Annotated in this window: 163 protein-coding genes, 3 tRNA genes and 2 riboswitches (1 of these 168 running past the window's edge); of the genes, 107 read left to right on the top strand and 59 right to left on the bottom strand. The window is 61.0% G+C overall.

The window, feature by feature from the left end:
• The 5 genes from B9Y51_RS04355 to B9Y51_RS04330 form a co-directional block, all read right to left on the bottom strand.
• Positions 1-434, bottom strand: a 434-nt coding sequence (locus B9Y51_RS04355) for a hypothetical protein (RefSeq protein WP_085528886.1), incomplete at its 3' end; no start/stop codon positions are given.
• 53 nt (positions 435-487) lie between these two features.
• A complete protein-coding gene (locus B9Y51_RS04350; RefSeq protein ID WP_085528885.1) occupies positions 488-805 on the bottom strand; it encodes a hypothetical protein in 318 nt (105 codons plus the stop codon).
• A 939-nt stretch (positions 806-1,744) separates the two neighbouring features.
• Positions 1,745-2,326 (bottom strand): recombinase family protein, encoded by a 582-nt coding sequence (locus B9Y51_RS04340; RefSeq protein WP_085528883.1) that lies wholly within the window; start codon positions 2,324-2,326, stop codon positions 1,745-1,747.
• Positions 2,323-3,075 carry a hypothetical protein gene (locus B9Y51_RS04335; protein ID WP_158088249.1) on the bottom strand — a complete coding sequence of 251 codons (753 nt, stop codon included), beginning with the start codon at positions 3,073-3,075 and terminating at the stop codon, positions 2,323-2,325. The genes B9Y51_RS04340 and B9Y51_RS04335 overlap by 4 nt, the downstream gene beginning before the upstream one ends.
• 172 nt (positions 3,076-3,247) lie before the next feature.
• Positions 3,248-3,853 (bottom strand): NAD(P)-dependent oxidoreductase, encoded by a 606-nt coding sequence (locus B9Y51_RS04330; protein WP_048683496.1) that lies wholly within the window; start codon positions 3,851-3,853, stop codon positions 3,248-3,250.
• A 105-nt stretch (positions 3,854-3,958) separates the two neighbouring features.
• Between B9Y51_RS04330 and B9Y51_RS04325 the strand changes: the two genes are divergently transcribed.
• Positions 3,959-4,339, top strand: coding sequence for a winged helix-turn-helix transcriptional regulator (locus B9Y51_RS04325; RefSeq protein WP_048683495.1), 381 nt, complete (start codon positions 3,959-3,961; stop codon positions 4,337-4,339).
• A 282-nt stretch (positions 4,340-4,621) separates the two neighbouring features.
• On the opposite strand, the gene B9Y51_RS04320 is transcribed toward B9Y51_RS04325, so the two are convergent.
• Positions 4,622-4,957: a GNAT family N-acetyltransferase gene (locus B9Y51_RS04320; protein WP_245826044.1), complete on the bottom strand. Its 336-nt coding sequence runs from the start codon at positions 4,955-4,957 to the stop codon at positions 4,622-4,624.
• A 160-nt stretch (positions 4,958-5,117) separates the two neighbouring features.
• On the opposite strand from B9Y51_RS04320, the gene cmtR reads away from it, so the two are divergent.
• Both cmtR and B9Y51_RS04310 read left to right on the top strand, forming a co-directional pair.
• Positions 5,118-5,477 (top strand): Cd(II)/Pb(II)-sensing metalloregulatory transcriptional regulator CmtR, encoded by a 360-nt coding sequence (cmtR, locus tag B9Y51_RS04315; protein WP_064847475.1) that lies wholly within the window; start codon positions 5,118-5,120, stop codon positions 5,475-5,477.
• Positions 5,474-6,073, top strand: coding sequence for a cadmium resistance transporter (locus B9Y51_RS04310; RefSeq protein WP_048683490.1), 600 nt, complete (start codon positions 5,474-5,476; stop codon positions 6,071-6,073). Before cmtR ends, B9Y51_RS04310 begins: the two co-directional genes overlap by 4 nt.
• 289 nt (positions 6,074-6,362) lie before the next feature.
• On the opposite strand, the gene B9Y51_RS04305 is transcribed toward B9Y51_RS04310, so the two are convergent.
• A complete protein-coding gene (locus B9Y51_RS04305; protein WP_085528928.1) occupies positions 6,363-6,929 on the bottom strand; it encodes a recombinase family protein in 567 nt (188 codons plus the stop codon).
• A 448-nt stretch (positions 6,930-7,377) separates the two neighbouring features.
• Here B9Y51_RS04305 and B9Y51_RS04300 point away from each other — a divergent pair, with 448 nt between their 5' ends.
• Positions 7,378-8,568 (top strand): alcohol dehydrogenase catalytic domain-containing protein, encoded by a 1,191-nt coding sequence (locus B9Y51_RS04300; protein WP_085528881.1) that lies wholly within the window; start codon positions 7,378-7,380, stop codon positions 8,566-8,568.
• Positions 8,569-8,767: 199 nt separating this feature from the next.
• Here B9Y51_RS04300 and B9Y51_RS04295 read toward each other — a convergent pair whose 3' ends face one another.
• Both B9Y51_RS04295 and B9Y51_RS04290 read right to left on the bottom strand, forming a co-directional pair.
• A complete protein-coding gene (locus B9Y51_RS04295) occupies positions 8,768-9,334 on the bottom strand; it encodes a recombinase family protein (RefSeq protein ID WP_085528880.1) in 567 nt (188 codons plus the stop codon).
• A 364-nt stretch (positions 9,335-9,698) separates the two neighbouring features.
• Entirely contained in the window at positions 9,699-9,995 is a 297-nt protein-coding gene (locus B9Y51_RS04290) for a hypothetical protein (protein WP_048683480.1), read from the bottom strand.
• A gap of 83 nt (positions 9,996-10,078) precedes the next feature.
• On the opposite strand from B9Y51_RS04290, the gene B9Y51_RS04285 reads away from it, so the two are divergent.
• From B9Y51_RS04285 to B9Y51_RS04250, 10 genes are all read left to right on the top strand, one after another.
• The gene (locus tag B9Y51_RS04285; RefSeq protein ID WP_082156903.1) at positions 10,079-10,741 is read left to right on the top strand and encodes a recombinase family protein; all 663 of its coding nucleotides are present in this window, start codon (positions 10,079-10,081) and stop codon (positions 10,739-10,741) included.
• Complete coding sequence (locus B9Y51_RS11225) at positions 10,738-10,902, top strand: hypothetical protein (protein WP_173834728.1); 165 nt, start codon at positions 10,738-10,740, stop codon at positions 10,900-10,902. The genes B9Y51_RS04285 and B9Y51_RS11225 overlap by 4 nt, the downstream gene beginning before the upstream one ends.
• Before the next feature lie 48 nt (positions 10,903-10,950).
• Positions 10,951-11,109 (top strand): daptide-type RiPP, encoded by a 159-nt coding sequence (locus B9Y51_RS11220; protein WP_165000960.1) that lies wholly within the window; start codon positions 10,951-10,953, stop codon positions 11,107-11,109.
• A 75-nt stretch (positions 11,110-11,184) separates the two neighbouring features.
• Positions 11,185-12,753 (top strand): zinc metalloprotease, encoded by a 1,569-nt coding sequence (locus tag B9Y51_RS04280; protein ID WP_048683477.1) that lies wholly within the window; start codon positions 11,185-11,187, stop codon positions 12,751-12,753.
• A gap of 9 nt (positions 12,754-12,762) precedes the next feature.
• Entirely contained in the window at positions 12,763-13,728 is a 966-nt protein-coding gene (locus B9Y51_RS04275; RefSeq protein ID WP_048683476.1) for a glycosyltransferase family 2 protein, read from the top strand.
• Positions 13,729-13,799: 71 nt separating this feature from the next.
• On the top strand, positions 13,800-13,982 hold the full coding sequence (locus B9Y51_RS04270) for a hypothetical protein (protein WP_048683473.1): 183 nt from the start codon (positions 13,800-13,802) through the stop codon (positions 13,980-13,982).
• Positions 13,983-14,350: 368 nt separating this feature from the next.
• Entirely contained in the window at positions 14,351-15,088 is a 738-nt protein-coding gene (locus tag B9Y51_RS04265; RefSeq protein ID WP_048683471.1) for a hypothetical protein, read from the top strand.
• Positions 15,089-15,133: 45 nt separating this feature from the next.
• Positions 15,134-15,892: a class I SAM-dependent methyltransferase gene (locus B9Y51_RS04260; RefSeq protein ID WP_048683468.1), complete on the top strand. Its 759-nt coding sequence runs from the start codon at positions 15,134-15,136 to the stop codon at positions 15,890-15,892.
• The gene (locus B9Y51_RS04255) at positions 15,893-17,128 is read left to right on the top strand and encodes an aminotransferase class III-fold pyridoxal phosphate-dependent enzyme (protein WP_048683465.1); all 1,236 of its coding nucleotides are present in this window, start codon (positions 15,893-15,895) and stop codon (positions 17,126-17,128) included.
• Positions 17,125-18,249: a dehydroquinate synthase/iron-containing alcohol dehydrogenase family protein gene (locus tag B9Y51_RS04250; protein ID WP_048683462.1), complete on the top strand. Its 1,125-nt coding sequence runs from the start codon at positions 17,125-17,127 to the stop codon at positions 18,247-18,249. The genes B9Y51_RS04255 and B9Y51_RS04250 overlap by 4 nt, the downstream gene beginning before the upstream one ends.
• Before the next feature lie 1,551 nt (positions 18,250-19,800).
• Here the strand turns inward: B9Y51_RS04250 and B9Y51_RS04245 are convergent.
• From B9Y51_RS04245 to B9Y51_RS04215, 6 genes are all read right to left on the bottom strand, one after another.
• Positions 19,801-20,067 (bottom strand): hypothetical protein, encoded by a 267-nt coding sequence (locus tag B9Y51_RS04245; RefSeq protein ID WP_143467987.1) that lies wholly within the window; start codon positions 20,065-20,067, stop codon positions 19,801-19,803.
• A 13-nt stretch (positions 20,068-20,080) separates the two neighbouring features.
• On the bottom strand, positions 20,081-20,473 hold the full coding sequence (locus B9Y51_RS04240) for a single-stranded DNA-binding protein (RefSeq protein WP_048683458.1): 393 nt from the start codon (positions 20,471-20,473) through the stop codon (positions 20,081-20,083).
• Between the two features lie 57 nt (positions 20,474-20,530).
• Positions 20,531-20,767 (bottom strand): hypothetical protein, encoded by a 237-nt coding sequence (locus B9Y51_RS04235; RefSeq protein WP_048683454.1) that lies wholly within the window; start codon positions 20,765-20,767, stop codon positions 20,531-20,533.
• Positions 20,764-21,357 carry a ParA family protein gene (locus tag B9Y51_RS04230; protein ID WP_048683451.1) on the bottom strand — a complete coding sequence of 198 codons (594 nt, stop codon included), beginning with the start codon at positions 21,355-21,357 and terminating at the stop codon, positions 20,764-20,766. Before B9Y51_RS04230 ends, B9Y51_RS04235 begins: the two co-directional genes overlap by 4 nt.
• A 116-nt stretch (positions 21,358-21,473) precedes the next feature.
• Positions 21,474-22,664 carry a hypothetical protein gene (locus B9Y51_RS04225; protein ID WP_143467986.1) on the bottom strand — a complete coding sequence of 397 codons (1,191 nt, stop codon included), beginning with the start codon at positions 22,662-22,664 and terminating at the stop codon, positions 21,474-21,476.
• A 1,093-nt stretch (positions 22,665-23,757) separates the two neighbouring features.
• A complete protein-coding gene (locus B9Y51_RS04215; protein WP_143467985.1) occupies positions 23,758-24,549 on the bottom strand; it encodes a hypothetical protein in 792 nt (263 codons plus the stop codon).
• Between the two features lie 534 nt (positions 24,550-25,083).
• Between B9Y51_RS04215 and B9Y51_RS04210 the strand changes: the two genes are divergently transcribed.
• From B9Y51_RS04210 to B9Y51_RS04200, 3 genes are all read left to right on the top strand, one after another.
• The gene (locus B9Y51_RS04210; protein WP_085528876.1) at positions 25,084-25,470 is read left to right on the top strand and encodes an RNA polymerase sigma factor; all 387 of its coding nucleotides are present in this window, start codon (positions 25,084-25,086) and stop codon (positions 25,468-25,470) included.
• An 8-nt stretch (positions 25,471-25,478) separates the two neighbouring features.
• Positions 25,479-25,952, top strand: coding sequence for a hypothetical protein (locus B9Y51_RS04205; protein ID WP_085528875.1), 474 nt, complete (start codon positions 25,479-25,481; stop codon positions 25,950-25,952).
• A 72-nt stretch (positions 25,953-26,024) separates the two neighbouring features.
• Positions 26,025-26,705, top strand: a complete 681-nt coding sequence (locus tag B9Y51_RS04200) for a hypothetical protein (RefSeq protein WP_085528874.1) — start codon at positions 26,025-26,027, stop codon at positions 26,703-26,705.
• A gap of 36 nt (positions 26,706-26,741) precedes the next feature.
• On the opposite strand, the gene B9Y51_RS04195 is transcribed toward B9Y51_RS04200, so the two are convergent.
• Entirely contained in the window at positions 26,742-27,518 is a 777-nt protein-coding gene (locus B9Y51_RS04195; RefSeq protein ID WP_085528873.1) for a PfkB family carbohydrate kinase, read from the bottom strand.
• A complete protein-coding gene (locus B9Y51_RS04190) occupies positions 27,512-29,521 on the bottom strand; it encodes a M13 family metallopeptidase (protein ID WP_085528872.1) in 2,010 nt (669 codons plus the stop codon). Before B9Y51_RS04190 ends, B9Y51_RS04195 begins: the two co-directional genes overlap by 7 nt.
• 166 nt (positions 29,522-29,687) lie before the next feature.
• Between B9Y51_RS04190 and B9Y51_RS04185 the strand changes: the two genes are divergently transcribed.
• The 7 genes from B9Y51_RS04185 (at position 29,688) to B9Y51_RS04155 (ending at position 34,900) form a co-directional block, all read left to right on the top strand.
• Entirely contained in the window at positions 29,688-31,091 is a 1,404-nt protein-coding gene (locus B9Y51_RS04185; RefSeq protein WP_048682083.1) for an FAD-dependent oxidoreductase, read from the top strand.
• Positions 31,092-31,238: 147 nt separating this feature from the next.
• Positions 31,239-32,264 carry a universal stress protein gene (locus tag B9Y51_RS04180; RefSeq protein WP_053090007.1) on the top strand — a complete coding sequence of 342 codons (1,026 nt, stop codon included), beginning with the start codon at positions 31,239-31,241 and terminating at the stop codon, positions 32,262-32,264.
• Between the two features lie 157 nt (positions 32,265-32,421).
• Positions 32,422-32,494, top strand: a tRNA-Glu gene (locus B9Y51_RS04175).
• A gap of 69 nt (positions 32,495-32,563) precedes the next feature.
• Positions 32,564-32,637, top strand: a tRNA-Asp gene (locus B9Y51_RS04170).
• A 72-nt stretch (positions 32,638-32,709) separates the two neighbouring features.
• Positions 32,710-32,782 (top strand) — tRNA-Phe (locus B9Y51_RS04165).
• 227 nt (positions 32,783-33,009) lie between these two features.
• Complete coding sequence (locus B9Y51_RS04160) at positions 33,010-34,347, top strand: MFS transporter (RefSeq protein WP_085528871.1); 1,338 nt, start codon at positions 33,010-33,012, stop codon at positions 34,345-34,347.
• A 40-nt stretch (positions 34,348-34,387) separates the two neighbouring features.
• On the top strand, positions 34,388-34,900 hold the full coding sequence (locus tag B9Y51_RS04155) for a GNAT family N-acetyltransferase (RefSeq protein WP_085528870.1): 513 nt from the start codon (positions 34,388-34,390) through the stop codon (positions 34,898-34,900).
• A 109-nt stretch (positions 34,901-35,009) separates the two neighbouring features.
• On the opposite strand, the gene B9Y51_RS04150 is transcribed toward B9Y51_RS04155, so the two are convergent.
• The 3 genes from B9Y51_RS04150 to B9Y51_RS04140 form a co-directional block, all read right to left on the bottom strand.
• Complete coding sequence (locus B9Y51_RS04150; RefSeq protein ID WP_085528869.1) at positions 35,010-36,026, bottom strand: LCP family protein; 1,017 nt, start codon at positions 36,024-36,026, stop codon at positions 35,010-35,012.
• A gap of 139 nt (positions 36,027-36,165) precedes the next feature.
• Entirely contained in the window at positions 36,166-36,972 is an 807-nt protein-coding gene (locus B9Y51_RS04145) for an exodeoxyribonuclease III (protein WP_048682072.1), read from the bottom strand.
• A gap of 227 nt (positions 36,973-37,199) precedes the next feature.
• Positions 37,200-37,739: a hypothetical protein gene (locus B9Y51_RS04140; RefSeq protein WP_143467984.1), complete on the bottom strand. Its 540-nt coding sequence runs from the start codon at positions 37,737-37,739 to the stop codon at positions 37,200-37,202.
• 275 nt (positions 37,740-38,014) lie between these two features.
• Here B9Y51_RS04140 and B9Y51_RS04135 point away from each other — a divergent pair, with 275 nt between their 5' ends.
• From B9Y51_RS04135 to B9Y51_RS04115, 5 genes are all read left to right on the top strand, one after another.
• Positions 38,015-38,947: an SDR family oxidoreductase gene (locus B9Y51_RS04135; protein ID WP_085528867.1), complete on the top strand. Its 933-nt coding sequence runs from the start codon at positions 38,015-38,017 to the stop codon at positions 38,945-38,947.
• A gap of 118 nt (positions 38,948-39,065) precedes the next feature.
• A complete protein-coding gene (locus B9Y51_RS04130; protein ID WP_048682063.1) occupies positions 39,066-40,577 on the top strand; it encodes a CoA-acylating methylmalonate-semialdehyde dehydrogenase in 1,512 nt (503 codons plus the stop codon).
• 44 nt (positions 40,578-40,621) lie between these two features.
• Positions 40,622-41,716, top strand: a complete 1,095-nt coding sequence (locus B9Y51_RS04125) for an enoyl-CoA hydratase/isomerase family protein (protein ID WP_085528866.1) — start codon at positions 40,622-40,624, stop codon at positions 41,714-41,716.
• Positions 41,713-42,612, top strand: a complete 900-nt coding sequence (gene mmsB / locus B9Y51_RS04120; RefSeq protein WP_143467983.1) for a 3-hydroxyisobutyrate dehydrogenase — start codon at positions 41,713-41,715, stop codon at positions 42,610-42,612. Before B9Y51_RS04125 ends, mmsB begins: the two co-directional genes overlap by 4 nt.
• On the top strand, positions 42,609-43,397 hold the full coding sequence (locus tag B9Y51_RS04115) for an enoyl-CoA hydratase (RefSeq protein WP_048682054.1): 789 nt from the start codon (positions 42,609-42,611) through the stop codon (positions 43,395-43,397). Before mmsB ends, B9Y51_RS04115 begins: the two co-directional genes overlap by 4 nt.
• A 67-nt stretch (positions 43,398-43,464) precedes the next feature.
• Here B9Y51_RS04115 and B9Y51_RS04110 read toward each other — a convergent pair whose 3' ends face one another.
• The 10 genes from B9Y51_RS04110 to nadE all read right to left on the bottom strand — a co-directional run bounded on the left by B9Y51_RS04110 (position 43,465) and on the right by nadE (position 53,445).
• Complete coding sequence (locus B9Y51_RS04110; protein WP_085528864.1) at positions 43,465-44,499, bottom strand: Gfo/Idh/MocA family protein; 1,035 nt, start codon at positions 44,497-44,499, stop codon at positions 43,465-43,467.
• 87 nt (positions 44,500-44,586) lie between these two features.
• A complete protein-coding gene (locus B9Y51_RS04105; RefSeq protein WP_085528863.1) occupies positions 44,587-46,056 on the bottom strand; it encodes a PepSY-associated TM helix domain-containing protein in 1,470 nt (489 codons plus the stop codon).
• A gap of 89 nt (positions 46,057-46,145) precedes the next feature.
• On the bottom strand, positions 46,146-46,835 hold the full coding sequence (locus tag B9Y51_RS04100) for a hypothetical protein (protein ID WP_143467982.1): 690 nt from the start codon (positions 46,833-46,835) through the stop codon (positions 46,146-46,148).
• Between the two features lie 34 nt (positions 46,836-46,869).
• Positions 46,870-48,645 carry an AMP-binding protein gene (locus tag B9Y51_RS04095; protein ID WP_085528861.1) on the bottom strand — a complete coding sequence of 592 codons (1,776 nt, stop codon included), beginning with the start codon at positions 48,643-48,645 and terminating at the stop codon, positions 46,870-46,872.
• A 100-nt stretch (positions 48,646-48,745) separates the two neighbouring features.
• On the bottom strand, positions 48,746-49,912 hold the full coding sequence (locus tag B9Y51_RS04090) for an MFS transporter (RefSeq protein WP_085528860.1): 1,167 nt from the start codon (positions 49,910-49,912) through the stop codon (positions 48,746-48,748).
• Entirely contained in the window at positions 49,909-50,253 is a 345-nt protein-coding gene (locus tag B9Y51_RS04085; RefSeq protein ID WP_085528859.1) for an ArsR/SmtB family transcription factor, read from the bottom strand. Before B9Y51_RS04085 ends, B9Y51_RS04090 begins: the two co-directional genes overlap by 4 nt.
• 397 nt (positions 50,254-50,650) lie before the next feature.
• The gene (locus tag B9Y51_RS04080; RefSeq protein WP_085528858.1) at positions 50,651-50,842 is read right to left on the bottom strand and encodes a hypothetical protein; all 192 of its coding nucleotides are present in this window, start codon (positions 50,840-50,842) and stop codon (positions 50,651-50,653) included.
• A gap of 1,149 nt (positions 50,843-51,991) precedes the next feature.
• Complete coding sequence (locus B9Y51_RS04070) at positions 51,992-52,252, bottom strand: Txe/YoeB family addiction module toxin (RefSeq protein WP_082156823.1); 261 nt, start codon at positions 52,250-52,252, stop codon at positions 51,992-51,994.
• On the bottom strand, positions 52,249-52,500 hold the full coding sequence (locus tag B9Y51_RS04065; protein WP_085528856.1) for a type II toxin-antitoxin system Phd/YefM family antitoxin: 252 nt from the start codon (positions 52,498-52,500) through the stop codon (positions 52,249-52,251). Before B9Y51_RS04065 ends, B9Y51_RS04070 begins: the two co-directional genes overlap by 4 nt.
• 114 nt (positions 52,501-52,614) lie before the next feature.
• A complete protein-coding gene (gene nadE / locus B9Y51_RS04060; protein ID WP_085528855.1) occupies positions 52,615-53,445 on the bottom strand; it encodes an ammonia-dependent NAD(+) synthetase in 831 nt (276 codons plus the stop codon).
• 152 nt (positions 53,446-53,597) lie between these two features.
• Here nadE and B9Y51_RS04055 point away from each other — a divergent pair, with 152 nt between their 5' ends.
• From B9Y51_RS04055 to B9Y51_RS04040, 4 genes are all read left to right on the top strand, one after another.
• Positions 53,598-54,800, top strand: coding sequence for an acyl-CoA dehydrogenase family protein (locus tag B9Y51_RS04055; RefSeq protein ID WP_085528854.1), 1,203 nt, complete (start codon positions 53,598-53,600; stop codon positions 54,798-54,800).
• 183 nt (positions 54,801-54,983) lie between these two features.
• Complete coding sequence (locus tag B9Y51_RS04050; protein ID WP_085528853.1) at positions 54,984-55,748, top strand: SDR family NAD(P)-dependent oxidoreductase; 765 nt, start codon at positions 54,984-54,986, stop codon at positions 55,746-55,748.
• 49 nt (positions 55,749-55,797) lie between these two features.
• On the top strand, positions 55,798-56,952 hold the full coding sequence (locus B9Y51_RS04045; protein WP_085528852.1) for an acetyl-CoA C-acetyltransferase: 1,155 nt from the start codon (positions 55,798-55,800) through the stop codon (positions 56,950-56,952).
• A 256-nt stretch (positions 56,953-57,208) separates the two neighbouring features.
• Positions 57,209-58,408 (top strand): acyl-CoA dehydrogenase family protein, encoded by a 1,200-nt coding sequence (locus tag B9Y51_RS04040; RefSeq protein ID WP_245826042.1) that lies wholly within the window; start codon positions 57,209-57,211, stop codon positions 58,406-58,408.
• Positions 58,409-58,459: 51 nt separating this feature from the next.
• Here B9Y51_RS04040 and B9Y51_RS04035 read toward each other — a convergent pair whose 3' ends face one another.
• A complete protein-coding gene (locus B9Y51_RS04035; RefSeq protein WP_085528851.1) occupies positions 58,460-60,019 on the bottom strand; it encodes an FMN-binding glutamate synthase family protein in 1,560 nt (519 codons plus the stop codon).
• A gap of 82 nt (positions 60,020-60,101) precedes the next feature.
• Here B9Y51_RS04035 and B9Y51_RS11060 point away from each other — a divergent pair, with 82 nt between their 5' ends.
• The 14 genes from B9Y51_RS11060 (at position 60,102) to purU (ending at position 75,009) form a co-directional block, all read left to right on the top strand.
• Positions 60,102-61,604 carry an anthranilate synthase component I family protein gene (locus B9Y51_RS11060; protein ID WP_158088248.1) on the top strand — a complete coding sequence of 501 codons (1,503 nt, stop codon included), beginning with the start codon at positions 60,102-60,104 and terminating at the stop codon, positions 61,602-61,604.
• Between the two features lie 180 nt (positions 61,605-61,784).
• Positions 61,785-62,234 carry a DUF2871 domain-containing protein gene (locus B9Y51_RS04020; protein WP_085528849.1) on the top strand — a complete coding sequence of 150 codons (450 nt, stop codon included), beginning with the start codon at positions 61,785-61,787 and terminating at the stop codon, positions 62,232-62,234.
• Complete coding sequence (locus B9Y51_RS04015; RefSeq protein WP_085528848.1) at positions 62,231-63,898, top strand: MFS transporter; 1,668 nt, start codon at positions 62,231-62,233, stop codon at positions 63,896-63,898. The genes B9Y51_RS04020 and B9Y51_RS04015 overlap by 4 nt, the downstream gene beginning before the upstream one ends.
• 16 nt (positions 63,899-63,914) lie before the next feature.
• Positions 63,915-64,499 (top strand): orotate phosphoribosyltransferase, encoded by a 585-nt coding sequence (pyrE, locus tag B9Y51_RS04010; RefSeq protein WP_048682007.1) that lies wholly within the window; start codon positions 63,915-63,917, stop codon positions 64,497-64,499.
• A gap of 101 nt (positions 64,500-64,600) precedes the next feature.
• Complete coding sequence (locus B9Y51_RS04005) at positions 64,601-65,209, top strand: TrmH family RNA methyltransferase (RefSeq protein ID WP_245826063.1); 609 nt, start codon at positions 64,601-64,603, stop codon at positions 65,207-65,209.
• A 199-nt stretch (positions 65,210-65,408) separates the two neighbouring features.
• A complete protein-coding gene (gene fbaA / locus B9Y51_RS04000) occupies positions 65,409-66,434 on the top strand; it encodes a class II fructose-bisphosphate aldolase (RefSeq protein ID WP_048682001.1) in 1,026 nt (341 codons plus the stop codon).
• Between the two features lie 176 nt (positions 66,435-66,610).
• Positions 66,611-67,030 carry a DUF3151 domain-containing protein gene (locus B9Y51_RS03995; protein WP_085528846.1) on the top strand — a complete coding sequence of 140 codons (420 nt, stop codon included), beginning with the start codon at positions 66,611-66,613 and terminating at the stop codon, positions 67,028-67,030.
• 115 nt (positions 67,031-67,145) lie between these two features.
• The gene (ald, locus tag B9Y51_RS03990) at positions 67,146-68,237 is read left to right on the top strand and encodes an alanine dehydrogenase (protein WP_048681995.1); all 1,092 of its coding nucleotides are present in this window, start codon (positions 67,146-67,148) and stop codon (positions 68,235-68,237) included.
• A 55-nt stretch (positions 68,238-68,292) separates the two neighbouring features.
• Entirely contained in the window at positions 68,293-69,417 is a 1,125-nt protein-coding gene (locus B9Y51_RS03985) for a polysaccharide pyruvyl transferase family protein (RefSeq protein WP_085528845.1), read from the top strand.
• Between the two features lie 147 nt (positions 69,418-69,564).
• A complete protein-coding gene (locus tag B9Y51_RS11410) occupies positions 69,565-70,263 on the top strand; it encodes a DUF4870 domain-containing protein (protein WP_143467980.1) in 699 nt (232 codons plus the stop codon).
• A gap of 187 nt (positions 70,264-70,450) precedes the next feature.
• The gene (locus B9Y51_RS03975; RefSeq protein WP_048681986.1) at positions 70,451-71,737 is read left to right on the top strand and encodes an adenylosuccinate synthase; all 1,287 of its coding nucleotides are present in this window, start codon (positions 70,451-70,453) and stop codon (positions 71,735-71,737) included.
• A gap of 56 nt (positions 71,738-71,793) precedes the next feature.
• Positions 71,794-72,762 (top strand): magnesium/cobalt transporter CorA, encoded by a 969-nt coding sequence (gene corA, locus B9Y51_RS03970; protein WP_065424309.1) that lies wholly within the window; start codon positions 71,794-71,796, stop codon positions 72,760-72,762.
• Between the two features lie 75 nt (positions 72,763-72,837).
• Positions 72,838-74,025 (top strand): acetyl-CoA C-acetyltransferase, encoded by a 1,188-nt coding sequence (locus B9Y51_RS03965; protein WP_048681980.1) that lies wholly within the window; start codon positions 72,838-72,840, stop codon positions 74,023-74,025.
• A gap of 111 nt (positions 74,026-74,136) precedes the next feature.
• Positions 74,137-75,009: a formyltetrahydrofolate deformylase gene (gene purU, locus B9Y51_RS03960; protein ID WP_085528844.1), complete on the top strand. Its 873-nt coding sequence runs from the start codon at positions 74,137-74,139 to the stop codon at positions 75,007-75,009.
• A gap of 22 nt (positions 75,010-75,031) precedes the next feature.
• Here the strand turns inward: purU and B9Y51_RS03955 are convergent, their stop codons facing one another.
• The 3 genes from B9Y51_RS03955 to B9Y51_RS03945 all read right to left on the bottom strand — a co-directional run bounded on the left by B9Y51_RS03955 (position 75,032) and on the right by B9Y51_RS03945 (position 78,975).
• Positions 75,032-77,107, bottom strand: a complete 2,076-nt coding sequence (locus B9Y51_RS03955) for a PTS sugar transporter subunit IIABC (RefSeq protein WP_085528843.1) — start codon at positions 77,105-77,107, stop codon at positions 75,032-75,034.
• Positions 77,108-77,226: 119 nt separating this feature from the next.
• Entirely contained in the window at positions 77,227-77,739 is a 513-nt protein-coding gene (locus B9Y51_RS03950; RefSeq protein WP_085528842.1) for a PTS sugar transporter subunit IIA, read from the bottom strand.
• A 42-nt stretch (positions 77,740-77,781) separates the two neighbouring features.
• Positions 77,782-78,975 (bottom strand): cobalamin-independent methionine synthase II family protein, encoded by a 1,194-nt coding sequence (locus B9Y51_RS03945; protein WP_085528841.1) that lies wholly within the window; start codon positions 78,973-78,975, stop codon positions 77,782-77,784.
• Positions 78,976-78,979: 4 nt separating this feature from the next.
• Positions 78,980-79,074: riboswitch (SAM riboswitch) on the bottom strand.
• Between the two features lie 306 nt (positions 79,075-79,380).
• Between B9Y51_RS03945 and B9Y51_RS03940 the strand changes: the two genes are divergently transcribed.
• The 4 genes from B9Y51_RS03940 (at position 79,381) to B9Y51_RS03925 (ending at position 86,535) form a co-directional block, all read left to right on the top strand.
• Entirely contained in the window at positions 79,381-80,949 is a 1,569-nt protein-coding gene (locus B9Y51_RS03940) for an amino acid permease (protein WP_085528840.1), read from the top strand.
• Positions 80,950-81,113: 164 nt separating this feature from the next.
• The gene (ilvD, locus tag B9Y51_RS03935) at positions 81,114-82,955 is read left to right on the top strand and encodes a dihydroxy-acid dehydratase (RefSeq protein WP_085528839.1); all 1,842 of its coding nucleotides are present in this window, start codon (positions 81,114-81,116) and stop codon (positions 82,953-82,955) included.
• Between the two features lie 185 nt (positions 82,956-83,140).
• Entirely contained in the window at positions 83,141-84,715 is a 1,575-nt protein-coding gene (locus B9Y51_RS03930) for an amino acid permease (RefSeq protein WP_085528926.1), read from the top strand.
• A gap of 275 nt (positions 84,716-84,990) precedes the next feature.
• Positions 84,991-86,535, top strand: a complete 1,545-nt coding sequence (locus B9Y51_RS03925; RefSeq protein WP_085528838.1) for an amino acid permease — start codon at positions 84,991-84,993, stop codon at positions 86,533-86,535.
• A gap of 45 nt (positions 86,536-86,580) precedes the next feature.
• Here B9Y51_RS03925 and B9Y51_RS03920 read toward each other — a convergent pair whose 3' ends face one another.
• Positions 86,581-87,012 (bottom strand): Lrp/AsnC family transcriptional regulator, encoded by a 432-nt coding sequence (locus B9Y51_RS03920; RefSeq protein ID WP_085528837.1) that lies wholly within the window; start codon positions 87,010-87,012, stop codon positions 86,581-86,583.
• 157 nt (positions 87,013-87,169) lie between these two features.
• Between B9Y51_RS03920 and B9Y51_RS03915 the strand changes: the two genes are divergently transcribed.
• From B9Y51_RS03915 to B9Y51_RS03890, 6 genes are all read left to right on the top strand, one after another.
• The gene (locus B9Y51_RS03915) at positions 87,170-88,198 is read left to right on the top strand and encodes an ornithine cyclodeaminase (RefSeq protein ID WP_048681955.1); all 1,029 of its coding nucleotides are present in this window, start codon (positions 87,170-87,172) and stop codon (positions 88,196-88,198) included.
• A 145-nt stretch (positions 88,199-88,343) separates the two neighbouring features.
• Positions 88,344-89,864 (top strand): amino acid permease, encoded by a 1,521-nt coding sequence (locus B9Y51_RS03910; protein ID WP_085528836.1) that lies wholly within the window; start codon positions 88,344-88,346, stop codon positions 89,862-89,864.
• A gap of 114 nt (positions 89,865-89,978) precedes the next feature.
• Positions 89,979-90,662 carry a GNAT family N-acetyltransferase gene (locus B9Y51_RS03905; RefSeq protein ID WP_143467979.1) on the top strand — a complete coding sequence of 228 codons (684 nt, stop codon included), beginning with the start codon at positions 89,979-89,981 and terminating at the stop codon, positions 90,660-90,662.
• A 265-nt stretch (positions 90,663-90,927) separates the two neighbouring features.
• A complete protein-coding gene (locus B9Y51_RS03900) occupies positions 90,928-91,956 on the top strand; it encodes a CAP domain-containing protein (RefSeq protein WP_085528834.1) in 1,029 nt (342 codons plus the stop codon).
• 28 nt (positions 91,957-91,984) lie between these two features.
• Positions 91,985-93,184 carry an MFS transporter gene (locus B9Y51_RS03895; RefSeq protein ID WP_085528833.1) on the top strand — a complete coding sequence of 400 codons (1,200 nt, stop codon included), beginning with the start codon at positions 91,985-91,987 and terminating at the stop codon, positions 93,182-93,184.
• An 84-nt stretch (positions 93,185-93,268) separates the two neighbouring features.
• Positions 93,269-93,964 (top strand): DUF8175 domain-containg protein, encoded by a 696-nt coding sequence (locus tag B9Y51_RS03890; protein ID WP_158088247.1) that lies wholly within the window; start codon positions 93,269-93,271, stop codon positions 93,962-93,964.
• A 99-nt stretch (positions 93,965-94,063) separates the two neighbouring features.
• Here the strand turns inward: B9Y51_RS03890 and B9Y51_RS03885 are convergent, their stop codons facing one another.
• Positions 94,064-94,579 (bottom strand): CoA-binding protein, encoded by a 516-nt coding sequence (locus B9Y51_RS03885; protein ID WP_085528831.1) that lies wholly within the window; start codon positions 94,577-94,579, stop codon positions 94,064-94,066.
• Entirely contained in the window at positions 94,576-95,916 is a 1,341-nt protein-coding gene (locus B9Y51_RS03880; protein ID WP_048681942.1) for an O-acetylhomoserine aminocarboxypropyltransferase/cysteine synthase family protein, read from the bottom strand. The genes B9Y51_RS03885 and B9Y51_RS03880 overlap by 4 nt, the downstream gene beginning before the upstream one ends.
• 284 nt (positions 95,917-96,200) lie before the next feature.
• Here B9Y51_RS03880 and B9Y51_RS03875 point away from each other — a divergent pair, with 284 nt between their 5' ends.
• From B9Y51_RS03875 to B9Y51_RS03860, 4 genes are all read left to right on the top strand, one after another.
• Positions 96,201-96,842, top strand: coding sequence for an ABC transporter permease (locus B9Y51_RS03875; protein ID WP_048681938.1), 642 nt, complete (start codon positions 96,201-96,203; stop codon positions 96,840-96,842).
• Positions 96,843-96,957: 115 nt separating this feature from the next.
• Positions 96,958-98,202, top strand: a complete 1,245-nt coding sequence (locus B9Y51_RS03870) for an ABC transporter ATP-binding protein (RefSeq protein ID WP_245826062.1) — start codon at positions 96,958-96,960, stop codon at positions 98,200-98,202.
• The gene (locus B9Y51_RS03865) at positions 98,199-98,960 is read left to right on the top strand and encodes an ABC transporter permease (protein ID WP_048681936.1); all 762 of its coding nucleotides are present in this window, start codon (positions 98,199-98,201) and stop codon (positions 98,958-98,960) included. Before B9Y51_RS03870 ends, B9Y51_RS03865 begins: the two co-directional genes overlap by 4 nt.
• 2 nt (positions 98,961-98,962) lie before the next feature.
• Positions 98,963-99,949 (top strand): glycine betaine ABC transporter substrate-binding protein, encoded by a 987-nt coding sequence (locus tag B9Y51_RS03860; protein ID WP_245826041.1) that lies wholly within the window; start codon positions 98,963-98,965, stop codon positions 99,947-99,949.
• An 88-nt stretch (positions 99,950-100,037) separates the two neighbouring features.
• On the opposite strand, the gene B9Y51_RS11050 is transcribed toward B9Y51_RS03860, so the two are convergent.
• The 4 genes from B9Y51_RS11050 to B9Y51_RS03840 all read right to left on the bottom strand — a co-directional run bounded on the left by B9Y51_RS11050 (position 100,038) and on the right by B9Y51_RS03840 (position 102,652).
• Complete coding sequence (locus B9Y51_RS11050; protein ID WP_126855722.1) at positions 100,038-100,220, bottom strand: hypothetical protein; 183 nt, start codon at positions 100,218-100,220, stop codon at positions 100,038-100,040.
• Positions 100,221-100,229: 9 nt separating this feature from the next.
• On the bottom strand, positions 100,230-100,757 hold the full coding sequence (locus tag B9Y51_RS03855; RefSeq protein ID WP_085528830.1) for a hypothetical protein: 528 nt from the start codon (positions 100,755-100,757) through the stop codon (positions 100,230-100,232).
• A gap of 519 nt (positions 100,758-101,276) precedes the next feature.
• The gene (locus tag B9Y51_RS03845; RefSeq protein ID WP_085528828.1) at positions 101,277-101,861 is read right to left on the bottom strand and encodes a hypothetical protein; all 585 of its coding nucleotides are present in this window, start codon (positions 101,859-101,861) and stop codon (positions 101,277-101,279) included.
• A 65-nt stretch (positions 101,862-101,926) separates the two neighbouring features.
• Positions 101,927-102,652: a FadR/GntR family transcriptional regulator gene (locus B9Y51_RS03840; protein ID WP_245826040.1), complete on the bottom strand. Its 726-nt coding sequence runs from the start codon at positions 102,650-102,652 to the stop codon at positions 101,927-101,929.
• Positions 102,653-102,819: 167 nt separating this feature from the next.
• Here B9Y51_RS03840 and B9Y51_RS03835 point away from each other — a divergent pair, with 167 nt between their 5' ends.
• The 7 genes from B9Y51_RS03835 (at position 102,820) to B9Y51_RS03805 (ending at position 111,020) form a co-directional block, all read left to right on the top strand.
• The gene (locus tag B9Y51_RS03835) at positions 102,820-104,421 is read left to right on the top strand and encodes an ABC transporter substrate-binding protein (protein ID WP_218189197.1); all 1,602 of its coding nucleotides are present in this window, start codon (positions 102,820-102,822) and stop codon (positions 104,419-104,421) included.
• 41 nt (positions 104,422-104,462) lie between these two features.
• On the top strand, positions 104,463-105,416 hold the full coding sequence (locus B9Y51_RS03830; protein ID WP_126855723.1) for an ABC transporter permease: 954 nt from the start codon (positions 104,463-104,465) through the stop codon (positions 105,414-105,416).
• A 2-nt stretch (positions 105,417-105,418) separates the two neighbouring features.
• A complete protein-coding gene (locus tag B9Y51_RS03825; protein WP_085528827.1) occupies positions 105,419-107,479 on the top strand; it encodes a dipeptide/oligopeptide/nickel ABC transporter permease/ATP-binding protein in 2,061 nt (686 codons plus the stop codon).
• Entirely contained in the window at positions 107,476-108,291 is an 816-nt protein-coding gene (locus B9Y51_RS03820) for an ATP-binding cassette domain-containing protein (protein WP_085528826.1), read from the top strand. The genes B9Y51_RS03825 and B9Y51_RS03820 overlap by 4 nt, the downstream gene beginning before the upstream one ends.
• 84 nt (positions 108,292-108,375) lie before the next feature.
• The gene (locus B9Y51_RS03815) at positions 108,376-109,302 is read left to right on the top strand and encodes a dihydrodipicolinate synthase family protein (RefSeq protein ID WP_085528825.1); all 927 of its coding nucleotides are present in this window, start codon (positions 108,376-108,378) and stop codon (positions 109,300-109,302) included.
• Positions 109,299-110,288 carry an ROK family protein gene (locus B9Y51_RS03810; protein WP_085528824.1) on the top strand — a complete coding sequence of 330 codons (990 nt, stop codon included), beginning with the start codon at positions 109,299-109,301 and terminating at the stop codon, positions 110,286-110,288. The genes B9Y51_RS03815 and B9Y51_RS03810 overlap by 4 nt, the downstream gene beginning before the upstream one ends.
• A gap of 48 nt (positions 110,289-110,336) precedes the next feature.
• Positions 110,337-111,020: an N-acetylmannosamine-6-phosphate 2-epimerase gene (locus tag B9Y51_RS03805; protein WP_085528921.1), complete on the top strand. Its 684-nt coding sequence runs from the start codon at positions 110,337-110,339 to the stop codon at positions 111,018-111,020.
• 78 nt (positions 111,021-111,098) lie between these two features.
• Here the strand turns inward: B9Y51_RS03805 and nagB are convergent, their stop codons facing one another.
• Positions 111,099-111,878 carry a glucosamine-6-phosphate deaminase gene (nagB, locus tag B9Y51_RS03800; RefSeq protein ID WP_085528823.1) on the bottom strand — a complete coding sequence of 260 codons (780 nt, stop codon included), beginning with the start codon at positions 111,876-111,878 and terminating at the stop codon, positions 111,099-111,101.
• 103 nt (positions 111,879-111,981) lie between these two features.
• On the opposite strand from nagB, the gene B9Y51_RS11045 reads away from it, so the two are divergent.
• Positions 111,982-112,725 carry a GntR family transcriptional regulator gene (locus tag B9Y51_RS11045; protein ID WP_158088246.1) on the top strand — a complete coding sequence of 248 codons (744 nt, stop codon included), beginning with the start codon at positions 111,982-111,984 and terminating at the stop codon, positions 112,723-112,725.
• Positions 112,722-113,942: an N-acetylglucosamine-6-phosphate deacetylase gene (locus B9Y51_RS03785; RefSeq protein WP_085528821.1), complete on the top strand. Its 1,221-nt coding sequence runs from the start codon at positions 112,722-112,724 to the stop codon at positions 113,940-113,942. Before B9Y51_RS11045 ends, B9Y51_RS03785 begins: the two co-directional genes overlap by 4 nt.
• Here the strand turns inward: B9Y51_RS03785 and B9Y51_RS03780 are convergent.
• From B9Y51_RS03780 to B9Y51_RS03765, 4 genes are all read right to left on the bottom strand, one after another.
• Positions 113,905-114,591 carry a hypothetical protein gene (locus tag B9Y51_RS03780; protein ID WP_048681914.1) on the bottom strand — a complete coding sequence of 229 codons (687 nt, stop codon included), beginning with the start codon at positions 114,589-114,591 and terminating at the stop codon, positions 113,905-113,907. The genes B9Y51_RS03785 and B9Y51_RS03780 overlap by 38 nt on opposite strands.
• Before the next feature lie 40 nt (positions 114,592-114,631).
• Complete coding sequence (locus B9Y51_RS03775) at positions 114,632-118,408, bottom strand: TM0106 family RecB-like putative nuclease (RefSeq protein WP_085528819.1); 3,777 nt, start codon at positions 118,406-118,408, stop codon at positions 114,632-114,634.
• A gap of 71 nt (positions 118,409-118,479) precedes the next feature.
• Positions 118,480-119,226: a GntR family transcriptional regulator gene (locus B9Y51_RS03770; protein ID WP_048681911.1), complete on the bottom strand. Its 747-nt coding sequence runs from the start codon at positions 119,224-119,226 to the stop codon at positions 118,480-118,482.
• Positions 119,227-119,239: 13 nt separating this feature from the next.
• On the bottom strand, positions 119,240-119,470 hold the full coding sequence (locus tag B9Y51_RS03765) for a PTS sugar transporter subunit IIB (RefSeq protein ID WP_048681908.1): 231 nt from the start codon (positions 119,468-119,470) through the stop codon (positions 119,240-119,242).
• A 145-nt stretch (positions 119,471-119,615) separates the two neighbouring features.
• Here B9Y51_RS03765 and B9Y51_RS03760 point away from each other — a divergent pair, with 145 nt between their 5' ends.
• Both B9Y51_RS03760 and B9Y51_RS03755 read left to right on the top strand, forming a co-directional pair.
• On the top strand, positions 119,616-120,941 hold the full coding sequence (locus tag B9Y51_RS03760) for a PTS transporter subunit EIIC (protein WP_085528818.1): 1,326 nt from the start codon (positions 119,616-119,618) through the stop codon (positions 120,939-120,941).
• 45 nt (positions 120,942-120,986) lie between these two features.
• Positions 120,987-121,565 (top strand): TetR/AcrR family transcriptional regulator, encoded by a 579-nt coding sequence (locus B9Y51_RS03755; RefSeq protein WP_085528817.1) that lies wholly within the window; start codon positions 120,987-120,989, stop codon positions 121,563-121,565.
• Here the strand turns inward: B9Y51_RS03755 and nrdF are convergent.
• Both nrdF and nrdI read right to left on the bottom strand, forming a co-directional pair.
• Positions 121,562-122,587, bottom strand: coding sequence for a class 1b ribonucleoside-diphosphate reductase subunit beta (gene nrdF / locus B9Y51_RS03750; RefSeq protein ID WP_085528816.1), 1,026 nt, complete (start codon positions 122,585-122,587; stop codon positions 121,562-121,564). The two genes, B9Y51_RS03755 and nrdF, sit on opposite strands and share 4 nt — an antisense overlap.
• A 49-nt stretch (positions 122,588-122,636) precedes the next feature.
• Positions 122,637-123,035 carry a class Ib ribonucleoside-diphosphate reductase assembly flavoprotein NrdI gene (gene nrdI, locus B9Y51_RS03745; RefSeq protein WP_245826061.1) on the bottom strand — a complete coding sequence of 133 codons (399 nt, stop codon included), beginning with the start codon at positions 123,033-123,035 and terminating at the stop codon, positions 122,637-122,639.
• A 231-nt stretch (positions 123,036-123,266) separates the two neighbouring features.
• On the opposite strand from nrdI, the gene B9Y51_RS03740 reads away from it, so the two are divergent.
• From B9Y51_RS03740 to B9Y51_RS03720, 5 genes are all read left to right on the top strand, one after another.
• Positions 123,267-124,196 carry a MurR/RpiR family transcriptional regulator gene (locus B9Y51_RS03740; RefSeq protein WP_048681900.1) on the top strand — a complete coding sequence of 310 codons (930 nt, stop codon included), beginning with the start codon at positions 123,267-123,269 and terminating at the stop codon, positions 124,194-124,196.
• Positions 124,193-125,083, top strand: a complete 891-nt coding sequence (murQ, locus tag B9Y51_RS03735) for an N-acetylmuramic acid 6-phosphate etherase (protein ID WP_085528814.1) — start codon at positions 124,193-124,195, stop codon at positions 125,081-125,083. Before B9Y51_RS03740 ends, murQ begins: the two co-directional genes overlap by 4 nt.
• 37 nt (positions 125,084-125,120) lie before the next feature.
• Entirely contained in the window at positions 125,121-126,623 is a 1,503-nt protein-coding gene (locus B9Y51_RS03730) for a PTS transporter subunit EIIC (protein WP_085528813.1), read from the top strand.
• Positions 126,624-126,639: 16 nt separating this feature from the next.
• Positions 126,640-128,118, top strand: a complete 1,479-nt coding sequence (locus B9Y51_RS03725) for an amidohydrolase (RefSeq protein ID WP_085528812.1) — start codon at positions 126,640-126,642, stop codon at positions 128,116-128,118.
• A 279-nt stretch (positions 128,119-128,397) separates the two neighbouring features.
• The gene (locus B9Y51_RS03720; RefSeq protein ID WP_085528811.1) at positions 128,398-129,309 is read left to right on the top strand and encodes a GIY-YIG nuclease family protein; all 912 of its coding nucleotides are present in this window, start codon (positions 128,398-128,400) and stop codon (positions 129,307-129,309) included.
• Between the two features lie 115 nt (positions 129,310-129,424).
• Here B9Y51_RS03720 and B9Y51_RS03715 read toward each other — a convergent pair whose 3' ends face one another.
• Positions 129,425-130,081: a flavin reductase family protein gene (locus B9Y51_RS03715; protein WP_085528810.1), complete on the bottom strand. Its 657-nt coding sequence runs from the start codon at positions 130,079-130,081 to the stop codon at positions 129,425-129,427.
• On the bottom strand, positions 130,078-131,514 hold the full coding sequence (locus B9Y51_RS03710) for a purine-cytosine permease family protein (protein WP_085528809.1): 1,437 nt from the start codon (positions 131,512-131,514) through the stop codon (positions 130,078-130,080). Before B9Y51_RS03710 ends, B9Y51_RS03715 begins: the two co-directional genes overlap by 4 nt.
• Positions 131,515-131,657: 143 nt before the next feature.
• Between B9Y51_RS03710 and B9Y51_RS03705 the strand changes: the two genes are divergently transcribed.
• The 3 genes from B9Y51_RS03705 (at position 131,658) to B9Y51_RS03695 (ending at position 134,178) form a co-directional block, all read left to right on the top strand.
• On the top strand, positions 131,658-132,314 hold the full coding sequence (locus tag B9Y51_RS03705; protein ID WP_048681870.1) for a GntR family transcriptional regulator: 657 nt from the start codon (positions 131,658-131,660) through the stop codon (positions 132,312-132,314).
• 38 nt (positions 132,315-132,352) lie between these two features.
• On the top strand, positions 132,353-132,886 hold the full coding sequence (locus tag B9Y51_RS03700; RefSeq protein WP_085528808.1) for an O-acetyl-ADP-ribose deacetylase: 534 nt from the start codon (positions 132,353-132,355) through the stop codon (positions 132,884-132,886).
• A 62-nt stretch (positions 132,887-132,948) separates the two neighbouring features.
• A complete protein-coding gene (locus tag B9Y51_RS03695; protein WP_085528807.1) occupies positions 132,949-134,178 on the top strand; it encodes an amidohydrolase in 1,230 nt (409 codons plus the stop codon).
• A 72-nt stretch (positions 134,179-134,250) separates the two neighbouring features.
• Here the strand turns inward: B9Y51_RS03695 and ppa are convergent, their stop codons facing one another.
• Positions 134,251-134,727 (bottom strand): inorganic diphosphatase, encoded by a 477-nt coding sequence (ppa, locus tag B9Y51_RS03690; protein ID WP_048681862.1) that lies wholly within the window; start codon positions 134,725-134,727, stop codon positions 134,251-134,253.
• Between the two features lie 202 nt (positions 134,728-134,929).
• Here ppa and dacB point away from each other — a divergent pair, with 202 nt between their 5' ends.
• The gene (gene dacB / locus B9Y51_RS03685; protein ID WP_085528806.1) at positions 134,930-136,375 is read left to right on the top strand and encodes a D-alanyl-D-alanine carboxypeptidase/D-alanyl-D-alanine endopeptidase; all 1,446 of its coding nucleotides are present in this window, start codon (positions 134,930-134,932) and stop codon (positions 136,373-136,375) included.
• Between the two features lie 41 nt (positions 136,376-136,416).
• Here the strand turns inward: dacB and B9Y51_RS03680 are convergent, their stop codons facing one another.
• The gene (locus tag B9Y51_RS03680; RefSeq protein WP_143467977.1) at positions 136,417-137,535 is read right to left on the bottom strand and encodes a M66 family metalloprotease; all 1,119 of its coding nucleotides are present in this window, start codon (positions 137,533-137,535) and stop codon (positions 136,417-136,419) included.
• 185 nt (positions 137,536-137,720) lie between these two features.
• Between B9Y51_RS03680 and B9Y51_RS03675 the strand changes: the two genes are divergently transcribed.
• The 19 genes from B9Y51_RS03675 (at position 137,721) to B9Y51_RS03585 (ending at position 157,237) form a co-directional block, all read left to right on the top strand.
• Positions 137,721-138,623, top strand: coding sequence for a hypothetical protein (locus B9Y51_RS03675; RefSeq protein ID WP_085528804.1), 903 nt, complete (start codon positions 137,721-137,723; stop codon positions 138,621-138,623).
• A 74-nt stretch (positions 138,624-138,697) separates the two neighbouring features.
• Positions 138,698-139,933, top strand: coding sequence for a zinc-dependent metalloprotease (locus tag B9Y51_RS03670; protein ID WP_085528803.1), 1,236 nt, complete (start codon positions 138,698-138,700; stop codon positions 139,931-139,933).
• The gene (gene tilS / locus B9Y51_RS03665; protein WP_085528802.1) at positions 139,933-141,102 is read left to right on the top strand and encodes a tRNA lysidine(34) synthetase TilS; all 1,170 of its coding nucleotides are present in this window, start codon (positions 139,933-139,935) and stop codon (positions 141,100-141,102) included. Before B9Y51_RS03670 ends, tilS begins: the two co-directional genes overlap by 1 nt.
• 136 nt (positions 141,103-141,238) lie before the next feature.
• Positions 141,239-141,790, top strand: coding sequence for a hypoxanthine phosphoribosyltransferase (gene hpt, locus B9Y51_RS03660; protein WP_048681850.1), 552 nt, complete (start codon positions 141,239-141,241; stop codon positions 141,788-141,790).
• Positions 141,791-141,927: 137 nt separating this feature from the next.
• Complete coding sequence (gene ftsH, locus B9Y51_RS03655; protein ID WP_193389227.1) at positions 141,928-144,102, top strand: ATP-dependent zinc metalloprotease FtsH; 2,175 nt, start codon at positions 141,928-141,930, stop codon at positions 144,100-144,102.
• Positions 144,103-144,104: 2 nt separating this feature from the next.
• Positions 144,105-144,674 carry a GTP cyclohydrolase I FolE gene (gene folE / locus B9Y51_RS03650; RefSeq protein ID WP_245826038.1) on the top strand — a complete coding sequence of 190 codons (570 nt, stop codon included), beginning with the start codon at positions 144,105-144,107 and terminating at the stop codon, positions 144,672-144,674.
• The gene (gene folP / locus B9Y51_RS03645; protein ID WP_342742322.1) at positions 144,671-145,636 is read left to right on the top strand and encodes a dihydropteroate synthase; all 966 of its coding nucleotides are present in this window, start codon (positions 144,671-144,673) and stop codon (positions 145,634-145,636) included. The genes folE and folP overlap by 4 nt, the downstream gene beginning before the upstream one ends.
• 64 nt (positions 145,637-145,700) lie before the next feature.
• Positions 145,701-146,117 (top strand): dihydroneopterin aldolase, encoded by a 417-nt coding sequence (gene folB / locus B9Y51_RS03640; RefSeq protein ID WP_048681841.1) that lies wholly within the window; start codon positions 145,701-145,703, stop codon positions 146,115-146,117.
• Positions 146,114-146,626, top strand: a complete 513-nt coding sequence (gene folK, locus B9Y51_RS03635) for a 2-amino-4-hydroxy-6-hydroxymethyldihydropteridine diphosphokinase (protein ID WP_048681838.1) — start codon at positions 146,114-146,116, stop codon at positions 146,624-146,626. The genes folB and folK overlap by 4 nt, the downstream gene beginning before the upstream one ends.
• Positions 146,623-147,150, top strand: coding sequence for a DUF3180 domain-containing protein (locus B9Y51_RS03630; protein ID WP_048681837.1), 528 nt, complete (start codon positions 146,623-146,625; stop codon positions 147,148-147,150). Before folK ends, B9Y51_RS03630 begins: the two co-directional genes overlap by 4 nt.
• The gene (locus tag B9Y51_RS03625) at positions 147,128-147,724 is read left to right on the top strand and encodes a PH domain-containing protein (protein ID WP_085528800.1); all 597 of its coding nucleotides are present in this window, start codon (positions 147,128-147,130) and stop codon (positions 147,722-147,724) included. Before B9Y51_RS03630 ends, B9Y51_RS03625 begins: the two co-directional genes overlap by 23 nt.
• Complete coding sequence (locus tag B9Y51_RS03620) at positions 147,724-149,322, top strand: PH domain-containing protein (protein ID WP_085528799.1); 1,599 nt, start codon at positions 147,724-147,726, stop codon at positions 149,320-149,322. The genes B9Y51_RS03625 and B9Y51_RS03620 overlap by 1 nt, the downstream gene beginning before the upstream one ends.
• A complete protein-coding gene (locus B9Y51_RS03615; protein ID WP_085528798.1) occupies positions 149,315-150,298 on the top strand; it encodes a Rossmann-like and DUF2520 domain-containing protein in 984 nt (327 codons plus the stop codon). The genes B9Y51_RS03620 and B9Y51_RS03615 overlap by 8 nt, the downstream gene beginning before the upstream one ends.
• 116 nt (positions 150,299-150,414) lie before the next feature.
• Positions 150,415-151,371, top strand: coding sequence for a pantoate--beta-alanine ligase (panC, locus tag B9Y51_RS03610; RefSeq protein WP_053089998.1), 957 nt, complete (start codon positions 150,415-150,417; stop codon positions 151,369-151,371).
• 122 nt (positions 151,372-151,493) lie between these two features.
• On the top strand, positions 151,494-152,942 hold the full coding sequence (gene lysS / locus B9Y51_RS03605) for a lysine--tRNA ligase (protein WP_085528918.1): 1,449 nt from the start codon (positions 151,494-151,496) through the stop codon (positions 152,940-152,942).
• 60 nt (positions 152,943-153,002) lie between these two features.
• Positions 153,003-153,197 carry a hypothetical protein gene (locus B9Y51_RS03600; protein ID WP_238651096.1) on the top strand — a complete coding sequence of 65 codons (195 nt, stop codon included), beginning with the start codon at positions 153,003-153,005 and terminating at the stop codon, positions 153,195-153,197.
• Between the two features lie 210 nt (positions 153,198-153,407).
• The gene (locus B9Y51_RS03595) at positions 153,408-153,752 is read left to right on the top strand and encodes a histone-like nucleoid-structuring protein Lsr2 (RefSeq protein WP_048681824.1); all 345 of its coding nucleotides are present in this window, start codon (positions 153,408-153,410) and stop codon (positions 153,750-153,752) included.
• A 198-nt stretch (positions 153,753-153,950) separates the two neighbouring features.
• A complete protein-coding gene (locus B9Y51_RS03590) occupies positions 153,951-156,563 on the top strand; it encodes an ATP-dependent Clp protease ATP-binding subunit (protein WP_085528797.1) in 2,613 nt (870 codons plus the stop codon).
• A gap of 146 nt (positions 156,564-156,709) precedes the next feature.
• Positions 156,710-157,237 carry an amino-acid N-acetyltransferase gene (locus B9Y51_RS03585; RefSeq protein WP_048681818.1) on the top strand — a complete coding sequence of 176 codons (528 nt, stop codon included), beginning with the start codon at positions 156,710-156,712 and terminating at the stop codon, positions 157,235-157,237.
• Positions 157,238-157,252: 15 nt separating this feature from the next.
• On the opposite strand, the gene B9Y51_RS03580 is transcribed toward B9Y51_RS03585, so the two are convergent.
• Entirely contained in the window at positions 157,253-158,260 is a 1,008-nt protein-coding gene (locus B9Y51_RS03580) for an HhH-GPD family protein (protein WP_085528796.1), read from the bottom strand.
• A 67-nt stretch (positions 158,261-158,327) separates the two neighbouring features.
• Here B9Y51_RS03580 and B9Y51_RS03575 point away from each other — a divergent pair, with 67 nt between their 5' ends.
• A complete protein-coding gene (locus B9Y51_RS03575; protein ID WP_143467976.1) occupies positions 158,328-159,146 on the top strand; it encodes a hypothetical protein in 819 nt (272 codons plus the stop codon).
• Between the two features lie 124 nt (positions 159,147-159,270).
• On the opposite strand, the gene disA is transcribed toward B9Y51_RS03575, so the two are convergent.
• The 3 genes from disA to B9Y51_RS03560 are packed head-to-tail and all read right to left on the bottom strand — an operon-like array spanning position 159,271 to position 163,036.
• A complete protein-coding gene (disA, locus tag B9Y51_RS03570) occupies positions 159,271-160,341 on the bottom strand; it encodes a DNA integrity scanning diadenylate cyclase DisA (protein WP_048681808.1) in 1,071 nt (356 codons plus the stop codon).
• Between the two features lie 43 nt (positions 160,342-160,384).
• A complete protein-coding gene (gene radA / locus B9Y51_RS03565; protein WP_085528793.1) occupies positions 160,385-161,800 on the bottom strand; it encodes a DNA repair protein RadA in 1,416 nt (471 codons plus the stop codon).
• A 30-nt stretch (positions 161,801-161,830) separates the two neighbouring features.
• Positions 161,831-163,036 carry an FUSC family protein gene (locus B9Y51_RS03560; RefSeq protein ID WP_085528917.1) on the bottom strand — a complete coding sequence of 402 codons (1,206 nt, stop codon included), beginning with the start codon at positions 163,034-163,036 and terminating at the stop codon, positions 161,831-161,833.
• Between the two features lie 242 nt (positions 163,037-163,278).
• Between B9Y51_RS03560 and pstS the strand changes: the two genes are divergently transcribed.
• From pstS to pstB, 4 genes are all read left to right on the top strand, one after another.
• Positions 163,279-164,382: a phosphate ABC transporter substrate-binding protein PstS gene (gene pstS / locus B9Y51_RS03555; RefSeq protein WP_085528792.1), complete on the top strand. Its 1,104-nt coding sequence runs from the start codon at positions 163,279-163,281 to the stop codon at positions 164,380-164,382.
• Positions 164,383-164,494: 112 nt separating this feature from the next.
• A complete protein-coding gene (gene pstC / locus B9Y51_RS03550) occupies positions 164,495-165,517 on the top strand; it encodes a phosphate ABC transporter permease subunit PstC (protein WP_082156814.1) in 1,023 nt (340 codons plus the stop codon).
• Positions 165,514-166,626 carry a phosphate ABC transporter permease PstA gene (gene pstA / locus B9Y51_RS03545; protein WP_085528791.1) on the top strand — a complete coding sequence of 371 codons (1,113 nt, stop codon included), beginning with the start codon at positions 165,514-165,516 and terminating at the stop codon, positions 166,624-166,626. Before pstC ends, pstA begins: the two co-directional genes overlap by 4 nt.
• A gap of 28 nt (positions 166,627-166,654) precedes the next feature.
• Positions 166,655-167,434: a phosphate ABC transporter ATP-binding protein PstB gene (pstB, locus tag B9Y51_RS03540; RefSeq protein ID WP_048681794.1), complete on the top strand. Its 780-nt coding sequence runs from the start codon at positions 166,655-166,657 to the stop codon at positions 167,432-167,434.
• A gap of 132 nt (positions 167,435-167,566) precedes the next feature.
• Here the strand turns inward: pstB and B9Y51_RS03535 are convergent, their stop codons facing one another.
• The 3 genes from B9Y51_RS03535 to B9Y51_RS03525 form a co-directional block, all read right to left on the bottom strand.
• On the bottom strand, positions 167,567-168,577 hold the full coding sequence (locus B9Y51_RS03535) for an inorganic phosphate transporter (RefSeq protein WP_085528790.1): 1,011 nt from the start codon (positions 168,575-168,577) through the stop codon (positions 167,567-167,569).
• Position 168,578: 1 nt separating this feature from the next.
• Positions 168,579-169,196, bottom strand: coding sequence for a DUF47 domain-containing protein (locus tag B9Y51_RS03530; RefSeq protein WP_048681791.1), 618 nt, complete (start codon positions 169,194-169,196; stop codon positions 168,579-168,581).
• Between the two features lie 387 nt (positions 169,197-169,583).
• Complete coding sequence (locus tag B9Y51_RS03525; RefSeq protein WP_085528789.1) at positions 169,584-170,165, bottom strand: hypothetical protein; 582 nt, start codon at positions 170,163-170,165, stop codon at positions 169,584-169,586.
• A 157-nt stretch (positions 170,166-170,322) separates the two neighbouring features.
• Between B9Y51_RS03525 and B9Y51_RS03520 the strand changes: the two genes are divergently transcribed.
• Both B9Y51_RS03520 and metE read left to right on the top strand, forming a co-directional pair.
• Positions 170,323-170,991, top strand: a complete 669-nt coding sequence (locus B9Y51_RS03520; protein ID WP_085528788.1) for a DsbA family protein — start codon at positions 170,323-170,325, stop codon at positions 170,989-170,991.
• Positions 170,992-171,164: 173 nt separating this feature from the next.
• Positions 171,165-171,279, top strand: a riboswitch (SAM riboswitch).
• Positions 171,280-171,386: 107 nt separating this feature from the next.
• Positions 171,387-171,651 carry the 5' end (the start) of a 5-methyltetrahydropteroyltriglutamate--homocysteine S-methyltransferase gene (metE, locus tag B9Y51_RS03515; protein WP_158088245.1) on the top strand. 3,083 nt of this gene lie beyond the right edge of the window, so 265 of the gene's 3,348 nt are visible here — the first part of the coding sequence; the start codon lies at positions 171,387-171,389; the stop codon falls past the right edge of the window.

Below are 171,651 nucleotides of genomic sequence, written 5' to 3'. Positions count from 1 at the left end.
GCCTCCCGGTCATAGCCCTTATCCCGGATCACATCCCGCAACGCCCGGGACCGGCGGCCCCGCTCGGCAGGCGACTGGTGGCGGAAGAACGCCGCAGCAAACTGGAGATTGTGCCGGCCCCGGTCGGCCCGATCCATCATGTTCGACTCCCGCGTACCGAGATAAACATGAGAGACCCCGTCGAGTTCGACCCGGACACAGATCGGGTTATCACAGACATGGCAGGCCTGAAGGTCGGCGATAGTATCCAGGCCACCATGAACCAACCCCAGCGCGTAACGGTGAGCACGAATCATCTTCTGCCGACCAACCGTAGGTGCGGTCCAGAACCGGCCATAACCATCATCACCAATCGCGCCAGTCCATACCCAACAATCAGCAGGGTCCGGGCCCTTGACGACTTTGGACCAAAAGCGTTCCTGCTCATCGCTCATACTTCGACTCTAGCGGCACCCATGAGGGCATCCCTGGTAGAAACTCGCTATGGTCAGTGCGGGGCGATCGTATTGTATCCATTGGCTTCGAGTAGACCTTCCACGGTCCCGGCCATTGGTCGGGAAACTGCCACACTGGCCGGGTCACCGCTCTGCAACCCCAGGATGAGCTGACCGGCCGCGAACTCACTCAGGGTGTCGACCCGGTCCAGCTTCCCGGCCCCGACAGCCAGGCAATAGAGGCTGAACACTTTTTCGGGCAGGTGCCTGGCGAGTCGGCCGATGATCCGGTGTTGCAGATCAGTGATCGTAAACCGAGTCTCATCCAGCCCGTCGCGGTTCTCGGGCAACTGGTACGTAGCCAGGGGCATCGACTCTCCAGATCCAAGCGGTCCTGTGGGTATTAGGGGCGATTCTTGTAGACAGTGGGGACTCTGCTTGTGCCTGCGTACCAGTCCCCAACCACGGGGTCTATTGCCCGCAGAAGGCGGGCGGCCGATTTATGGTAGCTCATCACATCGGTATCGATTAACGGTTCCAGGTGTGCAACTCTGTTGCGGAGCAGATGCAACCTGGACGCCCATTGATGGATAACGAGTGGGTCTGGTTGGTGAGGGAAAGCGTCTTTGAGGGCGTGTTTCCACAGGCCCCGTTGGGCCCCTGGACCGAAGCCATCAACGCTGTTGTCCTTCTTTCGCGGGAGAAGGTGAATCCAGGTCCCAAAGGTCATGTGTGCAACGACGTCATCATGATTGGGAGCATGTCTTGCTCTAGGGTGTGTGCAATCGCGGGCATCTGCATCCTTCTGAGCCCGATCCCGAGCGGAAGTGTAGGTCCACTTGCGGGGGTTCTCCACGGGACGGAGGAGCTGGAGAAGTGGTGGTGCTGGATTTTCAACCCAATTGGGCCCGTATGTTTGTCCGGTTGAACGCGACCGTGTGGGGTTCCATGCCTGGAGCTGGCGATCAATGGTGTTACGCAGTGCAACCTCTACAACGCCCAGGGATTCATGCAGAGCCCCCGTCATCTCAATGTTCCACCGGTAGAGCCTCATCCCCGCCGCCGTCGATCCAGCGGCAGCCAAATATGGTTCAAATCTGGCCGCAGGCAGTCGGCTGGCAATAACAGTTGCCGCCGAAGGTTGTTGTATGGAGGGCATAGGACTAGACTACTTAACAGAAGCGAGGGCAGGACTCCTCGCATAAATATAGGGCCAACCCCCATCACCTCAGTGATGGGGGCGCTTTGCTTAATGCCCTCTCGAACTCATCCTGTGCGCGAGAGGAAAACCCGCCCGGCCAAGGCAACGACTAAAGTCGACCATCGCCCCCTGCGGCCTGTTCTTGCTGCACGGCCCGCTGCACTGTCCACCGGGAGACACCGTGCAGCTTGCCTGCCTCAGCCATGGACATTCCGGAGTTCACCGCAGCAATGACCGCCGCTTTTCTCTGCCCGGTCAGTTTCGGTTTCGGCCCTGGCACTCTGCCCTGCTTGCGGGCATGCTCGATACCCTCGCGGGTCCGCTCGATCATTTGCTCCCGCTCCATCTGTGCCAGAGCCAGGTTCACGTGCACGACGAATTTGCCCATCGCTGTGCCGGTATCCAGGCCGACGTCCTGGGCCTGGACGCGGATACCGCGTGCGTCGAGGTCCATCAGTGTTTTCAGGGCATCGAGCATGGAGCGGCCGAGTCGGTCGATGCGGGTCACCAGGAGAATGTCACCCTCGCGCAGATAGTCGATGGCCGCCGCCAACCCTGGCCGGTCGGACTTCACACCGCTGGCGGTGTCTTCGAAGACTCGCTGGCACCCGTCGGCCTGTAGGGTCTCGCGCTGGGTGGTCAGGGATTCCTGCTGGATCTTCGTTGAGACACGTGCATAGCCGATTTTCATTTCACGTCTCGTGTGGTGTCGTCGGAACCTTTCTTATGTGAAGTCCACCAACTGGAGGCCGTGTTTGTGCCAACACCCCCGGATACGCCCTCAATCAGATGCAGGAGACCATGGATGCCCTCAAGGGATATGTCACCATCCGGAATACTCTGGTTTGCCGTGGATGCCAGCGTTCCGATGATGATTGCCGTGAGGAACACGAAGACTCTGCGTCCTTGCTCTGACTGATGGGTGCGGTTGACGCCGTCGCCGTCCACATCGGCCACAGAGTCAGGATTGTAGTCCGCTTCCAGATCATGGAGTACATGGTTAGGTATTACTCCAGTTGAGACAAGATGGTCAGCTTGCACCAGAAGTGGCTTTAGCTCGACCACAGAGAAGCCGTAGTTGGGAAACAGTGATCTCAGCACATCCGCATAAATCTCGCTGGCTCGACCTAAAGACGCCTGATCGGAAGTTTGGAAGTACCCGTTCCATGCATGTGAGAACGGCCCAATACTTTGCATCACCTCGTTCGCTATCGCCTCCTGCTGAGGAAGGACAACTCTGGGCATCTTCACCGTTGCACCAACTTGTGGTGTCAGTTGGTCCAGGATCGGCTGTGACATCTTCCGAGTGAGCTCTTTGACCCACGGGATCTCATAGTAAGCCTGGTTAAACAGTGACTTGAAGGAGGCGGGAGCCGGGAAGTCCACCCCTGTTAGTGCTGGAGATAAGTTCAAAGTCGGTCGATGCTGCCTGTTGGTCACCTTTCCCCCTTACTTCGGCGTGAAAATCCGATTAACCTTCACTCACCCAACGACTTCTCTGCGCCTGATTTGCGTTGGGACGCTCGCAACCGAGGCTTCTAGTGCAGAATCGGTGGATCCTGCACCCCCTGAGAGCCCTCACGGGATCTCGTCGGTAAGACCTCTGGTCGCGTTAGTTCGCCACAGTGAAGCGCATCCCCTGGTGAGACTGGGACTCGGCTTCGTCGATGAGCGCGACCGCGAAGTCCTCGGCGGAAACCGAATCACCCGCGGGCCGGTCCAATTCGGTCTTGTAGGTGCCGGTTCGGTCCCCGGGCGCGATCATCGGCGCTGGAGCCAACATTGTCCAGTCCACATCGTGCGAGGACATGTAATCCTTGTAGACCTCAGCAAACGCATCCGCCTCCGTCTTGAACTGCTCAGGGAACCCCTCCGTGTCCTTGAGCATGGTGTTCTCCTCGGCGTAGAGAGCCCCGGCTCCGCCGACCACCAGGAACTTGCCCTCCGGCTGCGCAGCCACGAGGTCCCGATGGTTCCTGATGTCCTCGGCGTAATCGCCGGTACGGCCGCTGACCGTGGTGATGACGGTGTAGTCGTGCCCGGAAATGACCTCGGCGACCGAGGCGGTGTCCGCGAGGTCCAGAGCATGGGCCGACTCGGCGCCCTCGACCTCCTTGCCGCTGCGTGAATAGGCGTCCACGGTGTGTTCCCGACGTACGGCTTCAGCTACTGTGCGGCTTCCGACCATGCCTGTGGCACCGATGACTGCGATCTTCATGAATTCTTCCTTTACTGGGAGGCGCACCGGCTGTGCTTGCCGGTTGTTTACTCAGAGGATATCTTTTGGATACTGAGTACCTCAAGGAAACTAAAGAAGGAAATTGTGGCTGGGAATTCTACGTCCCCGAATCAGGCATTCGACATCATGGATCCGCACTGTCCTTCACGGACGGTCCTCCGTCACGTCACCGACCGCTGGACGCCGCTGATCGTCACCAGCTTGGAGGCAGGGCCGATGCGCTTCAGCCAATTGCGAGACAACATCGGAGGAGTGACTCCCAAAGTGCTGACGCAGACCCTTCGATCGATGGAGCGGGACGGGCTCATGACACGCCGTACGAGCGGGACCGTGCCACCACGGGTCGACTACGAGCTGACCGAGCTCGGGAAAAGTCTGGCGGGTCCCATTGATGCCTTGCGCCGTTGGGCAGAGGGCAGCGCGGAGGAGATTATCCGATCCCGGGAGGACTACGACGAGTCCTAGGAAACATGAGGAAGCGCCCCCCCCCGATAGCTGAAAGCAATCGGCTTCAGGGTCTTTGTGTTGGTTCAGGCTGACAACCGATACGCCCATATGCTTACTAACAATTGAGCTTTGACTCCACGGAGGTTCGCATCCCGTGGGCAAAGCCGTCCGCCGAGCACTCGTGCTGATTGCTCCGGTCACGAATTCCGTGAGTAGCAGCAAATTTCCGGCGGACGATGGCGCCTTCGGTCCATCCTGCACCAGGACCTGGTGCAGGACCAAGAACCCGTTAGAAGCGGGCTAGATTCCGAAGGGCTGAGCATAGTGCACCGTGCCGTCCGGCGGGACTCGGCCAGGATCTAGTGACAGCACCATCAAAGCCCCTTCAGGTACTTCGATACTGAGCCTGATGCCATAGACCGAGGCCGATTCGAACCCGAACCGTGGATAATAATCAGGGTGGCCCAGGACAACAACGGTATCCTCCCCTTGGGCCCGAGCAGCTTCCAAGGCACCACGAATCACGGCCGTTCCGGCGCCGGATCGTTGATATTCCGGCACGACGGCACAGGGCGCCAGACATAATGCGGGTTCCTGGCCTATATGGCAACGCGTGAGCAAGGCATACCCAATCACCACCCCCTCGGTGGTGGTCGAGACGACTTAGCGAGACACTTCCGGGTGCCCATTCACGCAGGGAATGAACCTGAGGCCAACCGCGCGCTGAATGTCTAATCAACCCTATAGCTTTACGAGGCGACACTGTAAGTTCAGCTCATACTGTATAGTTCAGTGAATGCTGACTATTGTTTCTCGTGTTGACGTGATGAACCGGTTGGGCCGGGCGATGGCCGACCCCACCCGGTCGCGGATCCTGATGACCTTGCTGGAACGGCCGGCCTACCCGGCCGAACTGGCGCGGGACTTGGGGTTGACCCGGTCGAACGTGTCGAACCACCTGGCGTGCTTGCGGGACTGCGGGATCGCGGTCGCCGTGGCCGAGGGCCGCCAGACCCGGTACGAGATCGCCGATGCACACCTGGCGCGGGCGCTGACTGCTCTGGTCGAGGTCACCCTCGCGGTGGATGAGAGTGCCCCGTGCCTGGACCCGGCCTGCTCCGTGCCCGGCTGCTGCGAGAAGGGGGTGGGCGCGTGATCCTGTCCTCAACCCTCCAGGCGATCGGTCTGTTCCTGGTTACCAACATCGACGACATCATCGTGCTATCCCTGTTCTTCGGCCGTGGTGCGGGCCAGCGTGGGACCACCGTCCGAATCCTGGTCGGCCAGTACCTCGGCTTCGCCGGCATCCTGGGTGCGGCAGTGCTCGTGTCCTTAGGCGCGGGCGCGTTCTTGCCCCCGGGGGTCATCCCCTACTTCGGGCTCATCCCGCTGGGCCTGGGAGTGTGGGCGGCCTGGCAGGGGTGGCGCAGAGGCGAAGACGATGATGACGACGCCAAGATCGAGGGCAAGAATGTCGCCGTCTGGACCGTGGCCGGGGTGACCTTCGCCAACGGCGGGGACAACATCGGCGTCTACGCCCCGGCCTTCCTCAGCGTCGGCCCGGGGGCTGTGGCTGCCTACTGCATCGTGTTCCTGGCCCTGGTCGCGGTGCTGGTGGGCCTGGCCAAGTTCGTCGCCACCCGCCGACCGATCGCCGAGGTCCTGGAGCGCTGGGAACACATCCTGTTCCCCATCGTGCTGATCGGCCTGGGTTTCTTCATCCTGATCAGCGGCGGGGCCTTCGGTTTCTAATCACGCTTCCTGATCGGCAGCCTCCACCACAAAGAGATCTCCGGCCATTGTCGATGCCGACGTCCTGGCGATCGTTGCTGGCCCCAGCTTGCGGACAGTGTCGTTCCTGGATGGACGGCCCTTGCCGCCACGTATCTCAGCAAGAATGCCGCCACATACCTGCAACAGTCACACCTGAGTGAGTCGCTCTAGCTCTTTACAGCAGTGGCTCATATGGTCGATCCTGCACGATTCACTCCTGCAGCATGACCCCATCCAGAGGCCCGGTCAGTCATCTCACGATAAGCTCTCAACTACGATCGGGATCTTGTTCGAGGTGGCGATAGATCGTCGGCCGAGAAACCCCGAAAGTCTCAGCGATCTGTTGAACCGTGTACTTGCCCTCGTCGTACATGGCACGAGCCTGCTTCACCTTGGTCGGGGTCATTTTGAACTTCGGCCCACCCTTCCGGCCCCTGGCTCGAGCAGCAGCCAACCCATCACGAGTTCGTTCAACAATCAGATCATGCTCGAACTCGGCAATCGCAGCCAGCATATGAAAGAACAACCGACCACCAGCCGTGGTGGTATCGATCCCCTGGGACAGGGCAACCAACCCAACACCTTGATCCTGCAACCGGTCGGCCACTTGTTTGAGGTTGCCCACCGAACGACCCAACCGATCCAGCTTGGTGACCACCAAAGTGTCACCCTCCCGCAAGTACTCCAACGCCCTGTCCAGAGCAGGCCGTTTCGCCAGAGTGCCCGAGGCATGATCAACGAAAAGCTTCTGGCACCCGGCCGCGTTCAGGGCATCTGTTTGCCCCTCCGGATTCTGGTCTCGAGTCGAGACCCTCGCGTAACCAATCATCACCATGCCCACAATGTACCGTAAACGTGGCTGATGATACATAGATTGCGGACACGGTTTGCGATACATAATCCGCCTCGTCGGCGCGTTGCGTCTTGGGATGTCTTATAAACGGTCGATCATGCACGGTTCGCGCCTGTCGCATAACCCCGTTCCACAGGCCCAGTCCGCCATCTCACGATTGACCAACGTGTCCGGTCAGTACAACTAGAAGGTTCCCCAGTCATTGATGATGTGGACGAGCCGCTCAATATCAGGGGTCTACTTTGCACAGCGTAGGTTTGCACTGGATCCCTTTGCTTGGATTTTTGCGCTCTCACTAGTTCTTTTCCTACAAAGGAGCAGTAGTCGGGGGGTGGCGCGCTGTGGCCACCTGGTATCGTCACACGTATTCCCATCAGTGCATGGGTTCCCTATGCCGCTTCGGCAAGAAGCGGCCGAAGGAGTGAAGGATATGTCAGGCAACCGTTCCGTCGTATTCCGTGGTACCGAGAACATGCAGGTCGAGGACCTGGACTTCCCCAAGCTGGAGATGCCCAACGGCAAGAAGGCACCTCACGGCGTCGTCCTGAAGATCGTCGCCTCCAACATCTGCGGCAGCGACCTGCACATCTACCGCGGTTCCTTCCCCGTGCCTGACGGCATGGTATTGGGTCACGAGATGACCGGCGAAGTCGTGGAGCTGGGCTCTGACGTCGAGTTCCTCAAGGAGGGCGACCTCGTCTCCGTGCCCTTCAACGTGGCGTGTGGTCGGTGCCGCAACTGTCGCAACGGCCGTACCGAGGTCTGCCAGACCTGCAACCCTGACGTGAATTGCGCTGCCTACGGCTTTAATCTGGGTGACTGGGACGGTGGCCAGGCCGAGTATCTTTTCGTTCCCTACGCAGACTTCCAGCTTCTGAAGTTCCCCGACCGTGACCAGGCCATGGAGAAGATCCGCGATCTGACCCTGCTCTCGGACATCCTGCCCACTGCTTTCCATGGCCTTATGGAAGCCGGCGCCAAGCCCGGTTCCACTGTGTACCTTGCCGGAGCCGGCCCCGTGGGCCGATGCGGTGCTGCTGCCGCTCGCCTCTTGGGCGCCTCCTGCATCATCGTCGGGGACTACGACAAGGACCGCCTGGACCTAGTCAAGCGCAACGGCTGCGAAACCATCGACCTCAACGAGGACGTTCCCCTGCAGGACCAGATCGAGAAGATCCTCGGGGAACCGATGGTCGACTGCGCCGTGGACTACGTGGGAACCGAAGCACACGGCATCGGCAAGGAGGCCAGCAACCAGGACCCGGCCCATGCCATCAACCAGGTCATCGACGCTACCCGCGCAGGCGGGGCAACGGGGGTCGTTGGTGTCTACGGGCCGGACCCGCTGGCCGATTCCGAGGCAGAGCGCAAAGGCGTCTACCCCATCGACTTCGGCAACGCCTGGATCAAGTCCCCTAAGATCACTGCTGGCCAGGCACCGATCATGCACTACAACTACAACCTGATGCAGGCCATCCTCTGGGACCGCATGCCCTACCTCTCGGACATGCTCAACACCAAGGTCATCAGCCTGGACGAGGTCCCGCAGGCTTACGCGGACTTCAACCAGGGCTCCGCGGAGAAGTACATCATCGATCCGCACGGCATGATCAAGGCCTGATCTGCCTCATATATCATGAGTGGGCCCAGGTGCAGGGCATAGTTGCCCCCACGCACTAAATGCGGCGGCGCGCCTCCGAGGAATCCTCGGGGCGCGCCGCCGTCGTACCCAAAAATTTTTAGCCAGACGGATCGGGGCGAAAAGCCTCGGTGGTCAAACCTGCACCGACCGCGACGTGCGACTAAGAGATAATGGTCGATTACACCCCGGCGCGTTTGATCGCCCGATAGACCGTGGATCGGGCAACCCCGAACAGCTCAGCGATCTCCGCAGTCGTGTGCTCCCCTCCCCGGTACAACGAGACCAGATGTTTCTCCTGCGAGACCGACAGCTTCGGCTTCTTCCCCCGCAACCTCCCCTTGGCCTTGGCCACCGCCATGCCTTCACGGGTGCGCATCCGGATCAAGTCCGCCTCAAACTCGGCAACCATGCCCAACACGTTGAACAGCAGCCGGCCGATCGGGTCCTCCGGGTCATAGACACTGCCCCCGATATTCAGAGTCACACCCTTGGCTGTGAGCTCCGCGGCAAGGTCTCGGGCGTCGGGCAAGGACCGAGCCAGCCTGTCCAGTTTCGTCACGACGAGGGTGTCTCCCGCCCGTACAGCTGCCATGGCCTCCCTGAGACCGGGGCGGGAGCGATCGGTTCCGGTCAGGCCGTGATCGACGTAGATGTAAGCCTCCTCCACACCGAGGCGCTTGAGGCCGTCTTTTTGGGCGGTGAGGTCTTGTTCGGTGGTCGAGACACGGGCGTAACCGATCAGCATGCCCCCAACTGTACCGTTTACCCCACCCTGACCGGACTTTTATGCGGGCGGGGCTTCTGGGAATCGGTGGCCCGCGGAAACTAGCGGTCACCCACCCAGGACAGGTGGGCCGCTAGAGTGTCCCGGTGAGGGACCCCGCAAAGGGCACCTGTAGAGCTACATTAGCCAGACTCGTTCGACCCTGGGCTCCGCCAGGTTGCAACCAACAAAACGGCCCTCCAAGCTCCTGTGTTGACTCAGGAGCTACCAGCTCTTATTGCCAATAGCTGCATAGTCGCTCATCTTGGATCCCCGCTGATACGGAGATTCAAACAAGTCGATGCTATCCAGCAATACCTTGGATCCTGAGCCGTGCCATGTGGTGCTATTCAGCATAGGGAACGTCGTTACCGTATCTTTCCTCCAGGGAGGTCAAGAGATAACGGCGAACGATATCTTGCTCGCGACAGTTTTCTTGCCTAGCAGCGTATTCCAGAAGTTCTTTGATTGATTTGTTGCCCACGATATTGAGGACGCTGTAACAACGGTCGCTTTTGAATCGCCCCTCGAGCCGTTCAGCGGCTTCGAAGGACATGGACTGGCCTTTCCAGTGCGGCCCACTCTGAACACTCCCCAGGCATGCTTCGAGTTTCTGTTTCTGGGTGTGATCTTTCATGGCCATATCTATTTCTCCTGTTCGTTATTGGTGGTCAGATAAGAGAAGGCTTCATCGGTTAGGGGCTGCCAAACGATGCCGTTATTGACATGTTGATTGGTTACGCGCGTGTCTCGACCACCGAACAAGACCTCACTGCTCAAAAAGATGGCTTGGCACGCTTTGGCGTCGCCGAGGCAGACATCTACGTTGATCACGGTCTCACCGGTACCAATAGGTCACGGCCGGGGCTGCGGGAAGCAATGGCGGCCGTCCGCGCTGGTGACACCTTGGTGGTGACCAAACTGGACCGACTGGCGAGGTCGTTGCCTGACGCTCGTGATCTCGCGGCCGAGCTGACCGGTAAGGGTGTGACCTTGAATATCGGCGGCAGCGTCTACGATCCTGAGGACCCCATCGGCAGGTTGCTGTTCAACGTGCTCGGCATGGTTGCCGAGTTCGAGGCCGATTTGATTCGTATGCGCACCCGTGAAGGTATGGCCGTCGCTAAGGCCAAAGGCAGGTTGCGAGGCAAGAAACCGAAGCTCTCGGTATCGCAGGAGAAACACCTGGTTTCGTTGTATCGGGGTGGGGAACATACGACGTCTGAGATTGCTGAGCTGTTCGGGGTGGCTCGACCCACAGGCCACAAGGCATTTCAAAGGACAGGCGCTCGATTCCCCAGTTTACAGGCAGGGTTAATCATCGACATTCCTCTGACGGTTCAGTACGATGCTAATCGTGTCAACTTGTTGTGGAGGGAGGGGAAATGACAGTTCAAATCGAAAACCAGAATATCGGTCTTGACCTTGGTATTGATAGTTTGGAGAGCCTCGAGGCTCCTGGATTCTGGAGCACAGCGGCAGGCGTCGGAGCTGGAACGGTGGTCGGCGGCGCCATTGTGTACGGTGGAGGCGCGCTTGCGCTTACCTAGCCGATCCTACGCCAGCAATTAGTTGAAATTCGGAGGGAGGTGACGCAAATGGCCACTGCAATGCCAGCAAATGAACTCATGCTCGACATTGATGACCTCGAATCTTTGGAGGCTCCCACTTTCTGGGATGGTTTCAAAGTGGGTGCCGGTATTGGCACTGCTGCAGGGGCGGCATATGTGGGCGCGGCTGCGGCTATCGCAACCTAAATGTCCGACCAAAGTACTATGCCAACCGGGCGTGAGGGTCACACCTCACGCCCGGCTCATAAGGAGCCCCACACTGTGACTTCCAGATATCGAGTCAACGGTGACTTGCATAAGGCCGAAAGTGCTGATGGTCAGCCAGCATATTGGGTCCTCGTGTCCGAGTCAGGGAAAATCCAGAGACTTGGGTACGACATCGGATACCTCATGCAACACCTGACGGCTAGTTCTGAGGATTTCCCCCTCGATGCGAGATGGGATGAAGTCACCGTTCAAACATCCACCGAAAGGCTGGCAAGGCTCGGCCTGATCGTCCCAGCTTCACAAACGGCACCCAGTGATCACCCCGGTCGGGTGCGCCGCCTTCCTGGTTTCCGAATTCAGCTTCGTGTAATACTCAATGCCCATCGTCTGGTTGGCCCCCTCGCAGTTAAGTTGCGTCGATTTCCAGGTCATTTCTACTTCGCTTGCGCCTTGTTTCTAGTGGTCGCTGGTGTGCTCACGCAGTTCTTCGTAGCACGCAGAACAATTGACTTCATTACCCACCAGACCGGTCCATGGCAGGTTATCGGCATTCTCATCAGCCTTCTTGCCATCAACGTTCTCCACGAATGTGGGCACGCACTCACGCTGGCATGGCAAGGAGGGAAGCCCAAATCCATGGGCTTCCTTCTGATCTACCTGATGCCTGCCTTCTATTGCGACGTATCCGCAGCCTGGGCTCTTCCAAGCCGCAGATCACGCGTGTGGGTTGCCGCCGCCGGTCCAATCACACAGGCCTCCCTCGCCGGAATCTTTAGTGTGCTGGGCGCTGCGTTGAACGCACGCTGTGGCGCTGTTCTCTCCACCATTGGCATCGCCGCTTTTTTCCAGGCAATAGTCAATTGCTACCCCTTCCTAAAGTTCGATGGATATGTTGCCATCATCTCTGGTTTGGACCTTCCTCATCTTCACCAGCGATCCATAGTTGCGTTTTCATCAACTTTGGGAACGGTACTATTCGGAGCTCGAGGGAAGACAACATCGCACCAGCCCCGACTGGTTATGTTCGGCGCCGGTTGCATAATTTCCGTCTTTGCGGCTCTCACTTTCGCTGTACTGTACATCTCTTCCCTTTTCGCCTCGTTGCCCTTCGTGCAGGGCTTGATCCTTTTGATGTATATCTTCTGGCTCCTATCTGTGATTGTTGGGTGGGTCGGACGCGAGCTCAAAGCGTCCCAGCGGCGCGGTGCGGTCTTGGGCCGACGGCTTGCCGGCCTGGCAGTTGTCGTGGCCGGAATATGCGCAATGGCCTGGATTCCGACACCTCAGCGTGACGTAGCGATATGGTGGTCCGAGGGCGGCACCGTCCATCTCAGTGGGAGCGCCATCGGGGAGCCTCCCGTGGTAGCCGACCGCACCTACCGCTTACGAAGCAATGGATTGTTACCAAAACACTGTGCAACCATCCAGGGGTCCTTCGAGAAATCGGGCCAGGTCGACTTCACGTCCGTATTTGTTGTTTCCCTCCCGGTCCAGACCCCCGGGTATGTCACTGAGACGCCCACCTCACCTACGGCCCTGAGCGGTTGCACCGGTGGTACTGCCACCACTCTGAAAGGAAACACGCCGTTGTGGGCCCACGTCGCGAATTACTTCAGTAGGTAGGTGGAAGCCATGTTCACTCCCGATGTTGTGGTTGTCATCCCGACCTACCGGCGAGGTAGCGCCCTAGAGAAAACACTCACATCCGTGGCTACCCAATCATATGAGCGCTTCACGGCAAAGGTTGTCAGCGATGGGCCCCCAGACGAGGCGTTCCGAGTCATCGCCGCGAACATGGCAGACGACAATCGCTTCGAATTTATCGTTGCTCCGAGAACGGGCACCGCGGGTCTTACACGGCAATATGGGATCGATCGCAGCGACGCGCCCTTGATTGCATTTCTCGATCACGACGACACCTTCCATGAAGACTGGCTGGCAAACGGGTTGGAGAGGCTCAAGAAAACAAGCTGTTCGTGGGTGGTTGCCAGTGCGGTGTACGAACGGCAACAAATTGTGGAGCCGCCAGGTATTCCCCTTCACCAGATCACCTGGTCACCCGCGTTACAAACCCTCAATCCTCTTTTTGAACCTAGCCGAGTGATTCTCACTCGCCACGCCGCAAACATTACTGGGCCATGGAGCAACAAGCCGTGGGGTTTAGAAGACTGGGACTACTGGTGGAGAATGGCGCATCAAGGATTCGTTCCGGAATTTCTCAGCGCACCACCGAATACGTTGACTCTCCACGACGATCAGCGCAGGCATTGCGTCGTTCCCCGATACTTCGCACCCGTACTTCGCGGAATAGACAAGAAACATCTCCAAGAAATCCAAGAAAAATATAGTGATCCTTCTGAGTGGAAGGCTGTGAAGAAAATCTTCTACCAGCACATGGCAGTCATGATGGACTACCCGTCCGCTCAAAAATTATCGGATATGGATCCTATGCAATTGCCCCAGCCGGTCATGTCGAGAGACCACACCGGCTGGTTTCTCGGTCTACCGGTGCCTGTGCTCTCGAAGCGTCACGCACACGAAATTTCCATGGTCCTACAAACTGGTTGTGGTATGGCCGAACTCCTTGAGCCAAGGTAACTGTTGAGGCCGACTAGGCGACCCGATAGGCTTTGTCCGAGACAAAACCAATAATATTTACGGAGGACTGCATGAAGTTCACTCAGAACACGGGAGCAATCAGTGCGGTATTCATCGCTATGGCTTTCATTGCCGCGATTATCATAGTTTTTTCGGCCTCAACTGAGGCCGTGGTGGCCCCGCTCATTGCACTTGCCGTGGTGGTCGTGGTCGGTCTAGGAGTAGTCTGGTACCTGGCTCACCACCCCTCTTGATTTGAGGATACTTACGCCTGACTCATATGGGACATTGTTAGGAGGCCACATCGCGAGGCCATCAGTCCTAGACAAATTGTTCGAACATGGTGTCAAGGCCAACCGGGGACGTCGCTAAAACCTTAAGGCGTGCTTTGAAGACAGGCTGGTTGTGTCAAGATGACGAATCTCCATAACACTGCAAGTGCAGCACCCCCTATCTCATGAAGTCCGAGGACTACGCAAAGCCCAACGAGATGGCTGGCTGACGTATGCAAATCCTTCAGTAATAGGCCTGAGTACGGGGCGCTTCTAAGAGTCTCATTCACTTACTAGATCCTCGGAAGCATGACAGAATTCGTATACTAATTGTTATTTCTTAAGGAACCATGAATATCGACCAATATATCCTCGAATTCTTCAAGGGTGTGGACCTGTTAGGCGGTTCAAGCGGTAAAGTTTCAGTTGATTTTCGCGATATGGACCCCCATATCACTCTGATATCCCCCGATGGCGAGACTAAAGTATTCCCGCTCGAAGCCGAAGATGGGCTGGAGGTCGCGGCCGAAGTCGCGATCGGTGGGGAATTGTTGGTGCAACTTGAGAACTACTCAGGAGCTGAATTCATCCCGATCGTAGGTCCCACCATTTTGCGCGTCCTTGATGAGGATGACGTTGCAGAGTTTTTGGAAGACTTGCACAAATTCAAGGAATCGGGGGAGATGCCGGAACTTCTGGCAAACCCTCTTGTCCAAATCGCCGACCAGTGCGGTCTAGGAAGAGGTGACTGCGGTGGGATTAGACTCCGGGAAATCACCACCGAAGACGGCATGCGGCGCACGACATCAGTTGGGCCTCCGTTTGATGAAAAAAAAGGGTGCACATGGAATTGCTCCCCAGATCAGGAAATGATCCACGATTTGATCAACGCGGGCGCTGCTCGGTTCCTCGAAATCGTTGACGTTCGTCGCGCCCTCGGCGCTCAAACCCGAAACGATATAGAGTTGAAGGCCGTCGCTGGTGACTATCTCAACGGTTCGGAGGGATCCATCATTCCTTTTCTGGTTGATGGAAAAACCGTATTTGTGAACCCTCAGACAGGTAAGGTGTCTCGTGAAGACTCATGATGTCTCGGAAAGCTCTGATGCGCCCGCGATACTCAGGAGAGCACAGTGATCACTGACTTCTTGCGTGACCGTGGTTTCAAACTCGACGAAATGTACGGGCCCATGGGTGCGGCCATTTACTCCGCTATGACTCGGGATGATCACGCTGAACCTTCCGCGATCCTGAAGATGTTGGGAAGAAACCACAAAATCCTCGAGCTGGCATCTGGGGACGGCCGGGTGACTCTTCCCCTCCTTGCGCGAGGTCACCGAGTAACGGCGCTCGACAACTCTGCAGAAATGCTCCGTCTTCTTACCAAGAAAGTGTCTGGCAAAGACAGGATGGCCGCGAGACTGACAGTCCAAAAGGCAGACATTCTTCGCGATCCCATTCCGGGAGATAGTTTTGACGCAACGCTCATAGCGGCATCGACCATCACTCTCTTCTCTTGTGAACAGCGGATCAACCTCATGCGGCGAATGCGAGAGGTAACCGCAGTGGGCGGAAAGGTCATAGTCACGCAATTCAGCCCCATGGGCGAGGGGCGCTACGATTCCCTGGTCCTATTACCCGAGATCGATACGGTCGCTTCGTTCAGCGTTGAGGCCGATCCAGACCAATGTATGCGGGATATTGTCATTATCCCTCACACTTTTAGGGGTGAGGCCGTATCAAAAGTGGCACTCACCCACTCTGTGGCCGTACTGACGCCGGATGAGGCAATCGAGGAAATGCGGAAGGCAGGGTTCACCGACATTCATCGTCATCCCGTGGCAGATTCCGGGCCCTTCGGGCATACCACCATCATGGAAGGAAAAGTCTAAATGACGTGCCAAGCCAATCCCTCGTGGCCAGGGCTCACCTCATACGGCGACATCATAGATGATTCTAAAGTTGCGGTTCGTGCACACGGAAATCGGATTACATTCGCCGATGGTAAGGAAAGAATCTGCGCTACCAGTGGTCTGTGGAACGTAAACTTCGGATACTCTCGTGAGGATTATACTCATGCGTTAGCGGAGGCGTCGGGGCAGCTTTCGTTCTACCCTTGTTTTCGTTACTCGTCGGAATTCGCTGAGAACGCGTCGGCCGCCCTACTCCGAATGCTCGGAACGGCGTGGAAGCGAGTGGTGTGGACGACAGGCGGTTCCTCGAGTGTGGAAGCTGCCATCAAAATTGCTCGCGTCTACTCTCTGCTGAAGGAAGATCCGGCACGTCGAAAAATTGCCTCGGTGGGGAACGCATTTCATGGTATTTCCATTGGCACAATGTCTGTCACGGATGAAGACATCGACAAGCGATTCTACGGAGTTTCGCTGTCCGACCATCTCAGAGTTAACCTTGACGATCCGGACCTTCTGAATCAATTGGAACGCCAGATCTCCAGGATCGCGGCCGTGCTAGTGGAGCCCGTCACAGGAACTGGAACCGTGCCCCTCTCATCGACTGCCTTGGATAATCTGAGACAGCTTCAGAAAATGGGCGTCCTCCTTATCGCTGATGAAGTCGCCACGGGCTTCGGTAGGGTATCGAGCGTGCTGGCATCCGACGATTGGGAGTTTCGCCCTGATATCCTTGCGGTATCGAAGGCGTTGACCAACGGGGCTGTTCCCGGTGGTGCCGTGGTTCTGGGAGAAGCTGTGAACGCTTGCTACTCCGCTCATCCGAAGGTCGGTATTTGGCACGCGGAAACCGGTGCTGGGCATCCGCTCGTTGGGGCGGCTGTCGCAGTGACAGCATCTATTTTTGCCGATACCTACGAGCTCAAGGAACACGAGAACGTCAGGCGCGAGACCACAGCGTTGAGCCGGTCAGTTGTGGAAGACGTCCCTGGTTTGGAAAGTGTTGGCTTGGGGGCTTTCCAAACGATCCAATATTCACTCGATTCAAACAAATCCATTAATGTTGCCAGGTTAGTGGATGAAATCAGGCAGAACGGGGTTGTCGTTCATCCTTCAACCCGGGGTGTGCAAATCGTTCCGCCCCTGATTTCGCCAGTCGAAGACCTCGAAAGAATTTTTGAGGTCGTTCTGTCAGCGATGACGATGAATCAGACGTGAAAGGCCGCGAACGGGGCGTCATGCTGGCGGATGCCCACCTGCTCGACACAAATCCCCATGCTCAGGCAATCGCCGAAAGGTATCCGGAGGTTCGGCTCATCGGTCCGGAGAGCGATTTGGGTGAAACGATCCATGCATTGCGAGGAGACGTCCTACAGGGAACCCTTCCAATCTCAGCTATGGGTGGTGGGGTCGTGATGGACCACGCCAAGTTGGCGTGCGCTGTGCTGAACGGCAATATTTCGATTCGTGCGCTTAATTCCTCGGCGCGTTCGCCCCTCTTGTTTGCGAAAGCCGCGAATGAGAGGATGCGGGCACGAGTGTGTTTGCTTCCGAGCACGATTGGTACCGGTTCTCACGCCAGCACAGTCGCTATTCATCGATCTAACTCTGGACGCAAGAAGTTGATCATCGGTGATTCCCTCAAAGCCTCAACGTACGAAACTGTCCCTGAGCTTTTCCGTAGCCTGCCATTGCGGATACTTTCGGACGGAATTCGGGAGATCTTTTACAGGCTTGTCGGGCCACTCACTATGGAGAGGACCGAACTGACGCCGTTGGAGTCGCTGGTTCTTCAAAAAGTTATTGCCGTTGCCCTAGGAGAAGATCCACGGAATGACTTGTCGTCGTGGCTTGAGCTCTCTGGCAAACTGCACCACCGCGATAATCGGTCTGTCACTGGATCCTTTGGTCACCGCATTTGGTATCTGGCTCACGAGTTGTCCGCTACGACGAACACCACAAAAATGCAAGCTACGGATTATCTCGTCCCACGTCTCTGGGCGCGACCCAACAGCGAAAGCAACCGTTTTATCGTCCCCGACGCCCTGGACAACCTGAACTGGCGTATCCGTCATGCTCAAAAAAACTTAGCAACTGGCAGCAACAGGATCGATGTCTCCGGAAACCCTCTTCTGGCTATTGCTTCATGCCTCGGATTAGGCTCGTCGGGATGGCACCCTTCAAAAACTGATCTTCGTCAAGCCTGTGATTTGTGCAGGAAGCGTTGGGGAAGCCTGGTTGCCCCGGGTGAGGAATGGTCCACCGAACAACTGGTGGATATTCTCGTATCGCAGGGTCAGTTATGGAACATTCCAAAGAGTGCGACCTGTCGCAGATGACGATATAGCAGTTACCCCATCCTGCGGGTATCCAGCACAAACGATTATGGCCTTTTCGGCGAAACCGTTGACTTTTACGATAACTTCAGCATAATCCATCAAATACAATATCGTGGCCTCATGCGCCTAAAACATAGGAGTCTTCGTATCCACAGTCTGACACTTCGCCTCTTGATTTCCCCTTTAGAAACACACCGTTAAGTCGCCAATTCCGACATATTGGTTGTTCGCGCCGTTGGTAAGTGTCGCAGCAGCGCCAGTGTTGCTATATGTCAGGCTGAAGCTGTTCGAGGTAGGGCTAATTGTGACGGTCAGGTAGGAGCCACTGTTAATAGACGGAGTGTCTTTGCCCGTCATTGATATAGCGGTAGAAGACACGGTAGCGTATTGACCGCGAGTGTACCCGGTGAATGCCGATGACACCCACGATCCTCCGCTAAGAGTGAATGTGTCTGAGTAATAGTTCGGATTCCGTGACCCTGTCACAACACTAGTGACATCGTAGATATTAAACATCACCGATTTTGGGACAGCTGGCTGACCAGACCCATCAGCGAAAGTGAAAGAAATTGTTTGAGATGCTGCCATCCTGTTAGCGGTTCGCTGGTTCAGTGTCAACACGGAGCTAGTGTTAGTCACCGTGTATCCGTTGCCTTGCGTTCCGCCACCAGTGGTTCCCCATCCTTTTTGCGACCCCGCTGCGGCCGTCACAAAGTCCGAGTTGACTCCCTCATACAAGGCGCCCTGTCCCGCTGTCCGCGATTGCACCACAGTCACTTTAGCGGTATTCGTCCCCCCCGACTGTGGGGTCATATTCCCTGAGAGAGTGCTTCCGGAGCCCGATGTATTGGTCCATAGGAGTGTGTAACAGCCTGCAGACAAGGCGTAGGTAGGAACTTCTGTACTGGCCACAATGACAGGAACAGACCATGCACTCCCTTTCACTAGAGAACGCCGACTGAGACGATGTTGATGCATAGGCTCGCTTTCAGTATTCATGAGCAACCGCTAACGCGTCACTTGTTGATTTCTTCCTCCCTGTGGGCAGGGAGGATTCCTACACGGCCTGCACATGTGTGCGGTTCCCCGTTCGGTGGGTTCCTGTTTCCCCGGGTCAGCGACGGCAAGCCGTCGTCTTAGATACCCTCCACAGGCGTTTAGGGTCTCCGCAAACCCTGCGGCGACCGTGATGTTCACAGCAGCATTGCAGAGATAGCATACCTCTCACTTACAGAAAGTGACTACCAATTGGGTCCCTGGGACTGTGGGCGTTGCAGTCGATGTTCCGAGTCACGCCTGGATCTGCCCCCCCCTGTTCCTCGCGTGGGGTGTGAGTCTGGCTGCTGGGTTGCGGGAGGCCCAGTGAAGTTCTCACGATGTTCCGTAACGGTCGATCCTGCACCACTCCCCGACCTAACGGACACTCCGTTGCACGAAGGCCGGATTTCCGCGGGTCGTCTATCGCCGTGTTCCGTGCATAATTCGGTGCACAGTTCACATGTGCAATTTTACGGTCGGTTAGCGAATCGTGCTACACCTGCGCTGTGAAAGTTAGTGGGCGCTGCCTACACTCACAACGAAACTGGCAACGATTGCTGCGACGAAGAAGACGATCAGAAACCAGGCATAGGCGTAGCCCAGAGCATTTCGATTACGACGACCGGGGACGATGAAAAACAGGATGCCCAACCAGGGAGCGAGAACTTGGGCGAAGCGATGCAGCCATCGTGCCGGTGTGGTGACCAGTCGCCACACAGAGAATGGCCGTTTCGTCCGGATTCGTTGGTAGTGGCCTGGGAATAGTTGCTGATTGGTCATCACCAGTCACCGTCTACCCTTGATCGTCCCGCTCGATGGTGACATTCCGGAATCGCGGGGAAGCTCCGATTTCCCGAACACGCAGCTCATTCCATCGGTTCGTCTCGCCGTCGCGATCTTTGGTCTGGGTCACCAGGTCACCCACGACGATCACATGATCACCCCGCCGGAAGGTTTGCGACATCCGCTCTAGGTAGGCGTTGGCATCATCGCCGCCGCGGGAGTTGAGCCAGCATGGCATGAAGGTAGTCTCCCCATCGACGTAGTCGCGTTCTGCCTTGCTGTAATAGCGAGGGGTGGATGCGACTGTGAATCGCAGGACGGCCTCTCCCCCGCCGGGTCGGTAGCGTAGTTCGGGGTCTTTGGTGAGGTTTCCGGTGATTGTCAGCGGGATTTCGTTACTCATTGGGACTCCTCGAAAGATGTACCCACATTTGTGGGTGCCACATATGTGGGTAAGTGGTTATGTGTCTAGGTCATGAATGAAGTCGATAATTAGTTTGCGGACGGTGGTGTCTCGTTCGGTTGCGATGCGTTTGATTTTCTTCTTGGCCGACTCGGGGACGTCTACGGATAGGCGTCGTTGAGTCTCCCCCTCGGTCCGGTTTGGGAATGCCGCCCCCATACCCACATGTGTGGGTTCGTGGGTTTGTTGTTGCGTGGGTTTTCTGCGTGTCATGGACCCTCGTTTTTCTGTCATGACATCTCCTTGATGCGTTCGATGAGCTCTGTTGCGACTTCTTCATATCCAGCGAGGTCGCTCGGGTAGCCGTTCCCGCTGCCCTTGATGGATTCCTTATGTTTGATGGGGGTCTGGAAGTACGCAGCTCCGTCTTGGTCTATCGCCTCGATTGTTTGTCGGTGCGTGATCGTGCGGGGGTCGGTCTGTGTCATCAACAGGATCGCGGGCTGGTCTTCCGGGAGGGCGTCGAGTGTTGACCATGTCCTCGCCATATCCACGCTGCTGGATTTGGTTGGAATGATGACGACGTCAGCGCGCTCGATGGTTTTATCCATGACGCGAGGGTTACCTGGCCCGGTGTCGATGATCAGATAGCTTGCCTCGCTGTCCTTCTTGGAAAGCTGTGGCTCGTTGACTGCCGTCACTGGGAATGGCAGGGGGTAGCCAGCGGCGGCCGTGGCATCCGCCCACTCGGTTGCTGAGCCTTGCGGGTCAGCATCCCAGATTTCAACGGTGCCGCGATCTTTGAGTGCTAGCCCTAGATATATGGCGGTCGTGGTTTTTCCGACTCCGCCCTTCGATTGGACGATTCCTATCGTGGTGCTCATGTGGACAACATTACCACATACCCACATTTGCGGGTACCCTCTAATGTGGGTATGTGGGAAACCACGAAACCGGTTTTGTGGGGGTGTGGGTATGAGTGTTTGTGGTAATCATGCCATCAGGCATTTTCAAAGAGTTCTGGGTGTTGCCGTTTCGCGGCTGCTTCACTGCCAAGTCGGGAAATCAACAATTGCTTGCGTACGGCGCGGCGTCCGGGGGAGTCCGGCGCGGCAGCCTGGACACGTTGTTCTTGGCGGCGTCGTGCTTCGGCGCGACGTTGGGCCGCTAGTTGGTCGCGTTCGGCTTGGAGTCGTTGGCTTCGGGAGCGGATGGGTTCACCGTCGTGTAGCCATGCTGTGAGTCGGTGTCGTAGCCAGGTTTCGGCGCGGATGAATCCTGATTCGGTGTACCAGTGGCGTTGTCCGGTGGGGGAGTAGTCCAGTGCGTGAACGATGTCCCCTACGTTCCATCCGGCCAGGATGAAGTCTCGAATCTCGGCCGCGACAGCAGCAGTGGATGCGTCACGAGCACGCAAAACGTGCATTTGGACGTTCAAACTCAATTCCCAGATCACTTGCCTTTGGGCACTTCGCCGCCCCAGCCTGGTTTCAGGCTTTATCGTTGCATGAAGTGACCATGAAGAGTCTGGTCGCTGGGCTACAAGGTGAGTAAAGGCGGCGCGCGTAGCGCGCTGCCAGGAAGTAATTCTGGCCGCGTAGCGGCTCGATCTGGGGGAACTTTCGCGCGTGCGCGCGCGTAGGTGTTCTTTTAACCCTCCTATGGGGTCCGGGGTCTCAATTTCATCAACAGGCACAGATGGGGGCTGTTCCTGTGTTTGTTGCAGGGGTGTGATCAGGGCGTAGATGGGTGCTTCGTTTTTGGTGCGTCCGGTGGATTTGGGGGTGTGCTGAGCTGAGCGGCCGCGGGCGACAGTGACGAGGAGTCCGGCGGTGTGGAGTTCGGCGTAGAGGCGTGCGACGGTGGCGCGGCTGATGTTCAGGGCAACACCGGTGGCGGTCCAACTAGTCCAGAGCGTGCGGGTACGTGCGTCGTCGACGGTGGCTAGGTAGTCGATGAATCGACGTCGTAGGGTGTGGGCGTCGTTGCGGCGGTTTTGGTGTTCGAGCCAGGTGATGGCGTGGCGTCGCCAGTCGATGACGTTGCGTCGTGGCCGGTAGCCTTCGGGGACGGCCCCCATGAGTACCCAGGGCTTGCGTTCGTGCTCGACCCGGACCCTGCGGGTTTGGGAGGGAAGCAAATCACGCGGTGGGGTGGTTGCCTTGGTGGGGGAGAGTGCTATCCTAGACACCAAGAACACCTCTTTGGGTTCTTGGTTGTGATTGTTGTGAAGCGGTCATGGTCTTGAACTTTCGGTGTTGGCCGAATCCCGATCAGTTTGCCGACCGTGCGGGATTCAGAGACTTTGGGTGGCTCCCCTTCGGGGGAGCCACTTCTCTTTTAAGTTTTTGTTTTCTGTGACGGTTCTACTGGTAGCTCATGACCAGGCACGCCGGTGTCACGAGCGATGAGAGCCGCCAGGTACGCGGATTTCGTAACGCCCAGACTAGCTGCCTTCTCTTTTGCAGCTTGCTGAAGCTCGGGGTGCATCAGGAGGTTAAACCCCTTGAACTCCCCGGGCTTCTGTCGTGTTAGCGGCTTACTCATGTCGTTAACATATCTAAGTTGTGCAACAACTTCTAGTAGGTGGCAACTGTGTCGTGCCAATCTACAGTTGTACAGTTGAGACTCTGCCGAATTCAGCGGGCCTGTCGGCCCAACAACGATCCGTTGGGATGAGATCACTGTGAGCATTTCCGTCAGTGTGTCCACCTCCACGGGTTGATTGCACTACAACAGCCGACCAGCCCTTCACTTGTCTTCAGGAACCTGTCGCCGTTCTTACGATTGCCCACCGTGTCCAACCCAATACACCTCGGGAAGAACCTCAGCCAGTGGACTACGGGGAACATGCGGATTGATGCGCGACTTTCCGAGGTTCCAAAATTTCCAGTGAAGAAAAGGACTGGGTACTGCCGAGTAGATCCCCCGTGGGGACGAAGGTTCGCTTCCGGTCCGGCCTCCAGGGGCTCTTTGATCTACATTTGGCCGCCCGTGGTTACTTCGTTTAATGGGGATACTTTGACGGCCCTTCCCTACGGATGCTGACGGCTTCTCCTCCTAAAATCGAAGCCTGTGTGGCCGTGGCCTGTGGCATCTGTACTGAGTTCCTTCGAGACATCGCGTACATCGGAACCAGCCATCCCATGACACGATGCTGATGATCTGCGCCTGCACGTGTATCGATATTCCACAGTAGGCGGTGCTTGCTCATTCCAGCCTGGCCTATGTTGGTCTATGAGGAGTACTTCTACCCCTGCGAGTTCCGGATCTGTTGGGTGAGCTTACTGTCGGTAAAAGCTAGCCCCGGGGCCGGTTTTGGTCGGCTTGGTGGTGGCGACTCGTTGCTCGAGGATCTCGTTGAGCCGGCGGGTCTTCTGTAGCTCCTCCTGCTGCTGTTCAACTTTCTCTTTCAGCTCATTCCCGTACTTCTGCCACACCTGATAAGCATGATCTGCAGCTTCCCCTTTCACGCGAGCCTGTTCATAAGTTGCCTCCAGGCGATCTGCTTTCCGTCGCACTTCATCCAGACGGCGGTCGGCTTCTCGATGCTTAGCCTCGATCCGCTCCTGCTCCCGATCCTTCCGATACCGCGCGAACTGTTTCTCAGATTCTTCCTGTTGAATAAGCCGGGCTCGGTGCGCTTGCACAGCAGCTACCAGCTCTTCGACTGTGCCCGTTTCTGTCGCTGCGGTGGCCCAGTCACCGGGAGCGAGCCCCGTTGAATTCTCTGGGAGATCAGAATGAACTGTCAGTCCTGACTGGGCTCTATAGAGGCGAATGATCACCTCTCCGAGCCTGGAAGCAAGCATTTTCTGAGTCGAGACCGGGACATTGCGATGGCCGAGAAACGCACGCAAATCCTCGAGAACCTCGCTGAGAAAAACAGGATCGTCTCGAAGTAATGCAGACAGTTCCGGACGGGTCGGTTTCTTATAAACGGTGCGGGTACGCAGCACTGTTTTGGTCACGGGTTTCGGTGCCGGCTCACGGATGATGCGGATGGGTTCACCGCGTAGTTGTGCTACCTGACGGATCTGATGAGCCTTCTTTCGACAAGCGCTCGAACAATACACAGCCGGGCGTCCTGGACCATTTTTCGCAGGGACTCCCTGGCCACATTCAGGACAAGTGCGGGTGGTTGTCATGCCCCCAATAATATCGTCAGGACGAAAATACTTATTACGAATGATTCATTAGTCTCACCCTGGGTCACTGAGTGCAAGAGGTGTGACGACAATCCGGAGGAAAAACCGACCGAGGAACGAGGGAGAGTTTGGATGAACTGTTGGGGTCCGGGCAGTTCTATGCTGGCCGCGATTTTGCACAAGAGGCCACGATTGTGGGCAGGTGCCGTGCACATGGTCGGAGGAGCTTGCGGGGGAGAGCTTGTGTGCGGGAACTGTCCAGCATTCGTGAGCTGTGCACATGAGATCAGCCTGCTCGACTGAGGGACGAAGAAGAATCTGGCAGGCTGATCTCATGTGCACAGCGTGCCGACTGTGTAAAATCGAAACCACCCCGCCGGGGCATGATGAAACCTTTTGCAGCCGTACCCCGGCGGGTCCTTGTTTTTCAGTGGTGAGCGCTAGGGATGTGGGAGGTTCCACATGGCTGGGACGAAACGGAAGTCAGCGACGAAGACAGCTGCACGCGAACGAGCCAAAGCCGCCGCGGAAGCCTCCATCAAGAAGGAACGACGGCTACTGGATAAGGCCGAAGCGTTCTTCTTGGAGACCTTCGACTTTGAGAAGAAACGCCAGGCCCTTAAGGACAAGATCGACAGGCTCCAGGGTGAGCTCGCTTCTCTGGATCCGGTCACCGCACGCGCAGGTCAACTTGTGCTGTCCATGAAAGACGAAGGCCTGACGAACAAAGAAATTGGTGAACGTCTCCAGCTCTCGTCCCAGGAGGTACGCTCGTTCCTTCTGGCCGGAGAACACGAAGCTGATTCTTCGGCCACAGATACTGCTGTCAGTGATGAGCAGACAGCTTAGAAGCGCCGATGTCTGACCCTATAGTTGCCGCGGCCATTGCCGGTATTGCAGCTGTCATCGTTCGCCTGTTCGACCTCGTCCCATATATAGGGAAGAAGCAACGTTTGTTGGCTGATCAACTCGACTTGCTGGAGCGTATTGAGGCCACTGATCACCTCGACCTTGATACCTCTGAGGCTCGAGAACGTATCCAACAGGACTTAGATAAGTTCGGGTCCCGCGGTCAGTTCCGGACCGCGAACGACTGGTTGAATATGGCTGCCCTGATGTTTGTGCTTACCGCTACCTTCGGCATGATGGCTTTGACGCTGTCGGGCGACCTCGGGCTACAGGAGGTGAAGAAGTTCCTCATTACCCTGCTGGCCAGTTTCTCCCTGCTATCTCTCGTGGCTGCATTATTAGGCGTAGCGGTGTCCGTAGGCATGTGGGTTACGCAAGTGGTGAGGACATCGCTCAAACAGGGGCGAAAGTTCTTGAACTAGGTAATGCTGCAGGCTCCTCTTGAACCTGCCAGTTGGCCGCATTGTGGCCGTCCTGAACGAAGGAAGCTAAACGTGGCATCGACCGGCAAAAAACCTCCCGCAGCGCAAAACGCTGCTCTACACTTCATGGATCTGTCCCACGAGTATCTACTTCTCGTTCCAAAACCTGCCAAGAACCTGAGAGCACCCGCTTTTGGACCTGACAGCAGCCGTCTCGAGCGCGTATCGATCCGTCAGATCGCCTTCGCTGTGTCCATGCAACGCAAGTTTGTTCACTGCTCCGAGGGCGCGTATATTCCGCAGACACTCGAGGCGGTTCTTAATGATCTGGGTTCGTCTCTTCCGGAGGACCATCGATGCCGGCTGAGGGACTTAAGGGACCGCATCAAGCCCTTGTTTGATTACATCGCTAGGGACCATGCGGACGACGGGTACAACCACGAGGACATGGAATACTCATCTGGTCTGAGTTTCGAAGAACAGCGTGGTTCCATGCGTAATGCCAACGTTCTCTATCGGAAGTTTTTCTACGGGCGTCTTATCCACGGCGACTACTCGAAATGGATCCGACGAGAGCTTTGGTGGCCCGCCTACTTAGAAATCTCACGCGGGATCAGCAAAGTCGAAACTCTCATCATTGAGACTCGTCACCTCCTAGGCACCTTCATGGAGGAAGGACTACTCCCGGTCTCTGAGTACATCGGTGACGTCGATCGCGACACACAGCTGCCTGAAGGCGGGCTTGCTCCTTAGTTGCCCATCCTTGAACGCAAGACAGAGACTGCCCGTTTAGAAGAGAGTGCCTTGACCTCGAGCCAGTCCTAACATCATCGCTTTGATCGCCTCCCGGTCATAGCCCTTATCCCGGATCACATCCCGCAACGCCCGGGACCGGCGGCCCCGCTCGGCAGGCGACTGGTGGCGGAAGAACGCCGCAGCAAACTGGAGATTGTGCCGGCCCCGGTCGGGAAGAGAATGCCGCCGGATCACTGCCTGCGCTTCGGACTCGTTCACCACGAGAACGTCCGTCGAGGAGAGGCACTCCGAGGAAACGTCGGCCGCCGGCGCCAAGTTGAGGATGAACCGTGCGGACGTTTCGGAAACGGTGCGCGCCAGTTGCTCGAGGGTTTCCACGGGAATTTCGCCTTGCGCGACCACCACACGGGATCCGCCGAAGCCCTCCGAACCCGCGCTGCGCACGAGTTCCGGGGAAACGCTCCGATTGGCGGCGGGCACGATTGCGATGGTGTTCTCCCCGTGAGCATCCACGGTGATGTGGGCGGTCCCCGAATCTCCGGGAACTGTGCTCATGGCATCCGTTGCGACGCCGTAGGCCCGCAGCTCCTCGAGAAGGCGGTGGCCGGCGTCGTCGTCCCCCACACAACCGAGGAAGGCGGTGGGAGTTCCGGTCAATGCCGACGCGACCGCCTGATTGGCGCCCTTCCCGCCGAGCCCGTACGTCACGGACTCACCGACCAGGGTCTCGCCGGGGGCGGGGAAGCGGTCCACCGTGACGGTCACATCGCGGCTCACGGAACCGACCACGAAGACTTGGGGCTTTACCAAATCCGCACCCGTTCCTCAGGGGCAAGCCACATGTCGTCGCCAGGCTGCACGCCGAAGGCTTCGTGGTATTCGTCCACGTTGCGCACCGTCCCGTTACAGCGGAACTCCGAGGGGGAATGCGGGTCGATCGAGAGCAACATCTTTGCGGTCTGCGTCCGGGCCTTCGAGCGCCAAATCTGCGCGTAGGCCAGGATCAACCGCTGGATCGCGCTGACACCGTCGACCTTGGGCGCGTCCTCCAGGCTCGTTCCGGCCTTGTCCAAGGCCTTGCGGTACGCCTTGATCGCGATGGTCAATCCGCCCAAATCGCCGATATTTTCGCCCAAGGTCAGTTCGCCGTTGACGCGGTCCTCGGCCGGGTCGAGGCCCTCCGGGGTGTACTCGGAATACTGGCTGACCAGGGAGGACGTGCGCTTCTCGAACTCGCGGAGATCGGCTTCGGTCCACCAGTCGTTGAGGTTGCCGTCGCCGTCGTATTTGGCGCCCTGATCGTCGAATCCGTGGCCGATCTCGTGCCCGATCACCGAGCCAATGCCACCGTAATTTGCGGCGTCCTCAGCCTCCATGGAGAAGAACGGGGGCTGGAGGATCGCGGCAGGGAAAACGATCTCGTTCATCACCGGGTTGAAATATGCGTTCACGGTCTGCGGGGTCATGTGCCACTCGTGGACGTTGATCGGCTGGCCGAGCTTGCCGAGTTCGTAGTCGTGTTCAAAACGGTTGCCCGCCTTGACGTTCTCGACCACGTTCTCGCCGATGATGAGCGACGAGTAGTCGCGCCACTCGTCGGGATACCCGATCTTGGGCGTGAACTTGCCGAGTTTTTCCAGGGCGCGCTCGCGAGTCTCGGGGGTCATCCACTCCAGCGAAGAGATCGATTCCCGGTAGGCCTCGATGAGGTTCCCCACGAGCTCCTGCATACGAGCCTTGTGTTCCGGCGGGAAGTGGCGCGCCACGTACTCCTTGCCGACTTCCTCGCCCAGCAGCGATTCCACGAGCCCGACGCCGCGCTTCCAGCGGTCCCGCATTTCCTCGGTGCCCATGAGCCGCTTGGAGTAAAACTCAAAGTTTTCCCGCACGGCCGCCGAGTGCAAGAATGCGGCGCGTGAATGGACGATGTGCCAGGCCAGCCACAGGACCCACCGTTCCATCGGCTCGGAGGCCCACATTTCAGCAAATCCGCGAAGATATGAAGGCTGGGCGACGACGACGCGCTCGAACGCCTCCCGAGTACCACCCAACGCTTCGATCCACCGCTCCCACGGGAACCCGGGGAAATCCGTGCTCAGGGTGTCGGGGGAGTACGGGTTGTAGGTCTTATGGGCGTCGCGGCAGGCGACTTTGTCCCAGTGGTGTTCGGCCAGCCGGGTCTCGAGGTCGAAGATCGTTTGCGCTGCGTCTTCCGGGCTGGTCCCGAAGCGTTCGGCGACGCCAGTGATGTTGAGCATCGAGGCGATGTGCTCTCGGTAGGCTTCGCGAATTTCGGCGTACTTTTCCTCGCGGTAGTACTCTTCGTCGGGCAGCCCCAGGCCGGACTGGGCGAGATAAGGAACGTACTGCGTTGCCTTCTTCGCGTCATTATTGACGTACACGCCCACGGGGCTCCCGACGCCGCTCGCGTCGAGCGCCGCCATGACGATCACCAGACCGTCTTTGTCCTGGGCCGTCTGCAATAGCTCAAGGTCCGGGTCCAAGGGGCGGTTGCCGGCTTTTTCGATGGCCTCTTCGTCCATGAAGGAGTTGTAGAGGGCGCCCACCTTGGATTCGGGGTCTGCCTCGCCGGCGGCTGTGATGATGTCACGGATTTGTTCTTCCGAACGATCGCGCAGGGCGTAGAACGCGCCGTCGATTCCCCGGTCGGAGGGGATGTCGTGCTGAGCGATCCAGGCGCCGTTGGCGTATCGGTACAGGTCTGCCTTGGGATCCACGGTGGTGTCCATGCCCGCAGTGTCCAGGCCGCGTTCCGCCGGAGCGGTGTGCTGATCAGAAGCGTTCGAAGTCATGTGCCCCAGCCTACCGATCCCTACATGACGCCGACTGAAGAATTACTAAGGTCACCCTGACCCCGAAGGGCTCAGCTCGATAGACTGGTGGACATTGCCATAGTGCTTACCCCTCCGGAAGAGGGCCGGGAACGAAGCCCGGAATCCGTGACGAAAGGACCCCGCCGTGACTCAAGCCCCCGAACGTCCGTTGCGCGTTGCCGTGATTGGATCGGGCCCCGCAGGCGTGTACGCCTCGGATCTGCTCTCCAAGTCCGACGCCGTCGCAGAGGGAAACCTCGAGGTCAGCATCGATATTTTCGACCGCTACCCCGCGCCGTTCGGTCTGATTCGGTACGGCGTGGCGCCCGACCACCCGCGCATCAAGGGCATCATCACCTCGTTGCACAAGATCATGGAGAACCCGGCCATTCGCTTCTTCGGCAACGTCGAATACGGCACGGACATCACTCTGGCCGAGCTCCGGGAGCATTATGACGCCGTCATCTTTGCGACCGGTGCTTACTACGATGCCTCCCTGCACATTCCCGGCGTCGAGCTAGAGGGCTCCTACGGCGCTGCGGACTTTGTGGCGTGGTACGACGGTCATCCGGACGTGTCCCGCGAGTGGCCGCTCGAGGCCCGCGAGATCGCCGTGCTGGGTAACGGCAACGTGGCCCTCGACGTCGCGCGCGTACTGTCCAAGCACGCCGACGACCTCCTCGTGACCGAGATTCCGGAGAATGTGTACGAGGGTTTCAAGAAGTCGCCCGTGACCGACGTCCACATTTTTGGTCGACGCGGCCCAGCGCAGATGAAGTTCACCCCTCTGGAGTTGCGTGAACTCGCGAAGTCCCGCGACGTCGACATCGTCCTGTATGACGAAGACTTCGAATTCGACGAGGCCTCCCGTGCGGCGGTCGAATCGAATAACCAGATCAAGGCCATGGTGAAAACCTTGGACAAATGGCGCGAGGAGCAGCGAGAGAATCCGGGTACGGCCTCGCGGCGTCTGCACCTCCACTTCTTGCAGTCTCCGGCGGAGATCGTGGGGGATGAGAACGGTAAAGTTCGTGCGATTCGCATGGAACGCAACGAGCTCGACGGCGCCGGCGGCATCCGCCCCACCGGGGAAACCCTCGAATACGAGGTTCAGGCCGTGTACCGGGCGATCGGCTACTTCGGTTCCGAGTTGCCGGAGGTTGGCTACGACAAGCTGCGCGGCGTCATCCCCAACGCGGAGGGCCGTGTGCTGGACGAGACCGAGAAGGCCATTCCTGGTCTCTACGCAACCGGCTGGATCAAGCGCGGTCCCGTCGGCCTGATCGGCTCCACGAAGTCCGACGCCCTGGAAACGATCACTCACCTCATCGAGGATCACGAATTTACGGCGAGCGAGGCCGAGCCGGAGAGCGTGCCGGAATTCCTTGAAGGCAAAGGCATCGAGTTCACCACGTGGGAAGGCTGGCACGCCCTGGATGAGCACGAGCGTTCGTTGGGTGCCGCAGCTACCGACGCCGCCGGTCAGCCGCGTAAGCGCGTCAAGGTGGTTCCGCGTGAGGACATGGTGAAGATTTCCCGCCAAAAGTAACCGTGCGCGCCCTCGTATCGATGGAATGACCGCCCCTCGGCACTCGCTGAGGGGCGGTCATTCATATCTGAATTCTTTGCTTTTGACCCCTCCACAACGTGATTTGCGTCCTAGAATAGGAAGAGGAACTACCCAAGGAGGGGCGCCATGTCAGAGACCAAAGGCTTCAATCCCGAAACAACTTTTGGTGCACGAGCACTTGCGGAAAGCGCTGAATCATCGAATCTGAGTGAAATCCACGGCGAGATCATCGTGGGGATCGACGGTTCTGATCAGAGCTATGGTGCCCTGACGTGGGCGGTCTCTGAGGCTAAACGACGCAAGGTCCCCGTCCGCTTGGTCACCGCGTACTCGCTTCCCGTTTTTACCGGCACGGGTTTCGACGCCGGATATTCGATGGTTGACGACAAAGCTCTGGAAGACGGCGTCCGCCAGATCCTCGACGAGGGCTATCGTCGCGTCGAAAATGAAGGCGTGGAATTGCGCGCGACCGTAGAAACCGGCGATGCGTCAGGAATCTTGATCGAACTATCCAAGCGCGCCGAGCTCATTGTGGTGGGGTCGCGGTCGGCCCGTGGATTCCTGGGGCGGCTTCTGGGGACCGTTTCGACGGCCCTCCCGGCGAAGTCCCGGTGCCCCGTCGTCGTCGTCCCCCTGAACTGGGCCAAGCGCCACGCGGAGGACGCCACGATCCTCACGCCATCGCACGGCGTGGCTGTTGGTTCCGATGGTTCGGACCAGGCCCGCATCGCTATCCTCAAGGCCGCCGAACAGGCCGAGCTCATGGGTGTTAACCTCACTCTGGTCAATGCATTGGCTCCGTTTACGGGGGCCGTGAACTGGGTTCCGGCGGCCGTGGACTTCGAGGCGATGTACCGCGAAGTCGAGCAATTGCAGGAGTCGGCCAAGAAATGGGTGAAGGGCTACTACCCGGATCTTGAGGTGACGGCGGAACTTGTCGACGGATCGCCGGTGAAGGTCTTGATCGACGCCGGCGAGGAAGCTGACATGATCGTCGTCGGCACCCGTGGTCGTGGCGGGCTGACCGGCATGATCCTGGGCTCCACCTCGCAGGGTGTGCTGCACGCGGCGGATAATCCGGTGATGATTGTTCCGGATCTCGACGACGACCGTATCGAGACTGCCCCCGAAGCGGGCGTGGTCTGGGGCTAGAGGCCCACGTGATCCCCCGGGGTGCCGTGCATCTCGGGGGTTCCGCTCGCTGTTTTGTGATTCGCGACGCTTTCGGCGGATTCGATTTGTACTTTCACGCTGGAGGCGATTATGCTTATGGAGGTCCAAGCGAGGAAAGCTTCCCGAGCTGGCCTAAGCCCCCATCGTCTAGCGGCCTAGGACACCGCCCTTTCACGGCGGCGGCACGGGTTCGAATCCCGTTGGGGGTACTGCAACTCTTCGGATTTGCTCACCACATGTGGTTCCAATAAGATTGATTCTCGTTGGAAAAACACCAAGGCCCTGTAGCGCAGTTGGTTAGCGCGCCGCCCTGTCACGGCGGAGGTCGCGGGTTCAAGTCCCGTCAGGGTCGCTTAGGCGGCGTATTTCTTCTGAAGAAATTCAGGTGAAGACGCCGTCGTGGCATATCTGAGAAGAAATGCCTGGCTCTGTAGCTCAGTTGGTAGAGCGTACGACTGAAAATCGTAAGGTCACCGGATCGACGCCGGTCGGAGCCACTGAAAACCGCCCCGTAGGCTTCTATGCGGGGCGGTTTTCTTTTTAACCGGTGTGGGGTCTGGACTTTCTCGATCAGGGCAGCCGGCCCTGCAATTTCCGCCGCCGACAACATTTCACGGGCTCGAAACCTTGAAGTAGATTCACGCACGACATTCGGCCCCCGGCAGAGACCTACCATCGTCGGGACAGGTGCTCACCAAAATGCCCGCCGGAACAGGGGATACCCATGAATTTAGACCATTACGACAGCTCTCGAACGCGGAAATTTCAGCGAAAAGTGACGTTGCTTTCGGCCGGTGGGGTCTTTTTGGATGGCTTTGATTTGACCATCATTGCCGTCGCTATGCCGATGATCGCGGGCGAATGGGGCTTGGGTGCGGCGGAAAAATCGATTTTGACCAGTAGCGCCATTATTGGCTCATTCATTGGTGCGGTATCGCTGGGAAACCTCACGGACCGGTTTGGCCGCAAGGCGATGTACATCATCGATCTTTTGGCATTCGTCCTCTTTGCCGTCCTGACGGCTTTTGCGCCAGACCTCTGGTGGCTGGTGATTTTCCGGTTCCTTTTGGGTATCGGTATCGGAGCTGACTACCCGATTTCTGCGACCCTTGTTTCGGAATTCGCGTCCAAGAAGGGCCGCGGCAGGCTGTCGACGTCGTTGGGTGCGATGTGGTTTGCCGGGGCCGTTGTGGCCTATCTTGTGGGACTGCTGACTCTGCCCCTGGGCGACTTTGCCTGGAGGGCAATGCTCTTGGTGGGCGCCATCTTCGCCCTGATAGTTTTTGCCTTCCGCGTCACGCTTCCCGAGTCGCCTCGGTGGTTGGTGGCCCACGGCCGTCACCAAGAAGCTCGCGACGTCGTCGAGAAAATTACGGGGGTGCGTCCAAGCCGGGATGAGGTCCAGGCCGAAGCTGCTGAACCCGCCCAAGCTCCTGCTCAGGCGGCACGCCTCGTGAGCCTCTTCAAAGGCCGCCAGAGAAATCGAACGCTCTTCGTGTGCGGGTTCTGGTTTTGCTACGCCACGGCCTACTACGGAATTTCGATGTACACCCCAACGATTCTTGCGCCCTTTACCCAAGGGAATCACGTCGCCGTCATCGTGGGATCCGGCATCGTGGCGGTTTTGGGCCTTGTCGGCTCGGTCATCGGAATGAACCTGGTGGATTCGTGGGGGAGGCGCCCGCTCATCATCACCTCCTTTGCCGGGCTGACAGCCTCCCTCGCAGTGTTGGCGATGACGGTCAACCCTCACCTGATCTTCTTGATTGTCCTGTTCAGCATCGCGGTTCTCTTCTCCAATTCTGGCGGCGGCATTCTGAACTTCGTGTACCCGACGGAGCTCTTCCCGACCGAGTTGCGGGCCACGGGGTCCGGACTAGCGACGTCGGTGAGCCGCATTGGCTCGATCTTGGGTGTCATTGCGTTCCCGAATATGGTCGCGGCGTGGGGAAACAACGTGGCCTTGTGGGTCTTTGCCGCCGTGGGCCTCACGGGACTGTTGATTTGTGTTTTCATGGCACCCGAAACGAAGAACCGTAGCTTGGAAGAGATCAACGCATAACGAAGCCGTGAGCCGTCGGGAAATCGGTAGTCTGTGACCCATGGATGGTGTTGTAACAGGGGAGATCCGTCCCGAAACTCCGGCTGATGTTCCTGCAATCGGCCGAGTTCTTGAGGCGACCTTTGAAACCTCTGAAGAGGCCGAGCTGGTTGAGGCGTTGCGACGGGATCCAGCGTGGATCAAAGGGCTATCTTTCGTTGCGACCGATTCCGATGGATCGGTGATCGGGTATGCCTTGCTGACCCGCTGTCATGTGGGTGAACAACCCGCATTATGTTTGGCGCCGTGCGCCGTCTTGCCGGAATATCAGCGGTCCGGTGTTGGAACGGCCGTGATCGGAGCCGCGCTGGAAAGTGCTCGACAACAGGGTGAGGGCACGGTCGTCGTCTTGGGCCACCAAGGCTATTACCCGCGGTTCGGGTTCGTCCCGGCGTCGGACTACGGCATTGACCTGAGCATCGATGTCCCCGACGGGGCCTTGATGGTGCTTTCGCTTGATGGCGGCCAGGTACCGAGTGGACGGGTGCGTTATGCGGAGCCCTTCGGGATCTAGGTCTCCGACTCTCGGTGTAGAACGACGACGCCGTTCGATCCTTCTCGCGAGGTAACGACAAAACACCAGGTGTGAGGTGAGTATGTTCCTCACGCCCGGTGATGAGCCGTCAATCGTGCTGGAAGGATTTGAGGAAGGCCTCGCCGTCGTTGGAGAGCTGTACCCGGTTGGGGTCGAGCGGGTACGGCTCCACGGGCAATTGCCTGAATTCCATGCGGTCGAGGCCGGCCTGCGAGAAAGATTTGAGCACTGCGGCGAGTTCTTTCTGATCTTTGAGTCCGCTGTCCACGGTGATGGAAGAGGACGCCTTGTTCATAAGGTCGAACATCTTCGTGGGATTGCTCAGGACGTTGTCCTTTTTGACTTTGTCCAGGATGGCGGCCATCACCTGCTGCTGGTGTTTGATCCTGGCGAGGTCGCTGCCGTCGCCGATGGCGTGGCGGGTGCGGGCCATGGCCAAAGCGTCTTTACCGTGTAGGGTCTGGCATCCGGCGGGTAGGTTCAGGTTGGCGTCTGGATCATGAAGGGCCTCCGGGAGGCACATGGTGATCCCGTCGAGAGCATCAACGACCGACATGAAGCCCCCGAAGCTGACGTCTACGGAGTGGTCGAGTGGAATGCCCGTGAGATCCGTGACCGCTGAGACGAGCTGTGAATCCCCTTCATCGAGAAATGAATTGATCTGGACCGGCTGTTGGGGATCGGACGCATATTCTTTGGAATTCTTGGGCGGCTTCACCATGGTGTCGCGGGGGATTTGGATGCCGGTGGCCTGGGTGTGGGCGGAATTGAGGTGAAGGATCATGAGCGAATCGCTGCGGCGCCCTTCGGCTTCTCCGGCGTTGATTGATCCGTCTCGCCCGTCAGAGCCAATCACCAAGATATTGAGCGGCCCGTCGTGGTTGGAATTCGACGCGAGCCCGCTGACTTCGGTGGTGTGCAGATTGTTCGCCAAGTGATTCGTGGCAATGAATCCAAGAGTTGCCGCTACAGCGACGGCGCATAGCGTGGCACCTGCCGCAATGCGCGGACCTTTCCGTTTGTACCAGGGGCGTTTGGGCTGGCTGGTTGCCATCTGAGCCTCGGTGTGAGGACCGAGCTGATGATTCCGTCGCGTGTACGTCATGGGTTCCTAGGGGGTGTGAGGAAACGGTGGGGCATCCCTCCTGGGATGTAGAAGTACATCAATTTTGAGATATTTTTTTGTGAAAAACCCGGGGGCGGCCTGAAATTCGCCCCCGAGTCACCCCGTCCACGACGACGGCCTACTTAATCTCGACCACCACAGGCAGATGGTCCGAGGCACCCTTGCCCTTGCGTTCTTCGCGATCGTATTCGGCACCGGTCACCCGTTCGGCCAGTGCCGGCGAGTACAGCTGGAAGTCGATCCGCATCCCCTCGTTTTTGGGGAAGCGCAGGGAGGTGTAATCCCAGTAGGTGTAGTCCTTCTCGCCCTGCGTATAGGGGCGGGCGACGTCGGTCAGGTTGGCGTCCTCCAGGAACGAGTAGAACGCGGCGCGTTCCGGTTCCGTCACGTGCGTCATGTTGTTCTTGCGGAAAAAGTCGATGTCCCAGACGTCGTCGTCTTGAGGTGCAACATTCCAGTCGCCCACGAGGGCCAGCTGCACTTGAGGGTCCTCCGCCAGCCACTTTTGCGTGTCTTCCCGGAGCACCTTGAGCCATTCAAGCTTGTACGCCATATGGGGGTCATCGATCCCGCGACCATTAGGGATGTACAGGCTCCACACCCGGACGCCGTCGCAGGTTGCCGCGATGGCGCGAGCCTCCTGGATCTCTTCCTTGCCGGGTTTCCCGAAAACCGGCTGGCCCGGGAACGTGCGTTCGACGTCGTCGAGGCCCACTCGGGACGCGATGGCGACGCCGTTCCACTGGTTTAGCCCGAAATGCGCGACGTCATAACCGAGTCGTTCAAACATGGCGAAGGGGAAGTTCTCGTCCTTGGCTTTAGTCTCCTGGATGGCCAGCACATCGATGTTCGAACGGTCCAGCCAAGCCTCCACTCGGTCTGCTCGCGCGCGGATCGAGTTCACATTCCAGGTGGCAATTCTCATCGGTGGGTGCTTCCTTTGTGCTTGAGGGGTTTCGAGGTGAAAACGGCGTCTCCCTCATCCTGAGCGAGAAGACCCTCAGTCTCAAGAATTGAGTCTCTCGAAGGTGGTTCACCGTGTCACTCGCTCGCGAAAAACCACCCTCGGGTGTAGGTCACAATCCCGTCACATTCGGCACTCGGGGGCGCTTCTTACTGGCGAGTAAATTAGTTCCGCACCAAGATCTCGGTTCACCTCGTCCAGTCGTCTGAGTCCAAGGGAACGCGCGAAGGGCTGACAATCATCCCGCGTGAGATCGCCGTGACCGTTACCCGGGGCCTCGCGTGGGAAGCGGCCTTACCCTGGGGGAATCCGACGAATAATCGGGGTTTGATTTCTGTGGAGGTGAGCTCCGGGAGGTAAAAGCCCTTGGGGAATTCCCATGTGATGAGAGTTCCTTGAGTGGCGAACGAACGGGTCACCGAGGTGCCTATCGAGTTATAAAGAGCCAATTCCGGGCCATCGTTTGAGGTCGAACTCATTCCTGTGGCGGTCATCGAAATCGTGACGGCGGATTGCAATCGGCCCGGGCCGCTGGTGTCGGGGGCTACGCCAAATTTCAGGCTTATCCCCTGCGAGTGTGTGGCGGTGCAGTCATTGGCGCCAAAGAGAATGCCAAAGAAGTTCGGCGAAGCTGCAATTTCGGGCACATTTCTTGTTGCGACGATCACGGGATTGGACCAGGCAGATTGCGCCGCGGATGGTGGGCGACTATTCCATGAAGTGCTCATCATTCCTTCTGTGGCACGAGCCGATAGCAATTCATCTCTCCGACACCCGGCAATGGTGTCCAAGAGATGCCGCAGTGGACTGTACAGAATGGGATCACCAAGAACACCTGATACTCGTGAGTAACTTTTTGAGTTCTGAACGACCTCGCGGCGCAAGTGAACCTTTGGTCCATTGGTTGGGTTGCACGCCCGTCGGCGACTAACGTGATGGGGGACACGCTGACGTCGTCGGGTGGGATGCCCGTGGCCAGCACGAGACTTCACGGAGGAATCACATGACTGACCAGCCCGGACCACAGCAGCCTGTACCTCCGGCGTCGCCATTTCGCGAGGATGTCCTCACGGGCCAGAACATCCTGGTGACAGGTGGTGGGAGTGGGCTCGGCCGAGGTGTGGCCCGGCACTTCGTTCAGCATGGCGCCACTGTGCATATCTGGGGACGGCGAGAAAGCGTTCTCCAGGAAGCGGCCGATGAACTCAACGGCGAGTCTGGGGCAGGTTCCGCGCACTACCAATCCGTAGACGTCCGCGACGCAGAGGCCGTCGACGCGGCGGTGGGGCAAATCTGGGAGCAGCACGGCCCTTTGACCGCGGCTATGAACAACGCCGCCGGAAACTTTATTGCCCAAACCAAAGATCTCAGCCCGCGTGGGTTCCAGGCCATCACGGACACCGTGATGAAGGGGTCATATAACGTGACCCACGCCGTCGGGCACCGGTGGATCGAGCAGGGGCTGCCCGGCAACATCCTCTCGACGCTGGTCAGCTGGGTTTATACCGGCTCGGCCTTTGTGGTTCCCTCCGCCATGGCCAAATCGGCCGTCCATGCCATGACCATGTCCCTCGCCGTGGAGTGGGCCAAGTATGGAATTCGCCTCAACGCCATCGCGCCTGGCCCTATCCCCACGGAATTCACCTCCGTGGTGCTGGGTTCGAATCGAGGTGGCCAGGGGGCCATGACCGATATCGACGCTGTGCCTGCCCGACGCGCTGGAACCGTCGAAGAAATGGGGAACTTGGCGACCTTCCTGATCTCTGGTGGGTGCGACTACATTACGGGGCAAACCATCACCATGGACGGCGGCCAAATGCTCGCAGGGCCATCGACCTTTTCCGCGCTCGCGGACCTCGACGACGCCGACTGGGCCGAAATTGCGGCGAAGGGTAAGCAGGCCGCTGCGGAGTCGAAAAAGAACCGTACGGCCTAGTCGGACTCGTGTGAAGGCTAGGTGTCGCGCGCACCTGGCATTGTCCCAGCAGGGTCGATAACCTGTGATCCGAGACACAGTTTTGGAGTTTCGGAATCTCAGAGAGGAGAACCGGCGCATGTCGAGCGAACAGGTCATGGAGCTGAAGCACTTCATCGGAGGGCAGGAGGTCGCGGGTCGATCGGGTCGCTTTGCCGATGTGTACGACCCGAGCACGGGTCAGGTTCAGGCGACGGTTCCGTTGGCCTCACGGGACGAGGTTGACGAGGTGGTCCGCAACGCTCGGGAAGCCCAAGTAGCCTGGGGCGCCACGAACGCGCAAAAGCGAGCCAGAGTTCTCGGCCGTTTCGTGAACCTGGCCAACGAGCACGCCGACGAGATCGCCGAGGCACTCTCGCGCGAACACGGGAAAACGGTTCCGGATTCTCACGGTGACCTTCAGCGTGGATTGGACGTCGTCGAATTCGCGATGGGTGCCCCACACCTACTCAAAGGGGAATTTAGCGACTCTGTGGGCACGGGAATCGACGTCTATTCGATGCGGCAACCGCTCGGTGTCGTCGCCGGGATCACCCCATTCAACTTTCCCGCGATGATCCCGCTGTGGAAGGCCGGACCGGCCATCGCGGCGGGAAACGCCTTTGTGCTGAAACCGTCCGAGCGCGATCCTTCCGTGCCGCTGATCCTCGCTCGCCTCTGGAAGGAAGCGGGCCTGCCTGACGGCATCTTCAACGTCGTCAACGGCGACAAAGAAGCGGTGGACGCATTGATCGACCACGAGGATATTCGCGCCGTGGCTTTTGTGGGCTCCACCCCCATCGCGCAGAGCATTTATGAGCACGCGGCAAGCCGAGGCAAGCGTGCCCAGTGCTTCGGCGGCGCGAAGAACCACATGATCGTGATGCCCGACGCCGACCTCGATCAGGCTGCCGATGCTCTGATCGGCGCGGCCTATGGCTCCGCCGGAGAGCGTTGCATGGCCATTTCCGTGGCCGTTCCCGTGGGTGAAGAGACGGCGGACGCCTTGGTGGCCAAGGTGAAGGAGAAGGCCGAAAACCTCACCTTTGGTCCGTCCTTGGACGAATCGTCGGATTATGGCCCGCTCGTTTCCTCGGCCGCCAAGGAGCGTGTGGAAAGCATGATCGGCCGCGGTGTCGAGGAAGGTGCCGAGCTGGTGCTGGACGGTCGCGGTGCGTCGGTGGCCGGGCACGAGGAGGGCTTCTTTGTGGGCCCGACTCTCTTCGACCGCGTCACCCCCGACATGAACGTGTACCGCGAGGAAATCTTCGGACCTGTGCTGACCGTATTGCGCGCTGCGGATTTCGACGAAGCCTTGGAGCTGCCAACCCAACACGAATTCGGCAACGGCGTCTCGATCTTCACCCGTGACGGTGACACGGCGCGTGAATTCGCCCGCCGCGTGGAGGTTGGCATGGTGGGCGTCAACGTGCCGATCCCCGTGCCCATCGCCTATTACACCTTCGGCGGTTGGAAGGCCTCCGGATTCGGGGACCTCAACCAGCACGGCCCGGACGCCTTCCGCTTCTACACCAAAACCAAGACGGTGACCCAACGGTGGCCATCCGGCATCAAGGAAGGAGCGAGCTTCGTCATGCCCACCGGCAACTGACGACGCCGCCCACCGGCCACACCGAACCAGCAGGAGGACGATCGATGACAGAACAGCAGGACGCACCCGTACTCACCACCATCCGGGGCCACCTCGGACTCATCACACTGAACCGCCCGCGCGCGGTCAACGCGTTGAACGTGGAAATGATTGGGCTCGTCAACCAGGCCCTCGACGAGTTCGAGGAGGACGCCAACGTCAAAGTCGTGGCGATCGTCGGCTCGGGGGAACGCGGGCTGTGTGCCGGGGGCGACGTCGTGGCCCTGTATAAGGCCGCATCCAGCGATGATCCCGGTCAGGGCATCGATTTCTTCCGCCAGGAATACGCCTTCGACTACCGCATTTCGCGATACCCCAAACCGTTTGTCGCGATCATGAATGGGCTGGTCTTGGGCGGCGGCGTCGGGCTTTCGGTTCCGGGGTCACACCGCGTGGCCACGGATTCGACACGCACCGGGATGCCCGAAACTGGCATCGGCTTTTCCCCGGACGTGGGAGGCCTCAACTATCTTTCCCACGCACCCGGGCAATCGGGTAAGCACCTGGCGCTGACCGGGCTCCACATCGACGGTGCCGACGCCATCCACGCGGGCTTGGCCGACTACTACGTCGAGGACGCCCAAGTCGAGGAAGTGCTGACGCGGCTCGAAGACACCGAGAATCCCGGAACCGTGGCGACCGTTCTTCAAGAGGTCGAGGCCGAGCTTCCCGAGTCGACGTTGGCGGCCGCGGCGTCGTGGATAGATGAGGATTACGCCCCGGAAACCGTGGAGGAGATTCTCGCCAACGTGACGGCCAGGGTCGAAAAGGATCCGGATAACGAGCTCGCGGCCTCGGCGCTCGCCGCACTGCGACGCAACAGCCCCACCGGCATGAAGACGGCGTTGGAAGGCCTGACCCGAGCCTCAAACCAGAGCCTTGCCGAGACCTTGACCCAAGACTTCCGCACCAGCGGAAACGCGCTCTTTGCCCACGACATGGCCGAGGGCATTCGCGCGCAGGTGATCGACAAAGATCGCAACCCACAATGGCAACCGCAAACCCTCGAGGATGTGGATCGAGAGACCGTGCTGGGATTCTTCGAGCCGGTACCGAATCACGAGGACCTGCGATTGTCGGACGAAGGAGCAACGTCATGAACATCGCATTCCTGGGCCTCGGAAATATGGGCGGTCCCATGGCCCGCAACCTCAAGGACGCCGGGCACGACGTCGTCGCCTTCGACCTCATGGAGGCCGCGCGAGAGAACGCCGCCGCCGAGGGCGTGACCATCGCGGCCAGCGGTGCGGACGCCGTCAAAGATGCCGAGGTCGTCATCACGATGTTCCCGGCGGGCAAGCACGTTTTGGCGGCCTACCGTGGAACCGAGGGCGAACCGGGGCTGCTGGCCGTTGCTCGCCCGAACACGCTATTTATCGACAGTTCGACCATCAGCGTGGATGAGGCGGTCGAAGCCGCAGAACTCGTCCACGAGGCCGGCCATCGAGCGGTCGACGCGCCGGTCTCCGGAGGAACCGCAGGAGCCCAAGCCGGCACTTTGACGTTTATGGTCGGTGGACCGAAGGCGCACGTCGACGCCGCCCACGAGCTCTTCGACGTCATGGGGAAGAAGATCGTCCACTGCGGTGAGAACGGCGCAGGCCAGGCCGCTAAATGCTGTAACAACATGTTGCTGGCGATCACGACCATCGGCGCGAGTGAAGCCTTCACGTTGGGATCCAAACTGGGCCTAACCGATCAGGCACTCTTCGATGTCATGTCCACCTCTGCCGCTCAATGTTGGTCCGTGACGACCAACTGCCCTGTTCCGGGCCCGGTGCCCACCAGCCCTGCCAGTAACGATTACCAGCCCGGCTTCGCGGCGGCCCTCATGGCCAAGGACTTGGGCCTCGCCTTCGCGGCCCTGGAATCCACCGGCACTCGAGCGACCTTCGGCCGGGCGGCGCACCAGGCTTACACGGAATTCACCGAGGCCGGCAACGGGCACCTCGACTTTTCCGCGATCATCCAGACCATCAGAGAGGACGCATCATGAGCGAAACCACCGCAGATTCCCCGATCATCACGGAAAAAACCGAGGACGGCGTCGGGCTGATTCGGCTGAACCGCCCGAAAGCACTCAACGCGTTGAACTACGAAACCATGGTCGCCGTGGTTGAGGCCGCGGAAGGTTGGGAGCGAGACGAATCCGTGTCCGCGATCGTGCTGACCGGCTCGGAGAAAGCGTTTGCCGCCGGTGCGGACATCAAGGAGATGGCGTCGAAGAGCTTCACCGAGATGTACGCGAGCGATTGGTTCGCCCACTGGCAGCGCCTCACCCAGGTTCGTTTGCCGATCATTGCCGCCGTCAACGGCTACGCCTTGGGTGGCGGATGCGAGTTGGCGATGATGTGCGACATTCTCGTGGCCGGTGAGGGCGCAACTTTCGGGCAGCCGGAGATCAACCTGGGTGTTCTTCCGGGTATGGGTGGTTCCCAGCGACTCACGCGCGCCATTGGTAAGGCCAAGGCGATGGACATGATCCTGACCGCCCGGAATATGGGGGCCGAGGAGGCCGAACGCGCAGGATTGGTGTCCCGGGTGGTACCCGACGCCGAGGTGCTGGACACCGCACGGGACATCGCCGCGAGCATCGCGCAGAAGTCTCGACCGGCCGCGATGATGGCCAAGGAGGCAGTGGCCGCGGCGTTCGAAACCCCGCTGGCTCAAGGCCTCGCCTTTGAGCGTCGCGTCTTCCACTCACTTTTTGCGACCCATGACCAGGCCGAAGGCATGGCCGCGTTCTCGGAGCGGCGCTCGCCCAACTTCGAGAATCGCTGAATCTTAACCGACGACGCCGCCGTCCTCGCTCTGTGAGGGCGGCGGCGTCGTGATGCACGAGGGGTCGCTAGGCGTGGTCGTGCCCCGGGTAGGTGACCTCGATCTGCCGTCGGACCTCGTCCAGGAATTCCATTTGCGCGATGGTGTCTTCCCACGGCATGACCGGGGACTCCAGTAGCCCCTCCTGGATACATCGGGTGGCTTCACGCATCTCATAGGAGTATCCGCGACCGATCAGCGGCCACGACTCGTCCCGAGAATGCCCCTGAGCGTCGGTCACGGTGAAAGATTCCGCCTGATGCATGGGCGCAGGGATCGAGATGAATCCCTCGTGCCCCGAAATCACTGCCTCCCGCGGTCCTTGCGACACCAAGGACATCGTCATCTGTGCCGCGGCCTTCTCGCAGGTCACGGTCACCTGCGTGAGGGCATCCACGGTACCGCGTTTAATGGTTTGGGCGACGACGCCGGTGGGCCGCCCCAAGGCGAGCCAGGGCCAGTGCAACACGTAGCAGCCCATGTCGAGCGTGGCCCCGCCGCCGGCATCCTCCCGCCACAGTCGGTGGGTCTTGTCCGCCGGTCCACGGAACCCGAGGTCGGCCTGGACCCAGCGTGGGGTCCCGATTTCGCCGGATTCGATCAGCTCCGCTACCCGAGCGCGGAGGGGATGGAAGCGGGTCCACAGGCCTTCCATCACGAAGAGATTCTTTTGTCCGGCCAGGTCGAGGACCTCGCGAGCCTCCTCGGCGGTGATGGTGAAGGCCTTCTCACACACAATGTGTTTGCCGGCCTCCAGCGCTTGAAGCATGTTCTCGTAATGCTGTCCGTGAGGGGTCGCGATGTAGAGGACCTCGACGTCGGGATCCGCGAGGATCCGCTCATAGCCGGTGCGTTCGTCGTCGTCACCATAGGCTTTGGCTACACCGAAATCCTGGGCGAATTCCTCCGCCGAATCCTGGTTTCGGGACGAAACCGCTACCAGACGGGCGTCTTCGAGGGCGGCGATGTCCGGCGTGACCTTGCGGGCAATCGCACCCGTCGAGACGATGCCCCATCCCAGGGTTCGACCGGTCGCTGTCAGGGGGTTTTGTGTCTCCGTCATGCATCCATACTAGGCAGGCTCCCATACGGGGGCGGGCCCGCCGGGGCCGATCGGGATGATCCCTCATCGGCCCCGGTGGTTACGCGGCTAGCGTCGGATCCGGGCCACGACGGCGTCTACCACCACAAACAGCGCCAACGGCAAACCGAAGAGGGGCAGGAACACACCAACGGCGACGGCGGGAACACCCACGGCCGGCCAGGCCCACCACGGTGCACGCCGCAGGCCAGGGCGCGGCGCCTTCATGTTCGTGAGCCTTGGGCGGCGCTTCACCCACATCCAGTACCCCGTCACGACGCTCGCGGCGATGCCCAGCGCGATCAGGAACAGCAGGATCTGATTCGCCAATCCCAGCCAGAGTCCCATGTGGATATCGACACCCCATCGAGCCAGTTTGGCGGGCAGGGAATAGTCCTTCGAGAAGGAGACATGATCCACCTGCTCGTAGGTCACGGGGTCGACCGTTACCGAGTCCACCTCGGTGGGGAAATGCCGGTTGATCTCGTTAACCGTCCACGCTTGATCCATCGATGCCGCTGGGGTGATGTCGAGCTGCTTCGAATCGATGCCGTACCGATGTGCGGCCCTCAGGATCGCGTCGTATCCGGAATCCAAGGGCATGGGCATCGCGTCCGCGCCGGACGACGGTGTGGAGGATCCATGGCCCGCGTGGCCCGCGTGCTCGTCGGCCTGCGCGGCCTGGCCGGTCAACGACGTCGTGGGTTTGGGCGAGCTCCAGTTGAGGGCGGCCCTCAGATTGGTGACGTTCTCGCCCGCGTAGGTGGACCAGGTGATGCCGGTCGCCGAAAGGAACACCATCGCGACGAGCAAACCGAGGCCCAACGTCGAGTGCCAACCTAGAATTCGCGGCCGCCCGCGCGCGCCCTTAGTGGGCAGTGCCGCCTCCCGGAGCGCGCGCCGTCGACTACGGCCCGCTTTAATCTTGGAGGTCAGCTGGGGAACCCACAGGATGAGGCCGCCGAGTGCAATGACCCACATCCACGACGCCGCGAATTCGGCGTAAATCCTGCCGGGTTCACCGAGGTGGAGGTCCCGGTGTAAGTGATCGATCCACGTGCGGAGCGGCAGCGCTCCGGAGGACCCGTACGTGATGAGATCTCCGCGAATCTCGCCGTTCGCCGGGCTGACGAATACGGTCCGACGGTCGGATTCGGAGGATCCTGGCGGCGGCGCGAACATGACGCGGGTCGAGTCACCCGCTTCGGCGGCAGGCCGGACGCCGGTGGGCTGGGCTTCAGCCGCGCTGCCGTTCTCGCGGTGCACGTGATCGATGGCCCGCCGGACTTGGTCGTCGAGGCTCAAGGTCTGGACGTCGGAGCCGGCGGTGAGCTCGTGCGAATACACGATCTTTTCGAGCTGAGGTGCGGCCGCGTAGAGGGCCCCGGTCAAAGCGGCGACCAGGATGAACGGGCCGACGATGAGTCCGGCGTAGAAGTGCAGGCGCAAAATCATGGCCCGAAACCATCCGGCACGACGTGGGGTGCGATTTTGTGGTGAGGCGCCCCGGGAAGGGCGCGGGGGAGCGGTAATGGTCATTTTTCCTCACGGTGATGAGGCGCCGCACGAGGTATCCGTGGGCGCGGTGATGCGGCGGGCCGCTGAACGCGCGGTCCGGCCAGGGGTGGTCAGGGGGTCGTGAGGAAAAGAGGCGGTCCCCTGACGGGAATGATGGTGTGAAACCGCTTTTTCAGCGGCGGGGCGAAAGCCGTGGTGACACCCAGAGGGGCACGAAGGCGGGGGATCAGCAGGTGACGAGTCAGCCTCGCGATCCACGGCACGATGAGGGTCGCGAGGATCCAGATCGTCGCATCGACCGCGCCGAGGAAAGCGGCCGCAATGATGGTCCCGAGAACGTGTGCCACAAACATCGGGAGGGAACCGTGATCCATCGCGATGCCGCTGGTCTCCATCGAATGATGCGCCATCATCTCGGCGTGATCCATGCCGGCCGCACCGCTCATGCGGGCGTGAGCCTCACCTGATGCGGCGGCGCTCGCGCCCACGGGACTGCCCGCAAGAATTCCAGCCTGCCCCGAGCTCGGGATCATGAGGAGCCAGTGCACCGCAACCTGCCCCAGGGCGAGCAACGGAAGGCAAGCCAGAGTATTCAACCGAAAACGGGTCAGGGCGAAAACGCCGCTGATGAGTGGAAGGCTCAACCCCACGGCCAAGCCTGAAACAGCCAGCTGACCACCGCCCAGAACGTGCGCAAAACACCCCAACCAGGCCGTCACCGAGACCAGTAAAAGGGTGCGCGCCAACCGCCAACCGGTGGACCCTGCGGTCACCGTGGGGTTGTTTACTGGCGCGTTCACTAGGTCAGTTTATGTGAATCGCGGGGCGCGGAGGCTATGAACTCTTGAGCCCAGGGAAGTCTGCTTCCGAGAACTCGTGGCCGTAACCCTCCGACGTCGTCCGCTCTTCCCGGAACGTCTCGGTCCTTTCGCCGTCCTCACCGTGCATCTGCCTCTCATGCGCTCGCAGTTCGACACGGCGAATTTTCCCGGACACCGTCTTGGGGAGGTCAAAGAATTCCAGACGCCGGATGCGGGCATAGGGGGCTAAGTTGGCGCGACAGTGGGCCAGGATGGATTCCGCGAGTTCCGCCGTGGGTTCGTGACCGGAATTCAGTGCGACGAAGGCTTTCGGCACCGCCAAGCGAAGCGGGTCCGGGGAGGGAACCACGGCGGCCTCGGCCACCGCAGGATGCTCGATGACCACGGATTCCAGTTCAAAGGGCGAGAGCTTGTAGTCGCTGGCCTTAAAGACGTCGTCCGCCCGGCCCACGTAGGTGAAGTTTCCGTTGGCGTCCCGGCTCATGATGTCGCCGGTGTGGTACACGCCGTTGCGGAAAACCTCGTCGTTCTTGGCGGGGTCCGCTTTGTATCCGGTCATGAGGCCGACCGGGCGGGGTTCCGTCACGATGCACACCTCACCTTCGCCTTCGTCCGGAACCACATCGTCCGTCACCGGGTCCACGAGGACGATGTCGAAGCCGGGCAGCGGGCGGCCAACGGTTCCCACCACAAGTTCCTGCCCAGGCGTATTGGCGATCTGCACCGAGGTTTCCGTCTGACCGAAGCCATCGCGAATATCGAGACCCCAAGCTTCCCGTACGCGGTTGATGACCTTCGGGTTGAGGGGCTCGCCGGCGGCGACAACTTTTCGTGGCGGATTCTTGAGTGTGGTGAGGTCCGCCTGGATGAACATGCGCCACACGGTAGGCGGCGCGCAGAAGCTCGTGATGCCCTCGGCGTCCATGGTGCGCATGAGCGCCGCGGCGTCGAACCTCGAATAGTTGTAAATGAAGACGGTCGATTCCGCGATCCACGGCGTGAAGATGTTGGACCACGCGTGTTTGGCCCAGCCGGGGGAGGCGACGTTGAGGTGTACGTCCCCGGGTTCCAAGCCGATCCAGTACATCGTGGAGAGGTGGCCCACGGGATAGGAGACGTGCGTGTGCTCCACGAGTTTGGCCCGCGACGTCGTTCCCGAGGTGAAATACAGCAAGAGGGTGCTGTCTGCGGGGGTCGGGGCTTCGGGGGCGAATTCCCTAGGTGCGGCGGTGCTTTCGGAATACGCAACGTGGGTGCGTCCGGGAACGGCGTCTTGGGTGAAGCCGCCGGTTTCGACGACGGAGAATTCTCCCGGTACCTCCGCGAATTTCGCGACGTTGCCAGAATTTGTCACCACCCAGGAGACCGACCCGCGGGCCACGCGCTCTTCGAGGTCTTTGGGTCCGAGCATCGTGGTGGTCGGCAGGAGGACGGCGCCCATTTTGATGCCGGCCAGCATGCTTTCCCAGAGCTCCACCTGGTTGTCGAGCATGAGGATCATGTGGTCGCCGCGGCGCACGCCTATCTCGGTGAGCCACCGAGCGACCTGGCTGGAGCGTTCCGACAATTCACGGTAGGTCAACCGTTGAGAAGAGCCGTCCTGCTCCACGATCACGAGGGCGTTTTGGTCCGCCCGTTCGGGGGTGGCGGCGACGGCGTCGAACCAGTCCAGCGCAAAGTTGAAGTTCTCGAAGCGTGGCCATTCGAAGGACGTCCGCGCGGCGGCGTAATCTTCCCGGAGTTCGACGAGGCGGTCTCTGGCCTGACGGAGTTGCTCGGTGACGGTCACGGTGTCTCCTCCTCACACGCTGTGACTCACTATTATTGTGAGCCACCTCACTCATGAGAGCGTATCCCAGGGGTAAGGGCGAACGGAAGTTTTACCGTGGTCACGAGCCCATGCGGGTGTCATGTGGGGCGCCACCGCTCATGCGGAGACGGATGAGCTGAAGGGTGAGTGCCACCAAGGCCGTGGCTCCCGCGCAGAGGGCGAGGGCAGAGCCGCCGAGTCCCATGCCGATGAGTGCCGCGCCCAGGGCCGAGCCGATCGCGGCACCGAGGTAATTGGCTGAGGCGTTGGCGGCGACTGCGGTGGCGCCGTCGTCAGGATTGGCGGATATGAGGGTGTGCTGTTGAGGTGCCAAGGAAGACCAGCCCATGGCACCCCAGGCAAAGAGTCCCACGGCGAGCAGTGGCAGGGGTGAGCCCAACGCCACGGCCCCGAAGGCGAGAGCAAGGATGCTGAGGATTATGGCCGAGAGCTTGAGAGGGCTTCGCGCGGCGTCGACCACCCGGCCGATTGTCAGAGCTCCGATGGCTCCGCCCAGACCCCAAATCCAGATGGCTAGGGTGTGATGCTCCGCCAGGGCCGTCCCGGAGAGGGCATGTGTGATGTATGTGTAGAGTCCCAGCGCGGCGATCCCCGTGGTCAGGGTGACCAGGGTGGTGACGAGGTTGCGCGGGTGAGTCAGAGTGCGGAGGCGTTCCCGGGCCGTTGAGGCGGGCACGTTAGGGATCCCGGAATTTCCTCGAAGGGCGACGCCGACCAACGCCACCACACCCAGCACCGCGATGAGCCCTATGCTCAGCCGCCACCCGGCGACGTCGGCGACCATCAAACCCAGTGGGACGCCGAAGACCGTGCCCAAGGCTAGTCCCGCCAAAACCAGGGAAAGTGCCTGACCGCGACGTTCCGGGCCCACCAGGGATGCGGCAACGGCGGAGGACAGCGGGGAGTAAATACCTGCGGCGGCGCCCGCGACCAAGCGAGTGACGATGAATATTGCGGGACCGGGAGCCACCATGGTTCCCAGATTGGCCAGGGTGAAAACGCCTAAGGCTAGGGCCAGGCTGCGTCGGGATCTGCGACCTGCGAGCCCCGCCAGTAGCGGGCCGACGACGGCGTAGGCACCCGTGAATGCGGTGACCCCTAGCCCGAGGAAAGCTTCGGAGGTGCCCAGGTCGCGCGACATTGCGGGGAGTAATCCGGCGACGACGTAGGCATCCAGCCCCAAGCCGACGCTCCCGAGAATGAACGGCCAGAGTCGAAGGATCATGAGTCTTCCGACGGGGTAGCGGGGGAAGCGTCTCGAATGGCTTGTTCGACAAGCGTCGGCAATAGTCCGGGGAAGCGTGCGTCGAGGTCGCGGGTGCGGAGGGAAATGAGGCACATGCGTCCCTCGCCGCGTGTCCACGTCACGCCCGATTCGCGGAGAATGCGGGTGTGATAGGTCAGCGTCGAGCGTGGAAGGTCGTCGGCGAGCGTGATGCTGTCGTGCTCCTGGCCGTCGGAGAGTCGACGCAGCATTTCCAGGCGGATGGGGTCGCTCAGGGCTGCCAGGACTTTGGGGAGGGAGATGTTCTGCGTGCTGGGATGCTCGTAGCTTCGGGGGGTCATGAGTCTCCAGATGGGTGTTCGTGCAACTTTATTTGCACGATACACGTGCAAGAAATCTTGCACAATCCCTCCGGAACGACCCGTTGCCGCCTAGTTTGGGTGCGGCCCATTGGGGTCGGGGTGCTGGTGCGCAGGGCCAAGGGGTGGCCTTCTCGTGGCCTTGATCTTTCCAAGCCGAGGCAAACTGTCCCCCGAATTATTCCTTCTCATGTCGTACTGCCTCGCGAGGCAGCTAATGCAATTTGGGCAGTGATATACCCGTTCATTCCAGGGAGGTCCGGTCCTCGCCAGCAAAACCGCTTCGACCACCCGATTGGATTCTGGCCCAATGATGGGGATATCCACCGTGGCAGGCCTTCTAAAGGTGTAAATTCCCTCTGGGCGCAAGGTCTGTGTATTACTGATCCGGGCTGGGAGGGTTCTTCGAGAAATAGGTGGCCTTCCACCAAAACCAACCGGTCGCGATGGCTAGGACGACGAAAACAACGAACATCAACGGTTGGTGCGTCGTAAATGCCAGAACAACACTCAATAGGGCGACTATCAAACATGCGACGGCCTTAATGACCTCGATGGTGGTTCGGTTCATCCTGTCCCCCTGTAAACATGGGAAAGTTAGTGTTCAGGAAAAATATACCATGTGAGTAAAGAGATTGCAGGTGGTGTTTTGCGTAACTTTAATACAAAATGTAAAGTTAAAGTTCAGTAAATTTAGTTAGAACACCAATACATTCGTTTCAATGCGACTCGATGACCTTTCTATCATTGTTGATGCCCTTGAGGTGGCATCCATGCGGCTGAAACTGGCGTACAACGGGAGCTTGTGAAGGTTTGTCGTCATTACCTCCGCCTGTGGCGTTGCGCCTCCGTGCATCTTCGGACCCAGTCGATCTGCCTGAAGGGGGGCTCTGAATCGCTGAAGGAATGTTTGTGGTGAACCCGTGTGTTCGTTATCGGGTGGGTTCTATTGAGTGGAGCTCTGGCCTCCCCAAACTCGATCTGCTGTTTGATGAGTTGAATCGATACTGTAGTGCCCTATTTTGAACGAAACCGTGATTGCCAGCAGGTTGAATGTAGAACAAGAATAACGGAGTTATTATATTGCCGAAATCAATAAAGACCTTTTTAGGTCTTACTTATGCAATTATCGGGCTTTCTGTTCTCGCATTGCTGTTGTCGTGGATTTTCTTTCAGTCATACAGTGAGTTTTATATTAAAACACATGGAAGTTCTTTCGATAGTCTTCCGAGTCAACAGTTCAAAGTGAATACTGTAGTATTTATTCTTGTGATTCGAAGTGCATTTTCGCTGGGGTGGATTAGCTCATTAATCTATATGAGAAGGCTTGTTAGGGCTCGCAATCGGCATCTTCTGGTGATCATATCGGTGTATGCGGTCATTAGTTTTGTAGGGTACGGAATACTAGTGTTTCAGAATGCGATGTTGTGGCAGACGGTCATCCGTGGGGCGCAAGCCCTGGCTGGTGCTGGGTTACTGGTCTTAGTGCTGTCGCAGAGGGCTAGACGATCTATCAAAAAGTACGTGGACGACCCAGACTAGTATCTCTCCGTCGATTGATGAGGTCAGGTGGAGTCTGGCTGCTGGTGGTAGGCATTGGAAGGGTCATGCTGCTGGAAAATTTTGAGCACTAGCCATCGAGAATCGTGATCGGCCATGGAGTTCGGTGCCCTGGAGGTTCGGCAACATGTTGGCGCTTAGGGCTGACGGTTGTGTGGCGTCAGTCTTCATAGTGATAGCGGCATGACGCTATTCGTATTTCATCGGCAAGTACTTTGTAAACGAGCCTGTGTTCATTGGTAATGCGTCGAGACCAATATCCATGGAATCCATGCCTGAGAGGTTCTGGCTTCCCGATACCCTCGTTGCCGTTGCGCTGGATATCTTTCAGGAGACTGTTAATCCTCCGAAGAACTTTCCGGACTTGGGCCTGCCACCAGAGATCATCATCCCAAGCCGAGTCGTCCCATGTGAGTTTCACTCGATGAGACCCTGTTCGGTTCCTCCGCCATTTTCGAGCCTGTCGATCGAGGCTAGGAGTCGCCGGGCATTGGCCGGACTTCTGAGGAGATAGGCGGTTTCTTTGAGGGATTCGTAGTCCTTGAGCGAAACCATGACCACGGGCTCATGGCCGGATCGGGTGATGACGATTTCTTCGCGGTCGTTGGCTACCGCATCCAATGTCTGGGCGTACTTTGCCCGGGACTCCGAGAATGACATGGTTTTCATGACGCCCTCCTTTGCGTACGGAAAATTGTTCGTTCACGCGAGAGGGGCGAAAGGTGCATCCTTCGGTTTCGAAAGTTTTCTGCGGGGAGTTAACTGACCGCCGGCGGATCCCTCCTAGTCTTGGCCGTCCCACCAGCGGTCGAGGAGGGTGACCGGCGTCGTGCGCTTGTGGCGTGTGATGAGGAAGCGGCGTTCGATGGCTTCGGCCTGCTCGTCTTCGACATCCCGCCCTTCCAGGTAGTCATCGATGACGTCGTAGCTGAGGCCCAACTCGTCCTCGTCGAGGCGGCCCGGTGTGGCGTCGAGGAGGTCCGCCGTCGGGGCTTTCGACCAGACGCGTTCGTCTGCTCCGAGATGGCGCGCGATTTGACGAATCTGGCGTTTGTTGAGGCCGAAGAGCGGCAAAAGGTCTGCACCGCCGTCGCCAAATTTCGTGAAGAAGCCCGTGGTGGATTCCGCCGCGTGATCCGTGCCGACGACGAGTAGGCCCTTGTCTCCGGCTAGGGCATATTGCGCGACCATGCGAATGCGGGCCTTCACGTTGCCTTTGGAGAAGTCGGAAATGTCGACTCCGGTGGTCTGGCGGTATTCGTTTTCGACGCCGGTGGTGGCGGGCTCGACGTCGAAACTCCAGCTGGTTTTGGGGCGGATGAATCGCAAGGCGGCCTGGGCATCGTCTTCGTCTGCCTGAACGCGGTAAGGGAGGCGAACGGCCACGAAATCCGCGTCGGTCCCTCGGTTCGAGAGTTCCTCCACAGCCAATTGGCACAGCCGCCCGGCGAGAGTCGAGTCGACGCCGCCGCTAATACCAAGCACGAAGCCCTTGGTGCCGGTGGATTCGAGGTAATCACACAGGAAATCGACGCGCCGCTTCACCTCCTCGGCGGGGTCAATCTGGGGCTTCACGCCCATTTCTTGAATGATCTGTGCCTGGAGTGTCCGCATGGCTCCATGATAGGTGCCGCGTGTTACCGAAAGATTGCGTGGATACTCGGCACCCTCGAGACATCGAGGCTCAGGTTCGGTAGCATCCCGACTATATGTGACTCAGGACACAAAATGTCCTGAATTGCGGATTCCCACAAGGAAGGGTCGTCATGTCTCAGATTCTCGGAGCTCCGTCCACAGGGCTTATCCCCCTCATTCCCTATCCGGATGGTGACCTTCTCGAGGTACGGAACCTCCTCAATGACGAGGAGCGCGAAAGTTACGAGCGGGTTCGTGAATACCTTCAGGACGTCGTGCGGCCGGCCAGCGTCGACTATTGGAACGAAGAGGAGTTCGCCTTCGATCTCCTTCCGGGCCTCGCGAAAGTCGGCCTGGGGGAGATTGAGCTCTCGGATACCTCGTGGCTGTACCGGGGACTGGTGTACGCAGAGGCAGCGCGAGCCGACGTGTCCCTTTCTGCTTTGGTGGGCATACATAATGAGTTGATTCTGGGAATGATCCAGCAACTCGGATCGGAAGAGCAGCGGTCCACGTGGCTGCCACGGTTGCGTACATTCGAGGCCATTGGCGCCTTCGCCCTCACCGAGCCGGACCACGGGTCCGATATCGCCGGTGGTCTGGAAACCACCGCGACCCGCGACGGCGACGAGTGGATTATCAACGGCTCGAAGCGCTGGATTGGTGCCGGAACTATTGCCGATTTCGCTCTCGTGTGGGCTAGAGATACCGAGGATCTTCAGGTGAAGGCTTTCCTGGTGGAAACGGATCGTCCCGGATATCGAGCGTCGAAGATTCGCAACAAGATGGGTCTGCGCATCATGCAGAACGCAGATATCGAATTAGACGACGTTCGGATCCCCGCCGAAAATCATCTCCCTGGGGCCGTGGACTTCTCGAGTGCCAACGAAATGCTTCGCAACTCTCGGGTGTGGGTGGGTTGGCAGGCCTATGGGCTACAGATGGCGGCTTTTGACGTCGCCCGAGAATACGCCGTGAATCGCACTCAATTCGGTCGGCCTATCGCCAAATTCCAATTGATGCAGCAAGCCTTGGCGGAGATTGCGGGGAATGCGCACGCAAACCTTGGTCTGATGATCCAGGTGGCTCGCTCTCAGGAAGAGGGAACGCTGGATATGATGCGCGCCGCGATGGGTAAGTCCATCGGGACGCGGTTGGCTCGTGAATCGGCTGCGAAGGTGCGAGCCATGTTGGGCGGAAATGGCATCACGAGTGATCATGAGGCCTCCAAAATCTTCTGCGACGCCGAAATTTTGTACACCTATGAGGGCACGTACGAGATCAACTCGCTGATTGTGGGGCGGGCGGTCACGGGAATCTCTGCATTCGTGTAATTCCACAAAGTGGGCCAGTCTGCAGGACGTTTTCTGGGTGCCCAGTAAGACGGCGTTGGCTTCCGCGGAGTGGTCACCTGTGCGGAAGAGATGGGACTGGGTGTGATCCACGTTACGATGAATGGAGATCGTCACCTGCGCGAATTGTCGACGTCGACGGTCGCGTGTCAATGAAGGAGAACCATGGAACTTCACGGAATATCAGCCATTGTGACCGGGGGCGCCTCTGGCCTAGGCCGTGCGACGGCCCTGCGCCTGGTTGAACAAGGTGCCCACGTCTACGTATTCGACCTCCAGCGTGCCATCGACGACGCCGCAGCGCAGGAGGGGATCACCTACCTCCCCGTGGACGTCACCGACCCAGAATCCGTTAAAGCCGGAGTCGATCAAGCTGTCAACGGTGGAACCGGCCCGCTGCGCGTCGCGATCAACTGCGCCGGTATTGGCACTCCCGGGAGAATTCTCGGCAAGGGTGGGGTCCACGACTTCGCCAAATACACCGCAGTGATCACCGTCAACCTCATTGGCACATTCCAGGTCTTGGCTCTTGCCGCCGAGGCCATCGCCGCAACTGAGCCGGTGGATGAGGATGGCCAGCGCGGCGTCATCATCAATACTGCTTCCGTGGCTGCGTTCGAGGGGCAGGTTGGTCAGGCGGCGTACGCGAGTTCGAAGGGAGGCGTCGTCGGGCTGACGCTTCCGGCTGCCCGTGACCTTGCGAGCCATGGGATTCGCGTCAACACCATCGCGCCCGGAATTGTCGATACGCCCATGATGGCCGGTATCGACCCCGAATTCCGCACGACTCTGGAACAATCCGTTCCTTTCCCGCACCGTTTGGCCACGCCCGATGAATACGCCGAGTTGGCCCTGGACATCATTCGCCACGACTACCTCAACGGCCAGGTCACCCGCATGGATGGCGCGATCCGCATGTCACCGCGCTAAGTTCACCACGCACCGCTCGCCCAGAGGCGAGCCTATTTCAGGAGGAACCATGTCCGAGGCGTACATCGTCGAAGCGCTTCGCACCCCGGTCGGTCGCCGTCAAGGTGGTCTTTCTGGGGTCCATCCCGTGGACCTTGCCGCGGTGCCCATCGGTGCCGCGCTGAACAGGCTCGGGATCGAGTCCGAGGAATACGACGAGATCATTCTTGGATGCATCGACCAAGTTGGACCGCAAGCCTTCGACATCGCCCGCACGGCATGGCTCGCCGCCGGAGGCTCCGAGGCGGTCCCGGGAACGACCATCGACCGGCAGTGCGGTTCGGGCCAGCAGGCGATTCATTATGCGGCCCAAGCGGTGATGTCGGGAACCAGCGATGTGGTGATGGCCGGCGGCGTGCAATCCATGAGCTCGATTCCCCTCGGCTGGGCCAACACGGCCACTCAAGAGCTCGGTTTTCCTCATCCGTTCGCTGGGGCGCGCGCGTGGGAACAGCGATACGGGAGGCAGGAGATCTCGCAGTTCCGCGGCGTCGAGCTCATGGCCGAACGCTGGGGCATCACCCGGAACGACGCCGAAGCCTTCGCCCTCGAATCCCATCGTCGCGCACGTGCGGCCCAGGAAGCCGGCGATTTTGATGACGAGATCGTCCCTGTGGGCGATGTTTCTCGCGACGAAGGCCCCCGTGAACCGAATCGCCGCAAGATGGCGGAACTCGAGCCGATCCGTCCGGGTGGGGTGCACACCGCGGCATCGGCATCACAGATATCCGACGGCGCCGCCGTGCTGGTCCTAGCCTCGGAGCGCGCCGTCGACAAGTACAGCCTGACGCCCCGTGCCCGAATCCATCATCTGTCCGCCCGCGGAGACGACCCCGTCCAGATGCTCACCGCTCCCATCCGGGCGACGCGACGCGCCCTAGAGAAAACTGGGATGTCCCTCGACGATATGGATGCCGTCGAAATCAACGAAGCCTTCGCTGGGGTGGTTCTCGCGTGGGAACGTGAGCTGAAACCGGATATGGCGACGGTGAATCGTCGGGGTGGTGCCATCGCACTGGGTCACCCCATCGGCGCCACCGGCGCACGACTCATGACCACCCTGCTCCATACCTTGGAGCAAACTGACGGACGTTTTGGCCTGCAAACCATGTGTGAGGGTGGAGGTCAGGCCAATGTGACCATCCTCGAGAGACTAGACGCCTGATGCCGAACACTCTGAAGCGCCTCAGTCTGACCCCCGGCGTTCGGGCGGAGCGGGAAGAGGCGTTGGGCGTCGGCTGAGCGTGGCCAGGAGCGAATGGGCTGGTCACGCCGGGTATTTTTGTCCCATACCGAGGGTATCGGGCATTAGACTGTGATTCGGATTACCATCCTGGGCGATGCCGCGTGGCCTGCCCAGGATCTGCGGCCCTTGAGCCGTGGGAAACCAACGTCACGTGCACCAACTCAAAGGAGAGACCGTGAGCCCCGTGAACCCCGAGCCCTCGTACGACCTCACCGACCCCGTCGACGCCGACTACCTCGGTGTGTTCGCAGACCTCAGCGATGAGGATCGCGAAGCCTGGAACCAGTCCCGCCAGTACGGTCGCGAGATTCTTCCGCTCATCAACGGCTATTGGGATCGTTCGGAGTACCCGCTGGACCTGGTCCGTCGGATCGGAGAACTCGACCTCATGACGGACGGCCTGGACATTCCCGGGCACTGGAAACTCTCGGCACTCGGCGCAGGGTTGGTGACCATGGAATTGTCCCGATGGGACGGGTCCATGGCCACCGCCGTCGCCGTCCAGGGCGGGCTCGCGCTGCGTTCGATCGCCCTGTTCGGCTCGGACGAGCAAAAATCCAAGTACGAGGGCCCTCTCGCCGACGCCAGCCTTCTCGGCTCCTTCGCCCTGACCGAACCCACGCATGGTTCCGATTCGGTGTCCCTGGAAACCCGCGCCGTCAAGAGCGGGTCGGAATACATCCTGACGGGCGAAAAGAAGTGGATTGGCAACGGCGCATCCGGTGGCATCACCGTCGTCTGGGCACGGGACGAAGAAAACAACGTCCGCGGATTCATCGTGGATCAAGATTCGGCCGGATACGATGCCGAGATCATCGAGGGCAAAGGCACCTTGCGCGCAATCCACCAGGCACGCATCAGCCTGAACGACGTCCGCGTGCCCGAGGCGAACCTGCTGCCGGGCGCAAAAACGTTCAAGGACGTCTCCCAGGTCTTGGTGCAGACGCGGGTCGGCGTGGCGTGGTCTGCCTTGGGCCACGCCGTCGCCGGTTACGAAGCGGCGTTGGAGTACAGCAAACAGCGCATCCAATTCGGCAAGCCCCTCGCCAAATTCCAGATGGTGCAGGAGCGGCTCGTCCGGATGCTCTCCGAGATCACTGATATGCAGCTCATGTGCGTGCGCATCGCCGAACTTCAGGAAGCGGGCAAGCTCCGCGATCAGCAAGCAAGCCTGTTCAAGGTGCACAACACGACGAAGGCGCGGGAGGTGCTCTCGACCGCTCGGGACCTCCTGGGCGGCAATGGCGTGCTTCTCGAGAACCACGTGATCCGGCACATGTTCGACATCGAGGGCGTGCACACCTACGAGGGCACCGAGAATATTCAGCGGCTCATCGTGGGACGGGACATCACGGGGCAGTCCGCTTTCGCCTAATTGATGCGGATGGACGCGGGCGGGGATCCTCGGCCGCGTCCTCGTGAGCGGTCAACCCACGCGCGTGTGCTGGTGCTTGCTGACCATGAAGGTTTCCGGGTCGGCGCGGTTCCACGGCTCCATCCAGTCCTCGGAGGCGGTGCCGTCCAAGAGGGAATTCGTGGTCAACCAGGTGTACATCTTCCGGTATGACGCCGAACTCGTGGAGTCGATCCGGTGCATCACGTGTTCCGGACCCAGGTCCTTGAACGATTGCAGGCCCATCGAGGCGAGAATTCTCATGGCCGAATTCATGGTGCCCACGTGGAAGTTCTTGACGCGCTCGCCTTTATTCTCGACGTCGATCCCGCGAGCGAGTCGCGGATTCTGTGTGGCCACACCCGAGGGGCAAGAATTCGTATTGCATTTCTGGGCCTGAATGCATCCCGTGGCCATCATCATGCCGCGCGCACTGTTGGTGAAGTCGGCTCCCAAGGCCATGCGACGCACGATGTCTGCGCCGCCCACCACCTTGCCCGCAACGCCCACGGCCACACGATCCCGCAATCCGACCCCCATCAGGGCGTTATGGACCGTGATCAGGCCTTCCGTGAGGGGCATCCCGACGGCGTCCTCAAACTCGACCGGCGCGGCACCGGTCCCGCCCTCTGAGCCGTCTACGGTGATCCAGTCCGGCGTGATGCCGGTTTCGAGCATCGCCTTGCACAGGGCCAGAACCTCGATGCGGGAACCGACGCAAAATTTGATGCCGACCGGTTTGCCCTGGGCCGCCTTGCGCACGCGGGCGATGAATTCCACGAGCTCGCGCGGCGTCGAGAATTCGGGATGAGCCGCGGGGCTGACGCAGGTTTCTCCCTCCGGCACCCCGCGAGCCTCGGCAATCTCCGGGGTGACCTTCTCTCCGGGGAGCACTCCGCCGAGGCCCGGCTTAGCGCCCTGGCTGAGCTTGATGAGGATGGCTTTGATTTCAGGCTTTGCGGCCTTCTCGGCAAAGACCTCGTCGTTGAAGCGGCCTTCTTTGGTGCGGCAGCCGAAATATCCGGAGCCAAATTCCCAGACGACGTCCGCACCATATTTCAAGTGGTACTTGGTCAGTCCGCCTTCGCCGGTTTCCTGCGAAAACCCGCCCATCGCGGCGCCTTTATTCATGGCCATCACGGCATTGGCCGAAAGAGCCCCGAAGCTCATCGAGGAAATGTTGAACAGGGAAATCTCGTACGGCTGAGTGCAATCCGGCCCGCCCAAACGTTGCCGCGGGGCTTCCGCGAGCGGTTCCACGGGAGCCATGGTGTGCAGCAAGAAGTCGTGGCCAGGGCGGAGGACCTTGCGCTCGGTGCCGAAGGCTTGCTCCCCTCCGAGGCCCTTGGCCCGTTCGTAGATCATCGTGCGAGTATCTCGGTCGAAGGGACGGCCGTCGTAGTTGTTTTCGATGAAGTACTGCTGGATTTCCGGACGGATGAATTCCATGAGGTACCGGGCGTGGCCCAACACCGGGAAATTGCGCAGAATCGTGTGCTTCTTTTGAAGGATGTCGTGAGTCGCGACCCCGAGCAGTCCGGCTGCCCCTGAAATGCCGAGTGATGCGGCGATCCGTTTGGCTGACCGAGACATATTCAACTCCTTGCAGGCGATCCACGAATGGGGCCGAGGTTGGTCCAAACGCCGAGGGCAACGGCGTGGAAAAATATCATCCATGCACGAGCACGGTCTTCCTCATGGTAGCCCTGTGGGGGAAGGTTTCCTCCGAGTCACTAGGGTTAATTCACCACATTTTGTGGACGACGCCGGGGCGGCATTGGCGTATCTGGTTCGTGAGACGGAGCGTGCGGAGCACGTCAGGTGCCGTTATGCGATGTGGCTGGATTCCGCCTCTGCCGGGATCGCCGGTGGGGCACCGTCACGGTGGAGCGTTTTTGGGTTGCCCACCGAGGTGCTTCGCTACGACGACGCGGGGCGGCGCACGCCTCGGGTCGAAGTTCTCGGCATGGACGGTTCGCACCGTGAAACGTACACCGGGACGATTCTCGACGTGCTTGACCGGCGTCTGGCTGCACCGGACCAATCACCCCGCCTGAAATCCTCGGAATCTTTCCCGGAGGAGGTGCGCGACGTCGTCGGCGCCTGGTTTGGTTATCTGGGATACGAAGTCGCGGAAGACCTCGAAGGCGCCGCCCCCTACACCGCGGACACCCCGGACGCCGTGTGGATGCGTTCGGAACGCTTGGTCATGGTGGACCACCACTCGGGTCAATCGTGGGTTGTGGGGGACTGCGACTGGATAGATCGGGTGCATCGGGCCGCCGAAGTCTGGGAACCACCGGCCGACGTCGCGATCCCCAAGTTGCCTCTGCCGGACCGTGGAAACTATCTCCGAGCGGTCGAGGAATCGCTCGAGGAGATACGCCAGGGAAATTCCTACGAGGTGTGCCTGACCGCGGAATCTCGGGGAATTATCGACATGCCGTGGGGCTTTCCCGAAGTTCTTGGTGTTTACCGGGGCCAACGCCGCGGCAACCCGGCACCTCACGCGGCCTTTCTATGGTGTGACGACGTCGCGATCCTTTCATCGAGCCCGGAGCGGTTCCTCTCCGTGAACGACCAGGGGTGGTGTGAAGCGAAGCCTATTAAGGGGACGGTGCGGCGGTGCCCGGACCCCGCGGAGGACGCGCGGGCGGCAGAATGGCTGGCGCACGACCCCAAGTCTCGCGCCGAAAACCTCATGATTGTGGACCTCATGCGCAACGATTTCTCGATGGTCTGCGATCCCGCGTCAGTTCACGTACCGGTCCTCATGGGCATTGAAAGCTATTCGACGGTGCACCAGCTCGTTTCCACGGTTCGCGGGCGTCTGGCCGAGGGCCGAACCGTGATCGACATGCTCCGGGCCGCGTTTCCCGGGGGATCCATGACGGGGGCTCCCAAGCCACGAACCCTCGAGATTATTCAGCGGCTTGAGAGACGAGCGCGTGGAGTCTATTCGGGGGCCTTGGGGGTTCTGGGGCGGCGTCGTTCCGATGTGTCGATAGTGATTCGCACCGCCGTGTTGACGCCGGGCGCCGACGGGAAATCTACCGAAATCAGCGTGAGTGCAGGCGGCGCAGTGGTGGCCGATTCCGACCCAGCGGCCGAGTACGAGGAAATGTTGACCAAATTGGAAGCGCCCCTCCGGAGAATTGCCCAGCTCGAGCGCGGTTGAGCTGTCGCCTCGGGGTCTTCTGGCCGCGTGGTCTCTCACCGACATCAACCAAAAGGTTGATCACAATTCAACCGTTCCTGCCATGACGCGCGCGCGAGGATTTGGTGAAATTGAAACAACTTAGGTCACAGAACGATGTTTTGTGGCAGCTATTCACCAATTCACGTTCGAAGGTGCATCATGAAAAAGCTCGTCAACGCCGCATTTATCTACATGGTGGTGGGAGTCCTCTCCGGACTTTTCTACCGAGAATTCACGAAGGCCAATGACTTCCCGGAGGGTGGATTCACCCAGCTGAGTGTCGTACATACGCACCTCCTCACGCTCGGATTCATCGTGCTCCTCGTGGTGCTGGCATTGGAAAAGGTCTTCGGGATCTCTCGTAGCCCCAAGCTGTTCTCTTGGTTCTTCTGGTTGTATAACGCGGGCGTCGTCGTCACCTCCGGGACCATGGTGTGGCACGGAATGCTCACGGTCCTGGGTGAAGAGTCCAATGCGATGATCGCGGGTATTGCTGGGATCGGTCACATGCTGATTACCGCCGGAATGATCGTCCTGTTCATCGCCCTGCGTCGGGCCGTGGTTCGCGACCAGCACGATTCCGTGAAGGGTGTGGAGGCTTCAGCATGACCTCGGTTGCGGCTTCATCGTCCGCGAGCGGCACCACGCCTCGGCCGTCCACCAAGGATTGGGTTGCCCTAGCCGTTCTCGCGATCGGTTTGGGCGTGATCGTCCTGGACGGCACGATCGTCGGGGTGGCCTTGCCCGCGATCATTGCCGACGTGAACCTGGACCTCACGGACGCGCAATGGGTCAACAGCCTCTACGCTGTCCTCCTTGCGGGCTTGTTGTTGTCAACCGGCAAGCTCGCGGACCGTTGGGGCCGCAAACTGATGTTTATTCTGGGGCTCCTGATCTTCATCGGCGGCAGCCTGTTCGCGGCCTTGGCCGGTTCTGCTGGCCCGCTGATCGGCGCTCGCGCAGTTCAGGCGGTGGGGGCGGCGTTCATCATGCCATCCACCCTTTCCACCGTGAACGCCGTGTTTCGCGGCCCTTATCGCGCACCTGCCTTCGGCGTGTGGGGCGCGGTCATGTCCGGTGCTGCAGCGATTGGCCCGCTCGCCGGCGGTGCATTGACGCAGTGGGCTTCGTGGCATTGGATCTTTTTGATCAATATTCCGTTGGGCCTTCTCATCATCATTGCTGCGGTGGTGACCGTTCCGAATACTCGGAGCACGGAACATCGCAAGGGAGCCGACGTCGACGGCGCCTTGCTCAGCGCCATCGGGTTTGGGGCGTTGGTCTTCTCGGTCATTGAAGGCCCGAACCTGGGGTGGTGGACTCCGTCCGAGGATTTCTCCATTTATGGTGCGGTTTGGCCCAAGACGGCGGCGATCTCGGTTGTCCCCGTGGCATTGTTCATCGGCATTGCCGCGATCATCCTGTTCGCACTGTGGGAACGGCATCGCGAAAAGGTCCAGCGCTCCGCCTTGCTCAACCTCGACCTCTTTACGTTTTCGACGTTCTCCTGGGGCAATCTCACGGCCGCGATGGTCGCTGTGGGCGAATTCGCGATCATCTTTGTGCTCCCGCTGTACCTCACCAACGCCCTGGGGTTGAACCTCATGGGGGCGGGGCTGATCCTTGCCGCTATGGCGCTTGGAGCGTTTTTCTCGGGTGCCTCGGCACGCCACCTGGCGGCACGGTTCGGTGCGGAAGGCACCGTGTTGATCGGGCTCGGATTGGAGGTCGTCGGAACGGTCGTTCTTGCCTTCCTGGTCGGCCCCTCGACGCCGGGTTGGCTGGTCGCGATTCCGTTGGTGGTTTACGGCCTCGGCCTCGGCCTGGCTTCGGCACAGCTGACCGGCACCGTGTTGCGAGACATTCCCGTCGACGTATCGGGTCAGGCCTCGGCCACGCAATCCACGGTGCGGCAAATCGGGTCCGCTCTCGGAACGGCCTTCGCTGGAGCGGCGCTTTCGGTATCTCTGAGCCTTACGTTGCCGTCGTCGTTGAACGGGACAGGCCTGAGTCAGGGGCAATCGGATCAGCTTGCGGAAGCCACGCGTCAGTCGGCTGGAGGGCTTATCCCGCAGCTTCGCGACCAGGCTGCTTCCGGGAGCGTGGGCGCGAATTCCGCGTCGGTGGTCGATGCGCTGAGCTCCGGATTCGCGGACGCGACCCGGTGGGCGCTTCTGGTGGCCGTGGTCTTCCTCGTCCTCGGGTTCGTGGGGTCGCTGCAATTGCGGCGCGCCTCGGCTCGGTCGAAGAGCAAAAGCCAGGAGACGGCATGACCCGTAGAATGGCCGCATGACTTCCGAACTGACCACCACATTGCCCATCGAGGCCGCCCGCGACAGGCTCCGCGAACTCATCATCGACCTTGCCGTTGTGCGTGGGAAGGTCACTCTCGCCTCCGGGCTCGAGGCGGATTACTACGTCGATCTGCGCCGCGTGACTCTTCACCATGAGGCGTCGCGGCTCGTCGGGCAGGTCATGCTGGATCTTCTGGACCGTAACAACATCGTTTTCGACGCCGCCGGTGGCCTCACGATGGGTGCCGATCCCGTCGGTCACGCGATCATGCGCAGCGCGGGTGACGTCAACCGTGCCGTGGACACGTTCGTGGTGCGCAAAGCGCAGAAATCCTACGGAATGGGGCGCCAGGTCGAGGGGCCCGACGTGACAGGGCGCGACGTCGTGGTGCTTGAAGACACTTCCACCACGGGTGGGTCTGCCCTGACGGCCGTCGAGGCATTGCGAGCCGCCGGCGCCAACGTGGTGGCCGTGGCCATCATTGTGGACCGAGCCACCGGCGCGAAGGAGCGCATCGAGGAGACGGCGGGAGTGCCCTGCCTCTACGCCTTCTCGAAGTCGGAACTCGGCCTGGACTAGCGGTGGAATCAGGGCAGGAAAACGCCGCCGATCCCACCGAGGTCAACGGTCGTGCGGAAGAGGTCCCGACGCCGGCCAGCGACGGCCCCGCGGCCGAACACGTGATCGGCGTCGGTCCGTGGGAAGGTCCGTGGCCAGACGGCGACCACTGGGACCCTGAGCTGTTGCGCGAGGGCGATCGGCGCAATGTGACCGATGAATACCGCTATTGGTCGATGGACGCCATCATCGCCGACCTCGACACCAAACGGCACGGCTTTCACGTGGCCATCGAAAATTGGCAACACGATTTGAATATCGGCTCGGTGGTTCGAACGGCTAACGCATTTTTGGCCCGTGAAGTGCACATTATTGGGCGCAAGCGATGGAATCGACGCGGGGCCATGGTCACGGACCGTTATCAGCACGTGAGGCACCACACGACGGTGGAGTCGTTCATTGAGTGGGCTCGCGAGCAAGGGTTGGTGGTGATCGGCATCGATAATTTCCCCGATTCTCGGCAACTCGAAACCTATGATCTGCCCGAAAATTGCATCCTGGTTTTCGGGCAAGAAGGCCCGGGAATTAGCGAGGACATGAAGAACGCCGCGCGGGACACCCTCTCGATTCAACAATTCGGTTCCACGCGGTCGATCAACGCATCGGCCGCCGCTGCGGTCGCTATGCACGCCTGGATTCGCCGGCACGTTTTCCACCAGCAGGCCGGTTAGGGAGCTTTTCTGCGGTGAGGCGGCACCACGTCCGGTCACGAACCCTTGCTCGGCGCGCGGCCGCGTAAATTGCCCGGTCGGTGGGGGATACGCCTTGTTAGACTGAAACTAGGTTTGCGGAGGCCCTGGACGCCAGGTACTCCGGTATCCACGGGTCGTGACAATCATCGGCTCGCCCTTCTGTCATAAAGGAGTCAGTATGCCCATCGCAACACCGGACGCATATGCAGAAATGCTCGACAAGGCGAAGACTAAAGGCTTCGCCTACCCGGCGATCAACGTGACCTCCTCTCAGACGCTCAACGCGGCGATCCGCGGTTTTGCCGAGGCAGGGTCCGACGGAATTATTCAGGTGTCGACGGGTGGCGCTGCTTACTGGTCCGGCTCCAGCAAGAAGGACATGGTTGTCGGATCGTTGGCGTTTGCCGCTTTCGCCCGTGAGGTTGCCAAGCAGTACGACGTCAACATCGCTCTGCATACCGACCACTGCCCCAAGGACAAGCTGGACGGCTTCGTCCTGCCGCTCCTCAAGGAATCCGAAGACGCCGTGGCTCGCGGCGAGGACCCCATCTTCAACTCCCACATGTGGGACGGTTCCGCGATCGAGCTCGAGGAAAACCTCCGCATCGGCGCGGACCTGATTGAGCGTACCGGCAAGGCCCACATCGTTCTGGAGGTCGAGATCGGTGCCGTGGGTGGTGAGGAAGACGGCGTAGTCGGCGAAATCAACGACACCCTCTACACGACCACCGAAGACGCGCTCAAGACCATCGAAGCCCTTGGTGAGAACGGTGAGAAGGGGCGCTACATCACCGCGTTGACCTTCGGTAACGTCCACGGCGTGTACAAGCCGGGTAACGTCAAGCTCCGCCCGGAGCTGTTGGATCAGATCCAGCGTGAGGTGGGCGAGAAGCTGGGCAAGGAACGCCCCTTCGATCTCGTCTTCCACGGCGGTTCCGGTTCGTCCGCTCAGGAAATCAAGGACGCGGTGTCCTTCGGTGTCATCAAGATGAACGTGGACACCGACACCCAGTACGCCTTCACCCGCCCAGTAGCCGGCCATATGCTCGGCAACTACGAGGGCGTTTTGAAGATCGACGGCGAGGTCGGCAACAAGAAGCTCTACGACCCCCGGACCTGGGGCGCCAAGGCCGAAGACGGTATGGCCGCTCGCGTCGTTCAGGCGTGCGAGAACCTCGGATCCGCGGGTACCGCGATCAAGTAGTCACACGAGGGCGATCGACCTCATTCACGGCGCGGGTGCATCCACAGGTGCACCCGCGCCTTCGTATTTCTCCGGGATATACACATGCGGTGGGCGGAGGGCCGGTGGCCTCGGTTCTTCGCCGACGCCGCGGGTAGGCTGGAGGCAGTCACCATCACCGATGAAAGGAGCCCAATATGAGCCTGGCAGGGAAGAACTTGTTGGACGGACCGGAACCCACGTATCTGGATGAGGAGCCGGAACTGAAGGCTCGTATTGAGGCGGGGGACGAAGGCGAAGACCTCGCCCGGGCCTTCCCCAAGTCATCGTTGGCTTGGTCCATTCTGGCCGAAGACGCGCTGAACTCGGGATACACCATCGAAGGCTATGCCTATGCCCGCGTGGGTTATCACCGCGGCCTGGATTCCCTCCGTGGTCACGGATGGAAGGGCCACGGACCCATTCCGTTCTCCCACGAGCCGAACCGCGGATTCCTCAAATCGCTCTACCTGCTCGGGCGCGCGGCGTCGGCTATTGGCGAGCAGGATGAGGCTGAACGCATCTCGACCTTCCTCAACGATTCGGATCCCGAGGCGGCGGCTCACTTCTCCGCGTAGTTTTCCCCCCACAACTCGGGGACGTCGGGTGTCCCTTTCGCCCATTATCGGGATAATTGGCTGTGGCCTCCCACAGCGTTGTGGGTCGGTTTTTCACTGAAAGGAACAGCGAAACATGCGTATTGGTGTGCCCACTGAGATCAAACCGGAGGAACGCCGCGTCGGGATGACCCCCGATGGCGTTCACGCCGCGGTTGAGGCCGGTCACGAGGTCTTCGTGCAATCCGGCGCGGGGGATGGCTCGGGCTTTAGCGATGCAGAATACGTCGAAGCCGGCGCCCAGATGGTGACTCAGGGCGAGGCCTGGTCTCGTGCGGAGCTTTTGGTCAAGGTCAAGGAACCCATCGAATCGGAGTACACCTTTTTACGTGAGGATTTGACGCTCTTCACGTACCTCCACTTGGCTGCGGACCGCGCGTTGACGGAAGCACTGCTGAAGGCCAAGACCACGGCCATTGCCTACGAGACCGTCCGCGATGGGCGATTCTTGCCGCTTTTGGCTCCGATGTCCGAGATCGCCGGTCGTCTGGCTGCACAAGCGGCGGCGCAGTTCACTCTTCATACGCAGGGCGGCCCGGGCATCCTCTTGGGTGGCGCCCCCGGTGTGGCACCCGCTCGTGTGCTCGTTTTGGGCGGCGGCGTGGTGGGTACGCAGGCCGCGTTGCTCGCCGTCGGGCTTCGGGCCGAAGTCACCATCCTGGACGCTTACCTTCCCCGAGTCCGCGAACTCACCGACTACTTCGGCAATTCCGCGCGGGTGCTGGCCAGCAACCCCCGCAACGTGGAACGGGAACTTGCGACGGCCGACGTCGTCATCGGATCGGTCTTGATCCCCGGGGCGGCGGCACCCAAGCTGGTGCGCCGCGAACACCTCTCGTTGCTCAAGCCCGATTCCTTGCTGATAGACGTCGCGATTGACCAGGGCGGATGCTTCGAAACATCGCATGCGACCACGTACGACGATCCGATTTTCGAGGTCGACGGGATTCGTCACTACTGCGTTGCCAACATGCCCGGAGCCGTGCCGCGTACCGCCACCGCCTCCCTAACCAACGCCACCTTGCCCTACGTCTTGCAACTGGCGCAGGGTGTGGACGCTGCCTTGGAATCCTCCGAGCCGTTGAAGAAGGGACTCAACACCGACGCCGGCCAGATCACGGTCCCCGGGGTCGCGCAAGCATTCTCGGATCTTCCGGCCCGTGTCTGACGTGGGAATACGCTAAAAACTCGTATTTGCTGTCAATTTGCAATAATCTCAGGCCATGATCGAGCAAGCCCACAACCAGCAGCCTCGCGGCGGCGCGAATGACGGAGCGATCTACCTCGTCTCCACGGCAGGAATCCCCAATTTTGGCGATGAACTCATAGCCCACCGGTGGGTTTCCTACCTTGCGAGAGTCGCGCCGCACCGCGAGGTGTGGCTGGATGTTCGTGAACCGGGGACGGTTTCGTCCCTGTTGAAGGGCATTCACCCGAACCTTCACGTGACGAATACCGCGATCCGTGCGGTGCATTCGTCCCTGCATGAGTCGGACCGAAGCGTGACCGATCTGGTGCAGAATCTGGGGTCGCCTCGTTTCGATGTGGGGTTGCTCGAGATGCGAGAAGCCTCGACGCTTCACCTGCTCGGGGGCGGGTTCGTCAACGCGATGTGGCACGAAAACGCCATGATTGTGGAAGCGATGCGGGCGGCGGCTGAGGTCTCGGGGGCTCGGCTCTTCGCCACCGGGCAAGGGATCATGCCACCTGGCCCCGAAACTTTCCAAGGATTCGATCACGTCAGCGTCCGTGATCGGCCGAGCGCGGATCACCTAGGCCGTGAACTCGGGTACGACGACGCCTTCTTGGTTCCCGAAACCCCCGCTGTTCCGGACGAGCCTCGCGCAACGGAAGCCATGGTGTGCCTTCAGGGGGACCTGTTGAATCCCGGTGACCTGGATCGGTTCGTGGAATTCACGACCGCTCAATTGCGCGCCTGGGACATTCCGCCGGAACGCGTGACCTACGTCGAAGCACTACCGGGGGAGGACTATCCCGGCCACGTCAAGCTTCGGGATTCATTCGGTGAACACCGCTTTGTTCCATTTAGCGCGATGTGGCGGGACGGCATCGAATGGGGCCCACACCAGGTGTGGATCACGACCCGTTTCCACCATCACCTCGTAGCGTCACTGCACGGTGCCCGCGGGATTGCCCTACCCGGTAAGGCCGGTTACTACGACATCAAACACAGCTCCCTGGCCGCCTTGGGCACCGGATGGCTTGTCAGCGCCGGAGACCCCAGCGATGTTCGGCCCTTGGATGCGCTGGGTGTGCCCCACGGATTGGAGAAACCCGTCGAGGCCAAAAACGCGGAAGCCGACGCCCTCTATCGGGACTATATGTAGCTGCGTCGCGGCGGACTCTGAGAGCGGACGAGGGCGTGAGGGCAGTCATTCGGTGTGTGACCCACCCAGCGGTTACGTCGTACCCTTGAGGTAACCCCTTGTGAGGGAGAAGTTTTCGGAACCATCTCACGCGAAACGGAGCGTCTCTTGACGAATCAGCCCCCTCAGAATCCGTCACCCAACCCCGAAGAGGGTTCCGGATCCGGCTACCGGCCCGAGTCGAAACAGAGCTCGGACTCGGCCTACGGACAGCAGCCGCATCAGGGGCCCGGCCCGAACCACGGTCCTGGCCCCACTCACGGTCCCGGTCCTTCGCACGGTCCTGGCCCGCAGCAGGGCCCTGGCCCGTCCTATGGCCCAGGTCCTTCGCACGGCCCTGGCGCGCAACAAGGCCCTGGTGGCCCCTCCTACGGACCAGGCCCGGCTGGCCCCGGCCCCTCATACGGCCCCGGATCTTTCGATGCTTACGGCAACCCCATTCCATCGGATGCCCGTACCTTGGCACTGTTCTCGCACCTTTCCACGGTGCTAGCCATGGTGATCTCTCTGGGGTCCTTGAGCTTCTTGGGCCCGCTGATCTTCTGGCTGATCTACAAGGACAAGCCGGGGTACCAATTTGTGCGAACGAGCTCGGCTGAGGCGTTCAACTTCAACGCCATCATCTGGATCGTGAATATTGCCGGAATTGTCATAACCGCGGTGACTTTCGGCTTGGGCGCGATCATTGCGGTTCCCGTAATGATCGTGGTGAGTATCATCGCCCTCGTTTGCCACATCGTGGGCGCGGTCAAAGCCAACCGTGGCGAGATCTATCGGTATCCCATGAAAATTTCCATCCTGAGCTAATCGGTAGGGTCCGCGTCGTGAACTCGCGGCGCGGGCCCCTGCGCAGGTCAGACCCCATCGCCAGGGACGTGCTCAGGGCCAGCGCTAGCGGGTATCCTGGTTGCTGGCCCACAGAGATGAGTCTCGACGCGCCACCCTCCGCCGTGAAACCCGGCGGAAACCTGTCTACAGGAGTGGAAGTTTCCAGATGCCCGCAATCGTAATCGTTGGCGCCCAGTGGGGCGACGAAGGCAAAGGCAAAGCCACCGACCTCCTCGGCGGTCGCGTCGACTACGTCGTCAAACCGAACGGTGGCAACAACGCTGGTCACACCGTGGTGGTGGGCGGCGAAAAATTTGAGCTCAAACTCCTTCCCGCAGGCATTTTGAGCCCCAATGCGACACCGATTATCGGCAATGGCGTCGTCGTCAATCCTGAGGCCTTGTTCGAAGAAATCGACGGGCTCGAGGCTCGCGGAGCAGATACCTCCAAACTGCGAATTTCCGCGAATGCGCACTTGGTCGCGCCCTTCCACCAGACCATGGATAAGGTCACGGAACGTTTCCTCGGGAAGCGGGCCATTGGCACCACTGGTCGTGGCATCGGCCCGGCCTACATGGACAAGATCGGCCGCCTCGGAATTCGTGTGCAGGACATCATGGACGAATCCATCCTGCGTCAAAAAGTCGAGGGCTCCCTCCGCCAGAAGAACGAACTGCTGGTCAAGGTCTACAACCGCCACCACGTCGAGGTTGAGGAGATCGTCGAGTACTTCATGTCCTTCGCTGAGCGCCTCAAGCCGATGATCGTCGACTCGACGCTGGTGCTGAATAAGGCCCTCGACCGCGGCGATAACATCCTGTTGGAAGGCGGTCAGGCAACCTTCCTCGACGTCGACCACGGCACCTATCCGTTTGTGACGTCGTCCAACCCCACGGCCGGCGGTGCCTCCGTGGGTTCGGGCATCGGCCCCACGCGCATTTCTCGCGTCGTGGGTATTCAGAAGGCCTACACCACCCGTGTGGGCGCAGGCCCCTTCCCCACCGAACTCTTCGACGAATGGGGCGAGTTCCTGCAGCGCACCGGCGGCGAATTCGGCGTCAATACCGGCCGTCCGCGCCGTTGCGGTTGGTACGACGCCGTCCTCGCGCGCCAAGCCGTCCGTATCAACGGCTTTACCGACCTCTTCCTGACCAAGATGGACGTCTTGACCGGCATCGAGAAGATCCCGGTGTGCGTGGCCTACGACGTCGACGGCGTGCGCCACGACGAAATCCCGATGACCCAAACCGATTTCCATCACGCGAAGCCCATCTACGAATACTTCGACGGGTGGACCGAGGATATTTCCCAGGCGACATCGTTGGAAGACCTCCCGGAGAACGCGCGCCTCTACGTGGAAAAGCTGGAGGAGCTCTCGGGATGCCGCATTTCCGCGGTCGGTGTGGGGCCAGGGCGCGAGAACACGATTGTGGTGCGGGACCTCATCTCCTAGTCAGCGGCGCAATGTACCGTTCGGTACCTCTATAGTTGGTCCTCATGGCCTATGTGATGAGTACCTTGATCGACTCCGACGATCACGTGACGACGCACGAGTCTGCGGAAGACGCGATCTCGGCACTGCACCAGAACCCAGGCGCCTCCGTGTGCCTGGTTCTGGAAGGGGCGACCGAGGAGGAACTGACGCACCTTGGTGAGGCCTTCAGCCTGCACCCTCTCGCGCTGGAGGATGCCTCCCACGGACACCAACGCCCCAAACTGGAACGCTACGGTGATGCCCTATTCCTCGCCGTGCACCCGATCGCTTACACAGACCAGACGGAAAAGCTCACGATCGACGAAGTGCACGCGTTCATTGGGCCAAACTACTTTGTGGTGACTCTGGCTCAGGGCGGTCCTTCCGAAACCATCGTTCGCCAGATGCAGCGTGCCTTCCGGCGCCCTCACCTGGACCCGCATAATCCCCAAACGTTGCTGTATTTCCTGCTCGACGTCGTCGTGGACGGATACGAACCCATCCTCATGGACTTGGAAGAGGACCTCGACGGGATCGAACAAGACCTCTTCGCCGGCGGAAACACCTCCCAACGGATCTACGAACTGTTCAATGAGGTCGTGAAATTCCAGAGGGCGACCCGGCCGCTGAGCTACATGCTCGACCTCCTGATGCGGGGCGCCGAGAAGTACGAAACTCCGCAGCAACTTCACCCTCACTTCCGTGACGTTCGAGACCACGTGCTGCGTGCGCTCGAACACTTGGATAGCCTGCGTTCGGCCCTGCAGAACGCCCTGACCGTCGATTCCACGCTCGTGGGTCAACGGCAGAATGACGCGATGAAAAAGCTCTCCAGCTGGGCCGCGATACTCGTGGTCCCCACCATCATCGCTGGAATCTACGGCATGAACTTTGAGAACATGCCGGAGCTGCAGTGGCCCCTGGGATATCCCTTTGCCCTGGGACTCATGGTGGGCATCGAGGTCGTCCTGTACATCATCTTCAAAAAGAAGAACTGGATGTGAAGGAAGCCGATACCAGCGGTATCGGCTCGAGTACGATAAGGGCGTGACCTGTCGGCCCCAGTGAAGGAGCAAGTCGTGAGCCAGCTTAAGGACGTCGTCATTGTGGGTGGTGCCCGTACCCCGCAAGGAAAGATCATGGGTCAGCTCGCGAGCCTCAGCGCGGTGGACCTTGGCGCTCATGCCATCGGGGCCGCTTTGGAACGCGCGGGAGTCGGTGCCGAGCACGTGGACCAGGTGTATATGGGGCACGTGATTCAGGCCGGGTGCGGGCAGAATCCGGCCAAGCAATCCGCCATGGCCGCGGGCATTTCCCGCGATGTTCCCGCGATGAGCCTCAACAAGGTCTGCCTTTCGGGGCTAGCCGCCGTGACCGAGGCCGCCCGGCTGATTCGGCTCGGAGAGGCCGAGGTGGTGGTGGCCGGTGGCCAGGAATCGATGTCGAGCGCTCCCCACGTGGCTCCTGGGGTTCGCAGCGGCAAAACCTACGGTGACCTGCGCTTGGTCGACGCCGTCGCCCGCGATGGCCTGACGGATGCCCAGGATGGTCGCGCGATGGGTGAGATGACCGAAGAGGATAACCATGCGCGCGGAATCGGTCGCGCGGAGCAGGACGAGATCGCGGCGGCCTCGCATCAACGCGCTGGTGACGCCGCGCGTCAGGGCATCTTTGCCGACGAGATTGCGCCCGTTTCTATTCCACAGCGCAAGGGCGAGCCGGTTGTTGTCTCGGAAGACCAAGGGGTGCGCCCGGACTCGACCGCCGAGGTTCTGGGCCGTTTGCGTCCGGCCTTCGCTCAAGATGGCACCATCACCGCAGGAAATTCTTCGCCTCTTTCCGACGGCGCCGCCGCCCTGGTGCTGACCTCCAAGGAATACGCCGATGCACACGGCCTGACCGTGTGGGCCGAGGTGGGATCTGCGGGTCAAACCGCCGGACCCGACGCCGCCCTGCATTCTCAGCCCTCCCAGGCCACCCAATCCGCACTCGACAAGGCCGGATGGTCGGCGGAGGAGCTCGACTTCTGGGAGATCAATGAAGCCTTCGCGGCGGTATCCTTGCAGTCGGGTCGAGACCTGGACGTTGACCAGGACAAGATCAACATTCACGGCGGCGCCATTGCGCTGGGCCACCCCATCGGGGCTTCCGGCGCGAGGTTGGCCCTTCACGCCGCCCTGGAACTCCATCGGCGTGGCGCAGGCAAAGCCGCCGTCTCGCTGTGCGGCGGGGGAGGACAGGGCGAAGCCCTCCTGCTCTTCCGCTGAAGCCCGAAGCCCCGCCGCTCAGGACGTCGTCCTGCGGCGGGCACACCCGACGACGCCTCACCACGTTCCCTCGTCACATCCGCGGGGAGCGTGCCCGACTATGGAGACATCATGACTCGACGCATCGAGCACCTGAAGGACCAAGCCTGCCTGATGGTGAAAGGACCAGATCGCCCAGGCATTGTGGCCGCCGTCGGATCCGCGATCGCACGCAACGGTGGCAATATTCTCCAGAGCGACCAGTTCACCAGCATCGACGCTGAACCTGTGTTCTACCAGCGGACCGTGTTCCACAGGGAGAACCTCACCGAATCTCTGGCCGACATCGAAGAAGACCTCGCGGAACAGCTGGCCCACGTTGGACTCGAATGGCGCCTCATCGATCGTTCCAAGCCCAAGCGCATGGTCGTGCTCGCTCCGAAGTCCGATCATTGCCTATTGGATCTCCTGTGGCGCCAGCAGCGCGGCGAATTGCCCGTCGAGATCCCCATGGTGATTTCCAACCACCCCGACCTCCGCGAAGAAGTCGAATACTTTGGTATCGACTTCCACCACGTCCCGTCCATGGGCGCGGACAAATCAGAGGCCGAGGCCCAGATTCTGGAGCTCATCTCAGGGCGTGCCGACTTCGTGGTGCTGGCGCGCTACATGCAGATTCTGTCCGAAGAGTTCTTGGGCGCCGTCGGGGTCCCGATTATCAACATTCACCATTCCTTCCTGCCCGCCTTCATCGGCGCAGGCCCGTACCGGATGGCGTGGGAACGCGGCGTCAAGCTGATCGGGGCCACGGCTCACTACGTCACCCCGGAGCTCGACGCCGGCCCCATCATCGAGCAAGACGTCACCCGAGTGGATCACACGTTTTCCCCGGCAGACCTCCAAAAGCGTGGGGCATACGTCGAGCGCGAGACGCTATCCCGGGCCGTGCAGGCGCATGCCGAGGACCGCGTGTTCTGGCACGGGAATCACGCGATCGTCTTCTGATCCTTTCGCGATCCTTTCGTGCCTAGACGCCCGCGGGATCGCGGCGGCCGAGGCGCACCTTCTTGACCTCGCGTCCTTTCTCAACGTCGGTGTCGCGGAACCCGAAGAACCAGGTCAACGTGAAGGACAAGACCAGCGCCACGGCCGAGGATAGGAGATAGCCCCAGAAGCTCGAGTCCAAGCCAGCGGGATTCACGAAGGACGTGAAACCGATCAGCGACCCTGTGAAGCCCCACATGTTGACGTGGAACAGGCCCGTCAACAGGCCGCCGACGGCCGAAGCGCACGAAGCCATGATGAACACCCGGCCGTACTTGAGGTTTACGCCGTACATCGCCGGCTCGGTGATCCCGCAGAACGCCGAAATTGCGGCCGGTCCGGAGAGTTGCTTGATCTTCTGGATCTTCGAGCGGAAAAAGACCGCGGCCACCGCACCACCCTGCGCAACCATCGTCACGGAAATCAGCGCATTGAGCTGAGAGTGTCCGCTCGTGGAAATATCCTGCGCGACCAGAGGGATGACGGCCCAGTGCAGGCCGAAAATGACCAGGCACTGATAGAGACCACCGATGATGAGCCCCGAAATTGCGGGGGAGAGATCGTAGAGGAACTGGATTCCTTGGGCGATGCCCGAGGACACCAGCGTGACGATGGGCCCCAACACGAGGATGATCGCCAGCGACACCACGACGACCTCGACCAACGGCACCAGGATCATCCGCAAGGTCACGGGGATGACCTTCTTGAGCCAAGGCTCCACCACGGACGCCAACCAGGCAGCCACAATGATCGGGAAGATCGTCGAGGAGTAGTCGGCCATGTGATACGGAAGACCGAAAAATTCCCCATTGAGGGACATGCCCGCAATGGATCCACGGCCCTCGCCCTGGGACATCTCTATCAGGCTTGGGTACGTGAGGACGCCGCCGATGATCGCGACGATGATGGGGTCCGAACCCAGCCGCCGGGCCGCCGTGTATCCCACAAAGATCGGCAGGAAGAAGAAGACGGCTCCGGACATCGCGTCGATCAGCGCGTAGGTCTGTGAATTCTCCGTGGTGACGCCGAAGGTCAGGAGCAGCGACAGGATGCCCTTGAGAATTCCTGCGGCCGCGAGCAATCCGATGATCGGAATCATCGATCCCGTGATGACTCCGATGAGCGAGCTGAACCCGTGTTTGACCCAGCCCCAAGCGGTATCGGGGCGTTCCGCGGCGGATTCTTCGGCCGAGGCGTCTTCGGCGGTCGCGGCATCGCCCAACTGGTTCTCGATGGCGGCGTACACGTCCTCCACGGCAGGCCCGATGACCACCTGATATTGACCGGCACCCTTGGCGACGTCGATGACGCCGTCCAGGTTGGCCACGGTTGCGTCGTCGGCCTTCTGGTCATCTCGAAGGTAGAAACGCACGCGGGTGATGCAGTGGGTGACGCTTCGGATATTGTCCTCGCCGCCCACGTGATGAATGATGTCCCACGCCAAGGCGTCATAGCCGGTGAGTCCCTCGGGGCGAGTCTCCGACGGGTTGTCTGGTGGGGTCGCGGTGCCCTCGGCGCTTCCGGTAGCGCTCGCCGCCGTGGCGCCGGAAGTACTACCGGATTTCTCGGCCGGTTGCGCGACCTTGGCGGTGGCCGCGGCAATGGGTTGACCGGCTTCTGCCTCGCCGCAATCCACGGTCCAGTGGCCGAGTCTCTTGGCGGAGTTGGTGATCACCAGGATTACCGTGGGGTCCTTCCCCGCTTCGCGGATTGCGGGGACATCCACAGTGCCGAGTGCCTGGCCCGCCGCCACCTCGTCGCCTTTGGCGACTCGCAGGTCAAAGGGTTCCCCGTGAAGTTCCACGGTGTCGATGCCGAGGTGGATCAAGAATTCCAGGCCGGACGACGTCTTGAGGCCGAGCGCGTGGCCCGACGACGCAACCATCGTGACGGTACCGCCGACCGGCGCCACGATCTCTGAGCCTTGAGGCTCGCTGATGCCAAGGCCTTCACCCACCATTTTCCCTGAGAATACGGGGTCGGGGACGGCGGTGATATCGATGACTTCGCCGGAGATCGGGGCGAGAATCTCGACGGGTTCCTCTGGGAGTTCGCTCATGGTTCTGGCTCCTCATTGAGTCGTACCCCACGCCGATGTGGCGTGGGGTACACACAAGAGTAGCTTTTCGCACCTGACGTGGGCACTCACGGGGTGCGTGGCGGCGATCCCCTTTTCGGCTAGTCCTTAACGGTCGCCGACGCGGCAACCGCGCCCGCAGAGATCTCGCCGCCCTGTACGTTCAGTGAGCTCAGCCGATCCGCGGAGTTGGTGATGACGACGATCGCCGTCGTGTCCTTGCCTGCGTCCTCGATGGCCTTGAGGTCCATGGTGCCCACGGATTGCCCGGCCTCTACACGATCGCCCTTGACGATCTCGATGTTGAAGGGCTCGCCTCGCAGTTCCACGGTGTCGATGCCCAGGTGCAACAGCACCTCTAGGCCGTCCTCGGTTTTGATGCCGAGGGCGTGCTTGCTGCTCGTTGCCACGGTCACCGTGCCGCTGACGGGAGCGACGATGTCTCCGTTCGTCGGATTCTGGACCCCGAATCCTTCGCCCATCATCTTTTGCGCGAAAACGGGATCTGCGACGTGCTCAATCCTGATGACTTCGCCGGACACCGGGCTGAGGATCTCGCTCGGATGGCCCACCTCGGCGGAACCGTCGGTGAAGTGAGAGGAAACGGTGTTCATGTCGTTTATCCTTTGTGAGGCAACACAATGTCGCGTCCCACTCTAGAACAGACGATCGCTCGCGATGCGGGCACCCTCCACGAGCGAACGGATCTTGGCCTCCGCGATATCCGGGTGAAGCCGTCCGCCCAAACCGCAGTCGGTACCCGCGACGACGTTCTCCCGCCCCACCACGGAAGCGAACTGCTCGATGCGCTGAGCAACGAGTTCGGGGTGCTCGACCACATTGGTCGAATGGGACACGACTCCGGGCACAATGATCTTTCCCTCGGGGAGGGCGACGTCTTCCCACGCCTTCCACTCGTGAGCGTGGCGGACGTTGGCGGCTTCGAAGACGTAAGCCCCGGCATTAATGGTGAAGAGCGACTCGATGAGATGTTTGATCTCGATGTCGGTGCTGTGGGGACCGTGCCAGGATCCCCAACACAGGTGAAAGCGCACCTGATCTTCGGGTATGCCGCGCAGGGCATGGTTTGCGGCCTCGATTGCGAGGCGATTGAACGAGAGATACTCGTCGATGCTCGGCTCGGGGACCAGCTGATCCCACGCCTCGGCGATCGACGGGTCGTCCAGCTGAAGAATGAAACCGGCGTCGGTGATGGCCTTATATTCCTCGTGAAGCACATCGGCCCAGGCATAGATGAACTCTTCGTCCGTCGCGTAGTACCGATTGCCGATGCGGGAGGCTGATCCGGGGGAGAGGGACGCCACGAAGGCCTCCGACGCGCCGTTCTGATCGACGGCGGATTTCAGATTCGCGATGTCGGTCTCTACGGCGTCCCGGCCTTCGTAGGTCAGCGGTCCGGTCGCGATCGGAAATTCACCGTCTGGGTCGTTGCCGAGGTCGATGGAACGATAGAAGTCCGCAAATCGGTTCCAGTCTCGACGCACGGCGAAACTGTTGTACCGGCCGTTGCCCGGCTCGCTGAGGATCTCCCGGAACGAGGCGCCGTCGACGGTCTCAAGGCCCCCGGTTCGGGCGAAGGAGTAGTGCCACCAGGCGCCGTAGTCGATGTCGTCGACCATCGCGTGACCGTATTCGCCGTCGTTGACGGTGTCGATGCCCCACTCGACCTGACGGGCCACGATGTCATCCACCGAGGCGGACAAGGTGCGACGAAATTCTTCGTCGGTGATCTTGCCGTCGCGACGTCGGGCATTGGCTTGGATCAGCTCGTCGGTGCGGGGCAGGGACCCGACGTGGGTCGTCCGGATGCGATCGGTGCTCCTCAACATGATTCCTCCATCGATCCTGGCGTGAGCACCGCTCCCATGGAAAGGGTCCGGTTGCTGCGACGTCGTAGAGCCAGGTCTCTCGGCCGCTCGGGATGGTGATGTACCCAATTCACCTTTCCCGGCGTTGACTAGGGAATCCAATCGAGGGCGCTGAAATCACGCCTGTGACACGCTGTTGCGCCACTGTTTCGTGTTACCGATTTGTGACGAATGGGGTTATGGTGTCGATTACACACCAGGATCATGTGGGTCACGGGGAATCGCTCTGTGCTCAATCTGAGGACTGGGGAACCACGCCCCAAACAGGGGAAACTACATCGCCGTCGCGCGCATCTACCGATGCCCACCGTCTCGCACGGGTATCGGGCGGAAACGTGCGATGACTCGTCTCTTAAAAGGGAATTTATGTCTGATAAGACTCAACAACAGGTGAGCAAGGACCCGGAGGAATCCGCATTCGAACAAGAGCAGGCGGGCTTCCATCAAAGTCTCGGGCCTCGTCAGCTCCAAATGATTGCCATCGGCGGTGCTATCGGTACGGGCCTGTTCTTGGGCGCCGGTGGCCGTCTCGCGAGTGCCGGCCCCTCGCTGTTTCTGGACTACGCCCTCTGCGGCATCATCGCGTACCTGATTCTTCGAGCTCTGGGTGAGCTCGTCGTGCATCGCCCCTCCTCGGGCTCTTTCGTCTCCTACACCCGAGAGTTCTACGGCGAGAAGGCGGCCTACGTCTCCGGGTGGATGTACTGGCTTAACTGGGCCACGACCGCGATCGTGGACTCCACCGCGATCGCGATCTACGTGCACTGGTTCGGTCAATACAGCGCCTTCATTGACGCGATTCCGCAGTGGCTGATCGCCCTCCTGGTGATCGTGATTGTGGTTCTCATGAACTTGATTTCGGTCAAGGTCTTTGGCGAGATGGAATTCTGGTTCGCGTTGATCAAGGTCGTCGCGCTGGTGACCTTCCTGGTCCTGGCCATCTTCTTCGTGATCTTCGGGACGCCCACCGGTTCGCCTCGTGGCCTGGGTCTGATCACCGATAACGGCGGCCTCTTCCCGAACGGCATCATGCCGGCACTGGTCATCATGCAGGGTGTCGTGTTTGCGTACGCTTCCATCGAGCTGGTGGGTACGACGTCGGGCGAAACCAAGAACGCGGAAAAGGTGATCCCCAAGGCGATCAACACCGTGATCCTGCGTATCGCGGTCTTCTACGTGGGCGCGATCTTCCTGCTCTGCCTTTTGCTTCCGTACACGGCCTTCAGCGCGGATGAGTCGCCGTTCGTGACGTTCTTCTCCTCGATCAACGTCAGCGCCGCTGGCCCGATCATGGAACTCGTCGTCATCACTGCGGCCCTCTCCTCGCTCAACGCGGGTCTATATTCCACGGGACGCATTCTTCACTCGATGTCGATGGCGGGTTCCGCGCCGAAGTTCGCACAGCACCTCACCAAGTCCGGCGTTCCCTACGGCGGCATTCTGCTGACCGCGGGTGTCGCGCTGTTGGGCGTGGTGTTGAACTACTTCGTCCCGGACGAGGCCTTTGAAATCGTGCTGAATATTGCCTCGCTCGGCATCATCGCCGGTTGGGCCGCGATCACGTTGGCGCACATGAAGTTCGTGCAGCTGGCCAAACAGGGCAAGTACAAGCGGCCCGAGTATCGGGCGCCCTGGGCACCGTTCACCAACTGGATTACGTTGGTGTTCCTCGTTGGTGTGGTCGTGCTGATCGGCTTCGACTATCCGGTGGGTACCTACACCTTGGCTTCGATGATCATCATCATCCCGGCCTTGATCATTGGGTGGTTTGTGGTGCGCACCCGCGTGCGCGAACTGGCCGCTGAGCGTGAAGGATTCACGGGCATGTACCCGATTGTCGCGGACCGCCCCGCAGCTCACCGCGACAACCGTCATCACACGGGTCGTGGCAGCACCACCATCATTCACGAGGAGGACGACCCCAAGGATCACTGATCCCGACGTCACCTCGTGGTTACGGTCCCGTCCCTGAAGTATCAGGGGCGGGGCCGTCGTCGTTGTGCTCGCGTTTCATCATGCAAGAAACCCCGGACTGTTCATGGGCGTGAGACATCGCGGGAGTACCCTGGGACGAAGCAAAACACCTTGGAGGAGTACACATGCCCGATCTGCGATCCAGGACTTCGACGCACGGACGCAACATGGCAGGCGCCCGCGCTCTGTGGCGCGCCACCGGTATGAAGAAGGAAGATTTCGGGAAGCCGATTGTGGCGATCGCGAACTCTTTCACGCAGTTTGTGCCGGGCCACGTTCACCTCAAGAACATGGGCTCGCTCGTGGCCAGCGCGATCGAAGAGGCGGGCGGCGTCGCCAAGGAGTTTAATACCATCGCGGTGGACGACGGCATCGCCATGGGGCACGACGGCATGCTCTACTCCCTGCCTTCCCGCGACATCATCGCCGACTCCGTGGAATACATGGTTCAGGCGCACCGGGCCGACGCACTGGTGTGCATCTCCAACTGCGACAAGATCACCCCCGGAATGCTCATGGCCGCGATGCGCTTGAACATTCCGGTGGTCTTCGTCTCCGGCGGCCCGATGGAATCCGGAAACGCCGTGGAGGGGGTCATCGAGCACCGCATCGACCTGGTGGACGCGATGTCCTACGCGGTCGATGAATCCGTGACCGACGAGCAGCTCGGACTGATCGAGGAAAACGCCTGCCCGACCTGTGGCTCGTGCTCGGGCATGTTCACGGCGAACTCGATGAACTGCCTCACCGAGGCCCTGGGGCTTTCGTTACCCGGTAACGGCACGACCCTCGCGACACAGGTCGCCCGCCGCGAGCTCTTCCTCAAGGCGGGCCGCACCGTCGTCGAGATCGCCAAGAAGTACTACGAAGACGACGACGATTCCGTTCTCCCCCGGAATATCGCGACCAAGAACGCCTTCACCAATGCGATGGCGCTGGATATCGCGATGGGTGGTTCGACGAATACGGTTCTGCACATCCTCGCCGCCGCGCAAGAGGCCGAGGTGGACTTCAACCTCAAGGACATCGACGAGCTCTCCCGGCGCGTGCCGTGCCTGGCCAAGGTGGCACCCAACTCCACGCAGTTCCACATCGAACACGTCCACAAGGCCGGCGGTATCCCCGCGATCCTGGGTGAGTTGGACCGAGCCGGCCTGTTCCTACATGACGGAGTCCGCACGGTGCACGCGGAGTCGGTCGACGCCTGGCTCAACGAATGGGACATCCGCCGTGATACCGCTTCCGAGCGCGCGCGGGAGCTTTTCCTTGCCGCCCCTGGTGGAGTGCGGACGACGCAGGCATTTTCCACGGCCAATAAGTTTGAAGAACACGATACGGACCCGGAATTTGGCTGCATCCACTCGGTGGAGCATGCCTACACCAAGGACGGCGGCCTCGCGATCCTGTTTGGCAATATCGCCGAAGACGGCGCGGTGATCAAGACCGCCGGTATCGACGAGAGCCTGTTCCACTTCCGTGGCAAGGCCTTTGTGGTCGAGTCGCAGGACGAGGCCGTGTTCGAGATCCTGTCCAAGCACGTCGAGCCAGGGGACATCGTCGTGATCCGTTACGAAGGCCCCAAGGGCGGCCCGGGCATGCAGGAGATGCTGTACCCCACCTCGTACCTCAAGGGCTTGGGGCTCGGGAAGGAATGCGCGCTCATTACGGATGGACGCTTTTCCGGCGGTACCTCGGGAATCTCGATCGGCCACATCTCGCCAGAGGCTGCGGCCGGCGGCGCCGTGGGGTTGATCGAGCACGGAGACGAAATCGAGATCGACGTCGCCAACCGACTCCTCCAGGTTCATGTGTCGGATGAGGAACTGGCCCGACGGCGTGAGGCCCGTGGGCCGCTTCCCTGGAAGCCGTCGAAGCCGAGGGAGCGTCAGGTCTCCAAGGCCTTGCGCGCGTATGCCTCGATGGTCACGAGTGCGGACAAAGGTGCCGTGAGGATCGTTCCGGAGTAAGCTCTCCGGAGCAGACCGAGAGGTCGGCACCCCTAGGCTTGAGATTCAAGTTGTCCACGAGGAAGTTTCCTCGTGGACAACTTGTGTTGTGGCACTGGTTACACTCGGCGTGAAATTTGACTATGCTGGCGCACAACATTCACGAGCCGACAGGGGTTCGTGCTCTGAATAATTGCGAGGTATCCATGTCTTCACGCGGCTCATCCACCTCGGCCAAAGATCGATCGGCCGAGGGAGCGCAGAAGCAGTTCGAGGCTGAACAAGAAGGCTTCAAGAAAGGGCTCACCCCCCGCCAGCTCCAGATGATCGCGATCGGCGGCTCGATCGGAACCGGTCTCTTCTTGGGGACGGGAGGGCGCTTACAAAGTGCCGGTCCCACGCTGTTCATCCTGTACGCCGTCGCCGGTTTCTTTGGGTACCTCATCTTGCGCCAGCTCGGTGAGCTCGTGGTGCACCGGCCGTCCTCAGGGTCTTTTGTGTCCTATTGCCGTGAGTTCTACGGCGAAAAATCCGCGTACTTTGTGGGCTGGATGTATTGGTTGAGCTGGGCGACCACAACGGTGGTCGACGCGACCGCCATGGCGATCTACATCAAGTGGTTTGGGCACTACATTCCGTTCCTGGGGGAGATTCCCCAGTGGGTTCTCGCCTTCGTGGTGATCCTGATCGTGACCGTCACGAACCTCATTTCGGTCAAGGTCTTCGGGGAGATGGAATTCTGGTTCGCGGTCATTAAGGTCGCGGCACTGGTGATCTTTATGATCGTCGGCATTTTCTTCGTGATCTTCGGTTCACCCTCCGGAGCGTCTACGGGTTTCCACCTGATCTCCGAGAGCGGCGGGATGTTGCCCAATGGGTTGTTGCCGGCGCTGGTGGTTTCGCAGGGCGTCGTCTTTGCGTATTCGGGCATTGAGTTGGTGGGTACGGCCTCGGGCGAAACCCAAGAGCCCGGTCGAGTGATTCCGCGAGCCATCAACTCGGTGATCGCGCGCATCGCCGTGTTCTATGTGGGTTCCGTTCTCCTGCTCTGCCTCCTCCTTCCGTACACTCAGTACAGCGACAACGAATCTCCGTTCGTCACGTTCTTCTCCTCGATTGGCGTGGATGCGGCCGGACCGATCATGCAGCTGGTCGTCATTACCGCGGCGCTCTCGTCCTTGAATGCCGGTCTGTACTCGACCGGTCGCATTGTTCACTCGATGGCGATGGCCGGATCTGCGCCGAAATTCGCTCAGAAGTTGACCAAAGCGGGCGTTCCCTTCGCGGGCATCCTCCTGACAACGGGTGTTGGCGTCCTCGGTGTCATCCTGAACTATTTGGTTCCGGAGGCGGCCTTCGAGATCGTGCTCAACCTCTCCGCGGTCGGGATCATCGTGGGTTGGGCAGCCATTACTCTGCCTCACCAGAAATTCGTGGCTCTCGCGAAGAAGGGGCTGTATCAGAGGCCAAAGTATCGCGCACCCTTCGCGCCGTTTACCAACTGGCTCACCATGCTGTTTTTGATAGCGGTGATGGTGTTGATCGCCTTCGACTTCCCCGTCGGTACGTATACCTTGGCGTCGATGGTCGCGATCATTCCGCTGATGATCATCGGGTGGTTTATGGTGCGTCGTCGCGTGATGGAGGTCGCCGCCCAGCGTGAGGGCTACACCGGCGCCTTCCCGGTCGTGGCCCAATGGCCGACCACGAGCGAACATGACGGCAAGGATCACCATCGTGGCTCGACCACGACGATTCACACGGAGGACGAGAAAGACTAATTTCGTCCCTTCACCAAAAGGCTCCCCGCCCTAGTGGGGAGCCTTTTGTGTTCCCGGGGTCAGATTGCCGCGGTATCGATCTTTGAGAAGGTGGCTTTCATGGGCCAAATTGCCGGGTACACTTTTCCTGACATCCCGATTCGGTGAAGTGGGTCACAGCGTTGTGACGTGCTGACGAGTCGGGATTCGCAATGATCTTGAGCGACCGCGGCAAAGGAGCCTGTCGAGTTCGACGGCGTCTTTCCCGGGGCTCCCCAACCCAACAAAGGGCTTGCATGTCATCAAAATCGACGATCCAAGAAACTCCTGAGTCTGCCTCAGGTAATACCAAGGAATTCCTGGCCGCAGAGGATCAAGGTCTCCACAAGGGCCTCGGTGCCCGCCAGCTCCAAATGATCGCCATTGGCGGTGCCATCGGAACGGGCCTGTTCCTGGGCGCGGGTGGTCGTCTGCAAAGTGCCGGGCCGTCCCTGTTCATCATTTACGGCATTTGTGGATTCTTCGGGTACCTCATCCTCCGGTCCCTCGGCGAACTGGTGTGTCACCGTCCGTCGTCGGGATCCTTCGTGTCCTATACCCGCGAATTCTATGGCGAGAAGGCCGCATACGTTTCTGGCTGGCTGTACTGGCTGAACTGGGCCATGACGGCCATTGCCGACGCCACGGCCATCGCGATTTACGTCAAGTGGTTCGGCCACTACAGCGATTTCGTCGCGTCGATTCCGCAGTGGGTTTCCGCGCTGGCGGTGATCGCGATTGTCGTCGCCACCAACCTCATTTCGGTCAAGGTCTTTGGCGAGATGGAATTCTGGTTTTCGCTGATCAAGGTTGCTGCCTTGGTGATCTTCCTGGTGGTCGGCATCATCTTCGTGATCTTCGGGTCCCCGAACGGCAGCCCCACGGGATTCCAGCTGATTACGGACCATGGTGGGCTTTTCCCCGCGGGTGGCTTGGCGGCGCTCGTCGTCGTTCAAGGTGTGGTTTTTGCGTACGCCGGTATCGAGCTCGTGGGCACCACGTCCGGTGAGACTCGAAATGCCGAGAAAGTGATCCCGAAGGCCATCAATACCGTGATTCTGCGCATTGCGGTGTTCTATGTGGGTTCCGTCCTGTTGCTGTGCATGCTCTTGCCGTACACGCAATACAGTGAGGACGAATCTCCCTTCGTCACCTTCTTCGCATCCATCGGAGTGGACGCCGCCGGCCCGATCATGCAGCTCGTGGTGATTACGGCCGCGCTGTCGTCGTTGAATGCCGGCCTGTACTCCACCGGACGCATCATGCACTCGATGTCAATGGCGGGCTCTGCCCCGAAATTTGCCTCGAAGCTCAATAAATCCGGCGTGCCCTTTGGTGGAATCCTGCTGACGGCGGCCGTGGCCCTGCTCGGCGTAGTCCTGAACTACCTGGTTCCGGAGGCGGCTTTTGAGATCGTGCTGAATATTTCCGCGGTCGGCACCATGGCCTCTTGGGCGGCCATCACGATGTCTCACCAGAAGTTTGTGAAGCTCTCCAAGCTCGGTCACTACGTCCGGCCGAAGTATCGTGCACCTTTCGCGCCGTTCACCAACTGGCTCACCGTCGGTTTTCTTGTGGCCGTCATGGTGCTCATCGCGCTGGATTATCCCGTGGGGACGTACACCCTGGGGGCCATGCTGATTATCATCCCGTTGCTCGTGATCGGCTGGTTCGTCGTGCGTGGTCGGGTCATGCAGATCGCGGCCGAACGTGAGGGAATCACGGGCATTTATCCCGTGCTCGCCGTGCGGCCGTCGGTGGAGGTTCAGCACATGAACCAGGACCATCGCGAAGGGCGGTAAGTAGCGGCCGACGCCGTCCGGGCTGTACCGGGCGGCGTCGGCACCTTAGCGCACCACCGAACTGAGAAGCAGGCTCGTTTCACTATTGACGACGCCGTCGATCCCGCGGATGCGCTTGAGCACGGCGTCGAAGTCCTGCAAATCCACGCAGGTGAGTTCGGCGACCAAGTCCCATCCGCCGTTGGTGGTGTGGAGTGCGAGAATCTCGGGAAGGCCGCGCAATTCGTGAATCACGTGGTCGGTGGTTCGGCCCTCAACCTCGATGAGAGAGATGGCCCGGACCTGTGCAACATCGGCATAGTCGCGCACCCGGACGCTAAATCCCACGATGATCCCCCGAGCGGTGAGGGAATCCATGCGTTTAGTCACGGTGGTTCGCGAGACGCCCAGTTCTTGGGCCAGGGCGGCGACGGGAGTTCGACCGTCCTTGCGGAGGGCGGCGATGAGGCGTCGATCGAGATCGGTGAGGCGTTCCATGAACAGAATGCTAAACGAAAGCTCTCAATCTGCACATTGTGCCGTCAGATTGACGGCACAATGCCAATTTTGGACCTAATGTGAAATCTATACACTCACCTTTGGGAGAGTCTGGCCAGCCACAGGTTGGCCCTGAACAGTCGAAGGAAGGACTTCAATGACGCAGTTCGTCGATGTCAAGAACATGGCACGCTGGATCCAGCGTGATGGCGTGGAAAAGATCATCGGAAACATGATCGGTTACCTGGAGCGGGACTTCTCCCGCTGGGAAAAATTCGACAAGACGCCTCGCATCGCCAGCCATACCCCGTTTGGCGTGATCGAGCTGATGCCGACGTCGGACGGTGAGCTGTACTCCTTCAAGTACGTCAATGGCCATCCCTCGAATCCGGCCCGCGGTTTCCAGACGGTCACGGCCTTCGGCGTTCTCGCCGACGTCGACAATGGTTACCCCACGTTCGTCGCCGAGATGACCCTCTTGACGGCCCTCCGGACGGCTGCGACCTCCGCGATGTTCGCCCGCAAGTTGGCCCGCCCCGATTCGCGGAAGATGGCCCTGATCGGTGCCGGTTCCCAGTCCGAGTTCCAGTCCCTCGGTTTCCGAGCCGCCTTCGGCATCGAGGATTTGTCCGTGTACGACATCGATCCGAAGGCTGTGGAGAAGCTCAAGCGCAATCTGGAGCCGCTCGGGTTCCGGATCACCGCGGCCGAGTCCGTGGCGGAGGCCGTGCAGGACGCCGACATCATCACCACCTGCACCGCCGATAAGGCTCAGAACACCATTTTGGCCAATGAGAACGTCAAGCCCGGCGTGCACCTCAATGCCGTCGGTGGTGACTGCCCGGGGAAGACCGAACTTGAAGGCGAGATCCTCAACCGCGGCAAGGTGTTCGTGGAATTCACCCCGCAGACTCGCGTCGAGGGTGAAATCCAGCAGATGGATCCCGACTTCCCGGTCACCGAGTTCTGGCAGGTGCTTAACGGCCAGGCCGAAGGACGCACCTCGCCGGAGGAGATCACGATCTTCGACTCGGTCGGTTTCGCGATCAATGACTTCTCCGCATTGCGTTGCGCGAGCGACGCGACCGCGGATTCGGATCTCCAGGATTACATCGATCTGGTGGCCGATCCGGAGGACCCGAAGGATCTGTTCTCCCTGGTCAATTCCATGAAGCCTGTCGGTTAATCGGAGCCTTTAGCTCGATTAAGGGGCCGTGGTGCACTGTGGCGTGCACCACGGCCCCTCTTTTGTGGGTAACATGATCGACACATCGAGCCGATATCGTTCGGAATTACTCGCACATGCTTACTTAGCACAAAGGTATTTACCTATGACATCTAAAGCATCACAGTCCGAGGTTTCCCCTCGGGACAGTGCCACAGAGAACTCTTTTAACGACGAACAGGCCGGGTTCCACAAGGGATTGGGGCCCCGCCAGCTACAGATGATCGCCATCGGCGGCGCGATCGGTACAGGCCTCTTCCTGGGTGCGGGCGGCCGCCTGCACAGCGCCGGCCCGTCGCTCTTCCTGGTCTACGCGGTGTGTGGCCTGATGGGCTACTTGATCCTCCGCTGCCTCGGCGAGCTCGTGGTGCACCGGCCGTCGTCGGGCTCTTTCGTCTCGTACTCCAGGGAATTCTTTGGCGAGAAAGCCGCGTACTTCTCCGGGTGGATGTATTGGCTGTTCTGGGCCACCACCGCCGTGGTGGACGCCACCGCAATCGCCATTTACGTGCGCTGGTTCGGACAATACCTGCCATTCTTTGGCGATATCCCGCAGTGGGTCATTGCCTTCTTGGTGGTCGTCATCGTGGTGGCCATGAACCTCATCTCCGTCAAGGTCTTCGGAGAGATGGAATTCTGGTTTTCCCTCATCAAGGTGGCCGCATTGGTCATCTTCCTGATCCTGGGCATCATCTTCGTGATCGTGGGGACGCCCAATGGCTCGCCCGTGGGCTTCCAGCTGATGTCGGACAACGGCGGCATCTTCCCCAACGGGTTGATGCCGGCTCTGATCATTTCCCAGGGCGTTGTCTTCGCGTATGCGGGTATCGAGCTGGTCGGCACTACCTCGGGTGAGACTAAGAACGCCGAGAAGATCATCCCTAAGGCCATCAACACCGTGATCTTGCGTATTGCCGTGTTCTACGTTGGTTCGGTCCTGTTGTTGTGCCTGTTGCTCCCGTACACCGCCTTTAGCGAAAACGAGAGCCCGTTCGTGACCTTCTTCTCCTCGATCGGCGTCGACGCCGCAGGCCCGATCATGCAGCTCGTGGTCATTACGGCCGCGCTCTCCTCGCTGAATGCCGGGCTGTATTCGACCGGTCGGATCATGCATTCCATGGCGATGGCTGGTTCCGCACCGAAGTTTGCGCGGAATCTGACTAAGTCCGGAGTTCCTTTCGGCGGCATCGTGCTCACCGCTATCGTCGCGCTTCTCGGCGTCGTGCTGAATTACTTTGTTCCCGAAAGCGCCTTTGAGATCGTGCTGAACTTCGCTTCGATCGGCATCATGAGCGCGTGGCTGACGATCACGTTGTGCCACATGAAGTTTGTCTCGTTGACCAAGACGGGTCGATACGTCCGCCCGCACTATCGGGCACCGCTGGCACCGTTCACCAACTGGATCGTGCTCGCGTTCCTGGCTGGCGTCGTGGTGTTGATTGCCATCGACTATCCGGTGGGTACTTTTACCTTGGCGTCGATGATCATCGTGATTCCGGTGTTGATCATTGGCTGGTTCGTGGTGCGCCGCAGGGTTATGGAGATCGCGGCCGAGCGCGACGGCGTGACTGGACTGCACCCCGTGGTTGCTCAGCGTCCCGCGGCCAAGAAGGGCCGCGAACGCTAACCCGAGCGAATCGTCAGACCGACGGCCCCGCGCTGACCAGGCGCGGGGCCGTCGTCGTCCACCGGGCTTGACTGCGGGCGACGTCGGAGGACCCCGAGTGGATACTATGTGGCCATGCGTAACGTCAGCCTTGTATCGGAACGACTCTCCCTGGACCCGCCGTGCGCCGACGACGTCGCCGCGATTGCTGACGCGTGCCAAGATCCGGAGATCCCTCGCTGGACAGGCCAGATTCCTCATCCCTACGACGAAGACGACGCCATGGAGTTCATCGAAGGGATTGTCGGACCCGGCTGGGCTCGCGGCGACTGCCTGAACTGGGCCGTGCACCTCCGCGACGTGGGTTTTCGGCCCAATGATGGAACCCTCATGGAAATCCCGAAGAAGGCTGCCGACCAAGCCCCTGGCGATGAAAATTTGGGGCTGTTCAGCGGAATCGTGAGTCTCAACCTGAGCGGTACTGGGGGAGCGTCGATCGGGTATTGGACGGCCAAGGGTGCCCGGAACCAGGGAATCACGCAGGAGGCCTGCGAACTGGTTCTCGATTTCGCTTTTCGGTCAGCGTCTGAGCGAAGTCACCCGGGGCTGGGCGTGCACCGGGTTGAGTGGCGCGCCATGGTGGGCAACGTGGCATCGGCGAAGCTGGCCCAACGGGTCGGATTCAGTTATGAGGGGCTCCTGCGAAGCGCCCTCACAACCATCGATGGTCGCCGGATGGACGTGTGGGTCGCCGGACTGTTAGCCGAGGATTCCAGGGCCGTCAATGAGTGGCCGGACCACGTTTTCCGTCCTGCATAGACCCGCGACACGCCGCTAATCTGCCCACCGAGGATATGTGACAAATTGTGAAGTTCACCCAAAATTCGCCTCTGTTCTGGGCAAATGATGACTATTCAGTGAAAAATCTGACGAAGGCATACAGTTTTGTAATCGTTTCTTTATAAAATTTGCCTGTCTCGAGAGCAATCACTCATGCACCTTCCCATGCTCCGGGCATTTCGGTTTCACCACTCGTCACCAGTTGATTGGAGCCTGATCATGGGTCATTCGAAGTCTCGTCGGTATGTACCGCGCCACGCCACCGCCCGACGTGGCGTGTCCGCCGCTGTCCAGGGAACCTTCGGTTCTCGAGGCGCGCGCGCCGTCGTCGCCGCCTCGGCGTTGGCTCGTCGCCGCCTCGGCGTTGGCAGCCACCGCGCTGACCGGCACGCAATTGCACAGCGCACCCCAGGCTCACGCCGCGGCCCAGGACCTCGTCCGGGTCAGCGACGCCCAGCGCCAGGCGGATTCTCAGCGCCTGTTGGACGGCATTAACGCCTACCGTCAATCCCAGGGCCTTCGCCCGGTCAGCTACTCGGCTCGCTTGAGCCAGATCGAGCAGCCGCATTCTGACGCTCAGATCGTGGCCGAGAATTTTTACCATACCGATGCTTTTCTGACGGATTCCCGGGCCGGAAACTACACGCACGCGAATGAGGTCATTGCGCTGTCCTACCAGCGTGATGTCATGCAGCTGTTGGCCTGGTGGAAGACCTCACCTGCACACAATGCGGCAATCCTTAACCCGAACGCCCAGGTTATCGGTATCGGTCTGAGCTACGCGGATGGAAGCCTGGCCCGGACGGGTCAGCCGTGGCAGATCCTCGGCTCCGTGAACCTGTACGGCTACCGCAATGGAGGCGCTCCGTCGGATGCGACATCGACCGTCGGTGGCGGTGTGGCGCCTCAGTCGTCGTCTTCCTCCTTTGCTCCGTATGGCGCGATTGGGGTGACCTACTCGTCGAACGGCGGCGGATCCGCCTTCGGTCAGCCGGTCATGGCCGAGAGCGATGCGACCGGTGGTCGATACCAGATCTTCAAGACCTCATCCGGCCTGCGCTACAAGTTCCTCTGGAGCGAAAGGACCGGAGCTCACATCGTCAAGGAGTTCGGCGCGATCGGTCAGGTCTGGGCGGCGAAGGACTTCGAGCGTGGCTACGGATTCCCGGTCTCGAATGAGTACCGATACGGCTCGGAGATGCGTCAGAACTTCTCCAACGGCTACATCATCGGCTGGAACGTCTACGACGGAAGCGTTCGCGTTTATCGGTAGCCACTGCGGGTCACCGTAGAATAGAACCGTGACTTCCCAGCATTCTGCACCGCAGCTGACTCGCACCATTCTCTTCCTGATGTGCCTGGCCACAGGCCTCTGCGCAGGAGGAAATTACTTCAATCAGCCGCTGCTGGACGAAATCTCACAATCGTTGGTAGTCAGTAGCGCCACCGCCGCGACGTCGGTCACGGTGGCGCAGGTGGCCTACGCGGTGGGGCTCATCTTCTTGACCCCTCTCGGCGATCTCATGGAACGCCGAAAGCTCACGGTCGGGCTGATTGGTCTCACCGCCGTAGGCCAAGCCATGGCCGGGTTCGCCCCGGCCTTTGGCGTTTTCATGATCGGTATCGCCGTCGCCGGTCTCTTCTCTGTGGCGGCGCAGGTTTTGGTGCCGTACGCGGCGATCCTTGCGCCTCCGGGTCGCGGTGGGAAGGCCGTGGGCACCGTGATGTCCGGCTTGCTGACGGGTGTGCTGCTGGCGCGCGCCGTCGCCGGGATCCTGGCGGACCTGGGCGGCTGGACCTTGATCTATCACGTTGCGGCGGTCCTGATGATCCTCATCGGGATAGGCCTGTGGAGGGTTTTGCCTCCCTCGTACCCCGAGAATCCACCGAATTACCTCGGCTTGTTTTCCTCGATGGCACGGCTCATTCGGAAGCATCCCCGGCTCCGTACGCGAGCCATGATGTCGGGCATTTCCTTCGCTTCGATGAGCGCAATCTTTGCGACGACCACCCTTCTTCTCGCTGGAGAGCCTTTCAACCTCAGCCCCTCGGTTATCGGCGTGGTGGGGCTGACCGGCCTTGCCGGAGCCCTCATGGCCTCGGTCGGCGGCGGCATGGTGGATCGGGGGCACGGCCGCCGAGGCACCTTCTTTGGCATCGTGGCCTTGGCGCTGGGTTGGGGTGCGTTTTTCCTCAGCGGTCACAGCGTGATCTGGTTTTGCATCGGCATGATTCTTGCCGATATTGGGGTGCAGCTGATTCACATCATTTCCATGAACACGGTGTACACCTTGGACCCTTCCGCGCGGAATCGCCTGAATTCGGTGTACATGACCGTGTACTTTGTGGGCGCTGCCCTGGGCTCCGGGGTCGGTGTCTGGGCGTGGAGCGCGGGGCACTGGCTCGGCGTGTGCATCGCCGGGGGTGTGATGACGGTGCTCTGTGCGGTCATCATGTGGCGGGACATTCACTTGGAGCGGCGCGACGTCGCCACCGCCTGACATCTTGGCCTCAGAACTAGAAATTGCGTGTGACTCACGTAATATCGAGGAGCACCATAATTTCTCACATATGAGGTGAATACCTTGAAATTGAACCACGTTCATCGAACCATTGGCCTGGCGGCAATCGGCGCATTAGCTCTCGCGGGTTGTGGGACTGGAGGGGGCAGCTCCTCCAGCGAGTCTTCTTCCGAAACGTCGATATGCAAGAAGGAAGCTTCGGATAAAACCACTATTGACTCCGCACCGAAGGTCGAATGGAAAGAGCGGGTCAACGGTGTCAAGGCACCCGAATCGAAGGAATTTGGCCCGGAAAAGGTAAATGGCGACAAGGTCCCTTCGTGCTTTGAACATTCACCCGAGGGCGCCCTATTGGCTTCGACAAACTATATTTCGGCTATAATGTCGACCGACAAGGACTATATCATCAAAGTGTTTAAACAGCAGGGAAATGATCGCGCTAAATCAGATAAGACGATCAATGACCTGAATAACGTTGGCACTTCGGAAGAGGAGCGCAATAAATTTAGAGGGAAAATCCAGGTTGCCGGGTACAAAGTTACAGAGTACTCAAAGGATCGAGCCAAAATTGGAGTAATCTTAAGTTTTGACGGCCAGCAGGACTATCTGAAATTGACCCCCGCTATTGAATGGCAAGATAGTGACTGGAAGCTTGCAGTGGACTCTGGAGATAAATCGACGTTAACTTCCGATGACGTGAAGAGTTCAGACGAATTTACCAAGTGGGGCCCTAACGTTTCCGAAGGATCCTCGTCCTGAAGCAACTCCTGACCGTGTCGAAACGCCGGTCGTGAATTAAACGACGACGTCGGCCCCGGAGATTGTTTCCGGGGCCGACGTCGTGCTTCGAGTGGTTAATTAGGCCGTACGTTGCCTCTTGGAGGAAATGACCCCGGTGTTGAAGCCGGCCAGATGTAGGCCGCCGTGGAATCTGGCGTGCTCGATTTTGATGCACTGATCCATGACCACGTTGAGTCCACCTTTTTCGGCGATGGCCGCGGCCTCCTCGTTCCAGGAGCCCAGTTGTAGCCAGAGGGTCTTGGCGCCGATGGCGACGGCTTCCTCGGCCACGCCGGGGAGGTCTTCGTGGCGGCGGAACACGTCGACGACGTCGGGAATCTCCGGTAAGTCCTCGAGCGAGGCGTAGACCTTCTGACCCAATACCTCCTTGCCTTTGGCGGCGAGGATGGGATTCACGAAATACACCCGGTACCCGGAACTCGAGAGCAGATAGGTCGAGACAAAATACGACGCCCGAGCGGGCTTGTCGGACATGCCGACGATGGCCACGGATTCCGTGTGGTGCAAGATGTTGAGTCGTTCGGGGGCGGTGGGGCCGCGCCAGGTGCGTTCGGAGTTCTGTGATGGTGTCACCGGTTTTCCTCCTGATGAATTGCGGAATCACGGGTCAGGCCGGTGGCCGCTGTGAGGGCCTGATCCAGGTCCCAGAGGATGTCCTCCGGGTCTTCCAGTCCGACGGAAATGCGGATGAGGTCCGCCCCGACCCCACCGGCATCGAGCTGTTCCTGGGTGAGCTGTTGGTGAGTCGTTGAGGCGGGGTGAAGCACGAGCGTGCGGGCGTCGCCGATATTGGCAAGGTGGCTGGCGAGCTGAAGATTCTCGATGAATCGTCCTCCCACTGCGCGACCGTCTAGGCCGTTGGCCTCGGCCACGCCGAAGCTAAACACGGAGCCGACGCCTAGCGGCAAGTATTTCTGCGCCCGCTCGTGATGGGGATGACCCGGCAAGCCCGCGTAATGGACGTATGAGATGCGTGGATCTTCGTCGAGCCACGCGGCGACCTCGCGCGCATTGGCCAAGTGTGCATCCATGCGCTGGGGGAGGGTCTCGAGGCCCTGGATGAGCGAAAACGCCGACTGCGGTGCCAGAGAAGGCCCAATATCGCGCAGCTGCTCGGAACGTAATTTGGTGAGGAAGCCGTATTCGCCGAAGTTGCCCCACCATGAAACGCCGTTATAGGAGGGCACCGGTTCTGTCATCGAGGGGAAATTTCCGTTGCCCCAGTCGAAGGTCCCGGCTTCGACCACCACACCACCGAGGGTCGTGCCATGGCCGCCAATGAATTTGGTGGCCGAGTGAATCACAATGTCGGCCCCGTGTTCGAAAGGGCGGATGAGGTACGGCGTCGAGATGGTGGCGTCCACGATCAGGGGGATCCCTGCGTCATGGGCCACCTTGGCCAGCCCCTCGAGATCTGCGACCTGACACGCCGGATTGGAGACCGCTTCGGTGTAGATCGCCTTGGTGTTGTCTCGGAGGGCTTCCTTGTATGCGGCTGGTTCCATGGAGTCGACGAACGTGGTCTCGACGCCAAACCGCCTCAGCGTGACGTCGAGCTGGGTCACCGTTCCGCCGTAGAGCTGAGATGAGGACACGATGTGGTCCCCGGCCTGGGTTAATGCCGCGAAGGTGACGAATTCGGCGGCCATGCCCGATGCCGTGGCGACGGCGCCAATGCCGCCTTCCAGGGAGGCGACTCGCTCTTCGAAGGCGGCCACGGTGGGATTGCCGAGCCGGGAGTAGATGTTGCCGTACTTCTGGAGGGCGAAGAGGTTGGCGGCGTCGTCGGAATCCTTGAAGACGAAGGACGTGGACTGGTAGATCGGCACGGCGCGGGCCCCGTGTTCGGCATCTGGGGTGCCGCCGGCGTGCAATGCGCGAGTGCGGAAACCAAAACTGTGCTCTGCCATGTGCATCCTTTGCGGTGTAGCGGTGCCGTCTGCGACGAGTTTGGTGCCATCCTCCGCGCCCCGCATGAGTCGATGCAACTATTGCGATTGTGTCAGCATGCGGCCGAATGTGACGTTCGGCCGGAGTGGTCCAAAAACCTTGTGCCGTATGGGAAGCCTGCGGGTCGCCGCCGACTAGTTCAAATGCAGTACCTGCAAAAAGTTGGCAAAAATAAGCAGGCTGATTATCGTTGAACGGGAGTCTGTGTTCACAGTCTCCGTTGAATCACATCACTAGGAACACCATGAGCGAATTTCTCCGCCAGCGGTGGGAGCAGATCCTCTTCTCCAGCTGGCAGCACATGAGCCTCGTGGTGCAGTGTTTGGTCCTTGCAACGGTGGTCGCCATCGTTCTTGCCGCACTGTGCTATCGAAGCCGGGCGTTGACCTCCGTGGCCAACAATGTCTCGGCCGTCGGGCTCACCATCCCCTCTTTCGCGCTGATCGGCTTGCTCATCGTTCCCCTGGGGTTCGGAGTGCTTCCGGCCGTTGTCGTCGTGACCTTCTTTGCGATCCTGCCGATCCTGCGTAACGCAGTGGTCGGACTCGCGGGCGTGGATCAGGCCACCATTGAGGCGGCACGGGGCATCGGCATGAGTCGAACCAAGACCTTCTTTCGGGTCGAGTTGCCCCTCGCCTGGCCCGTGATCCTCGCGGGAATGCGCGTGTCAGCGCAGATGACTATGGGCATCGCGGCCGTGGCAGCCTATGCCCTTGGTCCCGGTCTCGGCGGATACATCTTCTCGGGACTTTCCCGCCTCGGCGGCGCGAATTCCCTCGAGTCCGTTGTGACGGGCGTCGTCGCCGTCATCATCCTCGCCCTCATCCTCGACGTGGTTCTGATCCTCGTCGGCCGACTGACCACCTCAAGGGGTATCCGTGTCTGAGAACATCCATAGCAATACCGGCTCCTCCCACGCGGCCGGCAGCGACGCCCACACCGCCACCCAAGAACCGACCGCATCCGGGGTCGGTACGGGTCAAGGCGCCAAGGGAGCGTCGATCCTCATCGAGAACGTCACCAAGCGGTACGGCGCGGGCAAGAAGCCGGCCGTCGACCAGCTGACCCTCGAAATCCCGGCGGGACAAACCATCATGTTTGTGGGCCCCTCCGGTTGTGGCAAGACGACCACCCTCAAGATGATCAACCGACTCATCGAACCCACCGAAGGACGGCTCATCCTCGGCGGTAAAGACGTCACCAAGATCAACGGAGATAAGCTGCGCCGCACCATTGGCTACGTGATCCAGGCCGGTGGTTTGTTGCCGCACCTGACGGTCGCCGCCAATATCGGCCTGGTGCCGAAGATGTTGGGTTGGAGCAAAAAGCGCATCGCCGAGCGTGTCGAGGAGCTCTTGGATTTGGTGTCCTTGGACCCCGCGACCTACCGCGACCGCTACCCCCGGGAACTCTCCGGCGGACAGCAGCAGCGCGTTGGCGTGGCTCGTGCGCTCGCGGCGGATCCGCCCGTTCTCCTGATGGACGAACCCTTCGGCGCCGTGGACCCGATCACCCGTCAGCGGCTCCAAGACGAGCTCATCAACATCCAGAATGAGCTGCAAAAGACGATTGTGTGCGTGACTCATGACTTCGACGAGGCAGTGAAGTTGGGGGACTGGATTGCCGTCTTCGATGAAGGCGCGCAAATTGTTCAGTACGACACCCCCGAACGAATCCTCGCGAACCCCGCCAACGATTTCGTCGCCAACTTCATCGGTTCGGGTGCCGGCCTCAAGCAGCTCGGCTTGGCCCGTGTGGGCGAGGTCGACCTGATTCCCGGCGTTCTCGGCCGCCCCGGACAGGACGCGCAGGAGTTGCTGCGCCACGTCGACATGGCGGGTCTGAACAGCGCCGTCATTCTCGATGAGCGCGAACGCCCGATGCAGTGGCCTTCCAAGGATGATCTGGGCCGCATGACCACGGTTCCCCACGAGGTTAATCCGGATTTGCCGCTCGTGAGCACCCGTTCAACCCTCAACGACGCCCTCGACACGATGCTCGTGGCAAGTACGGGCGAGGCGATCGTGGAAGGTCCTCGCGGACGTTACGAAGGCATCATCACCGTCGAAACCGTCATGAATGCGATTACCGAGCTGCGCTCTCACAAGCCGGGGGAGTACACCCCGGTCGGCAACAACACCGGCGAAATTCCGGTCTCTGAGGTCTCCGGTGCGGATCAGGGATCCCCGGAGGAAACCTCGGCGGCCGCAACGGAGCCGTGGAACGACGGCGGTGAGCGTTCATGAGCCAATCCGCGGAAACGAGCGCCCTCGATACGGGCAAGCGCCCATGGATCGGGCTCGTTATTCAACCGGTCGTCATTATTCTTGCTTTGCTGGCGATCGTTGTGTGGCTCTCGAATGCCAATTTGTCCGACACGGAGCGAGTCACCCTCGCGCCTAAGGACCTCCTGGACATGACGTTTCAGCACCTGGGACTGACCGTTGCCGCGGCCGTCGTCGTGCTGATCTTGGCCATCCCGGTCGGCGTGATCCTCACCCGCAAGTCACTGCGGTGGCTAGGCACGCCGGTCATGGCCATCGCCAACCTCGGTCAGGCGGCCCCGCCCGTCGGGCTGGTGGTGCTCTTTGCCTTTTGGTTGGGCTTCGGCTTTCAGGCCTCCGTGCTCGCGCTGATTCTGTACGCGTTCCTGCCCGTCCTGAAGAACACGATGGTGGGCCTGGATGCCGTGGATCCTCGCGTGGTCGAGGCCGCCAAGGGCATGGGAATGTCCACGATGAGCGTGTTGATGCGCGTCGAGCTTCCACTGGCTCTGCCGATCATGCTCGCCGGCATTCGCACGGCCCTCGTCCTGCTGGTCGGCACGGCCACGCTGGCGACGTTCGTGGATGGCGGTGGCCTCGGCCTGCTGATCACCACGGGCGTGAACCTGTCCTTGAACAGTGTGCTCATCACCGGATCGCTGCTCGTGGCGTTGCTGGCTTTGTCTGTGGACTGGATCGCTCGCGTGTTCGAGCAAGTCGCCCGACCGAAGGGACTCTAATCGTGTTCGGAACCAAGAAAATGAAGGTCGCGGCGCTCGGCGTCGTCGGCCTGGTGGCCCTGAGTGGCTGTGGACTTCAGCCGGCAACTTCGACCGTCCCTAACGTTGAAAGCGGTACGATCAAGCCGATCGACGGCGTCAATGACGAAAAGATCACCGTCACGTCCAAGAACTTCACGGAGCAACTCGTGCTCGGCAAAATCGCCGTCATCACGGCAGACGCCGCAGGATTCGACGTCACGGATATGTCCAATGTGCCGGGCTCGCAACCATCTCGAAATCTGATGCTGACCGGTCAGTCCCAAATCGGGTGGGAATACACGGGAACGGCATGGCTGACCTACATGGGCGAGGACAAAGCGATCCCGGATTCTCAGCAACAGTGGGAAGCCGTGAAAGAAAGGGACGCCAAGAACAACCTCACGTGGGGAAAGCCTGCTCCGTTGAATAACACCTACGCGTTTGCCGTGCGGGCGGACTTCGCGAAGAAGTACAACGTGAAGAGCCTGGACGACATCGGCAAGGTTCCGGTGGATCAGCGAACCATGTGCGTTGAATCGGAATTCAATTCTCGAAGTGACGGATTGAACCCGATGCTTGAGAAGTATGGCCTCAAAAGGGGAGCGCCAGACGGGGTTCCCAATAACAATATTTCCGTGATGGATACCGGAACCGTGTACGCGGCGACCGCTAAGGGCGACTGCAACTTTGGCGAGGTGTTCACGACGGATGGCCGCATCCCGGCGCTGAATCTCAAGGTTCTCCAGGATGACAAGGAATTCTTCCCGAAGTACAACGCCTCCCCGGTGTTTAATACGGATCTGGTGAAGAAGCACCCCGAATTGGAAGACCGGTTCCAAGAGGTCGCCAAGTTGCTGGATGACAAAACGATGCAGCAGCTGAACTACCAGGTCGACGTCGAGGGTAAGGACCCCGGCGACGTTGCGCTGGATTGGATGGACCAACAAGGCTTGGTCAAAAAGAAATAACGGATCGAACCCTGCGACGACGCGGCACGGACGATGAGGCCCGTGCCGCGTCGATGATTCAGTAGATCCGGCGTAATTATTGCCTGATCTAGTCTTCTCTGGTCGAAGATATTCCTATTTTTACACCAAGTATCACTGCTAGCACGGCAATGATGCCGATTGCTGGTCCGCTTTCTTTTATGGTTGCTGGTGTTTGAATGAGTGCAATGAACCCGAGGGTGTAAATTGAATATTCGGTAGCGCTTGGTAATAAATTTGATTTCTTCCGCATGCGTGTTACCTATGAAAAGCAAGAGTTCTTTATTTGGTTGATACCCATGATTTCTCCAAATAGCCCGAATGATGCTGCCGTTGCAGCATGCCATTGTGCAGCCTTACCGTGTTTGGCGTGGTAGGCTCGCCAGATAATTTGGATTGCCCGTTGAATGCTCCCAAATTTTCTGATTAATTTATAAGCAATTCTCGCACTGGCGCCCCATGGGACGAGACGCACGCCAACGGCGGCCACGCATACGGTCCAACCCCATACCCCCTGGGGGTCTGCCAGGATTGGATACTGTGTGTTCTCCGTGGGGAGAATTCTTTGCCTGAGGATGTTTTCCTCTATCTCAAACTGAGTCTGAACGCTTTGCCCGGCCGCATCTATAGCCCACGGGATCTTGTACAGTGCTACAACAGTTCCAGTTTGGCTCTCGAGGCTTGCCGATCCATCGTCGTGAAGCTTCAGGGAGGTGTCTGGGGACGTGTTGACCTGGAAATCGTATGTCATCGGCGAATCTGCCGAAGGAATGTGGATGAGGGTTTGCATGCCGTCTTCGGCGTTGAAGGTTGACAGTGTCGCATCGTCAAGTGACGTGCTGGATATTGGAGGGCCGCTTTCTTCGATGGGAGCGGACGGTAGGGCATTGGACGGGTCTACGTGATGGTGGGTTACCGTTTCGGGGCTCTGGACGAACCCACAGAGTCGGACCAGTATGCTTCGTTCAATGGTGTGGTTCCCGAAACTGCAAGTAATTCGTCTAATGCTCGGTCGATTTTGGTATCCGCCTCAAATGTAGCCGCGTTTGCTGCCATGGGTGGGGTCAGCGAAAAGATCATTGCCGTCAAAAGTGAAGTGGTGACGGTCATTGGTTGGATCTTCATTGGTCCTCCCGGGTTCTCAAAACTATGGCATCAAAGTATTCCGAGAGGCTCGTGGGATCAATGGATTTTTCAATAATCTCCGGTTGCTTCGCATCGCTATTAATTTATATTGGACTTGATGAGGTTAAACGGAATATAGTCTAATATTGAAACAGTTTGTCACATTTTCGGTAGAGCTCAACGGCTAGGCGGCCTGTCGACGGAGCAACTCTGTCAATGCCGCGACTCCCTCGGCCTGTTCGTGCCAACCTGTGCGGATGAGCGCCTTGCTCACCGCTTGCGGGGACACCCCCAGGGCTTCGGCAATCGCGCCGTGTTGTCCTCGGACCCCGGGAACTACGAGGTCCACAACGCGCCACTCGGCTTCGCTGCGAGTTCCCACGAGCCGGGCGATGAGGCGCGCGAGCCCGGTCGCGGCGTCGGCAAGGGCCGGGTCGGGGCCGTCCACGGCGATGTTCTTGAACGTCGCGTTGCCTTGCCCGGGGTGCGGCGTGCATCGCTCCATCGCGGCACGGGCGTAGGAGAGGGCGATGTCGGGCGCATCGGCGGTCGCTTCCGGGCACGCTCCCAATCCGACGGCGCTTCCCGGCGTGCGGAGTCCCCAGAGTGCGGCGTCGAGAACCTGCTGCGGGTCGGCAAAACTGACCCCGATCTTGTCGGATCCGCGAGCGGACACACTGCCGCCCGTGGTCTCGGCGGCGAGTGGAAGCGAGGCGAACCGTTCACCGAGGCTCGCTGCGTGGGTCGAGGCGATGAAGAGCGCGTACATAATCGATCATTATGCCTGGATGGCCGGCCCGCGGCGGGAAACGACGCCGCTCACCAATTTCCGGGCTAGCTCGTGGCGTTCCGTACGGAATCGCGCAAGGCGTCGAAATGGGAACTGAGCAACTGCGACGCGAGTTCTTTTTCTCCGGCCAAGACGGCGTCAAGAATTTGGTGATGAACCTGCGCGTTATGGCGTGCCACGGGCGTGGAGTGTTCCACGCTTTCCCGGATCCTGTCGTATACCGACCAGAAGACTTCGAGGAGGCGCATGAGTAGGTCGTTGGAGAGTGGGCCGAAGAGCAGCCGATGAAATTCGTGGTCTAGTTCAGCGCTCTTGGCGCCGTCGTGGGTGGCTTGTTCCATCCCTTCCACACACTGGACCAGAGCTTGGCGGTCCGCCTCAGACATGGCGTCGATGGCGGGGCCGATGAGGGCGGATTCCAGAGCCTGACGCACTTCGATGACGTCCAGGGCCTCATGGCCTTCCCGCTGGAGGGACATGCGGGCGTGAAATTCCAGCCCGAGAGCCAAAGCCCGGAGATTCTTGTGGCCCACGAACATGCCGTAACCGTGGCGCACCTCGACGATCCCGAGGGACTGCAGAACCTTGAGGGATTCCCGCACGGTATTGCGGCCGACGCCCAGCTCCTCGACGAGCTCGTATTCCGTGGGCATCGGGTCGCCCGGGGCAAGGCCGCGATCCAGGATGATCGACATGATGTCCTGCTGAAGTTCACGCATTCGTTCGGCGGCACCCGATCGCGGCTTCGTGGCTCTCTTCTCGCTGTTCACATAATCCCCTGTATGACTTGTTTTCTCCTTGAACTCATTGTGCCCGGAGAGGCGGCAACCCCTCGATCACCCCCGATCGCAAGCGTGATCTTGACAACATCCTGAGGTCTTACTACATTGAAGCATCAAATATAGGACATCCTACATCCGACGTGGCGGAGGACCACATGAAAAATGAGTTTTCGACGATGAGGTCGACGACTCCTCATCGCTTTTCGCGGCGAGGATTCCTCAAGACCGCAGGCGGCCTGAGCGCTGCCCTCGCCTTTTCCGCTAGCCTTTCGGCCTGTTCGGCGGACGCCGCAACTTCGGGACGCCGCCGCATCGAGGCCGGTATCTCGTACACGTTGTCCACGGGGTTCGACCCCATGGTCACGAGTGGCGCCACCCCGATGGCGGCCAATCTGCACCTATTCGAAGGTCTCGTTGATCTTCACCCGGCCACGAGGAAGCCCTACGCGGCCTTGGCGACGGAAATGCCGCAACGGGTGGACGCGACAACCTACGACATCCAACTTCGCGAGGGCGCGCGCTTCCACGACGGCTCCCCGGTGACCCCGGACGACGTCGTCTTCTCCTTCGAGAGGGTCCTGAACCCCGAGAACGGATCCGCGGCGCTGTCCTTCGTGTCTTTCATCGACCGCGTGGAACCACAGGGGTCTCACGGCGTGCGATTCCATCTCAAATACGGATTCACCTTGTTCAACGAGCGGCTCTCGGCGGTCAAGATCGTGCCGCGAGCCGTCGTCGAGAAAGATCCCAAGGCCTTCGACGCGCGCCCTGTGGGCTCCGGCCCGTACTCCTTTGTTCGTGCGCTCAAAGACAACCGCATCGACTTCCAGAAATTCGAGGACTACAACGGACCGTACCCAGCGACCGTCGATGAGATGACCTGGTTCCTGCTATCCGATGCCGCCGCGCGGGTCACCGCCCAGGACTCCGATCGTGTACAGGCCATCGAGGACGTCCCCTACCTGGATACTCGCTGGCTGAAAGACCGCTCGGACCTGGAACAGGTGCCGTCATTCGGCATGCTGTTCATCATGTTTAACCTGCAGAAGCCACCCTTTGACAATGTTCTCGTGCGCCAAGCTCTGCACTATGGGCTAGACACGGAGCGAGTGATTCAGCGTGGTCTCCTGGGCAACGGAGCCGCGGCGACGTCGTACATGCACCGCGAACATCCGGACTACATGCCGGCCGAAACGGTGTACGAGTACAACCCCCAGAAAGCCGCCGATCTGCTCTCCCAGGCGGGCGTGGATTCTCTGAAATTCACGGTTTTCTCCACCGACACGGCGTGGGTCAAGGACGTTATGCCCGTGATCCTCGAATCCTGGAATTCCCTTCCCGGTGTTTCCGTGGACCTCAAGGCTCTGCAGTCCGGAGCTTTGTACGCGCAGAATGTGGACACCGGCGAATACGGGGTGTGCGTCGCGCCCGGAGCCCCTTCCGTCTTCGGTAACGACCTCGACCTTCTGCTCTCCTGGTGGTTCCGGGGAAAGACCTGGGCCGACAAGCGATTCCACTGGGCCGGAACCCCCGAACACACCCAAACCTTGGAACTCATGGATCGTGCGGTCCGCACCGAAAACCACGACGAAGCGAAGAAATACTGGGGCCAGGCCATCAACATCATCGCCGACCAGGTCCCGCTCTATCCGATTTTTCATCGCAAGCTGCCGACGGCGTGGCACGGCAACGAGCTCAAAGGCTTCCAGCCGCTCCCCACCACCGGTCTCTCATTTCTGGGAGTTGAGCGAGCATGACTTTCCGTTCCGGCACGCCCACGATCCAAGGAGGATGACCCGTGGGGAATTTTCTGAGACTTCTAGGGCGTCGACTCATCGCCCTGCCCTTCATGATCCTGGGCATCACGCTCCTGGTGTTCATCGTCTTGCAACTCGCACCGGGAGATCAAGCCATCACCGCGCTGGGCGAGAACTCGACCCCCGAAGCGCGCGATGCTTACCGGCAAGAGCATGGACTCAACGACCCGCTCGTGGTCCAGTACTTCTCTTTCCTCGGTCGCCTGGTCACCTTGAATTTCGGGTCGACGACGCCGCCCGAGTCTCCGATCTCGACGATGATCGCCGGGGCCTTCCCCGTCACCCTGCAACTGACGTTCTGGGGTGTGCTGATCGCGGCCGTCGCGTCGTTGGTGCTGGGAGTCGTGGCTGCGCTGTGGCGTGATCGTTGGCCCGATCAGGTGATTCGCGTGGTCTCGATTGCCGCAGTGGCGACACCGTCCTTCTGGCTCGGCATTCTGCTGATCCAGTGGTTTGCGGTCGGGTGGAAGATTCTTCCCTCGGGCGGATACACCTCCTTCTTCGAGAGTCCCGGACAGTACGCGAGCTCGATGCTCATGCCCGCCGTGGCGCTCGCCGTCCCGGTGTGCGCCTCGCTGATCCGTGTGGTGCGTACCTCGATGGTCGAGGAACTGGACAAGGACTACGTCCGAACCGCGATCGGTAACGGCGTTCCGCGAAGCGAGGTGTTGCGAACCAACGTGCTCCGCAACGCCCTCGTCACCCCGATTACGGTTCTTGGCCTGCGCATCGGCTACCTGCTCGGTGGTGCCGTGGTCATCGAAATGATCTTCTCGATGCCGGGCATGGGTCAGCTGATCCTGAACGGCATTACCAATAAGGACGTCAACTTGGTGCAGGGCGTCGTCGTCACCATCGCCGTGACGTTCGTACTGGTCAACATCGTCGTCGACCTGCTCTACCTGCTCATCAACCCGCGCATTAGGACGGTGTGACCATGAGATTCCGACTCGCAGACCGCCTTTCCCAACCGGGAATTCGATTCCGCCGGATGCCTTGGGGTTCCAAGGTTGCGTCCGTCTTCCTCATACTCGTGGTCCTCGCGGCGATTTTTGCACCGCTGATCGCGCCCTACGACCCCTTGGCCACGGGATCTGGCATGCCGGCCGCCCCGAGCCTTCAACACCCCTTCGGCACCGACCGGCTCAACCGGGACATCCTGTCTCGCCTGCTCTACGGTGCCCGAGGATCGCTGATGATCGGCATCGGATCGGTCCTCTTGGCCTTGGTTCTCGGAGGCATCCTGGGCTCGATTGCCGCGACCGGACGTCGCTGGGTCAACGAAACCACGATGCGGGTCATGGACGTCATCATGGCGTTCCCCGGCATCGCCCTGGCAGCGATGTTGCTCTCGACGTTGGGTAACTCGGTTCCCGTGATCATCGTGGCCATCGCGATTATCTACACCCCACAGCTCGCTCGAGTGGTGCGCGCCAACGTTCTGACCCAGTGGAACGAAGACTACGTGCGGGCCGAACGCATCATCGGTGCACGGCGCACGTTCATTCTGCTCAAGCACGTCGTGCGCAACTGCGCGGCGCCGGTGCTCGTGTTCGCGACCGTGATGGTGGCCGACGCCATCATTTTCGAGGCCTCGCTGTCCTTCCTCGGCGCCGGTATTCAAGATCCCGAGCCGAGCTGGGGAAATGTGATCTCCTACGGTCGCAATGTGGTTTTGGCGGGGGCCTGGTGGGCCACGACCTTCGCGGGTATCACCATCTTGCTGACCGTCTTGGCGCTCAACGTCCTCTCGGAGGGTATGACCGACGCGATGGCCAACCCCAAGTTGCGGACGCGTCCGGTCAGCTCGGAAGACAGCACCGTACCGTCCTCTGACGCGCACCCCTCCACCGAGGCCTTGCAAACTCAAGAACGTGCCGATATTCCGACGTCGAATATCCAGACGGTGAGCCCCAGGGCCCAGAGCCTCCTCGACGAACAGCTGGCGAAACTTGCGCGCGTCGAAAAGACTCGGACCGACCGATTCCGTCCGGATCTCGAGGCAAGTCCGTTGCTCGAGGTGAAAAACCTGAGCATCGCTTTCCCCGACCGATACGGAGACACCGAAGTCGTCAGCGACGTCAGTTTCTCGGTGGCACCCGGCGAAACCATGGGCTTGGTGGGGGAGTCAGGTTCCGGCAAGTCCATCACATCCTTGGCGATCATGGGTCTCCAAGCCCCGAATGCGCGCGTGACGGGATCGATCCTGTTCAACGGTAGGGAACTCGTGCCGAGCACGCCGGGACGCCGTGCCCTGGATCAGACCTTCGATGGTCTGCGCGGCGAGCAGATCGCGATGGTCTACCAGGACGCGCTCTCCTCTCTTAACCCCTCCATGTTGATCAAGGATCAACTGCGTCAGCTGACTCGGCGTGGTGGGCGGACTTCACCCTCAGAGCTGCTCAGCATGGTCAACCTCGACCCGGAACGAACCCTCGCGAGCTATCCGCACGAACTGTCCGGAGGCCAGCGTCAACGAGTCCTCATCGCGATGGCCCTGTCCCGTTCGCCCAAGCTCGTGGTGGCCGATGAGCCAACGACGGCGCTCGACGTCACGGTCCAGCGCCAGGTCGTGGATCTCCTGCTGGACCTGCAGCAGAAACTGGGATTCGCGATGATCTTCGTCAGTCACGATCTGGCCCTGGTCGGTTCGCTGTCGCACAGGGTGACGGTGATGTACGCCGGTCAGGTCGTGGAAACCGGGACCTCCTCGGACGTCCTCTCGGACCCCCGCCACGAATACACGCGTGGCCTGCTCGGAGCGGTGCTGTCCATTGAGTCCTCGGCCGAGCGGCTGTACCAGATCCCCGGGACCGTCCCGAGTCCCACGGAGTTCGCATCGGGAGACCGATTCGCTCCGCGCTCACAGTCCCCGGAGGCGAATCCGCTCGCGCCCTTGCGACTCGAGCAGGTGGGCGACCAGGACCATTACTGGGCCACGAACGCGCCGACGTCGGGCGAAGCCCGGGTACACATTGTTCAAGGAGATCCATCATGAGCATCGCGGCATCGACCACGGAAACACCCGTCCTGGAACTGAAGGATTTGCAGGTTCACTTCACGACGCGGATCGGCACGCTGTTTCGGCGCAAGGTCGTGAAGGCGGTCGACGGGATTTCCCTCGAGATTCGGCGGGGGCGCACCGTCGGCGTCGTCGGCGAATCCGGTTCTGGAAAGACCACCCTGGCCAACGTGATAGTGGGTTTGCAGGAACCGACCGGGGGCGAACTGCTCTATCGCGGTCGGCCGGTGGGGACCAGCTCCGCGGACCGCAAGGAATTCGGCAAGTCGATCACCATGATCTTCCAAAATGCCTCCACCGCGCTGAACCCGAGGATGACGACGCACGACATCATCCGCGATCCGATGGACGTTCACTCGATGGGATCCACAGCGGATCGTTCACGGCGCGTCAGTGAGCTGCTCGACCTGGTGGGGCTTCCGGCATCGGCGGCGGAGGCGGTCCCGGCCCAGCTCTCGGGCGGTCAGCGGCAACGCGTCGCGATCGCCCGGGCGCTCTCTTTGAATCCCGAAGTGATCGTGGCCGACGAGCCTACGAGCGCCCTCGACGTCTCGGTTCGCGCGCAGGTGCTGAATCTCTTGATCGACCTCAAAGACGAGCTGAACCTGGGCATGGTCTTCATCTCCCACGACATTCAGACCGTCCGCCACATCTCCGACGACATACTGGTGATGACCGGTGGCCAGGCCGTGGAGCAAGGACCGGCGGATCGGGTCTTGACCGACCCCTCCACCGATTACACGCGCTCGCTCCTCGGCGCTGCGCCGAGCCTCTTACGAGGTATGTAGCCATGGGGCCCGAATCGGCCCTCAACCCCACTTTTCACGCGGTGCCCTCGTTGCCGCACCCCCACAACAAGGAGAAATATTCCATTGTCTGCACAGCCCGCATTCCACGGCGTCATCCCTCCGGTCATCACGCCCCGCACCGCGAACGGCGAGATTGACCGTGAAGGCCTACAACGGGTGATTCGTCACCTGCTGGACGGCGGCGTCCACGGATTATTCATGTTGGGTTCGTCCGCCGAGACGCCGTACATGAGCAATGAGGAGCGACGCCAGGTCGTCGAGCTCACGGCCGAGTTCGTGGATGGTTCGGTCCCGGTGATCGTCGGTGCGAACGATCAGACCGCCGTGCGCGTGGCCGACGAGGCCCGGCGCATGACGGATTCCGGCGCAGATGCCGTGGTGGTTTCGAGCCCGTACTACGTCATCACCGACCGCCACGAAATCCTCGATCACTTCCGGTGCGTGCGCGAAGCCGTGAACGTTCCGGTCTTCGCCTATAACGTGCCGGTGCGAACTCACATCCCGCTGACCGTCGATCTTCTGGCTGAATTGGCGCGCGAAGGCACCATCGTGGGCGTGAAGGACTCCTCCAACGACGACGTCTCCTTCCGCCAACTTCGTCTCGCGACCCGTGACCTGCCGGAGTTTTCCTTGTTCACCGGCCATGAGGTCGTGTGCGATGGCGCGATGCTCTCCGGCGCGGACGGGTTGGTTCCGGGGCTCGGCAACGTCGATCCCGCCGGGTACGTTCGGTTGTACGAGGCGGCCCGAGCCGGAGATTGGGAGGCCGCGCGTCGAGAGCAAGACCGCCTGGCTGATCTGTTCACGATCGTGACTTGCGCCGATCCCTCCAAGATCTCCGGTGGCGCGGCCGGCCTCGGGGCGTTCAAGTCAGCTCTCGTGGAGCTTGGCGTGATGGAATCGAACACGATGTCCCGCCCCATGGTGTCCCTCGACGACCATGCCGCGGCATCGATTCGACGAATCTTGGAAAGGAACGGACTTCTATGACTCGAGCTGCGGTCGCTCTCGACCTGGGCGGAACCAAAACCGCCGGTGCCCTCGTGACCTCCACGGGGGAGGTGATCGCCCGGGCCGAGGAGCCGACGCCGGCCAAGGACGGCCCTGACGCGGTCCTCGATGCCGTGGCCTCGGTCGCCAGACAGCTCGTGGGCCAGGCCGTCGATCGTGGGATCGACGTGCGGCCCATCCTGGGCATCGGATCTGCCGGCGTCATCAATCCGCACACCGGGTGCGTCGTTTCGGCGACGCCGCATATTCCCGGTTGGACCGGCACACACCTCGCGGAACGTCTGACCGAGCGTTTGGCGGATATCCCAGGTCGGCCGATCCACACGGTGCGGCCGATTAACGACGTGCACGCTCATGCCCTCGGTGAAGACATGTTTCGGAGGAACTCCGGACAAGATTCCGAAGGCACCACCGTATTGGTAGCCTTCGGGACCGGCGTGGGCGGCGCCGTGCTGATCGACGGGAAACCGCAAGTGGGCAAGCACTTCGTGGCGGGGCACGTCGGCATGATGCCCGTTCCGTATCACCCCGAGATGGACCTGTTTGTACCCACGGCCGTGGATCCCGAGCACCTCATCCTGGAAGATGCGTGCGCCGGAGCTTCGTTCCCCGGGGTTTATCGCACGGCCGGTGGCACCCGCGACGTAGCGACCACCCGGGACCTGTTTGCCGTGGCCGAGAGCGACCCGGTGGCACAAAGGGTGATTCGGGTGTCTGCGGAGATCGCGGGGTCTTTCCTGGCGGGCCTGGCCAATGCGCTCGACCCCGACCGTTTGGTGCTCTCGGGGGGCCTCGCAACCGCTGGCCCGCTCTGGTGGGAACCCATGCTCCGCACGTATCGGCACGTCCGCATTTCCGGTATCGAAACACTTCCCGAACCCGTGTCTTCGGGAGGGTCCGCCGCATTGCTGGGCGCCGCTTCTCTGGCCTGGGCGGACGAGAACCCGGCCGACCCTCAGAGCTGACCACGAGAACGGGCGGTGAAAGGCCCGAACCTGCGAAAGGAATATCCCATGCTTCTCACCGACCGCGAGCTGGAGGCCCTCCGGGGCAAACTCATCGTCTCGGCCCAGGCCTATCCGGGCGAGGCGATGAGAGACCCCCGCACCATGGCGCAGGTGTCGCAGGCGGCCGTCGTCGGCGGCGCGGCGGCGGTCAGGGTGCAGGGAATTGCCGATATCCAGTTTGCTCGCTCAGCCGTGGAAGTCCCCGTAATTGGCCTTTTCAAAGACGGCCACGAGGGGGTGTTCATCACCCCGACGCTGCATCACGCCCTCGCGGTGGCTCAGGCCGGTGCCCACATCGTGGCCCTGGATGGAACCCGTCGGCCTCGGCCCGACGGTCGCTCGCTCCGGGAAACCATCACGGCCCTGCATGAGAGCACCGGGGCCCGCGTCATGGCGGATTGTGGGTCGCTCGACGACGCGATCGCGGCCGTCGACGCCGGTGCCGACCTCGTGGGGACGACGCTCGCCGGGTATACCGGAGAACGTCCCGTGAGCAACGGGCCCGACCTGGAACTCATTCGCGCCATCGCCGAGGCGGGACTTGGCCGCATGCTCGTGGCCGAAGGGCGCATTCATACGCCGGATCAAGCGGCGGAAGCGATGCGGGCTGGTGCGGACGCCGTCGTGGTGGGGACTGCGATCACGCATCCGTCGACCATTACCTCGTGGTTCGTGGAGGCCCTGAACTAGGGCGCACCGCGTGGGCACGTGCCCGGTGCTCCTCGCCATGGCGGTGGGTGCACCGGGCTGTGCCGTGGGACGGTGCGGCTAGCGTTGCCAGTCGGGACGGTTGTCCCGGACGAAGTCGTAATACTCCCTCTGCGTCAATTGAGAGGCCGCGGCTTCGTCCACCACGATGATCGCCCGACGGTGCCATTGAAGGGCCGTGGCGGGGCAGAACGCACCGGCGGGTCCCTCGACCATGGCCTGGACCGCGGAGGCCTTATCTTCGCCGGTCGCCACGAGGAGTGCGATTCTGGCATCCAAGATGGTGCCAATTCCTTGCGTGATGCAGTGCGTGGGGACCCGGGAGAGGTCGCCTTCGAAGAAGCGCGCATTATCGCTGCGCGTCTTGGGGGTGAGGGTCTTGACGCGGGTGCGGCCCGCGAGCGAGGAGCTGGGTTCGTTGAAGCCGATGTGGCCGTTCGCCCCGATGCCGAGCAGCTGAATGTCGACGCCACCGGCGGTTGCGATGGCGCGCTCGTACTCCTCACACGCCGCGGGGATGTCGTCAGCGTGGCCGCGGGGAACATGGACCCGCTCCGGATTCATGCCGAGGCGTTCGGTGACGTCGCGGCGGATAACCTCCGCGTAGCTTTGGGGATGACCCTCCGGTAAGCCGACGTATTCGTCGAGTGCGAAGGCGCTGGCCTGGGAAAAATCCAAGCCCTGTTGAGCCATGCGCTCGAGGGCCTCATACGTCGGAACGGGGCTGGACCCTGTGGCCACACCCAAGACGGCGTTCGGTTTGGCGTCGAGAACTTTCGCGATGCGACCGGCCGCGAATTCGCCGACATGTTTCGGGGTGGGGGCAACGATGATTTCCATACCTCCAGCATATCCCTCATCCTCACTAGAGGTACGTACCAATCTCGATATTTTTGGGTGGGAGTGTATCTTTGGTTCGTACCACTATGGGAGGACGGTTCGAATGGTCGAGAAGTCTGGCGATGCCGTGTCGCGGTCCAAATATCGCGAACTCGCGGCGGCGCTCCGGCGTGATGTCCTGACCGGTCTCGCTTTTCACGAGGCCATTCCCACCGAGCGGGAGCTCCAGAAAACGTACGGCGTGAGCCGAGCAACGGTACGCCGGGCCATCGCCCAGCTGGTGGATGAGGGCATGCTGTACGTGGTTCACGGCTCGGGAACCTATGTGGCCGATCCGGAACTGATCCGTAAGGATGTGCGGCTCACCTCCTTTTCTCAGGACATGGTGCAGCGTGGTCACGTCCCGGACAGCATGCCGTTGGGCTGCACCTCGCGACCTGCCGGTCAGCGGTTGGCCGAGTTGCTAAGGGTCGCGGTGGATTCACCAGTCGTTCGTTTGCACCGGCTTCGTTTGGCCGACGGTGAGCCGATGGCTCTGGAAATCGCGGACGTCCCACTGGATGCGTTGGGCGGGCGGCTTCCCGATCCTCACGCATCTCTGGACCGTCATCTGAGCGAGTGCGGGCATCGAGCCGAATCGGCGCATCAGTCGATCCGCGCGGTGAACCTGACCCCAGAGGAGGCGGGTCATCTTCGGGAACCTGTGGGCGCGGCGGCCCTCCGCGTGGAGCGGCTCGCCTTTGATGCCCGAGGGCGCCCCGTGGAACACACCGAGACTACCTACCGAGCCGACCGATACGGTTTTGACCTGACCGTGATCCGTACACCGAAGGATTCCGCTTCATGACGACGCTTTTGCATTCCGCCCGGCCCACGCGTTCTCTGCATACCCATCACGCATTCGCCCACCTTCCCGAAGCGTCGCTCGCTCAAGGACGCCACAGCGTGTGGGTGCTGTTCGATGAGGTGGGGTTCCCGCTCAAAGCCGGACTCGACGAGACGTACACCTCCGCGATCGACCCGGTAACGGTGGATGAATGGATCGACGGTTCTGGCCTGATGATGGTCCCACCATTCACGGATATTCACTGTCATGGCGGAGGTGGGCATGCCTACGAGGACGCGGACGGAATGCGGCAGTTATTGGAGACCCACCGACGTCACGGGACAGGCCGAACCGTCGCCTCCCTCGTGGCCAATCCGATCGAGCAGCTGGAAGCTTCCTGCCGACGGATTGCCCGAGCGATCGAGTCGGGCCGCGACATACCCGAGGACATCCGTTTGGAGGGAATTCACGCGGAAGGACCGTGGATTTCCCCGGCGCACAAGGGCGCGCACAATGCCGATTACCTGCATCAAGCCTCGATCGACGAGGCGCGACGTCTCGTGGAGGCGTCCGATGGATACCTCCGTCAGGTCACGCTCGCACCCGAGATGGACCCCGGACTTGCCGTGACGCGCTACCTTGTGGACCAGGGAGTGCGTGTGGCCGTGGGGCATACCGACGCCGACTATTCGACATCGCGCGCGGCCTTCGACGCCGGTGCATCGATCCTGACCCACGCATTCAACGCGATGAACGGGATTCATCACCGTCAACCCGGTCCCGTGGTGGCGGCGATGGAATCCCCGCACGTGTATTTGGAGGTCATCGCAGACGGGGTGCACGTGGCACCTGAAGTGATTGCGATGCTGTTCCGGGCGGCACCTGGTCGGGTCGTCCTCATTACCGATGCGATGTCCGCCACCGGGCAACCCGACGGCGACTACCGGCTCGGTAGCCTGGGCGTTCGGGTCGACGCCGGCGTGGCACGCCTCGTGACCGAGGACGGCTCCCAGGGTGCGATTGCCGGTTCCACGCTGACGCTGGATCAGGCGGTGCGCACGGCCGTAGCCGCGGGAGTCTCACCCGACGAAGCGCTGGAGGCAGCAACCAGCAGGCCCGCCCAGGCGCTCGGTCTCGCCGCCTGGGGCGAGGGCCTGCCGCTTCAGCTCGTGGACGAGGAATTCTCTCCCGTGCGAGACCTCACTCCCAGAACATCGTCTCGACGTCCACGCCCCTGATCATGAGCTCTTCCAGGAGCACGTGGCGGCTCTCGATGGGGAGCGCCACGGAACCGATGGTGTCGTCGGGTCCCAGGTAAGAGGTCAGCTGGTCGAATCCCACCCGGAATCGACCCAGGGTTCGGCACAGGTCGGTGATGTCCCGGAGGTCTTCTTCCGAGGCGAAGACCCAGTAAGAATCCTCCTCGGTCAATTGGAACAGACCCACGGGGTACCCGCGGCCGTCGGAGGCACTGCGGCGTCGTATCCACCCGCCGTCGCTGCCTGGTCCAAGCGCAGGCGCAATGGGGTCGAAGAACCACGACTGCGCGCGGTACAACCAGTCGGGTATATGGGGAGCGTAGGCAACGGCGCCGTCTTCTTCGGGCCATTCGGTCTGCTGGAAGATCGCGGATTCGATGGCGTTCCAGAACGTGGTCTCGTCACCTTCGATCCCGACGCTGTTGATGTCTTCGGGTTCGGGATCGGGGTCGAAATCTTCTGGGTCCTGCGTGATGCGGTCCCAATAGGTGGTTCGGGTGGCCAGATCCGCGGTGAGCAGATAGGTCTCGATGGGTTTCAGAAACGATGGGTCACCCAAGACCACGGTTTGTTCCTCAAAATGAAAAATATAAGGAGTCCGTGCCCTGTAGCTGGGTGTGATGTTCACCGTCCACTCCTCTTCTGGCCTTCTCTTTTGGTCTCCATCATTATTCACGGGTCGCACCTCCGTTGTCCTGCTTGCTCCCTGAGAGCGGAAGTTCATGCCACGCACGGGCGTCCCGGCGAAGTCCTGTGAAGCCTCCCAGGATCGCCAGCGATTCCGGCGTGACGGGCCAAAAATTCGTCAGCTGTGGTGAGCTGACGACGACGGCGGCCCACTGCCCACGTGAGACCGCGACATTGATTCGATGTGGTGACAAGAGGAAGTCCATCCCCCGAGGCACCTCGTCCGCGGACGACGCCGCCATGGACACGATCACGATGGGTGCCTCTTGCCCCTGGAAACGATCCACTGTTCCGACGCGAGGGCCCTTCGCTTCGCCGTCACCAAGACCCGCCTCGGCCAAGACCTCAGCAATGAGTTCGACCTGAGCGTTATATGCGGCCACGACGAGGATGTCTTCCGCCTCGAGCGGGCGAGGAGCTGCATCGGCGCCTGGGGTCCACTGGAGTCCGATCAGCTGCCGCGCGACCTCGGCGATCACGCGGGCCTCCTCAGGGGACGAGGTCGCGTTGCCGTGATGGTCGACATCGAGTCGATACACACCGGGTCCTATACCCTCGAGGCGCCGGGTGGCCGCGGCGGACGCCGAGTGCAATCGGCCTTGATAAGACAGCTTGGACACCGGCTCACACAATTCGGGGTGCATGCGCCACGATGCGTCCAGAAAATAGCCGTATTCGGGCGGCAAGGTGCGTTCTCCGGCGGAGAGCCACCCGAGCGCGGATTCGTCCACCGGGTACGGATGGCTTCCCTGCGTCACCTGCGGCAATTGCTGAGGGTCTCCCAAGAGGAGCATGTTTCGCGACGACCGAGATACCGCGAGCATATTGGCCAAGGAATACTGGCCAGCCTCGTCGACCACGAGGAGATCGAGCGAACCCGGGGCGAAGCGATCCTGATGGGAAAAGTCCCAAGCAGTACCGCCGTAAATGCGGCCTTCGGGCGGTCCATCCGTGGTCTCGGTGGCTTCGGCGAAAAAGTCGGGGAGCTCCTTCGGGGAAATTTCACGCCAGGGCACCGCCGGACGATCCGCGGCGTCGGTACCCCGGGACCGCTTGGCCTTGGCGATGGCATCGCCCGGTACACCGCCATTGGTGATGCACCCGCGCAATAGATTTTCGACGACCGCGTGCGACTGCGCCACGACACCGATCCGCCACCCTTCACGCACGAGCCGGCCGATCACATGTGAGCCCACAAAGGACTTTCCGGTGCCCGGAGGGCCTTGAACGGCGACGTAGGAGTCGTCCAGACGCGTGACGGCGGAGTGGATAGCGTCAGCCATGGGCAATGAGCCATCGCCGAGGCCCGGTTCCCCGACCTGAGGCAAGGGGCCGCCACCGCGGAGTCGTGGACGGCGTCGGGCGAGAATGTCCAGACCAGCGCCGAGGGGCAACTCGGGGAGGGAAGCGTCTACCTCTTCCGCCAGGGCTGCCAGAGATTCTTCTTGCGCGACGGTACGAATCGGCGCAGGAGGCGTGATGGCCATGGGGACCTGGTCGAAAGGTTCGGAATCTTGCGGCCGTGACTCGGTGAGGTGGATTCGGAATTGGCCGGGCGTCTGAGTGGGTTCGATCTCCTCGAGCGTTAGGCGGGCGGCGCTCGCTCGAGTGACCACGGAACCGCCGTGCTCCGGGGCCGAAGATGATGTGCCGGCGTCGTCGCGGAGATACGGCGGAAGGGGAAAGGCGTACATCCCAAAGAGCCCGGACTCTCCGGGGCGGAGCGAGGATCCTTCCGGAATGCGCACCGTTCCCTCGAGCACGCGCTTTTCCACCCTCGCCCGGGCGGACGCCTTGTGCCAGTCTTCCGCCACGGCTAACCGCTCGACGACGGCGACATCTCGTTGGTCCTCCCAATCCGAGACCGGGGCACTGAGCCGGTCGAAATGGGTCCACCAGAATTGCTTGCGCTCGCGGCGGTGATACCCCGTCGCGCTCGCGACCATGGCGACTGCTCTCACCACGGCGCGGTGCTCTTCCGGGTCCAAACCGGTTACGTCCGGTGATGCGGTTTCCACGAAGTGCCCGAGGGACTCCTCCACGGGGGAAGCCGAGGCGTCTTCCGCGAGGATGTCTTGGTCGATGGTCTGCCTTGTCGGAGTAGGGGCCGAGCGTTCCGCCTCGGCAGACCGGGAAGCGAGGGAGAGGAGCCAGTCCCTGAGCCGCAGTGTGGACAGGCAATCGTACTCGTTGTAATCCCCGATGGCGGCGAGGATTCCGTGAGCATCTTCATCGCGGCCGGCGTCCCGGGCGGCACAGAATTCGGAATATGCCACCACCGACGCCGCGGCGTTGGTGACGTCGCCAGCGCGGAGATTTTCCCCCATATAGAGCGGTTCGAGCTTCTTGATCGAATAGGAACCCTCCGAAATCCGTAGTGCCTCGCGGACTGGTTCGTACAGATCGACGAGAACCTCGTGGCGCAGGAGATCGTCGACGTCTTCCTCACCGACGCCATGCCGTGCCGCGAGATCGCGGAGCGCACGCTTCTCATAGTTGGCGTAGTGGTAGATCTTCATGTCCGGGTAGCGTTCGCGACGGTCACGAACGTAGGCGAGGAAATCGATCAGGGCTTTCTTTTCCTCGGCCCGGGAGTGTGCCCAAAACGGGACAAACCGGGGAGTCTCGGCTGGGTCTTCTGGGGTCTCGACGAGGCCGAATAGGTACTCGATGCCCCAAGAAGAATCTTCTGGATCCTGCCACAGGGGGTCTCCTTCGAAGTCGAAGAAGATGTCCCCTGGGTTGGCCCGCGGAATCCGGGTTAACGCGGCGGCATTGGAGACCACGTACGAGACCGTATGCTCGACGCCGTCGTTAGCGGTGTAGGTCACCGAGTTGTCGGGAACGGCCAGCCCCGCTTGCATTGCCGCTTGGTCGCGGGCCTTGCGCACGGACGATGGTAAGGATGGGTCGTCTAGTTGTGCGAGATCGTGGACCGTTCGCACACCGTAGCGTTCCCGAAGTTTCGCGCGACGCGTCCGAGACATTCCCGCCACGAGCAGGACATCCTCGTGCGCCTCGATTTCGGCCGCACAATGTGGACACGAGCCGCATCGGGGAATGGAATCATCCCACCAATCCAGTGGTTCGGAGGCCGCCCTGCGCTGCCGGGTGAGTTCCTCGAAGCGCTCGCGCCGCTCCAGATAGACAGCCATGAACTCGGTGACCGGGAAGGTTGCCTGTTCGCGATTGCCGAGGATCAGCGAGACCTCCGGGGAAACCGGAATTCCCGCCGCGCTGAGTTGATCCGCGTATGCCGCGAGCTGGAGCAGGGCCGTGACCTTGGCGTGCCGAGCCAGTTTGGTGTCGAAGACGCGATAGCTGCCATCCGGTTCGCGCACCAGGAAGTCGGACCGCCCGTGGAAACGACCGTCAAAGAAGGACGCCTGAAAAACGACGTCGGCACCGGAGCGAAGGGCCGCCAAAGATTCGAGGTGCTTGGCTTCGAGGGTTGCCCAATCCATCTTCTGTGCGGGTTCAATCTCATAGACGCCGCGCCCGGTTGCCGGATCAAATCGACCGTACCGTTCGACCATTTCTGCGAGAACGGCGGCTTCGTGCTCGTCACCGAGTTTGGAGGTTCGCTCGAGCATGGGGTCTTCAGGGACCTCATGCCGCGGGATTTTGCCGATCTTCTCGTCCAGCAGATGCAACGTAGCCCAGGTGCATTCCGCGGCGCGGACGAGATCCGATGCCGAGTACACAAGGGTTTTCGAAGAATCCTCTGACTCGTGAGCCGGGGCGTCGACGAAGAACACAGCCACCTCCTGGGTTGCCACCCGGTCCGGTACCGGGTGTTGACCCCAGGTTACGGGCGGCGACCGACAAGTTAAGCGTTGTCTGCGGATTCGAAGTTGACGGATCGGTCGGGAGAGAGCTGTAGATGCATGGACAACTGGTACCGATCCGAGCGGTAGGTAGAAATGGAGTATTCCAAGGGAACCGGCGCGCCGTCCTGTACCGAGAACGTGTGGCGGATGAAGCGCAACACGGGGGAGGCTTCGGCAATATCCAAAACCTGAGCCAACTCAGATTCGGCCGATGTTGCCTCCACCGTCTGGTGCGCCGAGCGGACCGGAAAATCCGTGGTGGACAAGTGTCCGTAGAGGGACTTCGTGAGGTCCTGCGCGAGGAGAAATTCGGTCAGGTCCGGACGCATCCATGATTCATCCACGCTGACCGGCGCATCATTGGCCGAGCGGAGACGCTTGATGCACAGTGTCGGTTGATTCGCGCCGAGCCCAAAGAACTCCGAAACCTCGGACGGGGGAGTGAGAGGCTCGGCCACCAGAATCTGGGTGGAGGGCTGTAAACCGGCAAGGCCCATATCTTCGGTGAACGACGCCAGGTGGAGATCCGACCGGACTCTGCCGTGAGAGACGAAAGTGCCCTTGCCGTGGATGCGGACCAGCACGCCCTCGGCCACGAGATCTGCGACTGCGCGCCGCACCGTGATCCGAGAAACGCCGAAATGCTTCTCGAGCTGACGTTCCCCGGGAAGCGAAGCCCCCGGGGACAGCTCGGTGAGGGCGTATCGGCGCAGCGCGGTCCGAACTTTTTCGTGTTTATGAACCATGAACGAGGTGGAACTACAGAAGATCCTGGATATCTTCGGCAATGTTCTCGGCTTGAGGCCCAACGACCACCTGCACCATGCTTCCCGAGACGACGACGCCGTGCGCACCCTGAGCCTTCAAGGCGTCCTGATTGACCAGGGATGAGTCTCCGACCTCGGTGCGAAGCCGAGTGATGCATCCTTCGATGTCCTCGACGTTATCGGCGCCGCCCAGGGCTTCCAGGATCTGCTTCGGGTCCAACATGAGAATCTCCTCAAGTCTTGACAAGTTTCAACGGGTCGATGAGAGTGATCAGAACCACTGGTTATAATCAGTACGAAGAGCGTATCACTGCGCTCCCTCAGCACCAATCCACGCCAATCTCGGACACCCGAGAATCGAGGTCCCCATGACATCCCCAGCAGCCTCAACGGCCACCTCGCAGAAAAAGGGTGACGGCCGTGCCATGAAGGTCTTGCAGCGCTTTGGGCGTAGCCTGATGCTTCCGATTGCCGCTTTGCCTGCGGCAGCGATCTTGCAAAGGCTCGGCCAGGACGACCTTCTGGGTCAGTTCTCCTCCATCGAAACCGCCGCCCACGTGATCGGCGCGGCGGGCTCCGCGCTCTTTGACGGCCTTCCGTTGCTTTTCGCCGTCGGCATTTCCTTCGGTTTCGCCAAGAAGGGCGATGGCTCGACGGCGCTCGCCGCCGTCGTCGGCTACTTGGTGATGACCAACGTTTTCAAGGTCATGTCGCCGATCGTCCTATCGGATCAGTCCGTTTCCTCGGGAGACCAAGGCAGTGGCATTAACTATGGCGTTCTCGGTGGCATCGTGATCGGTCTGACCTCCGCCCTGCTGTGGCAGAGATTTCATCGCACCCGCCTCCCGGACTTCCTCGGGTTCTTCGGCGGCCGCCGGCTGGTACCGATTCTGACGTCCGTCGCGGCGCTCGTCCTGGGCGTGATCCTAGCGCTGGTGTATCCCCTGTTTGATAAAGGACTGTCTTCGCTCGGGGAAGCGGTTTCGAGCAATACCATCGTGGGTGCCGGCGCCTACGGCTTCCTGAACCGGCTCCTGATTCCCTTTGGGCTCCACCACATTCTCAACTCGATCGTGTGGTTCATATTGGGCGACTACAACGGCGTCCACGGCGATCTCAACAGGTTCTTCGCCGGCGACCCGAGCGCCGGCGTCTTCATGACCGGCTTCTTCCCCATCATGATGTTTGGTCTGCCGGCCGCCGCCCTGGCCATCTGGCAGGAGGCCAAGCCGAGTCAGAAAAAGGTCGTCGGTGGCGTCATGCTCTCGACGGGTTTGACCGCGTTTCTCACGGGAATCACCGAACCGCTGGAATTCTCGTTCATGTTTATCGCGTGGCCTTTGTACCTGATTCACGCGGTGCTCATGGGAACCTCCATGGCTTTGGTCAATTTCCTGGATATCCATACCGGTTTTGGATTCTCCGCCGGGTTGATCGACTATTTGTTGAACTTCGGAATCTCGCAAAATTCGATCTGGCTGATTCCCATTGGGCTGGGCTATGCCGTGATCTACTACGTTCTCTTCCGATTCGTGATCCGTAAATGGAATCTGCGAACGCCGGGTCGCGAAGAGGATGAAACGGAGAAAGCGAATGAGCATGCTCCGGCGCAAGACGGCGAGTCTGCGGTAGTCACATCGTCGACCCCGGAGGGCGGTGACGAGGCGACCCTCAAGAACTCTACGGAAAAGTAGCGTTTATCGAGACGCCGGGAATCTCTCTTGCTAAAGTCTTTAACGATGGCACAGATTGATTCCCGGCGTCCGCGTGGCCCTCGTGCGCCGTATTCGAAGGGCGTGGCCAAGCGTGCAGAAATCCTCGACTGCGCCCTGCGCTTATACGGAATTTCGCCCGGGCATGCACCGACGCTGAGCGCGATTGCCGACGAGGCGAACCTCACCGAGGCGGGGGTGCTGCATTACTTCGGATCCAAAACCGAGCTTTTCGTCGAAGTCCTCCGTTCCAGGGATGCACGGATTCGTGATCACTACGATGTCGACGATCCGAATTTCGTGTGGCAGTACCTTCAAGACATGACCAAAACGCCTGGTCTCATGCGGCTTTTTGAGGACATGTCCCTTGCTGCGACCGACCCGGAGCATCCGGCCGCAGCCTTTATGGTGGAGCACGAGAATCTAGCTCGCCAAGTGATCACCCGTGCGCTCAACATCGATGACCACGAGATCATCAATACGCTCATCGCGACCGCGGAAGGACTCAGCATTCGCTGGCTTCGGGATCCATCCGTCGACATTGTTGGTTCGTTGCGGAGCTTGATTCGGTCATTGGGACTTCTTCCGGCGAACGACCAGAGCTAAAAGTCCCAGTCGGAGTCGTCCGTATCCTCGGCTTTCCCGATGACATAGGCCGACCCTGAGCCACTGAAGAAGTCGTGGTTTTCGTCCGCCCCGGGGGCCAGGGCCGCGAGAATTTCCGGCTTGACGGCGGTTTCCTCCGCGGAGAAATACGCGGGATATCCCAGATTCATCATCGCCTTATTGGCGTTGTATCGCACGAACACGGCGACGTCGTCCATCAGCCCCAAAGGCTCATACAGTTCACCGGAATACTGGAGCTCTAGCTCGTACAGCTCTTCCAAGAGCGTGTGCGTGAAATCGTGAATCTCTTCTTGCCGCGTGGTCGAAGCTTTTTCGAGGCCTCGCTGGAATTTATATCCCGAGTAATAGCCGTGTACGGCCTTGTCGCGCAGAATGAGGCGAATCATGTCCGCGGTGTTCGTCAGGGTGGCTCGAACCGAGAAATGCAGCGGCAGATAGAATCCGGCGTACAACAGGAGCGACGAGAGCAAGGTCGACGCGATTTTTCGTTTGAGCGGGTCGTCGCCGTAGTAATGCACCAGAACTTTTTTGGCGCGCTCCTGGAGCAGGTCATTGTCCACAGCCCAGCGATACGCCGCATCGATTTCCGGGGTGCTGGTGAGTGTCGAGAAGACGCTGGAATACGACCTGGCGTGAACGGCCTGCATGAAAGCGATATTGGTGTACACGGCTTCTTCGTGTTCGGTGCGGGCGTCTTGAATCTGACTGATTTCGCCCACGGTGGCCTGAACCGTATCCAGCATGGTGAGTCCCGTGAAAACCCGCATGGTCAAGGTGCGTTCTTGGCGGCTCAGGCCATTCCACGCCGGTAGGTCGTTAGACAGCGGCACCTTTTCTGGAAGCCAAAAATTCGAGGTCAGACGGTTCCAGACTTCGCGATCCTTCTCGTCGGGGATGCGATTCCAGTTCACGGGCCGTAGGCGTTGCTCGGGATCGTGGCGAAACGACGGAGGAGTCACGGAGAGCTCGGTCAGGGGCAGATTCTGGGGGAGAGAGGTCATGAGGTGCTTTCTGGATAAGTGTGGATGAGGTGTAGGAGGCGTTGACCTTCTAGGCCGCCGTGGTGGACCAGAAGGTCGCGAGCCCACGCTGGATGGTTTCGACGTCGTGTGGATTGCCTAGGAGCTCGAATCGGTACAGCTCGGGGACCTGGCATTTTCGGGAAATCACGGGGCCGGCTACGCAATAGTGCTCACCGAAATTCGTGTTACCCGCGGTAATGACGCCGCGAATCAGATCGCGATTTTGAGGGTCGTTGAGGAAGGCGATCACTTGCCGTGGAACGGCCTTGGCGGGGTCTCCTCCGCCGTAGCTCGGGACCACTAGGACATATGGACGGCTCACCCGGATCATTCCCTCACGTTGGGGGCGGAGGGGTATGCGGACCGCTGGAATGTCGAGACGCTCGACGAGGCGACGGGTGTTTTCCGAGGCGCTGGAGAAGTACACAAGATTCGGCGATTCCTCGGGTGGGAGCTCCGTGAAGGTGAGCGGGGGACGGGGTCGTGTGGCTGGAACGGTCACGATCTTCCTTTCGGTTTGAGCGTCGAAACGACCACAAGATGTAGGGGTTGAGCGTTGTTCGAGATGCCATATATAGAAATATCATGCATATGAACTTAAAACTACGTTGAGCCGTACTAGTTGACGGACGTCACGATTGAAAGAAAACTTCTCACTATGACCCAAATTCAGAAGGAAAACTCCTGCGAGGTAGATGTTCTCTCGGTCCTGCGAGGGTTGGTCCCGAATTTGAGCCGAGGCCCTGCGGCCGTCGCGGACTTCCTGCTCGAGGACCCCACTCGTGTCGTCCCCATGACGGTGGGCGAGGTCGCGGCGCATAGTGGTACCAGCGATGCTTCGGTCATCCGGCTCGCGCGTGCCGCTGGGTGTCGGGGATTCCGCGAGCTGCGGACGAGCCTGGCCACCTCACTGGGCCGGTCTCAGGCTGTTCCCGGGGATGGGTCGTACCCGGGAGGCATCGAATCCGTGGATGCGCCCGAGACCGTCATCGCCAAGCTCGCGGCGATCGAGCGCGAATCCATCACCCACACCCAGCGTTCCCTCGATCCCGAGGTGGTGTTCGCCGTCGCGGAACAGCTTGCGGTCGCCCGACGAATCGTCGTGGTCGGCATCGGGGCATCTGGCCTCGTCGCCCGGGATTTGGCCGCCAAATTAAGCCGCATCGGTCTCGTAGCGCATGCCGCCGACGAAGCTCATGCGGCGCTCACCCTCGCGGTCTTGCTGGAACCCGGCGACGTTATCGTCGGCATCTCCGGTTCGGGCTGCACGCGCGACGTCGTGGAAGCGCTGGATCTGGCATCTCAGGCGGGAGCCACGACGGTTGGCCTCACCACGCAACCCCGCAGCCCTCTCGCGGAGGCCGACCACGTGCTGATCAGCGTCGCTACGCAGGAGGCCGGCTTGAGGATCGGCGCCACGACGTCGCGAACGGGCCAGCTCTTTGCCGTCGATGCGCTCTTCACGATGGTGTACCAGCTACGAGAGGAGCAGTCGGACCGCGCGTTGGCCCTCTCACGCGAGGCGCTCGCCCCCAAGAAATCATCACGAACGCGGCGACCCGCGCCGCACGAGGAGCCCACGTCATGAGCCAGTCTTCACCCCTGACCACCACGGAATCGGTCAACGCCGAATTCGCCGACCTCGACCGGATGTCCACCGAGGAATTGGCGCGCACGATGAATCGTCAAGACGCCGTGGTCCCCGAGGCGGTGGCCCAGAGGACCACAGAGATTGCGAACCTCGTCGAGGCGGCCCTTCCCGGGCTGCGCGCCGGTGGCCGCTTGATCTACGCGGGCGCGGGCACCGCGGGACGGCTGGGCGTTCTTGACGCCTCTGAATGTCCGCCGACCTTCAATACCAGGCCAGGCCAGGTCGTCGGGTTGATTGCCGGGGGATCCGAGGCACTTGTCTCCGCGATCGAGGGTGCCGAGGACGACGCCGCCCTCGACGTCGGGCCGGAGGACACGGTCGTCGGCGTTTCCGCGTCCGGCCGTACTCCGTACGCCATCGGCGCGGTTCGCGAGGCCGCCCGCCGCCAGGCCACCACGGCTTCCATCGCGTGCAACGAAGGGTCAGAGCTCGCCGCGGCGGCGCAACATCCGATCGACGTCGTCGTGGGACCGGAGCTGGTTGCTGGCTCGACCCGGTTAAAGTCCGGGACCGCACAGAAGCTGGTGTTGAACATGATCTCGACGATCGCGATGGTTCGACTCGGCAAAACGTACGGAAACCTCATGGTCGACGTGCAGTCCACCAATGTGAAGCTTCGTGAGCGGGTTCGACGCATCGTCGCGGACGTGACCGGGGCGGGTCCGCAGGAGGTGGAAGACGCCGTCGAGGGTGCTGACGGCAGTGCCAAGGTCGCGATCCTGTCGATTCTCGGCGGGATGACCGCGGATCAGGCGCGAACGGAGCTGGATCACCACGCGGGTGTGCTGCGGGCAGCCCTCGAGCGCACCGGAAACCACTACTAAAACGAAATCGCGACGGCACACGGACAAAGGAGTCATCATGGCCGAAGAAAACAACATGTCCCAGAAGGTGATCGCCGGGCTCGGCGGACCCTCGAATATCGGCGGTGTGGAGAACTGCATCACCCGGTTACGCATCCCGGTGGCTCGTGAATCGGACGTCGACCTCGAGGGGCTGCGCGCCATCGACGGCGTGCTCGGGGTTGTCCCGGGTCCGACCATGCAGGTGGTGCTCGGCCCCGGAGTCGTGGACACCGTGGCGCGCGACATCGAAAAATCCCTCGCCACGTCCAGCTCCACCGCGGAGGAATCAGCCTCGACCACGAAGTCGAGCGCTTCAGCGGCCGCCGACGACGGCCCCTCGTCACCGAACGACCTCCAAGCCCTGGGCGCTCGCATGAAAAGCGCGCAGAAGGAAAAACGTTCCTCGCCCGTCCGAGCATTCTTGGGGCGCATCGCCAATATTTTCTTGCCGCTGATCCCAGCGTTGATCGCGTGCGGCATCGTCGCCGGACTCAGCGGGGTCTTGCAGAACTTCGCGGCCAATGGGGCTTGGCCGTGGGCCGCCGACGTCGTGCCCGTGCTGACCGCTATTTCCAGCGGATTCATGACCTTGATCGCCGTGTTTGTAGGCATGAACGCCGCCAAAGAATTCGGCGGAACGCCGGTTTTGGGTGGCGCCGTCGCGGCCATTATTCCTTTCGCGGGCGTGGCCAAGGTATCCATTCTGGGCACGGAACTCGTGCCGGGGCAGGGCGGCGTGATCGGTGCGCTGTTCGCCGCGATCCTTGCCGCATATATCGAGCGGTGGTGCCGCAAATGGGCCCCGGAATCGTTGGCGATGCTGATCGTCCCGACCGTGACGGTGCTCGTCGCCGGCGCGCTGACTCTTTTCCCGTTGATGACCGTGGCCGGGTGGATCTCCACCGGAATCGGTACGGCCGCGACCTGGTTGCTCGGTACCGGCGGCGGATTCGCCGGGTTCGTGTTGGCCGGTCTGTTCCTGCCCCTGGTGATGCTCGGCCTGCATCAGGCGCTCATTCCGATTCACACCACGCTGATCTCCCAGGCCGGCTACACCGTGCTGCTTCCCATCCTCGCGATGGCGGGTGGCGGCCAGGTCGGTGCGACGGCGGCGGTTTACCTGCGCATCAGGAATCGCGCCCTGCGCAACACCATCAAATCCGCCCTTCCGGCCGGCATCTTGGGTGTTGGCGAACCGCTCATCTACGGCGTGACCCTGCCGATGGGTCGCCCCTTCATCACCGCCTGCATTGGAGGTGCGTTCGGTGGCGGGTTCATCGGGTTGTTCAATCAGTTGGGCTTCGCCACGGGATCCACCGCGATTGGGCCGAGCGGTTGGGCGTTGTTTCCGCTGGCCGCGGGCAATCACGGCATCGGCGCCGCCATTGCGGTGTACGGCGTCGGACTCGTGATCTCGTACATCGCCGGTTTTGTGCTGACGTACTTCTTTGGGGTGCCCAAGGACCTGGTGGAACGCATGTCGGATGAGGAGCGGACTGTTGAGAGCGCGGGGGCATGAGGTAGAAAAGGGGATCATGCACTCCTACCTCTTGCGCCAGGTCCGCGACGCCGCCACCGGGGCGATCGTCGATGCACGCCTCGCCGATGGCCGCGTGGAAATGGGCCCCAGCATCGAACCCCGGTCCTCGGACGAGGTCGTCGAGGCCGACGGGCGGTGGCTCCTCCCCGGATTATGGGATGCCCACGTCCATTTCGACCAGTGGGCCGTCTCGAGGTCGCGTCTGGATCTGCGGGGTGCGGAGTCTCCCGAGGCCGTGACCCGGATCGTTGGGGAGGCCATCCTGGCTCGTCCCGACGACGAAGCCGTGGTCTTTGGGTTCGGGTACCGCGCCTCGGTGTGGAATCGGCAGCCCACCGTTGCCGAATTGGATGCGGTGACCGGGTCTCGGCCCGCCATCCTCATTAGCGGAGACATGCACAACGGCTGGTTGAATTCGGCCGCGCTCGCCTTGGTGGGCGTGACGGGTATCGACGGGCTCATCGACGAGGACCGTTGGTTCCCGCTTTTTGGTCTGCTTCAGCCGTACGTTCCGGATACCGAGTCTGCCGTTCGCGATGCGATGCAGGCCGCTTCGGCCCGCGGCGTGGTGGGGATCGTAGACCTCGAGTTCGCGGCGAATTACGACGTCTGGCCGGAACGGTTATCCGGTGACCCCTCGCCGTTGAGGGTGCGCACCGGCGTCTACCCGGATCGATTGGATGCGGTTCTGGAGCGAGGCCTGAGGAGCGGAGACGCCCTGGATGAATTTGGGCTGATCCGTATGGGGCCGCTCAAGATCATCTCGGACGGTTCCCTGGGTACCCGCACGGCGCACTGCTGTGATCCGTACTTGGAGGCCTCGGACTTGGTGAATGCCTGCGGAGTGCAGACGGTTCCCGCCGAGGAACTGCACAGGCTTTTGGGTCTAGCGCGGTCTTCCGGTCTGGATGTGGCCCTTCACGCGCTGGGCGACGCCGCCGTCGACCTAGCCCTGGGTGCCTTCGAGCAGACGGGTGCGCGCGGTTCGATCGAGCACGCCCAGGTGATTCGCTGGGACGACGTCGACCGTTTGGCCCAGGCCGGGCTCACCGCGAGCGTGCAACCGGCTCACCTGTACGACGACCGCGACGTGATGGACCGGCTGTGGGCCGACCGCGCCGACCGCTGTTTTGCCGTGCGAACCATGAAGGAACGCGGGGTGAATCTGGCACTCGGGTCGGACGCGCCCGTCTCGCCCCTCGACCCGTGGCTCGCGATGGCGGCCGCCGTGCACCGCTCGGCGGACGAGCGCGGACCGTGGCATCCTGAACAGTCCCTCACGGCGAGGGAAGCGCTCGCCGCATCCACCGACGGCGTGAACCGAATCCGCACCGGCGACGCCGCCGACGTCGTGCTCGTGGACCGCGACCCGTTCGCGGGAGACACCCCGGAGGAGTCCGCCCGGAATCTAGTGGATATGCCGGTGGCGGCGACGTTCGTTGGGGGACGGGTGACGCACTGGGGGCTTGACTGAGCCGGCGTGGGCGTCAAAAAACGTGACACCGGTGGGTGTCAGGTCAGCTATGCCCAAATTTTTAGCTTTGGGAGCCTCAGACATAAGGTCTGGCTGCTAAGCGAGTCCAGAGAAACCGTCCTCGATTTCGAGTCTTGGTAGAAAATGTCCATAAGCTGTGAGGGTATACAAGTTGTGGAATTATCTAATTGTCTTCTTCAATCTGGAATCCAAGATGGAGGCCCAGTAGAAGAAACACGAGTAATACCGCGACAAGCTCCTCACCGTTAGGGAAGCCTCATGAGTGGCAAACACATCGAACTCTTTCTGGTCGACGGTGTCTCAGGTGGTCTCACCACCGCTGAGATTGCCGGATGGACGGGGCATGTTCTTGCAGGCCCCAGGGCAGACCTCGCTTCGGTGTTGGGGCGCCCGGAAGCGACTCGTAATGGGTGCTATCTTCTCCTGGCGGATGACGACGCCGCCGTCGGCGGCACTCGGTGCTACATCGGGAAAACCGAAAATTTCGTGGACCGCATGAAGCAACATGAGGCCAAGAAAGATTTTTGGGACAGGGTCGTCGTCATCACATCCAAGGATGACGGCTTTAACGAAGGCCATTGGGGCTATCTCGAGGCCAGTTTGGTGAACATCGCTAAGGAAGCTAAGCGAGCTTCGCTCGAGAACACGCAAACACCACAGACTCGCAAGCTCTCCGAAGCTCAAATTTCGGACATGGAAGCCTTCCTTGGCCAGCTTCAGGTGGTCCTCCCCGTCCTTGGGGTCACCACGTTCAAAAGGCGGCCAGCCCAGAAGATGACGCTCGATCCGGAACCTCCTGAAATGTCGTCACCAATTTTCTCCTTGGTGAAGGAAAAGCGAGGAGTGAATGCTCAGGCTCAACTCGTGGGCGGTGACTTTACCGTTCTCGAGGGGTCTCTCGTCGTGGGCACCTGGAGCGGTTCGGGCCGAGCAGAATCAACCCAACGCGCGTATCGAGCATACAAAGCCCATCACGAACGATTGGTGGCGGACGGAAGTATCATGCTTCAAAATAACGGCGTTGGGCGTCTGACCCGTGATATCCCTTTCACCTCTCCGTCGACGGCGGGTGCAATTGTTACGGGAGCATCCTGCAATGGGCGCAAAGCCTGGACCTCAGAATTTGGCGATTTCGGAACGTGGGAAGCTAGAGGCGTAGACAATGGCTAAATCAGGAGCGAGATCCAGCCATGGGCACCATTGAGCGCATCACCCAGCTATTCCACCGATTCGATGGATTGATGCGCCTCAACGGCTAATCCCCGCCCGCTGCTTCCCCTGCGAGCTACCGCGGCTGCCCGCCCAACCCCGCCTGCGCATCGGCGTCGGCCCCCGGAACCCGCATTTCGAAGGTGTCCGTGACCACCGTGTAGTCGAAATACCCCATGCGGGCGATCGGCTTCACGGCTTCGATGTCCACTCGCCCGGTGTCGGTCAAGAACCGTTCGTCCAAGTGGATGCGCTCGACGGTCGCATACACCACGTCGATCGTTCCAACGTCGGACCTGCCCGGCAGGCGGTGCGTGGTGAGGTATTTGCACTCGTAGTGGAACGGGCTCTCCGCGACCATCGGGGTGTTTGAGAGGTCCGCATAAGAGCGCGTGACGTCTAGGCGGTCAAATTCGCTCTCCTCGGACGGCAAAACCATCGCACTGGTATTCACCGCATCCCGCAGATCCCACGTCGCCATGTTCCACACGAACCAACCGGTCTTCTCCGCGTTAACCACGGTGTCCTTGCGGCGACCGTCGGGGTATTGGTTCGCGGCAAACATGACCATTGGCGGGTCGAAAGTCAGGTTCTGCCACTGGCTATAGGGCGCAATATTCTCGATGCCGTCCTCACTGATACTCGAAAGCCAGCCAATGGGGCGCGGCACGGTCAACGCCTTGAACGGCGAGTGGGCCAGTGGCTTCTGTTCGGAATTCGGGTCGTATTTCACGAGGCAACCCTTTCTGCGGCAGGTTCGGAAGTCTCGAGAGGCTTTCCTGCGGGATTGAGGCCGCGGGCTTGATTGCGTTTGGCCAAGATGAGGTAGAGACCACCCGAGACCACTAAACCGATAATCCAGGCCACCTCGGCTCCACCGAAGAGATTCGCGATGGGACCCACGTACAGTTCGGAATTCATAAACGGAATCTGGATCAGAACGCCCAATGCGTAGGCGAGAAAAGCACCCTTGTTGATGGTTCCGTACGGTCCATTGCGCTCGAAGAGGGCGGCGACGTCGTACTTCTTATGGCGCACAAGGTAGTAGTCCACGAGGTTGATGGCCGACCACGGCGTCATGAAATACAGCAGGAACAACAGGAAGTCCGTAAACACGGCCACGAAATTATCCGACGCCAACAGGGCGATGACCACGGCGGTCACGGAGATGATCAGCACGTAGACGGAACGCGCCTTGGGCTTGATGACCTCGTGGCGTGCGATGGCCGTGACGATGGTCGCCAGCGACATGAAACCACCGTAGGAACTCAAGGTGTTGCCCGTGAGTTTCCCGACGACGACGGCGAGCAACACCAACCAGAAGAACGAACCGGCCAGCCCAGACAGATACCCGACCTGATGCTCTCCGAAGGCCTCGCCGCCGAGCTGAGCGGCAAATGCGCCGACGGTCATGGCCAGGGAAGCGCCCAAGAAGCTGCCGGCGAAGGTCCAGCCGATGGTGGAGCGTTGCGTCGTCGACTCGGGAAGGTAGCGGCTGTAGTCGGCGATATACGGGCCGAAGGTCAGCTGCCACGACGCCGAGAGGGAAACCCCCAAAATGAACGGGGCCAGAGCGAAGCCGTTGCTCGCGGCGATGTCGTGACGCATGGGTCCACCCAAAATGATCACGAGCAATACGACGAACACCAAGCCGCTCAAGACGGAGGCCACATGCGAGAACTTGTGAATCCACTTGTAGCCGGCGATAGCGAGGACCGTGGAGAAGACGGCGAAGATCACCGCACCCCATCGCACGCTGACGTGGAGGAGAGTCGCTAGGGCCTGGCCGCCCAGGACAAGCCCCGTGGCGTAAAAGCCGATGTAAATAATCAACGCAAGGATCAACGGCAGGATTGCGCCGTAGTAACCGAACTGCGCGCGGGACTGGATCATCTGAGGCACGCCGAGCTGGGGGCCTTGGGCCGAGTGCAAAGCGGTGATGAAACCGCCCACCAGGTTTCCGATGATGATCGCGGGGATCGACCACAGCGCGGAATTGCCCAGGATCACGAAGAGTCCGCCGGTCACGAGGGCCGTGATGGAACTGTTCGCCGCAAACCAGAGGAAAAACAGGGAAAGGGGGGATCCGTGACGTTCCTTGGGTGGGATCCAGTCGATGGACCGCATCTCCATGGTTTTGGGGCCGACGTCGGGCGTGGTGGTCATGTGTCAATCTCCTCGTCATATCGCCGATCGAGTGATCTGCGACACTTATGTTGTGGGACACTCTACCGATATATCGGTTGTATATATAACCTCCACGCCAGAAATTTTTCTGACCTTTGAATCCTTGCCCGGAAGGACGCCGCATGACTCGCGCCGAGCGCACCGCCACCCCACGCTCCCTGACCGATCGAGCCTACGAACGCATCGAACACATGATCATCCACGGTGAGATCGAACCGCTGACCTTCGTCTCCGAGGCGGAATTCATGGAGCACACGGGTCTTGGCCGCACGCCGGTGCGGGAGGCGGTACATCGGCTCGCGAGGGAACGCATGGTCGAGATCCACCCGAATCGAGGCCTCCTCATCACGGACGTCGGAGCCGAAACCGAGATACGCATCTTGGAGCTGCGCCGAGAGTTGGACGGCCTCGCCGTGAGACTCGCCTGCGATCGCGCGACCCTCGCCGAACGCGAAGAGATCCAGACCATGGCCCACCGTCTCGCGACCGAAGAGTTCACGCTAGCCAGCTACTCCGAGACCGTCCGTGAGACCCACCGTCTGGTGCACGGGGCGGCCCATAATGACTTCCTGGTGGACGCGATGATCCCCCTACAGAACCTCTCGCGCCGGTTCTGGACCTCGCACGTGACCGACCCAGAGGACCTCGTGACCGGAGCGGGGCTGCACCGCCGGATGCTCGAAGCGATCCTGGAGAGGAACCCGGACGCGGGCGACGGCGCGGCCCGGGAACTCAACGACTATCTCCGCGGATTTGCCCAACGGGTGCTGAGCGCCTGATCGTTCCGGTATTCGTCCCCGGCTCCTAGGCTGGAAGCATGCAGATCGACATCCATCCCGGAGACATCACCCAATTCACCGCCGACGCCATCGTCAACGCCGCGAATTCCTCGCTTCTGGGCGGTGGAGGCGTGGACGGCGCGATACACCGTGCCGGCGGGTCGAGGATCCTTGAAGAATGCCGTCACCTTCGGAAGACGCGCTTCCCTGATGGGTTGGAGGCAGGCCAGGCCGCCGCGACCACCGCCGGGAATTTGCCGGCCCGCTGGGTCATCCACACGGTCGGCCCGACCTATGCGTCCTCCCCGGAGAAATACGCGCAGAAGGCTCCGATTTTGGCCTCCTGCTACCGGACCTGCCTCCTGACTGCGGCCGAGCTCGGCGCAAAGACCATCGCTTTTCCCGCCATCTCGGCTGGCGTTTACGGGTGGCCGATGAAGGATGCGACCCGCATCGCAGTGGACACCGTGCGGGACATGAGTGCGCAGGTCGGCGAGGCCATCGACACCGTGACCTTTGTGCCGTTCGGTCGAGAGGCGGAAGATGGGTACCGAGCGGCCCTGACCGGATAGGCCCACGACGCTCCGATCCGGCCCTCCACCCCGGATCGCTCCACGATCAATGGGAGGAATTTATGGGACATCAGCCCGAGAACGTCCTGACGAAACTTGCGGACCAGATCGATTGGCAAGAAGAACTCTACAAAGACCTCCACCGCCACCCCGAGCTTGGGATGCAGGAGGAGCGCACCAGCACGGTCATCCAACGCGAACTCGCCGAGCTCGGTTTATCGCCACAGGTGGTCGGCAAGACCGGTGTCGTCGCCGTCATCGAGAACGGCGACGGCCCCACGATCATGGCCCGGGCCGACATTGATGCCCTTCCCGTGGCCGAACGCACCGGTCTTGAGTACGCTTCAGAGAACGACGGCGTGATGCACGCGTGTGGCCACGACATGCACGTTGCCTGCCTGCTCGGGGCCGTCCGGTTGATGACCGAGCACAAAGATGCCTGGTCCGGAACGTACGTCGCGCTCTTCCAGCCTTCGGAAGAAAATGCGAAGGGCGCTCGCGCGATGATCGACGACGGCCTCGTCACGAAAGTGCCTCACCCGGAGGTCGTCGTGGGGCAACACGTCATGCCGAAGCCTGCCGGGCAGGTGTTCACGTCGTCCGGCCCCATGCTCTCGATGGCGGATTCGCTGAAGATCACGGTGCATGGCCGGGGTTCGCACGGTTCGATGCCGCACCTCTCGATTGACCCGGTGGTTTTGGCGTCGTCGATCGTCTTGCGCTTACAGACCGTGGTCTCGCGCGAGGTCGAGCCGGGCGCCTTTGCCGTATTGACCGTGGGTGCGTTGTCCGCCGGAGACCAGGCCAATGTGATTCCGGATCGTGCGGAATTGCGCCTCAACCTCCGGACGTACGACGAGGAGGTGCGCAACCGCGTCATCGCCTCGATCGAGCGGATAGTACGCGGAGAGTGCGAAGCGGCCGGTTCTCCCGAAGAACCCGAGTTCGAGTACTACGACCAATTCCCGCTGACCGACAACGACTCGACCACGACGCACCGGGTAACCCAAGCGCTGCAAGATGGCTTCGAGACGGGCACGGTTCAGGAGGGTTCCCCTGCCACGGCGTCGGAGGATTTCAGTGAGATTCCGGAAGCCTTTGGAGTTCCGTACACCTACTGGTTCTTCGGCGGCGCGGACGCCACGACGTATGAGCAGGCAGAACAAAACGGCAGCATCCAGGAGGACATCCCTGCCAATCACTCGCCGTATTTCTATCCGGTGATTCATCCGACCCTTGAGACCGGCACCAAGGCTCAGGTGATCGCCGCGCTGGGATATCTAGGGAAGTAGCCCCGAATACACGAGGGCCCGCCGCACGGTGAAAACCGTGGGGCGGGCCCTGACGTTTGAAGCGGTGTGGAACTACTTGTTCAGGCGTTCCTGCGCCTCGGTAACCAGGCGCTCGGCCTCGGACTTGGGGCCCCAGCCTTCGCCCTTAACCCACTTGCCGGGCTCAAGATCCTTGTAGCGCTCGAAGAAGTGCTTGATCTCGTCCTTCTTGAAGTCGTCGACGTCGTCGAGCGACTGGATGGAGTCGTAGCGCTTGTCGGTCGGGACACACAGAACCTTGGCGTCGCCGCCGGCCTCGTCGGTCATGTTGAACACGCCGATGGGGCGGGCTTCCACGACGACGCCGGGGATGATGTCGACGTCCATCAGCACCATGGCATCCAGCGGATCGCCGTCTTCGCCCAGGGTGTTTTCGAAGTAGCCGTAGTGGGTCGGGTACTGCATCGAGGTGAACAGAACACGGTCCAGGTGCAAACGCCCCGTCTCGTGGTCGAATTCATACTTCACGCGGGATCCCTGCGGGATCTCGATCATGACCTCAAGTTCCATGATTGGTGCTCCTTGAACGTGTTTTCCGCGGAGATCCGCGGCGGATTGGGCCGCTGTGCGACCTTTCATCTTCACAATCTATCGCCCGGCACAACTTTGGGAAAACGTGAGCCGCGGTGGATGGGCATAAACTCGTGGGAGATCGTCATTCGGGCACCTGCCCATCCGTGCCGTAACCACCACATCTGACGTCAGGAGATCGATGAGCTCGCGCCGACCGCACACCTCGAAGCGGAAGCCCTCGCGGGGGTGGTGGGTCGGTTCGGCGATCGTCGCGGCCGGATGCATCGGCGTCGGGGCGTGGCTCGTTCCGACGGCGTCCGCGAACTGGGACCAGCTCACGGGCGCGGACCAGCCCCACCCTTTGTCCTCCAGTTCTTCGGCACCAGCATCACTGGCCGACCTTCCCAGCGATGCGCCGCAACCAACAGCCGAACAGGTGAGCGGGCCGCTCTCCCAGATCGCCCAAAAGCTCGGCGGGGGAGGCACCATGTCTGCGCAGGTGGTCGACGTTCAGAGCGGCAAGGTGCTGTATTCCGCCGACGCCGAGCACCCCGTGACCCCGGCGTCGAACCTGAAGCTCCTGACGGAATTTGCCCTCCTCAGCCACTCAGACCCCAACGCCCGGTATTCCACGGACGCCTACCTCGCACAGGACTCTTCCTCACTGAACCTGGTGGCAGGCGGTGACACGATGCTCGCAGACGGTTCCTCGGAGGACGGCGAGGTGCTTGGCCACGCAGGTCTGGGGACCCTCGCGGAGCGCACCGTGGATCGTCTCGCGGCCGACGGCGTGAAGGGGAATCTTCCGGTGAATCTCGACGCCTCGATGTACACCGGTCAGGCGGTCAACCCGGCCTGGGCACCGGAAGACGTCGACAGCGGGTACGCCACCGGGATTTCCCCGATCGCCCTGTGGGACCATCACACGCAGCGTCCCAGCGATGGAGAAGACGTGTCCCACCGCCCAGAAAATGCCGGAGCCGATGCCCTCAAGTCCTACGTCGATGCCCTCAACCGGGCCGGCGCGCAACACGGTTTGAGTTTTTCGAGCGGTTCGACCTCAGCGGCCGCAACCGATCGCGACCACGACCAACGCGTCGCGTCGGTCGAATCGGCCACCGTCCTGGAACAGGCCCGCTACATGATGGAGAACTCAGACAACGTCTTGGCCGAAGTGCTCGGCCGCAATGCTGCGGTATCCGCCGGGAAAGAAGGCTCCATCGACGGCGCCATCCAGACCGTGAAATCGTCCCTCCAAGACGCCGGAATCTCGACCGAGGGATTGACTCAAAAGGATTCGAGCGGGCTCTCTGCGGGTAACCGCGTGACCCCGGTGACTCTTTCGCACGTGATCGCGAAAGCGACTCAGTCTCGTACCGCCACCGCCGATCTCGCCGAAACCTTGCCCGTGGGTGGTGGAACCGGAACCCTGGCCGGTCGGTTCGAAGGTAAGGACACGAGTGTCGCTCAAGGAAAGGCTCGGGCTAAGACGGGAACCTTGCTGACCGTGAATTCCCTGACGGGATACACCACGACCAGCAAGGGGCGGCTCCTGGCCTATTCCCTGGTGGTCAACGACGTTAAGGATTCCAAGGCCGCAGTGACGGCCCTGGACGAATCCGTTGCGCGGCTCACCGAACTCTGAGCTCGCTAGAGCGGCGGATGTCCAAGGCCATCACCGTTTGTTCATTGGTGCTGAGGTGAGGACGATACAGATTCCAACTCTCGTGCAAGATCGGCCGTCAGCTTATTGGGGATGGCGGTCAGCTCGTCGGGTGTCGACCTGACGACTCTGCGAATCCGTGTTGCCGGGAGGCGGAGGGTTCGGACGTCGCTCGTCGCGGTGAGCGTGGTCAGTCGGCCGTCACGGTTGATATCCACGGCAACCGGAGTTGAGGAAATTGTTCCGTCGCCATCGAAATCGATGGGTCCATTAGCCGCGACCTTTTGATAACCATTGGTCCCACGGTATTCGTACGCGTAACCGGCGGTGCTAGGGCCAAATCCTTCAGATTCGATGAGGGCGTTTTCATCGAGCGGTCGCATGGTGCGCGTCGAATATCCGTAATACCGAGAATTGTTCATTCTCGGAACGCCGGAGATTTGATATCTATAATTCATGACACTCAGATATTGAGGCTTGCCATTAATGTCATCCGACCCTCCATGACCTAATCCGAGATTATGACCTAATTCATGAATGAACGTTCCCACTCGAGCGCCTTCCGAGGCTCGTCCCCAGAAACGCGGACCGACTGTTACGAGAAACTCCATGCCGTTCACCCAGGAGATTCCTGAAGAACCTTGACCGCCATAAGAATCTCCCCAAATCATGTAATGGAAAATCCCTCGTCGGTTGGGGTCGGATTCGGATTGGCGGTAGCGAGTCACGTCGAACATTCCTCTCGGCAAATCGTTGTGAGGAATTTCGTTGCCGCCGCCCAAGTCGTAGGCATCGCCACGGGCGGGGCCGGCGTCGAGGTGAATGGCAATGCCGCGGGAACCGTCGGGATTGATCATCGGAATTTCGGCGAAGCTCTCGACGATCAGATCCAGCTCATGCTGTGGCGGCAGCAATCCGGGCATGTAGTCCATCTCGACAAAGAGGTCTTTGTGGTGAGGGGAAGCGCCCATTGCGGGAAGGTCGACGTCCACGACCCCGTCGCCGTCGGCGTCGTATCCGTGCTCTTCCCATGCGTCGGGAATTCCGTCCCGGTCGCGATCGCCAGAGCTTGCGGCTTGGGCGGCAGGGAGGCCGCATCCGACCACCGAAATGGCGATTCCCCACGTCAGAATGTGTTTCATAAGTTTTCGGAATCTCATGAAGTTCTCATGCCTCTTCTGAAAAGAATAGTGAATCTATGAATAGTCACAGGAAGCCCGCGACGAGAATTAGAATAAGGGATTCGAGAGGGGCGATTCTTGCGAGGTTCTGTGAATCGACTCTCCAGCATTCATTGGTTATGGAGTGGGAGTTAACTGTGCAATATATGCCTGACCTGCGAATTCGTCCGTCTCGCCGTGGGCTGGTGAAGTCCGTTGCCTGGTCGGTCCCTCTGATTGCCGCCTCGGCGACCGTTCCCGCACGGGCAGTTTCTTCGGACGACGAGGTCACGGCTGACATCGGATTGTTTGTTCAGGTAGCAGACCAGGACTGGGATAACGCGTACGACACCGTCTTTGGGGTGACCTCCTTCGCGGGGCAATCGTCCGACCCGTCCGGAAATCAATCCCGGGATACGCGCGATCAGGCCACACCCGTCGGTTTCGTCGCGTCGGCCGGCGGCACCTTCACCCCTGGAGGTACGCTTCAATACAACGGTGTTGACGGATATGGCGGGGCCGGCCTGTATGTGTCCATGCCGAAGACCTCGGACGGGCAATGGTTGCCCGGACGGACCCTTCTGAGCAGTGGGGCCGTCATCGAGGTGGAATACCGCATGACCTTCACCGACGATCCGCCCTACGAACCGATCACCTGGGTTGACGGACAGACGGACGAATTTCCGGCATTGCCACAAGGGGGAAATGCGCAACGCGCAGCCCTCAATGCCGCTGACTTTGAGGCCACCTTCCAGACGCCGACCGTCACGGATAGTGAATGGCGCGGCATCCAGCGGGTCGAACTCACCTCGGACCTGTTGGTTGATCAGACCGACGTGCCCTACGCGCAGATTCTGACGAGCCATCAGCCGGTCTATTACACGGAACACGGCCCCCGGTCGATGGCGGCCACGATGACGCTCGTGAGCGGAACCCTGATCATCGAGCCGGAAGACCGAGATCGTCAGGTCATCACCGTGGATGGAAAGACCGCGAGTGCAATCCTCTCGATCGACGCGGAGCAAAGCGGCCCCAACGACGAACAAAACACCGCCGAAGCGAACGGGTAGAACCGCTTTTCGCTCGTCGAGGACTAGCCCGCAAGCCTGCGTTGGCGGGGCCCGGATATGACAAGGTGGGGTCCATGAGCGAGAACATCATCAGTTGGAAGTCCGCCGCCGCTACCGCAGCGCGCCTCACGCCGGCGGGTCCCAAGGTGACTGCCGCGGAGGTGCGCGGCGCCGTCGAATCTATTCGGTATTTCGCGACGGCGTCGGTAGACCACGTGCATCGCATCACCGGCCTGGACGCCGCCGAGAACCTCCACGATTCCGAGGTCTTGGTGGTGGACCGCGCTGGGTGGTCGAGGGCAAATGCTCAGACGTTCTCGTTCCTGTTGAACCGCTTGATCCAATCCGGCCTGAAAAGCCGTTTCGATCACATGGGGGAGATGGACCGCAAGGTCGCCGAGGTGGGAACCGCCATCGAGCTGGGCGGCGTCTTGGGTTTCATGTCCAGCAAGGTGCTCGGGCAATACGACCCCTTCGCCGCCCTCGGAGGTTTTGGGGCGTCGGGCGGCCGGTTGTTACTCGTGGCACCCAACGTGCTCATGATCGAGAAGGAGCTCAACCTCGACCCCGAAGATTTCCGACTCTGGGTGTGCCTCCACGAGCAGACGCACCGGGTGCAATTTGCCGCGGCGCCTTGGCTGCGCGAGCACATGCTCGATCTCATGTCCCGCCTCCCCGAGTCCGTTTCCGGAGGCGGGCAGGAGCTGGTCCAGCGGTTGGTGCAAGGAGCAAGCGAGGCCGTCAAGAATTCCTTCTCCTCGTCGTCTCAGGATGTCGAGACCCCCGACGGCTCCGAGCCGGATCAGGGTGGGCTGCGGCCAGTTCCGAAAAACCGCATGTCGTCCTTGCTCGACGAGGAATCCGCGGTCGTGTTTTCCCAGCTCACCGGCATCATGAGCCTCATGGAAGGCCACGCCAACGTGGTCATGGACGCGGTGGACTCCAGCATCGTGCCGTCGATCAAGACCATTCGCCGTCGTTTCGATCGTCGGGCCAAGAACCGCGGGGCGTTGGACACGATGATTCGCAAGGCCATGGGCCTGGACATCAAGATGCGTCAGTACCGGGACGGTCAGAATTTCGTGCGCGCCGTCGTTGACGCTCACGGCATGGATCAGTTCAATCGCATCTGGGACGGGCCCGAGAACCTTCCGAGCGAACTCGAAATCCACAATCCCAGCTTGTGGGTCGAGCGTGTTTTGGGGGAGAGCCCGTGGATCGCGGAAGATGAATCTCCTGAGCATTCCGTCGCCGACGACGCCGACCGGAGGGGAGAAGCCGCCGCGCGCTATCCGGGAGATGAGCGCTAATGGCGCAGTCCGGCAGGGAAGGCCGGTTGCATCCCGCGGTAGGCGCTGCACGTCATCACACGGTTGCTCACCTGAAGCGCCACCTTCCGGGATTCGATGCGGCGCCCACGGGTAAGTCTGGACAGCGCTCTTCCGGCGAGGTCCAGCGGGATCTCGAATCGTTGCCGCTGGTGCTGGTTGCGTGCAGTGGGGGGCCCGACTCCCTCGCGTTGGCCTCCGTCGCCGCGCATTTTTCCCGCCGGGGAGACCTCCGGGCGGGAGCGGTCGTCGTCGACCATGACCTGCAACCGGGGAGTGCGGAACAAGCAGAGCGAGCGGCCGCCCAGTGCCGAAAGCTTGGGCTGGACCCGGTGCGTGTGGTGACCGCGGCCGTAGAACGCAACGGAATGGGCCCGGAGATGGCTGCCCGGACGGCCCGATACGACGCTTTGGAGGAAGCCGCGCGTGAGGTGGGAGCCTCGGCCGTCCTCCTGGGGCATACCCTTGACGACCAAGCGGAAACCGTATTGCTCGGGCTGAGCCGCGGGTCGGGAACACGTTCACTGGCGGGCATGCCGGAAGCTCGTGAGCTGCGCGAAGGTAGCGGCGGTCCGTTGGTCTTACGTCCGTTGCTCACGCTCAGGCGTGAAGACACCCACGCCATCTGTGAGGCGGAAGGCCTGTCGCCGTGGAGCGATCCGACCAACGAGGAACGCACCTTCCGTCGAAACCAGGTACGCCACGAGGTCCTGCCCTACCTGGAGGACCGGCTCGGACCGGGCATTTCGGTGGCGCTGTCCCGGACGGCATCCGTCCTCGGCGCGGACGCCGAATTGCTGGAAGATTTGACCGACGAAGCCCTCCGTGCCGCCGCCGTGGATCCAGCAGTCTATCAGGCGGTCCCCGACTCTCAAGGGCGGGTTGCTGCCGGATTGTCGATGCCTGCCCTCCGCGAGATGCACCGGGCCATCCGGCGTCGGGTGCTCGCGCGAACCGTCGTCGGCGTTGGGGGAGAGTCGCCGAGCTTCGAGAGGCTCGGGGCCATGGAGGACCTCTTGGAGCCGACCGGAAAATCTGGACCCATCCAGTTGGCGGGTCACGTTGCGGTGTGGCGGTGTCGTCCGTTGCCCACCGGCGGACGCCGCGGTGCCGCCCGAGAGGGTGCTTTGATCTTTGTCGTGACGGACTGACCTGGACGTGCCCACCCCACCCCGATGGAGCACTCGCGGCGAGGACGGGTAGAGTGACCATGTGCCGCCGCGGTCCGGGCGGATTCCCTCCGCAAGGCGCACGCCACAGACTTCACAACTCACGCAGGAGACACCAGTGGACGCACAGGACGTCAAGGACGATCTGAAACACGTTCTCTTCACCAATGAGGAGATTCAGGCCAAGATCTCGGAGCTCGCAGCTCAGATCGACAAAGACTACGAAGAACGAGACGTCCTCCTGGTTGGCGTGCTCAAGGGTGCGATCATGGTCATGGCCGACCTCTCCCGCGCTCTGCATGCGCACTACACCATGGACTGGATGGCGGTGTCCTCCTACGGCTCGGGCACCAAATCGTCCGGCGTCGTGCGCATCCTCAAGGATCTGGACACGGACCTTCACGGCCGCGACGTTCTGATCGTCGAGGACATCATCGATTCCGGGCTCACCCTCTCGTGGCTGAAGTCCAACCTGGAATCCCGGGGCGCCAACTCCGTGGAGATTTGCGCACTCCTGCGTAAGCCCGCCTCGGTCAAGACCGACATTCCCGTCCGTTACATCGGTTGGGACATCGATCCGGAATTCGTGGTCGGCTACGGTCTCGACTTCGCCGAGCAATACCGCAATCTCGACTGCATCGGAACGCTCGCACCCCACGTCTACTCCTAGGGTCGGTGGCTTCCCTCGAAGGCCGCTGACGCAGTGTCCGCTGTGAGGTGAAGGCTCAACGATCTTCAGCTCACGGCGGTACCCTGTTCCGAAGTACCCAATCGCGACCGTGAACGCCTCACGCGAAGGAACAAAGCTTGGCTCAGCAGAACACTCACCGGAAGAAGACCCTGCGGGAACGAATTCTCAAGGGACCTTATTTCTGGATCTTTTTGGCGCTCTTGGTCCTCCTGCCGATGATCTTCGTCTCGACGTCGTCCAGCAGCAATCGCGTGGACACCAACGTCGGCATGAAGTTGCTCAAGGACGACAAGGTCGACGAGGCCAAAATCTACGACGGCGACCAAAAGGTGGAGCTGTCCCTCAAGGACTCGTACCACGAGGGCGATCGCGACCTCGGTAAAAATGTTGAGTTCTACTATGTGCAGCCGCGTGCCGGCGACGTCGTCAAGGCGATGGACGACGCCGGGCTGAAGGGCTACACGGACCAGCCGGTTCAAAATAACTGGTTCACCTCGATGCTGGGCTTCATTGTTCCGTTCATCATCGTGATGTTGCTGTTCTGGTTCCTGCTCTCCCGCATGGGCGGTGGCGGCGGCCAGATCATGAGCTTCGGCAAGTCCAAGGCCAAGAAGTTCAATAAGGAAAACTCCACGGTCAAATTCCACGACGTCGCCGGTGCGGATGAGGCCGTCGAGGAGCTGCAGGAAGTCAAAGAATTCCTGACCGACCCCGCGCGCTTCACCTCGGTCGGAGCCAAGATCCCCAAGGGCGTTTTGCTCTATGGCCCTCCCGGCACGGGTAAGACCCTGCTGGCCAAGGCCGTTGCCGGTGAGGCCGGAGTTCCGTTCTACTCGATTTCGGGTTCGGACTTCGTGGAAATGTTCGTCGGTGTGGGTGCCTCTCGCGTGCGTGACCTCTTCGAACAGGCCAAGCAAAACGAGGCCGCGATCATCTTCGTGGACGAGATCGACGCCGTCGGCCGCCAGCGCGGTGCCGGCATGGGTGGCGGCAACGATGAGCGTGAACAGACGCTGAATCAGCTGCTCGTCGAAATGGACGGGTTCGACGAGAACACCAACATCATTTTGATCGCCGCGACCAACCGGCCTGATGTGCTCGACCCGGCCCTCTTGCGCCCCGGCCGTTTCGACCGACAGATCGGCGTGGACGCCCCGGACCTCAAGGGTCGCCTGCACATCCTGAAGGTGCATTCGCAGGGCAAGCGTTTGGCTCAGAACGTGGACCTGGCGACCGTGGCCAAGAGGACCCCCGGATTTACGGGTGCGGACCTCGCCAACGTCATGAACGAGGCGGCCCTCCTGACTGCCCGTTCCAACGCGCAGATCATCGACGACCGAGCCCTCGACGAAGCGATCGACCGCGTGATCGCCGGACCGCAGCGGCGTTCGCGCCTCATGAAGGAACTCGAGCGCAAGATCACCGCGTACCACGAGGGCGGTCACGCCCTGGTCGCCGCGGCCCTGCGGAACACGGACCCGGTCACCAAGATCACCATCCTTCCTCGAGGCCGGGCCCTCGGCTACACCATGGTCATGCCGGTGGACGACAAATACTCCACGACGCGCAACGAGCTGTTGGACCAGCTCGCGTACGCCTTGGGTGGCCGCGCCGCGGAGGAGATCGTGTTCCACGACCCCTCGACCGGCGCAGCCAACGACATCGAGAAGGCCACCGGAACCGCCCGCAAGATGGTCACCGAGTACGGCATGAGCGCCCTGGTGGGTTCGGTCAAGCTCGGCTCCGGTAGCAGCGAACCGTTCATGGGGCGCGACGGCGGATCCGGCGGACCCGAATACTCGGATCAGCTCGCCGCGACCATCGACTCCGAGGTCCGGGCCCTGATCGACCGGGCCCACGATGAGGCTTACGAGATCCTGATGGAGAACCGCGACGTTCTGGACCGCTTGGCCTTCGAATTGCTCGACAAGGAAACGTTGAACGAGCGCGAAATTGCCGAGATCTTCCGCGATGTCCGCAAGCGTCCATTGCGCGACGTCTGGCTCTCCAAGAACTCGCGACCGGTCTCGGAGCTCCCTCCGATCACCACCCCCGCCGAGAAGCAGGAAGCCGCCGAGGCAGGAGCCGAGGACCCCGAAACCATGGCTCCTCAGGATCAGGCCGTCGCCGCCAAGCCCGAGCATCCGCTGGAGGTCCCGGAGAACTCCACCGGCGCGACCCCGCCGGACAACGGTCCGCAGCCCGGCCCCGGAGAACCCGGAACGGACGAGCCCGGTAACGGCCCCTCGGGTGCCCAGGGCACCGGCGATCGGCAGGACGACCGGGGATAATCGTGGACCTTCCCCGCATCGAGTCCGCCGTCCGTGAGATCCTTTCCGCCATTGGAGAGGATCCCGACCGCGACGGGCTGAAAGAGACCCCGGCCAGAGTCGCCCGGTCCTACGCCGAGGTCTTCTCCGGAATGGCCTCGGCCCCGGCCGAGCTCTTGGAGACGACCTTCGACATCGGCCACTCCGAGATGGTGTTGGTCAAGGACATCGACTTTTTCTCGATGTGCGAGCACCATCTCGTGCCGTTCTTCGGGCGTGCACACGTTGCGTACATTCCGGGTGAGGACGGCCGCGTCACGGGGTTGTCCAAGCTCGCTCGGCTCGTCGACCTGTACGCCAAACGACCGCAGGTTCAGGAACGCCTGACCACACAGGTCGTCGAGGCCCTCGAGACTTTCCTGCATCCGGCAGGGTCGATCGTCGTCGTTGAAGGCGAACACATGTGCATGGCCATGCGAGGCGTCCAGAAGCCCGGCACCCAGACCATCACCTCGGCCGTGCGCGGCCAGCTGCGCGATCCCGCGACTCGAGCCGAGGCCATGAGCCTCATTCTCGGGGGAGCGCGCCGGTGACTCCCGCTTCGGCTCAGAGTGCCGTCGCACCGAGCAAGGGCCGAAACCCTGACGTTCTGAACCTTCGCGGGTGGGGTTGCTGGGAGAACCTCCCGAAAAACCGGACCCTCGTGATGGGAATTCTCAACGTCACGCCGGATTCCTTTTCCGACGGCGGCTTGCACGACGAACCCTCGCAGGCGGTTCGGCACGCGATGCGATTGGTCGCGGACGGCGCGGACCTTATCGACGTCGGCGGCGAATCCACCCGCCCGGGAGCCGAGCCTGTGCCGCCCGAGGTCGAGCGGCAACGAATCCTCCCCGTCATTCGAGAATTGGCCGATCGAGACGTCGTCATGTCGGTGGATACGATGCACGCGGAGACGGCCCGGGCCGCGGTCGAGGCCGGGGCGCACATCATTAACGACGTCTCCGGGCAGCGGCTCGACGACGCGATGATCGACGTCGTCCGCGAAACCGGCGTGCCGTACATCTTGATGCACGCTCGGGGAGATTCACGCTCCATGGATAGCCTGGCTCACTATGACGACACCGTGGAGGACGTCCGTTCCGAACTTGCCCAGTGGCGTCACCGTCTGCTCGACGCCGGAGTGCCAGCCGAGAAGATCATCGTCGACCCAGGGCTGGGATTCGCCAAAGGCGGGGTCCAGGATTGGGAATTGCTGGCCGGTATGGATCGCATCGTTGACCTCGGCCATCCCGTGCTCATCGCTGCATCTCGAAAACGATTCCTCGGCACCCTCTTGGGGGAAGCCCGGGCATCGATTTCTGGGACCCCTGAGGCCAGCGTCCGTGAGGTGCCTCGACCCGCTGAGCGAGACGCGGCCACGGCCGCCATCTCGGCCCTTGCCGCGGAGCACGGAGCGTGGGCGGTCCGTGTTCACGACGCCGCTTCGTCGCGAGATGCGGTAGAAGTCACCCGTCAACTACTCGCGGTCAAGGGGGCCCGTCCAGCATCCTGATACAAAGGATTACTGAGCATCGACCGGCGATGCGCCCCCACGGACCCACAAGGAAGGCCAGTAGATGACGGAGAAGCTCGAAGCGGCGAGCATGGCGTTGCCCCGCCACGCCACGGACCGCCGGGATCAAATTTCGATCACCGGTATTGGGGCCGTGGGCTATCACGGCGTCTTCGAGAATGAGCGCCGGGTGGGTCAACCCTTCTTCGTGGACGTCACGCTGTTCTCCGATTGCGCGACCGCCGGTCGCACCGACGACCTACACGACACCATCCACTACGGAGAGGTCGCGGAGACCATCAAAGAGGCCATCGTTGGTCCCCCTCTCAATCTCATCGAGGCGCTCGCCGAACGCATTGTGCAAAATCTCTTCGAGAAATTTGGGATTTCCGCGGTGGAGATTACCGTCCACAAACCCAAAGCGCCCATCGAGGTCACTTTCGCCGACGTGGCCGTGACCATCTACCGGGAGAACACATGAGCGCCGTCTCCGTCATCGCTCTCGGCTCGAATTTGGGCGAATCCCGCGACACCCTGGCGCGCGCCATCACGGCTCTGATCGATCACGAGAAGATCACCCTCGAGGCGACGTCGCCCATCGCGGTCACCGCAGCAGTGGGTGGGCCCTCGGGGCAGCCGGATTACCTCAACCAGATCATCCGGATTCGCACCGAAATGAGCCCCTTCTCGCTGTTGCGTCACGCTCAGCAGATCGAAGAAGACTTCCACCGAGTCCGGACCATTCGCTGGGGGCCGCGCACTCTCGATGTGGACATCGTGACCTTCGACGACCTCTTCATGGACGAACCCGAGTTGTGCCTACCGCATCCGCGAGCCGCTGAACGTGCCTTCGTCTTGGCGCCCTGGGCTCGGATGGACCCCGACGCCGAGCTCGACGGCCAGTCTGTTGCGGTTCTCGCCTCCCGTGCCGCGGACCGAGACGGCATCCGCGGCTATCTGGACGAGAAGGACGGCGAGGTTAGGCCGTGAAACCCCTTCGGTACCGTTGGTTGGCGTTGATGGCAGCCATTGCCTTGGCGGTCAGCGGAGTCGCCTGTGGGTTATGGCCCGACGTGCGCCGCGTCGTCTTTACGGTGCCCTGGGTAACCCTCGCGTTCAGCGTGGTGTTGGCTCTCGTGGCCCTGGCCCTCGCTTGGCGTGTGAGGGCCTACACCAAGGAACCGAAGCGTCGACCGATCAACGCCGTCTTCGCCTCCCGCATAGCGGTCCTCGCGCAAACATGCGCCGTCTACGGGGCGCTCCTCTTCGGGTGGGCCGGGGGTCTTCTGCTGTACGACCTCTCCCTCTTGAGATACCGTTCAGTAACGGAGAACCTGCCCCTGACTGTGGCAAACGTCGTCGTCGGGTTCGGAGTATGTGTTGCCGGCTGTCTCGCGGAGACCTGGTGTAAACGCCCACCGGACGACCCCACGGACTCTCAGGGTTCTCGCGATGCACGAGCTCACGACTACCCCGAAGGAGAAGGCGGGTATGCCCGACACGGAGACCATTGATGGCCCGCTCGAGTCCACGCCCGAACATCCACGCTTAGGGCCCGGTGGCCCGAAATTCGAGGCTCGCCTCCGGAGCCTCGACGCCTGGGACACCGAATGGATTCGTCCAGATCGTCGGTTCCTCCAGGTTCTTTTGCTGTCCGAAGCAATCAATGGGTTGATCGGCGTCGTCCTCCTTTGCATCCCCCTGATCTTGGTGATGACCGGGATCTGGACGTGGCCGTGGCTCTGGCTGGCGATCCTCGTCCCCGCGCTTCTTGCGGCGAGCGTGGTGATTAACATGATGCTGACTCCTCGGCGCGCGCGAGCCCACGGCTACGTGGAACGAGAGGAAGACCTGCTGGTTCGACGCGGCGTCATCCGGCATCGAGTCAACGCGATTCCATACGGCCGCCTCCAATACGTCGAGGTCTCCGTGGGACCCATCGATCGAATCTTCGGATTGGCCACGGTGGAAATACACACGGCTTCCTCCTCCACGGATTCCAAAATTCGCGGCATCTGCGCCAATGACGCCGCGCGCTTGCGTGAAGACCTTTCACGTCGTGGCGACGACCGCCTCGCGGGGCTCTAATGAGTGAGAACACCACCGACGGATCGCACCATGACTCGAAGGAAACCCACTGGGAGCGCGTCCATCCGCTAAGTCCTTTGGCACGTTTTTGGGTAGCCATCGCCGTTGTCATCTTTACTCTGGGTAGGAACGTCCTGGAGGACGTTATCGAAGGCGACCAAGGTGCCAACGAGTTCTGGGGAGGGATCGGTCAAACCATCGCGTCGCTGACCCTGATCGCCTGGCTCAGCTTCACGGGAATGGTCGTCGTCCTTCTAGGAGGCATGTTCTGGAGTTGGTGGTTTACACGCTACGCCGTGACCAGCGATTCGGTTCGTCTTCGGAGAGGTTTGGTCTTCCGGAGCGATAAACAGGCCCGTTTGGACCGAGTGCAGACCATCGAAATTTCTCAACCGTTTTTCGCCCGGTTGGTGGGGTTGGCGGAACTGCGGTTTAACGTCGCGGACTCCGGAGATTCCACCCTTCACCTGCAATATTTGCGCCGGAGAGATGCCGAAAACTTGAGATCCAGGCTCTTGGGCCAGAAGCATGATTTGGCGCGGGAGGCCTCAGAGGAGGGGCCTCCCCTGAGTGAGGAATCCGCCGCGGACCGGCGTCACACCACGAGCGAGCGCCCAGTCGTTCACGCTAACGGCGCCTCGACCGCACCCGCCGTCGTCGAAGGAACCGAGCCCACGGAAGGCCGCGTCCTCGCCCAGATGTCCGTGGGACGCGCGCTGGGGGCGACCTTCTTATCAGGTACGGGCCTGTGGCTCGCCGTGGTCCTTCTTGGCGCGGCGATGGTTACGGTTTTCGTGCCTGACGTGGGGTTCGTGACCTTCATCCCGACGGTCTTGGGCTTCGGCAGCGTGATCTGGTCCAGCATCAATGAGGGATCGAATTTCCGCATCGCGCGGAACTCCGAAGGGTTCCGGGTGCGTCACGGGCTGACCTCGACCTCGGCGCAATCCATTCCGATCGGACGAATCCAAGCGATCGGCATCGAACAACCGTGGCTCTGGCGATTCCCGGGATGGTTCCGTGTGCGGATTAACTCCGCCGGAATGAGCACTCTGAAAGGGGAGGACTCCCAGCATCTCCTCTTGCCCGCAGGCACGGGCCAAGAGCTGCTGAACATCTTGCCGCACGTGGTGGAATCCTCGAGTGACGGTGGCCTTGACGGTGACGCATTGCGCGAGGCCCTCGAAGGTCATGGCTCCGAGCACGGTTTCGTCGTCGCCCCACGGCGCTCGCGGTGGCTGGACCCGTTGGAGTATCGGCGGAACGGCTACGCCAGCACACGGGAACTCTTGCTCTTCCGTAGAGGGTGGTTAAACCGTCGGCTCTCAGTCATTCCGCACGCGCGAACGCAATCGGCGGCCATTATTAATGGGCCGATCACGCGCCGACTACGGCTCGCGGATGTCCGCCTCGACTCTGTGGGAGGAACCGTCGACACGCTGGTCGAACACCTCGACCTCGACGACGCCCGCCAACTCATTCGGGAGCAGGCCGAACGTGCCTCTTTCGCCCGCCGACTTGACGTTTCGGCTGCGACCGGCGGATCGTCGAGTGCACCGTCGAAATCTTTGACCGAAAGCGAAATACCACGTGACTGAAGCCTCTCACCGCCCCGGACGTCTCGGCATCGGCATCATTGGGGCGGGTCGCGTGGGCGCCGTTCTGGGCGCCGCGTTGCACGCCGGGGCGGGTCGCGTGGGCGCCGTTCTGGGCGCCGCGTTGCACGCCGCGGGGCACGCGATCGTGGGCGTACACGCCGTGTCGGAAGAGTCACGTACCCGGGCCGAAGCGCTCCTGCCAGAGGTCCCGGTCCTGCAGATTCCAGAGATCGTGGAACGTAGCGAGGTGGTTCTCTTTGCGGTGCCCGACGACGCCCTAGAATCTTTGATCGCGGGCTTGGCCAGCGGGGGTCACTTCTCTTCGGGGCAAATCCTGATTCACACTTCTGGGCGCTACGGCATCGACGTCTTGGGTCCGGGGCGTGAAGTGGGCGCGATCGGGCTCGCCATCCATCCCGCCATGACGTTTACGGGTTTGTCCCTGGACCTCACGCGTCTGCGAACCGCCTCATTTGGTGTGACGGCTCCAGGTCCTTTCCTCCCGATTGCTCAGGCACTTGTGGTGGAGATGGGTGGAGAGCCCGTGCCCATCGCGGAGGGGGATCGCCCTCTCTATCACGCCGCCTTGGCACACGCGTCGAATCACACCGTGACTCTTCTCGGACAGGCCTCACAGATCTTGGCCAGCATCGGCGTCGACGACCCGGGGGAGTTGCTCGGTCCGCTCGTGCGAGCCAGCGTGGATAACGCGCTGGCCTCGGGGGACAGCGCCCTCACCGGACCGGTGGTGCGCGGCGACGTCGGAACGGTCGAGTCCCATCGCGACATCTTGCGAGGCTTCGCCGCGGAAGAGGACGCCCCAGACATCGGGGAGGCTTACCTGGCGTTGGCTAGGGCCAGCGCCGAACGTGCGCACCGCCGCGGTGCTCTGGCGGACGAGTCATATCGTCGTATTCTTCGTGCTCTGGCTCTCGATGAGGGGTCTGGAAGTGAAAGCGACGAGACAGATCAGTAAACTTTGTAGCGGCCGTTCACGCATCGGGCGAGACTGTTCTCTGCGCGTCGGCCTCACTTACCGGGTCGGCCAGAGAGGTCGACATGACGTCTGGTACCGGTGAAGGAAGGACGACTATGACGGGTGAGCTTTATGTTGCTCGCACCCTGGAAGAATTTTTCGCCCAGATCAGCCAACGAATGGGCGAAGCCGAGGCTCGAATCCACGCGGAAGAATCCGAGCGGATCACCTCTGAGGGAATGGACCCGGCCAGCGAACCCGGCCAGCCCCGCGTCGCGACCATGGGCCTCGTCCCCACGATGGGCGCCCTCCACCAGGGCCACGCGACCCTCATCCGTCGCGCTCGGGAACAGAACGACGTCGTCGCGGTCTCCCTCTTCGTGAACCCCCTCCAATTCGGTCCGAATGAGGATTACGAAAAGTACCCTCGAACCGAGGAGAAAGACCTCGAGATGCTCCGCGAATACGGCGTGGACATCGCGTTCGCCCCGGATCTCGAGGCCATGTACCCGGATGGTGAGCCGCTCGTGCGGGTCAGCTCAGGAAAACTGGGCACCATGTTTGAAGGCGCGGCCCGGCCGGGGCACTTCGACGGCGTCTTGACCGTGGTCAATAAGCTCTTCAACGTGGTCGTCTCGGCGGCGGGAACGTACCGCGCCCGGGCCTACTTCGGGCAAAAAGACGCTCAGCAAGTCGCCCTGGTGCAACGCATGGTTGCGGACTTCAACATCCCCATCACCGTGTGCCCGGTGGCCATAGTCCGCGACGACGATGGCCTCGCTCTTTCTTCTCGCAACGTTTACCTTTCCCCGGAGCAACGCCGTGCGGCCCTCGTCCTGTCTCGGACCTTGGCACTGTTGCGCGAGGAAGGCCTCTCCCGTGGGTATGCAGGTATCGACGTCGACGCCGCGAGGGAGCGCATTTCAGAGCGCGACGGTGTCGAACTCGAATATCTGGAGATCGTTGATCCCACGACCTTCGCGGCCCCAACCGAAAATTCCGAACGTGCCACCGCGCTAGCGGCGATCCGGGTGGGCGAGACGCGCCTGTTGGACAACATGGACGTCATCTAGAAGTTCGCTTCCCCGTACCTTTCCTTCCAGGAACCAACGATAGGCTTGAGACCGTGACTACCTCAGATTCGACCTCCCAGCAGCCGCACGCCACCGATACCTCCGCCGAGGTCAACGAGCAGATGCGAATCCGCATGGACAAACGCGCGGAATTGCTGAAGCGGGGCCGCGAGTCGTACCCGGTCGGCGTGCCCGTCACGCGAACCATCCAGTCCATTCGCGAGCAGTACGAAGGTTTGGAAGCCGGCGATGAAACGGGCGACGTCGTCGGCGTGGCCGGTCGCGTGGTGTTCGTGCGCAATACCGGCAAGCTGTGCTTCGCGAGCCTCCAGGCCGGCGACGGCACGCGCCTTCAGGCCATGATCTCGTTGGCCAAGGCCGGCCAGGACAACCTGGATGACTGGAAAGCCCTGGTAGACCTGGGAGACCACGTGTTCGTGCACGGCGAGGTCATCAGTTCTCGCCGCGGAGAGCTCTCCGTGATGGTGGACGAGTGGAGCATGGCATCCAAGTCACTGCGTCCTTTGCCCACCCTCCACAAGGACCTCAACGAGGAAACCCGAATCCGCCAGCGGTACTTGGACCTCATGGTGCGTCCGGAAGCGCAGGAAGTAGTCCGACGCCGGGCCAAGATCATCAACACCGTTCGCCAGGTGATGATCGACGAAGGCTACATCGAGATCGAAACCCCGATGTTGCAGCTCGTGCACGGCGGCGCGACCGCTCGGCCTTTCGCCACGCACCTCAACGCCTTCGACCAGGACATGACGCTGCGCATCGCGACCGAGCTGTACCTCAAGCGCGCGGTGGTGGGCGGAATCGACAGGGTCTTTGAGATGGGACGAGTCTTCCGGAATGAGGGTGTGGATTCGACCCACAGCCCCGAATTCACGACGATTGAGGCCTACCAAGCCTACGGTGACCAGTTCACGATGGCCGAGCTGATCCACAAGATCATCATGGCCTGCGCGGATGCCGTGGGCATCCATCAGATCGAGACCGACGCCGGAACCGTGGACCTCACGGGCGAGTGGCAGTGGCTTGGCGTCTACCCGGGCCTGTCCGAGGCCGTGGGCCAGGAGATTACGCCAGAGACGCCCGCCGAAACCCTGCGTGAGATCGCCCGGCAGCGCGACGTCTCGGTGGACCCCGCGTGGGGCGCAGAGAAGCTCGTCATGGAGCTGTTTGAAGAATTCGTGGAGCCTACGCTCATTAATCCGACCTTTGTGTGTGATTATCCGCCGTCGGCCCAGCCGCTTGCGCGCCCGCACCGTGCGAAGCCCGGGGTTATTGAGGCCTGGGACCTCATCATTGGTGGCATGGAGCGTGGAACGGCATTCTCCGAGTTGATCGACCCGGTGATTCAGCGTGAACGCCTGACCGAACAGTCTCGGATGGCTGCGGGTGGCGACGAAGAAGCCATGCAATTGGACGAGGATTTCCTGCGCGCCCTGGAACATGCGGCACCGCCGATGGGCGGTTTCGGTTTGGGAATTGATCGTTTGATCATGTTGTTTACTGGATTGGGCATCCGCGAAACCATTCTGTTTCCGCTGATGAAACCCGAATAGATTCGGGTAATCCAAGGATCGGGCCTCGTTGCCCGGAGAGAAGGTCAAGCCGTGGAATATGTGGCCGTTTTACTGCCATCTGTGGCGATCGGCGTCGTCTTCTACGTGTTGATGCGCTGGGCGTTCCGGGCGGACAGCGCAGAACGTAAAGCACGCAGCACCTCGGAGGACGACGCACGGCGTTGGTATGAGGAAATTCGACAGCGAGAGGGCGATGGGGAGATTTTCCAACCCCGCGCTGACAAGGATTCATAAGTAATTCCCAGGAAGTACATTGCTGATCCTGCGGATTCGACTGTGAATTTCTTCTTTTGATTGATAACCTGTGACTCATACGAATAAAAAGTCACATTGGCTTTAGTGTCGCGATTCGAGTGTTGGGGACACTGGCATCGCTCATCGTTTTTACGGTCGAGAACGCAAATCCGCGCCGGCCGGATGCTCACAAGGATTGAGGAGACATTCATGGCTCAGAAAGTAAAGATCATTCTGGAAGATGACCTCGAGGGCGGCTCGGCAGACGAGACGGTTCGCTTTGGTCTGGATGGCGGTCAGTACGAAATTGACCTCACCTCCGAGAACGCCGCAAAGCTCCGGGACGCGATCCGTCCTTACGCCGCCAAGGCTCGGCGCGTGCAGGCTCGTACCGCCGCTCGCACGTCGGCCAAGGGCTCGGGTCAGGTTCGTAACCCTGAGACCGCGTTGATCCGTAAGTGGGCCAAGGACAACGGTTACAACGTTTCCGACCGCGGCCGCATTCACCAGGAGATTCAGGACGCGTACTACGCGGCACGTAAGAAGGACTCCTAAGTCATTTACGAGAAATTGCCTGAGGCGACGAATCTTCTCCGATGAGGAGTTGCTTGAGAGGTAATTTTCCAGCTCAGGGCGGAAATGCAGACGCATTTTCCGCCCTGAGCTTTATGTCGTCTCGCCGCTGGCGAACAGCTCAGGATCAGGGATTTTCTCTGCGTAGCATCGAGTCAAAGACGTACAAGGAGATCACCTATGTTTGAACGGTTTACGGACCGCGCACGGCGTGTTGTGGTGCTGGCTCAAGAAGAGGCCCGCATGCTCAACCACAATTACATCGGCACAGAGCATCTGTTGCTGGGTCTGATCCATGAAGGTGAAGGCATCGCCGCCAAGGCGTTGGAATCCATGGGCGTGACCCTTTCTTCCGTCCGTGAGCAGGTGCAAGACATCATCGGGCCTGGCCAGCAGGCTCCCAGCGGGCATATCCCCTTCACACCTCGCGCTAAAAAGGTCCTCGAGCTCTCACTGCGTGAAGCGCTTCAGCTCGGACACAACTACATCGGTACCGAACACATCTTGCTCGGCCTCATTCGGGCCGGAGAGGGCGTGGCCTCGCAGGTTCTCTCGAAGCTCGGCGCAGAGCCCTCTCGCGTCCGCCAGACCGTGATCGACATGATCTCGGGATATCAGGGCGGCTCGGGCGACTCCAAGGAGACCGCGGGCGTGGGTGCCGGAGGCAAGGACGGGGTTCCGGCAGGCTCGGCCGTTTTGGACCAGTTCGGCACCAACCTGACCGCACAGGCCCGCGAAAACAAGTTGGACCCTGTGATTGGCCGTTTCCAGGAGATGGAGCGCGTCATGCAGGTTCTGTCTCGTCGCACCAAGAACAACCCCGTGCTCATCGGTGAGCCCGGCGTCGGTAAGACCGCCGTCGTCGAAGGTTTGGCTCAGGCGATTGTGCGCGGCGATGTTCCGGAAACGCTCAAGGACAAGCACCTCTACACGCTGGACCTCGGATCCCTCGTCGCTGGGTCCCGGTACCGCGGTGATTTTGAGGAACGCCTCAAGAAAGTCCTCAAGGAGATCCGCACCCGCGGTGACATCATTCTGTTCATCGACGAGATCCACACGCTCGTCGGCGCGGGTGCCGCGGAAGGCGCCATCGACGCCGCCTCGATCCTCAAGCCCATGCTGGCTCGTGGCGAATTGCAGACCATCGGCGCCACCACGCTCGATGAGTACCGCAAGCACATTGAGAAGGACGCCGCGCTGGAACGTCGTTTCCAGCCCATCCAGGTGGACGAACCCTCTCAAGCTCACTCCGTCCAGATCCTCAAGGGATTGCGCGACAAGTACGAGGCGCATCACCGCGTGACCATTTCGGACGAAGCTCTGGAAGCCGCCGTGAGCCTTTCCGCTCGGTACATTTCGGATCGTTTCTTGCCGGATAAGGCCATCGACATGATCGACGAGGCGGGCGCTCGACTGCGCATCAAGCGCCTCACCGCCCCGCCCGAGATCCGCGATCTCGAGGAACGCATCGCCAAATTGCGTTCCCAAAAGGAGGCCGCGATCGACGGGCAGGACTTCGAAAAGGCCGCCTCCCTGCGTGACAAGGAGCAGAAGCTCATCGCGGAGAAGGACGAGCAGGAAGAGAAGTGGAAGGAGAGCGACTCCGCCATGGGCGAGGTCACTCCCGACGTCATCTCCGAGGTGCTCGCCGCGGCCACCGGTGTGCCGGTGTACAAGCTCACGGACGAAGAATCCGGCCGCCTCCTCAACATGGAGTCGGAGCTTCACCGCCGCGTCATCGGCCAGGACAACGCCATCAAGGCTCTGTCCCGCTCGATCCGCCGTACCCGCGCTGGGCTCAAGGATCCCCGCCGTCCCGGTGGTTCGTTCATCTTTGCCGGCCCCACCGGCGTCGGTAAGACCGAGCTCGCCAAGGCCCTCGCGGAATTCTTGTTCGGCGACGACGACGCCCTGATCACCTTGGACATGTCCGAGTACCAGGAGAAGCACACGGTGTCGCGACTCTTCGGTGCTCCTCCCGGATACGTGGGCTACGAAGAGGGCGGCCAGCTCACCGAGAAGGTGCGCCGCAAGCCGTTCTCCGTGGTTCTGTTCGACGAGGTCGAGAAAGCCCACGCGGACCTGTTCAACTCGCTGTTGCAGATCCTCGAGGACGGTCGCTTGACCGACTCTCAGGGCCGCGTCGTGGACTTCAAGAACACCGTCATCATCATGACGACCAACCTCGGCACCAAGGACATCTCCCGCCGCGTCCCCGTGGGATTCCAGTCCCATGAGGATCCGACGACCAACTACGAGCGCATGCAGGCCAAGGTGCAGGAAGAGCTCAAGGAGCACTTCCGCCCCGAGTTCCTGAACCGCGTGGATGACATCATCGTCTTCCCGCAGCTCTCCGAGGAAGAGATCATCCAGATCGTGGACCTGTTCGTGGCCCGTTTGGCCGAGCGGTTGCGCGAGAAGGACATGTCCATCGAGCTGACCGACGCCGCCAAGAAGCTGATCGGTGAGCGCGGCTACGATCCCGCGATGGGTGCCCGCCCGTTGCGTCGGACGATGCAGCGCGAGATCGAGGACCAGCTCTCGGAGAAGATTCTCTACAGCGAGATCACGTCCGGCGAGAAGATCACGGTGGATGTCGAGGGCGAAGGCGACGACGCGACCTTCACGTTCTCGTCGCAGAAGATGTCTGAACTCTCCGACGACGGATTCGACTACGGGGACTCGGAATCGACCGATTCGAACCCGGACACCCAGCAGGTCTCCCGCCCGTCGACCCCTCCCCGTTACGACGGCGGCGGTAGCGGCGGCGCGGCAGGATCTGCGACGGCGTAACCTCAAGCGGAGGTCGCCGGTCAACCGGTGACGCCGCATCCTTCGGGGCCGGCCCTTCTCAGGGCCGGCCCCGACGTCGTTAACAACCTGTGCGTACAGGGCGACGACGTTCACCCGCCACTAGGGGAGGCGTAAACTCGACGCCCATGACGACCCTGACGCTGCGCCCCGCCCGAACCACCGATGTGACCGAGATTCGCCGGCTGGTGCAGCCGTACGTGGATTCCGGAGCCCTCATCGCCAAGGAGGCCGTGGACTATTTCGAGGCCATCCAAGAATTCCTGGTGGTCGAGGAGACCGACGAATCGGGCGGCAATCGCAGACTCTTGGGTTGCGGGGCCCTCCACATCTTGTGGGAAGACCTCGGAGAGGTTCGCACCCTCGCTGCGTCGTCGGAAGCCCGAGGGCGGGGCGTGGGGCGCATGCTGGTCGAGGCGCTCCTTGAGCGGGCTCAGACGATCGGGGTGACCCGCGTCTTTTGCCTCACCTTCGAGGTCGAATTCTTCCGCCGGATGGGCTTTGAGGTCATGACCCATCAGGAGACGATCGACCCTGACGTGTTCGCCGAACTGTTGCGCTCTCATGACCAAGGTGTCGCCGAATTCCTCGATCTCGCACGGGTTAAGCCCAATACTTTGGGGAACACCCGCATGATTCGGTTTCTTACGGCGTAGCGAGGCCGAGAACCGCTATCGAGGAAGCGACAACGCGCCGTCGGAGTCGCGGTGTGCGAGGCCGTCCTTCACGAGGCCATCGATGCAACGCTCAAGTTGTTCACGACTCGACCCAAGGTCCCGGAGGGCCGCCAGAGGCTTCTCGGGTACGTTCGGGGTGGCGTCCGTGGGGCTGAGCAGGGATTCTTGCGGGACGGGGCGCTCCGCCTGTCGCAACACGGCCATCACCGCTCCGCGCGCCTGCCGGTCCGTTCCTTTCCAGGACTGACCTCGGGGAACGTACTCCGGTTCGGGACGTCCCGCGGCCACCCACGCGCAATCGTGGAGAATGGGGCATTCATCGCACCGGGGCGCTCGAGCCGTGCACACCAACGCTCCCAGCTCCATGACGGCGGAATTCCACGCGACCGCGGCGTCGTCGTCCTCCGGCATGAGCGCATCCGCGAGGCGAGATTCCGCGGCCGTCAAAGACTTCGACGGCAACGCCTTACCGGTGACGGCCCGGGCATGGACCCTGCGGATATTGGTATCGATCACCGTTTGGCGGTGACCGAAAGCGAAGACCGAAATGGCCGCGGCGGTGTACGAGCCGACGCCGGGAAGGGCCAGCAGGTCGTCGTAGCTTTCCGGAACCTGCCCGTCATGTTTCTCCGTTATGGCCACGGCCGCGGCGTGCAATCGCAGGGCACGGCGTGGGTACCCGAGGCGACCCCACTGACGGACCGCTTCGCCGGTCGAGGCGCGGGCAAGGTCGGCGGGCTCTGGCCACAGGCGCATCCACTCGTGCCACCGGGGGAGCACACGGATTACCGGGGTTTGCTGGAGCATGAACTCGCTGACCATGACCTGCCATGGCGTGCGGTCCGGACTCCTCCACGGCAGCTCCCGCGCGTGTTCGGCATACCAGCGCACGACGTCGTGATGGAGTCGCTGGAGCCGCTCCGGAGAGGGGAGCGAGGGCTCTGAAACCGGTTGCCTGAGGCCGCGGGAAGGCGTGGTGCTCGCTGGAGTCGAATAATTCATGACGTGACCACTGTAGTGGCTCGTTTCGTGCGCTGAGTTGGGAAATTGTTTTAGTAGCCTTAGACACATGGCAGAGTATGAAGACCCCATGCAGGATGGGGAATACGAGGAGAGCGGTTACCAGCGCGAGGCACCCGAGGTATATCGCCGTCGCCGAATCATTGCGGTGATCCTGGCCCTTTTGGTCATCATCCTGGTGGTGTGGGCCGTCGTCTTTGCCATCGGCAAAGTTGCCGCGAGTCTCGGTGGTGGCGGGGCCTCGAGCTCGTCCTCGTCGGCGACCGATAATTTTGCGAGCTTCAGCGCACGGCCTACCTCGTCGGCCTCCGCGAGCGGATCTGCCTCTGCCTCTGCTTCTGCCTCGCCCAGTGGGTCGCCCAGCGGCTCGAACCAACCCTCTGCTTCCGGCTCCGCCTCACCGTCTGACACGGCTTCGCCATCACCGAGCGAGTCATCCGCCGAGGCCGCGCCGGCACCGAAGCCCAGCGAACCCGCCAAGGTTGAGGCCTGCGGTTCGAACATTCAGGTTCAGGCCGCCGTGGATAAGAAGACCTTTGGTCCGGGGGAGAACCCGGTTATGACGGCGACCGTCAAGAACACCGCGCAGAACCCGTGCACGATGGACCTCAGCTCAGCCAAGGTCACCTACGACATCACTTCCGGCCCCGCCGACGTCTACTCGACCAATAATTGCGGGCCAGCCACCGCACCGAAGGAAGCCACCATCCAGCCGGGTGCCAGTGAAACGACCTCTCAGTCCTGGGACCGCACCATTAACAGTGTCGGTTGTGGAGCTGCATCCCAGTCCGTTCAGCCGGGCTACTACTGGCTGACGGTTTCCGTGAATGGGGTTCCGAGCGAACGCCAACCGATAGTCATTCAGTAGGCGCTAGTCGCCCCGAGCAGGAACCGCTGACCGCAGAGCCCCCGGAAGGATCACCTTCCGGGGGCTCTGTGCGAATTGTGCCGACGACCTCAGTGTTCTGGCGGAGAGCTCAGGGCGCCGACGGTTACATGAACCGGTCTAACAGGCTGGATTCGGCCATGCGGGCGAGGGATTCGCGAATGCTGCGCGCCCGGTATTCCCCGATGCCTTCCACGCTGCGGAGGTCTTCCAGGTTGGCGGCCATCAAGGTTTGGAGGCCGTTGAACCTCTCCACCAGACGCTCGGCGACGCTTCGCGGGATCGACTTCACGCCATTGAGGAGCCGGTACCCGCACGGGTGCAGCGTGTAGTCCAAGTCTGCTCCGCCAGGCAGCCCGACGGCGCGGGCGACGGCCACGGGGTCGGCGAGTTCCACGGGGGAGAGCTCGGCGAGGCTTTTCTGCGCGCGTCGGATCACCTTGGGGTTGGCCGAATCGGGGAGATAGTCCCGGAACACGAGTTCCGTCGTCGGCTGGTTGAGCACGAGCTCTTCCAGCTGCATCGCCACCATGCGCCCCTGATCGCCGAGTTCGACGACGCTGTCCCCGATCTCCTCCGAAATGCGACGGACGAGTTCGAGCCGTTGCAGCGTCAGAGCCACGTTCCGGACGGTCACGGCAGACTCGATTTCGAGGGCCGAGAGGTTGGAGAGTTCTTGTTCGAGGCGAACTGTGTATCGCTCCAGGGTCTGAATCGCCTGGTTGGCGCGGGCCATGATCTCCTGGGAATTTTCCAGGGGATACCTCTGGCCGTCGGCATAAATGGTGATCACGCTCATCGATTTGGAGACCGAAATGACCGGGCAGCCCGTTTGCTTCGCAACGCGTTCTGCGGTGCGATGACGGGTTCCGGATTCGGTGGTGGTGATCTCCGGGTCGGGCATCAGCTGGACGCCCGCTTGGTGGATCGTGGTCACCTCTTTGTTGCAGATGATCGCGCCGTCCATCTTGGCCAGCTCCCGCAGGCCGGTCCCCGAAAATTCGGTGTTGATCACAAACCCACCGCTGGCGATCGAGGTGACGGCCTCACCGGCGCCAAGCACGATGAGCGCTCCGGTTCGGCCCTGAAGAATCCGGTCAAGACCGTCGCGCAACTGTGTTCCTGGCGCGAGCAAAGCCAGAGTCTTCTTGAGTTGGTTTTTGCGGGAGGTAGGCACGTTCACCAGCCTAACGTGTGAAATCGACGGTGCACGGTGAGGATCACGAGCGCCCCGGGAAAAGCGTGTCCACGGCCTCGACGACGGACGAGACCTCTTTGACATGCACGCCCTCGGGAATGCCGTCCACGCCAGCGGGGGAGGCGGGAACCATGACGTGGGTGAAGCCCAACCGGGCAACTTCAGCGATGCGCTGGCGGATCCCGGGGACCGCTCGAACCTCGCCCGCCAGACCGACCTCGCCAAAGACGGCGAGCTTTCGGGGGAGTGGGCGGTCTTCCGCCGCCGAGGCGAGGGCCATGACCGTCGCGAGGTCTGCCGCCGGTTCGGTGAGTCTGACACCTCCGACCGTCGAGAGGTAGCAATCGAGTTTGCCGACGTTGAATCCGGCGCGACGCTGAAGCACCGCCAGGAGCATCGCGGTCCGCGCGGAGTCGAGCCCTGCCGTGGCACGCCTGGGCTGAGCCGTCGAGGACTCGTCGAGCAAGGCCTGAACTTCGGCGAGCAAGGGACGCCGGCCTTCCATCGTGACCGTCAAACACGTGCCCGCCACGGGGTGGGCCGTGCGGGAGACGAATAATCCTGAGGGATCCGAGACTCCGGAGATGCCGTCTTCGACCAGATCGAAGCAACCCACTTCGTCGGTCGGACCAAAGCGGTTCTTGACCGCCCGCAACATGCGGATGCGGGAGTTCTTATCCCCCTCGAACTGACACACGACATCCACCAGGTGCTCCAGGAGCCGGGGGCCGGCGATGGTGCCTTCCTTGGTTACGTGCCCCACCAACAGCGTGGTCATGTTGCGCTTTTTGGCCTCCGCGATGATCGAAGCGGAGACCTCCCGGACCTGGGTGACGCCTCCGGCCGAGCCTTCGACCTCGGCGCTTGCGAGGGTTTGCACGGAGTCCACGATCAGGAGGCGAGGGGCTACGGCCTCGATGTGGGCCAACGCGGACCCGAGGTCGGTTTCCGACGCGAGGTACAAGGTATCCGAGACGGCGCCTATGCGATCGGCCCGCAGCTTGACCTGGGCGGAGGATTCCTCGCCGGTCACGTACAGGACATCGTGCCCCTGAGACTCGGTGTCGGCCCCTGCACGCTCGCCTCTCGCGAAAGTCGCCGCGACGTCGAGCAGAAGTGTGGATTTACCGACGCCGGGCTCACCGGCCATGAGAATCACGGCACCTGGCACCAACCCACCACCGAGCACGCGATCGAATTCTTCGATTCCGGTGCTGGCAAATTGTGCGACGGAAGCATCGACCTCGGCGATGGGACGTGCTGGAGTCTCGACGGTTCGGGCGGGGGCGGTGCGCGCCACGGTCTGACCGCCCGCCTCCTCGATGGTGCCCCATTGCTGACATTCCCCGCAGCGACCGACCCATTTGGCCGTGGTCCAGCCGCATTCGCGGCATCGGTAGGCGTTGGTATTGCGAGAGGTTTTTCGTGCGGGACTCATACGAGCATCGTACGGGCCGGCACTGACAACTTAAGAGTTCTTGCGGTGCGGCGTATCCTCCGGATCCACCACGTCCATCGCCTCGGTGAGCTCCTGATGAATCGTCACCAAAACCTTGCTGGCGGCCTGATTCTCCATCCCGGTGAGGACGAGCAGATCTACCGTGAGGGAACGAATCATCATGACCAGAGCCTCACCCTGATAGGTCCGGACCCCCATCGCTTGCGGGTCGAGCTTTGAGGCGGTCGAGCTGAGGTCAATCCGGGCCCTACGGCGCATGGCGTCCCGAGCATCCGCCGACTGCGCCTGGAGGGAGAGCCCCAAAACGTCCACGGCTTCGGACAGTTCGAGGAGGACGTCGTGGAGGGAGTGGATCGCTTCGTCTCGTAGGTGCACCGTGGTGATGACGTTCGCGATGCGTCGCACCAGCACCCGCGCGTTTCGGATGGAGTAGTCGAATCCTCGCAGGGCACGTTCGTAGGCCCGTACGTCGTCGAGTGCTTGACGACGGGTCAGAGCGACCCTGGCCAAGGACTTGCTGGTCGTGAGCGAGGATTCGATGGCATCGAGCAACGGTTGGGTCTTGCGGGCACGGGCCAAGGCATGCCACGCCCGAGACGCATCGTAGTGACCGATCGCTTCCGAAGCCTCTCGAAGGACTCGCGAGAATTCCCTCGTCAATTGGATCATTTCGTCCTTGGGCTGACGCCGGGGGTCCTGAGGGACCAGGGCAATGATCAGCAGCGCACACAGGCCGCCGATGACGGCGTCGAAGCTTCGCGCGAAAGGGCCGTCGATCGCGGGAGGAAGGAGCACAACGAGCACGGCTTGCAGGCCCATCTGGGTCGAAAAGATGGTCCCGTTGTCGAGGAATCGAGCCAATAACAAGGAAACGAGGAGAACGGCGATGGCCTGGAGCGGTCCTCGCCCGAGGAAATACATGAGACCGTCGCCGACGGCGATGCCGAGCGTGCAGCCGATGGCCACTTCCAAAATGCGGCGCATGTGGTTGCCGCCACGGACATACCCGAGAGAAACGATCGCGGCGGTAGCAGCAAAGAGCGGTTGGTGATGGCCGAGGAGGGCCTCCGCAATGAAGTAGGCACCCACCGCGGCCGCCGTGATCTGAACCGACTGGAAGAAACCGGCCCGAACTCGCGACATACCTAGCCGAACTCGTGATGTGAGTTCTTTGCGCGCGGACCGTGCCCGCTGAGTCAAGGTATTTCCGGCCATGGGGTCATCATAGTCGGCGGCCCAATTCCCGAGAGGAGAAAAGTTCACGTCCCGTTCACCGAGAACTGCCCCCGCGGATACCTGGTCTCCTTAGCGTTGAGTGGTGTTGGGGTAGTACTCGCGAGTTCCTCCAACGGACATTAACGGTTTCTACCGGTCCACTACACATCCCGGATGATCCGCGGCCTGAATTGGCGGCCTTGGACGCCGAAACACATAGCACTCTTGAAGGGGTACCTTTCGTGAAGATCTCTCGCATCGGACGCTTCGCCGCCATCGCGGCCGTCGGCACCATCGCACTGACCGCTTGCGGTTCGGATAACGCCACTGGCAAGTCCGAGTCGGACAACAGCGCCGCTTCGGCCAACGTCTCCGGCAAGCTCTCCGGCGTCGGTTCCTCCGCCCAGCAGGCAGCCATGACCCAGTGGCAGACCGACTTCCAGAACGCCAACTCCGGCGCCGAGGTCCAGTACTCGCCGGATGGCTCCGGCGCGGGCCGCAAGGCATTCCTGTCGGGCGGCGCAAACTTCGCCGGCTCCGATGCTCACCTCAAGGACGAGGAGTACAACCAGGCCAAGGAGCAGTGCGGTCCCGACGGAGCGATGGACATTCCCGTCTACGTTTCCCCGATCGCCGTTGCCTTCAACGTCAAGGGTGTTGACGAGCTGAACCTCGACGCCCCGACCATCGCCAAGATCTTCAAGGGCGAGATCAAGACCTGGGACGACGAGGCCATCAAGAAGCTCAACCCGGATGCCAAGCTCCCGAGCACCCCGGTCACCGTGGTTCACCGTTCGGATAACTCGGGCACCACCGAGAACTTCACCGATTACCTCGAGAAGGCCTCCGACGGCGCTTGGGGCCAGAAGGCCTCCGGCGACTGGCCGAAGGATTTCGCTGGTGAAGCCAACAAGGGCACCTCCGGCGTCGTCTCCACCACCCAGAGCACCGATGGTGCGATCACTTACGCCGATGAGTCGGCCGTGGGCGATCTGAAGACCGCCAAGGTCAAGGACGGCCAGGACTTCGTCAAGGTTTCCGCCGATTCCGCCTCGAAGGCCGTCGAGAGCTCCAAGAAGGTTGAAGGCCGCGGCGAGCACGACATGTCGCTCGAGCTGAACCGTACCCCGAACGACGGTTCCTACCCGATCGTCCTGGTTTCGTACCACATCGTCTGCTCCACCTACAAGGATCAGAAGACCGTCGACCTGGTCAAGGGCTTCGAGAACTACGTCGTGAGCGAGGACGGCCAGAAGTCGGCTGCTTCCGCTGCCAAGTCGGCCGAGCTGCCGAAGAGCATGCAGGAAGACGCCAAGAAGGCGATCGACTCGATCAAGACCAAGTAACACCCAGCCGTCACCATGACGGTTGATCGAGATTCCCGTCAGAGCCCACCGGCCCTGGCGGGAATCTCTTGCAAAACTTTCACCACCGATCAGTAGAGAGTCTCGAGGATTCATGTCTCATTCTTCGTCGACGGTTCCCGAGCACGGCGTGCAGTCCACGCCCGGGGACGACCACGACAACGAGCCCCAAGGATCCCGCCGCGATACCAAGAAGTCGGGCTCCAACGTCAAGGGCGGGCCGGCTCAGGACAAGGCCTTCGCGAGCGTCACCGTGATCGCCGGTGCCATCATCCTCGTTGTCCTGGCGGCGGTCGCCTTCTTCCTGACGTGGCAGGCCTCTCCGGTTTTCGGGGCCAGCGCCTCTCAGATCACCGGTGGCAAGGGCTTCGGTGCGTACATCTGGCCGCTGGTGGTCGGCACTCTGATCGCATCCGCCATTGCCCTTCTGCTCGCGACGCCCGTGGGAATTGGCGTTGCTCTGTACATTTCCCACTACGCTCCGCCGCGACTCGCGAAAGCCGTGGGATACGTGATTGACCTCCTCGCCGCGATCCCTTCGGTGATCTTCGGCGCGTGGGGCGCATCCGTGCTAGCCCCGAAGATTGTGCCGTTCTACGACTGGTTGTCCGAGGTCTTCGGCTTCCTCCCCATCTTTGAGGGACCGGCGACGGCGACGGGCAAGACCATCCTGACCGCCGGCATCGTGCTGGCCATCATGATCTTGCCGATCATCACGGCAATGTGTCGCGAGATCTTCGCTCAAACTCCGGTCCTGCAGCAAGAAGCGGCCCTCGGCCTCGGCGCGACGAAATGGGAAATGGTCCGCATGACCGTCTTCCCGTTCGCCCGTGCAGGCATCATCTCGTCGATCATGCTGGCTCTGGGTCGCGCAATGGGCGAGACCATGGCCGTCACGCTGGTTCTCTCCGGCGGCCCGTTCAACCCGTCGCTCATTCAATCCGGTAACCAGACGGTCGCTTCGGAAATTGCATTGAACTTCCCGGAGGCATACGGCCTGCGCCTGAACGAACTCATTGCCGCGGGCCTGGTTTTGTTCGCCATTACCCTCGTGGTCAACCTGCTCGCCCGCCTGGTGGTCAGCCGCTACAAGAATTTCTCTGGAGCTAACTCATGACGAGCACGAGTACGCACACCCCCTCGAAATTGACGGGCGGCCAAGCTCCGGGCTGGTTGCCGTACGCCATCGGCGCCGGTGCCATCATCCTCGGTGCCGCTCTTTCGGCCCTCGTGGGATTCAGCATCGGACTCTGGGCCGTTTTCGCGGCCATCATCTTCGTGGTCGTCGGCCCGATCGTGGTCGGTTCCATCGAAGGTGGTCGCAAAGGAAAAGACGCTTTCGCCCGCTACCTCGTGTACGGGGCCTTCATCCTCGCACTGATCCCCTTGATCTCGGTGATCTGGGTCGTGCTGAGCCGCGGAATCCCCGGGCTGTCCGGCAACGTCCTCAGCACGTCGATGAACGGCGTCAGCGGCGTCACGGATAACCAGACCAAGAGCGGCGGCCCGGCCTACGGCGGCGCATATCACGCGATTATCGGCACTCTGATGATCACGTTGTGGGCTGCCGTGATGTCGGTTCCGATTGGCCTTCTGACCGCGGTGTTCTTGACCGAATACAGCAGCGCCAACAGGGCCTTCCGGTGGATCGGACGAATCATCACGTTCCTGGTGGACGTCATGACAGGCATCCCCTCGATCGTCGCCGGTTTGTTCGCCGTCGCCCTGTTTGTCCAGGTGCTCGGCGACCCGTCGGCCCGATTTGGATTCATCGCCTCCGTGGCGCTGTCCGTGCTCATGATCCCGACGGTCGTGCGAAACACGGAAGAGATGCTCAAGATCGTTCCCAACGAATTGCGCGAGGCGTCCTACGCCTTGGGCGTCCGGAAATGGCGCACCATCACCAAAGTCGTGATCCCGACGGCGATCTCCGGCATTTCCTCCGGCGTGACCCTGGCCATCGCTCGCGTGATTGGCGAGACGGCACCGATCCTCGTCACCGCCGGATTCGTCGCCAGCATCAACTACAACGCGTTTAGCGGATGGATGACGACGCTGCCGACGTTCATTTACTACCAGATCATGAACCCGACATCGCCGACGGCCCCCGAGGTCTCCGCGGACCGCGCCTGGGCTGCAGCCTTGATCCTGATCGTGATCGTGATGGTGTTGAACCTGATCGCACGCCTGATCTCCAAAGTCTTTGCCCCCAAGACCGGCCGCTGAGCCCGTCGAACCGAAGTAAAGGAAACACATGTCCAAGCGCATCGACGTCGAGCACCTCAACGTCTACTACGGCGACTTCCTCGCGGTGGATGACATTTCTATCGCGATCGAACCGCGATCCGTCACGGCGTTCATCGGCCCCTCGGGTTGTGGCAAGTCGACGTTCCTCCGCACCCTGAACCGCATGCACGAGGTCATTCCCGGTGCCTACGTGGAGGGCAAGGTGAATCTGGATGGTGAAAACCTCTACGGCAAGAACGTCGACCCGGTTCGTGTTCGGTCGCAGATCGGCATGGTCTTCCAGCGCCCGAACCCGTTCCCGACAATGTCCATTCGCGATAACGTGCTGGCCGGCGTCAAGCTGAACTCCCGTCGCATCTCCAAGAGCGATGCCGATGAACTCGTGGAATCTTCCCTTCGGGGCGCCAACCTCTGGGAAGAGGTCAAGGACCGCCTGGAGAAGCCCGGATCTGGCCTCTCCGGCGGTCAGCAACAGCGCCTGTGCATCGCGCGAAGCATCGCGGTGCGTCCCGACGTGATTCTGATGGATGAGCCGTGCTCCGCGCTCGACCCGATCTCCACGCTCGCTGTGGAGGACCTCATCAACGAGCTCAAAGAGGAGTACACGGTCGTCATCGTCACGCACAACATGCAGCAGGCTGCTCGTGTGTCCGACAAAACCGCGTTCTTCAACATCGCCGGAACCGGTAAACCCGGCAAACTCATCGAATACGCTCCCACGCAGGAGATCTTCAACAATCCGAAGGAAAAGGCCACGGAAGACTACGTCTCCGGACGCTTCGGCTAGGCCGCATGAGGCGTGCACGCCCGCGACGTCGCTCGGAAACGGGACGATGTCGCGGGCGTTTCGCGTAAACTCCCGCGGATCTGGTGCTGTCCCGCTCAGGCGTCGTTGTGAGGAGCCGGCGGGGCCTTGGAATTACAACAATGGTGAGAGCGCGAGGAAGAAGATCGCCGAGCCAACCGCCGAAATGGGCAAGGTGACGGCCCACATCATGACCAAACGGGCGGCCATGTGGGGCCGCACCGCGTGGAATCGTTGATTCGACCCCGCACCCAGCACGGCGGAAGCCGCCAAGTGTGAGGAAGAGAAGGGGTCTTTGGCGACGGAACCGGTCAGAAAAATGAGGACCGCGGTGACCCCTTGGGCAATGGCTCCGCGAAACGGGTCGATCCGCACGAGACGGTCGGCGATGGTGTGGCTGATGCGCCAACTTCCGAGCAAGCAGCCGATCACCATCATGACGCCCAACAGAAGGCAACACCACATGGCCTGGACCTGGCTGAGGGGTTGGCCGATCGAGAGAAACATCATCGCGGCGATGATCATGACGCGATGACCGAAATATATGCCGTGACCCAGGGAAATGGCCGAGGCGCTGAGCGTGAGAACGAACCGTGACTGACGATGGATGCCGTCCGGACCCGCATGCTGGAAGAGGTTGACGAGGGGGATGACCAGAATCCAGGCAAGGGTGAAGGCGGCCAGCGGAGCGATGACCAACGGCAGAATGACGTCGATCACCGGACGTGCGGTGATACTGGCATGGTCCCCGAGCCCGACGTGTTGGGTGGCCCAGAGCGCTCCTACGAGCGCCCCGAAGAGGGCATTAGTCGACGACGAAGGAACCCGACGCCACCAGGTGATCAACTCCCACAGGATAACCGTCAGAAGAGACGACGTCAGCACCGCCAGGCCGATCGAGTCGTGAGGAATGTCGAGCCACAAAAATGTGCTCGATGAGAAGGTGAGGGCTCCGACTGCGAGGCCGAGGACGTTGAAGAACGCGTTGAGACCGAGGGCAATCTTGGGCGTTAGGGCGCGGGCGCGAACCGGCACCGCGATGGAATTCGAGGCGTCGTGGAAGCATACGATCGCGGTGAAGCCTAGGAGGAAAACCCCGCACACAGCGAAGAGGACGTAGGCCACCCTACGACTCCTGAACGAGGATTCGCCCCACGTCGGTTGCGACCTGGCGAACGCTCAACGAGGCCGTCTGGAGCTTGTCCGTGAATTGAGCCTCTTTGATGTACGACGCCGGTTTGAGCCGGTCCATCATGTCCGCTTGGTAGAGGTCGGTGGTGCGGATCGACTGTTTCGACATGCGAAGCACCTCGATCCAGTACTCGTCCAGCCCCTCGAGATCGGAGAGATGACGCATCGCTTCGGTCGTGAGTGAAGCCTGACGCTGAAGGAGGTCGAGCAAATCGGACGCGCGGGAGGAGAACCGATCCAAGTTATGGATGCGAATGATGTGGGTTGCGGACGTCAAGGATTCCGTGGCCTGGTTGAGGCGCTGGGCCAGTTGGTAGAGGTCGGCGCGAGGTAGGGGAAGTACGAAGGCGCTACGGACCGTGGTCATCAGGGCGAAAAAGTGATCGGTCGACTTTCCTTCGATCTCGAGCGCCTGTTGGAACACGTCCTCGTGGTCAGAGGCCGGTGAGCCCATCATGCGGGAGGTGGCCGAGGTCGCGTCCACGACGAGCTGAGCCATCTCGGCTAGGAGCACAAGAGCCCTATTCTCTTGTGGAAAGAGGCGAATTGCCACGCTGAGCCTTCCAAAGTTCTGTCGTCATCGTCTTTAAGATAACCGCCCAGGGTTAACAAGTTGACCTCGGCGGCTTCATGACGCGCGGAGAGGTTACGTTCCTCCAGGCGTGCGCGCGAAAAACGCCCCCGACGGCGTCGGAGGCGTTCTCGAAGGTTTATGGGGCACTGGACCGGGTGCGCCTCTCGGCGGAAGGCCGCTCGTAGCGGCTAAATGATGGAGCCCGGGGCAACCTGCGGCCCAGTGCCTTACATCCAGTGTGGCCCTCGGCTTGGGGGACTGTCAACGAGCACCAGTGGGTGCCGGCTCACGCAACAAGGGGACGGACCATATGGTCCGTCCCCTTGCCCAAGGCAACGTTGCCGTTGCCCCTTAAAGCTTTTCGTCTTAGCGAGCCTGGTGACCCTGGAGGGTCTTGAACCAGGCCGCGCCTTCGCCCTTCCAGAGGTTCACGGAGGCGATGATCAGGAGGACCACGCCGACGATGCCGCTAAAGTTGCCGCCGATCAGGGAGACGATGAAGCTGATGATCAGCAGGATCGTGATGACCAAAGTGGCGACCCTGCCCCAGTTCTTGCCCTTGCGAACGGCCACACCGGCGAAGATCAAGACGAGACCCAAGATAATGTCGACGACTCCGAGGCCGATGAGGGCTCCCGGGGGGATGCCCTGGAGGGCATCGGCTGCTTCGGTCGACGCGCTGGCGGCGAGTCCGCCGAGCATCCCGAAGAGACCGCCGAGAATTGTCAGACCACCGACGATGAAGATCAGCACGGACGCCGTCTTGACCGATTTCGGGCGGTCCAACGGGTTGCGCTGACCGAAGTCACTGCCCTGATACTGCGGCTGACCGTAACCCGGCTGGCCGGCGGGCTGATTTCCGCCCTGGTACTGCGGGGTTCCCTGCTCGGGACCGCCGTTGAACTGAGGGGGCTGGTTTCCCGTGGGGTTCGGGTGGTTCTCTGACATTGTTACCTCTCGAGGGGCGAAAATCTGGTGACTTTCCTATGTAATCACGGAATTATCCGCACCACAATGAAAGTTACTTGGGTGTAGACCAAATTTGAACTAGTCTGTTCTTTATCGATTTCCGACTAAAGGGCTGAAACTGGCGAATGAGGGAGCCATGGCGAAGATTGGTCAGTGGGGAGTCGTGGCTCTGGTGGGTGTTCTGACCCTCGGATGCGCGGCCTACATGTCCACGGATGCCCGGGTGGGCCTGGCCTCGGACGGCCCAGCGCCGGCGGCTTGGTCGAGCGTGGAAGCAACGCACATCAACCACCATCAGCCCGGTGCGCCCACGGCCGTGATGTACATCGACTATCAGAGTCGATACGCCGAAGAGGCCTACCGAACTTTCTATGAGGCGGGGCGGAGGCTCAGCGGCCGCATGAATCTCGATATCAAGAACTATCCCCTGAATCTTCACGGATCTGCCGTCCCGGTTGCCTATGCGATGGAGGCTGCAGAGCGGCTGGATCGGTTTCCGGAGATGGCGGATCTTCTCCTGCGCCACCGGTCGGAGTGGGAAGGGGCGGGCGGCCCGTACGCGTTGTTCGAATGCCTCGTGAGATTCGCGGCCTCCCTCGGTATCGACCCAGGGCGGTTCCTGGAGGAAATGGACAGTCCCGAGGTGAAGCAGGCCGTGGAGGCGCAGCGCGACGAAGCGGAAGCGCTGGACATCGCAGGAGCCCCTGCATTCGTGGTGGATGGATTGGTGGTACGGGATTTGGACGCAAATTGCAGTCTGGACCGCATGATCCACACCTTCGAAGAGATGACAGATGATGAGTGAGTTTGTGTCTCCAGCGTGAACAAGAATTGACGGTCCTCGCTCACATTTCGTCTCGAGAAGGTTAGTTCCGAAATGTTTCCCGCGCGTGACGTCACGTCGTCTTACCTGACGACACTCGACATTTCGCGTCAAATCCTTGAGGAACACCAAAGCCGCGGGCTTGAATAGCACCGTATCTATCCAGAGTGACTGAGAGACCTGGCTCGACGACGTCACAGCAACCACCGTGAGACGAATTACTCTCGTCGCATAATCACGGAAAGGTGCTCCCGCCAGGACCGATGGAGTGCATTGAACCTCGGTCGGCGGTAGCGGGGTCGACGATCGACCCTCTCTTTGCCGTCGGCCGCACGGTTTTCACGCTGCATCGGGCGTATCCGAAAGGAGAACCCGCCGTGAAACCACACCACCCACCGGCACTTTCCTTCGAGTTATATCCGCCGCGAGGGCGGATCAGCGAAGAGAAATTGGCCGCGACCGTCGAGAAATTAGAAGAGGTTCGGCCCGATTACGTCTCGGTGACCGCCGCCGTGGACGGACAGCGACGCCGGCAGAGCCTCAGATTGCTGGACCACCTGGTTCATCGCACCGGCCTTCGCCCGTTGGCCCACGTGATCGCCACCGGACAACCCGCCCCGAAGCTCCACGAGTTGATCGGCG

Origin of the sequence: Kocuria massiliensis, from assembly GCF_900169715.1 — a bacterium.
Lineage (GTDB): Bacteria > Actinomycetota > Actinomycetes > Actinomycetales > Micrococcaceae > Rothia > Rothia massiliensis.
This window is presented reverse-complemented; position numbering and strand designations above follow the sequence as displayed.

Bases quoted from the DNA above. Each gene is read 5' to 3' on its own strand.
- B9Y51_RS03760 (WP_085528818.1), top strand. From the start codon at position 119,616: ATGACATCCCCAGCAGCCTCAACGGCCACCTCGCAGAAAAAGGGTGAC.
- B9Y51_RS04295 (WP_085528880.1), bottom strand. From the start codon at position 9,334: ATGCTGATCGGTTACGCCCGTGTCTCGACCACCGAACAAGACCTCACC.
- B9Y51_RS04275 (WP_048683476.1), top strand. From the start codon at position 12,763: ATGTTCACTCCCGATGTTGTGGTTGTCATCCCGACCTACCGGCGAGGT.
- B9Y51_RS03710 (WP_085528809.1), bottom strand. From the start codon at position 131,514: ATGACCACCACGCCCGACGTCGGCCCCAAAACCATGGAGATGCGGTCC.
- B9Y51_RS03880 (WP_048681942.1), bottom strand. From the start codon at position 95,916: ATGGCAGAGCACAGTTTTGGTTTCCGCACTCGCGCATTGCACGCCGGC.
- ilvD (WP_085528839.1), top strand. From the start codon at position 81,114: ATGCCCGATCTGCGATCCAGGACTTCGACGCACGGACGCAACATGGCA.
- B9Y51_RS03620 (WP_085528799.1), top strand. From the start codon at position 147,724: ATGAGTGAGAACACCACCGACGGATCGCACCATGACTCGAAGGAAACC.
- B9Y51_RS11045 (WP_158088246.1), top strand. From the start codon at position 111,982: ATGGTCGAGAAGTCTGGCGATGCCGTGTCGCGGTCCAAATATCGCGAA.
- B9Y51_RS04285 (WP_082156903.1), top strand. From the start codon at position 10,079: ATGTTGATTGGTTACGCGCGTGTCTCGACCACCGAACAAGACCTCACT.
- B9Y51_RS03955 (WP_085528843.1), bottom strand. From the start codon at position 77,107: ATGAGCGAACTCCCAGAGGAACCCGTCGAGATTCTCGCCCCGATCTCC.
- purU (WP_085528844.1), top strand. From the start codon at position 74,137: ATGACTCGACGCATCGAGCACCTGAAGGACCAAGCCTGCCTGATGGTG.
- pstA (WP_085528791.1), top strand. From the start codon at position 165,514: ATGACGAGCACGAGTACGCACACCCCCTCGAAATTGACGGGCGGCCAA.
- B9Y51_RS04240 (WP_048683458.1), bottom strand. From the start codon at position 20,473: ATGAGTAACGAAATCCCGCTGACAATCACCGGAAACCTCACCAAAGAC.
- B9Y51_RS04290 (WP_048683480.1), bottom strand. From the start codon at position 9,995: ATGGCCATGAAAGATCACACCCAGAAACAGAAACTCGAAGCATGCCTG.
- pstB (WP_048681794.1), top strand. From the start codon at position 166,655: ATGTCCAAGCGCATCGACGTCGAGCACCTCAACGTCTACTACGGCGAC.
- B9Y51_RS11050 (WP_126855722.1), bottom strand. From the start codon at position 100,220: ATGCGGAAGAAATCAAATTTATTACCAAGCGCTACCGAATATTCAATT.
- B9Y51_RS03925 (WP_085528838.1), top strand. From the start codon at position 84,991: ATGTCATCAAAATCGACGATCCAAGAAACTCCTGAGTCTGCCTCAGGT.
- B9Y51_RS03820 (WP_085528826.1), top strand. From the start codon at position 107,476: ATGAGCATCGCGGCATCGACCACGGAAACACCCGTCCTGGAACTGAAG.
- folK (WP_048681838.1), top strand. From the start codon at position 146,114: ATGAGCGCCGTCTCCGTCATCGCTCTCGGCTCGAATTTGGGCGAATCC.
- B9Y51_RS03725 (WP_085528812.1), top strand. From the start codon at position 126,640: ATGCACTCCTACCTCTTGCGCCAGGTCCGCGACGCCGCCACCGGGGCG.
- panC (WP_053089998.1), top strand. From the start codon at position 150,415: ATGACGGGTGAGCTTTATGTTGCTCGCACCCTGGAAGAATTTTTCGCC.
- dacB (WP_085528806.1), top strand. From the start codon at position 134,930: ATGAGCTCGCGCCGACCGCACACCTCGAAGCGGAAGCCCTCGCGGGGG.
- B9Y51_RS04255 (WP_048683465.1), top strand. From the start codon at position 15,893: ATGACGTGCCAAGCCAATCCCTCGTGGCCAGGGCTCACCTCATACGGC.
- B9Y51_RS04230 (WP_048683451.1), bottom strand. From the start codon at position 21,357: ATGAGCACCACGATAGGAATCGTCCAATCGAAGGGCGGAGTCGGAAAA.
- pstC (WP_082156814.1), top strand. From the start codon at position 164,495: ATGTCTCATTCTTCGTCGACGGTTCCCGAGCACGGCGTGCAGTCCACG.
- nadE (WP_085528855.1), bottom strand. From the start codon at position 53,445: ATGCGGACACTCCAGGCACAGATCATTCAAGAAATGGGCGTGAAGCCC.
- B9Y51_RS03845 (WP_085528828.1), bottom strand. From the start codon at position 101,861: ATGTACGCGCTCTTCATCGCCTCGACCCACGCAGCGAGCCTCGGTGAA.
- B9Y51_RS04265 (WP_048683471.1), top strand. From the start codon at position 14,351: ATGAATATCGACCAATATATCCTCGAATTCTTCAAGGGTGTGGACCTG.
- B9Y51_RS04115 (WP_048682054.1), top strand. From the start codon at position 42,609: ATGAGCGAAACCACCGCAGATTCCCCGATCATCACGGAAAAAACCGAG.
- murQ (WP_085528814.1), top strand. From the start codon at position 124,193: ATGAGCCAGTCTTCACCCCTGACCACCACGGAATCGGTCAACGCCGAA.
- ppa (WP_048681862.1), bottom strand. From the start codon at position 134,727: ATGGAACTTGAGGTCATGATCGAGATCCCGCAGGGATCCCGCGTGAAG.
- B9Y51_RS03560 (WP_085528917.1), bottom strand. From the start codon at position 163,036: ATGGCCGGAAATACCTTGACTCAGCGGGCACGGTCCGCGCGCAAAGAA.
- B9Y51_RS03675 (WP_085528804.1), top strand. From the start codon at position 137,721: ATGCCTGACCTGCGAATTCGTCCGTCTCGCCGTGGGCTGGTGAAGTCC.
- B9Y51_RS03915 (WP_048681955.1), top strand. From the start codon at position 87,170: ATGACGCAGTTCGTCGATGTCAAGAACATGGCACGCTGGATCCAGCGT.
- B9Y51_RS03825 (WP_085528827.1), top strand. From the start codon at position 105,419: ATGAGATTCCGACTCGCAGACCGCCTTTCCCAACCGGGAATTCGATTC.
- B9Y51_RS04140 (WP_143467984.1), bottom strand. From the start codon at position 37,739: ATGAGCACTTCATGGAATAGTCGCCCACCATCCGCGGCGCAATCTGCC.
- B9Y51_RS04090 (WP_085528860.1), bottom strand. From the start codon at position 49,912: ATGATCCTTCGACTCTGGCCGTTCATTCTCGGGAGCGTCGGCTTGGGG.
- B9Y51_RS03920 (WP_085528837.1), bottom strand. From the start codon at position 87,012: ATGGAACGCCTCACCGATCTCGATCGACGCCTCATCGCCGCCCTCCGC.
- B9Y51_RS03625 (WP_085528800.1), top strand. From the start codon at position 147,128: ATGCCCGACACGGAGACCATTGATGGCCCGCTCGAGTCCACGCCCGAA.
- B9Y51_RS03905 (WP_143467979.1), top strand. From the start codon at position 89,979: ATGCGTAACGTCAGCCTTGTATCGGAACGACTCTCCCTGGACCCGCCG.
- B9Y51_RS03700 (WP_085528808.1), top strand. From the start codon at position 132,353: ATGCAGATCGACATCCATCCCGGAGACATCACCCAATTCACCGCCGAC.
- B9Y51_RS03770 (WP_048681911.1), bottom strand. From the start codon at position 119,226: ATGGTTCATAAACACGAAAAAGTTCGGACCGCGCTGCGCCGATACGCC.
- B9Y51_RS04080 (WP_085528858.1), bottom strand. From the start codon at position 50,842: ATGAACCGAACCACCATCGAGGTCATTAAGGCCGTCGCATGTTTGATA.
- B9Y51_RS03765 (WP_048681908.1), bottom strand. From the start codon at position 119,470: ATGTTGGACCCGAAGCAGATCCTGGAAGCCCTGGGCGGCGCCGATAAC.
- B9Y51_RS04110 (WP_085528864.1), bottom strand. From the start codon at position 44,499: ATGACGGAGACACAAAACCCCCTGACAGCGACCGGTCGAACCCTGGGA.
- B9Y51_RS03585 (WP_048681818.1), top strand. From the start codon at position 156,710: ATGACGACCCTGACGCTGCGCCCCGCCCGAACCACCGATGTGACCGAG.
- mmsB (WP_143467983.1), top strand. From the start codon at position 41,713: ATGAACATCGCATTCCTGGGCCTCGGAAATATGGGCGGTCCCATGGCC.
- B9Y51_RS03680 (WP_143467977.1), bottom strand. From the start codon at position 137,535: ATGAAACACATTCTGACGTGGGGAATCGCCATTTCGGTGGTCGGATGC.
- B9Y51_RS04180 (WP_053090007.1), top strand. From the start codon at position 31,239: ATGTCAGAGACCAAAGGCTTCAATCCCGAAACAACTTTTGGTGCACGA.
- B9Y51_RS03525 (WP_085528789.1), bottom strand. From the start codon at position 170,165: ATGTCAGAGAACCACCCGAACCCCACGGGAAACCAGCCCCCTCAGTTC.
- B9Y51_RS11220 (WP_165000960.1), top strand. From the start codon at position 10,951: ATGGCCACTGCAATGCCAGCAAATGAACTCATGCTCGACATTGATGAC.
- B9Y51_RS03720 (WP_085528811.1), top strand. From the start codon at position 128,398: ATGAGTGGCAAACACATCGAACTCTTTCTGGTCGACGGTGTCTCAGGT.
- tilS (WP_085528802.1), top strand. From the start codon at position 139,933: ATGGCGCAGTCCGGCAGGGAAGGCCGGTTGCATCCCGCGGTAGGCGCT.
- B9Y51_RS11225 (WP_173834728.1), top strand. From the start codon at position 10,738: ATGACAGTTCAAATCGAAAACCAGAATATCGGTCTTGACCTTGGTATT.
- B9Y51_RS04020 (WP_085528849.1), top strand. From the start codon at position 61,785: ATGAAAAAGCTCGTCAACGCCGCATTTATCTACATGGTGGTGGGAGTC.
- B9Y51_RS03940 (WP_085528840.1), top strand. From the start codon at position 79,381: ATGTCTGATAAGACTCAACAACAGGTGAGCAAGGACCCGGAGGAATCC.
- B9Y51_RS04270 (WP_048683473.1), top strand. From the start codon at position 13,800: ATGAAGTTCACTCAGAACACGGGAGCAATCAGTGCGGTATTCATCGCT.
- B9Y51_RS03945 (WP_085528841.1), bottom strand. From the start codon at position 78,975: ATGTTGAGGAGCACCGATCGCATCCGGACGACCCACGTCGGGTCCCTG.
- B9Y51_RS04190 (WP_085528872.1), bottom strand. From the start codon at position 29,521: ATGACTTCGAACGCTTCTGATCAGCACACCGCTCCGGCGGAACGCGGC.
- B9Y51_RS04065 (WP_085528856.1), bottom strand. From the start codon at position 52,500: ATGAAAACCATGTCATTCTCGGAGTCCCGGGCAAAGTACGCCCAGACA.
- B9Y51_RS03810 (WP_085528824.1), top strand. From the start codon at position 109,299: ATGACTCGAGCTGCGGTCGCTCTCGACCTGGGCGGAACCAAAACCGCC.
- nagB (WP_085528823.1), bottom strand. From the start codon at position 111,878: ATGGAAATCATCGTTGCCCCCACCCCGAAACATGTCGGCGAATTCGCG.
- B9Y51_RS03730 (WP_085528813.1), top strand. From the start codon at position 125,121: ATGGCCGAAGAAAACAACATGTCCCAGAAGGTGATCGCCGGGCTCGGC.
- B9Y51_RS04205 (WP_085528875.1), top strand. From the start codon at position 25,479: ATGTCTGACCCTATAGTTGCCGCGGCCATTGCCGGTATTGCAGCTGTC.
- B9Y51_RS04160 (WP_085528871.1), top strand. From the start codon at position 33,010: ATGAATTTAGACCATTACGACAGCTCTCGAACGCGGAAATTTCAGCGA.
- lysS (WP_085528918.1), top strand. From the start codon at position 151,494: ATGCGAATCCGCATGGACAAACGCGCGGAATTGCTGAAGCGGGGCCGC.
- B9Y51_RS03520 (WP_085528788.1), top strand. From the start codon at position 170,323: ATGGCGAAGATTGGTCAGTGGGGAGTCGTGGCTCTGGTGGGTGTTCTG.
- B9Y51_RS03930 (WP_085528926.1), top strand. From the start codon at position 83,141: ATGTCTTCACGCGGCTCATCCACCTCGGCCAAAGATCGATCGGCCGAG.
- B9Y51_RS03975 (WP_048681986.1), top strand. From the start codon at position 70,451: ATGCCCGCAATCGTAATCGTTGGCGCCCAGTGGGGCGACGAAGGCAAA.
- B9Y51_RS04340 (WP_085528883.1), bottom strand. From the start codon at position 2,326: ATGAAAATCGGCTATGCACGTGTCTCAACGAAGATCCAGCAGGAATCC.
- B9Y51_RS03740 (WP_048681900.1), top strand. From the start codon at position 123,267: ATGACCCAAATTCAGAAGGAAAACTCCTGCGAGGTAGATGTTCTCTCG.
- B9Y51_RS03875 (WP_048681938.1), top strand. From the start codon at position 96,201: ATGAGCGAATTTCTCCGCCAGCGGTGGGAGCAGATCCTCTTCTCCAGC.
- B9Y51_RS04300 (WP_085528881.1), top strand. From the start codon at position 7,378: ATGTCAGGCAACCGTTCCGTCGTATTCCGTGGTACCGAGAACATGCAG.
- B9Y51_RS03575 (WP_143467976.1), top strand. From the start codon at position 158,328: ATGGCAGAGTATGAAGACCCCATGCAGGATGGGGAATACGAGGAGAGC.
- B9Y51_RS11060 (WP_158088248.1), top strand. From the start codon at position 60,102: ATGCACGAGCACGGTCTTCCTCATGGTAGCCCTGTGGGGGAAGGTTTC.
- B9Y51_RS03580 (WP_085528796.1), bottom strand. From the start codon at position 158,260: ATGAATTATTCGACTCCAGCGAGCACCACGCCTTCCCGCGGCCTCAGG.
- B9Y51_RS04305 (WP_085528928.1), bottom strand. From the start codon at position 6,929: ATGGTGATGATTGGTTACGCGAGGGTCTCGACTCGAGACCAGAATCCG.
- pyrE (WP_048682007.1), top strand. From the start codon at position 63,915: ATGACTTCCGAACTGACCACCACATTGCCCATCGAGGCCGCCCGCGAC.
- B9Y51_RS03595 (WP_048681824.1), top strand. From the start codon at position 153,408: ATGGCTCAGAAAGTAAAGATCATTCTGGAAGATGACCTCGAGGGCGGC.
- B9Y51_RS04125 (WP_085528866.1), top strand. From the start codon at position 40,622: ATGACAGAACAGCAGGACGCACCCGTACTCACCACCATCCGGGGCCAC.
- B9Y51_RS04015 (WP_085528848.1), top strand. From the start codon at position 62,231: ATGACCTCGGTTGCGGCTTCATCGTCCGCGAGCGGCACCACGCCTCGG.
- B9Y51_RS04045 (WP_085528852.1), top strand. From the start codon at position 55,798: ATGTCCGAGGCGTACATCGTCGAAGCGCTTCGCACCCCGGTCGGTCGC.
- B9Y51_RS03910 (WP_085528836.1), top strand. From the start codon at position 88,344: ATGACATCTAAAGCATCACAGTCCGAGGTTTCCCCTCGGGACAGTGCC.
- radA (WP_085528793.1), bottom strand. From the start codon at position 161,800: ATGAGTCCCGCACGAAAAACCTCTCGCAATACCAACGCCTACCGATGC.
- B9Y51_RS04245 (WP_143467987.1), bottom strand. From the start codon at position 20,067: ATGACCAATCAGCAACTATTCCCAGGCCACTACCAACGAATCCGGACG.
- B9Y51_RS04105 (WP_085528863.1), bottom strand. From the start codon at position 46,056: ATGACCATTACCGCTCCCCCGCGCCCTTCCCGGGGCGCCTCACCACAA.
- B9Y51_RS03995 (WP_085528846.1), top strand. From the start codon at position 66,611: ATGAGCCTGGCAGGGAAGAACTTGTTGGACGGACCGGAACCCACGTAT.
- B9Y51_RS03900 (WP_085528834.1), top strand. From the start codon at position 90,928: ATGTACCGCGCCACGCCACCGCCCGACGTGGCGTGTCCGCCGCTGTCC.
- fbaA (WP_048682001.1), top strand. From the start codon at position 65,409: ATGCCCATCGCAACACCGGACGCATATGCAGAAATGCTCGACAAGGCG.
- B9Y51_RS03855 (WP_085528830.1), bottom strand. From the start codon at position 100,757: ATGCAAACCCTCATCCACATTCCTTCGGCAGATTCGCCGATGACATAC.
- B9Y51_RS04035 (WP_085528851.1), bottom strand. From the start codon at position 60,019: ATGTCTCGGTCAGCCAAACGGATCGCCGCATCACTCGGCATTTCAGGG.
- B9Y51_RS03865 (WP_048681936.1), top strand. From the start codon at position 98,199: ATGAGCCAATCCGCGGAAACGAGCGCCCTCGATACGGGCAAGCGCCCA.
- B9Y51_RS04145 (WP_048682072.1), bottom strand. From the start codon at position 36,972: ATGAGAATTGCCACCTGGAATGTGAACTCGATCCGCGCGCGAGCAGAC.
- B9Y51_RS04055 (WP_085528854.1), top strand. From the start codon at position 53,598: ATGTCTCAGATTCTCGGAGCTCCGTCCACAGGGCTTATCCCCCTCATT.
- B9Y51_RS04085 (WP_085528859.1), bottom strand. From the start codon at position 50,253: ATGACCCCCCGAAGCTACGAGCATCCCAGCACGCAGAACATCTCCCTC.
- cmtR (WP_064847475.1), top strand. From the start codon at position 5,118: ATGCTGACTATTGTTTCTCGTGTTGACGTGATGAACCGGTTGGGCCGG.
- B9Y51_RS04050 (WP_085528853.1), top strand. From the start codon at position 54,984: ATGGAACTTCACGGAATATCAGCCATTGTGACCGGGGGCGCCTCTGGC.
- B9Y51_RS03835 (WP_218189197.1), top strand. From the start codon at position 102,820: ATGAAAAATGAGTTTTCGACGATGAGGTCGACGACTCCTCATCGCTTT.
- B9Y51_RS04150 (WP_085528869.1), bottom strand. From the start codon at position 36,026: ATGACGTACACGCGACGGAATCATCAGCTCGGTCCTCACACCGAGGCT.
- B9Y51_RS04235 (WP_048683454.1), bottom strand. From the start codon at position 20,767: ATGACAGAAAAACGAGGGTCCATGACACGCAGAAAACCCACGCAACAA.
- ald (WP_048681995.1), top strand. From the start codon at position 67,146: ATGCGTATTGGTGTGCCCACTGAGATCAAACCGGAGGAACGCCGCGTC.
- B9Y51_RS03950 (WP_085528842.1), bottom strand. From the start codon at position 77,739: ATGAACACCGTTTCCTCTCACTTCACCGACGGTTCCGCCGAGGTGGGC.
- B9Y51_RS04155 (WP_085528870.1), top strand. From the start codon at position 34,388: ATGGATGGTGTTGTAACAGGGGAGATCCGTCCCGAAACTCCGGCTGAT.
- B9Y51_RS03805 (WP_085528921.1), top strand. From the start codon at position 110,337: ATGCTTCTCACCGACCGCGAGCTGGAGGCCCTCCGGGGCAAACTCATC.
- B9Y51_RS03705 (WP_048681870.1), top strand. From the start codon at position 131,658: ATGACTCGCGCCGAGCGCACCGCCACCCCACGCTCCCTGACCGATCGA.
- B9Y51_RS03695 (WP_085528807.1), top strand. From the start codon at position 132,949: ATGGGACATCAGCCCGAGAACGTCCTGACGAAACTTGCGGACCAGATC.
- B9Y51_RS04135 (WP_085528867.1), top strand. From the start codon at position 38,015: ATGACTGACCAGCCCGGACCACAGCAGCCTGTACCTCCGGCGTCGCCA.
- B9Y51_RS03785 (WP_085528821.1), top strand. From the start codon at position 112,722: ATGACGACGCTTTTGCATTCCGCCCGGCCCACGCGTTCTCTGCATACC.
- nrdF (WP_085528816.1), bottom strand. From the start codon at position 122,587: ATGACCTCTCTCCCCCAGAATCTGCCCCTGACCGAGCTCTCCGTGACT.
- B9Y51_RS03985 (WP_085528845.1), top strand. From the start codon at position 68,293: ATGATCGAGCAAGCCCACAACCAGCAGCCTCGCGGCGGCGCGAATGAC.
- B9Y51_RS04130 (WP_048682063.1), top strand. From the start codon at position 39,066: ATGTCGAGCGAACAGGTCATGGAGCTGAAGCACTTCATCGGAGGGCAG.
- B9Y51_RS03670 (WP_085528803.1), top strand. From the start codon at position 138,698: ATGAGCGAGAACATCATCAGTTGGAAGTCCGCCGCCGCTACCGCAGCG.
- corA (WP_065424309.1), top strand. From the start codon at position 71,794: ATGAGTACCTTGATCGACTCCGACGATCACGTGACGACGCACGAGTCT.
- B9Y51_RS04330 (WP_048683496.1), bottom strand. From the start codon at position 3,853: ATGAAGATCGCAGTCATCGGTGCCACAGGCATGGTCGGAAGCCGCACA.
- folB (WP_048681841.1), top strand. From the start codon at position 145,701: ATGACGGAGAAGCTCGAAGCGGCGAGCATGGCGTTGCCCCGCCACGCC.
- B9Y51_RS04210 (WP_085528876.1), top strand. From the start codon at position 25,084: ATGGCTGGGACGAAACGGAAGTCAGCGACGAAGACAGCTGCACGCGAA.
- B9Y51_RS03755 (WP_085528817.1), top strand. From the start codon at position 120,987: ATGGCACAGATTGATTCCCGGCGTCCGCGTGGCCCTCGTGCGCCGTAT.
- B9Y51_RS04350 (WP_085528885.1), bottom strand. From the start codon at position 805: ATGCCCCTGGCTACGTACCAGTTGCCCGAGAACCGCGACGGGCTGGAT.
- B9Y51_RS03590 (WP_085528797.1), top strand. From the start codon at position 153,951: ATGTTTGAACGGTTTACGGACCGCGCACGGCGTGTTGTGGTGCTGGCT.